This window comes from Streptomyces sp. NPDC085866 (assembly GCF_044541035.1).
GTDB lineage: Bacteria > Actinomycetota > Actinomycetes > Streptomycetales > Streptomycetaceae > Streptomyces.
This window is the reverse complement of the sequence record NZ_JBITSQ010000020.1, coordinates 1-162642: the sequence shown is the minus strand read 5'-3', so window position 1 is coordinate 162642 and position 162642 is coordinate 1. Positions and strand designations below refer to the sequence as shown.

Genomic DNA, 162642 nt, shown 5'->3' with positions numbered 1-162642 from the left:
TCGCTGCACACCAACTCCTTCGACGAGGCGATCGCGCTCCCGACGGACAAGGCGGCCCGGCTCGCCCTGCGCACCCAGCAGGTCCTCGCGTACGAAACGGATCTCACCGCCACCGTCGACCCGTTCGCGGGTTCGTATGTGGTCGAGAAGATGACCGACGACGTCGAGGCCGCGGTGCTGGAGCTGATGGCGAAGGTCGAGGAGCTGGGCGGCGCGGTCGACGCCATCGAGCGCGGCTTCCAGAAGAACGAGATCGAGAACTCCGCCTATCGCATCGCCCAGGAGACCGACGCCGGCGAGCGGGTGGTCGTGGGCGTCAACCGCTTCCAGCTCGACGAGGAGGAGCCGTACGAGCCGCTCCGCGTCGACCCCGCCATCGAGGCCCAGCAGGCCGAACGGCTCGCGGAGCTGCGGGCCCGGCGGACGCGGAGCGAGGTCGACGACGCCCTCGCCCGGCTGAGGAAGGCGGCCGAGGGCGACGACAACGTTCTCCATCCGATGAAGGACGCGCTGCGCGCCCGCGCCACCGTCGGCGAGGTGTGCGACGCCCTGCGCGAGGTCTGGGGCACCTACATCCCCGGCGCATAAGGAAACAAGAACACGGGGGAATTCATGGGTACACCGATTCGCGTCGTGATCGCCAAGCCCGGCCTGGACGGGCACGACCGTGGAGCGAAGGTCATCGCCCGTGCATTGCGGGACGCGGGAATCGAAGTCGTCTACACGGGTCTTCACCAGACCCCGCGCCAGATCGTGGACACCGCCCTCCAGGAAGACGCCGACGGTATCGGCCTTTCGGTGCTCTCCGGCGCGCACATGACGCTCTTCGCGGAAGTTCTCCGACTTCTCGGCGAGGCGGACGCACGGGACATCACGGTGTTCGGCGGCGGCATCATCCCCGACGCCGACATTCCGCTCCTCCGGGAGATGGGCGTGGCCGCACTTTTCACTCCCGGAGCCCCCGTCCTGGAGATCGCCGACTGGGTGAACCAGAACATCGCCGCTGCGGCCTGAATTCGGCCGGCCGGCATGGGCGTCCGCCCATTCGCAGTGTTCAAGGGCTATTTCGAGGGAGGGGCACGATGACAACAAGCCAGGAGACGAACGCCGGTCTCGGCGGCCTGCTGGTGAGGGCCGCGGCGGAGTTCCCGGAGCACGGGGTGCGTTACCGCTCGGGAGAGCGGACACTCGACTTCACGCTCCGGACCTATCCGCATCTCCTCGACGAGTCGCTCCGGCTGCTCGGCTCCCTGCGGAAGGCCGGGGTTCGCCGGGACCGGGTCGTGGCGCTGTTGCTGGAGCGGCCCGAGGACTTCATCCCGGCCTTCTGGGCCTGCCTGCTCGGCGGATTCACCGTCTGCCCGCTGGTCCCCACCCGGAACGACCCGCAGCGTTGGTCCGCGCAGTTGAGCCACGTCGACACCCTGCTCGAAGGCCCGCTCGTGGTCACCGACAGCCGGACCCGTGCGGAACTGCCCGCTGTCGAGGGTCTGGCGGTCGCCACGTTCGAGGACCTGGCGGCGGACGCGGCCGGCACGGACGCGGGCACGGTCGAGACGACCGCCGCCGGTCCGGACGACGTCGCGCTGCTGGTGCTCACCTCCGGATCCACCGGCGCCGCCAAGGCGGTCCGGCTCACGCACGGCAACCTGCTGGCCTCCATGGCCGCGAAGGCCGGGACGCAGTCGCTCACCTCGGACGACGTGACGCTCAACTGGATCTCCTACGACCACGTCGCCGCGCTGCTCGAGGCACACCTGCTGCCGCTGTCCGTCGGGGCCGTGCAGCTGCAGGCCTCGCCGGAGTCGGTGCTGGCCGATCCGATGCACTTCCTCGAACTGATCGACGCCCACGGGGTGACGATGACGTTCACCCCCAACTTCCTGCTGGGGCTGATCAACAAGACCATCGACCAGCTGTCGTCCCCACCGTCCCTGGACCTGTCCCGCCTGCGGCACATCGTCTCCGGCGGTGAGGCCAACCCGGTCGCCACCGGCGTCGGCTTCCTCGACCGGCTGGCCCCGTACGGGCTGCGCCGCGGGGCCCTGTGGCCCGCCTTCGGGATGACCGAGACCTGCGCCGGCAGCATCTACAACCGGGAGTTCCCCGACGCCGACCTCGGGGCCGAGTTCGCGGCGGTCGGGCGCCCGGTCGGCGGGCTCCGGATCCGGGTCGCGGCAGAGGGCGGCGACACCCCTCTCGCCGACGGCGAGGTCGGCGAGGTGCAGCTCTCGGGCCCGATGATCACCGGTGGGTACTGGAACAACAAGGAGGCGACCGACGCCGCGTTCACGGCGGACGGCTGGTTCCGGACCGGTGACCTCGGCCGGCTCGCCGACGGCCGGCTGACCCTCGTGGGGCGCAGCAAGGACAGCATCATCGTCAACGGCGTCAACTACTACAGCCACGACCTCGAGTCCGTGCTCCACGACCTCGAAGGTGTCGAGAAGTCCTTCGTCGCCGCGTTCCCGACCCGTCCGCAGGGCGGCGACACCGAGCAGCTGGCGGTCGCGTTCGCCGTCACCCCCGACGTGGCCCGCGACGAGGCGGCGCTGCACCGCCTGCTCGTCGCGATCAGGAACAGCGTCGTACTGCACTGGGGCTTCCGCCCGGCGCTGCTGCTGCCGCTTCCCAAGGACGCCTTCCCGAAGACCAGCCTGGGCAAGATCCCGCGCTCGCTCATGCGCCGCCGACTGGAGTCCGGTGACTACGCCGAACATCTGCACGCCGTAGGGGAGTTGGTGACGCGACAGCTCGGCGGCCATGCAGCCCCCGAGGGCGCGGTCGAGGAGACTCTCGCGGAGCTGTACGGCGACCTCTTCGAGACCGACCCGTCCACGATCAGCGCCACGGCCAGTTTCTTCGACCTGGGCGGGACGTCACTGGACATCCTGCGCCTCAAGAGCCTGATCACCCAGCGCTTCGCCGGCGCCGAGCTTCCCGTCCTCGCGATCCTCACCTCGCCCAGCATCCGCGAACTGGCCGCACGCATCGAGGCAGGCCGCAGCGGGGAGCCCGCCCCGTACGACCCGGTCGTCCCGCTGCAGACCAGCGGGGACAAGACACCCCTGTTCTGTGTCCACCCCGGGGTCGGTGAGGTGCTCGTCTTCGTCAACCTGGCGAAGTACTTCGTCCACGAGCGGCCCTTCTACGCCCTGCGGGCGCGCGGGTTCAACCCGGGAGAGAAGCCGTTCGAGAGCTTCGACGAGATGGCGCGCACCTACGTGGACGCGATCCGCTCCAAGCAGCCGCACGGCCCGTACGCGATCGCCGGGTACTCCTTCGGCGCGGCGGTGGCCTTCGAGGTGGCCAAGCTGCTGGAGGCGGAGGGCGAGCGCGTCGACTTCCTCGGCAGCTTCAACCTGCCCCCGCACATCAAGTACCGCATGGACGAACTCGACTTCGTCGAGACCGCGGTCAACCTGGCGATGTTCCTCGACCTGATCTCCAAGCAGCAGGCGAAGACCCTGCCCGCCGAACTGCGCCCGCTGGGCAAGCGGGAACAGCTCGCCCACCTGATCGACATCGCTCCCCCGGAGCGGCTCGCCGAACTCGACCTGGATCTGGAGCGGTTCACCGCCTGGGCGGACCTCGCCGACGGCCTCACCGGCCTCGGCCGGACCTACCACCCCTCCGGCAGCGTCGCCGCGATGAGCGTCTTCTACGCCGTTCCGCTGCGCGGCACCAAGCAGGACTGGCTGAACAACGAGCTGCGGCGCTGGGAGGACTTCACCCGCGAGGCGCCCCGGTACATCGACGTGCCCGGCGAGCACTACACCCTCATGGGCCCCAGGCACGTGGCCGTCTTCCAGTCGATCCTGCGCGCCGAACTCGACCGGGCGCTGTCCGGCAACTAGGAGAGGAACGACTCTCGGATGGACAGCACTTCGACGCACACGCCGTTGCCGACGGGGAAGAAGATCCTGATCACCGGGGCGACCGGCCTGGTGGCCCGCACCGCGGCCGAGACCCTCGCGGAGCACAACGAGGTGTGGTGTCTCGGGCGCTTCTCGGACCCGGAGCCGGAACGCCGGCTCCAGGACCGGGGGATACGGACCCGGCGCTGGGACATGGCCGGGGACGGACTCGACGGGGTCCCCGACGACTTCACCCATGTGCTGCACGCGGCGGTCGAACGCGGCGAAGGCGACTTCGAGGAGGTGGTGGCGGTGAACTCCGTCGCCACCGGCCGCCTGATGACGCACTGCCGCGCCGCGGAAGCCTTCCTGTTCGTCTCCACCAGCGCGCTCTACGCGCCCCAGGCGCTCGACCACCGGTACACCGAGACCGACCCGCTGGGCACCGAGTCGGCGTTCCTGCCGACGTACCCGGTCGGCAAGCTGGCCACCGAGGGCGCGGTACGGGCGCTCGCCGTGACGCTCGGCCTGCCCACCACCATCGCACGGCTCAACGTCGCCTACGGTCCCCATGGGCACGGCGGGCTCCCGGTCATCTTCCACCGGCTGATGCTCGCCGGGAAACCGATCGCCGTCCCGCACGACGGGCAGCACTACTGCTCCCCGATCCACACCGACGACATCGCCCGGCACGTGCCCCGGCTGTGGGCCGCGGCCGCGGCACCGGCGACCGTCGTGAACTGGGGAGGGGACGAGGTCGTCGGCGTGCGGGACCTCATGGCGTACGTCTCCGAACTCACCGGCGTACCCGTCGACTTCGTGCCGAGCGACGCCACCCGCGCGGTCGTCGCGTACGACGACACACGCCGCAGGAGCCTCGTCGGCGACTGCGAGAGGTCCTGGCGCGACGGGGTCCGGCAGGCCCTGGAAGCGCACTTTCCCGGCACCGTCACAGCCGGCCCCGAGGCCGTGGCCGGCTCCAAGAGAGAGGTGTTCCACCCGTGACCAGTGAAACGTCCACCGAACCGCAGGTGCTGGGGCTGCTGGAGCGCGCACTGAGCGCCAGCTGCGCGGCCTCGCTGCGCGCGGCCGTGAAGCTCGGCCTCGCCGACGCCCTCGGTGACACCCCGGCGACGGCGGACGACCTCGCCGCGTCGGTCGGCGCCGACCCGGACGCGCTGCGGCGCCTGCTGCGCTCGCTCACCTGCTACGAGGTCTTCGCCGAGGACGCCGAGGGCCGCTTCGGCCACACGGAGGTCTCGCGGCTGCTGCGCACGGACGCTCCGGACAGCCTCGACCAGCTCGTGCTGTGGATGACCGAGCCGTGGACCTGGGAGCTGTGGGGCCGCCTGGACGAGTCGGTCCGCACCGGCAGGGACGTGTTCGTCGACCTGCACGGCCGGGAGTTCTTCGACCATGTGCACACCGCCTGGCCTCGGTCCGCGGAGGTGTTCGACCGCGCGATGACCCAGGCGAGCAAGCAGTCCGCCACGGCCGTCGCCGGCGTTCTTCCGCTGGACGGCGCCCGCACCGTCGCCGACATCGGCGGCGGACAGGGCTTCCTGCTGGCCTCGCTGCTGGAGCACCACCCCGACGTCCGGGGGATCCTGTTCGACCGGCCCGACGTGATCGCGGGCGCCGACGCGCGGCTGCTCGCCGGCGGGGCGCTCGCCGAGCGGGTACGGCTGCTGTCCGGCGACTGCCGCGAGGAGGTCCCGGCCGACGTCGACGCGTACGTCTTCAAGAACATCCTGGGCATGAACGACGAGGACGCCCTCGTCGTGCTCGGCAATGTCATGAAGACGGCCCGCCCCGGCGCCCGGGTGATCATCGTGGAGAACCTCGTCGACGACGGCCCGGGGCAGAAGTTCAGCACCGCGATGGATCTGCGGATGCTCCTCACCGTGGGCGGCCGCAAGCACACCCGGCAGGGACTGGTCGGGCTCGTGGAGCAGGCGGGTCTCGTCGTCCGGGACGTGCGGCCGGTCAACTCCTACCAGCACATGATCGAGGCCGTGACGCCCGCGTAGCGGCGGCTGCCGCAGTCGGACCGACGGAGCGAGAGAAGGGTGTGAAGTCCACATGACCGAGGCCGCCGACGTACTGGTGGTGGGGGCCGGGCCCACCGGCCTGCTGCTGGCCGGGGACCTGGCCACCGCCGGGGTGCGGGTCACCCTGCTGGAACGGCGTGAGCACGCCGACGCCAACATGACCCGCGCCTTCGCGGTGCACGCCCGCACCCTGGAGGTGCTCGACGCCCGCGGCCTCGCCGACGAACTGGTCGCCCTCGGCAGGACCGCTCCCGTGGTCGGGGTCTTCGGAAAACTCGAACTGCACCTGCACCGGCTGCGCACCCGCTTCCCGTTCGTGCTGATCACCCCGCAGTACAACGTCGAGGCGCTGCTGGAGCGGCGTGCGCTCGCCGCCGGGGTGCGGATCGTGCGCGGTGCCGAGGTGGTCGCGGTGCGGCAACGGGTCGACGCCGTCGAGGTGGAGACGGCCGGCCCGGGCAGTTTCAGTGCCCGGTACCTGGTCGGGTGCGACGGGGTGCGCAGCGCCGTGCGGGGGCTCACCGGGATCGACTTCCCGGGCCGGTCCGTGGTGCGGTCGGTGATGCTGGCCGACGTCCGGCTCAAGGACGTACCCGTCGACGCGGTGACCACCAACGCGAACGAGCACGGCTTCGCCTCCCTGGTGCCCTTCGGCGACGGTTGGTACCGGGCGATCGGCTGGGTCGCCGGGGACGAGCGGTCCGACGACGCGCCGGTGGTGGCCGAGGAGCTGGCCGAGCAGCTGCGCCGGGTGCTCGGCTCCGACTACGGCATGCACGACCCGCGCTGGATCTCCCGCTTCCACAGCGACGAGCGGCAGGCCGTGCGCTACCGCGAGGGCCGCGTGCTGCTCGCGGGCGACGCCGCGCACGTGCACTCGCCGGCCGGCGGCATGGGTATGAACACGGGGCTGCAGGACGCCGCCAACCTGGGCTGGAAGCTGGCCGCGGTGGTCCGGGGCCGGGCCGGGGAAGCGCTGCTCGACTCCTACGAGCAGGAGCGCCACCCCGTCGGGAAGCAGGCGCTGCGGATCTCCGGCGCCATCACCCGGGGCGTGCTGGGCACCCGCCGCAGCAGCCGCGTGGGCCGGCTGCGCGGCCTCGTCATGCCCGCGGTCTCCAGGCTCAGCTCGGCCACCTTGCTGGGGGAGCGGCTGCTCTCCGGCATCGGCATCTCCTACCCGGCGCCGCGCGGCAGCCACCGGCTCACCGGCCGCCGGGTACCCGACCTGCGGCTCGCGGGTGGACAGCGGCTGTACGACGTGCTGCGCGCCGGCCGCTTCGTGCTGATCACCCGGGACCGGCCGGTGCCGGAGACGCGGTGGCTGCAGCTCGCCGCCCCCGCCGGGAACCTGCGCACCACGCTCCTGGTCCGCCCGGACGGCCACATCGCCTGGGCCGCCGACGGCCTGGACAGCGAGGGGCTGCGCGCGGAGCTGGAGCGGTGGCCGGTGGCGGCGGACTGAGCCGCGCTCGGGCTGCGCCGCGCTCGGTCTGCGCCGTCGGCCGTGACGATGTCCGCCGGGTGTGTCGACGTGCGTCTGCCGGGTGCGCCGATGGCGTTCGCCGGGTGTGTCGACGCGCGTCTGCCGGGTGTGTCGACGTGCGTCCGCCGGGCGTGCCGACGGTGTCCGCCGGGCGTGCCTGCCGGGTCCGGCAGGTGCCTCGGCGGCCGGGGGGGGGCGAGGACGAGCAAGCTCGACCGGCCTCCGGCGGAGGTCACGCACCGGCGGGCGCCGGGGTGCCGGGGTGCCGGGGTGCTGGTGCGCCGGGGTGCCGGAGGGTTACGGGGTTCTCCACAGGTACCGAGTTGTCCACAGGGTGTGACGCGTTTCGGCCACCGGTTGTACCGTCTGCACGAGTTGATGTTCGAGCTGATCCGCGTGCCAGCACGCGTGTGGTGTCTGTGGGGGAGGCGGTCGCGGTGACCGAGAGCGGTGCGGGAGTGGCGGAATCGGCCGAGCAGACGGCGGTACCCCGGCTGCCCCGAATGCGCGGGTTCGCCGAGTGGCCGCCCCAGGGCTCGCCCAAGGCGGAGGGCAAGGCACTGCGGACGAGCGTGCCGCGCAGCGCACACCGCACCCTGGACCTGGACGGCGCCCGCCCGGACGCGGTCACCGCGGTCGAGGAGTCCAACGCCGGCCGCATCCCCGAGCTGACGCCGATACGCGTGGGCCGGATGGCGGCCACGCCGTTCGCCTTCCTGCGCGGCTCGGCCGGACTCATGGCCCACGACCTCGCGCGCACCCCCATGACCAGGATCGGCGCCCAGATATGCGGCGACGCGCACGCGGCCAACTTCGGCCTGTACGGCGACGCCCGCGGCGGCCTGGTCATCGACCTCAACGACTTCGACGAGACCGTGCACGGCCCCTGGGAGTGGGACCTGAAGCGGCTCGCCGCCTCACTGGTGCTGGCCGGGCGCGAGGCGGGCGCCGACGAGGACACCTGCCGCAAGGCGGCCAACGACGCGGCCGGCGCCTACCGGCGCACCATGCGGCTGCTGGCCAAGCTGTCGGTGCTGGACGCCTGGAACGCGATCGCGGACGAGGAGCTGGTCTCCCACACCGACGCCCACGACCTGCTCGGCACCCTGGAGCGGGTCTCCGAGAAGGCACGGGCCAACACCAGCGGCCGGTTCGCGGCGAAGTCGACCGAGGAGGTGGCCGACGGCGGACGCCGCTTCGTCGACGCGCCCCCGGTGCTGCGCCGGATCCCGGACGCCGAGGCGGCCGCGGTGGCCGCGGCCCTGGAGCCGTACGTGGCGACGCTCTCCGAGGACCGGCTGCCCCTGCTGGCCCGGCACGCTGTGCACGACGTCGCCTTCCGGGTCGTCGGCACCGGCAGCGTGGGCACCCGGTCCTACGTGGTGCTTCTCCTGGACCACCGAGGGCAGCCGCTGGTGCTCCAGGTGAAGGAGGCCCGCCCGTCCGCGCTGGTCCCGCACCTGGCCACGGCAGGCTTCGAGGCGGCGCCGGTGGAGCACGAGGGACGCCGGGTGGTCCTCGGCCAGAAGCGGATGCAGGTGGTCAGCGACATCCTGCTCGGCTGGACGACGGTCGACGGGCGGCCCTACCAGGTACGCCAGTTCCGCAACCGCAAGGGCAGCGTCGACCCGGCCGCGCTCGCCGCCGACCAGGTCGACGACTACGGCCGGATGACCGGCGCCCTGCTGGCCCGCGCCCACGCCCACAGCGCAGACCCGCGCCTGATCGCCGGCTACTGCGGCAAGAACGAGGAGCTGGACGAGGCGATGGCCGACTTCGCCGTCGCCTACGCCGACCGCACCGAGGCGGACCACGCCGAACTGGTGGCGGCGGTGCGGTCCGGGCGGATCGCGGCCGAGATGGGCGTGTGACGGCGGGGACGGGGAGGACGAGGGCCGAGGTGGTGGTGCGGTGAGGTACGTCGAGCTGACCGACGACGAGGACGGGTACCCGGGGTTCGTCGACCCCCGCCCCTACCTCGACCGGCTGCCCGCGCTCGCGGCCGAACTGCCGCCGGGCGCCCGCGCGTTCGCCACCGACCCCGGGCACTACGACTTCGGCGGCAAGCGCTGTGTGAAGGACCTCCGGCCCGAGCGGGTGCGCCGCACCGGCGACGGGGACGTCGAGATCCGCTTCCGGCACAACTGCTTCAAGCACGACGAGGACCTCCTCGTCCGCTACACCGGCGTCTCCCGTTTCCAGTCGGACGTCCTGGGCGTCTGCGACCCCGCCTCCCTCGGCGACGTGATCCTCGACGAGATCCTGCCGCACCCCGGCGGCTGCACCCACGAGCTGGCCTGCCGGCCCGGCACGCTCGTGGTCGCCTGCCGGGACCTGGAGGCCGAGTGGGTACCGGCCGACTGCCCGGACGCACCACCGGCCGGCTGAGCCGGGGCGTCTTCGGCGACAGGTTTCGGCCGTGGCCTACGCTGGTCGGGTGACGACCCCGGAAGCTGAGCAGTCCCAGGCACCGCGGCCCGAGGAACGGCTGGAACAGGCCGTGCGGGCCGCCGAGCAGGCGTTGATCGAGTACGAGATCGCAGTGGAGACGTTCCGCGTCGAGGTCGAGAACTTCTCCCGGCTGCACGAACAGAGGCTCGGCCCGCTCTACACCCGCATCGAGGAGCTGGACGCGCTGATCGCCGAGGCGAAGGCCGCCCGCACCGGCGATCCCGAGGACATCCGCCGGGCGGAGGAAGCACGCGCCCACGTGCTGCCCATCCCCGGCGTCGAGGAACTGCTGCACGGCTGGATGGACGGCAACGGCCTGTTCCCGGAGGCCGCCGCCATGCTCACCGACCAGGCGGTACGGCCCCCCGAGCGGGTACGGCCCAGCGAAGAGGCCCGCAAGCTCTACCGCGACCTCGCCCGCAAGGCCCACCCCGACCTCGCCCAGGAGGAAGCGGAACGGCAGCGGCGCGAGGAGTTCATCACCCGCGTCAACGCCGCCTACGCCCGCGGCGACGAGATCCTCCTCGCCGAACTGGCCGCGGAGTGGGCGGCGGGCCCGGTACCGCCCGAGCGGCGCCCCAGCCCCGCCGAGGAGCTGTACGCCCGCCTCGAGTGGCTCACCCAGCGCAAGGAGCTGCTCACGCTGATCGCCCGCGAACTCGAGGACGGCGCGATCGCCGGCATGCTGCGCCTGGCCCCCGACGACCCCGACGCCCTCCTCGAAGAGATCGCCGCCCGCCTCCGCGCCGACATCGAACAGCGGGAGTCCACGCTCGCGGGCCTGCAGGGGCAGGAGTGAACCCCGGCGTCGGTCGGGTAGCGTCGGGGACATGAGTTTCGGAGCTGTTGTGCCCACGGTCGAGGTCACGGACCTCAAGGACGACGACTTCCTGCTGGACGTCCGCGAGGACGAGGAGTGGGAGGCGGGCCACGCCGCGGGGGCGCTGCACATCCCCATGAGCGAGTTCGTCGCCCGGTACGGCGAGCTGACCGAGGCCGCCCCGCAGGACGGCCGCATCCACGTGATCTGCCGCTCCGGCGGCCGCTCCGCCCAGGTCGCGATGTACCTGGGCCGGCAGGGCGTCGACGCCGTGAACGTGGCCGGCGGCATGCAGGTCTGGGAGGCCACGGGCCGCCCGGTGGTCACCGACGCCGGGGCACCCGGCGTGGTGGTCTGACCCTCCCGTCGGGCGCGGTCAGCTGAGCGGGTGGGCCGCCAGCAGGTCCCCGAGCGTCTCCTCGTACGCCGCCGCCGGGCCCAGCGCCAGCTCCAGCTGCTTGGCCCAGGCGTGGTACCGGTGCAGCGGGTAGTCGGTGTCCGCGCCGAACCCGCCGTGCAGGTGCTGCGCCGTCTGCACCACACGGCGCACGCCCTCCGCCGCCCAGATCTTCGCCACGGCGACGTCTCCGGCGGCGGGCAGCGCCCCCGGTGCGCCCGAGGCGATCCGCCAGGCCGCCTGCCACAGGGTGGCCTCCATGGCGCGCAGATCGATGTACCGGTCGGCTGCCTGGACGGCGACCGCCTGGAAGGTCGCGATCGGATGGCCGAACTGTTCCCGCTTGCCGGTGTACTCCGCGGTCATCCTCAGCACGCGCTCGCCCAGACCGAGGGCCAGCGCACAGGTGCCGGTGGCCAGCAGCGCGTGCAGCCACTCCCAGGCACCGTCGGCCTCGATCACGTCACCCGCCCCGACCCGCACGGACCGCAGCCGCAGCTCGGCCAGCCGCTCCCCGCTGGTGGAGAACTGCTCCGCGAGCACCAGCCCGTCCTGCGCGCACGGCACCACCGCGAGCACCGTCCGGTCGGCCTCGGTGTGCGCCGGCACGAGGACGAGGTCCGCGTCGTACGCGCATGGCACCGCCGTCTGTACCCCATCGAGCACCCAGGCCGGCCCGTCCCGCCGCGCGGTGACGGCGAGCCCCGCCGGGTCGTGTCCGGTACGGCCGTGCGCGGCGACGGTCAGCACCGACTCACCGCGCACCGCCCCGGCCAGCAGCCGCTCCCCCAACTCCTTCGCGCCGTAGGCCTGTACGGCCGCGGCCGCCGCGCTGTGCTCCAGCAGCGGCACCCGGGCGAGCACCCCGGCGGACTCGCGCAGCACCAGGCACAGCGCGACGGCGTCGAGCCCTGCCCCGCCGTACCGCTCGTCCAGCAGCAGGCCGGTCAGGTCCGCGCCGGCCAGCCGGGACCACAGCGCCCGGTCGAAGCCCTCGGCCACGGCACCGGTGGTGAGCGCCGGACTGGGCACCGCGTCCGGCGCCACCCCGGCGAACACCCCCCGCGCCGCCTCGGCCGCCGCCAACTGCTCCTCGCTGAAGGTGAAGTCCACGGCCTGTCCTCCCGGCGGGTCCGGTCATCTGACGGTTCGTCCGACGCATTCGTCTGACGGGCCGTCAAGATAGAACAGGTTCTAGAAGAAGGGAACGGGGAGGGAGCCGCCTCCGAGGCACGCCTCAGCGGTCGAAGTCCAGCTCCACCTTCTCCGTGAGCGGATGCGACTGGCAGGCCAGCACATATCCGGCGTCCGTCTCCTCCGCCTCCAGCGCGAAGTTGCGGTCCATGCGCACCTCGCCCGAGACCAGGAAGGCCCGGCAGGTTCCGCACACCCCGCCCTTGCAGGCGTAGGGCGCGTCGGGACGGTTGCGCAGCACCGTCTCCAGCAGGGACTCGCCGTCCTGGACCGGCCAGGTGCCGCCGCGTCCGTCGAGCCGGGCGGTGACGGTGCTGTGCGCGGGCACCTGCACACCGGCCGCCGGGGCCGCCCCCGCGTCCACGTGGAAGATCTCCTGGTGGATGCGGGCCCGGTCCACGCCCAGCTCGCGCAGTGCCTTCTCCGCGCCCTCGACCAGCCCGAACGGCCCGCACAGGAACCATCCCGCCACCTGGTCCACCGGCAGCAGCGCCGGCAGCAGCCCCGTGAGCCGCTCCCGGTCGAGCCGGCCGGAGGGCAGGCCCGCCTGCTGCTCCTCGCGGGAGAGCACGGTCACCAGCTGCAGCCGCTCCGGGTAGCGGTCCTTCAGGTCGGCGGCCTCCTCCAGGAACATCGTCGACGCGGCCGTACGGTCGCTGCGTATCAGGCAGAACCGGGCCTCGGGCTCACGCGCCAGCAGCGTGGAGACGATCGACAGCACGGGGGTGATGCCGCTGCCGCCGACGATCGCCGCGTACAGGCCCGGTGCCGGTTCGAGGGTGAAGCGTCCGGCCGGGGTCATCACCTCCAGCTCGTCGCCGACGTTCACCTCCTTCAGCGCGTACGTCGAGAAGGCGCCGCCCTCGACCAGCCGCACGCCCACCCGCAGCGTGGCCGGGCCCTCACGGGCCGGGCCGGGGGCCGGGGAGCAGATCGAGTACGTCCGCCGTATCTCGACGCCGTCCTCGCGCCGCCGCAGGGCGAGGTGCTGGCCCGGTGCGTGCCGGTACTCCTCGCGCAGCTCGGGCGGGACGGTGAGGGTGAGCGCGACGGAGTCGTCGGTGAGCCGGTCGACCGCGGCCACCGGGAGCGGGTGGAAGCGTGCCATCACAGCTCCTTGAAGTGGTCGAACGGTTCACGGCAGGACAGGCAGCGGCGCAGCGCCTTGCAGGCGGTGGAGGAGAACCGGCTCAGCAGCTCGGTCTCCGCGGATCCGCAGTGCGGGCAGCACACCGGGTCGGTGTCCTCGGTGAGCGTGCGGGTCGCGCCCAGGGTCAGCGCCACCGGCCCGGAGTCGTGGCGCACGCGCGGGGGAGCGATGCCGAACTCCTGGAGTTTGCGGCGGCCTTCGGGGGTGATGTCGTCGGTCGACCAGGCGGGGGTGAGCACCGTACGGACGGTGACCTCGCGCACGCCGTGGGCGCGCAGCACCCGCTCGATGTCCACGCTCATCGCCTCGATGGCGGGGCAGCCGGTGTAGGTCGGGGTCAGGTCGACCTCGACCGAGTCCGCACCGCTGATGTGCACCGCGCGCACCACGCCCAGCTCCTGGAGCGTGAGCACGGGCAGCTCGGGGTCGGGCACCGAGCCGGCCAGCTCCAGCAGCTCCGCCTCCAGGGCGGTGGCGATCACCATGACGCCCCCGGGTGGCTGCGGTGCAGGTGCTGCATCTCGGCGAGCATCCGCCCGAACGACTCGGTGTGCAGGCCCTGCCGGCCGGCGCCCGCCGACCACGCGCCGGTGCGCGGCCCCCCGGGGACGGTCAGGGTGGCCCGGCCGAGGACGTCCGTCATGGACCGGAGCCACTGGGACTCCATGCCCGCCCAGTCGGCGTCCAGGCCCTCCACCGGCTGGAACATCTCCCCGGTGAACCGCCACAGCGCCTCGCAGGCCCGCTGCATCCGCTCCCGGCTCGTCTCGGTGCCGTCGCCGAGCCGCAGCGTCCACAGCTCGGCGTGGTCGCGGTGGTAGGCGACCTCCTTGACGGCCTTCGCGGCCAGCGGTGCGAAGGGGCCGTCGGTCGCGGCCAGTTCGGTGTAGAGCAGCTGCTGGTAGGTGGAGAAGTACAGCTGGCGGGCGATGGTGTGCGCGAAGTCGCCGTTGGGCTGCTCGACGAGCTGGAGGTTGCGGAAGGAACGCTCCTCGCGCAGGTAGGCCAGCTCGTCCTCGTCGCCGGCCGTCGAGAGCAGTACGCGGGCCTGGCCGAGCAGGTCGAGGGCGATGTTGGCGAGGGCGACCTCCTCCTCCAGGACGGGGGCGTGCCCGGCCCACTCCCCCAGGCGGTGGGAGAGCACCAGGGCGTCGTCGCCGAGGGCGAGGGCGGCAGTCGTGGTGACGGTCGCGGTCACAGGTGCTTCACCCCTTCCGGGATCTCGTAGAAGGTCGGGTGCCGGTAGGGCTTGTCGGCGGCCGGCTCGAAGAACGGGTCCTTCTCGTCGGGCGAGGACGCGGTGATGGCGGCGGCCGGGACGACCCAGATCGAGACGCCCTCGCCGCGCCGGGTGTACAGGTCGCGGGCGTTGCGCAGGGCCAGCTCCGCGTCCGGTGCGTGCAGGCTGCCGGCGTGGGTGTGGGAGAGGCCGCGCCTGGAGCGCACGAAGACCTCCCACAGGGGCCAGTCGGTGTTGGTCATGCCTGCTTCGCTCCCGTCTCACCGGTGTGCTTGGCCGCGTAGGCCGCGGCTGCTTCCCTTACCCATGCGCCCTCGTCGTGGGCGTTTCTGCGCTGGGTGATCCGCTGCTCGTTGCAGGGGCCGTTGCCCTTGAGGACCTCCCAGAACTCCGTCCAGTCGATCGTGCCGAAGTCGTGGTGCCCCCGCTCCTCGTTCCACCGCAGGTCCGGGTCGGGGAGGGTCAGGCCCAGGGATTCGGCCTGCGGGACACAGATGTCGACGAAGCGCTGGCGCAGTTCGTCGTTCGAGTGGCGCTTGATCTTCCACTCCATGGACTGCGCGGAGTGCTGCGACTCGTCGTCGGGCGGGCCGAACATCATCAGCGAGGGCCACCACCAGCGGTCCACCGCGTCCTGTGCCATCGCGTGCTGCTCCTCGGTGCCCTTGCTGAGGGCCAGCAGCAGCTCGTACCCCTGGCGCTGGTGGAAGGACTCCTCCTTGCAGATCCGCACCATGGCGCGCGCGTACGGTCCGTAGGAGCAGCGGCACAGGGGGACCTGGTTGGTGATCGCGGCGCCGTCCACCAGCCAGCCGATCGCGCCGACGTCGGCCCAGGTCAGGGTGGGGTAGTTGAAGATCGAGGAGTATTTCTGGCGGCCGCTGTGCAGCTTGTCGAGCAGCTCGTCACGGCTGGTGCCGAGGGTCTCGGCCGCGCTGTACAGGTACAGGCCGTGGCCGGCCTCGTCCTGGACCTTGGCCATCAGGATCGCCTTGCGGCGCAGGCTCGGCGCGCGGGTGATCCAGTTGGCCTCCGGCTGCATGCCGATGATCTCGGAGTGCGCGTGCTGGGCGATCTGCCGGACCAGGGTCGCGCGGTAGGCCTCGGGCATCCAGTCGCGGGGCTCGATGCGTTCGTCGGCGGCCACGGCCGCGTCGAAGGCGCGCTCGTACTCCGCCGTGTCGTCGGCGACGGTCCGTGCGCCGTCCGCTTCCGTGCGGTGCGCGGCTGCTGTGGCCATGCGTTCCCCCTGACCTCGGGCTTTCCTGGAACATGTCCCGACCGATCGTTCGGTCCGTGCGCAATCAATGGTGTGCCGGGCCGCTGCGGGTGTCAACCGCTGTGGAAAACCTCGTGCGCCACCTGTGGATAACCGTGGGCGGACGGCACGGCGTGGCGAGAGCCACTGATCCGGCCCGTACCCGGGGCTGCGCCGAACGGCCGGTGCTGAGTACCGTTCCGTGCGAGTGTCGAGGAGTGGCGCTCGGGAAGCACGCGGCGCCTGTGGCGGTGCCGGGACGGCCGAGTGGAGCGGGGGACGGGGCGGAATGGACGCGTACGACGAGGACTCGCAGGCCCTGCGCGGGCCCGACGGGTCGACCGGGGCGCGTCGCCCACCGGACCCCGAACACCACGGGGATCCCGCGCCGGAGGCTTCCGGCGACCCCGGCGACCCCGGCGGCTCCCCGGCTCCCGACTCTCTGTCCCCCGCACCCCGCACCGGCGTCGCGGCCCTCTCCCCCCGCTACCAGGTCGGTGCCGCGGTGGCGCTCGCGATCGTGGCCGTCGCCGCCTGTGTGCATCTGGGCATGGTCTTCCTGAGCCTCGCGCCGGCGAACACGGTGACCAAGCAGCACGGCAAGGCGATAGAGGAGTGGGTGTACCCGGAGTTCGAGCAGAACTGGAAGCTGTTCGCCCCGAACCCGCTGCAGCAGAACATCGCCGTCCAGGTGCGCGCCGAGGTGCGGATGAAGGACGGCAGCCTGCGCACCACCGGCTGGACCGACCTCTCCGCCCAGGACGGCGCCGCCATCGACGGCAGCCTGGTGCCCAGCCACACCGAGCAGAACGAGCTGCGCCGCGGCTGGGACTTCTTCGTCGCCACGCACGGCACCGACAACCGGCCCGTGGGCATGCGCGGCGCGCTCTCCGAGCAGTACGTGCGCCGCATCGTGGTGATGCGCATGTACCGGACCGACCCGATCAGCAGGGAGGGCGTCATCCAGCGCGTGCAGGTCCGCTCCAGCACCACCAATGTGCAGCCGCCCGAGTGGAGCCGCGAGAAGATCTCCGACAAGCCCGTGTACCGGCTGCTGCCGTGGTGGACGGTGACCTCCGACGAGGCCGCCGGAGGTGTGCGGTGAACCGACTCTCCCTGACGCTCTCGCGCGGCATCGCCCGCGTCACCGAGTCGGCGCTCGGCCCGTACCAGAGCGCCGTCGTCCGCATCGGCTTCGCCGCGACCTGGCTGCTGTTCCTGCTGCGCGAGTTCCCCCACCGCCAGGAGCTGTACGGTCCGGACGGCCCCTGGGGCTGGGACCTCGCCCAGCAGCTGATCTCCGACAACCACGCCTTCACCGCCCTGATGTGGTCCGACGGACAGGCCTGGTTCGAGACCTTCTACCTGCTGGCGATCCTCGCCAGCGCGGCCCTGCTGCTGGGCTGGCGCACCCGGACCGCCTCCGTGCTGTTCATGGTCGGTGTGCTGTCGCTGCAGAACCGGAGCGTCTTCGTAGGTGACGGCGGCGACAACGTCCTGCACCTGATGTCCATCTACCTGGTGTTCACGCGCTGCGCCCAGGTGTGGTCGCTGGACGCGCGCCGGGCGGCCCGCAACGAGGCGGCACGCGCCCGTGGTGAACAGGTCCGTCCCGACCGTGTGGGACCCGCGCTGTGGGCGGTCCTCGGGCTCGCGCTCGGCGGGGCGACGCTGGCCGGCCGGTTCGACAGCGGCTGGCTGGTGCCCGCGCTGCTGTGGACGGCGTGGGTGGGCCTCGGCCTGTGGTGGGCGATACAGCGCTGGGCGAGGTCGCAGGAGCCGCGGATCCTGCTGGACGTGATCGCCAACATCCTGCACAACGGCGCGCTGGTCGTGATCATGGCGGAAGCCTGCCTGATCTACGCCACCGCCGGCTGGTACAAGATCCAGGGATCGCGCTGGCAGGACGGCACCGCCGTCTACTACCCGCTCCACCTCGACTACTTCTCGCCCTGGCCGGGTCTTGCCGACCTGATGTCCTCCAGCGGCACGATCATGATGATCGTGGCCTACGCGACGGTCATGGTGCAGGTCGCCTTCCCGTTCACGCTGTTCAACCGGCGGGTCAAGAACGTCCTGCTGGTGTTGATGATGACCGAGCACGCCGTGATCGCGGTCGTCCTCGGCCTGCCGTTCTTCTCGCTGGCGATGATCACCGCGGACGCAGTCTTCCTGCCGACGTCCTTCCTGCTGCTGCTCGGCGGCTGGGCGGCACGCGCGTGGGGACAGCTGGGACGCCGCGGCGACGGCGGCGACCGTACGCTGCCGACGCAGCGCACCCCGGAGGACAGCACGCCGGGACGCGTAGGGTTCACGGCATGACCGACCCCGTGACCCGGTGGCGCGAACGCGCCGGCGGCTCCGTGCTGCTCGACGGCTTCCACGCCCTCAAGCACGCGCTGCGCTTCGGCGCGGAGGTGCCGGTCGCGGTCACCACCGACCGGCGGGCGACGCTCGCTCTCGCCGAGGAACTGGCCGGGGACGTCAGGGACACGCTGGACGCGCTCCTGACAGAGGTGCCGCAGGAGACGTACGCCTCGCTCGTGCCACGCCCCCATCCGACGGGCGTGGCCGCCCTGGCCGTACGGCCGCCCCGCGAGGCCAATCTGCGGGCGCTCGCCCACACGCCCCGCACCGCGCCGATCGTGGTCCTCGACAACCCGCGCAACCTCGGCAACGCCGGGGCCGTGATCCGGCTGGCCGCCGGTTTCGGCGCGACCGGAGTGGTCACCACGGGCACCCTCGACCCCTGGCACCCCACCGTGGTGCGCGGCGGAGCGGGGCTGCACTTCGCGACCGCCGTGGAGCGGCTCGAGGTCGAGGAGCTGCCCGCCGGGCCGCTGTTCGCCCTCGACCCCGAGGGCGACGACATCCGAGGCACCAAGCTGCCGGACGACGCCGTGCTCGCCTTCGGGTCGGAGCGCAGCGGCCTGTCGGCCGAGCTGCGCGCGCGTGCCGATCACCTGCTGGCACTGCCGATGCGCCCCCAGGTCTCCAGCTACAACCTGGCCACCAGCGTGGCCATGACGCTGTACCACTGGAGTGCCACCGGGGGCGCACCCACGGCTTCCTAGGCCTCCCGGCGGACCTCCACCACCCGGAAGCGGTTGGCCACGAACGCGCCGTCGGTGAGGGCCGCGTTCGCCGCCGGGTTGCCGCCCGAGCCGTGGAAGTCGGAGAAGGCGGCCGTCTGGTTCACGTACACCCCGCCGATCAGGTTGAGGGACAGCTGGGCGGCCTCCTCCAGGCAGACCTCCTCGACGGCCTGCGCGACGTCCTGATCGGTGGTGTAGGCGCCGACCGTCATGGCGCCCTTGTCGCGGACCGTGCGGCGCAGCAGCTCGACCGCGTCGGTCACCGAGTCGACCGCGACGGCGAAGGAGACGGGGCCGAAGCACTCGCTCATGTAGGCGGCCTCGTCGTCCGGCTTGGCGCCGTCCAGCTTGACGATCACCGGGGTGCGGACGACCGCGCCCGGGAACTCCGGGTTGCTGATCTCGCGCGAGGCCAGGGCGACCTCACCGAGGCCGGCCGCCGCCTCCAGGCGGGCCTTGACGTCCGGGTTGACGATCGCGCCCAGCAGGGCGTTGGCCCGGGCGTCGTCGCCGAGCAGACCGTCTACCGCGCGGGCGAGGTCGGCGGCGACCTCGTCGAAGGTCTTGGGGCCCTCGTCGGTGCGGATGCCGTCGCGCGGGACGAGCAGGTTCTGCGGGGTGGTGCACATCTGGCCGCTGTACAGGGACAGCGAGAAGGCCAGGTTGGACAGCATGCCCTTGTAGTTGTCCGTCGACTCCACGACGACCGTGTTGACGCCGGCCTTCTCCGTGTAGACCTGCGCCTGGCGGGCGTTGGCCTCCAGCCAGTCGCCGAAGGACGTCGAGCCGGTGTAGTCGATGATCCGCATCTCGGGGCGGGTGGCGAGCGTCTTGGCGATGCCCTCGCCGGGGCGCTCGGCGGCGAGCGCGACCAGGTTCGGGTCGAAGCCCGCCTCGGTGAGGACCTGCCGGGCGACCTGCACGGTCAGCGCGAGCGGCAGCACCGCGCGCGGGTGGGGCTTGACCAGGACCGCGTTGCCGGTCGCCAGGGAGGCGAACAGGCCCGGGTAGCCGTTCCAGGTCGGGAAGGTGTTGCAGCCGATGACCAGGCCGATGCCGCGCGGGACCGGCGTGAACCGCTTGGTCAGCGCCAGCGGGTCGCGCTTGCCCTGCGGCTTGGTCCACTCGGCCGTCTCGGGCGTGCGGACCTGCTCCACGTACGCGTACGCCACCGCTTCCAGGCCGCGGTCCTGGGCGTGCGGGCCGCCCGCCTGGAACGCCATCATGAAGGCCTGTCCGCTGGTGTGCATGACCGCGTGCGCGAACTCGTGCGTCCGGTCGCTGATCCGCTTCAAAATCTCCAGACAGACCACCGCACGGGTCTCCGCACCCGCGTCCCGCCAGGCGCGCTGTCCGGCCTTCATCGCGGGCAGCAGCACGTCGACGTCCGCGTGCGGGTAGGTCACGCCCAGCTCGATGCCGTACGGCGAGACCTCGCCGCCGACCCAGTCGTCGGTGCCGGGCTGGCCGAGGTCGATGCGGGAGCCGAGGAGGGCGTCGAAGGCGGCCTTGCCCGCTGCCGCGTCCAGGCTGCCGTGCTCGCCGTAAGCCTTCGGATGCTCGGGATGCGGGGACCAGTACGCGCGCGTGCGGATCGCTTCCAGAGCCTGGTCGAGAGTGGGCCGGTGCTTCGCGATCAGCTCGTGCGCGGTCAGTTCGGCGGCCATGCGGGACCAACTCCTCGTCTGGAGAACTCATCGTCGAGTTCATGACCTGGGTGGAAACAGAGGCGGGAAAAGGCGGTCAGAGCTAGAGTAACCGAACGATCGGTCGGGACAAGGGGGCCTGCCGCATCTGTGGACAACGTCGTGCGGGAGGATCGCGCACATGACAGCACTCGACCTCAGCAGCCCCGTGGCCGTCGTCGGCACCGGCACCATGGGCCAGGGCATCGCCCAGGTCGCGCTGGCCGCCGGCCACCCGGTGCGGCTCTACGACGCCGTGCCCGGGCGGGCCCAGGAGGCGGCCGAAGCGATCGGCGCCCGGCTCGACCGGCTCGTGGCGAAGGACCGGCTCACCGCCGCCGACCGGGACGCGGCCCGCGCCCGGCTCACGCCCGCGGACAGCCTTGCCGAGCTGTCCGACTGCACGCTGGTCGTCGAGGCCGTCCTGGAGCGGCTGGACGTCAAGCAGAAGCTCCTGCGCGAGCTGGAGGAGGTCGTCTCCGACGACTGCCTGCTCGCCACCAACACCTCGTCCCTGTCGGTGACGGCCATCGGCGGCGCGCTCGTCAACCCCGGCCGCTTCGTGGGCCTGCACTTCTTCAACCCGGCCCCGCTGCTGCCGCTGGTCGAGGTGGTCTCCGGGTTCGCCACCGACGTCACGTCGGCCACGCGCGCGTACGAGACCGCACGCGCCTGGGGCAAGACCCCGGTGGCCTGCGCTGACACCCCCGGCTTCATCGTCAACCGGATCGCCCGGCCCTTCTACGCCGAGGCCTTCGCCGTCCATGAGGCCCAGGCCGCCGACCCGGCCACCATCGACGCGGTCCTGCGCGAGTCGGGCGGCTTCCGGATGGGCGCGTTCGAGCTGACCGACCTGATCGGGCAGGACGTCAACGAGTCGGTCACCCACTCGGTGTGGCAGTCCTTCTTCCAGGACGTCCGCTTCACGCCCTCGCTGGCCCAGCGCCGGCTGGTCGAGTCCGGGCGGCTCGGCCGCAAGAGCGGGCACGGCTGGTACGACTACGCCGAGGACGCCGAGCGTCCCGAGCCGCACACGGCAGAGAAGGAGCGGCCGCCCGCGTACGTCGTCGCCGAGGGCGGCCTGGGCCCGGCGGCCGAACTGCTCACGCTGGTCCGTGAGGCGGGCATCGAGGTCCGCGAGGAGGACGAGGACAACGGCACCCGCCTGGTGCTGCCGAGCGGCGGCCAGCTGGCCCTCGCCGACGGCCAGACCTCCGTGGAGTTCCGCGACGTCGTCTACTTCGATCTCGCCCTCGACTACCGCAGGGCCACCCGTATCGCCCTGTCCTCCTCCCAGGACACCGCGCCGCAGACCCTCGCCGAGGCGATCGGCCTCTTCCAGGCGCTCGGCAAGGAGGTGAGCGTGATCGGCGACATCCCCGGCATGATCGTCGCCCGCACCGTCGCCCGGATCGTGGACCTCGCGCACGACGCCGTCGCCAAGGGCGTCGCCACCGAGGAGGACATCGACACCGCGATGCGCCTCGGCGTCAACTACCCGCTCGGCCCCTTCGAGTGGAGCCGCCGGCTCGGCCGGGGCTGGGCCTACGACCTGCTGGACGACCTGCACCTGCGCGACCCCTCCGGCCGTTACGCGCCGTCCCTCGCGCTCTACCGGCACGCGTACGCCACCGACAAGCGGGAGGGCACCTCATGACGACCGCCAAGCGCGACACGTACACCCCCGAGACGCTGCTCTCCGTCGCCGTCCAGGTCTTCAACGAGCGCGGCTACGACGGCACCTCCATGGAGCACCTGTCCAAGGCGGCCGGCATCTCCAAGTCGTCCATCTACCACCACGTCAGTGGCAAGGAGGAGCTGCTGCGCCGGGCCGTCAGCCGGGCTTTGGAGGGCCTGTTCGGGATCCTCGAGGAGGAGGACGCGCGCGTGGGGCGCCCCGTGGAGCGTCTGGAGCACGTCGTGCGGCGCACGGTCGAGGTGCTGATATCCGAGCTGCCCTACGTCACGCTGCTGCTGCGCGTGCGCGGGAACACCGAGACCGAGCGCTGGGCGCTGGAGCGGCGCCGCGACTTCGACCACCGGGTCGCCGAGCTGCTGAAGGCCGCCGCCGACGACGGTGACGTACGCGGCGACGTGGAGGTGCGGCTGGCCACCCGGCTGGTCTTCGGAATGATCAACTCCGTCGTGGAGTGGTACCGGCCCGACACCCGTGGCGCCAGCGGCCGCGAGGTGGCCGACGCGGTGGTCCTGCTGGCCTTCTCGGGCCTGCGGCAGAACTGAGCTCAGGTCGGCTCCAGGTCCTCCTCCTCGAACACCAGCAGGGTGCGGGTGCTGAGCACCTCGGGGATCGCCTGGAGCCGGGTGAGCACCAGATCGCGCAGCGCCCTGTTGTCGGGTGCGTGCACCAGGAGCAGGACGTCGAAGTCTCCGCCCACCAGAGCGATGTGGGAGGCGCCGGGCAGCTGCCTGAGCTGCTCGCGGACCGTGCGCCAGGTGTTCTGGACGATCTTCAGCGTGACGTACGCCGATGTGCCGTGCCCTGCCCGCTCGTGGTCGACGCGGGCGCTGAACCCCCTGATCACGCCGTCCTCGACGAGACGGTTGATGCGCGCGTAGGCGTTGGCGCGGGAGACGTGTACACGCTCGGCGACGGACCGTATCGAGGCGCGGCCGTCCGACTGCAGGATCTTCAGGATGTCCTGGTCTATGGCGTCCAGCGGACGGGGTGGCGGCAGGATGCCGTCCTGCGGTCCATCGACCATTTGTTCAGCTGACATGTCCCCCCGCTTCATCGCCGTGGACGTCCTGCATTCATTGCAGGTTGTGGAGAACCGTTTGTCCACAGCCTGACGGGGCCTGTAGCCAAAATGTGCCGACGACCGAACAATCGGTAGGTGAGGCGGGTCACAGCCGACACGCCTCCCGTAGCCGCTCCCACGAGGAGGTGCCGTCATGACGGTCATGGAGCAGCGGGGCGCGTACCGGCCTTCGCCGCCGCCCGCCTGGCAGCCCCGTATGGACCCCGCGCCGCTGCTGCCCGACGCCGAGCCCTACCGCGTCCTCGGCACCGAGGCGGCCGCCAAGTCCGACCCGGACCTGCTGCGCCGGCTGTACGCACAGCTGGTGCGCGGCCGCCGGTACAACGCCCAGGCCACCGCGCTCACCAAGCAGGGCCGCCTCGCCGTCTATCCGTCCAGCACCGGCCAGGAGGCCTGCGAGGTCGCCGCCGCCCTGGCTCTCGAGGAGCGCGACTGGCTGTTCCCCAGCTACCGCGACACCCTCGCCGCCATCGCCCGCGGCGTGGACCCCGTGGAGGCCCTCACCCTCCTGCGCGGCGACTGGCACACCGGCTACGACCCGTACGCGCACCGTGTGGCGCCGCTCAGCACCCCGCTGGCCACCCAGCTCCCGCACGCCGTCGGCCTCGCCCACGCCGCCCGCATCAAGGGCGACGACGTGGTCGCGCTCGCCATGGTCGGCGACGGCGGCACCAGCGAGGGCGACTTCCACGAGGCGCTGAACTTCGCCGCCGTCTGGCAGGCACCGGTGGTCTTCCTGGTGCAGAACAACGGCTTCGCCATCTCCGTCCCGCTCGCCAAGCAGACCGCCGCGCCCTCCCTGGCCCACAAGGCCGTCGGCTACGGCATGCCGGGCCGGCTGGTCGACGGCAACGACGCGGCCGCCGTGCACGAGGTCCTCAGCGACGCCGTACGGCACGCCCGCGCGGGCGGCGGCCCGACCCTGGTGGAAGCGGTGACGTACCGCATCGAGGCCCACACCAACGCCGACGACGCCACCCGCTACCGCGGCGACGCCGAGGTCGAGGCCTGGCGCGCGCACGACCCGATCCAGTTGCTGGAACACGAGCTGACCGCGCGCGGCCTGCTCGACGACGCAGGCCGCGAGGCCGCCCGGCAGGACGCCGAGGAGATGGCAGCGGACCTGCGGGAACGCATGAACCAGGACCCCGAACTCAACCCCATGGACCTCTTCGACCACGTCTACGCCGAGACCACCGCGCAACTGCGCGAGCAGCGCGCCCTGTTGCGCGCCGAGCTGGAGGCGGAGCAGGACGACCAGGAAGGCGACCACCGATGACCACCGTCGCCGTCAAGCCCGCCACCATGGCGCAGGCCCTCACGCGCGCGATGCGCGACGCGATGGCCGCCGACCCCACCGTGCACGTCATGGGCGAGGACGTCGGCACCCTCGGCGGTGTCTTCCGGGTCACCGACGGGCTCGCCAAGGAGTTCGGCGAGGACCGCTGCACCGACACCCCGCTCGCCGAGGCGGGCATCCTCGGCACCGCCGTCGGCATGGCCATGTACGGGCTGCGCCCGGTCGTGGAGATGCAGTTCGACGCCTTCGCCTACCCGGCGTTCGAGCAGCTGATCAGCCATGTCTCCCGGATGCGCAACCGCACCCGCGGCAGGATGCCCCTGCCGATCACCGTCCGCGTCCCCTACGGCGGCGGCATCGGCGGCGTCGAGCACCACAGCGACTCCTCCGAGGCCTACTACATGGCCACCCCGGGCCTGCACGTCGTCACGCCCGCGACCGTCGCCGACGCCTACGGGCTGCTGCGCCAGGCCATCGCCTCCGACGACCCCGTCGTCTTCCTGGAGCCCAAGCGGCTGTACTGGTCGAAGGACTCCTGGAACCCCGAGCACCCCACGGACGTCGAGCCCATCGGGCGCGCGGTGGTGCGCCGCCCGGGCAGCAGCGCCACGCTCATCACCTACGGCCCGTCCCTGCCGGTCTGCCTGGAGGCCGCAGAGGCCGCCCGTGCGGAGGGCTGGGACCTGGAAGTGGTCGACCTGCGCTCCCTGGTGCCGTTCGACGACGAGACCGTCTGCGCCGCCGTCCGCCGCACCGGGCGTGCGGTGGTCGTGCACGAGTCGACCGGGTTCGGCGGCCCGGGCGGCGAGATCGCCGCCCGCATCACCGAGCGCTGCTTCCACCACCTGGAGGCGCCGGTGCTGCGCGTGGCCGGTTTCGACATCCCCTACCCGCCGCCGATGCTGGAGCGGCACCACCTGCCCGGCGTCGACCGCATCCTGGACGCCGTGGCGCGCCTGCAGTGGGAGGCCGAGGGCTGATGGCACAGGTGCTGGAGTTCAAGCTCCCCGACCTCGGCGAGGGACTCACCGAGGCGGAGATCGTCCGCTGGCTGGTGCAGGTCGGTGACGTCGTCGCCGTCGACCAGCCCGTCGTGGAGGTCGAGACGGCCAAGGCGATGGTCGAGGTCCCCTGCCCCTACGGCGGCGTGGTCACCGCCCGCTTCGGCGAGGAGGGCACGGAACTGCCCGTCGGCGCCCCCCTGCTGACGGTGGCGGTCGGCCCCCAGGCTTCTCATGTCACCGGCGGGGACACCGAGGGATCGGGCAACGTCCTGGTCGGCTACGGCACCTCCGAGGCGCCGGCGCGGCGCCGGCGGGTGCGGTCGACGTCCCCTGCCAACGGGACGGCGAAGGAGCCGGCTCCGGCACCGCCCGCCCCCGTACTCGCGGCGGCACCCGTGCTCGCCGAGGGCCCCGTCCCCGTGATCTCCCCGCTGGTGCGCCGGCTCGCCCGGGACAACGACATCGACCTGCGGCAGCTGTCCGGTTCGGGTCCCGACGGGCTGATCCTGCGGGCCGACGTCGAGGGCGCCCTGCGGGCTAAGGCCAACCCCGCCCCCGCCCCCGCGGAGGTGGAACCGGCCGCCTCCATGTCCCCCGTCCGCAACGGCATCCGCACCCCCCTCAAGGGCGTCCGCGGTGCAGTAGCCGACAAGCTGTCCCGCAGCCGCCGGGAGATTCCCGACGCGACCTGCTGGGTCGACGCCGACGCGACGGAACTCATGCGCGCGCGGACCGCGATGAACGCGGCCGGAGGACCGAAGATCTCCCTCCTCGCCCTGCTCGCCCGCATCACGACCGCCGCTCTCGCCCGCTTCCCCGAGCTGAACTCCTACGTCGACACCGGCGCCCGCGAGGTCGTCCAGCTCGACCACGTGCACCTCGGGTTCGCCGCGCAGACCGAGCGCGGGCTGGTCGTGCCGGTCGTCCGGGACGCCCACGCACGCGACGCCGAGTCGCTGACCGCGGAGTTCGCCCGGCTCACCGAGTCCGCCCGGGCCGGGAGACTGACCCCCGGGGAACTCACCGGCGGGACCTTCACGTTGAACAACTACGGGGTCTTCGGCGTCGACGGCTCCACCCCGATCATCAACCACCCCGAGGCCGCCATGCTCGGCGTCGGCCGCATCATCCCCAAGCCCTGGGTGCACGAGGGCGAGCTGGCCGTGCGCCAGGTCGTCCAGCTCTCGCTCACCTTCGACCACCGGGTGTGCGACGGCGGCACGGCAGGCGGCTTCCTGCGGTACGTGGCGGACTGCGTAGAACACCCGGCGGTGCTGCTGCGCACGCTGTGACGCACGCGAAGGCCTGAAGGAGCAGGAGGCAGGACATACTCGGGGGGTGACCGACAACGCTCCCGCCGCCCCCGGGACCGCCCCGCCGTACGACGCCGTCGTGCTGGCCGGCGGCGCCGCCCGGCGGCTCGGCGGGGCCGACAAGCCCGGACTGCGGGTCGGCGGGCGTGCCCTGCTCGACCGGGTGCTCGCGGCCTGCGCCGGTGCGGCCACGACCGTGGTCGTCGCCGCCCCCCGGCCCACCGCCCGCCCGGTGCGCTGGGCGCGCGAGGAACCGGCCGGCGCCGGACCGGTCGCCGCACTGGAGGCCGGCCTGCGGCTCAGCACCGCCGAGCACGCCGTCGTCCTCTCCGCCGACCTGCCCTTCCTCGAAGCGGCCACGCTGGAGCGGCTGTTGACCGCCCTGCGGGACACGGGCGCCGACGGCGCGCTGCTCACCGACGCCGACGGCCGCGACCAGCCGCTCGTGGCCGCCTACCGCACCGCCGCCCTGCGCCGCGAACTGTCCGCCCTCGCGGCCGGACACGACGGCCTGACCGGCCTGCCCCTGCGCCGGCTGACCGGCGCCCTCGACCTCACCCGCGTCCCGGACCCGCTCGCGTCCTTCGACTGCGACACCTGGGACGACATCGCCGACGCCAGGGCACGCATCAGGGAGCATGGGCACGTGTTGGATGAATGGATCTCCGCAGTCAAGGACGAGCTGGGCATCGACCTGGACGTCGACACCGGCGCCCTGCTCGACCTGGCCCGTGACGCCGCCCACGGTGTGGCCCGGCCCGCCGCGCCCCTGACCACCTTCCTCGTGGGCTACGCGGCCGCCCAGGGCGGTGGCGGCCCCGAAGCCGTCGCCGAGGCCGCCCGCAAGGCCGTCGCCCTGGCGCTGCGCTGGGAGGAAGAGAACAGCGGGGGCGCGTCCGCCCCGGACGCCGGATGACAGCCCCCGGCATCCGGGCAGAGGCGTCCGCCGAGGACCGCGACGACCTCGACGTCGAGGAGGCCCTGGCCCTCGTGAGGGAATCCAAGGACGACAGCAGCGGACCCGCACCCTCTTCCAGCGGGGGCCGGCAGCGGCACGAGCGGCACAAGGCCACCCCCTGGCCCCGCGCCCGCGAGATCGCCGCCCGCGCCGCCCGCTCGGGCGGCCGCCGCACCCCCGTCTCCGTCTCCCTCGCCGACGCCCTCGGCCTGGTCCTCGCCGTCCCCCTCGACGCACTCACCGACCTGCCCTCGTTCGACACCTCGGCGATGGACGGCTGGGCGGTCGCCGGACCCGGCCCCTGGGAGATCCGGGACAAAGGCGTGCTCGCCGGACACGCACAGCCCGAGCCGCTGACCGACGGCGAGGCGGTCCGCATCGCGACCGGCGCCCGTATCCCGGCCGACACCACCGCCGTCCTGCGCACCGAACACGGCCGCACCGACGCCCAGGGCCGCCTCCACGCCACCCGGGAGGTCAGCCACGGCCAGGACATCCGCCCGCGCGGCCAGGAGTGCCGCAACGGCGACCAGTTGCTCCCCGTCGGCACCCTCGTCACCCCGGCTGTGCTGGGCCTCGCGGCGGCCGCCGGGTACGACACCGTCACCGCCGTCCCCCGCCCTCGTGTCGAAGTCTTCGTCCTCGGCGACGAGTTGCTCACCGAAGGACTCCCGCGCGACGGGATGATCCGGGACGCGCTCGGCCCCATGCTGCCGCCCTGGCTGCGCGCGATGGGCGCCGAGGTGATCGCCGTACGCCGACTGGGCGATGACGCCAAGGCCCTGCGCAAGGCGCTCACCGCCTCCGGCGCCGACCTGATCATCACCACCGGGGGCACCGCGGCGGGACCCGTCGACCATGTCCACCCCAGCCTGGAACGCATCGGCGCCGAACTCCTCGTCGACGGCGTCAAGGTGCGCCCCGGCCACCCCATGCTGCTGGCCCGCACCAAGGAGAACCAGCACCTGGTCGGCCTGCCCGGCAACCCCCTCGCGGCCGTCTCCGGCCTGCTCACGCTCGCCGAGCCCCTGCTGCGCACTCTCGGCGCCCACCCCGCGCCGGAGCCGTACACGCTGCCGCTCAGCGAGGCGGTGCAGGGACATCCGCACGACACCCGGCTCGTCCCCGTGGTGCTGCGCGGCGACCGTGCCGTACCGCTGCACTACAACGGCCCGGCCATGCTGCGCGGGATCGCCGCCGCCGACGCGCTGGCCGTCGTACCGCCGGGCGGAGCCCGGCAGGGCGAGGAGACCGAGCTGCTGGACCTGCCGTGGGCGGCGGCCGGAATCGGGGTGTGTTTCACGTGAAACTTCCGGGCCATGACGCCATCGCCCGCCAAGCGGACGAGCATCTGGTGACCCATCGGGTGAAACTCCCGAGAAAAGTGGTGGAGCGCCCGATCCGCCAGGTCGCCAAACGGCTGCTCATGGCCCTCGCGGTGCTGGTCGCCACCGCGCTGATCGTCTACGCCGACGACCGTGACGGCTACAACGACAACGCCCGCCCTCTGCCCCGCGACTGAGCGGGCCTGCCCCGGAGAGGACACCGGCGGGGAGTAGCGTCGCGCTCATGCATGCGATCACGATTCCCGAACCTGGTGGTCCCGAGGCGCTGGTGTGGGACGAGGTGCCCGATCCGGTGCCCGGCGCGGGGGAGGTGCTGGTCGAGGTGGTGGCCAGCGCCGTCAACCGTGCCGACATCCTGCAGCGGCAGGGCTTCTACAACCCGCCGCCCGGGGCGTCCCCGTACCCCGGCCTGGAGTGCTCCGGCAGGATCGCCGCGCTCGGCCCCGGGGTATCCGGCTGGGCCGTCGGCGACGAGGTGTGCGCACTGCTCTCGGGCGGCGGCTACGCCGAGAAGGTCGTCGTTCCGGCCGGGCAGCTGCTGCCCGTGCCCCGCGGCGTTGACCTGAATCGGGCGGCCGCGCTCCCCGAGGTGGTCTGCACCGTCTGGTCCAACGTCTTCATGATCGCCCATCTGCGCCCGGGTGAGACCTTGCTGGTGCACGGCGGATCCAGCGGTATCGGCACGATGGCGATCCAGCTGGCCAAGGCCGTCGGCGCCAAGGTCGCGGTGACCGCCGGGACGAAGGAGAAGCTGGAGCAGTGCGCCGAGCTGGGCGCGGACGTGCTGATCAACTACCGCGAGCAGGACTTCGTCGCCGAGATCGGGCGGGCCACGGACGGTGCGGGCGCCGATGTCATCCTCGACAACATGGGCGCGAAGTACCTGGACCGCAACGTCCAGGCTCTCGCCGTCAACGGGCGGCTCGCGATCATCGGCATGCAGGGCGGGATCAAGGGTGAGCTGAACATCGCCGCCCTGCTGAACAAGCGGGCCGCCATCAGCGCGACCTCGCTGCGGGCCCGGCCGCTGAGCGAGAAGGCCGCCATCGTGGCCGCCGTACGCGAGCATGTGTGGCCCCTGCTCGCCGCGGGTCAGGTCCGCCCGGTCGTCGACCGCGAGCTGCCGATGCCGGAGGCGGCCGAGGCACACCGGGTGGTGGAGGCGAGCGGGCACGTCGGAAAGGTGCTGCTGGTGGCGCCGTAGCCGGCCGGCCGGATCAGCCGCGCCGTACCCGCAGGCCCAGGAACGCCAGGCCCAGGCCCAGGCCGATGAGGACCAGACCGGTACCCAGCGGCAGGATCTGCAGGGTCGGTTCGGCGGAGGCCCGGCCCTGGTGAACGGCTTTCTGGCCCGCGGGCCGCTGCGGGGGCCGGGCGGGGTTCAGTCCGGCCTCCGCAGGCGACTCGGAGGCCGTCGGCGCCTGGTCCGGGGTGACCGCGGTCTCCGCCTCCTCCGGGTAGCCGTCCTCCGGATCGGTGTCGGGGGGCCCGGTGACCGTGCCGGTGTCGTCGTCCCCCTCCTCCTCGGCGGCCGGTCCGTCCGGCCGGCCCGGCCGCAGCCGGCCCTCACCGGCACGGCTCCCGGCCCGGGACGGCTCGGCGGGAGCGGAGGGCGAGGCGGAGTCGGAGTCGGAATCTGAGTCGGAATCGGAGTCGGAGTCGGAGAGCCGTGCCGCCGGTGACGCCGAGGCCCGCAGGGCGGGGGACGGGGACGCCGAGGGCACGGGGGAGTCCGGTGGGGCGGCCTCCGCGCCGTAGGCGGTGGCCGTGCCGCACACGGGTACGGCCGCCGCGAGGACGAGCAGCAGCCGCAGAAGGCGGAGCGTCAGTCGCAGCCATGGAGTCACGTCGGTGACCTCCCAGAGCCAAATCGTCGAACATCGACGAAAGCCAGCCTCACATTTCATGGCAGACAGGGCATTCCGGATTGGGCCGACAGGTCTAAACGGTGGATCAGCCCCATGAGGGGGCACCACGGTGATGAGGTGTAGGCGTGCGAGAGAATGGCGGCATGGAGATGCCGAGGAACGAACGGTCGCCGGAGAATCCCCAGATCCTGGTCGTGGGCCAGGACGGCATGGCGATTGGCGGCGGCGGAGACGAGGACTCCCGCGAGACCCCGGTGACGGAGCAGGTCGAGCAGCCGGCCAAGGTCATGCGGATCGGCAGCATGATCAAGCAGCTCCTGGAGGAGGTGCGCGTGGCTCCCCTGGACGAGGCGAGCCGTGCCCGGCTCAAGGAGATCCACCGCAGCTCGGTGAAGGAGCTGGAGGACGGGCTGGCGCCGGAGCTGGTCGAGGAGCTGGAGCGGCTCTCCCTGCCGTTCACCGACGACGGAACCCCCAGCGATGCGGAACTGCGCATCGCACAGGCCCAGTTGGTGGGCTGGCTGGAGGGCCTGTTCCACGGGATCCAGACGACGCTGTTCGCCCAGCAGATGGCCGCGCGGGCCCAGCTCGAGCAGATGCGCCGGGCGTTGCCGCCGGGCATGGGCCACGACGGCGAGGACCACCACACGGGCGGCCGCTCGGGCGGACCGTACCTGTAACCCCAGGCTGACCTCAGCACGAAGGGCCCGGCGGCAGTCCGCCGGGCCCTTCCTCATGTCTGCCGTTCTGCGGCCGTCCCGGCCGTGGTGCGGCCGGTGGCCGCTAGGGGTTGCCGGTCGACACGTTGAGCTGGATCTCGACGTTCTTGGGGTCGACGTCCGTGCCCTGCTTGGGGAACTGGTCGATGACCGCGCCCTCGCCGTACGTGTTCTCGTCGACGTTCTTGGTCGTGATGCGCCAGCCCGCGGCGGCCGCGCAGTCCTTGACCGACTTGATGTACTTGAACCGGAAGTCCGGGAGCGTGATCTTCTTCGGGTCGTTGTACGACTCCTGCGGCTCCGTGCACTCGGTCTTCTCGACCGTCTTCGACGCGTCCGGACCTCGGTAGCCCTCCGCATGGGCCGACGCGGAGGGGCTGGCGTCGCCGCCGCCCTGATTGTCGTCACCGCCGTTGTTCAGCGTCAGCGCGACGATCAGGCCGACGACCGCGACGAGGGACACCACGATCGAGCCGATGATCACCGGCTTGTTGCTCTTGCCGCCGCCTCCGCCGGAGGACTGCACCGCGGTCTGGGGCGTGAGGTTGTACGGCGGCGGGGTCGCGGGGGCCTGCTGTCCGTACCCCGCCGGCGGGGTCTGGTAGCCGGCCTGCTGCGGGTAGCCGTAGGCCGGTGCGGGGGCCGGGGTCGGCGTCGGGGTGCCGTACGGGCCCGGAGCCGGGGTCGGCTGGTACGGCGTCTGGACCGGGCCGGTGGGCGCCGGGGTGGCCTGGTCGACCGGCGGGAACACCGCGGAACCGACACCCGCGCCGCTCTGCGTCGGGCCGGAGCCCGGCACGATGCTCGGTGCCGCGGCCTGGAGGGAGGCGGCGACGCGCAGGCACTCGTCGCGCATGGACTCGGCGGTCGGGAAGCGCTCGTTCGGGTTCTTCTTCAGCGCGCGGGCGATCAGCGCGTCCAGCGCGGGCGGAAGGGAACGGTTGATCGAGGAGGCGGCGACCGGCTCCTCCTGGACGTGCGCGTACGCGATCGCCAGCGGGGAGTCCGCGTCGAACGGCAGCCGCCCGGTGACCAGCTGGAACAGCATGATGCCGACCGAGTACAGATCGGAGCGGGCGTCGACGCCGCGGCCCAGGGCCTGCTCCGGGGAGAGGTACTGCGGGGTGCCGACGACCATGCCGGTCTGGGTCATCGAGGTGACACCGGACTGCATGGCGCGGGCGATACCGAAGTCCATGACCTTGACGACGCCGCGCTTGGTCATCATCACGTTGCCCGGCTTGATGTCGCGGTGGACCAGCCCCATCTCGTGGCTGATCTCCAGCGCTGCCAGCACGTCCGCGGTGACCTTCAGAGCCTTGTCGGCGGGCATCGCGCCGTACTGCCGGACGTCCGCGTCGAGCACCGAGCCGAGCGGGCGGCCCTCGACGTACTCCATGACGATGTACGGCATCGTCGCGCCGTCCAGATCGTCCTCGCCGGTGTCGAAGACCGAGACGATGTTGGTGTGCGTGAGCTTGGCCACTGCCTGGGCCTCGCGGCGAAAGCGCTCGCGGAAGGCCTGCTCCCGGCCCAGCTCGGTGTGGAGCGTCTTGATCGCGACCTGGCGGTCCAGCACGGCGTCGTACGCCAGGTGAACCGAGGCCATGCCGCCTTCACCGAGCAAGTCACGCAGCTGGTAGCGACCGCCGGCCAGCGACCTTCCCGCGTAGCGGCCCTGTGCGCCGTCCTGGCTCATTTCTCCGCGTCCCCCATTGGCCGTCCGGCGCCGTCATTGAGCGAACAAGCCTTGATCGAATGTGTCATTCCCGGCCAAGTCTGCCCCAGGGCACTGACACGTCAAGCTCGGTGCCCGTTCCGTGACCGTACGCGAAAGAAGCGTCGCGGAAGCGTTACAGCGGCCGTACGACCAGTACACAGAATTTGCACGAGAGCGCGTGCTAGAGGTTTCATGACCGGTCAGTCTCGGGCCGGTCCCGGCACCGGATCCGGACCGGCGGCCCCCACGAAGGCTGTAGCGTGGCCGACGGAGACCGTAACAACACCGCGCGCACCGCGGGCAGAAACGACGGCGAGGACCGATGGCACAGACGCACAGCGCCCAGGGCCCGTCCGACCCCGAGGCGACTGGCGGCGGCATGTCAGACACGCCGGAGATGTGGGGCAACGGCGGGCTCGTCGGCGACGGCCGGTACCGGCTGACCCACCGGCTGGGCCGGGGCGGCATGGCCGAGGTGTTCGCCGCCGAGGACGTCCGTCTGGGCCGCACGGTCGCGGTCAAGCTGCTCCGTGCCGACCTGGCCGAGGACCCGACGTCCAAGGCCCGCTTCACGCGCGAGGCCCAGTCGGTGGCCGGTCTCAACCACCACGCGATCGTCGCCGTGTACGACTCCGGCGAGGACTACGTGGGCGGCCAGTCCGTGCCGTACATCGTGATGGAGCTGGTCGAGGGCCGCACCATCCGCGACCTGCTGCTGAACGCCGAGGCGCCGGGCCCCGAGCAGGCCCTGATCATCGTCTCCGGCGTGCTGGAGGCGCTCGCCTACTCGCACCAGCACGGCATCGTGCACCGCGACATCAAGCCGGCCAACGTCATCATCACCCACAACGGTGCCGTCAAGGTGATGGACTTCGGCATCGCCCGCGCCCTGCACGGCGCTTCGACAACGATGACGCAGACCGGCATGGTCATGGGCACCCCGCAGTACCTGTCGCCCGAACAGGCGCTCGGCAAGGCCGTCGACCACCGCTCCGACCTCTACGCGACCGGCTGCCTGCTGTACGAACTCCTCGCGCTCAGGCCCCCGTTCACCGGTGAGACTCCGCTGTCGGTGGTCTACCAGCACGTACAGGACATCCCGACCCCGCCGTCCCAGTTCGCCGACGCCTGCCCGCCGGAGCTGGACGGCCTGGTGATGCGCTCGCTCGCCAAGGAGCCCGACGACCGGTTCCAGACGGCCGAAGAGATGCGCGGCATGGTCCAGTACGGCCTGCAGATGCTGTACGACCAGGGCGGCCACACCGGCACCTGGAACACCGGCCCGGTGGCGATGCACGAGGGCCGGCACACCCCGGCGGGCGGCTTCGCGGGGACGACCGCGATGCAGCACCCCGGCGAGTTCGGTGCCGGCACCACGCAGATCCCGCAGCCCATCCTGCCCGGCGGGTACGGCAACGGCGACGACGGCGGCTTCGAGGGGCACGGCAACAGGGGCAGCGGCCGCGGCAAGCTGTGGATCCTCGCGGTCCTCGCGGTGATCGCGATCGCGGCCGGTGTCGCGATCGCGCTGCAAAACACGGGAGGCGGCAAGGGCGCGGGCACCGATCCGACGCCGAGCCACTCGCAGACCACGAAGGACGACAAGCCCTCGAAGACGCCGTCCGACGACAACACCGACCAGCCCACGGACACGTCCACGGACGACAGCTCGAACACGGGCGGCAACTCGGACTGGACGCCGTCGTACACACCGTCGACGGCCCCGTCCGACACGGCCACCTCCGACCCGACCGCCGAGCCGACCTCGCAGGAGCCGACGGATCCGGCGACCACCCCGACGGACGGCGGCACGGACACGGGCACCACGGACGGTGGCACGGACACCGGCACCACGGACGGTGGCACGGACACCGGCACCACGGTCGGCGGCACGGACACCGGCACCACGGACGGCACCACGGTCGGCAACGGAACCACTTGAAGGCCACCGACGCCGTCCACCCCTCCGACGCCCTGAGGAACCGCGGCTAGTTCACTCGACGAAGGCGTCGCACACCGCGTCGTACTCCCGGGTCCACCACACCGCGAGCGCCGAGGCGGCCGGGAACTGGCAGTCCGCGCGTGTGTCGCCGCGTTCGTAGTGCCAGCGCAGCATCCAGAAGTCGTTCAGGCGCTCCCACCACACCCGGTGCACGGCCGCCGCGAGCTCCGAGGGAGTGGCGCCGGCCGCGCGGCGGTACGCGCGCGCGTATGCCCGCGCCTTGGGCAGGTCCAGCGCCCCCGCGGGCCGTACGAAGAAGATCGCGGCGGCGCGTACGGCCTCTTCGGCGCGGGGCTGCACGCCGAGCCGGTCCCAGTCGACGATGGCGGCCGGGGCGTGCCCTTTGTAGAGCAGGTTGAAGGGGTGGAAGTCGCCGTGCACCCAGCCCACCGAGCCACCGCGCGGGGGGCGCCGGTCGGCGTGCTGCTCCAGGAGGGCGCGGCGTTCCAGGAGGCGGTGGCGGGCCAGTTCGTCGAAGGCGTCCGCGGGGCGGTGGCGACGGACGTGGGCCAGCAGGTCGTCGATGAGGGCGAAGGTGTCCGCCGGGTCGGCGCTCTCCACGGGATGCGGGCTCGTGGCCGGGCGCGTGCGCCCCTTGGGGGGCATCACGCGCTCCAGACAGGCGTGCACGGCGCCCAGGAGTGCCCCGAGGCGTGCGCTCTCTCCGCGGGTCAGCTGCCCGCCGTGGCGGTGCCTGCCGTCGATCCAGGGGTGCAGGGCGTAGGCGTGGCCGCCGACGACGGCGACCGTACGGCCTTCGCGGTGCGCGAGCGGCTGGGCCACCGGGACGCCGAGGTCGGCCAGGCGCTGGGTGGCACGGTGCCGGCGTTCGATGGCGGCCGGGTCGGCGGTGTCCGGGTCGAAGTGGTGCTTGAGGAAGTAGCGGCCGCGGGTGGTGCACAGCCGGTAGCCGCGGTTGAGCAGGCCCTGGTCGACGGGTTCGCAGGTGACGGCGGTACCGGCGGCGTACAGGCGCAGCAGGGCGCCCAGAGGGGGCGCGTGGGGTACGGGGGGTGGTACACATGAGCGCGGCACGCGCCAGATGTTAGGGCACCAAAAGTGGCCGTGAGCTGGGGCTTGTCACAGGCAGTCGCCACTGGTCGCTTTCGGTCATGCTGTGCACCGTGATGAACTCTGGCCTCCTGCTCGGCGCTCGGTTCGACGGTCGCCCTCGAAAGGTCCGATGAAAGGCCCGCTTTTCTGGTAAAGGCCCGGTAAAACCTGACCGGTCCCTCAATGGCTTCCGCGCTTTTCCGCCCGAGCTCTTGATCATTTTCTCGGCGCGATGCAGCCGGTCGCCGATCTGCCGGTTGATGAGCCCTTCGTCGATCAGTTCGAAGATCTTGTGCTCCTGCAAGGTGAGCCCAGCTGGTCTGTCGCCGGTGCGCGCACTACCGCCGTCGCGCAGCCGCTCCAGGACGCGGGCCGTCGCGACTGGGGCGAGCAGGGATCTGCCGGCGGCCACGTCCCTTACGGCCTGACGCCGCCGTCCGGGAGCCGTACGTCGAGCACCGCGACGTCGCCGCGTGGCCGGAATCCGCACCGGCGCGTCGGCCGCCGTGCCTACCTCGCCGACCACCTCGATGTCCGCTTCGGCGGAGGGTGTTTCGTGGACTCCGCGACACGCGACCTCGTGGTCGTCGAGCAGCAATACCAGGATTTGTCACTCCTCGTGCACGAGGGCGGTGTCACACATTGACTCTTCCCGTGTCCGGGGTGGCCGGGATAACGTGCCGTTGCTCCGGCCTCCTGCAAGGCTGTGACCAGCGGCCTTCCAGCCTCCGCGGATTTACTTGGAAATCCAAGCAAAAACGCAGGTCAGGAGGGGTTTCACAGAAATGTGGAGCACTGGGTAACGTGAAAGTTGCAGGGCGCTCGCCGGGGCACCTGTCACGCCTGTTCCCGGCCGAGTGGCACCCACCCCGTGCCCGGTGGTCGAGAACAGGTGAGCCGCACTGGCCTACCGGCAACCCCGGGGGCCGGACCGACGGAGGAGCACACGTGACCGTGGACAGCAGTGCCGCGCGCAAGCCGCGACGCAGCGCCGCAGGCAAGGCCGGCACCACCGGCAGCAGTACCGGGACCACCGGCACCAAGCGCACCACCCGCACCACCAAGAAGAGCACCGACCCGGAACTCGTGCAGCTCCTGACGCCCGAGGGCAAGCGGGTCGAGAACGCCGAGTACGACGCCTACGTCGCCGGGATCACCCCCGAAGAGCTGCGCGGCCTGTACCGCGACATGGTGCTCACCCGCCGGTTCGACGCCGAGGCCACCTCCCTGCAGCGCCAGGGCGAGCTGGGCCTGTGGGCCTCGCTGCTCGGCCAGGAGGCCGCCCAGATCGGCTCCGGCCGGGCCCTGCGCGACGACGACTACGTCTTCCCGACCTACCGCGAGCACGGCGTCGCCTGGTGCCGCGGGGTCGACCCGGCCAACCTGCTCGGGATGTTCCGCGGCGTGAACAACGGCGGCTGGGACCCGAACGGCAACAACTTCCACCTGTACACGATCGTCATCGGCTCCCAGACGCTGCACGCCACCGGCTACGCGATGGGCGTGGCCAAGGACGGCGCCGACTCGGCCGTCATCGCCTACTTCGGCGACGGCGCCTCCAGCCAGGGCGACGTGGCCGAGTCGTTCACCTTCTCCGCGGTCTACAACGCGCCGGTGGTCTTCTTCTGCCAGAACAACCAGTGGGCCATCTCCGAGCCCACCGAGAAGCAGACCCGCGTGCCGCTCTACCAGCGCGCCCAGGGCTTCGGCTTTCCGGGCGTGCGCGTGGACGGCAACGACGTGCTGGCCTGCCTCGCGGTCACCAAGTGGGCGCTGGAGCGTGCCCGCAACGGCGAGGGCCCGACCCTGGTCGAGGCGTACACCTACCGCATGGGTGCCCACACCACCTCCGACGACCCGACCCGCTACCGGGGTGACGAGGAGCGGCAGTCCTGGGAGGCGAAGGACCCGATCCTGCGTCTTCGCCGGTTCCTCGAGGCCTCAAACCACGCGGACGAGGGATTCTTCGCGGAACTCGAGGCCGAGTCCGAGGCGTTGGGCAGGCGAGTGCGCGAAGCGGTCCGTTCCATGCCGGACCCGGACCACTTCGCCATCTTCGAGAACGTGTACGCGGACGGGCACGCGCTCGTCGACGAGGAGCGAGCCCAGTTCGCCGCCTACCAGGCGTCGTTCGCGGACGTAGAGGCAGAGGGGGTCTGATCATGGCAGCCGAGACCAAGACCATGGCGCTGGCCAAGGCGATCAACGAGTCGCTGCGCCGCGCACTGGAGACGGACCCCAAGGTCCTCGTCATGGGCGAGGACGTCGGCAAGCTGGGCGGTGTCTTCCGGGTCACCGACGGCCTGCAGAAGGACTTCGGCGAGAGCCGCGTCATCGACACCCCGCTCGCCGAGTCGGGCATCGTCGGCACCGCGATCGGTCTGGCCCTGCGCGGCTACCGCCCGGTGGTGGAGATCCAGTTCGACGGCTTCGTCTTCCCGGCCTACGACCAGATCGTCACGCAGCTGGCGAAGATGCACGCCCGTGCGCTGGGCAAGGTCAAGATGCCGGTCGTCATCCGCATCCCCTACGGCGGTGGCATCGGCGCGGTCGAGCACCACTCCGAGTCCCCCGAGGCGCTGTTCGCGCACGTGGCGGGCCTGAAGGTGGTCAGCCCCTCCAACGCGTCCGACGCGTACTGGATGATGCAGCAGGCCATCCAGAGCGACGACCCGGTGATCTATTTCGAGCCCAAGCGCCGCTACTGGGACAAGGGCGAGGTCAGCACCGAGGCGATCCCCGGCCCCCTGCACAAGGCGCAGGTCGTCCGAGAGGGCACGGACCTGACCCTGGCCGCCTACGGGCCGATGGTGAAGCTGTGCCAGGAGGTCGCCGCTGCGGCCGCCGAGGAGGGCAAGTCCCTGGAGGTGCTGGACCTGCGCTCGGTCAGCCCCCTCGACTTCGACTCCATCCAGGCCTCGGTCGAGAAGACCCGCCGCCTGGTCGTCGTGCACGAGGCCCCGGTGTTCTTCGGCTCCGGTGCGGAGATCGCCGCCCGGATCACCGAGCGCTGCTTCTACCACCTGGAGGCCCCGGTGCTCCGGGTCGGCGGCTACCACGCCCCGTACCCGCCGGCGCGCCTGGAGGAGGAGTACCTGCCGGGTCTGGACCGGGTGCTCGACGCCGTCGACCGTGCCCTGGCGTACTGAGGAGAGGGTTCGTGACGACGATGACGGAAGCTTCCGTACGCGAGTTCAAGATGCCCGACGTGGGCGAGGGACTCACCGAGGCCGAGATCCTCAAGTGGTACGTCCAGCCGGGTGACACGGTCACCGACGGCCAGGTGGTGTGCGAGGTCGAGACCGCCAAGGCGGCCGTCGAACTCCCCATCCCCTACGACGGCGTGGTCCGCGCGCTGCACTTCCCCGAGGGCACCACGGTGGACGTGGGCACGGCCATCATCGCGGTGGACCTGGCCGGCGGCGCACCGGCGGAGGCTCCCGCCGAGCAGCCGAAGGCGGAGCCCGAGGCGGAGGAGCCCAAGGCGGAGGAGCCCAAGCCGGAGGGCCGCCAGCCGGTCCTGGTCGGCTACGGCGTGGCGACCACCTCCACCAAGCGCCGCCCGCGCAAGGGCCCTGAGGTCACGGTCCCGGCCGCGGCCCAGGCCATCCAGACCGAGCTGAACGGGCACGGCGCCGCCGTCCCCGCCCAGCCCCGTCCGCTGGCCAAGCCGCCGGTGCGCAAGCTGGCGAAGGACCTCGGCGTCGACCTCGCCACGGTCACGCCGTCCGGCCCGGACGGCGTGATCACCCGCGAGGACGTCCACGCGGCGGCGACCCCCAAGGCCGCCGAGCCGGCCGTGGCAGCCCCGGTCACCGCGCCCGCTGTGGCCGCTCCTGCCGTGACGGCTCCTGCCGTGACCGCTCCCGCAGTCGCCTTCGACGGCGCCCGCGAGACCCGCATCCCGGTCAAGGGCGTCCGCAGGGCGACCGCGCAGGCCATGATCGGCTCCGCGTTCACGGCGCCGCACGTCACGGAGTTCGTGACGGTGGACGTGACGCGCACGATGAAGCTGGTCGAGGAGCTCAAGCAGGACAAGGAGTTCCAGGGCCTGCGGGTGAACCCGCTGCTCCTGATCGCCAAGGCCCTGCTGGTCGCCATCAAGCGCAACCCGGACATCAACGCGTCCTGGGACGAGCCCAACCAGGAGATCGTGCTCAAGCACTACGTGAACCTGGGCATCGCGGCGGCCACCCCCCGCGGTCTGATCGTCCCGAACATCAAGGACGCCCACGCCAAGACGCTCCCGCAGCTGGCCGAGTCCCTGGGCGAGCTGGTGGCCACGGCCCGCGAGGGCAAGACGTCCCCGGCGGCGATGCAGGGCGGCACGGTGACCATCACCAACGTGGGCGTCTTCGGCGTCGACACCGGCACACCCATCCTCAACCCCGGTGAGTCCGCGATCCTCGCGGTCGGCGCGATCAAGCTCCAGCCGTGGGTCCACAAGGGCAAGGTCAAGCCGCGCCAGGTCACCACACTGGCCCTCAGCTTCGACCACCGCCTGGTCGACGGCGAACTCGGCTCCAAGGTCCTGGCCGACGTCGCGGCCATCCTGGAACAGCCGAAGCGGTTGATCACCTGGGCCTGAGGGTCTCGGCCCTGTAGCCTGTGAGGCCTGAAGGGGGCGGCCGCAACTTTGTCTTGCGGCCGCCCCCTCTCTCTCAGGGCTGGTTCAGCACATACACCGGCGCGCCGTCCTCGGCCGCGCCCCGCGAACGGATGCATGCGTGCTTGCGCAGCAGGCGGAGGCATTCGTTGACACGGCGCACCGACAGACCCGTACGGGCCGCGATCGATTCGAGCGGCTCGCGCAGCTCACCGTTCTCGACGAGAACCGGGGCGATCACCACAGCAACCGTCCACACGTCCTCCGTCACGGACAGCCGCCGGCGCCAGTCGGCCAGCACGGTCTCCGTGGTGGGGTGACCGGTGGGGGCGGCGCGGGCGAGGGTCAGGGCGTCGAACCGGTCCGCGATCCGTTCCATCGCCCGGACCATGGCCTGTTGCACGGCCAGGGTGGCCTTCTGCGTAGCCAGCGTCTCCCTCTGGATGGCCAGCATCTCCTTCTGCAGCTCGATCGATTCGCGCTGCCCGTTCGCAAGGTCCTCGTCCAGCTGAAGGTTGTGCGCCTCGAGCCGGACGATGGCCTCCGCGACCTGTTCCGGCATGGCGTACGCGATGGGCGCCCCCGGTTCGGCGGACTGCACCTCGGCCTCTTCGAGCGTGTAATAACCCTCTCGCTGCACGGTCTCGATGACCTCGGCGACCCACTGCTTGAAAGGGGCGCAGGCGGCCTTGGTACAGGCCTGGACGAGGAGGATCAGGCCCTGGAGATTGATGAGATTCATGTCTCGACGCCACTCCCGACCTGCGGGAATGGTGAGACCGTAACCTCCAGTTACGGTCTCGAGAATCTCTCGGTGCTCATCCGGGACATGGTCGGCGAGAGCCTTCCTCGAGTTGGTGTGTCCGAGTTCCTTACAGACATCCACCGCCGGAAACCAGTGTGTCCCGTCCGGCATGGTCAGCCGTCGTACCCGGGCTCCGGTGGCCGCGTACACGAAGTCGCTGATGTCGATCGCTTCGTGCCGGCCGGCGGGCTTCGCCTGCTTGCTGGGTTCGTTCATCTGAACCACCTCCGCTGCGGAAGGTAGGGCGGAGGAATTCGAATATGCCAACTGCAACCGGAATGTTCACCATTGAGGGGGAAGATCACTGATTCCGCTGGCGCCGACCGCTGTTGAGCAGGAGTGATCCCAACTGTCGTAAATTGACGGCATGGTAACGGGGGCGGAGAGTGCAGCGCGGCATGCGAAAAGGCGGACTGCGGGGAAGAAGAGTGGGCTCGCGCGGTCCTCGGTGATGATGGCCGGGGCCACCGTCGTGTCGCGGGCGACCGGGCTGATCCGGCAGGTGCTGCAGGGCGCGGCGCTCGGCAACGGTCTGCTGGCGAGCACGTACAACACGGCGAACACCCTGCCGACCAGCCTGTACATCCTGCTGATAGGCGGCGCGCTGAACGCGGTCCTGGTGCCGCAGCTGGTGCGTGCCCGGGCTGCGCACTCCGACGGTGGGCGGGCCTACGAGCAGCGGCTGGTGACTCTCGTCCTCACCGTGCTGGCCGCCGGGACCGCGCTCGCCGTCTGGGCGGCCCCGCAGATCGTGGGCCTGTACATGAGGGACACGCCGGACGGCCATCAGGCCTTCCGGCTCACGGTGGTCTTCGCCCGGTTCCTGCTGCCCCAGATTTTCTTCTACGGCCTCTTCTCCATGCTCGGTCAGGTCCTCAACGCCCGTGAGAAGTTCGGCGCGATGACCTGGACCCCGGTGCTGAACAACTTCGTTCTCATCGGCATGTTCAGCGCCTACCTGGGCCTGATGACCGTGCCGCACTCCGTCGCCGACATCACCGCCGCCCAGGTTCGCTGGCTCGGCATCGGCACCACCGTCGGCATCGCCGCACAGGCCCTCGCGCTGATCCCTTTCGCCCGCGCCGCCGGATTCCGGTTCCGGCCCCGCTTCGACTGGCGCGGCACCGGGCTCGGCTCCGGCGTCCACGCGGCCAAGTGGACGCTGCTGTTCGTGCTGGCCAACCAGGTCGCGCTCGCCGTGGTCACCAACTTCGCCACCGCGGCCGACCGGGAACTGCCCAAGGCCGGTGTGGGCTACACGTCGTACAGCTACGCCCAGGCCATCTGGACGCTGCCGCAGTCCGTCGTCACCGTCTCCCTGGTCACGGCCCTGCTGCCGCGCATGAGCAAGGCCGCCGCCGAGGGCCGGATCGGTGACCTGCGTGCCGACCTGTCCCGGGCGCTCAGGATCAGCGGAGTCGTCATCGTGCCCGCCGCCTTCCTGTTCGCCGCGCTCGGCCCGCAGATCGCCGCGCTGCTGTTCGCCCACGGTGCCGCCGATCCCGCCTCCGTCGAGCCCCTCGGGTACATGCTGCAGGCCTTCGGGCTCGGGCTGATCCCGTTCTCGGCGCAGTACCTGCTGTTGCGGGGCTTCTACGCCTTCGAGGACACCCGTACGCCGTTCTTCATGGCCGTGTGGATCGGCGTCGTCAACATCGCGCTCGCCGCTGTCTGCCACGCGCTGCTGCCCGCTCGCTGGGCGGTCACCGGCATGGCGGGCGCCTACACCCTCTCCTACCTCGCCGGTCTCGCCCTCACCGCCCGCCTGCTGGCCCGCAGGACCGGCGGCCGCCTGGACGACGGCACACTGCGCGGCACGTACGCCAAGCTGCTGGGCGCGGGTGCCGCAGCCGCCGCGGTGGGCTGGGCGGTGGCGCGGGGCTGCGCGGCCGTGCTGGGCGGCAGCGGTACGGCGGTGACGGCCCTCACCACGATCGCCGGCGCCCTCGCCCTGGCCATGACGTACCTCGTCCTCGGCCGTCTGCTGCGCGTCACCGAACTCCGGAGGATTCCGGGACTCCGCTGAGTCGTCTTCTGCCCCGGGTCGAGAAGGGGACCGTCTCGGGGCAGGCCTTGGCCAGAACCCTGACGAGGCATCAGGGGTGGCTCCGGGTCGTGCCGGGGATGTCACGGATGGTGGTCGAGTGACGGCGGCGGCACGCTGGACACATGACGAAATCCGCTGCCGCTCGCCCGACTTCCGCCACCGCCCGCCGTGTCGCCGCCGTCGCGGGCGCCGCCGTCCTCGCCGGTACCGCAGCGGTGTGCGCGCCGGGCGTCGCCTACTCCGCGCCTCGTTCCACCACCCCGGCCGCGACCGACTTCAGCGACTGTCCCTCTCTGCCCGACGGCGTGGACCCGGCCCGCTGGAGATGCGAAGTGCACACCGCCGCCCCGCGGTTGACCATCGGCAAGGTCACGGTGAACCTCGCCCCGATCACCATGACACACGCCGAGGGTCCCCTGCCGGACGGCAGCAACGGGCAGGTGTGGGGAGCGATGCACAGCGCGCCGACCGCGGTGCCGGGCGGGCTGACCGGTACCCCCGCAGGCGATCACGCGCCGGCCCTGGGGATGGCGATACAGCCGGAGTACGGTGGCCGGTCCGACTTCTACACCGGCCAGTTCAGCCTCCGCTTCCGGCTCCTGGGCCCGCTGCTGCCGCACGGCTGCACCATCGGCGCGAGCGCACCCGTCGACTTCCGGCTGAAGCGCTCGGGTCCCTCCAAGTGGGTCTCCCAGGATCCGCCGGTGATCGAGTTCTCGGCGTACGACGACACCTTCACCGCTCCGGCCGCCGAGCACTGCGGACCGCTCACCCCGGCTCTCAACCGACGGTTCGGCCTGCCGGCGGCCGACCACAACCTGATGTCCTACGACGCCTCCTACACCTTCAAGACCTACGACCAGCTCCCGTAAGAAAGGCCGCCCTGGTTCCGGACGCGAAAGAAGGACGAGAAGAGAGAGGAGGGAACCTTTCATAGCCGCCCGTACTCCTGACCCGGCGACGCGGACCCGACGGGGGACCGCACCGGCCCGAGAGGGGTCATGGATGGCACCGCACACCGTGGGTGTGTCCGACCGGCCGATGCCGGAGGACATACGCGCCGAGCACCGCCGGCTGGAGGTCCGGCGCACCCGGCTGCATCTCGCCGAGTACGGCTCCACCGGCACTCCGCTGCTGATGCTGCACGGCTTTCCGCAGCACTGGTACGCCTGGCACAAGGTCGCCGCCCTGCTTCCGGACGGGTACCGGCTGATCTGCCCGGACCTGCGCGGCTTCGGCTGGTCCGAACCCACCCCGCGCGGCTATGACATGGACGCCCTGGCCGAGGACGCCCTCGCGCTGCTGGACGCGCTCGGGTTGGAGCGGGTCGGGCTGGTCGGTCACGACTGGGGCGCGCACCTGGGGTTCCGGCTGTGCCTGCGGGCGCCGGAGCGGTTCACCGGGTACCTGGCGCTGAACATGTCCCACCCCTGGCCCCGGCACCGGGCGGTCCTGCCCAACCTGTGGCGGATGTGGTACACCGCATTCGTCGAGTACCCGGTGCTGGGGCGGGCCGTGCTCCGGCACCGGCCCGGCTTCACCCGCTTCCTGCTGCGTCACCAGGCGGCCGACCCGGCGGTGTGGACGGACGCCGACCTCGCCGAGTACGCGGCCGCGACCTCCGCGAGCGCGGCCGCCGCCCAGTCCCTGTTCTGGCAGTACGTGCTGCACGACATCCCCGCGCTGGTCCGCGGCACCTGGCGCCGGCACCGGCTGACTGTGCCCACGCTGCTGCTGGGCGGGGAGCGGGACGTCGTGGTCCCGCCGTCACTGCTCGCCGGGTCGGAGCCGTACGCCGACGAGTTGACCGTGCGGCTGGTGCCGGGAGCCGGGCACTTTCTGCCGCAGGAGCGGCCCGAGGCGGTCGCCGAGGGGATCGGGGAACTGTTCGCCGGGCCGCGCTAGCGCAGTGCCGCCCGCTCGGTGAGCCGGTGGACGAACGCCCGCCCGCGCGGCTCGCCGAGCGTCCGGCCGTAGAGCCACTGGACCGGGCGCAGGGCCGTGGGGCGGGTGGCGCCGAGGACCGCGAAGCGTGTTCCGGAGCCCTCCGGTACGGCCGCCATGCCGCCCACGATCAGGCGGGACTGCATCAGGCACCAGCCGGGGGCGAGGCGTACCTCGAAGGACTCGCGCAGGCCCGAGCGGCCCACGGCCAGGGCCTGCACCCGGTCCGCCTCGCCCGGTGGGACGCGGAACTCTCGTAGGAAGGGGACCAGATGGGGCAGTTCGGCCGAGAGGTCGGAGGCGACCGCCCAGACCTGCTCGTACGGCAGCGCGAGGTGCTCCTCGCTGTACAGGCCGGCGTGCAGACCGGCGGCCAGGACGCGCAGGCGTCGTACGGGATCGGTGTTCATCGCGACCACGCCTTCCGGAACGCGGAACGGGCCCGGTGCAGCCGGGACTTGACGGTGCCCGTGGGGACCCCGAGCAGTTCGGCCACGGCGGCCTCGTCCAGGCCCTCCAGCTCGCGCAGGACCAGGACCGCGCGGTGCCGCACCGGCAGCCGGGCGAGCACGTCCCGGACATCGGCGGGCAGCTCGCCGTCGGTGCCGGTGCGCAGTCCGCCGAGCCGGGACAGGTCGGCGGGGTCGGCCGGTTCCTCGACCGCGGTGCGTCGGGCGACCCGGACCGCCTCGCGGACGGCGACCGTGCGCACCCAGCCGTAGAAGGCGAGCGGGTCGCGCAAGCCGCGCAGACCCTTGAAGATCGCGACCAGCGACTCCTGTACGGCGTCGGACACGTCGTCCGGCGCGATCGGGCGGCACAGCCGGGTCACGTACGGCGTCACCAGGGTCAGCAGCTCGTCCATGGCCAGGGCGTCCCCGCCCTGCGCGGCCCGGACGAGCGCGGCGGCCGTCTCCCACGGCTCGGCGGTGTCCCCCTGTGTGTCCATGACGGGGGCACCCTACGCGACGGGCCCGCCGCGATCCCGCGACGGGCCCGGTTGCCTCGAGTGGCCGTCAGCCGAGCTTGGCGAAGCCGTAGTTGAGGAGCTTCTTCGCGTCCGTCTCGCGCTGGGTGATGGAGGTGGAGGCGAGGACGGTGCCGATGACCGTCTTGCCGTTCCGGGTCGCGGCGAAGACCAGGCAGTACTTGGCCTCGGGGCCGGAGCCGGTCTTCACGCCGATGGTGCCGCTGTAGCTGCTGAGGAGCCCGTTGGTGTTGGTCCACGGGTTCATCGTGCGGGTGCTGCCCGTCTTGGTGATCGTCTTCGCCGTGTACGACTTCGTCTTGACGACCGTGCGGAACGTGGAGCTCTTCATCGCGCTGCTGGCGATCTTCGTCAGGTCGCGCGGCGTCGAGTAGTTGTTGCCGTTGCCGATGCCGTCGAACGAGTCGAAGTGCGTGTGCGTCAGGCCGAGGTTCTTGGCGGCGGTGTTCATCTTGCCGATGAAGTTCGACACGCGCTTGGCCATGGTGTCGCCGCTGCCGTACTTGTCGGCGAGCGCGTAGGCGGCGTCGCAGCCGGACGGCAGCATCAGCCCGTAGAGCAGCTGGCGGACGGTGACCTTGTCGCCGACGATCAGGTGCGCCTGGGAGGCGTTGTTCCTGACGACGTAGTCGCTGTACTCCTTCTTGATCGTCACCTTGGAGTCGAGGTTGAGGTTCGACTGGGCGAGCACGACCTTGGCGGTCATGATCTTGGTCGTGGACCCGGTGGGGAGCTGAGTGTCGGCCGCCTTCTTGAACAACGTCGAGCTGTTCGCGTTGTTCATGAGGTAGCCGCCCTTGGCCACGATCGAGGGCGTCGTGACGGCCTGCGCGGGCGTCGCGGTGAAGGCACCGGTGGCGAGCAGCGCGCCGGAGGTGACGGCGACAGCGGTTGCTCTGCGGAAGCGGCGGGTGCCCTTAATGCCGGTAATCAAAGTGATATACCCCGATTGTCTTGAATGCCCCTACTGTGCGGCCGAGTTGAGGTGGCAAGGGAGCAGGGCCGCACGTGTGTGACACGTAAGTAGCACAGAAGGTTGTGCGGCCGCCGGGAGAGATCTGCGTCACGTCCGCATGATGGACGAGCCCACCTATGCGTACGTGTTGTATCTATCCTGTGGGCATGGCCACGCCCACGAAGCAACCACCCGCCGCCGACCGTGTCTACAGCCATGTGAAGCAGGGCGTCCTCGACCGCCGCTACGAGGGCGGGACGCTGCTCACCGAGGGGGAACTGGCCGAGGCCGTGGGGGTCTCGCGCACGCCTGTGCGGGAGGCGCTGCTCAGGCTGGAGGTCGAGGGCCTGATCAGGCTGTACCCGAAGAAGGGCGCCCTGGTCCTGCCGGTCTCCGCGCAGGAGATCGCCGACGTGGTGGAGACCCGGCTGCTGGTGGAGGAGCACGCTGCCCGCAAGGCCGTACCCGCCCCGCCGGCGCTGCTGGAGCGGCTGGCGGAGCTGCTGGAGCAGCAGAAGACGCAGGCCGCGGCAGGTGAACTGGCCGCAGCCGCGAGGACCGACCGCTGCTTCCACGCCGAGATCGTGCGCAGCGGCGGCAACGAGATCCTGTCCCGGCTCTACGACCAGCTGCGCGACCGGCAGCTCAGGATGGGCGTCGCGGTCATGCACTCGCACCCCGACCGGATCGCCAAGACGCTCGCCGAGCACGAGGAGATCCTCGAGGCGCTGCGCTCCGGCGACGCGGAGGCGGCCGTCGGGGTCGTGCACCGGCATGTGAGCTGGTTCTCGCACCTCGCGCGGGGTGAGGTCCGATGAGCGACGCCACCCTGCCGGGTGACCCTCCCCCAGCGCCTGAAAAGCCTGGGGCGACCCCGAGCGGCCGCCGCGCCGTCGCGGTGTGGTCCATCGGTGTCTCGGTCTACTTCGTCGCCGTCATCTTCCGTACGTCGCTGGGCGTCGCAGGGCTGGACGCGGCCGACCGCTTCCACGTGGGCGCCTCCGCCCTCTCGACCTTCTCGATCCTCCAGCTGCTGGTCTACGCCGGCATGCAGATACCGGTGGGCCTGCTCGTCGACCGGCTCGGCACCAAGAAGGTGCTCGTCATCGGCACGGTGCTGTTCACGGCGGGCCAGCTCGGCTTCGCCTTCTCGCCCTCCTACGGCACGGCGCTCGCCTCGCGGGCGCTGCTCGGGTGCGGTGACGCGATGACCTTCATCAGCGTGCTGCGGCTCGGCACGCGCTGGTTCCCGGCCCGGCGCGGACCGCTGGTCGCGCAGCTCGCGGGTCTGGTCGGCATGGCGGGCAACCTGGTCTCGACGCTGGTCCTGGCCCGGCTGCTGCACGGCCTCGGCTGGACCCCGGCGTTCGCGGGCAGCGCACTGGCCGGTGTGGTCGTGCTCGTCCTGACGCTGCTGTTCCTGAAGGACCACCCCGAGGGGCAGGAGCCGGAGCCGGTCCCGCACCAGGGTGCGGCCTACGTCCGCCGGCAGATCGCGGCGGCCTGGCGGGAGCCCGGGACGCGGCTGGGTCTGTGGGTGCACTTCACGACCCAGTTCCCGGCGATGGTTTTCCTGCTGCTGTGGGGGCTGCCGTTCCTGGTCCAGGCGCAGGGGCTGTCCCGTGCCACGGCCGGTGAGCTGCTCACGCTCGTCGTCCTGTGCAACATGGTGATCGGGCTGGTCTACGGCCAGATCGTGGCCCGGCACCACGCGGCCCGGCTGCCGCTGGCGCTGGGCACGGTCGGGGCGACGGCGGCGCTGTGGGCGTCGACGATTCTCTGGCCGGGTGAGCGTGCGCCCATGTGGCTGCTGGTGGTGCTCTGCGCGGTGCTCGGTGCGTGTGGACCGGCGTCGATGCTGGGGTTCGACTTCGCGCGGCCGGCCAACCCGCCCGAACGGCAGGGGACGGCGTCGGGGATCACCAACATGGGTGGGTTCGTCGCCTCCATGACGACGTTGTTCGCGGTCGGGGTGCTGTTGGACGCGACCGGGGACGACTACTCGGTGGCCTTCTCCGTGGTGTTCGTGCTGCAGGCGGTGGGAGTGAGTCAGATTCTGCGGTTGCGGGGACGGGCCGCTCGGCGGGAGCGGGAGCGGCTGGTGGCGAGCCGGGTGGAGACGGTGCACGTGCCCGTGTGAGCCGTTCTCTGCCGCCCGCGCACCGCCCGTTTCCGGTCGGCAGAGAGGCTGGGCGACCTGTGGGGGTGCCCGCAGCCGGCGGCTGTCCGTCCTGCGGTCGGCCGAGAAGCCTTCGTCGACGGCGGACTCCGCGCGGTCCGAGAGGCCCCGCGCTGTGGAGTTCCGCCGGCCCTCGCCAGGTGCTCGGCGTCGACGCCGAGGCCGAGCCCACGGGCGTCCGGCACGGATCACAGCACGCGGAGCATCGACTCGGCCCAGCCGCGGCATCCGGCCGCCGTCCGGTCTACGGCGTCACCGTGAAGTTGCGCAGGATCGCCGCCGTCAGGTCCGGGTCGCCCTCCGTCTTCAAACGGTCCGCGACCGCCTCCGGGGTCACGCGGCCGCAGGCCAGGCGGACGTACGTCTCCCAGTCGAGAGTGAGCGTCGCGGCGGGGCCCAGGGCGGGGGCGGTCTCCAGGGTGCCGCGGCCCTGGATGTCCACGCGGATGGTGCGCAGGAACTCGATCGGGCCGTGCACGTCGAAGACGACGGCCGAACTGCGCGGGGCGTTCGCGTCCTTGGCGACCACCTTGGGCAGCGCGGACAGCAGGACGTCGCGGGTGATGTGCGCGCCCGGCGAGTCGAGGTTGCCGGGGCGGCCGAGGGCCGTGCGCAGGTCCTGCTCGTGCACCCACACGTCGAAGGCGCGGGTGCGCATCGCCTGTTCGAGGGTTACCTCGGTGCCCAGCGGGCCGCGCACCTTGGTGCCGGGGTCGCGGGACTCGTTGCGCAGCTGGCGGTTGCGGCGGATGACCGTGTACTCCAGCTCGGCCGTCATCTCCGGCGACGTGTGGTGGCGGCGGACGTCGACCTGCATCTCCATGTAGCGCTGGTGCTCGTTGGTGACATGGAAGAGGTCACGGGGGAGGGTGTGGATGGGACGCGGGTCGCCGAGCATCTCGCAGTCCAGACCGATGACGTGCGAGACCACGTCACGGATGGACCAGCCCGGGCAGGGCGTCCGCCGGTTCCACTCGCCCTCCGGGAGTGTGCCGACCAACTCGGATATCGCGTCGATGGAGTGGGTCCAGGCGTCGGCGTAGGGCTGGAGGGTGGGATGCAGACTCACGGAACGGGACCCCTCGGCGGTTGGTACACGGGCGGTTGTGGCGGCGTTGCCAGTGGGAGGTGGCTGCACTCGGCGGGTGTCTTGAGACGCTAAGTTACGCTGCTACGAGGCACCCCGGCAGTGCTTTCGTGTGACGATCGTAGGCCCGTGTGGACGACTCGAATGCCAGGGCGGTGGTAGTGTGCGCGCCTCGCTGATCCAGATTGCCGTAGACGAGGGCGAATCGGTTGCCGATCGGCGGCAGCGGGTGGCCTCGCTGGTCCGGGAACAGGCCGGGTCCGACCTGGTCGTTCTGCCCGAGTTGTGGACCACCGGCGCGTTCGCCTACGAGGAGTTCGGCCCGGAGGCCGAGCCGCTCGAAGGGCCGACGTACGAGGTGATGGCCAAGGCGGCGAGCGACGCGGGCGTGTGGCTGCACGCCGGCTCCATCCCGGAACGGGCTGCGTCCGACAGCGGCTCCGCCGCGGATGGGGGTCCCCTCTACAACACGTCTCTCGTCTTCTCCCCCTCAGGCGAGCTGGCCGCGGCCTACCGCAAGATCCATCGCTTCGGCTTCGACAAGGGCGAGGCCGTGCTGATGAGCGCCGGGCGTGATCTGGTGACGGTCCGGCTGCCCGGGACCACCCTCGGCGTGGCCACCTGCTACGACCTCCGTTTCCCCGAACTCTTCCGCTCCCTCGTCGACGCGGGCGCCGAGACGCTGGTGATCCCGGCGGGCTGGCCCGAGCGGCGACGCGCGCACTGGACGCTGCTGGCTCAGGCGCGGGCGGTGGAGAACCAGGCGTTCGTGCTCGCGTGTGGAACGGCCGGGACGCATGCCGGAGTTCCCCAGGCGGGTCACTCGATCGTGGTGGATCCCTGGGGCGAGGTGCTCGCCGAGGCGGGCGCCGGCGAGGAGATCCTCACGGTCGACTTCGACCCGGCGAAGGTGGCGGCGACCCGTGAACAGTTCCCGGCCCTGAAGGACCGGATGCTGGGCCTGGAACCGCCGCGCCGCTGAACTCGCTGGGCGGCCCTAGTCGTCCTCCCGCTCCCGCTGCGCCAGATGGATCACGCACACCGCCACCGCGATCAGCAGGGCCGGGTCCGCGTCGTCGCGCACGATGTCGACGCCGTACGTGTCCCTGAGGTGCAGCCGGCGGCGGGAGATCACCGCGAGGAGTTCACCGTCGTACTCGATGGCGAACTCGTGGTCGAGGATCCTGCCGCTGACGTCCAGCTCGGTGCCGTCCACGAGCGCGACCCGGTAGTGGTTGCGCAGCAGGGACAGCCGCTTGCGCTTGATGGTGGCCAGGCCTTCGCCGTCCCGTTCGATCACCATGGTGTCGCGCAGGGCGAGCATCTTCTGGTGGATGTCGACCAGGACACGCCCGTGAACATCCTTCAGCTCGAAGGTGTCCCGCAGCCGCATGGCCTTGCCGTCGACGAGGAAGACCTTCTGGCCGTGCTCGTCCTCGATCCAGTAGTCGTCACCGATGCCGAGGAGCCGGTCGCGTACGAGGAGTCTCATGCGGGTACCGTTCCCCGGCCCGGCGGGATCATCACGGGACCCGAGGGAACGGAACCGGAGGGAACCGAGCCGGAGGGCACGGAACCGGAGGAAGGGGAACCGGGCGGAGGGGCGGGCTCCGGTCCGAACCGCCTGCGGTAGTCCGACGGGCTCAGCCCCGTCTCGCGGCGCAGCCGCGCCCGCAGGTTGGCCGCCGTGCCCAGGCCGCTGCGGGCCGCCACGACGTCCAGACGCTCCTCTCCCCGCTCGATCAGCCGGCAGGCGAGCGCGACCCGCTCCCCGGTGAGCCAGGCCAGCGGGGTCGTACCCAGCTGCGCGCGGAAGCGACGGTGCAGTGTCGCGGGGGAGACGGCCGCGCGGGCGGCCAGGTCCGCCACCGTCAGCGGCTCGCCCAGCCGCTCCTGTGCCCAGGCCAGCAGCGGGCCGAGCGACTCGTCGGGGACCGGGGGCAGCGGGCGTTCCACGAACTGCCGCTGGCCGCCGTCCCGGTGCGGGCCGAAGACGAGACGGCGGGAGACGTGGTTGGCGATCTCGGCGCCGTGGTCGCGCCGTACGACGTGCAGGGCCAGGTCGAGCGCCGACGCGCTGCCCGACGCCGTGAGGATGTCGCCGTCGTCCACGAAGAGGACGTCCGGCTCCAGGCGCACCTCGGGGAAGCGGGTCCGGAAGTACTGCTCCCACATCCAGTGGCAGGCCGCCCGGCGCCCGTCCAGCAGCCCCGCCTCGGCGATCGTGAACGCGCCCGAGCAGAAGCCGACGAGCCGGGCGCCACGCGCGTGTGCCCGGCGTACGACGTCCAGGACGTGCTCCGCGCGCGGGACCTCGGTGTCGGGCCGGTTCGGCACGATCAGCGTGTCGGCCTCCTCGGCGGCCTCCAGTCCGGCGACCCCGGTCAGCGTGAAGAAGCCGTCCCGCATGCGGGTGTGCGGCTCGGCGGCGCACAGCCGGAAGTCGTACAGCTTCCGTCCCAGTTCGGGCCTGGGCAGCCCGAAGACCTCGATGGCGCAGCTCATCTCGAACGGGTTGGAGTTCTCGTCGACGACGAGAACGATGCGGTGCGAGGATCCTTGCGGCATGTGCGATTTCTAGCACTCGTCGGCCGCCCCGGCACCCCGGACGATGAACGCATGGAACCGATCTCCCTGGAGGCGGCGCTCGCCTCCTTCTCCGAGCAGTGGAGCCCGCGCATCGTCACCGCGGTCAACGACTACGACGTCCGCGTCGCCAAGGTCGAGGGCGAGCACGTCTGGCACGTGCACGACGACACCGACGAGTTCTTCCTGGTCCTCGACGGCGAGTTGCACATCTCCCTCAGGGAGCCGGCCGGCGAGCGCACGGTCGTCCTCCCCAAGGGCTCGGTGTTCACCGTCCCGCGCGGCACCTGGCACAGGCCGTACGCACCCGTGCCCACCCAGATGCTGGTCTTCGAGCCCACCGGCACCTTCTCGGTGGGCGACCGGCACGACGAGGTGCCGGACCACGTGGATGCGACCACCGGCCACGCGCTCACCTGACCCGGCACCGGAATCCGGCGGGACGAGAGGTGTCGCGCAAGTGAACTTCCAGTTCTGGTGAGGAAGTTGCCCAACCAAGCGGATGGGCGCCGAGTCGGACGTTGGGTAGGCCGCACAGGCTCCGCACGTTCCTTTCGGAGGTCCGCATGCCCTCTCGTCCCGTCCGCCGCCGGGTGATACGCGCCGCCTGCGCGGTGACGCTGGCCCTCGGTACGGCCCTGGCCGTGCCGCTCACCCTGCCCGGCACCGCCGGTGCCGCCACGCAGCCGGCCACCGCCTCGGTCAACCCGTACGACTGGCAGCTCACCTACAAGGCCGCCCCCGGCCAGACCAACAAGGCCACCGTCACCGCGTCGCTCACCGCGGACCGCACGGGCATCACCTACGTGATCGACGACGACGTCCCGATCAACGCGGGCCACGACTGCGCCCACCCCGACGGCGCGGACCACACGAAGGTCTCCTGCACGGTCACCAACGTGGACAGCCAGGACCCGTACGCCGCCCTGATCATGAACCTCGGCGACGGCAACGACACGGTCGCCTACGACAACACCACCGACCAGATCTACTACTACGCCGAGATCTCCCTCGGCGTCGGCAACGACAAGGCGACCGACAGCGGCCGCCTCGACGGCGCCTACGTCTCGGGCGACGCGGGCAACGACACCCTCACGGTGGGCGCGGAGGGCCTGGCCTGGGGCGGCGACGGCAACGACACGGTCTACGCGAGCGGCGGAGACAACATCGTGCAGGGCGGCAAGGGCGACGACGTGCTGCACGGCGGCGCCGGGAGCCAGTACCTGTCCGGCGACGACGGCAACGACAGGATCTCCGGCGGATCGGGCGCCGACTCGCTGTACGGCGGCAAGGGCAACGACGTCCTGTACGGCAACAGCGGCGACGACAAGCTGTACGGCAACAGCGGGAACGACAAGCTGTACGGCGGCCCGGGCCGCGACACGCTCTCCGGCGGCCCCGGCACGGATGTGATCCACCAGGGCTGAGGGGCTGAGGGGCTGGGGGCCCGAGGGGCCGAGGACCCGCGGGCAGGCACAGCGCCCGCTGTCGGTGCCGCTGGCACCCTTGGGATCATGACCGACTCCGCACCCCGCCGCCGGCACCTACAACTACGCCCTGCGCCGCTACGACCCCGCGGCCGGTGAGGTCAGCACCCTCGCCACCGATCTGCGCGAGCCAAGCGACGCCGTCGTCGTCGGCGAGGACATCGTGGTCGTGGAGTCGGCACGGCACCGTCTGACCCGGCTGCGGCTGCGGCTGCGGCTGCCGGAGGAGGCGGTCCGCGTGGAGGCGGTCGCCCATCGCACCCGGCGCGCGGCCACGGAGGTCGCCCCCGGCAGACTCAGGCTGGACGTGGTCTTCCAGGCGCCTGCAGGCCAGAAGCTGGACACGCGCTACGGCCCCTCGACCCGTCTCCTGGTCTCCTCCACCCCGCCCGAACTGCTGCTCGAGGGCGAGGGCGCCGACACGGACCTGTCCCGCACCCTGGAGTTCAACCCGGCCGCCACGGAGGGCGTCCTGCACGTCTCCGCGACAGCCGCCTCCTGCGACGACGATCCGTCCGTCGACCCCGCCTGCCACGTCCACCAGCAGGACTGGGGCGTCCCGGTCCGCTTCACCGAGGGCGGGGCGGGGCGGGCCGGCTGCCGCTCGTCCTGGCCGGGAGGGACGAGCAGTAGCCGGGCGGCGGCCGGGGAACCTCACATGCCGTACCCGTCGCTGTACCCGTCGCCGCGGTGATGGTGGCGGTGGGGTTCCTCCTCGACCACCGGCGTCGGCGGTACCACGATCCGCCGGCGCCGTGCGATGCCGCTGAACGTGGCGGTGCCGATGAGCCCGACGGCCATCAGGATGACGCCGACGAGGTCGAGGTTGACTCCCTGCATGTGCCAGTCGGTCGCGAACGTGAGGATGGCTCCCACGGCGATGAGGATGATGCAGCCGCCGAGGCCCATGAGGCGTCGCCTCCCTTTCCGGTCCAGGAATCTGCGGAGCAGTCCGGGTACCCGGCGCCGCCCGGGGCATGCCCGGGCGGCTGTTGACGGCTGCTCAGACCACGTCCACGTAGTCCTCGCGCCCGGCACTCACCAGATGGGTCCTGTTCGGGTACAGGAGCACCGCGACCCAGGTGCCGTCCTTCGACGCCGTGGAGCCCTTGCTGAACGTGCCGTCGGAGCGGGTGGTGGCGTTGCCCATGTCGTACCAGCTGGAGGAGCCCTTGGGGCGGAAGAGGATCTTCACCTTCTGGCCGCCGTAGGCCTTCCAGGCGCCGGAGCTGTAGTACTGCAGCTTGCCCTTGTAGGTGAGGGTGCGGCCCTTGCGCACCGGCTCGGGCGAGGCGTTGCCGCCGGTGATCCGGGTCGGGGTGCGCTTGGCGTACACGACCTTGCCGTACGACTCCTGCCAGTTGCGGCTGCCCTTGAAGTGTGCCCGGTAGTAGCCCTTGTAGGGCGCGTCGAAGGTGCCCTTGAACGGTGCGCCGGACTCGGGGTCGGCGCTGCCCGGGGTGACGGTCTTCATCGTCTTCCAGCCGGTCTTCCCGTCGGCCGAGTACTGCAGCTCGACCTTGTTGTCCGCGTATCCGGGGACGCTGGAGCCGGTGTGCAGCACGCCCTTGGCGGTCAGCTCGGAGTACTTGTTCAAAGTCGCGGTGAAGTCGGTGAGGGACGTCTTCGTCGCGACGTACACCCTGACCCTCTGCAGCTCACTGAACTTCAGGAACGTCCCGCTGCGCACCTGCACCTCGACCGTGCCGGACTTCGGCAGCGTCAGCTGTCCGGTGAAGCGGCCGTCGGCGCCCGTGACGGGCCGCGAGGCCACGCCGCCGAACTCGTCGGACCAGATCTCGTCCACCGTGGCTCCGGCCAGCGGCTTCCACGCCCCGCCGACGTACACCTCGGCGGTGCCGGAGACGGTCGCCGCCTGCCCGGCCTTGACGTCCAGTTCGGAGTCGTCCAGGGTCACGCGCGTGTCCGACTGCACGGCCCTGACCTCGACGCTCTCGTTGGCCCTGGACTGGTACCAGGGCTCGTCCAGCCGCAGCCAGGCGTTGACGGTGGCGCTGGACGGGTCGGTCACGGCGTAGACGGCGGTGAAACGGCCGTCGGTGCCGGTCGTGGTGGTCGTGTCGTCCCCATCGGAGATCTCCAGGTCCACCTCCGCGCCCGCCGCGGGCGTCGTCTCGCCGGTGCGCGGGTCGGTGACCGTGAAGCCGCCGGTGACGGTGACGTCCTGGTGCTCGTAGTCCGGGTTCTGCGGCGTGGCCTGCAGATCCGTCAGGTGTGCCTCGAGCTCGTACTGGTAGGCGCCCTGGGCCGAGGTGGTGTCCCCGTCCGCGTCGGTCAGGTCGACGACGACGCGGTAGGTGCCGAGGTCGGCCAGGCGCAGCGGGGTGGTGGTCCGCCACGTGTTCGAAAAGCCGGTGCTGGAGTCCGGAGTGAAGTCGCTGACCTCGGCGACCTCCGGGGCGTCGGAGGCGGAGCCCGGCGCGTACAGGTGGGCGGTGATCGAGGTGATGGCGGTGTCGGACGAGGCGGACACCCACACCAGGCCCTCGCCCGGATGGTCGCCACCGCCGACGCCGTACAGCACCGGTGCCACCGCAGCATGCGCGGCCGGCGCCGGGCCGAGCAGCAGGCCGGCAGCGACGGAGGCGCAGGCGAGCGCCAGGGATCTCTTTCGCACGTGTAGTCCCCCCACGAGACCGGATACGCAGATCGTTGAAGAGCGAAGCGCATCGTACGCTGCGGCAACCATGTTTGAACAGGTTCAAAAACAACGGTTTCGCAGGGGGAAGGGGTGGTGGGGCTCAGTCCTCCAGGAACGCCGTCAGCGCGTTGGCCAGCAGGAACGGGTCGTCGGCGCCGCACAGTTCGCGCACGCTGTGCATCGACAGGATCGCCACGCCGATGTCGACGGTCCGGATGCCGTGCCGGGCCGCGGTGATCGGGCCGATCGTGGTGCCACAGGGCATCGAGTTGTTGGAGACGAAGGTCTGCAGCGGCACGCCCGCCTTCTCGCAGGCCCCGGCGAACACCGCCCGGCCCGAACCGTCCGTGGCGTAGCGGTTGTTGACGTTGACCTTGAGGATCGGGCCGCCGTTGACCCGCGGGTGGTGCGTCGGGTCGTGCCGCTCCGCGTAGTTGGGGTGCACGGCGTGGCCCGTGTCGGAGGACAGACAGACCGTGCCGGCGAAGGAGCGGGCCCGGTCCTCGTACGAGCCGCCGCGCGCGAACACCGAGCGCTCCAGCACGGTGCCGAGCAGCGGGCCGTCCGCGCCGGTGTCCGACTGCGAGCCGTTCTCCTCGTGGTCGAAGGCGGCCAGCACGGGGATGTGGGTGAGCGGGGCGCCCGAGGTCGCGGCGGAGGCCAGGGCGGCCGCGCCCGCGTGCACCGACAGCAGGTTGTCCATCCGGGGACCGGCGACCAGCTCGCGGTCCCGGCCGAGGTAGGCGGGCGGCTCCACCGAGTGCGTCATCAGGTCCCAGCCGGCCACCGAGCCCGCCGTGAGACCCGCCTCCACCTCCAGGAAGGCGATCAGCTCGCCGTCGCGCAGGTCGTCGCCGAGCCCCCACACCGGCTGCAGATGGCGCTGCTTGTCGAGCTTGAGGCCCTCCGAGGACACCGAACGGTCCAGGTGGATGGCGAGTTGGGGCACCCGCAGCAGCGGCCGGTCCACATTGACCAGGACCGTGCTGCCGTCGCGCAGGGTCAGCCGCCCCGCCAGGCCCAGGTCCCGGTCGAGCCACGAGTTCAGCAGCGGGCCGCCGTAGATCTCCACCGCGACCTGCCGCCAGCCGTGCGCCCCGGCGTCCGGCTGCGGCTTGACCCTGAGGTTGGGCGAGTCGGTGTGCGCGCCGATGATCCGGAACGGCGTGTGCGGCTGGGCGCCCTCGGGGACGTACCAGGCGACGATCGCCCCGCCGCGCAGCACGTACCTGCCGCCGCTCGAACCGTCCCAGGCGTCCGTCTCGGCGACCTGCCTGAAGCCCGCCTTCTCCAGCCGCTCGGCGGTGTTCGCCACGGCGTGGTACGGCGACGGGCTCGTCGCCAGGAAGGACATCAGGTCGTCGGTGTGGCCGCGGTCGAAGCGGGCTGGTGCGCTCATGGGCTTACCTTAACGACGTGCGTGGGCCCGCCCCCGGTACGGGAGCGGGCCCACGCAGGCGATCAGTGGGTGCGGAGCGGGTCCTTCGGCAGGTTAGAAGGCGGCCTCGTCCAGCTCCATCAGGTCCAGGTCGACCTTCTCCGAGATCTTGCGGGCCAGGGTGACACCCGGCAGGACGTTGGCCGCGAAGAACTTCGCCGCCGCGATCTTGCCGGTGTAGAACGCCTTGTCCTTGGAGGAGGCCGTCTGCAGCTTCTCGGCGGCGATCGCGGCGCCCTTGAGCAGCAGGTAGCCGACGATCACGTCACCGGAGGCCAGCAGCAGGCGGGTGGTGTTCAGGCCCACCTTGTAGATGTTCTTGACGTCCTGCTCGGTGGCCGCGAGGTCGGTCAGCATCAGGCCGACGATCGCCTCCAGCTCCACGGCCGCCTTCGCGAGGTGCTCGCGGGCGCCCGCCAGCTCCTCGCCGCCGGTGCCGAGCGCCAGGAACTTCTTGATGTCCTCGGCGAGGGAGTTCAGGGCCGCGCCCTGGTTGCGGACGATCTTCCGGAAGAAGAAGTCCTGGCCCTGGATCGCCGTGGTGCCCTCGTACAGGGTGTCGATCTTGGCGTCGCGGATGTACTGCTCGATCGGGTACTCCTGCAGGAAGCCGGAGCCGCCGAAGGTCTGCAGCGACTGGGCGAGCTGCTCGTAGCCCTTCTCGGAGCCGTAGCCCTTCACGATCGGCAGGAGCAGGTCGTTGAGCGCGTGCTCGGCCTTCGCGTCCTCGCCGGTCGCCTCCTTGACCGCGATCGTGTCCTGGACCGAGGCGGTGTAGAGGACGAGGGCGCGCATGCCCTCGGCGTACGCCTTCTGCGTGATCAGCGAGCGGCGCACGTCCGGGTGGTGCGTGATGGTGACCTTGGGCGCGGCCTTGTCCATGAACTGCGCGAGGTCGGGACCCTGGACGCGCTCCTTGGCGTACTCCAGCGCGTTCAGGTAGCCCGTCGACAGCGTGGAGATCGCCTTCGTGCCGACCATCATGCGGGCGAACTCGATGATGCGGAACATCTGGCGGATGCCGTCGTGCTTGTCGCCGATCAGCCAGCCCTTGGCGGGGTGGCGGTCGCCGAAGGTCATCTCGCAGGTGTTGGAGGCCTTCAGGCCCATCTTGTGCTCGACGTTGGTGGCGTAGACGCCGTTGCGCTCGCCCAGCTCGCCGGTCTCGAAGTCGAAGAGGTACTTCGGGACGAGGAAGAGGGACAGGCCCTTGGTGCCCGGGCCGGCACCCTCGGGACGCGCCAGCACGTAGTGGAGGATGTTCTCCTCCATGTCGTGCTCACCGGAGGTGATGAAGCGCTTCACACCCTCGATGTGCCAGGAGCCGTCCTCCTGCTGGACCGCCTTGGTACGGCCGGCGCCGACGTCCGAACCCGCGTCGGGCTCGGTGAGCACCATGGTGGAGCCCCAGGTCCGGTCGACCGCGATCTGCGCCCACTTCTTCTGCTCCTCGGTGCCCTCCTCGAAGAGGATGCGGGCGAAGGCCGGGCCGGAGGAGTACATCCACACGGCCGGGTTCGAGCCGAGGATCAGCTCCGCGTAGGCCCAGATCAGGGACGGGGGGGCCGTCGTGCCGCCGATCTCCTCGGGCAGGCCCAGGCGCCAGTACTCGGAGTCCATGAAGGCCTTGTAGCTCTTCTTGAAGGACGCCGGGACCGGCGCGGTGTTCGTCTCGGGGTCGAAGACGGGCGGGTTGCGGTCGGCGTCCGCGAAGGACTCGGCCAGCTCGTTCTCGGAGAGGCGGGTCAGCTCCTCGAGGACGCTCTTGGCGGTCTCGGTGTCCATCTCCTCGAAGGGACCGGTGCCGTACAGCTTGTCGCGGCCGAGTACTTCGAAGAGGTTGAACTCGATGTCGCGGAGATTGGACTTGTAGTGCCCCATGGTGACGGCTCCGTATAGGACTCGGCGAGGCACTGACTCCTCGCATCGTTCACGTACCAACAAGTAGCTACGATGATGCTACCCGTCGGTAATAAGAAGCAACCCCGAACCGGTCATCTGTGACTCAGTACGCTTTGGTCCATGTACGGCTACGACCAGAACCTGGGTGCCCAGCAGGGGTACTCCCAGCCGCAGCAGCAGATGCCGGGCGGTGTCGGCGGCTATGGCCAGCAGCCGCCGCTGTACCCCGAGCCGTCCCCGCCCTCGCTCGCGGACGCGGTGCGCGCGTTCACCACCGGGCAGATGTCCGCGGAGGACTTCCAGCAGGTCTTCGCCACGTCGAAGGTCTACTGCCCGCGCGGTGACACCCCCGGCTTCCTGGCCCTGCACAACACCCAGCAGCCGGTGATCCCGATGTTCACCTCGCTCAAGGAGCTGCGCCGGTACGCGGGCAAGGAGTCCAAGTACTTCGTGATCACCGGCGCCGAGGTGATCGACCTGCTGCCGACCGGGTACGGCTTCGTCCTGGACATGGAGGGCGAACACCGGATGGTGTTCGACGCCAAGGCGGTGGAGCAGATGGTCGACTTCGCGATGCGGCGCATGTACGGCTGACCGCCGGTCCGGCGCAAACGTACGCCCTCGTTTGTCACAGACATGCCATAGGGTGCCCTCAGGCAGCCGCGCCCCGTGTGCAACCGCTCTTGCGCGGTCGCGTCCGGGTGTCGCGCGGCGCTCTCGTCTCCCGGTGCTCCCGGGGTCTTTCGTGGGGGTTCATCACTGTGCGCATGCGCAGCACTTCGGCCGCGACGGTGCTCGCGGTCCTCTTCGGCTCGGTGGCGCTGACCGCCGTGTCGGCCGGGCCGGCGTCGGCCGTGACGACCACGGTCGGCTCGCCCGCCGGCATCGTCGTGAACGACACGCTCAAGCGGGTCTTCGTCGGCGACGACACGAACGACCGGATCGTCGCCTTCGACTACCACGGCAACCGCGTCGACTCGGTGAGCGGCATCGACGGGATCTTCGACGTGGCGCTCTCCGACGACGGCAGCACCCTGTACGCCGCGGCGCGGGTCAGCCACGAGATCGTGGCGCTCGACGCGGCCACCCTCGACGTCAAGGCCCGCTACCCCGTGGCCGCCGGCGTGGGTCCGCTGCACGTCGAATTCTCCGGTGGCAGGGTCTGGTTCACCTACGGTGAATCCGGCGACCGGACGACGAGCGGCCTGGGCTCGGTCGACCCGGCCGTGGACCCGGCCGGCGGGTCCGACCCGGTGACGCTCGGACAGCTTCCGCTGGAGAACCACGGAGTCTCGACTCCCGCTTACCTGGACACGGACCCGTCCGAGCCCGGGCTGCTGGCCGTGGGCGCGACCGACTTCTACGACACGACCAAGGATCTGATGGCCGTCGTCGACGTCTCCGGGGCGGCACCCCGGCTGGTCGCCTCGCACGGCGGCGGCTACTCGCTGAACCACGTCAACGACATCGACCTGGTACCGGGCACCTCGCAGGTCCTGGTCGACGGCACGGACCGGCACGCCTACGCGGACGGTACGTTCACCCGGGCCGGCGCCTACCCGGCCGGGCAGCGCGCGGACATCGCGCCGAACGGCCTGGTCGCTCAGGTCGGCGACCACCAGGTCGCGGTCTACGCGCCCGGCGCCGCCAAGCCGATCCGGACCTACGCCGCCGACACGGCCGACCTCGCCTGGGCCCCCGACTCCTCCCGGATCTTCGCGCTCGTGTCGTCGGCCGGCGGTTACACGTTCAAGGCGCTCACCGATCCGGCGCGGAGCGTGCCGGCGCTCTCGGTGAACGCCCCGGCGACGGCCACGCGCGCCAAGCAGCTCACCGTGACGGGCAGGATCACGGCGACGGTCCCGTTCTCCACCGGCACCGAGCTGACCGTCACCCGTACCGACCTGGAGAGCCCGAGCGGCAAGACCCTGCCCTCGGTCACCGTGCAGGCGGACGGCAGCTACTCCTTCGGTGACACCCCGCCGGCCGGCGGCAAGGTCACCTACAGGGTCGCCTACGCAGGCGACGCCGGTCACCTGCCGGCCGCTGCCGCCGACAGCGTCGACGTCTCCCGCGCCTCCACGGCACTGCGCCTGAACAACAACGGCAAGCTGTACAACTACGGCACCGACGTCAAGTTCACCGCGCACCTCGGCGCGACGTACAAGAACCGTTCGGTCTCGATCTACGCGGACCCCTTCGGCAGTGACAAGGGGAAGAAGCTGATCAAGACCGGCAAGGTCGACTCCGACGGCGACATCGGCGCGTGGGTGGACATGACCCGCGACACGACCGTCACCGCGGTCTTCTCGGGCGACTCCCGCTACAAGCCGAGGACGGTGACGTCCACGGCGTACGCCCGGGTCAAGATCTCCACCGCCGTCTCCAGGCACTACAGGACGGCCAGGATCGGTTCGACGTCGTACTACTGGTTCCACAAGAACACCGACCCCCTGCTCACCACGACGATGAGCTACTACCCGGGCCGTAAGCAGCGCTTCGATCTCCAGGTCTACTACCAGGGCTCGTGGCACTCGGCGGACTCGCAGTACTTCCCGCTCGGTACGAACGGGAAGTCGGCCGTCCAGCTCGGGGCACCCGGCGAGTCGGGCATCCGGGCCCGGATGCGCTCGGTGTACGTCAACGGCTCGTCCGGCGATTCCGTGAACTCCACGACGTACGGCTCGTGGAAGTACCTGTACTTCAGCAACTGACACAGCCGACCCACGCACCCGGGTGCCTGTGCGACATCGACGGCCCGGAGGGAATGCCCTCCGGGCTTTCGCTGTTGTGGGTGGCAGAAAGTTCAACGCTCAACTAAAGTGGGCGCACAAGGAGGTACCGACATGCCTGCAGTGACCGTCGAGAACCCGCTGACGCTGCCCCGCGTGAGCGCGCCGGCCGACGCCGTGGCACGCCCCGTGCTGGCCATCACGACCGCGCCGAGCGGTTTCGAGGGCGAGGGTTTCCCGGTGCGCCGGGCGTTCGCCGGGATCAACTACCGCCACCTCGACCCGTTCATCATGATGGACCAGATGGGCGAGGTGGAGTACGCGCCGGGCGAGCCCAAGGGGACCCCGTGGCACCCCCACCGCGGCTTCGAAACCGTCACCTACATCATCGACGGGGTCTTCGACCACCAGGACTCCAACGGCGGTGGCGGCACGATCACCAACGGTGACACGCAGTGGATGACCGCGGGCTCGGGCCTCCTGCACATCGAGGCCCCGCCGGAGTCGCTGGTCATGTCCGGCGGTCTCTTCCACGGCCTGCAGCTGTGGGTGAACCTCCCGGCCAAGGACAAGATGATGGCCCCGCGCTACCAGGACATCCGCGGCGGCAACGTCCAGCTGCTGGCGTCCCCCGACGGCGGCGCGCTGCTGCGCGTCATCGCGGGCGAGCTGGACGGCCACCAGGGCCCCGGCATCACCCACACACCGATCACGATGATCCACGCGACCCTCGCCCCGGGCGCCGAGATCACCCTGCCCTGGCGCGAGGACTTCAACGGCCTCGCGTACGTCCTCGCGGGCCGTGGCTCGGTCGGCACCGACCGCCGCCCGATCCACCTGGGCCAGACCGCGGTGTTCGGCACCGGCTCCTCGTTGACCGTCCGCGCCGACGAGAAGCAGGACTCGCACACGCCGGACCTCGAGGTCGTCCTCCTCGGCGGCCGGCCGATCCGTGAGCCCATGGCTCACTACGGCCCGTTCGTCATGAACACCAAGGACGAGCTGATGCAGGCCTTCGAGGACTTCCAGAAGGGCCGCCTGGGCACGATCCCGGCCGTCCACGGCATGTCGGAGACCGGCCCGCAGGGCTGACCCGGCCCGACTCCGGAACGTCGCCAGGCCCGCTCCCCCGGCGGGCCGGGCGACGGCCGTCGTAGCCGACCTGGTCGGGGCCGGTGCGCTCGCCGGGCGGCAGCAGGCCCTCGCGCGAGTGGAACTTGATCGTCGGGACCGGAACGCCCGTGCGTCGAGCCGGCTCCGCGATACGCATTCCCCGAGGACGCCGAGCCGGGCCGCACGGTCGGCCTCACCCGCCCGGAGTCCCGCGGCAGGACAGCCGTGGCCCCCCATGATCCGCTGGAAGCGTGTCGTTGCTGCCCGAGCCCGTTCGCCGGCTCGCCGCCTGGTGTGTCGCGCTGCTGCTCGTCGCCGGCGTCGGGTGGGTCGCGGTGCGGCTGTGCGGGGAGTTCAGGACCGCGGTCATCCCGGTGCTGCTCGCCCTGCTCGGGACCGCCCTGCTCGGGCCCCTGCACCGCAGACTCGTGGCCGTGGGGGTCCAGCGGTCGCTCGCGGCCGGGGTGACCTGTGTGGCCGTCGTGGCCGTCGTCGGTGGCGCCGTCTACATCGTCGTCGCCGCGCTCATCGACACCGGCGACCAGATCATCGCCTCCCTCCGGGATGCCGCCAGGTCCGTGGCGCAGCACTTCGGAGCCGCGGGGACCGGGCTCGACGACCTCGCCGCCAACTCGCGCAAGCTGCTCAGCAAGTTCGGGGGGACGGCGGCCTCCAACGTCATCAGCGGGGTCAGCGTCGTCGGCGAGAGCCTCGCCATGGCCGTTCTCGCGCTGCTGCTCGTCTTCTTCTTCCTGCGCGACTCCCACCGCGTCGTCGACAACCTGCGGGCCTTCGCGCCCGGGGACACCGCCGACACCCTGGAGGCCATGGCGCGGCGCGCCTACGAGGCCGTCGAGGGGTTCATGCGCGGTACCACCGTGATCGCCCTCATCGACGCGACCCTCATCGGCATCGGCCTGCTGATCCTGCGCGTGCCCGGCGCGGTCGGCCTCGCCGCGCTCGTCTTCGTCACCGCCTACATCCCCTACCTGGGAGCCTTCCTCTCCGGTGCGATCTCCGTGCTGGTCGCCCTCGCCGACCGCGGCTTCGTGATCGCGCTGTGGGCACTCGGGGTCGTGGTCGCGGTGCAGGTGCTGGAGGGGCATGTGCTCCAGCCGGTGATCCAGAGCCGGACCGTGCAGATGCATCCCGCGGTGGTGATGCTGGCGATCACCGCCGGCGCGTCCGTCGCGGGCATCCTCGGCATGCTCCTCGCGGTGCCCCTGACCGCCGCCGCCTTCGCCGTCGTCCACGAACTGCGCACGCGTTACGGCGCCCCCGCGCCGTTGGACTCGTAGAAGGGCAGGAGGGCTTCGAACGGCTGCGTACGACCCGTACGATCCGCCCCTGCTCGTCCATGATCCGGATGCGAGCGGGGCGGCCGCGCCACTGCGCCGCGAGCGCATGCAGCCGCGCCGCCTCCGTGTCCACGGTGACCAGCGCATTGCCCCACTTCGGGAAGATCTTCTGAAGAGGTGCCACTGTAGGAAGAATCGATGGGTGCGCGCCGCTGTTGGATGTGTCGCCGAGGCCCTGGAGCCGATGCCCGGCCCGTGGGGGAAATGGTGGGGAGCCGATCTTGGCCTGGCCGGTACCCTTGATGGGTCCGGGCCCCGTGTCCGGCTCCCGCCGGAGCGGCAGCTCCGGCACTCATCACCCCACCACGAAGGACGATGAACGACGATGCATCGGTACAGGTCCCACACCTGCGGCCAGCTCCGCGCCTCTGACGTCGGCACCGACGTCCGGCTGAGTGGCTGGCTGCACAATCGGCGCGACCTGGGCGGCATCCTCTTCATCGATCTGCGCGACCACTACGGCATCACGCAGCTGGTGGCCCGTCCCGGCACGCCCGCCTACGAGGCCCTGGACAAGATCTCCAAGGAGTCCTCGGTCCGCATCGACGGCCAGGTTGTTTCACGTGGAACCGAGAACGTGAACCCCGACCTGCCCACCGGTGAGATCGAGGTCGAGGTCGGCGAGGTCGAGCTGCTCGGCGCGGCCGCCCCGCTGCCCTTCACGATCAACGCCGAGGACGGGGTCAACGAGGAGCGGCGCCTGGAGTACCGCTTCCTGGACCTGCGCCGCGAGCGCATGCACCGCAACATCATGCTGCGTACGGCCGTGATCTCCGCGATGCGGCACAAGATGGCGGCGATGGGCTTCAACGAGATGGCGACGCCGATCCTGTCCGCCACCTCCCCCGAGGGCGCCCGCGACTACGTGGTCCCCTCCCGTGTGCACCCGGGCAAGTTCTACGCGCTGCCGCAGGCCCCGCAGCAGTTCAAGCAGCTGCTGATGATCTCCGGCTTCGACCGCTACTTCCAGATCGCGCCCTGCTTCCGCGACGAGGACGCCCGCGCCGACCGCTCGCCGGGCGAGTTCTACCAGCTCGACATCGAGATGTCCTTCGTCGAGCAGGAGGACATCTTCCAGCCGGTCGAGAAGCTGATGACGGAACTCTTCGAGGAGTTCGGGGGCGGCCGTCACGTCACCTCCCCCTTCCCGCGCATCCCGTTCCGCGAGGCGATGCTGAAGTACGGCTCCGACAAGCCGGACCTGCGCGCCAAGCTGGAGCTGGTGGACATCACCGACGTCTTCGAGGGCTCGGAGTTCAAGGCGTTCGCCGGCAAGCACGTGCGTGCGCTGCCGGTGCCGGACGTCTCCGCCCAGCCCCGCAAGTTCTTCGACCAGCTCGGTGAGTACGCGGTCGAGCAGGGCGCCAAGGGTCTGGCCTGGGTGCGCGTGGCCGAGGACGGCTCGCTGTCCGGCCCGATCGCGAAGTTCCTGACCGAGGGCAACGTCGCGGAGCTGACCAAGCGTCTGTCGCTGGCCCCCGGCCACGCGGTCTTCTTCGGCGCGGGCGAGTTCGACGAGGTCTCCAAGATCATGGGCGCGGTCCGCGTCGAGGCGGCCCGTCGCGCCGGCCACTTCGAGGAGGGCGTCTTCCGCTTCTGCTGGATCGTCGACTTCCCGATGTACGAGAAGGACGAGGAGACCGGCGGGATCGACTTCTCCCACAACCCCTTCTCGATGCCGCAGGGCGGCCTGGAGGCCCTGGAGACCCAGGACCCGCTGGACATCCTCGGCTGGCAGTACGACATCGTGTGCAACGGCGTCGAGCTGTCCTCCGGTGCGATCCGGAACCACGAGCCGGAGATCATGCTCAAGGCCTTCGAGATCGCGGGCTACGACCGGGACACCGTCGAGGAGAAGTTCGCGGGCATGCTCCGCGCCTTCCGCTTCGGCGCCCCGCCGCACGGTGGCATCGCCCCGGGCGTGGACCGCATCGTCATGCTCCTCGCCGACGAGCCCAACATCCGCGAGACGATCGCCTTCCCGCTCAACGGCAACGCCCAGGACCTGATGATGGGCGCCCCGACCGAGCTGGACGAGACCCGCCTGCGGGAGCTGCACCTGAACATCCGCAAGCCGCAGCCGAAGTAAGGCACAAGCGGGGCGGAAAGGGCTCGAGACCGGCATCGGTTTCGAGCCCTTTCCCATGCGCACCTCGATTCACAGCTCTTTCCGATGTTCCCGTGCGGTCCCCGGCTTCTACGGTCCTGGCCATGACGGAGACTCAGGAAGCCCAGGAAAAAGGACAGTTGAGGCGCCGTACGGTGCTGGCGGCCGGCGGCGTGGCCGTGACGGCGGTGGGGGTCGGCGGCGCCTTCGCCGTCAGCGCCTCCGCGCAGGAGGAGGCCACGGAGGACACGTGCTACACGCTGACCTCCGAGCTGGTCGAGGGCCCCTACTACATCGACGCCGACAAGATCCGGCAGGACGTCACCGAGGACGAGGAGGGCATCCCCCTCGCGCTCACGCTCAAGGTGATCGACGCGGAGACCTGCAAGCCGTTGCGGGACGCGGCGGTCGACATCTGGCACTGCAACGCCCTGGGCGTCTACTCCGGGTACGAGGCGATGGGCAGCGGCGGCGGGGGCGGCGGCCCGGCGCCCTCGGGCACCCCGACTCAGACCCCCACGGGCACCCCGACCGGTGCACCGCCCTCCGGCGGACCGGGCGGCGGGGGCGGCGGCCACCAGGAGCCCACCGACGACGAGCGCTACCTGCGCGGCACCTGGCGCACGGACAAGCACGGCCACGTCACCTTCCGGACGGTCTTCCCCGGCTGGTACCAGGGCCGCTGCGTGCACATACACGTCAAGGTGCACGTCGACGGGACGTGGACCGACGCCGGCTACGAGGGCGGCCACACCTGCCACACCGGCCAGCTGTTCTTCGCCGAGAAGGCGGTGCTGCTGACGGAGGACGTGGAGCCGTACTCCACCAACACCACGACCCGCACCACCCTCGACGAGGACACGATCTACCCGGGCAACGGCCACGCGGGCGGCCTGCTGTATCTGAAGTACGACAAGAAGCACATCGCGCGGGGCGTGCGCGCCCATCTCACCCTGGGCGTGGCGCCGGACGAGACGAACGACGGCAGCTGACGCCCACGTCAGTCGGCACCGCCCTGCTCATCCTCCAGGTCGCTCTCCACGCCGCTCTCCGTGTCGGGTGAGGCGCCGTCCTCCAGCAGCCGCTCGGCGATGTCGTCGGACCAGTGCTGGGCCCAGGCGCGCAGGGCGGTGACCTGTGGTTCGGTCAGCCCGTAACGGACGAAGTCCGCATCCGCGTACCAGTCCGTGCCGGTGAGGCGGGACTGGAGGGTGGGCAGGTCGAAGGGGTCGTGGGCGTGCCGGCGGCCCAGCTCCTCCAGGTCGGGGAGGGAGAAGCGGGTCGCCGCCGCCTGCGCGTCGATCAGGTCGACGGCCGCGCCCCGGTCGTACAGGGCACGGATCTTCGTACCGACGGCGTCCTCCAAGGAGAGGGCCGGGCCGTATTCGGTCAGCGCAGCGGGCTGCCAGAAGACCTCCTTGTGCAGCACGAGCACGCACGGCTCACCGGTCGGCGGGTCCGTGACGGTCAGCTGCGCGGTGAGCGCGGTGACGGCCCCGGCCCGCACCGGCCGCGCCCGCGCCTCCAGCGCCGCACCGACGGCACCGGCGATCCGGTCCATGGCCTCGGCGCTCTCGGTGGCGAAGTCGAGGTTGGCATGCGGCCGCTCCAGCAGCCCGTGCGCCTGAAGGGCGTAACCGCCGGCGAGCACGAGAACGTAGGGGCTGCCGGCGGAGACGACGTCCGAGAGGAGCCGGCGGTGGGGTTCGGGAATGTTCACGGGAAGATTTTTCTGGCTTCCTGTCACACACGTGCGACGACGCGGGTCAGAGGGGTGTCCGTCACTCAGTGATCGCTCGTTGGGAGCCTCTCATGCGTACCGCCCACATCGTCGTCACCCTGCTCGCCGCGCTGATGGCCGGGTTCTCCGGGACCGTGCTGCTCCTGCGGGCGCAGTGGATCGTGCAGGCGCTCACCGACTACCGGGTGCCGCGGGGGTGGTGGACCCTGCTGGGGGTGGCCAAGGCCGCCGGCGCCGTGGGGCTGGTGGTGGGGTTGTTCGTGCCGTTCGTCGGAGTGCCGGCGGGGATCGGGCTGGTGGTGTACTTCCTCGGCGCCGCCGTGACCGTGGCCCGGGCCCGGTGGTACTCGCACGTTCCGTTTCCGCTCGTCTACGCCGCGCCCGTGGTCGGAGCGCTCGTGCTCGGATACCTGGCCTAGCCGGAAGGACATGTGTACGGCGCGGCAACTTTCCCGGGAGCGGCGGCCACTGAGGGGTCGTAAGGCATCTTCAGCAGACCCTAAGGACTCCTCCGTGGCAGCTCCCTCCCACCGCCGGTCCCTCCGCAGGCGGCGCACCCTCGCCGTGTCCGCCGCCGTCGTGGCCGCGGGTGTCGGCGCCGGTGTGTTCGTGATGAACGCGAACGCCACCGCCGCCGACCTCTACCACCAGACGCTGCCCGCCAAGGACGGCTGGGCCGCCTCCGGCACGGGGACCACCGGCGGCGCGAAGGCCGACTCCGCGCACACCTTCACCGTCTCCACCAGGGCGCAGCTCGTGAAGGCGCTGGGGTCGGCCTCCGACACCACGCCCCGGATCATCAAGATCAAGGGCACCGTCGACGCCAACACCGACGACAGCGGCAAGAAGCTGTCCTGCGCCGACTACGCGGCCGGGACCGGCTACTCGCTCTCCGCCTACCTGAAGGCGTACGACCCCTCCACCTACGGCCGCTCGAAGCTGCCCTCCGGTACGCAGGAGAAGGCCCGCACCGCCGCCCAGGCCAAGCAGGCGAAGAACATCGTCTTCAAGGTGCCCGCCAACACCAGCATCGTGGGCGTGCCGGGGACGAACGCCGGGATCACCGGCGGCAGCCTCCAGGTGAAGGACGTCGACAACGTCATCGTCCGCAATCTCGCCTTCTCCGCCACCGAGGACTGCTTCCCGCAGTGGGACCCGACCGACGGGGACGACGGCAACTGGAACTCCGCCTACGACGCCGTGACCCTGCGGGGGGCGAGCCATGTGTGGGCGGACCACAACACGTTCACCGACGCGCCCCACCTCGACAGCGCCAACCCCAAGTACTACGGCCGCGAGTACCAGATCCACGACGGCGCCCTCGACATCACCAAGGGCTCGGACCTGGTCACCGTCGAGCGCAACCGGTTCGTCGACCACGACAAGACGATGCTGATCGGCAGCAGCGACACGGACAGCACCGGCAAGCTGCGCGTCTCCATCCACCACAACGTGTGGAAGGGCATCGTGCAGCGGGCGCCGCTCGCCCGCATCGGCCAGATCCACGTGTACAACAACGTGTACGACACGACGACCCTCGACGGGTACGCCCCGCTGTACAGCATCAACTCCCGTGCCAAGGCCCAGGTCGTCGCCGAGGACAACTACTGGAAGGTGCCGAGCGGCGGCAAGGTCTCCAAGCTGCTGAGCGGCGACGGCACCGGGTCCATCGCGGGCAGCGGCAACCTCGTCAACGGCACCGCCACCGACCTCGTCGCCGCGTACAACGCCGCCTCGTCCAAGAAGATCAGGACGACGGTGAACTGGACGCCGACCCTGACGGCCGGGCTCGAGACGTCGGCGAAGAACCTGCTCACGGAGCTGGCCACGACGACCGGCGCGGGCGTGCTCTCCTAGCCGCCGCCCGGACGGCCGAGGGGCCCGGGAACCGTGCGGTTCCCGGGCCCCTCGGTCACGACCGCCTTACGCGTCCTGGCCGCCGAAGCGCTCCTTGTAGGTCTCCAGGTCCTCGTCCGTCAGCTTGGCGAACAGGACCGGCGGGACCGTGAAGGGGGTGCCGGCCGGGACGGAGGTGAGGGACTTCGCCGCCTCCGGAGTGGCCCAGGCCGCGGTGTCGTCCGCCAGGGAGAACGCCTCCCGCATGGTCTTCGCCGTCGCCGGGATGAAGGGCTCGGAGACCACCGAGTAGAGGTGGATGAGGTTCATCGCCGTGCGCAGGGTGAGGGCCGCGCCGTCCTTGTCGGTCTTGATCTCCAGCCAGGGGGCCTTCTCCTCCAGGTAGGAGTTGCCGGCCGACCACAGGGCGCGCAGCGCGGCGGCCGCCTTGCGGAACTGGAGGGCCTCCATGTGCTCCTCGTACTCCGCGAGCAGACGCGCGATCTCCTCGCCGAGCCGCGTCTCCGCCTCACCCGGCTCGCCGCCCGCGGGGACGTCGTCGCCGAAGCGCTTGCGGGAGAAGGACAGGACGCGGTTGACGAAGTTGCCGAGGGTGTCGGCCAGGTCCTTGTTCACCGTGGCCGTGAAGTGCTCCCAGGTGAAGGACGAGTCGTCGGACTCGGGCGCGTTGGCGATCAGGAAGTAGCGCCAGTAGTCGGCGGGGAGGATCTCCAGGGCCTGGTCGGTGAAGACGCCCCGCTTCTGCGAGGTGGAGAACTTGCCGCCGTAGTACGTCAGCCAGTTGAAGGCCTTGACGAAGTCGACCTTCTTCCAGGGCTCGCGCACGCCCAGCTCGGTGGCCGGGAACATCACCGTGTGGAACGGGACGTTGTCCTTGGCCATGAACTGCGTGTAGCGGACGTCGGTGTCGACGTCGTACCACCAGGACTTCCAGTCCCGGTTCTCCGGGTCCTGGTCCGCCCACTCCTTGGTCGCGCCCAGGTACTCGATCGGGGCGTCGAACCAGACGTAGAAGACCTTGCCCTCGGCCGCCAGCTCCGGCCAGGTGTCCGCCGGGACCGGGACGCCCCAGTCCAGGTCGCGGGTGATCGCGCGGTCGTGCAGGCCCTCGGTCAGCCACTTGTGGGCGATGGAGGAGGCCAGCTGCGGCCAGTCCTTGTCGTGCCGGGCGACCCACTCGCGGACCTCGCTCTCCAGCTTGGACTGGAGGAGGAAGAGGTGCTTGGTCTCGCGGACCTCCAGGTCCGTGGAGCCCGAGATCGCCGAGCGGGGGTTGATCAGGTCCGTCGGGTCGAGGACCCGGGTGCAGTTCTCGCACTGGTCGCCGCGGGCCTTGTCGTAGCCGCAGTGGGGGCAGGTGCCCTCGACGTAGCGGTCCGGGAGGAAGCGGCCGTCGGTGGGCGAGTACACCTGGCGGATCGCGCGCTCTTCGATGAAGCCGTTCTCGTTCAGCTTGCGGGCGAAGTGCTGCGTGATGTCGCGGTTCTCGGCGCTGGAGCTGCGGCCGAAGTAGTCGAAGGCCAGCGCGAAGCCGTCGTAGACCGCCTTCTGCGCGTCGTGCGCCTGGGCGCAGAACTCGTCGACCGGGAGGCCCTGCTCCTTGGCGGCCAGCTCGGCGGGGGTGCCGTGCTCGTCGGTCGCGCAGATGTACAGGACGTCGTGGCCGCGCTGGCGGAGGTACCGGGAGTACACGTCCGCCGGGAGCATGGACCCCACCATGTTGCCCAGGTGCTTGATCCCGTTGATGTACGGAAGGGCGCTGGTGATGAGGTGTCGAGCCATCGCGGGCTGCTCCCAGGTCGCTACGTGTACGAACCGAACCTTGAAATCGTAGCCGACGTGTGTATGCCGCCCGCTTCCCGTTTTACGGGGTGAGAAGCGGGCGGCATGGGGGTGCAGAGAGTTATGGGCTGTTACGACCGGTTACGACCAGTTATGGGCGGTGCCGGGTGGGGCTGGCTACGGGCGCCAGTTCGCCAGTACGCCCTCGTACAGCTCCGTGTCCGTCAGCTCGCGCGGGGTCGGGCCCGCGTGGAAGAAGGACGTGTTGTCGGTCTTCAGTTTGCGGAGGTAGTCGAAGGCCTTGTTGTCGTGCTCGCCGAAGGCGACGAAGGAGAAGAACACGGAGGGGTGGTTCTTCGCGGCCTCGGTGAGGGACTGGGTGGCAGGGGTCTTCGCGTCGGGGGCGCCGTCCGTCTGGAAGATCACCAGGGCGGGAGTGGTGTCCGCGGTCTTCTCGTGGTGGGTGAGTACGGCTTCCACGGCGGCGTGGTAGCTCGTACGGCCCATGCGGCCGAGGGCGGCGTGGACGTCGTCGATCTTGGTCTCGTGGTCCGGGGTGAGGGTGAGGTCTGTGGTGCCGTCGACCTCCGTGGAGAAGAAGACGACGTGGACCGTGGCCTCGGGGTCGAGGTGGGCGGCGAGGGCGAGGGTCTGGTCGGCGAGGGCCTGGGCGGAGCCGTCCTTGTAGTACGGGCGCATGCTCGCGGAGCGGTCGAGTACGAGGTAGAGCTTCGCTCGGGTGCCGGTGAGGTCCGTCTTCTTGAGGGTGGTGGTGGCTGCCTTGTAGGCGGTGGTGAGGGAGGGGGTGCTGGACTTGACCCGGGTGAGGGGGGTTGCGGGGGTGAGCTTGGCCGGTTCCGCCTCGGCCTCCGGCTGGGCCTGCGGTTCCGCCTCGGCCTCCGGCTGGGCCTGCGGTTCCGCCTCGGCCTCCGGCTGGGCCTGCGGTTCCGCCTCGGCTTCGCCTTCGGCGGTCTCGTTCCCACCCGCACCACCCGTGCGGGTCTCGTTGTCGGGTGCGGGTGGCCCCTGCGGGGCGTCCTCGCCGTCGGCGGCCTGCGGGTCGTCGTTCGCGGCCTTCGCCCCGGCTTCGCCTTCGGCGGCCGGCGGATCCGGCACCACGACGTGCTCGGGCTCGGCCACCGTCTCCACCACAGGCTCGACCTCGGCGACGGTCTCCACCACCGGCTCGGGCTCCGGATCCGGAGCGGCCTCTGCCACCGGCTCGGCCTCGGCGACGGGCTCCGTCACCGGCTCAGGCTCGGCCTCGGCCGCCGGCTCCAGCTCCGCAACCGGCTTTGCCTCGGCGACGGGCTCCGTCACCGGTTCAGGCTCGGCCACCGGCTCGGCCTCGGTCTCGGCCGTCGGCTCGGGCTCCGTAACCGGCTCGGCCTCGGCGACGGGCTCCGTCACCGGCTCAGGCTCGGCCACCGGCTCGGCCTCGGCCACCGGCTCGGCCTCGGCGACGGGCTCCGTCACCGGCTCGGCCTCGGCTACCGGCTCGGCCTCGACCGCTGCCACCGGCTCTGCCTCGTTGGCAGGCCCCGTCACCGGCTCTGCCGGCTTGGGGACCGCTACGTTGTCGAAGGCCGCCGATACCAGTTCGTGCTCGTCCGGCGAGGCGGAGCGGGGCTCGGGGATCTCGGGGGTCGGGGTGGGGGTCGGCTCGGTTGCCGGGGAGGGGATCGGTGCCGGCTCCTGGTGCTGCTCCTGCGAAGGAACCTGTTCCGCACCCTCTGCTTCGGCGGCACGCGCTTTGCGTGACCGGCCGAACGCGTTCCGCAGGAGAGTGAGAATGCCCATGTGCGCAACCCTTCGCGTGAGTTGATGCCCGTCAATCCCTGGCCAGGACGGACACGTAAGGTTAGCGGCCTGGGATTGCAATCTTGGGGAGGGGCGAGTCTCAGCCGAGTCTCGACCGCATGTCAGTGTGGCGACGCGATCGCCCTCGCCGCAGCCACTTCCTGACGGAGGGGCTCCAGGACGCTGCCCGACGGGCCCGTGAGGTCCGTGCGGACCGCGACCAGTGTGTCCGCCTCCCGTACGCCGTCCGACAACTCTCTGAGCTGTAGCGACACCTGGGAGATTTCGGCTGGTGACGGGGGCGGGGCGCCGTGTCTCACCCGGACTCGGGCCGCTGTCGTCGCGTCGACGATGCGTTCGACCGCGACCACCAGGGGCCACCAGGCCGCAGCGCGGCGGCCGGTCGGTGGGGGTTCCGTCAGGGCCCGCTGGAACTCCGTGCGGATCGTCGAGAGGTCACGGTAGAGGCGGCGGCGCATGCGGGCGCGGGCGGAGGGATCGGTGTCCGCGCCGAACGCCGCCTCGACGTACACCGCCGTGTCCGCGACGGCGTCCGCCAGGCGGTCGCCGACCCGGGTGTGCCAGCTCTCCGGCCACAGGAGGTACCCGGCGATCAGAGCGATCGCGCAGCCCATGAGGGAGTCCAGGAGGCGGGGGAGAAGGAGGGCCGTGCCCTTGTGGTTCAGGATGTCCGAGAGGAGGAGGATCACCGGGGTGATTGCTGCCGTTTGGTAGCCGTAGCCCCTGGGGGTCAGGGCGGGGATCAGCGGGGCGAGGACCAGCATGACGGGGACGTCCCACCAGCCGGGGGGCACCTCGGCCAGCACCGCCGCCGCGATCACCAGGCCGGCCACCGTGCCCAGCGCCCGCAGCAGTGCCCGTGAGAACACCGAGCCGAAGTCGGGCTTGAGGACGAAGGTGATGGTCAGGGCCACCCAGTAGGAGCGCGGGACGGCGATGAGGGAGACCAGGGCCTGCGCGATGCCGATGCACAGCGCCAGGCGCAGGCCGTAGTGCCAGGAGTTCGCCGAGAGGACCACGTTGCGGGCCGCGCGGGCCGTGCGGATGCTCGGGCCGGCCGGGCGGCCGAGGCGGTCGTCGATTCCCCGGGGGTCCACGTCGGGGGCCGTGACGACCCCGGCCGTGTGCCGCAGGGCGTGGTCGACGGCGCGGGCCGTCTCCGTGGTGGGGGTGGGGAGGTGCGGCAGGGCTATCGGGCCGGTGTAGCCGGTCTCGATGGCCTCGGCCAGGTGCCGGACCGCCTCCGGGACCTCCGGCGGGAGCGGGTGGCCGGCGAGGTGGACGGCGGGAGCCGCCTCGACCACGGGCGTGATCGCGTTCAACTGGGCGAGGAGCCGGGTGAGTTCGCGGCTGCGGCCGTGGTGGCGCGCGCGGTGGGCGAGGATGAGGTCGTAGGACTGGTTGAGGGACTGGGTGACCTCGAAGCGGACGTCGGTGTAGCGGTCCGGGTCCGGGTCGGCGCAGGCTGCCAGCAGGTCCGCCACCTCGCGGTACGCGGCCCCCACCGACGCACGCTCCGGCACACCGGCCCGCAGCGGCCAGGCGAGCAGTGCCAGGGCGAGGACGAACAGGCCGCCGCCGGCCATCAGGGCCGGGGGCAGCCACCACGGGCCGGGGAGCGGAAGTCCGGCGCCGATCACGGCGTTCAGGAGCAGCAGCAGTCCCGACACGGAGGACACCGCGCCGATCGTCGAGATCATTCCGGACACCAGGGCGATGCCGGTGACGGCGGCCACCGCGTACCACCCCTGGCCGTACACCAGGGAGCCCACGGTGACGCCCACCGCGCCGAAGAGCTGGGGGACCGCGATGTTGACGATGCGCATGCGGTAGGCGTCGGCGGTGTCGCTGATGACGCCGGACAGGGCGCCCATGGAGGCGAGCGCGCCGTACGTCGGCTGTCCGGCCGCGAATCCGATCGCCAGGGGGAGCGTCATCGCGAGTGCGGCCCGGGCCATCGCGGCCCAATTGAGGGGTGCCGGGTGGGGTGTGAGGTTCCGGACCAGCCAGTCGGGAGGGGTGAGGCCGATGGGGAACTCGCGGGACATGCGCCCATTATGGCCGCTTCGCTCCGGCCCGCCCGGGGTCATCCGCGCTGGTGGAGCGTGATGTCGACGACGAGTGCACGGTGGTCGGTGCCGGCCAGGCGCAGAAAGCGGGCGTCGGTCGCGGAGAAGTCCGGAGTGGACAGCAGGACGTGATCGATCTGGGCGCCGATGACGGAGGACGTGCGGGCGGGCCAGCTGGGGGTGCGGTCGTGGCCGGCGAGGCGGGCGGCGTCGGTCAGGCCGGCGTCCAGGACGCGGCGGAAGGCCGCGTGGTCCTGTGAGGCGTTGAAGTCGCCCGCGAGGATCGTGGGCGTGTGCGGGTCGGCGGCCGCGAAGCCGCGGAGCCGGCCCAGTTCCCGCTGCCAGAGGCCCACCTGGCCGGCGAGCGGGGGCATGGGGTGGGCGAGCTGGACGCGGACGGCGTGGCCGCGTACGTCGGCCACGGCGCCGGGCATGCCCATCGTGCCGCGGACGCCGGCGGTGCCCTTCAGCGGGAAGCGGCTGAGGATGAGCGAGCCGTGCGAGCCGCCCGCGGCCACGGCCTGCCGGTGGGGGTAGGCGCGGGCGAAGTCCCGGTCCAGCGTGTCCTGGCAGGTGTACTCGCACTCCTCGACGAAGACGAGGTCGGGGCGCAGGCGGCGGATCTGCGGGACCAGGGCGGGGGTGCCGCGCCCGAACTCGACGTTCGAGGTCAGCACGCGCAGGACGGCGAGGGGCGGGCCGACGGGTTCCGTGGTCTTCCCGTACGGCTCCAGGTACCAGGCCAGCAGTCCCAGTACGACGACTCCCCACACCAGCCCCGGCCACCAGCGGGCGAGCAGCGCGCACAGCAGGGCGACGCCGGTCGGCACGAGCAGCCAGGGCAGGAAGGCGAGCAGCTGCGGCACGGGTGTGATGCCGTCGGCGCCGGCCACGCGACAGCCGACGACCACGCTCACCCCGGCGAGGAGCAGTCCGGCCGACCAGGAACCGAGTCCGCGCCCAGGGCTCTGTGTCACTCCCCGAGACTACGAGCGTGAGTCGACCTCGGTCAGGAATTTCTCCAACACCTCGTTGAACTCCTCCGGCCGTTCCAGGTTCGGCATATGGGCCGCGCCCGCGACGACGTGCAGTACGGAGTCGGGCAGTGCCGCGTGCATCGCCTCCGCGTCCGCCACCGGGGTGTACGTGTCGTCGGCGCCCACGACGACCAGCGCGGGCACGTTCACCCTGGTCAACAGGGGTCGGTAGTCGGGGCGTTCGGCGCGGCCGCGCAGGGAGGCCGCGGCGCCCTCCGGGGCGGTGGCCGTCATCATGCGGTGGACGTGGGCCTTGACCTCGGGGGCGGCGTACGGGGCGACCATCTTCTCCAGGACCTCGTCGGCGTAGCCGCGCATGCCCTCGGTGAGCAGCCGGTCGGCCATGGCGATCCGGCCCCGCCGTCCCTCGGACGTCTCGGGGGCGGGGAAGGTGTCGGCGAGGACCAGGCCCCGGACGCGGTCGCCGAAGTGGTCGTAGCACTCCATGACGATCTGGCCGCCCATGGACAGCCCGGCCGGCACGAAGGAGTCCACTCCCAGGAAGTCCAGCAGTTCCCCGATGTCCTGGGCGTGGCGGGCGAGCGGGACGGTACCGGGCGTCACCGGGGAGGAGCCGTAGCCGCGCAGGTCGGGGGCGATCACCCGACGGCCGGCGGAGAACGCGGCCAGCTGCGGGGTCCACATGGTGCGGTCGAAGGGGTGGCCGTGGACGAGGACGAGGGGGATCCGGGAGGAGGAGACTCCGGGGTTTTTGTCCTCGTACGAGAGGAAGGGGGGCATGTGATCGACCCTAGGTCCCCCCAACTCCTCGGTGCAATAAAATCTTTGCCCTCGGTGCAATCGGATATGGCGGTACGGCGGGGGGACTTGTGGACGACTACCGGCGTATCGCCGACCGGATCGCGGGCGACATCGGCGGCGGCCGGCTCCGGCCGGGGCAGCGGCTGCCGCCGCAGCGGGCGTTCGCCCGGCGGCACGGGATCGCCGCGTCGACGGCCGGGCGGGTGTACGCCGAGCTCGTCCGCCGCGGGCTGGTGGTGGGCGAGGTCGGGCGCGGTACGTTCGTCCGGGCCACCGCGCCGGACGCACAGCCGGGGCGGGCGCTGACCGAGGCGGCAAGTGGCGCGCCCGTGAACCTGGAGCTCAACTACCCGTCCGCGCCCGGCCAGGCGGAGCTGCTGGCTCCCGCGCTCGCGTCCCTGCTGCGGCCGGACGCGCTGGCCGAGGCGATGCGGCCCGCCCCGGCCGCCGGTACCGCGGCGGCGCGGGAGGCGGTGGCGGGGCTGCTGGCCGGTGGCGGTCCGCGGCCCGATCCCGACGGGATCCTCTTCACCGGCAACGCCCGGCAGGCCATCGCCGCGACCCTCGCCTCCCTGGTGCGGCCGGGTGGGCGGGTCGGTGTGGAGCCGTTGACGTATCCGCTGGTCAAGGAGATCGCGGGGCGGCTCGGTGTCACCCTGGTCCCGCTTGCGGCGGATGCGGAGGGGCTGCTGGCGGAGTCCGTCGCGGCGGTTCATCGCGCCGCTCCCCTGTCCGCGCTCTACCTTCAGCCGACGCTGCACAACCCGACCTCGCTGACCCTGAGTGCGCAGCGGCGGGTCCGGCTGGCCGAGGTCGTCCACAGCCTGGGGATACCGGTCGTGGAGGACCGGATCTGGTCCTTTCTGCACCCTGGCGGCGAGCCCGCGCTCGCCGGTCTTGCGCCGGGTCTAGTGCACGTCGTCGACGGGCTGTCCAAGCGGGTGGCGCCGGGGCTCACGGTCGGGTTCGTCGTCGTACCGGGCGGGCGGGTGGAGGCGGTGGCGCGGGCCGTTCGGTCCGGGGGGTGGAATGCGGGGTGCTTCGCGCTGGAGGCGGCTGTGCGGTGGATCGGGGACGGGAGTGTGGCGCGGTTGGTCGAGGCGAAGCGGGCGGACGCGGGGCGGCGGCAGCGGGTGGTTGCCGAGGAGTTGGAGGGGTTTGCCGTGCGGGCCGATCCGGCGGGGTACTTCGCGTGGTGGGAGTTGCCTGTGGGGTGGCGGGCGGACACGTTCACGGCGGCCGCGCGGGCGCGTGGGATCGCGGTGACCCCGGGTACGGCGTTCTCCGTGGATCCGAGCCGTACGCCGGATGCTGTGCGGATCGGGCTCGCGTCGGTGCCGGAGGGGGAGCTGGTGCGGGCGTTGCGGGTGCTTGCGGGGGTTGCGCGGGGGTAGGGCCGCCTCGGCGGTTGCCTCCGGCTGGAGCTGCGGTTCCGCCTCGGCTTCGCCTTCGGCGGTCTCGTTCCCACCCGCCACTCGTGCGGCTTTCGTGGTCGGGTGCGGGTGGCCCCTGTGCAGCGTTCTCGCCGCCGGCGGCATGCGGGGCGTCGTCCGCCTCGGCAGTCGTCGGCTCCGGCTCGATCAGGGGCTCAGGAGCTCGGGCTCGACCTTGATGCCGGGCTCAGGCTCTGGCTCGTGTCGGGGCCGGAGGCTGGGCCGGGGTGGGGGCTGTGGAGTCCTCGTGGCCTCGGGTGGTGCGGGGGAGGCGTAGGCGGCGGGTCAGCCAGGTGGTCAGGGCCACTGTGAGGCCCAGGGCCAGCAGGAGCCAGGACGTGCTGCGCAGGGTGGCGGTCAGGGCGTCGTAGATCGCGGCCGCTGCGGGGTGGGGGACGTCGGCGGGCAGGCCGGCGAGGGTGAGGGTGCGGCCGATGGTGAGGGCGAAGATGAGGAGGGCGCCGCCCAGAGCCGTGCCCAGCGCGGTCGCCGCGACGGCGCGGCGGCGGTGGACGGCCAGGGCGATCCCGGCGACGGCGAAGACGACGGCCGCGACCGGGAGCCAGAAGCCGGCGACTTCGAGCACGTGGAATCCCTTCCTGAGCCGGCCCACCTCGCCCGCCTGGAGCACGGGGACCGCGGTGTGCTCCACCGGGATGCGGGCGGCGAGCGGAATGTGGTCGTGGGTGAGCTGCTGCTTGACCTGGGCGGTGACGGGGGCGAGGTCCACGGTGACCGGGCGCTCGCCCGCGTCCTCGGCCGGGTCCTCCGCGCGCAGGGCGCGCAGGATCGCGTCGTGCGTGACCCGGTTACCGGTGTCCCAGGCCAGCCGGAAGGCGCGGGTCTGGGTGAAGGAGCGCACCGCGTCGTGCACGAACGGGGCGACCGAGCCGCGTACCCCGCGAACGTCCATCCGCTGGTCCACCTCGCGCAGGATGCCGTCCCCGACCGTCTTGGCCACGGCTTCCCGCACGTCCGGGTCGGCGGCGAGCGGGGCCATCGTGGTGACGTACCGGCCCGTGTCGGCGAGCCCGTACGACGCCCAGGCGGCCAGCGCGCCGAACGGCACGAGGAGGCAGGAAAGGGCGATCAGCACGGCCGACAGGACGCTCCTGAGGCGTGGGGGCACGCTTCCAGGCAAGGCCCGCCGGACCCGGGGGGCGAGCGGTACGACTGCATTCGGGGGAAATGTCAAGCCGAACGGCCGCGCCGCCTGGCGGAGCGGGGCAGTCCGCTCTCCGGTGGAGGGTTCCTCCGAACGGGTGTTTCCTGGTGCTGGTGAGGAGGGAGTTACAGGGGAGTGCGTGGGCCCCGGCCGGTCTCCGGCCGGGGCCCACGCGCGTCTCGTGTACTCGGGTGCTCAGCGGATGCGGTTTCCCTCCGCGTCCTCGTGCGTGTAGTAGCGGTAGAACAGCACGCCGCCCACGACCACGGCGAACGCCACGCCCAGGCCCGCCGACGCCAGAACGGAGTGGCCGCGGCCGCTGAGGCTGTACAGGAAGCCGACCGCGATTCCCGTGAAGGCGGCCCACAGCGCCGCGTGCAGCTCCCGCGGCAGCCGCGGGGTCAGGGCCGCCAGACCCATCCAGACGGCCGCGAACACGATCGCCGTCACGAAGCCGAACAGCAGGTTCCAGCCGGTGATGGGCCCGCCGTAGCGGGTGTTGGCCGCGGCCCAGTACCCGTAGATGAGCCCGAGCACGACGGGAACGGCGACCTTGGCCACCGCGTGCGTGCGCTCGCTGAAGACGTCGGGAGTACGACCGCCCCGGATCATGCCGCCGGGTGCCGGTGCCGCTTGAGCCATGAGAGCACTCCTCTCTCTCCTCGCCCCCGCCTACCAGAGCACACCTGGGGGGACGCCCTGGCAAGTCGGCCGGAAGGGGGAAGAGTGCCCGGATGCGGCGCCCGTGTTCCCGTGTTTCGCTGAAGTTCTCCGAGGACATGGAGGGCTGCCCGGCCGTGACGGACATGGAGTACCGGCTCCGGCGGCAGTTGCTGCGGATCCATGGCCGGAGCATCGCCTGGGTGCCGCCCCTGCTGTTGCTCGTCGGCATCGTGCTGGTGGACATCAACACCACCGAGCGGTTCCGGATCGTCTCCTGGATCGTCCTGGTGCCCGGTATCGCCGCCGCGATCTGCGGAGTGTGGGGGACGACCGCCTTCGCCGTGCTGTCGCTGGTGACGTACGTCGTCGTGGACAGCCTCTGGCCGGGCGCGTACCAGGCCGGACTCGCCGACTTCGTCCTGGTCGCCCTCGGCGGTGCCCTCGGCGTGCTGGCCTCCGCCGTGCGGGTGCGCAGGGAACGGCAGATGCTGCACATCCGGGACATCGCCGAGACCACCCGACGTACCGTGCTGCGCCCGCTGCCGCCGGTCTGGGCGGGCCTGGAGCAGGCGGGGGTGTACCTGGCCGCCGACGTCGAGGCCCAGGTCGGCGGGGATTTCTACGACATCCAGCCGGGCCCGCACGGCACCCGCGTCCTCGTCGGGGACGTGCAGGGCAAGGGCCTGGGCGCGGTGGAGACGGCGGCCGCGCTGCTGGGCACCTTCCGGGAGGCCGGCTACCACGAGGCGGACCTGGCGACCGTCGCCGAGCGGCTCGAGGTGCGCATGGTCCGGCACCGCAGGCACACCACCGCCCTCGGCCGGGACGACGGCGAACGCTTCGCCACCGCAGTCCTGCTCGGCTTCCCCGAGCACGCCCCGGACACGATCGAGCTGATCAACTTCGGGCACGAGCCCCCGCTCGCCGTCGGACCGCACGGGGTGCGCACCCTGCCCAGCGGCGACGGCCTGCCGCTCGGGTTCGGCGACCTCGTGCCCGGACGCCCGCCGCTGCACCGGGTGCCGTTCGGGCGCGAGGAGACCCTGCTGATGGTGACCGACGGGGTGACCGAGGCGCGGGACGCTGCCGGGGAGTTCTACCCGCTGGCCCGGGAGGTGGACCGGGCCGTCGAGGCCGACCCGGGGCGGGCCGAGCCGCGGCGCCTGGTCCGCCGGGTCCGTGACGGCGTGCTGCTGCACAGCGGCGGCCGCCTGGAGGACGACACCACGGTCTTCGCCGTCCGACGGGCGGGCGAAGACCCCGTACGGGGACGTTTGCAGTCCTGAGACGCGCCTTTGCACCAGCAGCGGTTACGGTGCTGGCTGTAGGGCGATCTACAGGGGAGGGACAATGCCCGGAACCGTGCTGCTGCTCGCGGCCTCGCCGCTGGGGCGGGGGCGCCTGGTGGACGCGGCCGCGGTGCTGCCCGTGCTGGCCGCGGTCGCCCCTGCCGTGCTGTCCGGCACCGACACCGCGAACGTGGTCGAACTCGCCGACCCGCTGGAGCCGCAGGCCGTCCTCACCCGGCTGCGCGCCGCCGCGGCCGCGCCCGGGCCGCTCACCGTGTACATCGCCGGGCAACTCCACCTGGACCGCCGACAGCACCAGCCCCACCTGGCCCTGGCCCGCACGACCCCGGCCACCGTCCGCTACACGGCACTGCCGTGGCACTGGATCAGAGAGGAACTGCGGCTGCGCTCCGCGGGGTCCACGGCACTCTTCGTCGACCTGCACGCGGACGCCGAGACCTGGCAGCACCTCGCCCAGCGGCCGCTCGACTCGGGCCGCACCAGTGCGGTGTACGGCCGCATCGCGCCCCCCTCGGGCCGGCGGGGTCTGGCCGAGCCGTCGTACATGAAGGCGGTGGCGACGCTGTTGCGCAGTGGACACCGGCCGCCGGCGGACCAGTTGCACCACCAGGCCTTGGCCCGGATCGCCGACGAGGCACCGACGAACATCCTGCTCACCGCTCGGCCTCGACCGAGTGGTGATCCCCACGCCGCCATCAGCGCCGCCGTCCAGGCCGGGCGGCACGCCGACGCCGACGCGCTCGCCGCTCAGCATGAGCGGGCCGCCGTGCGTGGCTATGGGCCCGCCTCCGACGAGGCGCTGCACTGGGCCGAAGTCCGGGCCGATCTGGCGATGTTCGCGGGGGATTCGGTGCGCAGTTGCCGGGCCTGGCTGGGTGTGGCCGGGGTGCGGCTCGCTGCCGGGCAGGCGGTGGACGCGCCCGCCGTGGAGGCGGCCGTGGACCGGGCCCACCATCAGTGGGGGTGCATCAAGGACGCGGCGCGGGCCCGTGAACTCGGACCCGCGCTCGCGGAGTTGAGACTCCGGGTGCCGGGCCGCCGGCAGGGCGCGCTGGAGAACGTCCAGCGGCACCTGCGGCAGCTCCAGGCGGCCCGGTAGCGGCCTTGGCCGGCAGCGGCCTCAGCTGGTGAAGGTGAAGTACTTCCAGGCGCCGTGCGTCGTGGAGTTCACGGTGTCACCTGAGGAGCCGTTGATGTACGAGGAGCGGACCCGGAAGTGCCAGCCGACGTCCTGGCTGTGGTCGCCGGTGATCTGCACCCTGGAGACGCCGTCCGTGCCCAGCTTGAAGTACGCGGGGTCACCGGGGTACCACCGGCCCTGGTAGTACACCTCGAACTCGAACTTCTGCTGACGGCCCGGGAAGTACGGCATCTTCGTCGTGATCAGCGGGTTCTTGCTCTTGTGGAAGAAGTAGTACGTGTGGCCCCACGCACTCTTCGCCTTGTAGTGGTTGCTGACCGACGTGGACACGCTCACCTTGGCGCCGACGGTGCTGGAGACCGACCGGGGCTGGTAGCGGGCGTCGCCCGCGAACTTCGCGGTGACCTTGGTGTCCCGCTTCAGGTCCAGCCAGACCGACAGGTTGCCGTCGGAGTTGACCTTCCCGGACTTCACCAGCTTGTTCGGCTTGTCGGAGCCGAACGGGTCGGCCCAGATCTCCACCGTGCGGTTCTTGTAGGTGGTCCCCAGGTGGGCCGTGAACTTCACGTCCTTGCCGTAGGAGTACACCTTGCCGTTGTTGTTGATCGTCAGCGCCGGCTTGGCGCGGGAGACGTCCACGGTGTCGGTGCCGGAGCCCGCCGCGTGCTCGGCGTCGCCCGCGTAGGCCACCTTGTACTTCACCTTTCCGCCGGCCGGCGGGGTGTCGGTGAAGGAGTAGCTGCCGTCGGCCTTGACCGTCACCGAGGGCAGGGTCTTGCCGTTCGGGGAGTCCAGGTCGGTGCGGGTGACCGTGAGCTTGGCGTCGGCGGGGAGGGCCACCTTGGAGGTGACCTTGCCCTTGACGGTGAGCTGCTTGGCGCGGGCCGCGGTGGCCGGGGCGTCCACGGTGACGGTGGTCGTCGCCTTGGTGGGGGCGTCGAACGCGCGCAGGGTGTAGACGCCGTCGCTGTTGTACGACACCGCGAACAGGCGGGAGGCGTCCGGCGACCAGGCGAGGGCGGAGTCGGCGAGTTCGTCGGAACCGCTGGTGTGGCCCGTGTTCGGGAAGTCGTACTCGCGCACCGACGTGGTGGCACCCGGCTTGTAGACGAAGATGTCCGGGTTGTACCAGCCGTCGACGCCCGCCGCGACCGTCCCGTCCGGGGCGACGGCCACGGCGTTCGGGTAGGTGTCGCTGGCGTAGCTGCCGTCCGCCGTGAGGTCCGCGGTCTTGAACACCGGGTGGTGGTACGGGTATCCGCTGGCGACGACGACGTCCTGGCCGTTCGGCGTGACGGCGATGTCCTTCGTGTTCTCGCCGGCGCTGGTGGAGGCGAGCCGGTTCGGGGTGCCGGACGTGACGTCGTACGAGACGACCTTGCCGGAGCTGTCCCCGGTCTGCGCCCCGACCAGGATGTTCGAGCCGGGCGCCGCGTCGAGGATCGGCGCGCTGTACCAGCCGTTGTCCAGATCCAGGGTGACGTCGTGCTGCTCGCTCGCGAGGTCGACGGAACCGATGTTGCCCGCGGCGGCGCCGCCGTAGCCGAACCACAGCTTGCCGCCCGCGAGGGCGACGCTGCGCGGCTGGTCGGCCTTGACGTCGTAGCGCGTGGTCTCGGAGTCGGTGGCGGTGTCGAAGACCGCGATGGCGTCGAGCCCCGGCACGGCCGCGTAGAGCGTGCCGGAGTCGGCGGACAGCTCGAGGCCGCTCACGCCGGTCAGGTTCGTGGTGAGCTGCTTGACGACGTTGCCGGCGTAGTCGGTGACGACGATCTTGCCGTTGCTCGGGTCGCTGACGAAGACCTGCTGGTGGACGCCGTCGACCACGAGGTCGGCGGTCTGCTTGACCGGCAGGGTCTTGCTGGTGTCGGCGGACGCCGAAGTGGCGGCGAGGGCCGCCGAGCTGAAGAGGACGGCCAGGGTAGTGGCAGTCGTGAGGGTGCGCATACGCACGCTGATTCGAACCCCCCGGAACGAATGAGTGAGGTGAGCGCCACGCGGCACGGCTGATGTACGAGCCCCCTGTGTGCCGTGCGTGGCGGATGAGTGAAGACTAGGTCGCGAAGACTAGGTCATGCCACTGACAAAAAGGCGAGCGCCCCCGAGACCAGGGTCCGGACACCCGGGGCGATCGTGGACAGGTCGGGCGCGAAGTGGGGGCTGTGGTTGCTCGGCACGGCCGAGAACTTCTCCGGGAAGGTCGCGCCCGGGGCCTTCTCCCACACGTCGGCCGGAGTGGTCGTCACGAACCAGTACGAGTACGGGATCGAGCCCAGCGCCAGCTCCGGGAAGTCCTCGCTGCCCATCGCCGGGCCCGGGTCGAACACCGTGCCCGTGCCGAAGACCTCGCGGTGCACGGCGGCCACCGCGGTGTCCGTGCCGATGTCGTTGACCGTCTCCGGGAAGCTGTTGCCGAGGGTGACATCGGGCTCGCGCGGGCAGCCGGCGGCCAGGCACTCGCCCCGCGCGATCCGGCGGATCGCGGCCAGCATCCGCTCCCGCACCTCCTCCGACTGGGTGCGCAGGTTCAGCGCGATGCGCGCCTCGGACGGGATGATGTTGTGCCGGGTGCCCGCCTCGATCCGGCCCACGGTCAGCACCGCGGCCTCGCGGGCGGCCAGTTCCCGGGAGACGACCGTCTGCAGCCGGGTGACCAGGTAGGCGGCGGTCACCACCGGGTCCACGGTCGACTCGGGCCGGGAACCGTGGCCGCCGCGGCCGTGCACCACGATGTCCACGTCCGTCGACGCCGACATGATCAGGCCCGGCGCGTGCGGGTACAGGCCCGTCGGGCCCGGGGCCGCGTGCTGTCCGAGCAGCACGTCCGGGCGCCCGAAGCGCTCGTACAGCCCGTCCGCGACCATCCGGGCCGCGCCCTGCCCGGTCTCCTCGGCGGGCTGGCCCACGACCAGCAGGGTGCCGTTCCAGGTCTCCCGCCCGGCCGCCAGCGCCTCGGCCGCGCCCGCCAGCCAGGTGACGTGCAGGTCGTGCCCGCAGGCGTGCATCACCCCTGCCGTGCGCGAGGCGTACGGCAGCCCGGTCTCCTCCTGCACCGGCAGCGCGTCCATGTCGGCGCGCAGCAGCACCGTCGGCCCGTCGCCGTTGCGCAGCACCCCTGCGACCCCGGTGCCGCCGATCCCCTCGGCCGTCTCGAACCCGGCCTCCTTGAGCCGCCCGGCGAGCTTCCCGGCGGTGCGGTGCTCGCTCAACGACAGCTCGGGGTGACGGTGCAGGTCGCGGTAGAAGTCCTCCAGGTCCGGGACCGGGAGTCCGTCGGTGAGATCCAGAGCGGTGCGCGCTGCGGGAGAGGTCACGGGGGCAAGGGTAGGCTCCCGGCGGGACACGGGGGAGAGTCCTGCCGGGGACGGACCGGGTGGCAGGGGAGCTCGGGCGGTTCGTCAGGTCGGGGGCCCGCGAAGGCGGCTCCCCCCGTCACTCCCAGGTGAAGCCCTTCTGCACCTCCATGCACGCGTCCTCCTTGTCGCCGGGCAGCACGGCCGCCGTCGAGGGCGCCTTGTCCGGGCTCTTGCTCTTCGGGTAGGTGTCGCCGGTGCGCCAGTCCGCGCCGACGACCAGCGTGACGCCCGAGACGTCGGTCGACCGGTGCACCTGGCCCAGCGGGACGCCGAGCGCCTTGGCCACGGCCTGGGCGTCGCCCTCCAGGTCGGCACTGGGGAAGAGGACGAGGGTCTTGGCCTCGGTGGCTGCGGTGACGTCCGCCTCGGCCCGGGTGAACCCCTTGCCCTGAAGGACCCGGGTGACCGCGCTCGCCCGCTGGGGCGCCGGGGCCTCGGTGGCCGTCCCGGTGCCGTTGCGGACCTGGACCGCGAGGGTGCCGGCCGGGGTCGAGGGGGCCTTCGCCTTCTGCTCGGTCCTGTGCTTGGCGGCGCGGCCGTCCAGCGGGGTGTCGTCGCGGACCATGGAGAGGAGCCGGTCGGCGTCCCCGGGGGCGGGCACCAGCCGGTTGTGGTCCTGCGACCACTGCACGGTGGGCAGCGTCGTCATGGTGATCCGCTTGGTCGGGACCTTCTGCAGTTCCCCGGACAGGTCGTACAGCTTCTTGACCGTGCCGAGGCCCTCGTCGACCGTGAGCGCCTTCGTCGCGGCCTCCGCGAGCCTGCGCATCTCGGTCGGGTTGCCCAGCGTCGCGTTCGCACGCAACTGGCGGACCATCGAGTTCATGTACATGTGCTGGGCGTGGGTGCGGGCGACGTCGGTGCCGTCCTCGAAGCCGTAGCGGGTACGCAGCCACTGCAGGGCCTGTTCGCCCTTGACCGGGTGGGTGCCCTCCTTCAGCTTGAGGCCCGAGCCGTGGCCGTCGGAGGTGTGCGAGTAGACGTTCTGCCGGACGCAGACCGGGACGCCGCCGATGGCGTCCGCCATGTCGACCACGCCGGAGAAGTCGACCATCATGAAGTGGTCGATGTGGATCTTGGTGAGGTTCTGCCAGGTGGCGACGGTGCACCCCGGGCCGCCGCGGCCGAGCGACTCGTTCGCCATGGCCAGCGAGAGCGCCTCGTACTTCTTCTCGTCGGTCGTGCACTTGGGGATCGGGATCATCGTGTCGCGTGGGAGGCTGACCACGGACATGTTGCTGCGGTCGGCCGAGACGTGCAGCAGCATCTGCACGTCGGCGAGCGGCGGGCGGCCCACGTCGGCCTTGGACCCGCCGAGCTTCAGGTCCTTCGCGGTGTTCCGGCTGTCCGAGCCGATCATCAGGATGTTCAGCGGCGTCTGGCCGGCGGCGTTCGGGGTGGCCTCGGGCACGTCGGAGTCGCCCAGGTTCCGCTTGGCCTTCTTGATGTTGGCGTTGAGGTGCTCGTAGTAGAGGTAACCCGCGCCCGCGGTGCCGAGTATGACGACGGCCAGGGTGGCCGCCGACCAGCGCAGTATCCGGCGCTTGGGGCGCGGGGCGTCCGGTTCGGTGCCGCCGCGTCTGCGGCCGCCGCCACCGCCGTGCCGCCCCCGGTTCTTCGGCCGCGCCTGCGCTTCCAGCGTCATTCCCCTGCCCTCCCCGCCCTGACGAAGCGCACGTCGGCCTCGTCGCGGCTGCACCGGATCGCACACATTAACGGCGCTGCCATCTATGCAGGGGCGAGTGGTGAGATATGCCACTCGCGTACAACCTTCTCGGGGGTTGACGAACTGCCGTGATTTCTTTGCCGGTTGGCCTCGGACTTCGCTTCCGGGAAGCCGCCGCCGGGCTGGGCGGGGTCGAGGGCCGGAGGTACGTGCCCGACGCGCCGTACCGGAGGATCTGTCAGGGCTGGGACTGCTGCACGGTCGGCGGACTCGGCGGGGCGTCCGTCGCCCGGGCCGGGCCCGCGTTCGCCGCCGTGATCAGTGCCGTGATCGCGAGTACGGCCGCTGCCACGCCCCGCGCGGCCGGATTGCCCCCGCTCGGGCGGGGCCGGGAGGGGGGCAGTGCGGTGGGGTGTCCGTAGGGTGCGTATGTACGTCCGTGCACGGCGACCTCGCAACAACAGCGGCCTGTTAAACATGCTTAATTCGCCGTTTAACCTAGGGGCGCGGAACCCGAACGGCAAGAGGTGCCAATGGAGTTGGGGGGAGCAGGAAATGCGTGAGCGGGACGATCCGGAGGTCGTCGGCCGGCGTGTACAGCAACTGCGCACCGAACAAGGCCTGACCCAGCGCCAGCTGGCGGAACCGGCGTACACCCCCGCCTACATCTCCACCCTGGAGGCGGGCCGGGTCCGCGCCTCCGACGAGGCGCTGAGACACATCGCGGACCGCCTCGGCGTCGCCTTCGAGGAGCTGGCCGTCGGCCGGCCCGCCCGCCTCGCCACCGCCCTCCGGCTGCGGCTCACCGAGGCGCAGCGCGCCCTGGCCGACGGCAAGGCGGAGGAGGCGGCCGGCCAGTACACCGCGCTGCTCGCCGAGGCGGACACGCACGGCCTGGTCGCCGAGCAGGCCACCGCTCTCCTGGGGCTCGGCGAATGCGCCCTGCAGACGGGCGAACTGTCCAGCGCCCGCGACCACTTCGAGCGAGCCGAGCACCGCCTCGCGGAGGAGAGCCTCCCCAGCCGCGTCCCGGCCGTCCGTGGCCGCGCGATCGCCCACTACCTCGCCGGCGAACTCCGCTACGCCGTCTACCTCCTGGAATCCACCCTCGACGAACTCAACCGCGGCGGTCTGCACGACCCCGACGCCCTGCTGCTCCTCTACGCCAGCGCCATCGGCCCCTACATGGACATGGGCGCCCACGCCCGCGCCGCCCAGGCCGCCGAGTTCGCCCTGGCCCTGGCCCCACAGGCCGCCGACCCCGCGCTGATCGCCCGGATGCACCGCTCGGTCGCCCGCACCCTGCTCGCCGAGGGCCGGGTCGCCGAGGCCGACGCCTCCCTCGCCAAGGCCGCCGAGCTGTACCGCCAGCTCCAGCTGCGCACCGAACTCGCCAACTGCCACTGGATGCGCGGCTACGTCTGCGCCCAGAACGGCGACCTGGACCGGGCCGAGGCCGAGCTGCGCCAGGCCCTCACCATGCTCGCGCAGACCCGAGCTTCCCTCTACCGCAGCCAGGCGGCCGTGGAACTCGCCGACGTCCTGCACCGGCGCGGCAAGTCGGCCGAGGCCGCCGACCTGCTCAACGGCGTCCTCGGCGACCTCTCCTCCGAACGCGGCGCCGTGCACGCCGCCGCCGCGCACCGCCTCCTCGGCATCATCGCCGAGGACGCCCGTGACACCGAGGCGGCAGAGGAGCACTACGTCCGCGCCCTCAGCCTCCTGGAACGGGCCGGAGCCGCCGGCGACCTGGCCGACCTGTGCCGCCTCCTCGGCGACCTGCTGCGCCGTACCGGCCGCGTGGAGGCGGCCCTGGACGCCTACCGCACGGGTCTCGGCCACCGCACGGCGCCGGGCACCACGACCCTCGGCCCGGCGCCCGCGCAGCCGCCCCTGTGACCGGCCGCCCTCATCTGCGCACAGGCGTCACCGCCTTGGGCGCGAACACGTCCGACCGGACCCCGGTGGCCAGGTCCCCGGCCGAGGACGGGAGGTGGGCCGGTCGCGCCGGGTGCCCCTTCGTGGCCGGATGCTCGGCGAACAGGGCGGTGGTGAGGGCGAGCCGACCGGTGTACGCCGACTGCCACAGCGTCCGGGTGCCGGGGCCCGTGCCCGCACCGCCGGTGTACGTCGCCGGCTCGCCCGTGACCGCGTACTTCGCCGCCGCCGCGGCCATGACGGCGCCCATGACCCGGTGCCGGTCCGGGTGGGCCGTGTACACGGTGTCGCCGCCCCGGGTGATCCGCTCCACCATGTACGGCGTCGCGTAGGTGCCGTCCGCCGCCGCGGTCGCGTACGCCGAGGCCACGGTCAGCGGTGTCGGTGCCGCGGTGCTCGCGAGCTCGGACAGCGGCGCGCCGAGCGGCAGGCCGCTGAAGGGCCGCAGTGCCGTACCGGCCTCCACGGCGCCCGACAGGGCGTCGTTGAAGGGCTGGTGGGCGTAGTCCGTACCGCCGTAAAGGACACGGACCGCGCCGTCGCCGGGGACCATGACGATCACCGCCGCGTGCAGCTTCGTGCCCTTGGGCAGGCCCGCGGACCGCTGGCGCACGCGCTCCGACACCGCGTACTGAGTGCTCAGGTCGAAGGTCGTACGGACCGTGTAGCCGCCGCGCGCCAGCTGGTCCTGGGTGATGCCGAGACGGCGGGCGGCCTCGGCGGCGGCCGCGTCGATCAGGTACTGGCGCTGGCCGTCCGTGTCGCCGGGCGGATAGAAGCGGAAGGCCGGGAAGGCGGCCGAGGAGCGCTGCGCGGCCGTGATGCTGCCCGAGGAGCGCATCGCGTCCAGGACCCAGCGCCAGCGCTTCTGCAGCGTCGTGGTGACCTTGGCGTCCGAGCCCGCCCGTTCGTAGAACGTCGGCCGGTTGATGATGGCCGCGAGCGCCGCGCCCTGCGACACCGTGAGGTCCTTCGCGTCCACGCCGAAGTAGTTCCGCGCCGCCGATTCGATGCCCGCCGCGCCCCGGCCGAAGTACACGGTGTTGAGGTAGCCCTCCAGGATCGAGTCCTTGGAGCGGGTGCGGTCCAGCTTGACGGCGATCAGCGCCTCACGGGCCTTGCGGGTCAGGGACTGCTCGGGGCTCAGCAGGGCGTTCTTCACGTACTGCTGGGTGATCGTCGAACCGCCCTGGCGCTCCCCGCCGGACAGTGTGGCCACGGCCGCGCGCACGATCGCGCTGGGCGAGACGCCCGAGTCCGTGCGGAAGGAGCGGTTCTCGGCGGCGATCACCGCGTCCTGGACGTGCCGCGGCACCTGCGCCAGGGACACGTCCTGTCGGTCCACCGGCCCGCGCCGGCCCAGGTACTCCCCCTCCGCGTCCAGGAAGACCGTGCTCTGGCTGACCGTCTCCGGGTGCGGGTCCGGGACGGCCGTGAGCAGGTACGCCACCCACACCGTGCCGACCAGCGCGAGGCAGAGCGCGAGCAGCGCCCCGAGGATGCGCCGGACCCAGCGGGCCCGGCGGCGGCGCAGATGCTTGAGGAGACGTTTCACCGGCCCACCCCGCCCCGCGCCAGGACCTTGCCGTCGGCGTCGTAGACCGTGACCCGGGTGTGCATCAGCTCCTGTTTGTCGGCCGGGAGCCGGGGGGTCGCGTACCAAACGTCCCAGCCCGGATTCCCCGCCAGTGTGAGCACGGTCCCGGTGGTCCTGCCCGAGGGCAGCCGCACCTCGACTCGGGCGGCCGGTCCGCCGCCGCGGTGCACGCCGGACAGCAGCAGCCCGCTCCGGCCGGTCACCTCCAGCCGGAGGGTGACGGTCGGGGGCTCCGCGGAGAGCCCCGAGACCGGCAGGGACTCGCCCCCGCCCCGGGGCGACGACCAGTGCGCGCCGTCCTTCGTCAGCCACAACTCCTCGCCGGACAGCGGCCGTACGTGCTCACCGGCGGCCACCACACGAACGGTCCCGGCGGCCACCGACCGTCCGGGAGTCACGGGCCCGTCACCGGACACGCCCATCAGGCGCCGGCCGACGTAGCCGAGCGGGCCCAGCACCAGCAGACAGCAGGTCAGCAGCACGATGATCCGGCGCCGTCGGCGCCGCGCCCGGCCCTCCCGCTCGATGGCGGCGAGCGGGACGGGCGTGCGAGGCACATCGTCGCGGGCGGCGGCGAAGGCCTCGCCCAACTCGCCCTCCAGCGGTTCTGGTTGCCCGCGCTTCATGCTGCCCCCAGGGCCTTCAGCCCCCGTCGTTCGTACGATTTCACCGCGCCGACCGACCAGCCGAGCATCTCGGCGATCTCCAGCCGGTCCAGGTCCTCGCCCAGGCGCAGGACCAGCACCACCCGCTGGCGGGCGGGCAGGGCGGTGAGGGCGCGGGCGAGCGGCGCCTGCGGCGCGGGGACCGTGCGGTGCGGCCGACGGCCGACAAGGCGGCCGAGGTGGCGGCCGAGATGGCGGCGCACCAGCAGCCGTCGTACGTAGAAGTCGGTGTCGTTGCCCGGGATGCGCCGCCAGTGTGCGTACGCGTCGGACAGGGCGGTGCGCGTCAGGGCGTCGGCCTCGGCCGGGTCGCCGGTCAGCAGATGGGCCGTGCGCAGCAGGCGCGGCCAGGCCACGGCGGCGTAGCCGCCGAACTCGGTCCGGCGGCCGGAGCGACCGGCGCGATGACGGGGTCGGCGGCCGGCTCTGGTCGTCATCGGGTTCCCCCTGCGATGTGTTTCGATGTGCGGCGTACGGGACCTGTACGCACCGCGAAGCGGTCCGGGTTGCACGGCGGTGCGTGGAAGTTGGGGCACGAGTGGCAGGGGAGGCATGACCGAGGACGAGTTCGACGCGTTCTACGCCGCCGCGTTCCCCCGGCTGACCGGCCAGCTCTACGCGTTCACCGGGGATCACGGCGAGGCGCAGGACGTCGTGCAGGAGGCGTTCGTACGGGCCTGGGACCGGCGGCGCGACTTCCTCGCGGACGGGGCGCCCGAGGCATGGGTCAGGACCGTCGCGATGCGGCTCGCCGTCAGCCGGTGGCGGCGCGCCCGGCGCTGGCTGGAGCTGGTGCGGCGCACCCCGCCGCCGGAGTCCGTGCCCGGGCCCGACCCCGAGCACGCCGCGCTCGTCTCCGCACTGCGCACCCTGCCCGAGGCCCAGCGGATGGCCGTCGTCCTGCACCATCTGTGCGACCTGAGCGTGGAGCAAGTAGCCTCGGAAACCGGCGCCCCGGTGGGGACGGTCAAGGCCCGTCTGTCCCGTGGCCGCGCGGCACTGGCCCGGGTGCTGGCCCCGGGCGAGGGGGAGAGGGAGGGCGACCGTGTCTGATGACCGCGACTACGACGCCGACCTCCACCCCGAACTCTCGGGCGCACTACGGACGTTGGCCGATGGCCACCAGTCACCACCGCCCGTCGCCGGTGCCGAGATCCGCCGTCTGGCCGTACGGCGTGGCCGTCGCCGGCGCACGACCGTCGTGGTCGGCGGGGTGGCCGCCGCGGCGGCCCTCGCCGTCACGGTGACCGTCGGCCTCGGCCACGACTCCGACTCCGGCCGCCGCACCACTCCGGCCGCGAGTCCCCTGCTGCGGACCAGCCCGGCACCCAGCCCGACTCCGGTCCCCGCCGATGCCGTCGTCGACCTCACCGGGATGACGATGACCCTCGACGGGCGGATGATGCCCATCTCCTCCGGTGTTGCCGAACGTCCCACGCCCACCGGCCGGTTCACGGTCGTCGCCAAGTCGCTGAAGCGGCAGATGGAGATCGGGAGCGGCGGTGGCAGCGGCAGCGGCACGTCGATGCCGAGCGTTCCGTGGGTGATCGAACTGCGCTCCGCGGACCCGAAGAGGACCACCGCCGTCATTGCCCTCACCTACGACCTGAAGGCCCCGGGCAACTACGCGTCCACCGGCGGCTGGATCGGCCTGCCCGAGGCCGACGCGAAGTGGGTGTACGCGCGGCTGGACAAGGGCGCGGTGGTGTTGGTGACGGGACGGACGCCGTCGCCGGGTGCCTCCGCGTCGACGCCGTCCTAGGCCGACGGGACCTGGCGGAGGGCGGCGGTCAGACCTGGGCCCGACCCTGCTTGCGTACGTCCGCCAGACGGAGTGCGCCGATCTGGACGGCCAGCTGTGTCGCGTCGTTCGGTACGTCGCCCAGGCCGGCATTGGTGAGGGCGAAGGCGTCCTCGCCGACGCGGACGGCGGCCACGTCCATCGTCAGGAGGACATCCTGGTCGTCGGAGGTCGTGGTGGCGACGCTGACGCGCAGCCCCTGGCGCACGTCCCCGACCTCCGGCAGCGGGGCTTCCTGGACCTGGACGTCCTCGACCAGACCGTTCTCCGAGGTGGCCGTGAAGCGGGCGCACTGGACCGGCATCGTCTGCAGCCACTTCAGGGCGGCGTCGACGTCCGACGGGCGGCGGGCGGCGATCTGGTAGCGGAGCTGGGCGTCGGTGTCGTCGTCGTCCAGGCCCACGGCGACCCGGGCGGGGGCGCCGAGGAGTTCGTCGGAGTAGAGCGCGTCGAGCAGGCGCTGGCACTCCCCGGCCGTGGTGGTCGCCTTCAGCAGGCCGTCCCGCCAGGTGGCCGCCCCGCGCGTCGCGGACCAGGGGGCGCCGAGGTCGGTCTCCGTGATCAGCGCGGCCCGGGCCTGGTCGTCGGTGAGCGTGGATCCGTCGGCCCGGGCCGAGGGCTTCGCCGCGGGGGAGGGCTTGTCGACGGTGGGCAGGGGCTGGTGCGCGGACGGCGGGCGTTCCAGGCCGAGGGTCGCGCAGCCGGTGAGGGTGAGGAGGCCGGTGGCGAGGGCGGCGAGAGGGAGGGCGTGGGGGCGTATGGCGGCGGTCATCTGGGGTGCCTCCCTGGCGGGGCAGGTGGGGGTGGAGGTGCCTCCCTTCACGGCACCACCGCCGCGACCTGCTCACCAGCGCTCCGGGCCGTCCGGGTGAGGGCGGCAGTACCCGTCCGGGTGAGCGGCGGGGACGGCCCGTGGAAAACCGATGGCCCTGCAACAGGGGCCGCCCTTACGGTGGCCCCATGAAGCGCGCCCAGCCGTGTCCGCAGAGCACGACGACGCCGGAGACCGTCCCGGCGCGCTGACACCTGAGCCAGTCCGAAGCCCCGGGGCGAACGCCCCGGGGCTTCGGCATGCACCGGGGTGTTCGCCTCCCGCACCGAGGAGACCCCGATGACCGACCCGATCGGCGACCGCGTACCCGACCACCGCCGCCTCGGCCGTGAACTCGGCCTGTTCGACACCGACCCGCTGATGGGCGCGGGCCTGCCCTACTGGCTCCCGGACGGGGCCGTCGTACGACACACCCTGGAGGAGTACATCCGGGAGGCGGAACGCGCCGCCGGCTACCGGCACGTGTACTCGCCCGCGCTCGGCAAGCGCGAGCTGTACGAGATCTCCGGGCACTGGGACCACTACAGCGACGACATGTACCCGCCGATGGACCTGGGCGCGGAGGAGGTCGTCCTGCGCCCGAGCCTCTGCCCCCACCACGCCCTGATCTACCGCTCCCGCTCCCACAGCTACCGCGAACTGCCCCTGCGCATCGCCGAGCTGGGCACCATGTACCGCGCCGAGCGGTCCGGCGTCCTCGGCGGCCTGACCCGCGTGCGCGCCATCCAGCTCAACGACGCCCACATCTTCTGCACCCTGGAGCAGGCCGTCGACGAGGCCCGCGCCGCGCTGGAGCTGATCGCCCGCGCCTACGCCGACCTCGGCATCGTGGCTGTACGCCACCGTCTCTCGCTGCCCGGCGAGGGCGGCAAGTACGTCGCCGACCCGGAGCTGTGGCAGCGGGCCACCGCGCTGCTGAAGGAGGTGCTGGCCGAGTCCGGCGTGGCGTACGAGGAGGCGGAGGGCGAGGCCGCCTTCTACGGCCCCAAGATCGACGTGCAGATCGCGGACCCGGCCGGCCGCGAGTCCACCCTGTCCACCGTGCAGATCGACTTCCACCAGCCGGCCCGCTTCGATCTGCACTACATCGGAGCCGACGGCGCGAAGCACCGGCCGGTGATGGTGCACCGCAGCATCATCGGCAGCGTGGAGCGGGCCGTCGCCCACCTCATCGAGGCGCACGGTGGGGCCTTCCCGGCCTGGCTCGCTCCCGTACAGCTGGCCGTGCTGCCGGTCGCGGAGGAGCAGGCGGAGCGGGCGGCCGCGGTGGTCCGGGAGGCGGCCGCGCTGGGCCTGCGCGCCGAACTCGCCGCCCCTGAGCAGGGCACCCTCGGGGCCCGCATCCGCGCGGCCCGCCTGGTCCCGTACCAGGCGGTGATCGGCGACCGGGAGGCCGACGCGGGCCTCGCGGCCCTGCGCCTGCGGGACGGCCGCCGCCCCGGCGCGCTCCCCGTGCCCGAGCTGCTGCGACGCGTCGCCGACCAGGTGGCGGCGAAGGGCACCGCACTCTGGTCCTGATCTAGTGTCGGTACGACGGAAGGAGACCGCCGTGACCGGTCAGCCCATCCCCGTGATCATCGACTGCGACACCGGCGTCGACGACGCCCTGGCCCTGCTGTTCGCCGTACGCCACCCGGGCCTGGACCTCAGGGCGGTGACCTGTGTGGCCGGGAACACCGACGTCGACGGGGTGGTCCACAACACCCTGACCGTGCTGGAGGAGGCGGGCGCCCCCGACATCCCGGTGGCGCGCGGCGCCGAGCGCCCGCTGATCGAGCCGGCCCGCTCGGCCCGGCACGTGCACGGCGTGGACGGCATGGGCGACCTCGGCCTGCCCGCGCCCGGACGCGCCCGCGCCGCCGTGGACGCCGTGACCCTCCTGCACCGCGAGATCCTGGCCTCCCCGACCCCGGTCACCCTGATCCCGACCGCACCGCTCACCAACATCGCGCTCCTGCTGCGCACCCACCCGGAGGTGACCCGGAACATCGAGCGGATCGTGTTCATGGGCGGCGCTGTCGCCACCGGGAACGCCACGCCGGTCGCCGAGTTCAACGTCTGGCACGACCCGGAGGCGGCGGCGGTCCTGCTCACCGCCGGGGTGCCGATCACCATGTACGGGCTCGACGTGTTCACCCAGGTCCTCGTACCGGGCCCGGACGTACGGCGGCTGCGGGAGAGCAGGGAACCGGGCACCCGGCTGGCCGGTGAGCTGCTGGCCCACCGCCCGTCCGCACCCGACCCCGACGGCGACGATCCGGCCGGCGGCCTCGGTGACGCGGGCGCGGTGTGCGCGGTCGCGGACCCGGCCGGCATCACCACCCGCCTGCTGCCCGTCGAGGTCTCCCTGGCCCCCGGCCCGACCCGCGGCCAGACGATCGTCGACCGCCGCGCGCGCCCCGGCGAGTCCGAGATCCACGGCGGCACCCGCGAACAGGCCCTGGTGGACGTGGCGTTGGCGGTGGACGTGGAGCGGTACGTGAAGCTGTACCTGGAGACGGTGGAGCGGACCTAGGGCAGGTCCGGCGGACCGGACGTCGGACCGGACGGCCCGGACTCAGTCGGAGGCGGCCGGCACCCGGTCAGCTTGCGGGTGGTGTTGTCGATCGCGGCGATGTGGAGCAGACGGGCCATGCCCGCAAGGGCCGCGACGGCTGCCGGGTGCCGCTGCCGGGGACGACGACCGGACCGTCGTACGGCTTCGGGTCCGGGGTCGCGTGGCTGCCGCAGCCGGCGTCCTTCGCTTCGTACGCCGTCGAGGCCCAGTCCGGTGCCGAGGGCTCCACCCTGGAGCTCTACCGTGCCGCGCTGAGGCTGCGCCGCAAGCTGCTGGAGGGCGAGACGCTGACCTGGACGCCCGACGCCCCGGCCGGGGTGCTGGACTTCGCCCGCACCGAGACCTGGCGCTGCGTCACCAACCTCACCGCGGGGCCGGTACGACTGCCCCCGGGCGAGGTGCTGCTCGCCAGCACCCCGCTCCCGGAGCCGGGCGTCCTCCCGCCGGACACCACGGCGTGGCTGACCTAGCCCACGGTCGGGCTCGGGCTGGGGGCGGGGGAGGCGCCTCCGGAGCCCCCGCCGTTGCCGCCGGTGAGGCCGTCGATGTTCACCGGTGTGGACGTGGCGTTCGGCGGCGGCGTGAGCACGACCTCCGGCTGGCCCGCCGGCGGGGGCGGCGGGGTCAGGTCGGAGCTGGGCAGCTTCGGCGGGGTGGTCTGCTGGAAGAGGGTCTGGTCGAAGTCGACCAGACCGGTCTTCTCCATCACCGTGATGTGGTCCAGCACGGTGTCGTTGGCCTGGTCGGCCAGAGCCCGCACCAGCGAGTTCTTGGTCGTGGACCGGATCTTCGCCACCGTGTTGAAGATCGAGCCGTGCGTCATCCGCAGGATGTTGGCGAAGTCGGTGTCGAACTTCTTGCCGCTCTCCGACTTCAGCGTGTTGACGAAGCCCTCCTGCTGGGGGCTCGCCACGTTGGGCAGCGTGATGTTCAGCATCGGCGCGATCTTGCGGCAGGTGGTGTCCAGCGCGGCGTGCCCGTCGACCAGGTGCTTGCTGGCCTCGACGACCCCCTTGGTGGTGCCCTTCTGCAGCCCGATCTGCCCCACCGGGTACTCCCACAGACCGGCCGCTCGCACCTTCACCACGAAGTCCCGGTCGGACTCGGTGAGCGGACCCCACTGGGTGTTGGCGATGACACGGTCCGGGGAGCTCGAGACGGTGCTCACACCGAGCATGCTCGGGTAGGCGAGCGCGCCGAGGGTCAGCGCCATTGCACCGCCCACGAAGAGAGTTCCCGTCGCGTTCCGCGAAATGCGCACCGTGCCTCCTGCCCGGCCGTGGATCCGCCTGCAGGCGGTTCGGACGCACAGAAGTACGGATGCGGAGGTCATTTGTGTCGGTGGTTTCGGGTAAAGATTCGTCCCGGTCCCGCGTGAGGGGCCGAAGAGCGCAGTTGGTGAAAGGTTGACCATCCCGCAGGAGAGTTGACTCTTCCTCGGGAGAAGCGAGGGGAAACGCAGGCCTAGATTCGCCGCATGCCCCCACAGCCACCTCCGAGAACGCCCGCCGCGCTGCCCGTCCTGCCCTACCGCAAGCCCACCAAGGGCCGCGACTACTGGGTCTTGGACGACGTCCTGCCGAACGTCGACGCCGTACGCGAGCGGTGTCTGGCCAAGGACGACTGGGTCAAGGGCTACCCGTACACCTCGGAGACCTGGCCCGGACTGCGCGCGATGCCCGGTCTTGAGCCCGGTGAACTCGCCCGCATCGAGCGGCTGGTGAAGCAGGCGACCGGGGCCAAGGAGCTGTGGGTGCAGCAGGCGCCCGGCGGCGGCACCCTCAACCACAACTGCGTACAGGTGGTCGGCGAGGGCGAGAGCGAACCGCGCCCGCACACCGACTCGCGTGCGCTGTGCCGGTACGCGGCCGTGCTGTACCTCAACCCGCACGTGCCCAAGGACTGCGGCACCAGCTTCTTCCGCCAGTCCCTGCCCGGCGGCCGGCTCGGCGGCAACGTCGTCCAGGCCCCGCACAACAACCTCGTCGAGGCCCTCGGCACCCGCTTCGTCGCCCCGGACGCCTTCGAGGAGGACGTCCGCGTCCCGCACCGGTACAACCGCCTCCTCCTCTACAACGCCAACCTGGTGCACAGCGCGACCGGTTACTTCGGCAAGGAGCTGGCGGAGAAGCGGATGACGGCCGTCTTCTTCTGGATGGCCTGAGCCGTTCCGCCCCGGCCCACCGGCTCACCCGTACGGAGCAACCCCCGTGGCCTCCCGGCCGGGTGGGCCGGATCGTCGTACGTACGACCGACTCGGGACGACGACGGCGGAGGTACGGCCATGACGCAGCACACCCCACCGGCACGGGCGGGGGACACCGACTGGGCCGAGGGAGGGCTCGTCTTCGCGGGGGTGCTGCTCCTGGTGAACGGTGTCCTCGCCATCCTCCAGGGCATCTCCGCGATCGCGTCCGACGACGTGTACACCCGCATCGGCGCCTACGTGTACAAGATCAACCTCACCGGCTGGGGCTGGATCCTGATCATCCTGGGTGTCGTGGCCGTCGTCACCGGCGCGGGTGTCCTCAGGCGCGCCGAGTGGGCCCGCGCCGTCGGTATCGGCCTCGCCTCCCTGAGCGTGATCGCCCAGTTCCTGTTCCTGCCGTACTCGCCGATCTGGGCGCTCGTCATGATCGCCATCGACTTCTTCGTGATCTGGGCACTCGCCACCTACCAGCCGGGGCGCCCGGCCGACTGACCCTCGCGCGTGACGCGGGTCACATGGGCGGCCTGTCACGCACGGCGGGGCTCGCCAGTCCCATGGTCGTCACCGGCACCGGACGAAGACGACGTGCCCGGTGACCCGACCCCGGGAGTGGACATGTCGAAGCAGCCGAAGACCGGACGACGGGCGCAGGGCGGCCATCGGGTCGTGGTGCTGGGCGCCGGCTACACCGGCATGCTGGCCGCGATCCGTCTGGCCCACCGCACGCGCCGCACCGGCGTCCGGGTGACCCTGGTCAACCCCTCCGCCCGCTTCACCGAGCGCCTGCGCATGCACCAGGCGGCGACGGGCCAGGAACTCGCCGAGCACTCCATCCCCGACCTGCTGACGGGCACGGGGATCACCTTCGTCCAGGGGTACGCGACGGCCCTGGACCCGGGTGCGCGCACGGTGACGGTGGACGCGGGGGACGAGGGTGACGCGAGCACGGTCCTACTGCCGTACGACACCTTGGTCTACGCCCTCGGCAGCCGCGCCGACACCGGCGCGGTGCCCGGAGCCGAGGAGCACGCGTACACCCTGGACGGGCACGGTCCGGCGGGCCGTCTGGCGGCGCGGCTGGCCGAGGCGGCGGGGACGGCGGGGACGGTGACGGTGTGCGGCGGCGGGCTGACCGGTGTGGAGGCCGCGACGGAGATCGCGGAGTCGTACCCGGACCTGTCGGTGACCCTGCTCTGCACGCAGGAGCCGGGCGCGATGATGGGCGGGGAGGCACGGTCGTACCTGCGCGCAGCCCTGACCCGCCTGGGCGTCACGGTCCGCGCCGGCGCGCGGGTGGCCGAGGTGCTGCCGGACGCGGTGGAGCTGGCGTCGGGCGAGGCGCTCGAGTCGGCGGTGTGCGTGTGGACGGCGGGCGTACGGGTCTCGCCGCTGGCGGCGCGGGCGGGTGTGGCGGTGGACGAGCGGGGCCTGCTGCTCGTGGACGAGACCCTGCGCTCGGTCTCCCACCCCGAGATCCACGCGATCGGGGACGCGGCGGCGATCCGGATGCCCTGGGGCACGCTGCACGGCACCTGCCAGAGCGGGATGCCGACGGCGGCGTACACGGCCGACGCGATCGCCCGCCTGCTGTGCGGCCGCCCGGTCCGCCCCTTCCGCTTCGGCTACGTGCACCAGCCGGTGAGCCTCGGCCGCAGGGACGCGGTCATCCAGTTCACGCACCCGGACGACACCCCGCGGCGGGCGTACCTGAAGGGCCGGGCGGCGGTCCGGTACAAGGAGCTGGTGAGCGGGAGCCCGCTGCCGTTCTACCGGCTGAGCCGGCGCATGAACGTGACGGCGGCGATGTCGAAGGCGGGCCGGGCGAGGAAGCAGGTCGCCGCCGACGACACGAGCGGGGTCGTTCTGGCAGGTTGATCCCATGAAGATCGCGCAGGCGCAGCCCGGTGGGAGCCCGGACCCGTACCTCGAGAACAGGCGGCTGCTGTTCGCGACGGCGTACCGGATGCTGGGCAGTGTGGCGGACGCCGAGGACGTCCTGCAGGACGCCTGGCTCAACTGGAACGCGGCGGACCGCTCGGCGGTCCGCAACCCGCGCGCCTACCTGGTCCGCACGGTCACGAACCTCTCCGTGACCCGCCTGACCTCGGCCCGCGCGACCCGCGAGCAGTACGTGGGCCCCTGGCTCCCCGAGCCCCTGCTCACCTCTCCCGACGCCGCCGAGGAAACGGAGCTGGCGGACAGCGTGTCGACGGCCGTGCTGGTGATCCTGGAGACGCTGGCCCCGGTGGAGCGGGCGGTGTTCGTCCTGCGCGAGGTCTTCGGCTACTCCCACGCGGAGATCGCCGACATCCTGGACCGCCCGGAACCCACTGTCCGCCAGATCGCCCACCGCGCCCGCAACCACGTCCACTCCCGCCGTCCCCGCTACGACACGGACCCGGACCGGCGGGCCCGGATCACCACCCGGTTCATCGAGGCGTGCGCGGGTGGCGACCTGAACGCGGTGATGGAACTTCTGGCGCCGGATGTGACGTGCTGGTCGGACGGCGGCGGCAAGGTCACCGCGGCCCGCCGCCCGCTGCACGGCCCCGACCATGTGGCGCGCTGGATCCTCGGCGTCCTGGCGAAGCCGCAGTCGGCCGGTGTCACCTTCCGACAGGCCGTCGTCAACGGCGAGTTGGGCATCCTGTTCACCGCGGGCGAGGTGCCGGTGGCGGCCCTCACCTACGACCTGTCCGAGGACGGCATCAGGAATCTGCGCCTGCAGGTGAACCCGGAGAAGCTGACGGGGCTGCGTCCTTCGGGCGAGTGACTCCGGCGTCCTGCGCCCCGGAGACGCCGGGCAGGCACTTGCCCACCGTGACGAAGAAGAGCACCAGGCCCGCCGTCAGCAGGACATGGCCCAGACCGGCGATCCCGGCGATGGCGTCAGAGCCGGAGTGGCCGAGGACCGTCAGCGTGCCGTGCAGGGTCATCATGCCGACGGTCACCGCCAGGCCGGCGTTGTAGGTCCAGAAGAACCAGTTGAACAGCCGGTGGGAGGTCAGCGCGAACTGCTTCTCCAGTGCCAGGACGACGAGGAAGAACAGCATGCCGAGCGCCAGTACATGGGTGTGCACGACGGCGAGCTGGGTGTCTCCCTCGAAGTCCTCGGCCTTGGTCAGCTCGCGGTAGTACAGACCGCTGACCAGCCCGATGATCATGTAGATGTGAGCGGTGTTGAGGATCTTCCTCATCTGCGTCTTCCCCCGTGAATCCGCGTCGGCGTCGGCCCCCACCTTGCGCCCGGCCCGTTCGGGCATCAACGATGAACCTGATAACGAGTCATAACCGTCGGCTAATGAGTCCGAAGGGGCGCGAGTGGAGCTCCGCGACATCGAGATCTTCCTGACCCTCGCCGAGGAACTGCATTTCAGCCGCACGGCACACCGCCTGCACGTCACCCAGGCCCGGGTCAGCCAGTCGATCAAGAAGCAGGAGCGGCAGATCGGCGGCCTTCTGTTCGAACGCACCAGCCGCGCGGTACGGCTCACCCCGCTCGGCGAGCAGCTGCAACGCGAACTCGGCGCCGGATACCGGCAGATCATGGACGGGGTCGCCGCGGCCAAGGCCGCCGCCCGCGGGACGGACACCCTGACGGTCGGCACCGTCGGTCCCCACTCCTGGATGCTGTCCGACGCCGTGGCCCTCCTGCGGACCCGTTCCCCGGAGATCCAGGTGCGCTTCCGCGAGATCCAGCCCCCCGCCCCGCTGGACCTGCTCCGCTCCGGGGACGTCGACATCGCCGTACTCTGGCTGCCGGTCGAGGAACCCGACCTCACCGTGGGCCCGGTCATCTACGCCTCACGGACCCTGCTCATGACCGGAGCCTCCCACCCGTACGCCCGGCGCGAGGCCATCCGCCTGGAGGATCTCGCCGACTGCGCGTTCGTGGCCAGCCGCTCCCTGCCGGCCTACATGGAAGAGGCCCTCAATCCCTTCCACACCCCCTCCGGTCGTCCCATCCCCCGCGGTCCGCAGGTCTCGACGTGGCAGGAGGCCCTCACCGCCGTGGCCACCGGTCAGGCCGTCGCCTCGGTGTCCGGCGACATCGCGGACTTCTACCCGTGGCCCAACCTGGCCTTCATCCCCATCGTCGACGCCCCGCCGTCCCGATGGGCCCCGGTCTGGCGCACGGCCGCGGAGAGCCCGCTCATCCGCTCCTTCACCGAGGCGCTGTCCGACGCGCCGCCGACGGTCGGTGCGGACTGCTGGTGCGCGTTGCCGGCGCAGAACCCGGAGACCTGACGACTTTCTGCCAGGGAAGCCTTGCTGTCGGGGAAGTCCTACGGCCCGGGAACTCCTACGGCCGGGGAAGTCTGACGGCCTTTTGCCAGGCCATGGCAGGAAGACACCCCTCCGGACACGGGCGTCGCCCATCTGGCGAAGCACGAGGTGCCTTGCGCTGAACCGGGACGGGCGCAGCAGTTTCCAGCTCATCAGGGGGGTGGATCCTGCTGAACTGACCGGTGCCGAGGTGTACCCCCTGGGATGGAGCGAGCCCGGCGCACTGGAGTGGGGGCGTCATTGGTACGACGGCCTCACGCAGTTCTTCGGGGTTGCTGCCGGGGCAGATGCGGCGATGCTCGTGTGGCTGGATTAGCGGGGGGGGGCACGACAGGGATGTGATCTCAGCCCGGGTGCTGTACGGGCACAGCAGCTACCCCGCTCGCTCAAGGGTCAAGCCGCTGTGAATGGGCTCGGCTCGCCACATGGCCGCCAGGTGGGGGCAGGACTCGATGAACCGGCGCGTTTCTCCCAGCGCGGTGATCCTGGGCGCTCCGATCTCGGAGTAGTCGAATCCGGTGTCCTGATGCCCGAGGCTGTCGAGATCTGCCCAGGCAGTCGCCCGAAGGACAGCGAAGGCTGATCGTCGTTCCAATCCCACCTGCCCCATTCGAGGATGAAGCCGTCGCCGTCGTTCTCGGGTCGCTCGATCCCCTCGACCTCGAACCGGAGAAACTCGCCGAAGGCATTCCAGGTGGCTTCGACGTCGCGCAGGCTCAGTCATCCTCCGTCGGCTCCGTCGGCTCATCGGCTTCGCCGTACCGGTCCTTGTGGAGGCGTTCCTCGGCGGCATCGAGGCCTGGTCGTGGGTGAGCCTGATGGTGATCGCCTCGTCGCCCACGACCTCAACCTACAAAGGCGGACACCGTACCCATCGGGTTCGTGCGGGTAGTGCTGATCTGCGCGGTTTCATCCGCACGGGATCTTGAGGGGCGTGTCGGCGTGACCCTCTCTGCGAAGCTGCAGGCAGCCGGCGGAAAGGGTGCGTTGATGGAGTGGAAGACCTATGGGGAGCGGCGGATCTACTCGAATCAGTGGGTGAATCTGTGCCTGGTGGACGTGCAGCAGCCCGATGGGCTGCGGGGGGACTACCACGTGGTGCGGCTGCGTCACCTGGCGGTGGGGGCCGTCGTCAATGAGCGGCGCGAGATTCTCATGATGTGGCGGCATCGGTTCATCACGGACTCGTGGGCCTGGGAACTCCCCATGGGACTGGTCGAGGAGGGGGAGACGCCGGAGGAGGCGGCGGCGCGTGAAGTGCTGGAGGAGACCGGCTGGCGTCCCGGGCCGCTGAAGCCTCTCATCTACGCCGAGCCGGCGAACGGGATCACCGACTCTCAGCATCATGTCTTTCGTGCGGACGGGGCCACGTATGCAGGTCCGCCCGTCGAGCAGAACGAGTCGGACCGGATCGAGTGGGTGCCGCTCGGTGAGGTGCGGGGGATGATCGACCGGCGGGAGATCGTCAGCAGTGGGTCGCTCGTCGGGCTGCTGTACGTGCTCATGGACGAGGGCATGCGCTGATCGCCCTCGCGGCTGGCGTGTCCCTGGCAAGTCTGTGTCGGCGTGCGTCAGGATGATGCGGTGAACGAACAGATAGCGGAGCCTGCTGCGCGCTACCGCTCCCTCGGCGTGAGGCCCATCAAGCTGTCCGGGCAACTGACTGCCGGGGCCTTGCTGCTCGCGGGGCTCGCGTGGGTCGTGCGGGCGGTGTGGGAAGTGCGGCTGGCAGTGGCCGGGGAGCCCGCCTCGGGGCCGCCGGACCAGGGGGACGGGGTGCACCGGGCGCTCAACGGGCTGGAGGACTCCTATCACCTCGTCACCAGCCTCGGGGGCGGTGCCGCCTTCCTCTGCGCGCTGCTCTTCCTCTCGTGGATGTGGCGAGTGCGGGACAACGCGCGTGTGCTCACGGGGCAGGCGCCGAAGTACGCCGGGATCTGGGTCTACCTCGGGTGGCTCGTGCCCGTTGTCAACCTGTGGTTCCCGCGCGGGATCGTCGCCGACGCCTTTCGGACCACCGCTCCGGAGCGCAAGCTGCCCGTCTCCGTGAACGTGTGGTGGGGGCTCTGGGTGATCGGGATGCTCGGCGGGGTGGGCATCATGTACCGCGATTCCACCGACGAGCTCATCGCTCGGGCGTACAGCGAGGTGTGGCCGCTGCTCGTGTCCGACGCCGCCGTCATCGGGGCCGCCGTGGCCGGTGCGTTCGCCGTACGGGCCGTCACCGCCGTACAGGTGGAGCGGATCCGGCAGGGACAACGGCAGGGCGGCGTGGCGGAGTCCGCCGCCGTCGGTACCGCCGAGGGCTGAGACCCGGCACCGTCTGCCCGGGCGTGGGTGGTGGTGTGCCGTCGTACGGGCAAGGATTTGTCCATGAGCACCATTGCCATCGTCGGCGCCGGGCCCGGGCTGGGCGCCGCCGTCGCGCGTCGGTTCGGGCGGGAGGGGTACGACGTCGCCCTCGTCGCACGGGACCGGGAGCGGCTGCAGGTCCTGGTGGGCGAGCTTGCCGACGAGGGTGTCGCCGCGCGGGGGTTCCCTGCCGATGTGCGTCGGCCGGAGCAGTTGGTGGCGGCCCTGAAGGATGCAGCCGCCGCGCTCGGGACCGTCGAGGTGTTGCAGTACAGCCCCGTCCCGCACCGGGACTTCATGCGACCCGTGCTGGAGACCCGGCACCGGGATCTGCTCGGGCCGATCGAGTTCTCGGTGTACGGGCCGGTCGCGGCGGTGCAGCAGGTGCTGCCCGGTATGCGGGCGCTCGGGCGCGGGACCATCCTGTTCGTGAACGGGGGGACGGCCGCCGTGCCGCATCCCGAGCGGGCGGGCACGTCGATCGCGTTCGCCGCGGAGAGCGCGTACGGGCATCTGCTGCACGACCGGCTCGCCGGTGAGGGGATCCATGTTGCCCAGCTGGTGATTCCGGGGGCCATCACGCCCGGGCACGTGCGGAAGGATCCGGCCGTGCTCGCGGAGACCCTGTGGGGCATGCATCGGGAGCGGCACGGGTTCCGGCACTACGCCGACGACCTCGACAGCTGACCGGCGGCCCGGAGATCGCGTCGCCCTGCATGAAGAGCATTTGTGGGCCAATATGGTCGTGTCGGGCCGTATCGCTCTCTTCGAGGGGGCCTCAATGGCTGTCGAAATCCCCCCGCTCATCAAGCCCTCCCAGTTCAGGCGCCGGGGTGGCTTGCTGGGCGAGTGCATGGCGGAGTTCCTCGGGACCTTCGTCCTCATCTCCTTCGGCTGCGGCGTGGTCGCGATGGCGGTGGCCGCACTGCCCGGCTCGGGCCGTGCGGCGACCCCCACGACGATCTTCCTCGCGGCCGGCGACTGGCTGCTGATCACGTTCGGCTGGGCGTTCGCCGTCTGCTTCGGTGTCTACGTCGCCGGTGGTGTCAGCGGTGCCCACCTGAATCCGGCGGTGACGCTGGCGATGGCCATCCGCCGCGGGTTCGCCTGGACCAAGGTCCTGCCGTTCATGTTGTCGCAGGTGGTCGGCGCGTTCGCGGGCGCGGCGCTGGTCTACCTCGTGTACCGCGACGCGATCAGCGCCTATGACCACGCCGCGACGGGGCCGAAGGTGAACGGGCGTACCAACGCCACGTTCTCCATCTTCGCGACCTTCCCGGCCGCGTACTTCCACGGCGGCATCTGGGGGCCGTTGATCGACCAGATCGTCGGTACGGCCTTCCTGCTCATGCTGATCGCCGCCCTCATCGACCTGCGCAACCAGGCCGTGAAGGCCAACCTCGGCCCGCTGCTGGTGGGCTTCGTGGTCGCCGCCATCGGCATGTCCTACGGCGCCAACGCCGGGTACGCCATCAACCCGGCCCGTGACTTCGGGCCGCGGCTGCTCACCTATGCGGCAGGGTGGCAGAGTTATGCCTTCCCGGGCAGCGTGTCCGGCGTGTACAGCGGCTACTGGTGGATCCCGATCGTCGGGCCGTTCGTCGGCGGGATCATCGGGATCCTGATCTACGACCTGTTCATCGGCGACGTCCTGCTCGTGCGCTCCGAACTGGGCGAGCTGCCCGAGCCGGGCCGGACCCGGGGGACGGAGGAGGTCGACGAGGAGTAGCTAGTCCTCTCCGGGCTCCGACCGGTCCCCTTCGGGCTCCGCCCCCGCCCTGCGGGCCGCCGACGCGATCTCCTCGAGCGCCGTCAGGTGGCCCGCCAGCGCGCGCCGACCGGTGAACGTGAGCGCCGCCCAGGTGCGCGGGCGCTTGCCCAGGTAGCCCTTGCGGATGCTGACGTAGCCCGTCTTCTCCAGGGCGGAGAGTGTCTTGCTCAGCGTCGAGTCGGACACCTGGCAGTAGTCCCGCAGCACGGCGAACTCCGCTTCCCCACAGGCGGAGAGGTAGGCGGCGAGGGCCAGTCGGGTGGGGTGGTGGAGTTCCCGGTCCAGGGCGGGGGGCTGAGATGCCTCGGTCATGCCGTGCCCACCCCGGTGGCCCGCAGCAGGTGTTCCAGGCCGCCCGCGAGACCGAAGGCCACCAGCCAGCCCGTCGTGCCGTACGGGATCGCGGCCAGCAGGCTCACGGCGATGGGGGCGAGGGGGAGCAGCCAGGTCCGCCAGGCGGGCCGTCCGGGCTCGCGGCGCCGGTCGAACCAGCGCGTGACTCCGCCGTGGTGCGCGCCGAGCCAGACCAGGACGAAGAAGGCGGCCAGGCTCAGCAGCCCTCCGGTCGACAGCCAGGCCGCCCACCGCGGCTGTCCGTCGGCGAGGCCCAGCGCCGTGAAGCCGGCCGCGAAGGTCAGGGCCTGGCCGACGGCGTAACCCCGGGGCCTGGTCCGCCGGTCACTGGCCGCGCGTGCCGCGGCCTGGGCGGATCGTGCGGCGGTCAGCGCGTCCTTCGCCTGCTGTGCGTCGATGGGGTCCCCCGTGCCGGCCATGTGTGTACCTCCGCTGTCGGTGGGGCGGTTGGTCGGACCGCCCGCTGATGACCTTCAGCATGGATAGTACTTTCCAAGAATGCAAGTACTTTCCAGTCATGCCCTCGGCTGTCCCGCCGGCAGCCTCACCCTCACCAGCCCGTCAGCAGCAGGTGGTTGAGAAGCAGCGCGAGCACCGCCTGCGCGGTGAGCCAGGCCCGCGGGTGGGGCAGGTACCCGCACGCCGGCAGCAGCCACATCGCGAACGGCAGCCAGATGCGCTCGGTCTCTGCCTTGCTCATCCCGGACAGGTCGGCGACGAGGAGCGCGAGGAAGGTGGTGGAGACGAGGACCGCCAGGCGGACGGCGGCGGGGTCGGTGCGGTGGGTGAGGGCCGTGGCCGTGCGGCGCAGGCCCGCCGCCGTCGCCAGACCCGTGATCAGGACCGTGCAGGCCAGGTTGGCCCACACCCAGTAGCCGTAGGGGCGCTTGCCGCCGACGCCCTGGTAGTAGCGGGTCACCAACAGGCGGTACGCCGTCCACCAGTCGAAGCCCGCGAGCGTGAACGCCACTGGCACGACGGCGAGTCCGGCGAGGAGGGCCAGGAGGAGCGCCGGGCGCTCGCGCACCCCGTCCCGGCCCAGCAGCAGGACCGCCGTCGCGACGAGGGCGAGGAGCGTGAGGCCGTACGACAGGTAGCAGGTCAGGCCGAGGAGCAGACCGGAGGTCGCCGCCCAGGGCAGGGAGCGGCGCGTGACCGCGAGGGCGAGCAGGGCCACCGACCAGGCGGCGACCGCCGCGAAGTACGCGTCGGCGGAGGTGCCCAGCCAGACCGCCGCCGGAGCCAGGACCAGGAAGGGGGCCGCCCGTCGGGCCAGGGTCTCGTCCGCCAGGGCGCGGACGGCGACCAGGACCGCCACGCAGGCCGTCGAGCCGAGGGTCACGCACCACATCCCGGCCCAGCCGCCGCCCCGCAGCCCGATCCGGTCGAGGAGGACGAAGGTGAGCGTCGCGCCCGGCGGGTGGCCTGCGACATGGGCCGGCCAGGGGGCGGGGGTGCCGCTGACGATGTGGTGGGTGAAGTCCCGCAGGGTGGCCGGGACGTCGTGGAAGCGGCCGATGACCCGGAGGTACTCCTCGCGGGTGGTGAGGCGGACCGCGACGCCCTGGTGCCAGCCGTCGACCAGGGCGAGGGAGAGGATCCAGGCCATGGCCGACCCCCAGGCCGTCACCAGCAGGGCGCGCCACGGCAGGCGGGCGGCCAGGGCCGGGCCGTACGCCACGCCGGCCGCCGCCAGGAGGACGGCGGCCGGTGTGCCGGGGCCCACGTGCGGGTCCCACTCGGCCAGTACGGGCGGCCAGTGCACGAACAGGACGCGGTAGCTGTCCTGGAGGTGGCGGCCGACCAGGACGGCCACCGTCACGAGCAGGGCGGCGGCCCCGGCGGCGTACAGATCACGGCGGAGGGAGCGGGTCACGTCGGCACGTTAGGCCGCACGGCCCCGCACGGGTTGTCGTACAGGCCGGACGTCAGCGTTTCGTCATGGGTCGCGCCCCCTTTGCCAGGCGTTTCGCGGCTTACGGTCGGGGCATGGGCGACCTTCCCCGACTTCCCACCTCCCCCGGTTTCTGGCGCAGCCCCCTGCGCGGCCGCTGGTTCACCTCGGTGCTCGGTCTCGTGCTGCTCGTCGGCATCACGGTGCTGTTCGTGACCGGCCTGGTGTCCTACGCGGCCTACAACCCGGGCCTGCACCCGGTGAACGACACGACCCCGGACAAGGGGATCCTCGGCTTCTACCTCTTCGCGTGGCCGACCGGCCCGGTGTGGCTGTACCGGTTCACCCAGGGCCTGCACGTCACCCTCGGCATCACCCTGATCCCGATCCTGCTGGCCAAGCTGTGGTCGGTGGTGCCGAAGCTGTTCACGCTGCCGCCCGCCCGCTCCCTGGCGCACGCGCTGGAGCGGATCTCGCTGCTGCTGCTGGTCGGCGGCGGGCTGTTCGAGTTCACGACCGGCGTGCTCAACGTCCAGCTGGACTACGTCTTCCCCGGCTCCTTCTACCCGCTGCACTTCTACGGCGCGTGGGTGTTCTTCGCCGCGTTCGTGGCGCACGCGGTGCTGAAGACACCGGCCGCGCTGCGGACCGTGCGGCGGCGGCTGCGCGAGGGTGACGAGAAGGCCGAGAAGGCCGAGAAGGCCGAGAAGGACGCAGACGATCTGGTCGCGCCGGACCCCGACCCGCCCACCGTGTCCCGGCGCGGGGCGCTGTGGCTGGTCGGCGGCGGTTCGCTGCTGCTGTTCCTGACCACGGTCGGGCAGAGCCTGGGCGGACCCTTCCGGCGTACGGCCCTGCTCGCGCCGCACGGCGGGACCGACCCGGCCGGCGGCCCGAACGGCTTCCAGATCAACAAGACGGCCGCGTACGCCGGCATCGACGCGGCGGAGACCAGCGAGGAGGCGTGGCGGCTCGTCGTCACCGGACACACCGGGACCGTGCGCCTCAGCCGCGCCCAGCTGCTCCAACTGCCCCTGCACAGCTCGTCGTTGCCGATCGCCTGCGTGGAGGGCTGGTCCACCGCCGACCAGTGGTGGCGCGGGGTGCGGCTGCGGGACCTCGCGGCGCTCGTCGGGTACGAGGGCGACCCGCCGGACGTGTTCGTGGAGTCCCTGCAGCGGCACGGCGCCTTCCGCCGCGCGGCCCTGCGCGCCAACCAGGTGGCCGACCCGCGCTCCCTGCTCGCCCTGTACGTCAACGGCGAGGAACTGTCCCCCGACCACGGCCACCCGGCGCGCGTCATCGTGCCCGCCGCACCAGGCGTGCTCAACACCAAGTGGGTGGCCCGGCTGACCTTCGGAGACCTGTGATGCGCCGCCTGGCTGTGCCGCACCGCCTGCCTGTGGGCAGTCCGCTGCAGATCCTGCTGCTCTGCTGCTCGTTCGCGCTCGCCGCGTACGCCGGTGTACGGCTGCTCGCCGGTGACTGGTTCGGGGTGGCGCTGTGGATCGTGGGGGCGGCCCTGCTGCACGACCTCGTTCTGCTGCCGCTGTACTCGATGGCGGACCGGGCGGTCGTGCACGGTCTCGACGCGGTCGGACGGCGCGCGTGGGTGATGTACGTGCGGGTGCCGGCCGCACTGTCGGGCCTGCTGCTGCTCGTGTGGTTCCCGCTGATCTTCAACCTGGTGAACCGGCGTTACCGCCTCGCCACCGGTCAGTCCGCGGACGTCTTCCTCGGCCGCTGGCTGCTGATCACCGCCCTGCTCTTCGGCGGCTCGGCGCTGCTGCTCGCGGTGCAGGTGCGCAGGGCGACGAAGCGGCGGTCTCCGGCCGTCCACTGAGCCTCCGCGCGCCACTCGACGGCCCGGTCCGCGAGTCGGAGCAGCGCCGGGGTGCCGATCCGCGCCCACGGGAACGGGTCGCCGATGAGGGCCCGCCCGTGGGCGACGTCGACGACCTGCACCCGGGTGCGCTCGTCGAGGTCGAGTCGGTCCGTCTCGGCGATCAACAGGCCGCCGGGTGCGAGGAGTTGGCCCATCCGGTGCAACAGGGCGCGCGGGTCGCCGCCGATGCCGATGTTGCCGTCCATGAGCAGGACGGTGCCCCAGCGTCCCTCGCCGGGCAGCGGGTCGAACACCGAGCGGCGCAGGGCCTGGCCGCCGACGGTGATGGTGCGGGTGACGGCCGCCTCGCTGACGTCGACACCGAGGACGGTACGGCCCCGGGCGGCCAACTCCGCCACCAGCCGGCCCGGGCCGCAGCCGACGTCCAGGACGGCACCCTCGCAGCGGTCCAGCACCGCCGAGTCCACCGCGTCCGCGCCGGCGCACCAGCGCTCCACCTCCAGCGGCAGGAGCCAGCCGTCGGTGCGGCGCAGGTACAGCGGGCCGCGGCCGGTGCGCAGGGCTGTGGCGTACGGGTCGGAGACGGCCCAGGCGGGGCCCTGCGGGGCGTCGGCCGACACCGCCTCGGCTGCGCCGTCGGCGATCGTTTTCCCACCCGCACCACCCGTGACGCTTTCGTCGCCGGGTGCGGGTGGCCCCTGTGGGGCGCGTTCGCCGTCGGCGGCTGCGGGGCGCCACGTGCGCCGTGCTGTCGTCGGGCCGGATGCGGGCGTCATCGGGCACCGGCCGCCGTGCAGTCCGCCAGCCGGGCGGCGAAGGCGCCGTGCGGGGCGAGGGCGGCGACGGCGCGGGCGTCGTCGGCCGTGTCGACGTCCCGCAGCCGGGGCAGGTCCCGCACCCGCAGCCCGGCGGCGACCAGCCGCTCCCGCTGTACGGCCCCGGTCTCCGGCGTGGACATCGGCACCCCACGCAGCAGCGCGGGCTCCGGTCGCGCCAGGCCCAGCGCCCAGAACCCGCCGTCCTCGGCCGGGCCGAAGTACGCGTCACAGCCCACGAAGTCCACGGTGAGCAGCTCCGGGGTGACCTGCGGGGTGTCCATGCCGATCAGCAGGGCGGGGCCGGGGCAGCGGGCGAAGGCGTCGGCGAGGCGGGCGTCGAGTCCGCCGGTGCCCTGGGGTACGACGTCGAAGCCGGGGGGCAGCCAGGGTCCTGGCCGGCCGTCCAGCACGAGCACTCTGCGCGTGGCCGGGGTTTCGGCCACGGCCCGCAGGGTGTCGGCGAGCGAGGCTTCGGCGAGGGCGGCGGCCTGCTCGGGCGTGAAGGGCGGAGTGAGCCGCGTCTTGACCCGCCCGGGCAGGGGCTCCTTGGCGATGACGAGGAGGGTGGTCATGTGGGCCTTCCTTGGCTGGTGACCGGGTGGGGGCTGAGCGGGGGTGGGTTTCGCCTGACCGCGCCGGCGGGGTGCCGCTCTCCTTGGCAGCGGGTGCCGCCCCAGCGGCACGACTGCCCGCAGCTGCGTGGGGACGGCGGGCGCGTGGCCGGCTGCGGCAGCGGCGCCTGTGCGGCCGACGGCACCGCAACTCCCCGGGGGCGCGGGGCTCTATCGATATGCGGCTCCGCCGCGGTGGGGGTGCCCCCTGTTCGAGCGAAGCCGAGAACTTGGGGGAGCGACCAGCCCCACCGGCCCGCGGCTGGGCACGGACAACGAGCGGCTAGGTACGGACAACGGGTGGCTCGTTCAGGACCTTGTTCATGTCCCGTACCGCCTGCCACGTGCCCCGCCAGGTCCCCGTGACCTTCGAGGCGCCGGTGCGCGGGAGATACGGGACGTCGTGCTCGGTGATGTGCCAGCCCGCGTCGGCGGCACGGACCACCATCTGCAGGGGGTAGCCGCTGCGACGGTCGGTCAGGGCCAGGTCGAGCAGCCGCTCGCGGCGGGCCGCGCGCAGGGGCCCGAGGTCGTGCAGGCGCAGGCCGGTGCGGCGGCGCAGGAGGCGGGAGAGGGCGAGGTTGCCGGCGCGGGCGTGGGCCGGCCAGGCGCCCCGGGTCTGCGGGCGGCGTCGGCCGAGCACCAGGTCGGCCCCGCCGGCCCGGACCTCGCGGACGAACGGGATCAGCTGCGCGGGGTCGAGGGAGGCGTCGCAGTCGCAGAAGCAGACCACGTCGGCGGTGGCGGCCAGCAGCCCGGCGTGGCAGGCGGCGCCGAAACCGCGCCGCTCCTCGCGCACGACGGTCGCGCCGAGGCCACGGGCCAGGTCGGCGGAGCCGTCGGTGGAGCCGTTGTCGACGACGAGGGCGCGCCAGCCGGCCGGGACGTGCGCGAGGACCCAGGGCAGCGCCTCGGCCTCGTTCAGGCAGGGCAGCACGACATCCACGTCGGAAGGGGGAGAAGAGGTGCTCGTCACGGCGTTCACCCTACGAAGCCGAACCGGGGCAAAGGGGTCATCACCTCCTTACGAAACGCGGACGTCGGAGCCGCGGCCGAGCCTCCCGGGCGGCTCGGTGCCAGGGTGGAGGCATGCAGCAGCCGTACGCATCACCGGACGCCGGGCCACGACCCGGTCCCCTGGGCCGGATCCTCGTCGTGGACGACGATCCGACCGTCGCCGAGGTCGTCGCGGGATACCTGGACCGGGCCGGATACGCCGTGGACCGTGCCGCCGACGGCCCGGCCGCCCTCGCCCGGGCCGCGGCGCAACGGCCGGACCTGGTGGTGCTGGATCTGATGCTGCCCGGGATGGACGGCCTTGAGGTGTGCCGACGGCTGCGCGAGCACGGTCCGGTGCCGGTGGTCATGCTCACCGCGCGCGGTGACGAGGACGACCGCATCCTCGGCCTGGAGGTCGGCGCCGACGACTACGTGACCAAGCCGTTCAGCCCGCGCGAGCTGGTGCTGCGGGTGGAGTCGGTGCTGCGCCGCGCCCGGCCCGCCGTGCCGCGCGGCCCGCTGGGCGCGGCCGGTCTGACCGTGGATCCGGCCGCCCGCCGCGCCACCAAGAACGGCACCGATCTGGCCCTCACCCTGAGGGAGTTCGACCTGCTCGCCTTCTTCCTGCGGCATCCGGGGCAGGCGTTCGGCCGGGAGGAGCTGATGCGGGAGGTGTGGGGCTGGGACTTCGGTGACCTGTCGACCGTCACGGTCCATGTCCGCCGCCTGCGCGGCAAGGTCGAGGACGACCCCGCCCGCCCCCGCCTCATCCAGACGGTGTGGGGCGTGGGATACCGCTTCGACCCCACCGGAACCGGAACGGAGGGCGACTGACATGCGCGACACCCTGCTCATCGCCCTCTACGCCTTCCTCGGCGCCGCCGCCACCGGTCTCGTCGGAGCGGCCGTGCTGCGGCTGATCCGCCGGCGTTCCCTCACCGCCTCGCTCGCCGTGGTGGCGGCCGTCGGCGTGGTCGCCATGCTCGCCGGGACGATGGCCGTGGCCCAGGCGATGTTCCTGTCCTCACACGACCTGCGGGTCGTCACCACGGTCGTGGCCATGGCGGCTGTGGTCTCCCTGGTCACCGCGCTGCTGCTGGGCCGCTGGGTCGTCGCCCGCAGCCGTGAACTCGCCGACGCCGCCCGGCACTTCGGTGACGGCGGCGCCTTCGCCGCGCCCGAGGTCCCCGCCACCGCGGAACTGGACGCGCTCAGCCGCGAGTTGGCCGCCACCAGCGCCCGGCTCGCCGCGTCCCGGGAACGCGAGCGGGCCCTGGAGACCTCTCGGCGGGAACTCGTCGCGTGGATCTCGCACGATCTGCGCACCCCGCTCGCCGGCCTGCGCGCCATGTCGGAGGCGCTGGAGGACGGGGTGGCGGCCGACCCCGACCGCTACCTCAAGCAGATCCGCACCGAGGTGGAACGCCTCAACGACATGGTCGGCGACCTCTTCGAACTCTCCCGCATCCACGCCGGCACGCTGCCCCTGAGCCCGGCCCGGGTCTCGCTGTACGACCTGGTCGGCGACGCCCTCGCGGGGGTCGGCCCGCTCGCCCGCGAGCACGGCGTACGGCTCGTGGGCGACCGGGTGCAGCCGCTGCCGGTGGAGGTCGACGGCAAGGAGATGAGCCGGGTCCTCGCCAACCTGCTGGTGAACGCCATCCGCCGCACCCCGGCCGATGGCACGGTCGCCGTCGCCGCCGAGCGTGCCCCCGACGGCGTGGTGCTGTCGGTGACGGACGGCTGCGGCGGCATCCCCGAGGAGGACCTGCCCCGCGTCTTCGACACCGGCTGGCGCGGCACGGACGCGCGCACGCCGCCGGCTGGCGCGGGGCTCGGCCTGGCGATCGTCCGGGGCATCGTCGAGGCGCACCAGGGCCGCACGACCGTCCGCAACATCCCGGGCGGCTGCCGCTTCGAGGTGACCCTGCCGGCGGCCAAGGCGTAGACGACTCCTAGCCCGCGAACTCGTCCCCGAAGTCGGTGTACTTACGGGCCGGCAGGCCCAGCGCGGTCGGACCGAAGGTGGTGGACGCGGTCGTCGAGTAGAGCGTGGACGAGGCGCCCGGCAGGAACCAGACCGCGCCCTCGGGGTCGTTCTCGCCGACGGCGGCGGCCGTCAGGTCGGCGTGGCCGTCGCGGTTCACGTCGGAGGCGAGGAGGGTGCCGCCGAAGTCGTCGCCCGCCTCCAGGGTGCCCGGCACACCGGGGCTGTCCTGGGTGAGGAACACCGGGCGGGTCGTGCTGAGGCCGGAGGCCGAGCCCCGGAGAAGGGTGATCGCTCCGGCGGAGGAGCGGTAGTCGGAGTCGTCCCCGAAGGTCTCGCCCGGCGCGCCGACCGCCAGGTCCCCGTAGCCGTCCTTGTCGAAGTCGCCGATGGCCAGCGCCCGGCCGAAGCCGTCGAGCTCTTCGGAGGAGTCCGGGACGCCCGAGGTGTTCTGGGTGATCGAGACGCGGCGGGTGGCGCTCGGGCCGGACGAGGTGCCGTAGATGACGTGGATCTTGCCGCCGGTGGAGGCCGAGGGCTCGTCGGCCGGGTCCTCGGGGTTGCCGAGGACGATGTCGCCGAAGCCGTCCTTGTTCAGGTCGCCGATCGCGGCCGTCTCGGCGGTGCGCAGGCTCGCCGCCTTGCTGATGCCGTCGGCGGTGCCCTTGTAGTAGACGGCCGTGGCGAGATGGTCGCCATTGGGCTTCTGCCCGGTGACCACCAGGTCGGCCTTGGTGTCGCCGCTCACCCGGCCGGCGGTGAGGGCCGGCCTGTCGATGCCGGGGGAGTAGGAGGAGACCCGGCCCGTCGAGCCGGACTTGCCGAACGGGCCCCGGATCAGCCGGACCCGCCAGCTGCTGGGGTTCTCCGTGTCGCTCTGCGCGGAGATCGCCAGGTCGGGCTTGCCGTCGCCGGTGAAGTCGGCCGCCGCGATGCTCATCCCGAAGTAACTGCCGTACAGCGTCTGCGGGTTCTTCACCGTCGTACCGCCGGACAGGCCGCTCCTGGAGCCCCAGACGATGACGACCGTGCCCGCTTCCTGGACGCTGCCGGCATTCTCGTGCTGTGCCCCGACGACGAGGTCGCTGTAGCCGTCGCGGTTGAGGTCGGCGGTGGCGATCCGGTCGCCGAACTGGTCGCCCTTCTCCGCGTCGCCGGGAATGCCGGCGGTGTTCTGGCTGATCAGCTGGTGCTTGGCCGGGTTCAGCCCGCTCGCTGTGCCGTAGACGACGGCGACCTGGCCGGCTTCGGCGCTGCCGCCGACCGTGGCGAACGGGGCGGCGACGGCCACGTCCCGGTAGCCGTCCCCGTTGAAGTCGCCCTGGAGCCCCGAAGGGGCGGCCGAGGCGGGGGCGGCAAGGGCCACCGGGGTCAGGCCGGAGGCGAGCAGCGCTGCGGTCAACAGCGAGGTGCGCTTGCGCAAAAGTGTCTCCCACGGTCGGGGCGGATCCCTGGCGCCGAAGTGGCGCGCGATCAGGAGGACCGACGACAACACGCAAGGGTTGTACGTGAGTTAGGTGAATTCTTGTGATTCCTGTGACAGGTCACCGGGCCCCGGCGAACTCCCGCATCCCCTCCTCGAACGTCACCTCCGGCTTCCAGCCCAGCTCCGCCCGCAGCCGCGACGAGTCCGCCGTGATGTGCCGGACGTCGCCCAGCCGGTACTCGCCGGTGATCAGCGGTTCGGGGCCGTCGCAGGCGGTGGACAGGGCGTGGGCCAGCTCGCCGACCGTGTGGGGGTCGCCGCTGCCGGTGTTGTACGCCGTGAGCGTTCCGGGGCGCGGCTCGGCCTCCAGCGCGGTGACGTTGGCGGTGGCCACGTCCCGGACGTGCACGAAGTCCCGGCGCTGGCGGCCGTCCTCGAACACGCGCGGGGGCTCGCCGCGTTCCAGGGCCGAGCGGAAGAAGGAGGCGACCCCGGCGTACGGGGTGTTCCGGGGCATGCGGGGGCCGTAGACGTTGTGGTAGCGGAGCGAGATGGCCGTGCCGTCCGTGCAGCGGGCCCAGGCGGCGGACAGGTGTTCCTGGGCGAGCTTGGTGGCGGCGTACACGTTGCGCGGGTCGGCCGGGGCGTCCTCGGTGACCAGGCCGGGGGACAGTTCGGCGCCGCAGCGGGGGCAGCGCGGGTCGAAGCGGCCCGCGGCCAGGTCGGCGGCGGCACGGGGGCCGGGGCGTACGACACCGTGCACGGGGCAGTAGTAGCGGCCCTCCCCGTAGACCACCATCGACCCGGCCAGCACCAGCCGCCGTACGCCCGCCTCGGCCATCGCGGCGAGCAGCACGGCGGTGCCCAGGTCGTTGCGGGAGACGTACTCGGCCGCGTCCGCGACGCCGTTGCCGAGGCCCACCATGGCCGCCTGGTGGCAGACCGCGTCCATGCCGGACAGGGCCGCGGCGACGGCGGACGGGTTGCGCACGTCGGCGCCGGGAGCGTCCCGGACGTCGTACACGACCGGTTCGTGCCCGCGCGCCCGCAGCGCGTCGACGACATGGGACCCGATGAACCCGGCACCGCCGGTGACCAGTACACGCATACGGCCACGCTAGGTCCGCGACCCGCCCGCGACCGGGTGCGACGGGCGGTACGTCACCCCTCCGTAAGGACTGCTCAGAGCGGCTTCGCGGGCCAGTCCAGCAGCCGGGCGCCGATCACCGCCGTCTGCAGCGGGTAGCGGTGGGCCGGGTCGGCCGGGTCGGCGCCGGTCAGCTTGTGGATGCGCTCCAGGCGGTAGGTCAGGGCGCGCACGCTGAGCGAGAGCCGACGGGCGGCCTCGGCGGCCACGCAGCCGGAGTCGAAGTACGCGGTCAGCGTGTCCAGCAGTGGCTGCGGCCCGCCGCGGGCCGCGGTGAGCGGGCCGAGGGTGTGCGAGACCAGGTCGGCCATCGCCTGCCGGTCGCGGGCGAGCACCGGGTACACGAGCAGGTCGGCGGCGTGCAGCAGCGGCTCGTTCAGGTCGAGCCGCGCGGCCATCTCCAGTGTGGCGAGGGCCTCTTCGTACGACTGCACGACCCCGCCGGGTCCGTGCTGCGCGCGGCCGACCGCGACCCGGCAGCCCTCGGCCGCCGCGTACACCTGCTTGGCGAAGTGGGTGAGGACCTCGTCCTCGTCGCCGGGCGCGACGCACAGCAGCCGGCCGTTCTTGGTGGTGAGCAGGATGCTGCGGGCGTCGAAGCGGGCCAGGACCGCCCGTTCCACCTGCCGGGTCACCGGATCGCCCTCGACGTAGGGCACCGGGCCCTCGGCGACGGCGACCGCGTGCGCCCGGGACATCCGCAGGCCGAACCGTTCGGCGCGCTCGGCGAGGCGGCCCAGGTCGCTGCGGCCGTAGAGCAGGTCGTCGATGAACTCCCGGCGCGCGGCCTCCTCGCGGCGCACGGCGAGCCGCTGGGCGCGTTCGTAGCCCTCGGCGAAGGCGTCGACCGCCTGCTGCACGGCGGCCAGCGTGCTGTCGGCCGAGCCGGGCGCGTGGGGCCAGGCGGCGCGGGCGGCGGCCAGGTGGGCGACGACCAGGGCGCGCAGTCCGTGGCCGGACTCGGCGGCCTGCTCGCCCAGGGCGCGGCGCGCGGCCAGTTCCTCCCGGGTCAGCCGGCGGCCGGTGGCCGCGACCTCGGCCAGCGTGCCGGCGTAGCCGTCCAGATAGTGCTCGGGTATCGCTTGCTCGGTCATGCCGTCCCCGTTCCCCCGTGATCTTGACGTGCCGGTGACGGTTCCTTAGCGCCCTCCCGGCATCGAGACCCTAGTGAACCTTGCCGGAAACCGGCAATGCGCGGGCGTGCGCCTCTCGTGCACCATCGCGGCACGGGGGAGCACTACGGATGGTTCGGGTGCCGGACACCGGCAGGTGTCCGGCACCCGAGCTGGGCTCTTCCGTCTTCATCGTCTGACGCACAAGGACGTATGCCATGGAAGCGCTCGGCGTGCTGGTCGCCGTCTGTCTCGTCGTCGTACTGCTCGCGCTGCTCACGTTCTCCCGGCTGTACCGCAAGGTGGACCAGGGCCGGGCGCTGATCGTGTCCAAGACGCGCAAGGTGGACGTGACGTTCACCGGGCAGGTCGTGCTGCCGGTGCTGCACAAGGCCGAGATGATGGACATCTCGGTGAAGACGATCGAGATCAGCCGCTCCGGCCGGGACGGGCTGATCTGCCGGGACAACATCCGCGCCGACATCCGCATCTCGTTCTTCGTCAAGGTCAACAAGACCGAGGCGGACGTCATCAAGGTCGCCCAGAACGTCGGCACCGAGCGCGCCAGCCACCAGGACACGCTGCAGGAGCTGTTCCACGCGAAGTTCTCCGAGGCGCTGAAGACCGTCGGCAAGCAGATGGACTTCACCGACCTGTACACCAAGCGCGAGGAACTGCGGTACCACATAATCGAGTTGATCGGTGTCGACCTCAACGGCTACCACCTGGAGGACGCGGCGATCGACTACCTGGAGCAGACGCCGCTCACCCAGCTCGACCCGGCCAACGTCCTCGACGCCCAGGGCATCCGCAAGATCACCGAGCTGACGGCGATCGAGCACGTGCGCACCAACGAGGCGCAGCGCAACGAGCAGAAGGAGATCACCCGGCAGAACGTCGATGCCCGCGAGGCCATCCTGGAGCTGGAGCGGCGGCAGGCGGACGCGGAGATCAAGCAGAAGCGGGAGATCGAGACGTCCCGGGCCCGCGAGGAGGCCGAGACCGCGCGGGTCGCGGAGGAGGAACGGCTGCGCGCACAGGGCGCCTTCCTGCGCACCGAGGAACAGCTGGGCGTGCAGCGGGAGAACCAGGCCCGTGAGGTCGCGGTCGCCGCGAAGAACCGCGAGCGGGTCATCGCCGTCGAGAACGAGCGCATCGAGAAGGACCGGATGCTGGAGGTCATCGCCCGGGAACGGGAGACCCAGCTGACCCGGATCGCCGCCGAGAAGGAGGTCGAGGCGGAGAAGCGGGAGATCGCCGAGGTCATCCGGGAGCGGGTCGCGGTGGACCGTACGGTCGCCGAGCAGGAGGAGTCCATCAAGAAGCTGCGCGCGGTCGAGCAGGCCGAGCGCGACCGGCAGTCCCTCGTCATCGCCGCCGAGGCCGAGGCGCAGGAGAAGCTGGTCAAGGACATCAAGGCCGCCGAGGCCGCCGAGCAGGCCGCGACCCACCGCGCCGCCGAGGAACTCACCCTCGCCGAGGCCCGGTTGAAGACCGCCGACCTCGACGCCCGGGCCAAGCTGCGGCTCGCCGAGGGCATCCAGGCCGAGGCCGCCGCCGAGGGGCTCGCCGCCGTGCAGGTCCGCGACAAGGAGGCCGAGGTCATCGAGAAGTCCGGCCGGGCCGAGGCGCAGGCCACCGAGGCACGGCTGCGCGCGGAGGCCGAGGGCACGCAGGCCAAGGCGCTCGCCGAGGCCGAGGGCGCACGGGCCGCGGCGGAGGCCACCGGGGCACGCCTGAAGGCCGAGGCGGAGGGTGCCCGGGCGAAGGCCCTCGCGGAGGCCACCGGCATCGGGGAGAAGCTGAAGGCCGAGGCGGCGGGTCTGACCGAGAAGGCCGCCGCGATGGCCGCCCTGGACGAGGCGTCGCGCGGGCACGAGGAGTACCGGCTGCGGCTGCAGGCGGAGAAGGAGATCCGGCTGGCCGGCCTGGAGACGCAGCGGCAGGTCGCCGAGGCCCAGGCCACGGTCCTCGCGACCGGCCTGGAGAACGCCGACATCGACATCGTCGGCGGGGAGTCCGTCTTCTTCGACCGGCTGGTGTCGGCGGTCTCGTTCGGCAAGGGCGTCGACGGCTTCGTCGACAACTCCCGTACGGCGCAGGCGCTGGCGAAGCCCTGGCTGGACGGCTCGGGCAGCTTCACCGACGACCTGAGCCGGATCCTCGGCTCCCTCGGCACGGCGGATGTGCAGAGCCTGACGGTGTCGGCGCTGCTGATGAAGCTGATGAAGTCCGGCGGCCCGGAGGCGGGGCAGCTCAGGCAGCTGCTCGACCGGGCCGGTGAGCTGGGCCTCGCGGACACCCCGCTGACCGCGCTGAACGGTGCCGCGAGGAACTGACGGCCGGCTGCCGGGCCGCCGTACGGGGGTCGGTGGCCCGGCAGCCCCTGTTCACCCTCGGGAAGCTCGCCCTCGGGAAGCTCACCCACTCGAAGCCCCTGACCCGAAGCCCTTGAAGGGAAGCGCCGTCCAAATGGCAACCGCCCCGGAGACGGGCTCGTACGACACCGTCGACGCCGGCACCTACGAGGTGCTGCGCGACCGCCTCGCCGCCCAGGCCGCCGACCTCGCCCGGCGGGCCGAGGCCCTCAACGCGCGCCGTGCCGAGGAGTTCGGCTCCGCCGGGCTGGGCCTCACGGCCACCGGGCGGCTGCGCACCGGGCACGCGTGCGTGCCCTGCGACGTCGTCGCCGTCGGGGGCGTGCTGCTGTTCGGCAGCACCGGCCGGACGGCCGACGGGACGGCGGTCTCGGACGTCCTCGCCCTGTACGACCGGGACCTGAACCGGCTGCCCGAGGACGCCGTACCCGGACTGCTCGACGACCCCGCGTTCGTGCGGGAGTTCACGGCCCTGCACCGCTACTACCGGCAGGCCGGGCTGCTGCGGCTGCGCCGCCTGGACGACCGGCTGCTGGCGGTCTTCCGCACCGGCGAGAAGGCCGAGGACGTCCGTGCCCTGCGCTGGAGCCTGACCGGCGACGGCGGGGCCCGGTTCCTGGACGCACGCGGCGACCGCGACGACGTGCTCCCGCCCGCCCACGACTTCGCCTGGACCGGGACCACCCGCGAGGACCATGTTCTCGGGGTCCACGGCCGGGACCCGTATGTGGCGGTGCCGGGCGGGGCGGGCGTGGCGACCGTCGGCGGCCGGCTCACCGTGCGCGGCCCGGAGGGCGAGGAGCTGTACGCCGAACCGGTCGAGGAGCCGTTGCAGGCCCTCGCCGACGCCGGGGTCGCGCACGCCCGGGTGGGCGCCCTGGTCCTGCTGCGGGTGCGGCCGTACAAGGAGGACGCCGACCGGTACCTGGTGTTCGACACGCTGAGCCGGTCGGTGGTCCGGCTGGACGGCATCGGGCAGGCGTGCCGCAGGCTGCCCGAGGATCAGGGGATCGTCTTCCCGGGCGGCTACTGCCTGGCCTCGGGCGCGCACAAGACGTACGAACTCGATGTCGCGGGCCTGGAGTTCGAGCGGGAGGTGCGCTCGCCGAACGGCGAGGACATGCTGTACGCGTTCCGCTCCCGGGCCGAGGGCCGCACGCTCCTGCTGTCGTACAACACCCTGCGCAAGGAGGTCGCCACCCCGCTGCCCTGCCGGGGCTGGGCCCTGTTCGAGGACGGCACCCTGGCCGTGCTGCGCGCCGACGGCGACGAGCCCGCGCACACGCACCTCGTGCAGTGGTGGACCTCGCCGTACGTCTCCGACACCCACGCGGCCGCCCTGCGCACCGACACCGGAGAGCTGGCCCGGGTCGGCAACGCGGACCTCGTGCGCGGGCTCGCCGACTGCCTGTCCGTCGCCCGGCTCGTCGCCGAGGGCATCGGGACGGGTGAGGGCTACCGGGCGCTGGCCGCCGCCTGTGTGCGCGCCGCCGACACCCACCACTGGCTGGGCGAGCCCGGACTCGGTGATCTGCGCACGCCGTTGGCGGCGGTGCGGGAGACCGCCGAGCAGGTGCTGGCCGAGTTCGAGACCGTGCGGGCCCTGTCCCGGCAGGCCGATGAGGCGCTGGAGGAGGCCGCGGTCCGTATCGCCGCCGCGGTGCGCCGGCTGCGCGGGGAGGCCCCGCGGGACGCCGCCTCCTGGGTGCGGGGCCTCACCGAACTCAGGCACGCGCACGGCCATCTGCTGACGCTGAAGGAGCTGCGGTACGCCGACATCGCCCGGGTGGACGAGCTGGCCGCCGAGGCGGCGGCCGACCTCGCGGCCTTCGGGCGGCGCGCGGTGTCCTTCTTGGCCCGCGAGGACGCCTTCACGACCCAGCAGGCGGAGGTCGAGCAGCTCGTGGCGGAGGCGGGTGCGGCCCCGACCGTCGCCGCGGCCGCTCCCGTCGCCGCCCGGCTGGACGAGCTGGCCGACGGGCTGCGCACGGTCACCGAGGTCGTCACCGGCCTGGACATCGCCGACGCCACCGTCCGCACCGCCATCCTGGAGCGGATCGCCGAGGTCCTGGGCGGCGTCAACCGCGCCCGCGCCACCCTCGACGCCCGCCGCCGCACCCTCCTCGACCACGAGGGCCGCGCCGAGTTCGCCGCCGAGACGGCCCTGCTGGCCCAGGCGGTCACCGCCGCGCTCGCCGCCGCCGGCAGCCCTCAGGCGTGCGACGACCAACTCGCTCTGCTGCTGGGCCGGGTGGAGGATCTGGACGCCCGGTTCGCCGACTTCGACGACTTCCTCGGCGAACTCGCCGACAAGCGCACCGAGATATACGAGGCCTTCGCCGCCCGCAAGCAGTCCCTCGCCGACGCCCGCGCCCATCGCGCCGAGCAACTGGCCGCCTCCGCCGCCCGGGTGCTGGAGACCGTCGACCGCCGTGCGGCCGCGCTCCCCGACACCGACGCGGTCACCACCTACTTCGCCTCCGACCCGATGGTCGCCAAGGTCCGCCGGACCGCCGACGAGCTGCGGGCCCTCGGCGACGGCGTGCGCGCCGAGGAGCTGGACGGCCGGCTCAAGGCCGCCCGCCAGGAGGCCGCCCGCGCCCTGCGCGACCGCACCGACCTGTACGCCGACGACGGCCGCACCCTGCTCCTCGGCGGCCACCGCTTCGCCGTCAACACCCAGCCCCTCGACCTCACCCTGGTCCCGCACGGCGACGGCCTCGCCTTCGCGGTCACCGGCACCGACTACCGCCGCCCGGTGACCGACTCCGGCTTCGCGGACACCCGCCCGTTCTGGGGTCGCCACCTGCCGTCCGAGTCGCCCGAGGTCTACCGCGCCGAACACCTCGCCGCCCGGCTGCTGACCGAGCACGGCCCGGCCGCCCTCGCCGCGGCCGACCTGCGCGTGCTGGTGCGGGAGGCGGCGCAGGCGTCGTACGACGAGGGCTACGAACGCGGGGTCCACGACCACGACACCACCACGATCCTCACCGCCCTGCTGCCGCTGTACGACGCCGCAGGCACCCTGCGCCACGAGCCGGCGGCGCGGGCCACGGCCCAGCTGTTCTGGGTGCACGGCACGACGCCGGGCGCTCGGGACGCCTGGTCCCGACGGGCGGTTTCACTGGCCCGTGCCCGGGACGCGTTCGGTCCGTCGGGCGCCCTCACCGAGCTGGTGGGGGAGCTGGCCGAGGCGATCGGGCGGTGGAGCGAGGGCGGGGCGGGGGCGTCGAGGGAGGCGTGGGAGCCGGGTGCGGGGGTGTCCGGGCGTCCGGGCGACGGTTCGTCGGTCCGATCGGCGGAGGGGCCGTCGGGGTGGCCGGGCGAGAGGCCGCCCGCGTGGCCGACCGGGGCGCCGTCGGCCCGATCGGCCGAGGGGTCGTCGGCGCGGCCGGCCGAGGGGTCGTCTGCGTGGCCGATCGACGGACCGTCGGCGCGACCGGGCGAGGGGCCGTCGGTGCGACCGGCCGTCGAGCCGCCCGCGTCGGTGGCCGACGGGCCGCTGGGGCGGCGTGTCGTCGCCGAGCCACTCGCCGGTGCCGCCGCCGCGTACCTCTTCGACGAGTTGACGTCCGGCTCCGGCGGCTTCGTCCTGGGGGCGGGCGCGCGCACCCTGCTGGAGAAGTTCCGGCACACGGTGAGCGGTTCGGACTACGCCCGGGACCTGGAGGCCCTGACCGGCCTCGGCGCCCGCCGGCAGGTGGCCGAGGCGTGGCTCACGTCGTACGCGGCCGCCACCGGCGCCGAGGCGGGCCCCGGTGAGCTGGCCGAGGCGGTCGCCGCCGAGCTGTGCCCGGGCCTGCCCCGCTATGACGGCGACGCCCCGCTGACCGCGACCGCGGAGGGCCTGCTGGGTACCCACCCGCGGGTGACGGGCGGCCGACTGCCGCTGCGCCTGGACGAGTTCCTGGCCAGGACGGCGCGGTTCGCCGAGCTGGAGGTCCCCGCCTTCCGCGCCTACCAGCGCCGCCGTACGACCCTGGTGGACGCCGAACGCGAGCGCCTGCGCCTGGCCGACCACCGCCCACGGGTGATGTCCGCCTTCGTGCGCAACCGCCTCGTCGACGAGGTGTACCTCCCGCTGGTCGGCGACAGCCTGGCGCGGCAGCTCGGCACCACCGGCGAGTCGAAGCGCACCGACACCGGCGGGCTGCTCCTGCTGATCTCCCCGCCCGGCTACGGCAAGACGACGCTCATGGAGTACGTCGCGGACCGCCTCGGCCTGATGCTGGTCAAGGTCAGCGGCCCGGCGCTGGGCCACGGCGTCACCTCGTTCGACCCGGCCGACGCCCCGAACGCCACCGCCCGCCGCGAGATCGAGAAGATCAATTTCGCGCTGGCGGCCGGCAACAACACGCTCCTGTACCTGGACGACATCCAGCACACCTCCCCCGAGCTGCTGCAGCAGTTCATCCCGCTGTGCGACGCGACCCGCCGGGTCGACGGGGTGTGGGAGGGCGAGCCGCGCAGCTACGACCTGCGCGGCAAGCGCTTCGCGGTCTGCATGGCCGGCAACCCCTACACCGAGTCCGGGGACCGCTTCCGCGTGCCCGACATGCTCGCCAACCGGGCGGACGTGTGGAACCTCGGCGACGTCCTCACCGGCAAGGAGGACGTCTTCGCGCTCAGCTTCGTCGAGAACGCCCTCACCGCCCACCCGCTCCTCGCCCCGCTGGCCGGCCGCGACCGCGCGGACCTGGACCTGCTGGTCCGCCTGGCCTCGGCCGACCCCACGGCCCGCGCGGACCGCCTCACCCACCCCGTCCCGCCCGCCGAACTCGACCGTGTCCTCGCCGTCCTGCGCCACCTGCTCGCCGCACGCGACACGGTCCTCACGGTCAACGCGGCCTACATCGCCTCCGCCGCCCAGTCCGAGGCGGCCCGCACCGAACCGCCGTTCCGTCTGCAGGGCTCCTACCGCGACCTGAACCGCATCGCCCAGCGCCTGAGCCCGGTCATGAACGGCACCGAACTCGCCGCCGTGATCACCGACCACTACACCGCCGAGGCCCAGACCCTCACCACCGGCACCGAGGCCAACCTGCTGAAGCTCGCCGAACTGCGCGGCACCCTCGGCCCCGAACAGGCCGCCCGCTGGGCCGAGGTGAAGACCGCAGACGTCCGTGCCCGCACCCTCGGCGGCCCGGGCGACGACCCCCTGACCCGCGCGGTCGCCGCCCTCGGCCTGCTGGCCGACCGGGTCGCGGCGGTCGAGTCCGCCATCACCCGGGCGACCGGCGTACGGGACGGCTCCTGATGCTGTACTTCCTGGCCCCGGTCTCGGCCGCCTTCGCACTCGTCGTGTCGACCACGTACACCCTGATCCGCCGGGACCGGCGGCCGGCGGACGGGTACCGGCACCGAGGAGGGCGCGAAGCCGACTGACCCACGTCCCTGCGGCAGCGCGGTCGTCCCTGCCACCAGCCTCCGTCTGCTTGGGCGGGGAAACCCGGCTCAGAAGTCGAAACTCGTCTTCTGCAAGCTGACGTACATCCAGGCGATGGTGGCGGCCCACGTCGCCAGGGTGCCGAGGAGGACTCCGCGGGCCGCCCAGACGCCGGACCGTCGGCCGAGGAGCGCTCCCGCGAAGCCGGCGAGGGCGGCGCCGCCCGAGGGGGCGCCGAAGAGGACGAGGGCCGCGTACACGAGCGACATCTTGTCGTCGTGGTTCCCGCGGCACCCCGTCGGACTCGTGCACTCCATGACGTCGTGGCCCAGCCAGTACAGCCCGTACACCAGGGGCGCCAGCAGGATCGCGGCCAGGATCAGCAGGGCGGTGGCGGGGGTCCGCTCCGGCCGTGGCGGGGAGGAAGGCGTCATGGGGTGATCGTGGGCGCCAGGGGGCCTGCGCCGCATCCGTTCTCGTACTCAGACGCCCCCGGGGACCGGCGGTGTACCGCGGATTCGGTAGGCGCTGCTGCGGCAGCAGTAGCCGCGAGTGCCGGCCCTGGCACGACGACCCGGGGGCCCTCGCGGTCGCCGAACTGGGCGAGGGTTCCCAAGTCGCCGCAGCAGCCGACCCGTTCACCTCGAAGGCGATCAGCGTGGACGAACTCGTCCTCAGCGTCCTGACCGTGCGGACCCACATCCAGCGCGCCATGACCAAGATCGCTGCCCGAGACCGCGCCCAGCTCGTCGTCATCGCCTACCGGACGGGGCTGGTACGGCCCCCGGGGTGAGCCCGTCGCCCGGCGGGCGAGCAGCGGCCGCTGTGATGTCTGGGCCTGTATGTGCGCTTGCTGTACCAGGGGTACCTGTGTGACGGCTGTGACCCCTGTCATGGAAGCCAGGGCAAGGGGATGAGCGTGGCTCCGCGTATCGCACGTCATCGGCGTTCAGTGCAGCGTCGCGTACTCGCAGGGATGTCGGCCGCCGCGGCGGCCGGGCTCGCGGTCACCGCGACGGTGGGCATGGACGCCGAGGCCGCCTGGACGTCGTCGTGGAACGTTTCGGCGTCCGGCTGGTCCGCCGCCGACTCGCCCCAGGTGTCGGTCGACCGCCAGGGCGACGCCCTGCTGGCCTGGACGGCCGGTGACATGTCGACGACGTACTCCTACCAGCGGGTCCAGACCCGGGTGCGGTACGCGAGCGGCACCAAAGGGGCGATCCGTACCCTGTCGCCGGACGGCGCCGCGGTGTCCTGGCCGGAGATCGCCTCCGACGACACCGGGGACTCGGCGGTGGTCTGGCAGCAGGACAGCCAGGTCGTGGGCCGGCGGGTCGCCGCCTCCGGCAGTCTCGTCGGACCGCTCCGGAAGCTCTCCACGTCGGCCCCCGCGACCACCCCGGTCGTCGCGGTGACGCCGGGCGGCACCGCCTTGGCGGCCTGGACGGAGGTCCGCGACGGCAGCTGGTACACGGTCGCCCGGCGCCTCGAACTCGACGGCACGGTCGGCGCGGCCCTCACCCTCGGCCCGGGCTCGGCGGAGAAGCCGGCCGTCGGGGTCGACCGGAGCGGCCGGTTCGTCGTGGCCTGGGCGCGGGCCTCGGACGTGGTGGCCAGGCGGATCACCTCGACCTCCGTCTCCGCCACGAAGGTGCTCACGACGCCGATCGCGTCGTACGGCGGTTTCGGCATGGTGCGGGTGGGTGTGGACCGGGACGGCGACGCGGTCGTCAGCTACCACTCCGGCGGTGGCGCCGTCGCGCAGATCTGGGCCTCGCGCTGGAGTCGCACCGGCACCCTGGCGGCCCCGCTGCGCATCTCGGCGGCCGCGGACAACGTGGGCTTCCACCACGCCCTCGCCACGGACCTCGACGGCGACTCGGTGATCGTGTGGACCCGCTACACCAACGGCAGACTGGAGCTGCTCGGCCGCCGGCTGTCCGCGAGCGGCACCCGGGGCGCCGTCACCACCCTCGGCCTCGGCGACCGGCCCGACCTGGCCCTCGACGACGACGGCGACGGCATGCTGGTCTTCCACACGGTCGTGCCCAAGTCGACGCCCCCGTACAGCTACACCAGGACCAGCGCCCGCACGATCAGCCGCTCCGGCACGTTCGGTGCGACGAAGACCCTCACCTCGGACGGCCGCGTCCCCCAGGTCGACACCGCTCCGAGCGCCAGGTTCACGGTGGTCTGGCAGCAGGAGAGCTTCCCGTACCCGATCAGGTCCGTCACCGGTGCCTGACGTCGCCGGTTCCAACTGCCCTGCCGACGGGCCGAGAACAGCGTCGAACGCGCCGAGGCCGTCATCCCCGGCGGGTGAGAAACGGTGGGCCGGGCGCAATCCCCCGAGCGGTGTCAGCCGTATAGACGACAGAGGGATCCATCTGACGAAACACTGCGAATTGAACAGCTGGAGTCATGATGACCTCCAATGCCACCGAAGTCACCCTGAGAGGGCTGGGAGTGTGTTGTGCCGTGGGAAACACGGTGCTGCACACTCTGCTCGTTCCTGATCACCTTGAGGAGATGTTCTACATCGGCGTCCTTTTCGCCGTGGGCAGCGCCGTCATGCTGGTCGTGGCGGTGGCGCTCGTCACGGTGCGGCGCCCCATGGTCGCCTGGGCGACCGGGGCGCTCGTCAGCCTCGGCATGATCGTCGGTTTCCTGCTGTCGCGCACCGTCGGTCTGCCGAACGGCTACTACGAACCCGGTTGGGAGGCGCCCTACGGCCCGCTCTCTCTGCTCGTCGAGGGAGTCTTCGTCCTCGCCTTCCTCACCTGGCTGGGAGTCAGGACGGAGGAGATTGCGGCGCCCGAGCCGCCGCCGTACCGGGCGGCCCGCGAACGGACCGTACCGGGCAGCGGCGTGCCGAAAGGCTGGTGAGAGCTCAGTTCTGGCGAGGGTTCGGCTTCAGTGCGGCGAACACGGCCTGGCCCGGGTCCGCGAGCCAGGCGATGCGCCCGACGTCCGGCACGTCAGCGGCCGGCATGAGCACCGCCCCGCCGTTCCCCTGCACGGCCGTGACGACGGCATCCGTATCGGCCACGGCGAAGTACGGCACCCAGCGCGCCGTCTCCTGCTCCCCCTGGAGCGGAGCCACGCCGCCGAAGGATCCCTCCTGTTGGTCGCCTTCCCCGATGCTCAGGACCCGGTAGGTCATGCCGGGCGCCCGCATCTCCTGGGAGCGCCAGCCGAACAGCCCCTGGTAGAAGCGGATGGCCGCTTCCGGGTCGGGGACGTGCAGTTCCACCCACACCAGTGTGTTGTCACCCGACGTCCGCTCCAGGCCCATCTCTGACTCCAGGACGGCGAACCGCGCGCCCTGCGGGTCGGTGAACCGGGCCAGCCGGCCCTCGCCCACGTTCATGGGCGGGACGCGCACGCCGCCGCCGCCGGCGGTCACGGCACCGGCGGTGGCCTCGATGTCGTCGCTGCGGAAGTACGTCGTCCAGGCCGACGCGGCGCCCTCCTCGGTCAGCGGCCCGAGAGCGGCGACCGTTCTGCCGTCCTGCTGGAAGAACCCGTACCCGGCCGCCTCGGGCCCCAGCGACAGGTGCTGCCAGCCGAAGACGGCGCCGTAGAAGGCGGCGGCCGCGTCCGTGTCGGGGCTGCCGAGATCGATCCAGACGGGCGACCCTGCGCGGAAGTCGGTGCCGAGCATGCGTGTCCTCCTGCGGGTCCGGAACCGAGACGCCGTCACTATGCCGCCCACGAGGACGACATCAGGCTCGGCGGCCCGGAACTCCCGGCCGTTTCACCCGGGCCGGGGAACCCGGTGGGCCCGCTCTCCGCCCGTTCGGCTAGCCGTTCTCCCGGCAGGGCGGAGCGTCCGGCAGGTGCTTCATGGCCCACGCGCCGAGTTCCCTGAGCGTGGGCTCCAGCGCGGCGCCCGCCTCGGTCAGGCGGTAGGAGACCCGCAGCGGGGGTCCTTCGTCGACCTCGCGGACCACGAGGCCCGCCCCGCCGAGTTCGGCGAGCCGGTCGGAGAGCATGCGCTCGCTGATGCCGGGGATGGCCCGGCGCAGGTCGGCGAAGTGCGTCTGCCGCCCCTGCAGGACGGACAGGATCGGGCCGTTCCAGCGCTTTCCGAGCACCTGGAAGACGCGGGTGATGCCGTCGTCCACCCGCCCGCACTGTGCCACGTCATGCATCTGCTCCGCCGCCATGGGGCCAGGGTACTACCCGACCGTTGGGGGGTGAAAAAAAGTAAGTACCTGTGTTAGACATAGCTGCATACGAAACATCAGGCCCGCCTGTCGCGGGCTCGTTCCTTTGGAGACCCCCATGGCCACGCTGCTTCACATCGACTCCTCCCTCTTCCCGGGCGAGGCATCCGCCTCCCGTGCCGTGACCGACGCCTTCCGCAGGACCTGGGAGGAGCAGCATCCGGGCGGCACGGTGGTCTACCGGGACCTCGCCGTGAACCCCGTCCCGCACATCGACGCCCACGCCCACACCGCCGGCTTCGTCGACGCTGCCGCCCACACCCCCGAGCAGGCGGCCGCCTTCGCCGACCGCGTGAAGCTGATCGAGGAGCTGGAGCAGGCGGACGCGGTGCTGATCGGCGCGCCGATGTACAACTACTCCATCCCCTCGACCCTCAAGGCCTGGCTGGACAACGTGATCCTGTTCGGCCGCACCGCGGGCGAGGCCCCCTCCGCCAAGGGCACGCCCGTCACCGTCGTGGCCAGCCGCGGCGGCTCCTACGCGCCGGGCACCCCGCGCGAGCCGTACGAGTACGTCCAGAACTACCTGACGGCGGTCCTCGGCGACGCGCTCGGACTCGAACTCGACTTCATCGTCCCGGAGCTGACCATGGCCCCGCAGAACCCGGCGATGTCCGAGCTGATCCCGCTCTTCGAGGCCTCCCGTGACCGCGCCCTCCAGGACGCGGCCGTCAAGGCGAAGGCGCTGGCGGAGCGCTTCGCCGCGTAGGCGGGGTGCCGGCCTCCCTGCCCCTGCCCGCCGGGGAAGGGGCAGGCTCCTCGGACCTGGTCTCCCGCTCGTCCGTTCGGACCGCAGCGGTCGCCGCCCGGCGCGGCTCCTCCCAGAGTGGGTGGGGTGGCCCGGCCGGAAGGGGTGTGGGCGGACAGGAGTGAGGAGTGAGCCAGGTATGAGTCCCAGGAAGGCGGCGAAGACGGCGACGGAGGGGTTCCCCACGGCCGAGGACGCCCTGGAGATCGCCTCGGAGTGGGCGCCGGCCGAGCTCGTCGACAGCGAGGAGATCGGCCTGCGGCTGAACCGGATGATGGCGGACGGGCACGTCCAGCCGGGCATGGCGCCGCCCGGCCCGGCCGAGGCCGCCTCCGCCGCGCACCTCGCCGCGGCCGGTCTCGGCGAAGCCGCGTGGAACGCGCCCACCGGGACCGCGGCGCCGATGCCCGCACCGATGGAGGCGGAGCAGCTGCGCTACTTGGTGGCCAGGCTCGTACGGGCCTCGCAGCGGGTGCGCAAGGACCACCGGCAGCTGAGCACCGCCGAGCGGGACCGGTACAACGAGGTGCTGCGTCAGCTCGCGACCACGCCGGCCTACAAGCAGCTCGTGGCCGACCACCAGGACATGAGCCACCGGCACCACACCATGCAGGGGATGGGACCGGTCGCCACCCAGCGCTTCCTGCCCTGGCACCGCGCGTACTGCCTCAAGTTCGAGGACCTGCTCCGCTCGGTCGATCCCGCGCTCACGATTCCCTACTGGGACTACGCCAACGACCACGCCCGCCCCGACTGGGTGTGGAAGCCCACCGGCGTCTCCCGGCCGACTCCCGCCACGAGCGGTCTGCCGACCCAGGCGACCATCGACGGGCTCCTGACCCGCCCCACGTTCATGGCCTTCACGTTCGGCAGGGTGATGGCGGGCGTTCAGCCCAACGGACTGGAAGTGGCCGCCCACAACAATGTGCACAACTGGTGCAGGGGCACGCTCAGCCACCCCATGGAGTCGTCGAACGACCCGATCTTCTTCCTGCTGCACTCCAACGTGGACCGCATCTGGGACCAGTGGCAGCTGACGCACACCGGCGGCCCCAACGTGACCGGCGCGGACGCGGGGCTGGACCCCTGGTGGACCCCGGCCGCCGGTGGCCTCACCGCAGACTCCGTCAAGGACATCACCGTGCTCGGTTACTCCTACCAGTAGCCGCCCACCCCCCTCGCGACGCCGCAGATCCTTCCAACCCCCCGTGAAACACGGGGGGTTGGACGGCGTGCCGGTGGAGCAACGTACGGGGATGGAATGGATCAGCCTCGCGAGTACGGCACTTGGTGCGCTGGTCGGTCTGGCGGCGACGTTCGTCATGGACCGGGAGCGTTGGCGGCGGGAGAGCGACCAGCGCAGGAGGGACGACCGGCGGGCGGTGTACACGTCGTTTCTCGCCGCCACCGCGGAAGCGAGCGAGACCCTCATCAACATCGCCCGCGGTCACGACACCGACGCGTCGGCGTCGACCCGCGCCGGGACCGTCCTGCGTGACAGCAGGGTGCTGTCCCGGCGATTGGAACTCTCCCTCATCGCGGAACCGGCCGTCATGGCACAGGCGAACACCCTCGTGGACCGCCTGCGTGAATACCGCCACGTCGTCGGTCAGGGCCTGGCCGACGACACGGAGGCCGTGGACCGGGCGCGCCTCGCCTTCAACGAGCAGCGGGACCAGCTCATCGAGGTGATGCGCAAGACGCTGACCTGAAGCTCGCCCGGAGCACGCCTTCTCCCTTGGGGCACCCTCGCCCTTTCCTTTGCCAGGCCTTTGCTACGATCCGGCCACTTGTGCGAGTTGTTCGTGCCTCAACGACTTGTCGGCCCCTGCCGTATCGGTCCGTCACACGACCTGCCTCGCTCCCCTGTCTCCTGTGGAGGAACCGAGTGGGCAGACGTGCCCTCATACGTGGCGGCATCGCCGCCGCCACCTCGCTCGCGCTGGCCATGGGCCTCGGACCGCTGGCCTTCGACGCGCGCGCGACCGACGCCGCGGAGGTGGTCGTACCGGCCGAGACGTCCTTGCTGCCCAGGACCGCCCTGCTGAGCGCGGGAACGTCGGGGTTCCTGCGCTACGAACCCGGACGCGGACATCTGTGGACCACCTACACCGGTGAGGACACGGTGGTGGATGCCTCGGCCACCGAGGTGTGGGGAATGCCGGAGTTCGGCGCCGGTTCGGACGTCGTCGCCCGCTACGACGACGGCACGCGGACCGTGTCGCTGCGGGACATGGGGGCCGGCGGGACGACCGTGCCGCTCCCGTTGCCGACGGGCCACACCTACGTGGGGACGCTCGGGCGGACCGTCGTGACGACCGCCTGGTCGGGCGACAACCCGCAGTGGCATCTCCTCGACGTGCAGGACGACGGCACGGTGCGCGACCGCACCGTGGCGGGCGTCCCGGCCGGCATCACCCTGCTGAGCGGCGGTGGTTCGCCCGTCGGCGACGCCCACGGGATGCTGGTCCACTACCGGGACAGCACGACGGTCACGAGAGCCTGGCTCGACGCCGACGAGGGCCGGCTGCTCGAACTGCCGTTCAACCCGAACGTCAGCAGCAACGCTCAGGTCGTCCTCACCGCCACCCACCTGCTGTCGTGGGACGGATCCGACACCGTTTCCGTCTACTCCCGGGACGACCTGACCACCGCCGTCCGCACCGTGCGCCTGGTGAACGACCCGGAGACGCGCCTGCTGGGCATGGTCGGCGACCAGCTCCTGGTAGCCCGCTACGACTCCTCCCTGGGCGCCATGGACGGCAGCCTGCCCGTCTGGCGGGTCGACGCGGTCGCCTTCGACGGCTCGACGACGGGAACCGTGCTGGCCCGGTCGCGGAGCGTGGGAGACCCCGTCGCCACCCCCGACGGCGGGCTCCTGGTACAAGGCAGCGGCCCCGACACCGCCGACTGGGGCGTGAACCTGGTCCGGGCGGGCGCCGAGGGCACTCCCGTGGTCGAGCGGGTCGCCGCCGCGGAACTGAACCCCACGACCGACCCCGTGCAGGACCTGACCCTCACGGGCGGTCGGCTGACCATGCTGCAGAAGGACCTGGAGCGGGGTCGTACGTACCTGTACAGCCGGCCGGTCGACGCGACCGGTGATGGCCTCACGCTCGGCTCCCGCACCTCCCACGGCGCCGTCACCGACACCGTCGACCCCTCCCTGGTGAGCACCGGGGACGGCCGGACGGTGGTCTGGAACACGTGGTACTCGGGCGGCGACCGCGTTCCCCGGGTCGTGCAGCCGACGGGCTCGCTGCCCGGCACGCCCGTCGACGCGAAGCACAACTACGTCCGCGTGTGGGACGCCAAGGGCCGCCACGTCGCGATGGCCACCGAGTACACCGACGAACTCGGCTCGGAGACGCGGGTGGTGGACCTCGACACGGGCAGCACGGTGCTTGCCTCGCCGACGCACGGCAGCGCCATGTGGGGCACCACCCTCTGGGTGGGCGACGGCAACGACAGCGTCGTGCCGGTCGACGTCCGCACGGGCAAGCGGGGCGACCCGGTGTGGTTCGGATCCGGCTGCATGCTGGAGAACCTGCAGGCCGTGGGGCGCTGGCTGCTGTGGTCGTGCGTGGGGAAGGCCGAGGGACAGGGCGTCTACGACACCGTCAAGAAGATCAAGTTGACCCTCACCGAGGGAGACTGGGGGAAGGCGGAACTCGGTGACGGATTCGTCGTCACCAACACGGACGGCACCCTGAAGGTGACCGACGTCCGCACCGGCACGGCCGTCTCGCACACGGTGGGGTCCGTCGAGTCCTGGAAGCCCTGGGACGTGGACCCGTACACCGGCCTGATCGCCTACGTCGACGCCGAGGGCGACACCCACGTCGTGTCCAGCGGCGTTCCCGTCTCCTCCCTCACCCAGCTCGACTCGGCCGTCGCCGGGTCGGCCGACGTGAAGGGCGGCGTCGCGCCCTGGAGCCCCAGGTGGTGGCTCTCGAAGCCGGCCGCCTCCTGGCAGCTCGTGATCAGGAGCAAGGCCACCGGCACGACCGTGCGCACCCTGTCCGGCGGTACGGCCCGGGGCCTGGTCCAGGCCTCGTGGAACGGCAAGGACGCGGCCGGCAGGCTCGTCCCCAACGGCGCCCACACCTGGACCCTGACGGCCACCCCGGCCGACGGCCAGGGCGCGGCGCTGACGAGGACCGGCACGGTGAAGGTCACCGGCGCCGCCGCGGTCCGGCGGGACTTCGTCGGCTCGGACGGCTTCGGCGAGCTGCTGACGCTCAACAGCTCGGGCGGGCTGACGTACCAGTACGGCACCGGCACCGGAACCTTCACCGGCAAGCGGACCGGTTCCGGGTGGCCGACGACGGTGAAGGCGGTGCCCTTCGGCGACCTGAACGGCGACCGCTGCAACGACGTGCTCGTCCGCTTCAGCAGCGGAACACTGCGCGCCTACCGGCCCGCCTGCGGCTCGGCCGCGACCCCGTCGACCGCGTACACGTCGCTGGGCACGGACTGGAACCAGTACGACGTGCTGACCTCACCGGGAGACATCAGCGGTGACGGCCGAGCGGACCTCGTCGCCCGCCAGTCCTCCACCGGGAACGTCTACCTCTTCAAGGCGACGAGCACGGGCAAGCTCTCGGCGAGGGTGAAGATCGCGTCCGCGTGGACGGGCTACAAGAAGATCGTGGGCGCCGGCGATCTGAACGGCGACGGCCACGGCGATCTGCTGGTGCAGGACAGGTCGAACGAACTGTGGCGCTACGACGGCACCGGGACGGGTGCGTTCAAGAGCCGGGTGAAGGTCTTCGACGACTGGGGCTCGTCGTACAACGCCCTCGTGGGCGCGGGCGACATCACCGGTGACGGCAAGGCCGACCTCGTGGCCCGCGACAGCTCCGGCACCGTGTGGCGCAGCAACGGCAACGGCAAGGGCTCCTTCGGCAGCCGCACGAAGATCGCGACCGGCTGGCAGAGCTACAAGGGCCTGTTCTGACGCGGACTTCGGCACCACCCGGCGGGCCCGGACGACCTGTTCGTCCGGGCCCGTTCGCTGCTACTTGTGCTTCCCGCTGCCCTTGTCGCCGCCCGCGCCGCCCGCGCCGCCCGCGTTGCCCGTGCTGCCCGTGCCGCCCGGGGTGTTGCCGGACGTGCCGTTGCCGGAAGCGTCGGATTTTCCTGCCGCGCCGTTGCCGGCGTCCGCGGTACCCGCGCCGGGTTCGCCTCTGCTCGCTGGTCTGCTGGGCGTGGCCGTCGCCCGCGCCAGCTGCTCGGAGCAGTACGCGGTGACCTTGTCCTTCCCGCCGGCGGCCGCGACGAGCCGCTGCCAGGCCCGCGCGTCGAGCGCCTTGCCGTGCTCCCCGACCTGCTCGTAGGCCCTGCAGTGGGCTTCGGTGTCCTGGGCGGGGCCCGAGCCGTCCGCCGGCCGGTGCCTGCCGGAGGGGGACGCCGACGACTCCCGGCCCGGCCGGTCCGGGGCGACCGCCGACGGATGCGCGGTCCCTCGGCCGGCACCGGCTCCGTCCGCGGACGAGCCGGTCGAACCGATGGCCGCGACCGCGACACCACCCAGGGTGAGGCTCGCGAACACCACGCCGAACGTCACCTTCACCGAGCGCCCGGCACGCCGCTCCGCGGCCGGCCGCCAGTCGTCCCGGCGCCGGGTGCGCGCCCGGTGCGCGGCCGTGCCGTGGGTGGCCCGGAAGGCGGCCACGGCCCGCTGCTCGGCCTCGGGGTCGAGATCGCCTGCGCGTAGGGCGGCGGCCAGCATCGTCTCCAGCGCGGCGGCCTCACGCACGTCCTCCGGATCCGACACGGCGCCGCCAGGGTGCACATGCCGACGGCCCGGAACCGCGCCGCCGCTCATCCGTTCACCCATGTCCGCTTCCGTTCTTGTCCGACGGGTTCGATTCGCCGCCGACGCCCAACTGGCGGGCGAGGCGTTTCAGGCCCCGGTGGGCGGCGGTCCGCACCGCTCCCGGCCGCTTGCCCAGGACGCGTGCGGCGGCGGGGCTGTCCAGGCCGACGACGACCCGCAGGAGCACGGCCTCGGCCTGGTCCCCGGGCAGCGAGCGGACCAGTTCCAGGGCCCGCTCGGTGGAGAGGGACTCCAGGGCCAGGTCGAGGGTGCTGTGCGGGGCGGGCAGGTCCAGTACGTCCTGTTCGGTCCCTCCCGCCCGGGGCCGAACGCGCTGGCGGCGCAGATGGTCCAGTGCCCGGTGCCGTGCGATGGTCGCCGTCCAGCCGCGGAACCCGGCCCCGTCCCCCTTGAAACGCCCGAGGTCACGGGTGATCTCCAGCCAGGCGTCGGACGCCACGTCCTCCGCGTCGTCGCCGACGAGCCCGCGCACATAGCCGAGAAGGCTCGGCTGCACGATCCGGTAGGCGACCGCGAAAGCGGTTTCGTCACCGTCCTGGGCCCGCGCGACTGCCGCTCCCAGTTCCGCGTCGTACGTCTGCACGCGCCGGGGGTGTCGTACCTGGCCCAAGACTGTCCTCGTTCGCACGGGGTTCATGGCGTTCGTCATCCGCCGTGCTCCGGTCGCGTCGACGGCCCCCCATGGTGACCAGCGTCAGTTCTCACAGAAGTGTCACAGTGCCCCAGGCGCGTCTTCACGTCGCCGACGTCCCGGCCGGGTGACGTTTCGCGCCGCCCCTGCGCTGCATGGCGTGGGTACCGGGTCCGCGCCGGCGGCCGGGGGGCGACTGCCCGGCCGGGTGCCGGCACCACGATCCGCCACTGCCCGGACCCCTCTCCGTGGCGCTGCTGACTCCCCCCGGCAGCGGCGCGGAGAGGGACGGGGCGGCCGGAACCCCACCCACTGCACGGGGTTCCGGCCGCCCCCACATGCTCGCTGGTGAGGCGTCTGCCGGCCGAGGTGTAACACTTCCGGCCGAGTCCGCTCTGTCCATGTGGACGACCGTGTCGGTCGGCCAGGACAGGGGACACGACTCGTGCAGTGGACGAACGACAGCGGCGGAGGGTACGGCGAGGATCCGTACGGCGGCGTCGGGTACGCCCATGCCTACGGCCACGAGTACGGCGGCAGCGCCACCGCCGAAACGGTCCCGATGCCCTGGTACCCGGCGGAACCCGCGCAGTGGACGCACCCGGGGTACAGCACCGATGTGCCGCCGCCCGTGGAGTTCGACACATCCGGCCGTCCCGCACCGGAACCGGACACGCCGACGGGCGAGTCGGAGCGGCCCGTCTTCGTCGATTCCTCGGGGCGCCGCCAGCGCCGCGTGCTCCGTGCTGCCCGGCTGCTGGTGATCCCCGCCGGCGGCTACGTCGCCCTGCTGATCAGCACGATGCTGGGCGGCCCGAGCATCAGCTCCCCGTTCGTGCCGCAGTCGGGCGCCACGCATCCGGCCGTGCCTCGCGCGACCGCACCCGACTCCCCGCCCGGCACGGGCCGTACCGCGGGGAGCGCGGGCCCCGCCGCGGCACGGCAGAAATCCGGCCCCACGGCGCGGAAGACCGCCAGTCCCACCGACCGGCTGGCAGCGTCGACCGCTCCTGCGGCCACGTCCCGGCCCACGACGATCACGTCCCCGACCTCGACCACCACCCCCGCTCCCGCCCACACCTCCAAGGGTCGTGCCATCGGTTCGTCCCACAACCCCGTGAAGTGATCCAAGGCCCCGACGTGACCGATCGCCGACGCCGCAAGGCCCTGCCCCGCCGCCACAGCCGTACCCGCCAGGTCGCACCCCGCACGCACTGGCTGCTGCTGAGCGTGCTGGCGGTGACCCTGTCGACGGCCCTCCTGCTGCAGGGCTACACCCACCACATGTTCCGCATCACGTCGGACGCCGTGACCGGCCCCCGGGGCCGCAGCGACACGGTGCCCACCCAGGTGGTCCACGGCGGCCCCGTGATCGCGAACGCCGCCACCTCTGCGCACACCGCCAAGGCGCAGGCCCGCACCATCGCGCTCACCTTCGACGACGGCCCCGACCCCGTCTGGACCCCGCGCATCCTGGACGTGCTGCGCCGCAACCATGTGCACGCGACGTTCTTCGTCGTCGGAACCCAGGTCGTGGCCCACCCGGAGTTGCTCCGCCGGATCGTCGCCGACGGCCACCAGATCGGCATCCACACCTTCACCCATCCCGACCTGGCCCGCCTCGCCCCATGGCAGCGCTCCCTGGAACTGCGGGAGACGCAGCTGGCGGTGGCCGGCGCCGCCGGGGTCACCACCGCACTGCTGAGGCCGCCCTACTCCTCGAAGAACGACGCGCTGGACGACGCCGACTGGTCCGTCCTCCGGCAAGCCGACACCGCGGGCTATGTCACGGTGCTCTCCACCCAGGACGCGGAGGACTGGCAGCGTCCCGGTGCGGAGCGCATCCTCGCGAACGCGACACCGCACGGGCACGCCGGGCAGATCCTGCTGATGCACGACGGCGGCGGTGACCGGTCCCAGACCGTCGCCGCGCTGAGCGCCCTGATCCCACGGCTGAAGGCACACGGTTTCCGGTTCGCTACGGTCGGCGCCGCGGTCGGCATGGCCGGACCCGTCCAGCCCGCCGGGCTCGGCGACCGTCTGCAGGGGATGGCCTTCATCAAGATGCTGCAGGGCGGCGACCTGGCCGTATGGCTGCTGGGCGTGCTGATGTACGCGGCAGGAGCGATCAGCGTGCTGCGCGCGGCGGTCGTGCTGGTCGCGGCCCGCCGGCACCGGCGCCTGCGCTCCCGGAGCCGGTCCTGGGGGCCGCCGGTGACCGAGCCGGTCAGCGTCATCGTCCCCGCGTACAACGAGAGCGCCGGGATCGAGGCGGCCGTACGCTCACTGCTCGCCTCGGACCATCCGGTCGAGATCATCGTGGTGGACGACGGCTCGACCGACGGCACCGCCGACCTGGTGGAGTCGCTGCACCTGCCGGTGCGGGTGATCCGCCAGCAGAACGCGGGCAAGCCCGCCGCACTCAACACCGGACTCGCCGCCGCCACCTACGACCTGGTGGTCATGGTCGACGGCGACACGGTCTTCGAACCCGACACCGTCCGCACCATCGTGCAGCCCTTCGCCGATCCCCGCGTGGGCGCCGTCTCGGGCAACGCCAAGGTCGTCAACCGCGGCGGCCTGCTGGGCCGCTGGCAGCACATCGAGTACGTGGTCGGCTTCAACCTCGACCGCCGCCTGTTCGACCTCGCCGAATGCATGCCGACCGTGCCCGGAGCGGTCGGCGCGTTCCGCCGCCGGGCACTGCTCGACCTCGGCGGGGTCAGCGACGTCACCCTCGCCGAGGACACCGACCTCACCATGGCGCTGTGCCGCGCCGGCTGGCGCGTGGTGTACGAGGAGAGCGCGCGGGCCTGGACCGAGGCCCCCGCGTCGCTGAGCGCCCTGTGGCGCCAGCGGTACCGCTGGTGCTACGGCACCCTGCAGGCGATGTGGAAGCACCGCGGCGCGCTCGTGCAGCGCGGCGCGGCCGGAAAACTCGGCCGCCGGGGCCTGGGCTACCTGCTGCTCTTCCAGGTGCTGCTGCCGCTGCTCGCACCCGTCGTGGACATCTTCGCCGTGTACGGGCTGCTCTTCCTCGACCCGGTCCGGATCGTCGGGCTGTGGCTGGCCTTCCTGCTGCTGCAACTCATGATGGGCCTGTACGCGTTCCGCCTGGACGGAGAGCGGCCCGGCCCGCTGTGGAGCCTGCCGTTGCAGCAGTTCGTGTACCGGCAGCTGATGTACCTGGTGGTGATCCAGTCCGTCTTCACCGCCGTGTCGGGCTCCCGGCTGAGGTGGCAGCGCATGGAGCGCTACGGCAGCCTCCAGGCTCCGGCGGGGGCGGAGGCGCCCGGCAAGGACCTCCCTGCGCAGGACCCCGGCCTTTCGCAGCGGCCGCCGCATCACAGCGGTCCGCAGCCTGCGCCGTACGACCCCCTCCCGCAGCCTGCGTCGTACGGCGGCTTTCCCCAGCCTCCGCAGCCTCCGCCGCACCCGGGTTTCCGGCAGCCCGGACCGTACGAGACACAGCAGTTGTACTGAGAGAACAGTGAGCACAGCCCATGAGCGGACACCGGCGCCGGCCGCCGCAGCGCTTCAACAGCGGCACGCGTGGCGGGGGTGACCGCGGCACGGGCCGCCGGGCCGCACGTCGTGACCAGGCCCCACGAGAGGAACTGACGGGCCGCGCCAGAAGAAGGGCGCCACAGAAGAAACGTTGGATCGACTACCCGCGCCGGAGCAGGACGGGCCCGCGCCGCTGGCTGCCGTCGGTGCGCCAACTGCTGGCGCTCTTCCTGCTCTTCTTCGGCGGCACGGCAGCGGCCGTCGGCTACGCCTACGCCACGGTCACCATCCCGGACCCCAATCCCGGGACGCTGCTGCAGAACAACGTCTACTACTGGTCGGACGGCACCGTCCTGGCCACCGACGGCAGCGTCAACCGGCAGAACATCACCCTCGGGCAGGTGCCCGCCGACGTGCGGTGGGACTTCATCGCGGCGGAGAACTCGTCCTTCTACACCGACCCGGGCATCGACCCGCAGGGCATCGCCCGCGCCCTCCTCCACATGGCCGAGGGCGACTCCGTCCAGTCCGGATCGACGATCACCCAGCAATTCGTCAAGAACACGTACCTGGACCAGTCGCAGACGATCTCACGCAAGTTCAAGGAACTGCTGATCTCGTCCAAGATCGGCGCCGGCATGACGAAGCAGCAGATCCTCCAGGGATACCTGAACACCTGCTACTTCGGCCGCCAGGCCAACGGCGTCCAGGCCGCCGCCCGTATGTACTACGGCCTCCCGGTGGAGAAGCTCGACGCGAGCCAGGGAGCCTTTCTCGCCGCGGCGGTCAACGAGCCGAGCCTCTTCCAGTACGCGGACTCCGACCCCACGGCCAGGGCGAAGGCCGAGGCCCGCTGGTCCTGGGTGCTCGACCGGATGGTGCAGACCGGCAGACTGACGTCGCAGCAGCGGGCCCGGTACGCCGCCGCGGGCTTCCCGACGCCCAGGAAGTGGGTCCCCGGTTCGGGATTCAACGGCCAGACCGGCTACCTGGTCCAACTGGCCCGCTCGTACGTCCAGGCGCACGACCCGACCGTCACCGACAACAGCCTGAGCCGGGGTGGGTACCAGATCCACACCACCTTCGACAGGAAGAAGACGGCGGAGCTGTCCCGGGCCGTCGCGAACGTGCGCAAGGAGCGGCTCGACCCCGCCCACCGGTCGGTCGACCGGGACGTGCAGGTCGGAGCCGCCTCGGTGGACCCCGGGACCGGCAGGATCCTGGCCGTCTACGGCGGCCCCGGCTACGACCGGGCCCACTACTCGGACAACGCCGACACCTCCGGCGTCCCGGTGGGGTCGACGTTCAAACCGGTCGTCCTCGCCGCCGCGCTCCAGCACGGAGCCGTCATGCAACCCGGCAAGCCTGCCCAGGCGGTCACCCCCGCCAGCAAGTTCAACGGTGACGACGGCATCAAGATCAAGGACCAGCAGGGCAGCTACGTCACCGACGACAAGGACCCCACCGGCCTCCTCCACCAGCACAACGACACCACGCACCGCTGGGGCTACATCTCGCTGCGCACGGCCATGGAGCAGTCGGTCAACACGCCGTACGTGCAACTGGGAGAGGACGTCGGCTACGACAACGTCGCGAAGACGGCCGAAGCCCTCGGCCTGCGCTCCGGCAGCCTCGCCGATCCCAGCGCCGGCTTCTACATCGGCACCTCGACACCGAGCGCCATCCGGATGGCAGGCGCCTACGCGACCTTCGCCGCCTCCGGTACGCAGACCACCCCGTACTCGGTGACCAAGGTGACCCACAACGGCACGGCGCTGCACGGCTTCACCGCCCCCGTCCCCGTACGGGCACTGCCGTCGGCCGTCGCCGACCACGTGACCGACGTGCTCCGAGGCGTCATAGCCCGGGGCACCGGAACCAAGGCCCAGGCCCTCGGCAGGACGGCCGCGGGCAAGACGGGAACCACCGACGACTACCGGTCGGCCTGGTTCGTCGGCTACACCCCCCAACTCGCCACCTCCGTGGTCCTCTTCCGAGAGGACGCGAAACACCCCCAGCTGCAGTCCCTGGCAGGCGTCGGCGGCCTCCAGAAGGTGTTCGGCGGGGACATCCCCACCGAGATCTGGACCCAGTACATGCGCGACGCCCTCACCGGCCTTCCCGACATGCCCTTCCCCGCCCCCACGCCCCTGGGGCACGGCGCCGACGAGCCGGGCGCTCCCTCTCCCACTCCCTCCGCGTCCCCGGCCAAGCGGGGCACCAAGCCCGGCAAGAAGGCGTCGACCCCCACCGCCACTCCCAGGCCGAGCGCTCCGACCTTCCGTCCCAAATGCCGTCCGCACAAGTGCCGTTGAGCCGTACCCGGGCGGACCGCGAACGGCTGCCGGCGCCCGGTTCGGTCCCCACCGAACCGGACGCGGGCCACGGGGAGTTCCCCGGGACACCCCGCCTCTGAGGCGAACGACTCGCTCAACTCTGTTGCGGGCCTTGCCGGTTGCTGCCCGAGCCTCTAGGTTAAGCGCGCCATTAAGTCTACTTAACTGCATACTTAAGCGAGGTCTCCGTGCAGCACCGCGCAAGACCACGTACGTGCCGGACCGTTGCTGTCGCAGCCGCCTTGACCGCAGCGGTGGCGTTGGCCGTCGGAGCGCACCCGGGACCGGCCGAGGCGGCCGGCGCCGCCCCCGCTCCCACCCAGCGTGTCGAGTACTTCCCCGGTCCCGGAGCAGAACCCCGCCAGGTGACCGTCCCGGCGGACACCCCCGCCCGGACGGCCCGCCGCGCGCCGGACCCGGTGGGCGCCGGCGCGACGGTGAGGGCACTCCAGCGGACCGGGCCGGTGGCCGGGCGGCTCGACCTGGTGGTGATGGGCGACGGCTACACCGCGGACGAACAGGGCGAGTTCGCCACGGACGCCGAGGAGAAGCTGGACGAGATCTTCGACATCGAGCCGTACCGGAGCTACCGAGGCCTGTTCAACATCTGGTTGGTCGGCGCCGTCTCCCACGACTCGGGCGTCTCCGGAGACCCGACGGCCGATGTCGCCAAGGACACCGCGCTGGGCTCCCACTTCTTCTGCGACGGCCTTGAACGCCTGCTGTGCGTCGACCCGGACAAGGTCGCGGAGCACGCCGCTCTGGCCCCGGACGCCGACATCGTCTTCGTCATCGCGAACTCCACCAAGTACGGCGGCGCGGGCTACTCCGCCGGCGACCTGCCGACGGGCTCGCCCTTCCACGGGGTGGCGACGATGTCGTCCGAGAACGACAGGTCGTACCTCATAGGCGCCCATGAACTGGGCCACTCCATAGGTCACTTGGCCGACGAGTACCAGTACGCGGGCTACGGTGCCTACCCGTACGCCGATGAACCGGCCGAGGCCAACCTCACGCTCCGCCGCGACCCGGGCGCGTCGAAGTGGTACCGCTGGCTCGGGGCCGACGACCCGACGGGTTCGGTCGTGGGCGCGTACGAGGGCGGGGGGTACTACGAGACGGGCATCTACCGGCCGACCGAGACCTCCATCATGCGCTCCTTGGCCTCGACCGAGTTCAACGTCGTCGGCCGCGAGGCGATGATCGCCGGCTTCTACGCCGACGCGGACGCGCTGACCTCCTCCGTCCCCACGTCCCGGCCGGTCGCGCAGGGGCGGCGGATCACCGTGCGCCTCGCCCCGCTGACCGGCCTCGCCGACCTCGAACTGACCTGGTACGTCGACGGCAGACAGGTCCCGTCGGCCACCGGCGACCTGTCGGTGACGCCGCACGAACTGGGCGTCCACGGCCGGGGGCACGAGGTCACGGCGACCGTGACCGACCGCACGACGGCCGTACGGGACCCCGCGGTCCGGGCACGGACGTCCGACTCGCTGACGTGGACGGTGCGGTGACGCGGTAGCCGCCGCCGGCTCACTCGGTACCGGTGGGCCGGCGGGCGTCGTCGTCCGGGAAGAGGGCCGCGGCCACGTGCTTGGTGTCGGTGTACTCCACGACGGAGGCGATCCTGCCGTCGCGGACCGTGTAGATGCCGATGCAGCGGTTGTCGTAGGTGCCGCCGTACACGGTGGTGGCCCTGGAGGTCCACTCGGCCACCACGCGGTCGCCCTCGGCGATCGTGCTGACCAGTTCGACCGCCAGGGTGCCGGGGACGAGGATCGGTCCCATGCCGCCGAGGAACTCGTCGACGATCTCGTCGCGGCCGTGCCACACCTTGGAGATGGGCAGGTCGCCGGGATAGTGCCAGGTCGCGTCTTCGGCGAAGCTGCCGCGGACGACGTCGGCGTCGCCGTCGCGGACGGCCTCGACGTAGCGGACGACGACGGCCCTGGGGTCGCTGGTGGTCATGGGGTGCTCCTTCGGTCGTTCCTGCGTGCGGTCGTTCGGACGCCGGTCAGGACAGGGTGAGGACGGCCTTGCCGCGGATGCGCCGGTCGCGCAGGTCGGTCAGGGTGGTCGCGGTGTCGGCCCAGTCGGCGACGCGGCCGATCTCGGGGTGCAGGCGGCCTTCGGCGGTCAGCCGGACGAGCGTGGCCAGGTCGTCGTCGAGGCGGGTGTCCGCGTCGAGGTAGTGGAAGTGGCGGATGACAGCCGATTCGGGGCCGGTGAAGAAGTCGAAGAAGTCGAGCGTCGCCGGAGTGCGGCCGGCCTGCCCGAACCAGATCAGCGTCCCGCGCCTGGCGAGCCGCGCGAGCGCGAGGGGGAGGGCCTGTCCGCCGGTCGACTCCAGCACGATGTCGTAAGGGCCCCGGGCGTCGGCGACGTTGTGGACGATCTCGGCGGCGCCGAGATCGGTGAGCCGGGTGCCGCGTTCGGCGTCCCTGGTCACGGCGGTGACCTGGGCCCCGGCGGCGGCCGCGAGTTCGGTCACGAAGTGGCCCACGCCTCCCGAGGCACCGGTCAGCAGGACCCGTCGTCCCAGCACCGGTCCGGCGGCGCGCAGCAGCCGCAGCGCGGTGAGCCCGGCCAGCGGCAGCGCAGCGCCCTGGAGCGCGCAGACGTCGTCCGGCAGCACGGCGAGCGCGTCGGTCGGCACCGCCACGTACTCCGCCCAGCCGCCCTCCATGGGGTGCCCGACGACCCGCGTGATCCCGGACGGTCCGCTGCCGTCGGCGGCCGGCTGCACCACCAGCCCCGCGATGTCCTTGCCGGGGCGGTCGCCGGGGCCGGGCCGCTCCAGCTTGAAGGTCTCGCCCCGGTTGACCGAGAACGCCTCGACCTTCACCAGTGCCTCGTCGGGGCGTGGTGCCGGCTCCGCGACGTCGGCGAGCACGACCGGCACGGTGGGGTCTCCGGTCGGTACGAAGGCTTTCATCGTGGTCGTCCCTTCGGTGGCCCGGGGCCATCCCTCGGTGCTGTCTGCCGGGACCATCCGACCGGGTGCGACGGCGGCTCGGCCAACAACGGAGCGGCCGGGCCGACAACGCGGGGTTGTCGCATAGGGTCAGGGGCATGGACCTCGACCTCGCCCTGGTCCGCGCTTTCGTCGTGACGGCCCGGACACTGCATTTCGGGCGGGCCGCGGAGGAGCTGGACACCAGCCAGCAGGCGCTGTCCAAGCGCATCGCGCGGCTGGAGGAGCTGCTGGCCGTGCGGCTGTTCGAGCGTCAGGGCGGCATCCGGCTGAGCGAGGCGGGGGAGCGGTTCCTGCCGGCCGCGTGCGAGGCGCTGGTGGCGGGCGAGCGGGCGGTCGCGGCGGTGACGGGCGCCGGACCGGTCGTACGGATCGACACGTGGGGTCATCTGTACGCGCCGATGCGCACGGTCGCCGACGCGGTGGAGGCGCTCGGCCCGGTGCGCTGGGAGCCGGGTCCGGGACGTGACTGGCCGTCGGTCGCACAGGCGCTGCTGCGCGGCGACACGGACCTGGGATTCGGCCGGGTGCACCCGCTGCCCGACGGCCGGGACGTGGGTCTCACCCAGCGGCTGGTGCGGCTGGAACCCGTCGACGCGGTGGTCAGCCCGTCCCACCCGCTGGCCGACGCCCCCGCCCTGCGCCCGGCCGACCTGCGCGACAGCGTCCTGTGGTCCCCGGCCGAACTGAGCCGTCTGGACTTCCTGCGCCGCTTCGCCGACGAATTCCACATCACGCGCCGGCACGACGGTCCCAACCTGGGCCTGGACCACCTCGTGCAGCACATCCGCACCGAGCCCGAGGGCTTCACCCTCTTCCCCGCCGACGCACCACTGCCGGACCACATGGGCCTGCGCTGTGTCCCGCTCGTCGAGCCGACGCCGCTGTACGCGTGGTCGCTGGCCTGGCGCGAGTCCTCCCGCCACCCCCTGCTCGACCCCCTGCTACGCGGTTTCACCGAAGTCGGCCGTGCCCGGCGCTGGTTGGAGTACTCACCGCAGCGTGACTGGCTCCCCGACATCGATCATTCGAAACTCGCAGGCCACAGCACGCCGACCGGGTAGCGGATCGGCGAGTGTCGTCAACTTCCCCGCTCAGGCGAGCTGTTCGAAGTTGAAGGAGCGGATGAAGCAGTCCCGCGGCTGGGACACGGCGAACAGCACACACTCCACGAGCGAGTGCGCGGTCAGGGGGTCTCCGGAACCGCGCGGAGACTTCTCCCAGTCCTCGGACAGCGGGTCGGGGTTCACGAAATCCGGCGGGTACAGGGAGATGACGCGCACCCCCTCGGGGCGCAGCCGCTTGGACAGGATGTCCGCGAATCCCGCCTGGGCGCTCTTGGCGGCGTAGAACGCCGAGTGGGCGTCCGAGCGGTGGTGCCCGGGGACACCGGCGGTCGAGATCATGTTGACCACGTCCGGCTGCCGCGATGCGCGCAGCAGAGGCAGGAAGTGCTTCACCACGAGGACCGTGCCGGTGGCGCCCGAGGCCACCGTGTCCGCGACGTCCTCGTCGGTGGCCGACAGCAGGTCGGTGCCCTCGAGCCAGCGGGCCCCGTTGTTGACCAGGATGTCGATGTGGCCGGTCACCGCCGCGACTTCGGCGGCGAAGGCCCGGATCGAAGCCGGGTCGGACAGGTCGCAGGCGAGCGCGTGCACCTGGTCGTGGCCCAGGCCGCGGATCTCGTCGGCCACGCGGCGGGCGGCGTCCGCCGTACGGGCGGAGAGGTACACCTCGGCGCCGCACTGTGCGAAGCGGATGGCCAGGGTGCGCCCGAAGTCCCGGGAGGCTCCGGTGACGACCACCTTCCGGCCGTCGAGCCGGGGAAGCGGGGCGTGGCTGCTCTGTGCGTCGTTCATGGGTCGGGATTCACCTGTCGCGTCGAAGGGATCCTGGGGCGGTCGGCCGTTCCCCTACCCGGCCCCTTCGCGCAGGGCCTTGTCGATGTCGCTCAGCGCGCTGGTGAGCCGTGCGTAGTCGTCGGCTGCCAGCGGCCTGACGAAGCACTCCTCCACCACGCGGGCGTGGACGGCCGCGGCGCGCAGGAACGCCGCGCGTCCCTCGGCGGTCGGTTCCACCAGGGCCACCCTGCGGTCCTCGGGGGAGGGGGTGCGGCGGACCAGGCCGGCCTCCTCCATGCGGTCGACCAGGCGGGTGGTGCCGCTGCTGGTCAGGGTGAGGTCGTCGGCCAGCTGCCGCTGGGAGACCTCCTCGCCGGGTCGGCGGCCGAGCCGTATCAGCACCTCCAGCATGGTGTGGCTGATCCCGCACTCCCGCCGTAGCGCGCTGTCGATGCGCTGTTCCAGGCGGGTGGCGGACCTGATCAGCAGGCCGAAGTCCCGGACGAGCCCGCTGTTGGCGGCGCGGGCGACGGCTTCGTCGTCGTGCTGGGGCGTGGCGTTCATCGCCGCCGAGTTTACTGTCGACTCATCTACTGCTGCCTCAGCCACTGCTGTCTCAATTGCTGAGTAGTCAATTGCTGATCAGTCAATGAAATTCTAGAGTGGGCGCCACCCGCGAGCGAGAGGGAGATCAGTGGATCTGCAGCACTGGCTCGGACGAGCCACCCACGCGATACAGGACTGGGCCGACGGCTTCGGCCCCTACCGGCCCCACCCGTCCCTCCAGGTGGACGACGACCGCTTCGGCGCGGTCTTCGAGGAGTTCACGGGCCGGCTGAAGGACAACTACCCCTTCTTCCACCCGCACTACGCGGGCCAGATGCTCAAGCCCCCGCACCCCGCCGCGGTCGTCGGCCACCTCACCGCCATGCTGATCAACCCCAACAACCATGCCCTGGACGGCGGCCCCGCCACCGCCGCGATGGAACGCGAGGCCGTCGCCCAGCTCGCCGCGATGTTCGGCTACGACACGCACCTCGGCCACCTCACCACCAGCGGCACGATCGCCAACCTCGAAGCCCTCTTCGTCGCCCGCGAACTCCACCCCGGCCGGGGCGTCGCCCACAGTGCCGACGCCCACTACACCCACGGCCGGATGTGCCACGTCCTGGACATGACGAGCCACCCCGTCCGCACCGACGGCGAGGGGCGGATGGACCTCGACGCGCTGGAGGACGTCCTGAGCACCGGGGACGTGGGCACCGTCGTCCTCACCACCGGCACCACCGGACTGGGGGCCGTCGACCCCGTCCACGAGGTCCTGCCCCTCGCCGAGCGCCACGGCGTCCGCGTCCACGTCGACGCCGCGTACGGCGGCTTCTTCACCCTCCTCGCCGGCGCGGACGGACCGGAGGCGCTGTCCCCCGAGCCCTGGCGGGCCCTGGCACAGGCCGACTCGATCGTCGTCGACCCGCACAAGCACGGACTCCAGCCCTACGGCTGCGGAGCCGTTCTCTTCCGCGACCCCGAGGTGGGCCGCTTCTACCTGCACGACTCGCCCTACACCTACTTCACCTCGACCGAGCTCCACCTCGGCGAGATCAGCCTGGAGTGCTCCCGCGCCGGCGCCTCCGCTGCCGCCCTGTGGCTCACCTTCCAGCTCCTGCCGCCCACTCCCGACGGCCTCGGCCGGGTCCTGGCGGCCGGCCGGCGAGCCGCCCTGAAGTGGGCGGACCTGATCGAGGCGTCGGACCTCCTGGAGCTCTACCAGCAACCCCAGCTGGACATCGTCACCTACTTCCCCGCCGTCGACCCGGCGAGCCTCACCGGCATCGACGCGGCGTCCGCCCGCATCCTGGCCGACGGCATGGAGAGCCCCGACCCCGTCTTCCTGAGCACCCTCAAGGCCGGCCGCGAGGCGTTCGCCGCCCGCCATCCCAAGGTCACCGCGGATGCCGACGGCGCGCGGATCCTGCGCAGCGTCCTCATGAAGCCGGAGTCCGAACACCACGTGGAGCACCTGCACAGCCGGGTCGAGCGACTGGCCCAGGCCGGCTGACCCGACGTCCGCCGCGTCGCGACCGAGCGCCGACCGCTTCGCAGGGCTCACTCGGGCGGCAGAACACCGTGCTGTTGACCGAAGCCGCCGACATGGCGGCCCGGCCCGTGGTGGGTGCTCGGCGCGTGGCACAGCGCGATGAGCGCGGCGTCGTCGTCGAGGCATCCGCCGACGTGGTCGAGCAGATCCCGGCGGACGTGGTGCAGAAGCTCCTCGGGACTGCTGCCGGCCCACTGGGCGGCCCGGTCCGCCAGGGGGTAGAAGGTGCGGCCGGCATCCCGGGCCTCGATGACGCCGTCGGTGTAGAGCAGGAGGGTGTCCCCGGGCTTGAAGGCGAACACGTCGACGGTGTAGTCCCCGGCTGTCGGCCCGTGGATCCCCAGCGGGGGTGCGGGGTGCACCGGGACCGTGACAGCGCTGCCGGGGCCGAGCAGCAGGGGCGGGGGGTGGCCGCAGCTCAGTATCCGCGTGACGTGACCCTCGTCGGGGATCTCCACCAGCATCACGGTGGCGAAACGCTCGCCCACGTGCTCGTCGGGCCCGAGGTCGGGCAGGTTGCGGGCCACGCTGCGTTCCAGGGAGGCGGCCAGATCGGGCAGGGAGGTGTGGTGGTGGGCGGCCTCGCGGAACGCCCCGATGAGCAGCGCGGCCTCGCCGATGGCGGACAGCCCCTTCCCGCGAACGTCGCCGATCATGACCCGCACGCCGTTGTCGGTGGGCGTCGCGGCGTAGAGATCACCTCCGATCTGGGCCTCGGCCTCGGCCGCCATGTACAGACAGGCGATCCTCATCGAGCCGATCTGCTCCGGCAGCGGCCACAGCAGAACGTGCTGCGCCGCCTCGGCGACCATGCGCACCTGGGCCAGCTGGCGAACGCGGCGGTCGCGCACCACGCAGAAGAACACGGTCATGGCAGACAGCACGGCCAGGGCGAGGATCTGCACCAGCACGTTCCGGCTGAACAGCACGCCGAAGTGCCAGCCGATGTACGCCTGCGCCCCCACGGCCAGGAAACCGACCAACCCGGTCAGCCAGGCGTCGGCGAACGAGGCGGTGATCGCGGGGGCGATGACCAGCAGCGGACCGAGATGGATGTCGGCCGGGACCATCTGGTCCACCGTCGTGATCACCACGATGAGCACGATCGGGATCACCAGCAGCGCATGGCTCGACTGCCACGGCTGCCGCACACCGGCCGCGTATCGCCGGACATCCACATCTTCCACAGTGCACCATCCAGCTGGTGCGGACACTCCGGGCCGAACCTAGACTGGCGACGGCGTAGAAAGTCCCGGATTAGGGAGATATGCATCATGGCCAAGCGAGGGAACAAGCGACGCGCTCGTAAGAAGAAGAAGGCCAACCACGGCAAGCGTCCCAACGCCTGAGCCAGAGGAAACCCCCGGGTCCATGACCTGGGGGTTTCTGTACAGCGCGGGCAGAAGACCCGTGGCTCGACGATCATGATCTACGTGCCGCTGCGGGGCTCCTGCATGCGGATGAAGCGGCCGTGCCAGGTGTGGTACCAGACCTGGCCGCTGGTCGCGTTCACGGAGAGCATGCCCACGATGTGGTCGTCGCGCAGAGTGTGCAGGGTGTAGTAGCCGGGGAACTGCTCGGGTTCGGCGGCGTGCAGGCCGCTGCGGTGCTCGCCGAGCCAGCGGTCGGCGATCCGAACCGCCTGGTCGGGCCGCACGGCTGCGGTGCCGGTCTGATGGGGGGCACGCATCATGCCGTAGGCGGTGTTCCACATCATGGCCGGGCCGTACTCCAGCCGGACGCCGCCGCTGCGCGGATCGACGAGGACCTCGGTGGCCGGCTTGCCGCCCCGGTCGAGGAGCTCGGCGTAGTAGCCGTTGCTGAACTGCATGACTTCCCCGACGTGCAGACCCCAGCGGCCGGCGAAGCGCTGCGCCGCACGGTCGGCGTCGGCCATGCTGTGCACCGGCTCCTGCCGGGACAGCACACCCGTCATCGTCCCGGGGCCGTACGGCGCGGAGCGGTTGCCGGTGACCCAGACGAGCGAGCCGATCAGCGCGGCCACCGCGGCGACCAGTACGGTCAGCGGCAACAGGCGGCCCTTCAGCCTGTTCACCGGGGACCCGGCTCGTGGGCGGCGAGGCGTTCACGGGCCTCGGTGTACGTGGCCGCGTCGATCTCACCGGAGGCGAAGCGGCGGTCGAGGATCTCCTTCGGTGTCTCCCGTGGTGGCTGCTTCCAACCGTGGCTGCTGCTGTCGTGCCCTGCGGGATGGGTGAGACGGACCACGGCCCATATGACGAGCCCGAGCAGCACGACCCACAGCAGGGGCATGAAGACCATCCAGGCCCAGCCACCGCCGTTCCAATACATCACTGTGCTCACCTCCGCTGAGGCTTCCCCCTCACTGTCCCTTTCGTCCACTGTCCCTTCAGCCTCGAAGGACGTGCCAGGGCCGTTCGGCCCCTGTGCCGGGCCCTCCGGTTCCTCCTGTCGGCCCGACCTCCGGCCCACCGGCGGTGTGGCGCCCCACAGTGCCCTTCACACGGCCCGCTCACGGGTCCGGCGGCCCCTCCAGATCCCGCTGATAGCTTGCTGCTTCTGCCAGTTCACTCTGTTGGGGGAAATCAATGAGCCAGCAGCCGCCGTTCCCGTCGTCGCCGCCGCCTTCACAGCCACCGCAGGCTCCCTACAACCCGTACAACCAGCCCGCCCCGCCGCAGCAGCCACAGGGGTACGGATGGGCGCCTGCCCAGGGGCAGCCGCCGATGCACCCGGCGCCGCCGTTCCAGACGCCGCCCTTCCAGGCACCGCCGTTTCAGGCAGCGCCCCTCGGACAGCAGCCGAGCGCGGGTGGCCGTCCGGTCGGCGCGGTCCTCCTCGGCTTCATCGTGTCGGTCGTGGTGTCGCTGCTCTACAGCGGCATCAACCTGGCCACGTACAAGGATCAGTCGCTCACGACGGCCAACACCCTGTACCTGGTCCACGCACTCCTCAACGGAGCGATCGTCGGTTCCCTGGTCGGCTCGGTGGCCCGCCGCAGCGCCGGCGCCCGGATCGGCGCGGCCGTCATCGCCGCGCTCGGCGCGTTCTTCGGCTACACCAACTCCCTCCCCCTCGTCATCGCCGACGTCCAAACACCTTCCTTCGTCTTGGACATGCTGAGGCACGACCCCTTCTTCCCGGCCAAGGCCTGGTGGACCAGCGAAGCCCACGGCGGAGTCGACTGGTACTCCCCGCTCGGCCTGGTGATCGCCGCGGCTGCGGCGTGGGGTCTCGCCTACGTCATCGGCAACAGGCGCAGCCCGATGTGACGATCCATCAGGAAAGGTATCGGGCGCCACTCTGATTTCAGACCCCGGACGGCGAGCCGGGATGGGCCGGAGGGGGATCCTGGACGCGGTTCATCGGACGCGTCGGCGCCGTGGCGTTGCGCGCCGCCGCACCCTCCACCCGCGATCAGCGCCGCCTGCGTCCGCTCACGCTGCTGGAGATCTGGGCGGACAGCCCCTTCTGCGATCCGCGGGCCCGGATGCGCACCTGTCTGGTGCCGGCGGCCGAGGGCGAGCGGATCCACGCCAAGTGTGGTGCAGGTCACGGGAAGTCGGTGTCTGGTGCCGGACAGCTCATTGAGGTGAGCACTCATATGCGTACCCGGGTACGGGCCGGGGAATCGAGCGCGTTCGCCGAGCTCTTCGACAGCTATGCCCGCGCGGTCTACAACCATGCCTTCCGGCTGACCGCCGACTGGTCGACGGCCGAGGACGTGATGGCCGCGACCTTCATGGAGGCATGGCGCCTTCGCCACAAGGTCGACCCCGAGGGGGGCTCTCTGCGGCCCTGGCTGCTGGGCATCGCCACCAACACGGCGCGCAACCAGTACCGGAGCAACCGGCGGTACCGTGCGGCGGCCAACGCCGCCGCGGCGGCCGAGTTGTCGGTGCCCGACCACGCCGACGAGGTGGCCGACCGGGTCGACGACCGGCGGCGGCTCGCAACGGCCCTCACCGCGCTCGCCGCGCTGCGCAGACCGGAGCGCGAGGTCATCGCGCTCTGCCTGGGGGAGGGCCTGGACTACGAGGCCGCGGCGGAAGCGCTCGGGATTCCCGTCGGCACCGTCGCCTCCCGGCTCTCCCGGGCCCGCAAGAAGCTGCGTGCGCTGGCCGAGGCCGAATCGGCGCGCCCCTTCGCCGCCACGGTCCTTGCGGCGGCCGAACCGTCCCGCCCCACCACCGGAACCGCGCGCAAGAAAGTGCGCGGAAAACGGGAAGGCGGCAGCCCCGGCCGACAGACAAGAGGCGAACGCACAAACGCGATCCGGCCCGTGCAGGAAGGAAACCGATGAACGCGGACACGTCCCGGCAGAACCCGGCCGAGTGGGACGAGAGCGCACAGCTCTTCTCCCGGACGGCGCGTGACCTGCCGACGGGCCGTCACCAGTTCCACAGGGAGCGTCTGATGGCCCAGATTCACGACATGCAGCAGGAAGAGCGCACGGCGACGGCAGCCCCCGCGAAGGCACGGAGGTTCCGGCTGCCGCGCCCGGCGATCGTGCTGCCCGCCCTGGCGGCGGCCGTGGCCGCGGCGGTCGTCGCCGGGAACGCGATGTCCGGCGGTGGCGGAGTCAGGGACGGCGGCGTCGCCACCGGACCGGCCCTGACCACCCAGGTCGGCGCCGCAACCACCAAGGGCGTGCCCCAGCTGCTCGACCGGATCTCGCTGGCGGCGGCCGACGGGTCCCACTCGGCCGTCAAGCCCGGTCAGTACATCTACATCGAGTCCAAGAGCGCCGACAGCTACCTGAATTCCGTCAACGGCAAGACCACCCTGGCCAGCCACGAGCTGCACCGGCGCCAGACCTGGATGTCCCCGGACGGCACCAAGGGCTGGGTGATCGACCCCGCGGCCAGCGACAGTCCCGGGGGCGAGACCCTGAGCCTGCCCGACGAGCAGGGCAACACCCCGAAGGCGACCCTGACCGCCCCGTCGTACGACTACCTGGCCAAGCTCACCACCGACCCCGACGCGCTCCTGGCCAAGATCTACAAGGAGACCGCGGGCCAGGGCCGCGCCCCCGACCAGCAGGCGTTCAGCACCATCGGGGACCTGCTCGGCGAGAGCTACCCGCCCGCGAAGCTCTACTCCGCCCTGTTCAAGGCCGCCGAGAAGATCCCCGGTGTCGTCGTCGTGCAGGACGCCGTCGACGCGGCGGGCCGGCACGGGGTGGCGGTGGCCCGGTACGACGACACCAGCGGCGAGCGCGAGGAATGGATCTTCGACAAGAAGTCGCTCGTCCTCCTCGGCGAACGCACCGTCCAGGTGCGCACGGTCGGTGGAACGAACCCCTTGATCAAGCCCGGCACGGTCACCTTCACCAGCGCCGTCATGAAGCGGGCGATCGTCGACGGCATCAAGCAGACCCCGTCGAAGTCCGGCTGACACGGCCTGGCCGACGAACGAACCCCGGGTCGTCGACCCGGGGTTCGGCGTCTCCGGCATAGCGTTCAGACCCGATCCATTGCAACGAATACAGTGAGGACTGTTGCGTTAGATTCAAAACCGTTGCAACGATTTCTCGGTCTCTACCTGCAGCAATGACATTCGGGTGCAACAACAGTGTTGCCGACTTCATGAATGCAACGTAGCTTTTCCGGTGTCGGAAACAGTGAGCTGAAGGAGAGAACGATGCAGAAGTTCGACACCACCGCCCCGGTCCTGGCCGTCCTCGACATCCCCGCGGGACGCATCCAGCTCATCGCCGCCGACCGGGCCGACACCACGGTCGAGGTCCTGCCGGAGAACGCCGCCAAGAGCCGCGACGTCAAGGCGGCGCAGGAGATCGAGGTCTCCTACGACGGCGTCCTGCGGATCGAGGCCCCGCAGGCCAGGAACCGGATCCTGGGACACTCCGGATCGGTCGAGGTGACCGTCCAGTTGCCCGCCGGCTCCCGCGTCGAGGCGAAGGCGGCCCTCGCCGAACTCCGGGGCGTCGGACGGCTCGGCGACGTCGTCTTCGAGGGCGCGCAGGCCACGGTCAGGCTCGACGAGACCGACGGCGCCCGCCTCACCCTTCAGGCCGGCGACATCGCGGTCGGCCGCCTGGGCGGCCCCGCGGAGATCAGCACCCAGAAGGGCGACCTGCGCATCACCGAGGCCGTGCGCGGCACGGTCACCCTGCGCACCGAGCACGGCGGGATCGAGGTCGGCGCCGCCCGCGGAGTCTCCGCCTCCCTGGACGCCGGCACCGGCTACGGCCGGATCCACAACGCGCTCGAGAACGCCGACGGCACCGCCGGCCTGAACATCCACGCGACCACCGCCTACGGCGACATCACCGCCCGCAGTCTCTGAAGGAGGCCCTCGTGAAGTCGCCACTCGCACAGAAGCCCGAGATGGCGACTCCGGCCGGCCCTGGCCCCATCGCCTCCTTCATACGGTTCATGATCTTCGGGGGCGGCGTCGGGGTCCTCTCCAGCTTCGCGGTTCCGGTGTTGGCCGTGATCACGCCCTGGGCGGTCTCGAACGCGATCGTCACCGTCGCCTCCACCCTGCTGTGCACCGAACTCCACGCCCGCTACACGTTCGGCAAGGGACGCGGCGCCGGATGGCGAGAACACTGGCAGTCCGCAGGCTCGGCCACCGCCGCCTATCTGGCGACCGGCGCCGCCATGTGCGTCCTGCATCTGATGCAGCCCTCGCCCGGCATGCCGACCGAGCAGCTCGTCTACCTCGGCGCGTCCGGCCTCGCCGGAGCAGGCCGCTTCGTCATCCTTCGCCTCTACGTCTTCGCCACCCGCCGCTCCAGTACTGCGCGTTCCCGGAAACAGCAGGGGACGACGGCCGCGCCCATCCTGGTCCTGGCATAGGGCGCGAGCCCGGCAGTTCGCTGCCCACTCGTGGCCGATCGCCGTTGTCCCCCCGACAACCCGGGGGAGGCAGCGGTCAGGAGCGGTTCAGACCCCACGTCTGCAGGGCGTAGGGCCGCCCCTTCTCCTCACCCGTGATCAGCGGCACGTCGAGCAGCCTGAAGCCCGCCTTGGTGGCCACGGCGACGCTGCCGGCGTTCTCGGCCTCCAGCTCCAGGATCACCTGCCCCGCGTCCAGCTGCTCGAAGGCGTACGCGGCCATCACCCGCACCGCCCGCGCCGCCAGCCCCTGGCCGCGGTGCGCCGGGCCGACCGCGTAGCCGAGCTCCGTGCCCTCGGGGGCACGCCGCAGCATCACCTCGCCCAGCGGTGCGCCGCCGTCGACGGTGATGGCGAGCAGTATGGCTGTGCCCTCCGCCCGCAGCTGCCGGTCCCGGTCCAGCCGTGCGCGGGCGGCCGCTGCGTCGAAGGGGGAGACGATCGGTGTCCAGTAGGCGATGTCGGGGTGGTCGAACAGCTCCGGCATCGCGGCCAGGTCCGCCTCCGTCCAGTCGCGGAGGACGAGCCCTTCCCCCGAGAGCTCGATCCGCTCGGGGAAGGACGACATGGTGCTGCTCATGGTGGACGACCTCCCTGGCGGCCTGTTCAGGACGGGGCAGGATAACCGGGGCAGGCCCAGGCCCACCGGTCTTTCCCGGGGACTCCTGTACTCCGGCCGTGGTGGTGCGCTCGGCTTTGCATCGTGGGCATCGATGCGGCGTACGTGGCTGTTCACTCCGAAGGACATGCGAAGGGCACAGGGCGGCGGAGGGCCGCGAGACTGTCAGGCCGCGGAGTTTGACCCCAGCCAGGAAGTTCCGTAACATGGTCAAGTTGCCTCGATCCGAGACGGTTCTGTAGGCGACAAGTCGGACCGCTGGCGCGGTCTCCCAACGGGACTGAATTCGGGGATGCCCGCATGCGTGAATTCAGCTCCATCACCTCGATTATGAGTGGCCGGGAGAATCCGCTAAGGTTTGAGACGTCGGAACGGCCCAACAGCCGGGAAGACAATCCCGCCGACCGGGAATCGGACGCCGAAAGGATCTGATAGAGTCGGAAACACCGAAGGGAAGCC

Annotated in this window: 148 protein-coding genes and 4 pseudogenes; 88 read left to right on the top strand and 64 right to left on the bottom strand. The window is 71.9% G+C overall.

Annotation, left to right across the window (positions count from 1 at the left end; all coding sequences use genetic code 11):
- The 10 genes from ACIF83_RS39185 to ACIF83_RS39140 form a co-directional block, all read left to right on the top strand.
- Nucleotides 1-588, top strand: a 588-nt coding sequence (locus ACIF83_RS39185) for a methylmalonyl-CoA mutase family protein (protein WP_399734470.1), incomplete at its 5' end; no start/stop codon positions are given.
- A 24-nt stretch (nucleotides 589-612) separates the two neighbouring features.
- Nucleotides 613-1014 (top strand): cobalamin B12-binding domain-containing protein, encoded by a 402-nt coding sequence (locus ACIF83_RS39180; RefSeq protein WP_393474981.1) that lies wholly within the window; start codon nucleotides 613-615, stop codon nucleotides 1012-1014.
- A gap of 68 nt (nucleotides 1015-1082) precedes the next feature.
- On the top strand, nucleotides 1083-3857 hold the full coding sequence (locus ACIF83_RS39175; protein ID WP_399734467.1) for an AMP-binding protein: 2775 nt from the start codon (nucleotides 1083-1085) through the stop codon (nucleotides 3855-3857).
- Nucleotides 3858-3875: 18 nt separating this feature from the next.
- Nucleotides 3876-4862, top strand: a complete 987-nt coding sequence (locus ACIF83_RS39170) for an NAD-dependent epimerase/dehydratase family protein (RefSeq protein WP_399734464.1) — start codon at nucleotides 3876-3878, stop codon at nucleotides 4860-4862.
- A complete protein-coding gene (locus tag ACIF83_RS39165; RefSeq protein ID WP_399734461.1) occupies nucleotides 4859-5887 on the top strand; it encodes a methyltransferase in 1029 nt (342 codons plus the stop codon). Before ACIF83_RS39170 ends, ACIF83_RS39165 begins: the two co-directional genes overlap by 4 nt.
- Before the next feature lie 52 nt (nucleotides 5888-5939).
- Entirely contained in the window at nucleotides 5940-7373 is a 1434-nt protein-coding gene (locus ACIF83_RS39160; RefSeq protein WP_399734458.1) for an FAD-dependent monooxygenase, read from the top strand.
- A gap of 458 nt (nucleotides 7374-7831) precedes the next feature.
- The gene (locus ACIF83_RS39155) at nucleotides 7832-9265 is read left to right on the top strand and encodes a DUF2252 domain-containing protein (protein WP_399734455.1); all 1434 of its coding nucleotides are present in this window, start codon (nucleotides 7832-7834) and stop codon (nucleotides 9263-9265) included.
- Nucleotides 9266-9305: 40 nt separating this feature from the next.
- On the top strand, nucleotides 9306-9782 hold the full coding sequence (locus tag ACIF83_RS39150) for a hypothetical protein (RefSeq protein ID WP_393474995.1): 477 nt from the start codon (nucleotides 9306-9308) through the stop codon (nucleotides 9780-9782).
- A 49-nt stretch (nucleotides 9783-9831) separates the two neighbouring features.
- Nucleotides 9832-10644: a hypothetical protein gene (locus tag ACIF83_RS39145; RefSeq protein WP_393474998.1), complete on the top strand. Its 813-nt coding sequence runs from the start codon at nucleotides 9832-9834 to the stop codon at nucleotides 10642-10644.
- A gap of 49 nt (nucleotides 10645-10693) precedes the next feature.
- Nucleotides 10694-11023 carry a rhodanese-like domain-containing protein gene (locus tag ACIF83_RS39140; protein WP_393475393.1) on the top strand — a complete coding sequence of 110 codons (330 nt, stop codon included), beginning with the start codon at nucleotides 10694-10696 and terminating at the stop codon, nucleotides 11021-11023.
- A gap of 18 nt (nucleotides 11024-11041) precedes the next feature.
- Here ACIF83_RS39140 and ACIF83_RS39135 read toward each other — a convergent pair whose 3' ends face one another.
- The 6 genes from ACIF83_RS39135 to paaA all read right to left on the bottom strand — a co-directional run bounded on the left by ACIF83_RS39135 (nucleotide 11042) and on the right by paaA (nucleotide 15886).
- Entirely contained in the window at nucleotides 11042-12175 is a 1134-nt protein-coding gene (locus tag ACIF83_RS39135; RefSeq protein WP_399734450.1) for an acyl-CoA dehydrogenase family protein, read from the bottom strand.
- Between the two features lie 124 nt (nucleotides 12176-12299).
- Complete coding sequence (locus ACIF83_RS39130; protein ID WP_399734447.1) at nucleotides 12300-13364, bottom strand: 2Fe-2S iron-sulfur cluster-binding protein; 1065 nt, start codon at nucleotides 13362-13364, stop codon at nucleotides 12300-12302.
- Nucleotides 13364-13891 (bottom strand): 1,2-phenylacetyl-CoA epoxidase subunit PaaD, encoded by a 528-nt coding sequence (gene paaD / locus ACIF83_RS39125; protein WP_393475006.1) that lies wholly within the window; start codon nucleotides 13889-13891, stop codon nucleotides 13364-13366. Before paaD ends, ACIF83_RS39130 begins: the two co-directional genes overlap by 1 nt.
- Nucleotides 13885-14604, bottom strand: a complete 720-nt coding sequence (gene paaC / locus ACIF83_RS39120) for a 1,2-phenylacetyl-CoA epoxidase subunit PaaC (RefSeq protein ID WP_399734444.1) — start codon at nucleotides 14602-14604, stop codon at nucleotides 13885-13887. Before paaC ends, paaD begins: the two co-directional genes overlap by 7 nt.
- A complete protein-coding gene (gene paaB, locus ACIF83_RS39115; protein WP_094218582.1) occupies nucleotides 14601-14888 on the bottom strand; it encodes a 1,2-phenylacetyl-CoA epoxidase subunit PaaB in 288 nt (95 codons plus the stop codon). The genes paaC and paaB overlap by 4 nt, the downstream gene beginning before the upstream one ends.
- Entirely contained in the window at nucleotides 14885-15886 is a 1002-nt protein-coding gene (gene paaA / locus ACIF83_RS39110; RefSeq protein ID WP_393475012.1) for a 1,2-phenylacetyl-CoA epoxidase subunit PaaA, read from the bottom strand. Before paaA ends, paaB begins: the two co-directional genes overlap by 4 nt.
- A 307-nt stretch (nucleotides 15887-16193) precedes the next feature.
- Here paaA and ACIF83_RS39105 point away from each other — a divergent pair, with 307 nt between their 5' ends.
- The 3 genes from ACIF83_RS39105 to ACIF83_RS39095 are packed head-to-tail and all read left to right on the top strand — an operon-like array spanning nucleotide 16194 to nucleotide 18978.
- Nucleotides 16194-17009, top strand: coding sequence for a DUF5819 family protein (locus ACIF83_RS39105; RefSeq protein WP_399734440.1), 816 nt, complete (start codon nucleotides 16194-16196; stop codon nucleotides 17007-17009).
- On the top strand, nucleotides 17006-18226 hold the full coding sequence (locus tag ACIF83_RS39100; protein ID WP_399734437.1) for an HTTM domain-containing protein: 1221 nt from the start codon (nucleotides 17006-17008) through the stop codon (nucleotides 18224-18226). Before ACIF83_RS39105 ends, ACIF83_RS39100 begins: the two co-directional genes overlap by 4 nt.
- Nucleotides 18223-18978, top strand: coding sequence for a TrmH family RNA methyltransferase (locus ACIF83_RS39095; protein WP_393475021.1), 756 nt, complete (start codon nucleotides 18223-18225; stop codon nucleotides 18976-18978). The genes ACIF83_RS39100 and ACIF83_RS39095 overlap by 4 nt, the downstream gene beginning before the upstream one ends.
- Here the strand turns inward: ACIF83_RS39095 and paaN are convergent.
- Nucleotides 18975-20666, bottom strand: a complete 1692-nt coding sequence (gene paaN / locus ACIF83_RS39090; protein ID WP_399734433.1) for a phenylacetic acid degradation protein PaaN — start codon at nucleotides 20664-20666, stop codon at nucleotides 18975-18977. The two genes, ACIF83_RS39095 and paaN, sit on opposite strands and share 4 nt — an antisense overlap.
- A 160-nt stretch (nucleotides 20667-20826) precedes the next feature.
- Here paaN and ACIF83_RS39085 point away from each other — a divergent pair, with 160 nt between their 5' ends.
- Nucleotides 20827-22341, top strand: coding sequence for a 3-hydroxyacyl-CoA dehydrogenase (locus tag ACIF83_RS39085; protein ID WP_399734430.1), 1515 nt, complete (start codon nucleotides 20827-20829; stop codon nucleotides 22339-22341).
- Nucleotides 22338-22925 carry a TetR/AcrR family transcriptional regulator gene (locus ACIF83_RS39080; RefSeq protein WP_399734427.1) on the top strand — a complete coding sequence of 196 codons (588 nt, stop codon included), beginning with the start codon at nucleotides 22338-22340 and terminating at the stop codon, nucleotides 22923-22925. Before ACIF83_RS39085 ends, ACIF83_RS39080 begins: the two co-directional genes overlap by 4 nt.
- 2 nt (nucleotides 22926-22927) lie before the next feature.
- Here the strand turns inward: ACIF83_RS39080 and ACIF83_RS39075 are convergent, their stop codons facing one another.
- Nucleotides 22928-23407, bottom strand: coding sequence for an Lrp/AsnC family transcriptional regulator (locus ACIF83_RS39075; protein WP_398138890.1), 480 nt, complete (start codon nucleotides 23405-23407; stop codon nucleotides 22928-22930).
- Nucleotides 23408-23597: 190 nt separating this feature from the next.
- Here ACIF83_RS39075 and pdhA (ACIF83_RS39070) point away from each other — a divergent pair, with 190 nt between their 5' ends.
- The 7 genes and pseudogenes from pdhA (ACIF83_RS39070) (at nucleotide 23598) to ACIF83_RS39040 (ending at nucleotide 30589) form a co-directional block, all read left to right on the top strand.
- Complete coding sequence (pdhA, locus tag ACIF83_RS39070) at nucleotides 23598-24743, top strand: pyruvate dehydrogenase (acetyl-transferring) E1 component subunit alpha (RefSeq protein WP_393475033.1); 1146 nt, start codon at nucleotides 23598-23600, stop codon at nucleotides 24741-24743.
- Nucleotides 24740-25744, top strand: coding sequence for an alpha-ketoacid dehydrogenase subunit beta (locus ACIF83_RS39065; RefSeq protein WP_393475036.1), 1005 nt, complete (start codon nucleotides 24740-24742; stop codon nucleotides 25742-25744). The genes pdhA (ACIF83_RS39070) and ACIF83_RS39065 overlap by 4 nt, the downstream gene beginning before the upstream one ends.
- Complete coding sequence (locus ACIF83_RS39060) at nucleotides 25744-27060, top strand: dihydrolipoamide acetyltransferase family protein (RefSeq protein ID WP_399734424.1); 1317 nt, start codon at nucleotides 25744-25746, stop codon at nucleotides 27058-27060. The genes ACIF83_RS39065 and ACIF83_RS39060 overlap by 1 nt, the downstream gene beginning before the upstream one ends.
- Before the next feature lie 46 nt (nucleotides 27061-27106).
- The gene (locus tag ACIF83_RS39055) at nucleotides 27107-27997 is read left to right on the top strand and encodes an NTP transferase domain-containing protein (protein WP_399734421.1); all 891 of its coding nucleotides are present in this window, start codon (nucleotides 27107-27109) and stop codon (nucleotides 27995-27997) included.
- Nucleotides 27994-29346, top strand: coding sequence for a molybdopterin molybdotransferase MoeA (locus tag ACIF83_RS39050; protein ID WP_399734418.1), 1353 nt, complete (start codon nucleotides 27994-27996; stop codon nucleotides 29344-29346). Before ACIF83_RS39055 ends, ACIF83_RS39050 begins: the two co-directional genes overlap by 4 nt.
- Nucleotides 29343-29540: pseudogene (locus tag ACIF83_RS39045) on the top strand (Ion channel protein); the annotation flags it as partial. The gene ACIF83_RS39050 and the pseudogene ACIF83_RS39045, both read left to right, overlap by 4 nt.
- Nucleotides 29541-29608: 68 nt before the next feature.
- Nucleotides 29609-30589 carry an NAD(P)H-quinone oxidoreductase gene (locus tag ACIF83_RS39040; RefSeq protein WP_393475050.1) on the top strand — a complete coding sequence of 327 codons (981 nt, stop codon included), beginning with the start codon at nucleotides 29609-29611 and terminating at the stop codon, nucleotides 30587-30589.
- A 13-nt stretch (nucleotides 30590-30602) separates the two neighbouring features.
- Here the strand turns inward: ACIF83_RS39040 and ACIF83_RS39035 are convergent, their stop codons facing one another.
- Complete coding sequence (locus tag ACIF83_RS39035; RefSeq protein WP_399734415.1) at nucleotides 30603-31232, bottom strand: hypothetical protein; 630 nt, start codon at nucleotides 31230-31232, stop codon at nucleotides 30603-30605.
- 164 nt (nucleotides 31233-31396) lie between these two features.
- On the opposite strand from ACIF83_RS39035, the gene ACIF83_RS39030 reads away from it, so the two are divergent.
- Complete coding sequence (locus ACIF83_RS39030) at nucleotides 31397-31933, top strand: bacterial proteasome activator family protein (protein ID WP_393475056.1); 537 nt, start codon at nucleotides 31397-31399, stop codon at nucleotides 31931-31933.
- A gap of 103 nt (nucleotides 31934-32036) precedes the next feature.
- Here the strand turns inward: ACIF83_RS39030 and ACIF83_RS39025 are convergent, their stop codons facing one another.
- Nucleotides 32037-33671: a protein kinase gene (locus ACIF83_RS39025; protein WP_398138818.1), complete on the bottom strand. Its 1635-nt coding sequence runs from the start codon at nucleotides 33669-33671 to the stop codon at nucleotides 32037-32039.
- Between the two features lie 343 nt (nucleotides 33672-34014).
- Between ACIF83_RS39025 and ACIF83_RS39020 the strand changes: the two genes are divergently transcribed.
- The gene (locus tag ACIF83_RS39020; protein ID WP_393475062.1) at nucleotides 34015-35634 is read left to right on the top strand and encodes a protein kinase; all 1620 of its coding nucleotides are present in this window, start codon (nucleotides 34015-34017) and stop codon (nucleotides 35632-35634) included.
- Nucleotides 35635-35685: 51 nt separating this feature from the next.
- Here the strand turns inward: ACIF83_RS39020 and ACIF83_RS39015 are convergent, their stop codons facing one another.
- Together ACIF83_RS39015 and ACIF83_RS39010 are read right to left on the bottom strand one after the other, a co-directional pair.
- Complete coding sequence (locus tag ACIF83_RS39015) at nucleotides 35686-36729, bottom strand: phosphotransferase (protein ID WP_393475065.1); 1044 nt, start codon at nucleotides 36727-36729, stop codon at nucleotides 35686-35688.
- Nucleotides 36730-36955: 226 nt separating this feature from the next.
- Nucleotides 36956-37354: pseudogene (locus ACIF83_RS39010) on the bottom strand (response regulator transcription factor); the annotation flags it as partial.
- Nucleotides 37355-37695: 341 nt separating this feature from the next.
- Between ACIF83_RS39010 and pdhA (ACIF83_RS39005) the strand changes: the two are divergent.
- From pdhA (ACIF83_RS39005) to ACIF83_RS38995, 3 genes are read left to right on the top strand one after another with little or no spacing between them, the layout of a single operon-like run.
- The gene (gene pdhA / locus ACIF83_RS39005) at nucleotides 37696-38907 is read left to right on the top strand and encodes a pyruvate dehydrogenase (acetyl-transferring) E1 component subunit alpha (protein WP_393475068.1); all 1212 of its coding nucleotides are present in this window, start codon (nucleotides 37696-37698) and stop codon (nucleotides 38905-38907) included.
- Between the two features lie 2 nt (nucleotides 38908-38909).
- Entirely contained in the window at nucleotides 38910-39896 is a 987-nt protein-coding gene (locus tag ACIF83_RS39000) for an alpha-ketoacid dehydrogenase subunit beta (protein WP_145879113.1), read from the top strand.
- Between the two features lie 11 nt (nucleotides 39897-39907).
- On the top strand, nucleotides 39908-41335 hold the full coding sequence (locus tag ACIF83_RS38995; protein ID WP_399734408.1) for a dihydrolipoamide acetyltransferase family protein: 1428 nt from the start codon (nucleotides 39908-39910) through the stop codon (nucleotides 41333-41335).
- A 73-nt stretch (nucleotides 41336-41408) separates the two neighbouring features.
- Here the strand turns inward: ACIF83_RS38995 and ACIF83_RS38990 are convergent, their stop codons facing one another.
- On the bottom strand, nucleotides 41409-42374 hold the full coding sequence (locus ACIF83_RS38990) for a Bro-N domain-containing protein (RefSeq protein ID WP_399734481.1): 966 nt from the start codon (nucleotides 42372-42374) through the stop codon (nucleotides 41409-41411).
- Between the two features lie 151 nt (nucleotides 42375-42525).
- Between ACIF83_RS38990 and murJ the strand changes: the two genes are divergently transcribed.
- From murJ to ACIF83_RS38975, 3 genes are all read left to right on the top strand, one after another.
- Complete coding sequence (murJ, locus tag ACIF83_RS38985; protein ID WP_399734405.1) at nucleotides 42526-44184, top strand: murein biosynthesis integral membrane protein MurJ; 1659 nt, start codon at nucleotides 42526-42528, stop codon at nucleotides 44182-44184.
- A 143-nt stretch (nucleotides 44185-44327) separates the two neighbouring features.
- Nucleotides 44328-45077, top strand: a complete 750-nt coding sequence (locus ACIF83_RS38980) for a hypothetical protein (RefSeq protein WP_398138823.1) — start codon at nucleotides 44328-44330, stop codon at nucleotides 45075-45077.
- A gap of 133 nt (nucleotides 45078-45210) precedes the next feature.
- On the top strand, nucleotides 45211-46110 hold the full coding sequence (locus tag ACIF83_RS38975) for an alpha/beta fold hydrolase (protein ID WP_393475079.1): 900 nt from the start codon (nucleotides 45211-45213) through the stop codon (nucleotides 46108-46110).
- Here ACIF83_RS38975 and ACIF83_RS38970 read toward each other — a convergent pair.
- From ACIF83_RS38970 to ACIF83_RS38960, 3 genes are all read right to left on the bottom strand, one after another.
- Nucleotides 46107-46559, bottom strand: coding sequence for a hypothetical protein (locus ACIF83_RS38970; RefSeq protein WP_393475081.1), 453 nt, complete (start codon nucleotides 46557-46559; stop codon nucleotides 46107-46109). The genes ACIF83_RS38975 and ACIF83_RS38970 overlap by 4 nt on opposite strands.
- The gene (locus ACIF83_RS38965) at nucleotides 46556-47098 is read right to left on the bottom strand and encodes an RNA polymerase sigma factor (protein WP_399734401.1); all 543 of its coding nucleotides are present in this window, start codon (nucleotides 47096-47098) and stop codon (nucleotides 46556-46558) included. Before ACIF83_RS38965 ends, ACIF83_RS38970 begins: the two co-directional genes overlap by 4 nt.
- 67 nt (nucleotides 47099-47165) lie before the next feature.
- Nucleotides 47166-48071 carry a D-alanyl-D-alanine carboxypeptidase family protein gene (locus ACIF83_RS38960; RefSeq protein WP_393475087.1) on the bottom strand — a complete coding sequence of 302 codons (906 nt, stop codon included), beginning with the start codon at nucleotides 48069-48071 and terminating at the stop codon, nucleotides 47166-47168.
- A gap of 188 nt (nucleotides 48072-48259) precedes the next feature.
- Here ACIF83_RS38960 and ACIF83_RS38955 point away from each other — a divergent pair, with 188 nt between their 5' ends.
- Together ACIF83_RS38955 and ACIF83_RS38950 are read left to right on the top strand one after the other, a co-directional pair.
- Nucleotides 48260-48910 (top strand): GntR family transcriptional regulator, encoded by a 651-nt coding sequence (locus ACIF83_RS38955; protein WP_393475090.1) that lies wholly within the window; start codon nucleotides 48260-48262, stop codon nucleotides 48908-48910.
- A complete protein-coding gene (locus tag ACIF83_RS38950) occupies nucleotides 48907-50232 on the top strand; it encodes a nitrate/nitrite transporter (RefSeq protein WP_393475093.1) in 1326 nt (441 codons plus the stop codon). The genes ACIF83_RS38955 and ACIF83_RS38950 overlap by 4 nt, the downstream gene beginning before the upstream one ends.
- Nucleotides 50233-50515: 283 nt before the next feature.
- On the opposite strand, the gene ACIF83_RS38945 is transcribed toward ACIF83_RS38950, so the two are convergent.
- Nucleotides 50516-51340, bottom strand: coding sequence for a maleylpyruvate isomerase family mycothiol-dependent enzyme (locus tag ACIF83_RS38945; protein ID WP_393475095.1), 825 nt, complete (start codon nucleotides 51338-51340; stop codon nucleotides 50516-50518).
- Between the two features lie 181 nt (nucleotides 51341-51521).
- Here ACIF83_RS38945 and ACIF83_RS38940 point away from each other — a divergent pair, with 181 nt between their 5' ends.
- On the top strand, nucleotides 51522-52340 hold the full coding sequence (locus ACIF83_RS38940; protein ID WP_393475098.1) for a carbon-nitrogen family hydrolase: 819 nt from the start codon (nucleotides 51522-51524) through the stop codon (nucleotides 52338-52340).
- Between the two features lie 15 nt (nucleotides 52341-52355).
- Here the strand turns inward: ACIF83_RS38940 and ACIF83_RS38935 are convergent, their stop codons facing one another.
- Both ACIF83_RS38935 and ACIF83_RS38930 read right to left on the bottom strand, forming a co-directional pair.
- Complete coding sequence (locus ACIF83_RS38935; protein WP_393475101.1) at nucleotides 52356-52850, bottom strand: LURP-one-related/scramblase family protein; 495 nt, start codon at nucleotides 52848-52850, stop codon at nucleotides 52356-52358.
- Entirely contained in the window at nucleotides 52847-53926 is a 1080-nt protein-coding gene (locus ACIF83_RS38930; protein WP_399734394.1) for a GlxA family transcriptional regulator, read from the bottom strand. Before ACIF83_RS38930 ends, ACIF83_RS38935 begins: the two co-directional genes overlap by 4 nt.
- A 51-nt stretch (nucleotides 53927-53977) precedes the next feature.
- Here ACIF83_RS38930 and ACIF83_RS38925 point away from each other — a divergent pair, with 51 nt between their 5' ends.
- The 3 genes and pseudogenes from ACIF83_RS38925 to ACIF83_RS38915 all read left to right on the top strand — a co-directional run.
- Complete coding sequence (locus ACIF83_RS38925) at nucleotides 53978-54364, top strand: cupin domain-containing protein (RefSeq protein WP_393475107.1); 387 nt, start codon at nucleotides 53978-53980, stop codon at nucleotides 54362-54364.
- Nucleotides 54365-54510: 146 nt separating this feature from the next.
- A complete protein-coding gene (locus tag ACIF83_RS38920) occupies nucleotides 54511-55371 on the top strand; it encodes a calcium-binding protein (RefSeq protein ID WP_399734391.1) in 861 nt (286 codons plus the stop codon).
- 115 nt (nucleotides 55372-55486) lie between these two features.
- A pseudogene (locus tag ACIF83_RS38915) lies at nucleotides 55487-56064 on the top strand (alkyl hydroperoxide reductase); the annotation flags it as partial.
- Nucleotides 56065-56085: 21 nt separating this feature from the next.
- Here ACIF83_RS38915 and ACIF83_RS38910 read toward each other — a convergent pair.
- The 4 genes from ACIF83_RS38910 to ACIF83_RS38895 all read right to left on the bottom strand — a co-directional run bounded on the left by ACIF83_RS38910 (nucleotide 56086) and on the right by ACIF83_RS38895 (nucleotide 61412).
- Nucleotides 56086-56340: a DUF6458 family protein gene (locus tag ACIF83_RS38910; RefSeq protein WP_393475111.1), complete on the bottom strand. Its 255-nt coding sequence runs from the start codon at nucleotides 56338-56340 to the stop codon at nucleotides 56086-56088.
- Between the two features lie 94 nt (nucleotides 56341-56434).
- The gene (locus ACIF83_RS38905) at nucleotides 56435-58069 is read right to left on the bottom strand and encodes a hypothetical protein (RefSeq protein ID WP_399734388.1); all 1635 of its coding nucleotides are present in this window, start codon (nucleotides 58067-58069) and stop codon (nucleotides 56435-56437) included.
- A 124-nt stretch (nucleotides 58070-58193) separates the two neighbouring features.
- Complete coding sequence (locus tag ACIF83_RS38900; protein WP_399734385.1) at nucleotides 58194-59492, bottom strand: M18 family aminopeptidase; 1299 nt, start codon at nucleotides 59490-59492, stop codon at nucleotides 58194-58196.
- Nucleotides 59493-59585: 93 nt separating this feature from the next.
- Nucleotides 59586-61412 carry an acyl-CoA dehydrogenase gene (locus ACIF83_RS38895; RefSeq protein ID WP_393475119.1) on the bottom strand — a complete coding sequence of 609 codons (1827 nt, stop codon included), beginning with the start codon at nucleotides 61410-61412 and terminating at the stop codon, nucleotides 59586-59588.
- Between the two features lie 141 nt (nucleotides 61413-61553).
- On the opposite strand from ACIF83_RS38895, the gene ACIF83_RS38890 reads away from it, so the two are divergent.
- The 3 genes from ACIF83_RS38890 (at nucleotide 61554) to ACIF83_RS38880 (ending at nucleotide 65257) form a co-directional block, all read left to right on the top strand.
- Nucleotides 61554-62027, top strand: coding sequence for an SseB family protein (locus tag ACIF83_RS38890; RefSeq protein WP_393475121.1), 474 nt, complete (start codon nucleotides 61554-61556; stop codon nucleotides 62025-62027).
- A 173-nt stretch (nucleotides 62028-62200) separates the two neighbouring features.
- Complete coding sequence (locus tag ACIF83_RS38885; RefSeq protein ID WP_399734381.1) at nucleotides 62201-64147, top strand: YncE family protein; 1947 nt, start codon at nucleotides 62201-62203, stop codon at nucleotides 64145-64147.
- Nucleotides 64148-64279: 132 nt separating this feature from the next.
- Nucleotides 64280-65257 (top strand): pirin family protein, encoded by a 978-nt coding sequence (locus ACIF83_RS38880; protein WP_399734378.1) that lies wholly within the window; start codon nucleotides 64280-64282, stop codon nucleotides 65255-65257.
- On the opposite strand, the gene ACIF83_RS38875 is transcribed toward ACIF83_RS38880, so the two are convergent.
- On the bottom strand, nucleotides 65148-65435 hold the full coding sequence (locus ACIF83_RS38875; protein ID WP_399734375.1) for a MerR family transcriptional regulator: 288 nt from the start codon (nucleotides 65433-65435) through the stop codon (nucleotides 65148-65150). The genes ACIF83_RS38880 and ACIF83_RS38875 overlap by 110 nt on opposite strands.
- A gap of 94 nt (nucleotides 65436-65529) precedes the next feature.
- On the opposite strand from ACIF83_RS38875, the gene ACIF83_RS38870 reads away from it, so the two are divergent.
- The 3 genes from ACIF83_RS38870 (at nucleotide 65530) to ACIF83_RS38860 (ending at nucleotide 69735) form a co-directional block, all read left to right on the top strand.
- Nucleotides 65530-66576: an AI-2E family transporter gene (locus ACIF83_RS38870; RefSeq protein ID WP_399734372.1), complete on the top strand. Its 1047-nt coding sequence runs from the start codon at nucleotides 65530-65532 to the stop codon at nucleotides 66574-66576.
- 385 nt (nucleotides 66577-66961) lie between these two features.
- A complete protein-coding gene (gene aspS / locus ACIF83_RS38865; RefSeq protein WP_393475134.1) occupies nucleotides 66962-68725 on the top strand; it encodes an aspartate--tRNA ligase in 1764 nt (587 codons plus the stop codon).
- A 122-nt stretch (nucleotides 68726-68847) separates the two neighbouring features.
- Nucleotides 68848-69735, top strand: a complete 888-nt coding sequence (locus ACIF83_RS38860) for an intradiol ring-cleavage dioxygenase (RefSeq protein ID WP_399734369.1) — start codon at nucleotides 68848-68850, stop codon at nucleotides 69733-69735.
- An 8-nt stretch (nucleotides 69736-69743) separates the two neighbouring features.
- Here ACIF83_RS38860 and ACIF83_RS38855 read toward each other — a convergent pair whose 3' ends face one another.
- Nucleotides 69744-70463 carry a hypothetical protein gene (locus ACIF83_RS38855; RefSeq protein WP_393475140.1) on the bottom strand — a complete coding sequence of 240 codons (720 nt, stop codon included), beginning with the start codon at nucleotides 70461-70463 and terminating at the stop codon, nucleotides 69744-69746.
- A gap of 92 nt (nucleotides 70464-70555) precedes the next feature.
- On the opposite strand from ACIF83_RS38855, the gene ACIF83_RS38850 reads away from it, so the two are divergent.
- Nucleotides 70556-70903: a DoxX family protein gene (locus ACIF83_RS38850; RefSeq protein ID WP_393475143.1), complete on the top strand. Its 348-nt coding sequence runs from the start codon at nucleotides 70556-70558 to the stop codon at nucleotides 70901-70903.
- 94 nt (nucleotides 70904-70997) lie between these two features.
- Nucleotides 70998-72341, top strand: a complete 1344-nt coding sequence (locus ACIF83_RS38845; protein WP_399734366.1) for a polysaccharide lyase family 1 protein — start codon at nucleotides 70998-71000, stop codon at nucleotides 72339-72341.
- A 66-nt stretch (nucleotides 72342-72407) separates the two neighbouring features.
- Here ACIF83_RS38845 and metG read toward each other — a convergent pair whose 3' ends face one another.
- From metG to ACIF83_RS38820, 5 genes are all read right to left on the bottom strand, one after another.
- The gene (gene metG / locus ACIF83_RS38840; RefSeq protein ID WP_399734363.1) at nucleotides 72408-74123 is read right to left on the bottom strand and encodes a methionine--tRNA ligase; all 1716 of its coding nucleotides are present in this window, start codon (nucleotides 74121-74123) and stop codon (nucleotides 72408-72410) included.
- A gap of 177 nt (nucleotides 74124-74300) precedes the next feature.
- Nucleotides 74301-75923, bottom strand: coding sequence for a VWA domain-containing protein (locus tag ACIF83_RS38835; protein WP_399734360.1), 1623 nt, complete (start codon nucleotides 75921-75923; stop codon nucleotides 74301-74303).
- 122 nt (nucleotides 75924-76045) lie between these two features.
- A complete protein-coding gene (locus tag ACIF83_RS38830) occupies nucleotides 76046-77992 on the bottom strand; it encodes an FUSC family protein (RefSeq protein ID WP_399734357.1) in 1947 nt (648 codons plus the stop codon).
- Nucleotides 77993-78030: 38 nt separating this feature from the next.
- Nucleotides 78031-78990, bottom strand: coding sequence for an endonuclease/exonuclease/phosphatase family protein (locus tag ACIF83_RS38825; RefSeq protein ID WP_399734354.1), 960 nt, complete (start codon nucleotides 78988-78990; stop codon nucleotides 78031-78033).
- A 9-nt stretch (nucleotides 78991-78999) separates the two neighbouring features.
- A complete protein-coding gene (locus tag ACIF83_RS38820; RefSeq protein WP_399734351.1) occupies nucleotides 79000-79791 on the bottom strand; it encodes an alpha/beta fold hydrolase in 792 nt (263 codons plus the stop codon).
- A gap of 89 nt (nucleotides 79792-79880) precedes the next feature.
- Here ACIF83_RS38820 and ACIF83_RS38815 point away from each other — a divergent pair, with 89 nt between their 5' ends.
- The gene (locus ACIF83_RS38815) at nucleotides 79881-81206 is read left to right on the top strand and encodes a PLP-dependent aminotransferase family protein (RefSeq protein WP_393475163.1); all 1326 of its coding nucleotides are present in this window, start codon (nucleotides 79881-79883) and stop codon (nucleotides 81204-81206) included.
- A gap of 226 nt (nucleotides 81207-81432) precedes the next feature.
- Here the strand turns inward: ACIF83_RS38815 and ACIF83_RS38810 are convergent, their stop codons facing one another.
- On the bottom strand, nucleotides 81433-82374 hold the full coding sequence (locus ACIF83_RS38810; protein WP_399734348.1) for a hypothetical protein: 942 nt from the start codon (nucleotides 82372-82374) through the stop codon (nucleotides 81433-81435).
- A gap of 231 nt (nucleotides 82375-82605) precedes the next feature.
- On the bottom strand, nucleotides 82606-83052 hold the full coding sequence (locus ACIF83_RS38805; RefSeq protein WP_399734345.1) for a hypothetical protein: 447 nt from the start codon (nucleotides 83050-83052) through the stop codon (nucleotides 82606-82608).
- A 137-nt stretch (nucleotides 83053-83189) separates the two neighbouring features.
- Here ACIF83_RS38805 and ACIF83_RS38800 point away from each other — a divergent pair, with 137 nt between their 5' ends.
- Nucleotides 83190-84359 carry a PP2C family protein-serine/threonine phosphatase gene (locus ACIF83_RS38800; protein ID WP_399734478.1) on the top strand — a complete coding sequence of 390 codons (1170 nt, stop codon included), beginning with the start codon at nucleotides 83190-83192 and terminating at the stop codon, nucleotides 84357-84359.
- Nucleotides 84360-84423: 64 nt separating this feature from the next.
- A complete protein-coding gene (locus ACIF83_RS38795) occupies nucleotides 84424-85482 on the top strand; it encodes a hypothetical protein (RefSeq protein ID WP_398138841.1) in 1059 nt (352 codons plus the stop codon).
- A gap of 21 nt (nucleotides 85483-85503) precedes the next feature.
- On the opposite strand, the gene ACIF83_RS38790 is transcribed toward ACIF83_RS38795, so the two are convergent.
- The 4 genes from ACIF83_RS38790 to ACIF83_RS38775 form a co-directional block, all read right to left on the bottom strand.
- The gene (locus tag ACIF83_RS38790; protein WP_398138842.1) at nucleotides 85504-87477 is read right to left on the bottom strand and encodes an Ig-like domain repeat protein; all 1974 of its coding nucleotides are present in this window, start codon (nucleotides 87475-87477) and stop codon (nucleotides 85504-85506) included.
- A 119-nt stretch (nucleotides 87478-87596) separates the two neighbouring features.
- Complete coding sequence (locus ACIF83_RS38785; RefSeq protein ID WP_398138843.1) at nucleotides 87597-88838, bottom strand: amidohydrolase; 1242 nt, start codon at nucleotides 88836-88838, stop codon at nucleotides 87597-87599.
- A gap of 118 nt (nucleotides 88839-88956) precedes the next feature.
- The gene (locus ACIF83_RS38780) at nucleotides 88957-90525 is read right to left on the bottom strand and encodes an LCP family protein (RefSeq protein ID WP_393475181.1); all 1569 of its coding nucleotides are present in this window, start codon (nucleotides 90523-90525) and stop codon (nucleotides 88957-88959) included.
- A gap of 259 nt (nucleotides 90526-90784) precedes the next feature.
- Nucleotides 90785-90991: a hypothetical protein gene (locus ACIF83_RS38775; RefSeq protein ID WP_393475183.1), complete on the bottom strand. Its 207-nt coding sequence runs from the start codon at nucleotides 90989-90991 to the stop codon at nucleotides 90785-90787.
- A 110-nt stretch (nucleotides 90992-91101) separates the two neighbouring features.
- Here ACIF83_RS38775 and ACIF83_RS38770 point away from each other — a divergent pair, with 110 nt between their 5' ends.
- Nucleotides 91102-92445 (top strand): tetratricopeptide repeat protein, encoded by a 1344-nt coding sequence (locus ACIF83_RS38770; RefSeq protein WP_393475185.1) that lies wholly within the window; start codon nucleotides 91102-91104, stop codon nucleotides 92443-92445.
- A gap of 10 nt (nucleotides 92446-92455) precedes the next feature.
- On the opposite strand, the gene ACIF83_RS38765 is transcribed toward ACIF83_RS38770, so the two are convergent.
- From ACIF83_RS38765 to ACIF83_RS38755, 3 genes are read right to left on the bottom strand one after another with little or no spacing between them, the layout of a single operon-like run.
- Complete coding sequence (locus ACIF83_RS38765) at nucleotides 92456-94039, bottom strand: transglycosylase domain-containing protein (RefSeq protein WP_398138845.1); 1584 nt, start codon at nucleotides 94037-94039, stop codon at nucleotides 92456-92458.
- Nucleotides 94036-94707 carry a hypothetical protein gene (locus ACIF83_RS38760; RefSeq protein ID WP_399734339.1) on the bottom strand — a complete coding sequence of 224 codons (672 nt, stop codon included), beginning with the start codon at nucleotides 94705-94707 and terminating at the stop codon, nucleotides 94036-94038. The genes ACIF83_RS38765 and ACIF83_RS38760 overlap by 4 nt, the downstream gene beginning before the upstream one ends.
- Complete coding sequence (locus ACIF83_RS38755) at nucleotides 94704-95183, bottom strand: sigma factor-like helix-turn-helix DNA-binding protein (RefSeq protein ID WP_399734336.1); 480 nt, start codon at nucleotides 95181-95183, stop codon at nucleotides 94704-94706. Before ACIF83_RS38755 ends, ACIF83_RS38760 begins: the two co-directional genes overlap by 4 nt.
- 115 nt (nucleotides 95184-95298) lie before the next feature.
- Here ACIF83_RS38755 and ACIF83_RS38750 point away from each other — a divergent pair, with 115 nt between their 5' ends.
- Nucleotides 95299-95799, top strand: coding sequence for a SigE family RNA polymerase sigma factor (locus ACIF83_RS38750; RefSeq protein WP_399734333.1), 501 nt, complete (start codon nucleotides 95299-95301; stop codon nucleotides 95797-95799).
- A complete protein-coding gene (locus ACIF83_RS38745; protein WP_398138847.1) occupies nucleotides 95792-96508 on the top strand; it encodes a L,D-transpeptidase in 717 nt (238 codons plus the stop codon). The genes ACIF83_RS38750 and ACIF83_RS38745 overlap by 8 nt, the downstream gene beginning before the upstream one ends.
- Nucleotides 96509-96536: 28 nt before the next feature.
- On the opposite strand, the gene ACIF83_RS38740 is transcribed toward ACIF83_RS38745, so the two are convergent.
- On the bottom strand, nucleotides 96537-97319 hold the full coding sequence (locus ACIF83_RS38740; protein ID WP_393475200.1) for a hypothetical protein: 783 nt from the start codon (nucleotides 97317-97319) through the stop codon (nucleotides 96537-96539).
- A gap of 339 nt (nucleotides 97320-97658) precedes the next feature.
- Between ACIF83_RS38740 and thrS the strand changes: the two genes are divergently transcribed.
- The 3 genes and pseudogenes from thrS to ACIF83_RS38725 all read left to right on the top strand — a co-directional run.
- Nucleotides 97659-98897, top strand: coding sequence for a threonine--tRNA ligase (thrS, locus tag ACIF83_RS38735; protein WP_393475203.1), 1239 nt, complete (start codon nucleotides 97659-97661; stop codon nucleotides 98895-98897).
- 31 nt (nucleotides 98898-98928) lie between these two features.
- Nucleotides 98929-99894 carry a nucleoside hydrolase gene (locus ACIF83_RS38730; protein WP_393475206.1) on the top strand — a complete coding sequence of 322 codons (966 nt, stop codon included), beginning with the start codon at nucleotides 98929-98931 and terminating at the stop codon, nucleotides 99892-99894.
- A 104-nt stretch (nucleotides 99895-99998) separates the two neighbouring features.
- Nucleotides 99999-100406 (top strand): annotated as a pseudogene (locus ACIF83_RS38725) (DUF3459 domain-containing protein); the annotation flags it as partial.
- Here the strand turns inward: ACIF83_RS38725 and ACIF83_RS38720 are convergent.
- Entirely contained in the window at nucleotides 100403-101149 is a 747-nt protein-coding gene (locus ACIF83_RS38720; RefSeq protein ID WP_393475403.1) for a DUF4142 domain-containing protein, read from the bottom strand. The pseudogene ACIF83_RS38725 and the gene ACIF83_RS38720 overlap by 4 nt on opposite strands.
- A gap of 264 nt (nucleotides 101150-101413) precedes the next feature.
- Between ACIF83_RS38720 and ACIF83_RS38715 the strand changes: the two genes are divergently transcribed.
- The 4 genes from ACIF83_RS38715 (at nucleotide 101414) to ACIF83_RS38700 (ending at nucleotide 104918) form a co-directional block, all read left to right on the top strand.
- Nucleotides 101414-102100, top strand: a complete 687-nt coding sequence (locus ACIF83_RS38715; RefSeq protein ID WP_393475209.1) for a DUF6445 family protein — start codon at nucleotides 101414-101416, stop codon at nucleotides 102098-102100.
- Nucleotides 102101-102220: 120 nt separating this feature from the next.
- The gene (locus ACIF83_RS38710; protein WP_398138849.1) at nucleotides 102221-102637 is read left to right on the top strand and encodes a hypothetical protein; all 417 of its coding nucleotides are present in this window, start codon (nucleotides 102221-102223) and stop codon (nucleotides 102635-102637) included.
- A gap of 123 nt (nucleotides 102638-102760) precedes the next feature.
- Entirely contained in the window at nucleotides 102761-104020 is a 1260-nt protein-coding gene (locus ACIF83_RS38705) for an NAD(P)/FAD-dependent oxidoreductase (protein WP_399734327.1), read from the top strand.
- Nucleotides 104021-104024: 4 nt separating this feature from the next.
- Nucleotides 104025-104918 (top strand): RNA polymerase sigma-70 factor, encoded by an 894-nt coding sequence (locus ACIF83_RS38700; RefSeq protein WP_393475218.1) that lies wholly within the window; start codon nucleotides 104025-104027, stop codon nucleotides 104916-104918.
- Here the strand turns inward: ACIF83_RS38700 and ACIF83_RS38695 are convergent.
- Entirely contained in the window at nucleotides 104854-105342 is a 489-nt protein-coding gene (locus ACIF83_RS38695) for a DUF2871 domain-containing protein (RefSeq protein ID WP_393475220.1), read from the bottom strand. The genes ACIF83_RS38700 and ACIF83_RS38695 overlap by 65 nt on opposite strands.
- 124 nt (nucleotides 105343-105466) lie before the next feature.
- On the opposite strand from ACIF83_RS38695, the gene ACIF83_RS38690 reads away from it, so the two are divergent.
- The 6 genes from ACIF83_RS38690 (at nucleotide 105467) to ACIF83_RS38665 (ending at nucleotide 110513) form a co-directional block, all read left to right on the top strand.
- A complete protein-coding gene (locus tag ACIF83_RS38690; protein ID WP_393475223.1) occupies nucleotides 105467-106393 on the top strand; it encodes a LysR family transcriptional regulator in 927 nt (308 codons plus the stop codon).
- Nucleotides 106347-106748: a DUF1877 family protein gene (locus ACIF83_RS38685; protein ID WP_393475226.1), complete on the top strand. Its 402-nt coding sequence runs from the start codon at nucleotides 106347-106349 to the stop codon at nucleotides 106746-106748. Before ACIF83_RS38690 ends, ACIF83_RS38685 begins: the two co-directional genes overlap by 47 nt.
- A gap of 674 nt (nucleotides 106749-107422) precedes the next feature.
- Nucleotides 107423-107956 carry an NUDIX hydrolase gene (locus ACIF83_RS38680; protein ID WP_393475405.1) on the top strand — a complete coding sequence of 178 codons (534 nt, stop codon included), beginning with the start codon at nucleotides 107423-107425 and terminating at the stop codon, nucleotides 107954-107956.
- Nucleotides 107957-108016: 60 nt separating this feature from the next.
- Nucleotides 108017-108742 (top strand): DUF4328 domain-containing protein, encoded by a 726-nt coding sequence (locus tag ACIF83_RS38675; protein WP_399734323.1) that lies wholly within the window; start codon nucleotides 108017-108019, stop codon nucleotides 108740-108742.
- 63 nt (nucleotides 108743-108805) lie between these two features.
- Nucleotides 108806-109471, top strand: a complete 666-nt coding sequence (locus tag ACIF83_RS38670; RefSeq protein ID WP_393475231.1) for an SDR family NAD(P)-dependent oxidoreductase — start codon at nucleotides 108806-108808, stop codon at nucleotides 109469-109471.
- A 94-nt stretch (nucleotides 109472-109565) separates the two neighbouring features.
- Nucleotides 109566-110513, top strand: a complete 948-nt coding sequence (locus tag ACIF83_RS38665) for an MIP/aquaporin family protein (protein ID WP_393475234.1) — start codon at nucleotides 109566-109568, stop codon at nucleotides 110511-110513.
- On the opposite strand, the gene ACIF83_RS38660 is transcribed toward ACIF83_RS38665, so the two are convergent.
- From ACIF83_RS38660 to ACIF83_RS38650, 3 genes are all read right to left on the bottom strand, one after another.
- Entirely contained in the window at nucleotides 110514-110867 is a 354-nt protein-coding gene (locus tag ACIF83_RS38660; RefSeq protein WP_393475237.1) for a transcriptional regulator, read from the bottom strand.
- Complete coding sequence (locus tag ACIF83_RS38655; protein WP_393475239.1) at nucleotides 110864-111328, bottom strand: hypothetical protein; 465 nt, start codon at nucleotides 111326-111328, stop codon at nucleotides 110864-110866. Before ACIF83_RS38655 ends, ACIF83_RS38660 begins: the two co-directional genes overlap by 4 nt.
- 131 nt (nucleotides 111329-111459) lie before the next feature.
- A complete protein-coding gene (locus ACIF83_RS38650) occupies nucleotides 111460-112785 on the bottom strand; it encodes a hypothetical protein (protein ID WP_399734318.1) in 1326 nt (441 codons plus the stop codon).
- 113 nt (nucleotides 112786-112898) lie between these two features.
- Between ACIF83_RS38650 and ACIF83_RS38645 the strand changes: the two genes are divergently transcribed.
- Entirely contained in the window at nucleotides 112899-114173 is a 1275-nt protein-coding gene (locus ACIF83_RS38645; RefSeq protein WP_399734315.1) for a molybdopterin-dependent oxidoreductase, read from the top strand.
- Nucleotides 114174-114519: 346 nt separating this feature from the next.
- Here the strand turns inward: ACIF83_RS38645 and ACIF83_RS38640 are convergent, their stop codons facing one another.
- The 3 genes from ACIF83_RS38640 to ACIF83_RS38630 all read right to left on the bottom strand — a co-directional run bounded on the left by ACIF83_RS38640 (nucleotide 114520) and on the right by ACIF83_RS38630 (nucleotide 117063).
- Nucleotides 114520-115425: a class I SAM-dependent methyltransferase gene (locus ACIF83_RS38640; RefSeq protein WP_393475247.1), complete on the bottom strand. Its 906-nt coding sequence runs from the start codon at nucleotides 115423-115425 to the stop codon at nucleotides 114520-114522.
- Nucleotides 115422-116039, bottom strand: a complete 618-nt coding sequence (locus ACIF83_RS38635; RefSeq protein WP_393475250.1) for a DUF2064 domain-containing protein — start codon at nucleotides 116037-116039, stop codon at nucleotides 115422-115424. Before ACIF83_RS38635 ends, ACIF83_RS38640 begins: the two co-directional genes overlap by 4 nt.
- A 322-nt stretch (nucleotides 116040-116361) precedes the next feature.
- A complete protein-coding gene (locus tag ACIF83_RS38630) occupies nucleotides 116362-117063 on the bottom strand; it encodes a glycosyltransferase family 2 protein (RefSeq protein ID WP_399734311.1) in 702 nt (233 codons plus the stop codon).
- Between the two features lie 104 nt (nucleotides 117064-117167).
- Between ACIF83_RS38630 and ACIF83_RS38625 the strand changes: the two genes are divergently transcribed.
- Together ACIF83_RS38625 and ACIF83_RS38620 are read left to right on the top strand one after the other, a co-directional pair.
- On the top strand, nucleotides 117168-117911 hold the full coding sequence (locus ACIF83_RS38625) for a response regulator transcription factor (protein WP_398138860.1): 744 nt from the start codon (nucleotides 117168-117170) through the stop codon (nucleotides 117909-117911).
- A gap of 1 nt (nucleotide 117912) precedes the next feature.
- Complete coding sequence (locus ACIF83_RS38620) at nucleotides 117913-119025, top strand: sensor histidine kinase (RefSeq protein ID WP_393475258.1); 1113 nt, start codon at nucleotides 117913-117915, stop codon at nucleotides 119023-119025.
- A gap of 7 nt (nucleotides 119026-119032) precedes the next feature.
- On the opposite strand, the gene ACIF83_RS38615 is transcribed toward ACIF83_RS38620, so the two are convergent.
- The 3 genes from ACIF83_RS38615 to ACIF83_RS38605 form a co-directional block, all read right to left on the bottom strand.
- Nucleotides 119033-120559 carry an FG-GAP-like repeat-containing protein gene (locus ACIF83_RS38615; protein WP_399734307.1) on the bottom strand — a complete coding sequence of 509 codons (1527 nt, stop codon included), beginning with the start codon at nucleotides 120557-120559 and terminating at the stop codon, nucleotides 119033-119035.
- Nucleotides 120560-120608: 49 nt separating this feature from the next.
- Entirely contained in the window at nucleotides 120609-121598 is a 990-nt protein-coding gene (locus tag ACIF83_RS38610; RefSeq protein WP_399734304.1) for an NAD-dependent epimerase/dehydratase family protein, read from the bottom strand.
- Between the two features lie 74 nt (nucleotides 121599-121672).
- Entirely contained in the window at nucleotides 121673-122731 is a 1059-nt protein-coding gene (locus ACIF83_RS38605) for a PucR family transcriptional regulator (RefSeq protein ID WP_393475266.1), read from the bottom strand.
- A 236-nt stretch (nucleotides 122732-122967) separates the two neighbouring features.
- Between ACIF83_RS38605 and ACIF83_RS38600 the strand changes: the two genes are divergently transcribed.
- From ACIF83_RS38600 to ACIF83_RS38590, 3 genes are all read left to right on the top strand, one after another.
- Nucleotides 122968-125088, top strand: coding sequence for a flotillin family protein (locus ACIF83_RS38600; protein ID WP_399734301.1), 2121 nt, complete (start codon nucleotides 122968-122970; stop codon nucleotides 125086-125088).
- A 133-nt stretch (nucleotides 125089-125221) separates the two neighbouring features.
- Complete coding sequence (locus tag ACIF83_RS38595) at nucleotides 125222-130384, top strand: DNA repair ATPase (protein ID WP_399734299.1); 5163 nt, start codon at nucleotides 125222-125224, stop codon at nucleotides 130382-130384.
- On the top strand, nucleotides 130384-130512 hold the full coding sequence (locus tag ACIF83_RS38590; RefSeq protein WP_393475275.1) for a hypothetical protein: 129 nt from the start codon (nucleotides 130384-130386) through the stop codon (nucleotides 130510-130512). Before ACIF83_RS38595 ends, ACIF83_RS38590 begins: the two co-directional genes overlap by 1 nt.
- 69 nt (nucleotides 130513-130581) lie before the next feature.
- On the opposite strand, the gene ACIF83_RS38585 is transcribed toward ACIF83_RS38590, so the two are convergent.
- Nucleotides 130582-130947 (bottom strand): hypothetical protein, encoded by a 366-nt coding sequence (locus ACIF83_RS38585; protein ID WP_393475278.1) that lies wholly within the window; start codon nucleotides 130945-130947, stop codon nucleotides 130582-130584.
- On the opposite strand from ACIF83_RS38585, the gene ACIF83_RS38580 reads away from it, so the two are divergent.
- The 3 genes from ACIF83_RS38580 (at nucleotide 130926) to ACIF83_RS38570 (ending at nucleotide 133399) form a co-directional block, all read left to right on the top strand.
- Nucleotides 130926-131306: a response regulator transcription factor gene (locus tag ACIF83_RS38580; protein ID WP_399734297.1), complete on the top strand. Its 381-nt coding sequence runs from the start codon at nucleotides 130926-130928 to the stop codon at nucleotides 131304-131306. The two genes, ACIF83_RS38585 and ACIF83_RS38580, sit on opposite strands and share 22 nt — an antisense overlap.
- Nucleotides 131307-131489: 183 nt before the next feature.
- Nucleotides 131490-132758, top strand: coding sequence for a hypothetical protein (locus tag ACIF83_RS38575; RefSeq protein ID WP_399734295.1), 1269 nt, complete (start codon nucleotides 131490-131492; stop codon nucleotides 132756-132758).
- Nucleotides 132759-132991: 233 nt separating this feature from the next.
- Nucleotides 132992-133399 (top strand): hypothetical protein, encoded by a 408-nt coding sequence (locus ACIF83_RS38570; RefSeq protein ID WP_393475287.1) that lies wholly within the window; start codon nucleotides 132992-132994, stop codon nucleotides 133397-133399.
- A gap of 4 nt (nucleotides 133400-133403) precedes the next feature.
- Here the strand turns inward: ACIF83_RS38570 and ACIF83_RS38565 are convergent, their stop codons facing one another.
- Both ACIF83_RS38565 and ACIF83_RS38560 read right to left on the bottom strand, forming a co-directional pair.
- Nucleotides 133404-134177, bottom strand: coding sequence for a VOC family protein (locus ACIF83_RS38565; RefSeq protein ID WP_398138868.1), 774 nt, complete (start codon nucleotides 134175-134177; stop codon nucleotides 133404-133406).
- A 139-nt stretch (nucleotides 134178-134316) separates the two neighbouring features.
- Complete coding sequence (locus ACIF83_RS38560; RefSeq protein WP_393475292.1) at nucleotides 134317-134682, bottom strand: winged helix-turn-helix transcriptional regulator; 366 nt, start codon at nucleotides 134680-134682, stop codon at nucleotides 134317-134319.
- A 118-nt stretch (nucleotides 134683-134800) separates the two neighbouring features.
- On the opposite strand from ACIF83_RS38560, the gene ACIF83_RS38555 reads away from it, so the two are divergent.
- The 4 genes from ACIF83_RS38555 to ACIF83_RS38540 all read left to right on the top strand — a co-directional run bounded on the left by ACIF83_RS38555 (nucleotide 134801) and on the right by ACIF83_RS38540 (nucleotide 140450).
- Nucleotides 134801-135451, top strand: a complete 651-nt coding sequence (locus ACIF83_RS38555; RefSeq protein ID WP_389179495.1) for an FMN-dependent NADH-azoreductase — start codon at nucleotides 134801-134803, stop codon at nucleotides 135449-135451.
- Nucleotides 135452-135629: 178 nt separating this feature from the next.
- Nucleotides 135630-136655 carry a tyrosinase family protein gene (locus tag ACIF83_RS38550; RefSeq protein ID WP_398138869.1) on the top strand — a complete coding sequence of 342 codons (1026 nt, stop codon included), beginning with the start codon at nucleotides 135630-135632 and terminating at the stop codon, nucleotides 136653-136655.
- A gap of 91 nt (nucleotides 136656-136746) precedes the next feature.
- Complete coding sequence (locus ACIF83_RS38545; RefSeq protein WP_393475301.1) at nucleotides 136747-137202, top strand: hypothetical protein; 456 nt, start codon at nucleotides 136747-136749, stop codon at nucleotides 137200-137202.
- A 176-nt stretch (nucleotides 137203-137378) separates the two neighbouring features.
- Nucleotides 137379-140450, top strand: a complete 3072-nt coding sequence (locus tag ACIF83_RS38540; protein WP_399734289.1) for an FG-GAP-like repeat-containing protein — start codon at nucleotides 137379-137381, stop codon at nucleotides 140448-140450.
- A 60-nt stretch (nucleotides 140451-140510) separates the two neighbouring features.
- Here ACIF83_RS38540 and ACIF83_RS38535 read toward each other — a convergent pair whose 3' ends face one another.
- Nucleotides 140511-141332, bottom strand: a complete 822-nt coding sequence (locus tag ACIF83_RS38535; RefSeq protein ID WP_399734286.1) for a hypothetical protein — start codon at nucleotides 141330-141332, stop codon at nucleotides 140511-140513.
- Complete coding sequence (locus ACIF83_RS38530) at nucleotides 141325-141942, bottom strand: RNA polymerase sigma factor (RefSeq protein ID WP_399734283.1); 618 nt, start codon at nucleotides 141940-141942, stop codon at nucleotides 141325-141327. Before ACIF83_RS38530 ends, ACIF83_RS38535 begins: the two co-directional genes overlap by 8 nt.
- 466 nt (nucleotides 141943-142408) lie before the next feature.
- Between ACIF83_RS38530 and ACIF83_RS38525 the strand changes: the two genes are divergently transcribed.
- The 4 genes from ACIF83_RS38525 (at nucleotide 142409) to ACIF83_RS38510 (ending at nucleotide 149320) form a co-directional block, all read left to right on the top strand.
- Nucleotides 142409-143089, top strand: coding sequence for a hypothetical protein (locus ACIF83_RS38525; RefSeq protein ID WP_399734280.1), 681 nt, complete (start codon nucleotides 142409-142411; stop codon nucleotides 143087-143089).
- A gap of 14 nt (nucleotides 143090-143103) precedes the next feature.
- Entirely contained in the window at nucleotides 143104-145446 is a 2343-nt protein-coding gene (locus tag ACIF83_RS38520) for a bifunctional polysaccharide deacetylase/glycosyltransferase family 2 protein (RefSeq protein ID WP_399734277.1), read from the top strand.
- 20 nt (nucleotides 145447-145466) lie between these two features.
- On the top strand, nucleotides 145467-147785 hold the full coding sequence (locus ACIF83_RS38515) for a transglycosylase domain-containing protein (protein ID WP_399734274.1): 2319 nt from the start codon (nucleotides 145467-145469) through the stop codon (nucleotides 147783-147785).
- 263 nt (nucleotides 147786-148048) lie between these two features.
- Nucleotides 148049-149320, top strand: coding sequence for a M64 family metallopeptidase (locus tag ACIF83_RS38510; protein ID WP_399734271.1), 1272 nt, complete (start codon nucleotides 148049-148051; stop codon nucleotides 149318-149320).
- A 19-nt stretch (nucleotides 149321-149339) separates the two neighbouring features.
- On the opposite strand, the gene ACIF83_RS38505 is transcribed toward ACIF83_RS38510, so the two are convergent.
- A complete protein-coding gene (locus tag ACIF83_RS38505; protein ID WP_393475324.1) occupies nucleotides 149340-149774 on the bottom strand; it encodes a nuclear transport factor 2 family protein in 435 nt (144 codons plus the stop codon).
- A 46-nt stretch (nucleotides 149775-149820) separates the two neighbouring features.
- On the bottom strand, nucleotides 149821-150741 hold the full coding sequence (locus ACIF83_RS38500) for a zinc-binding dehydrogenase (protein WP_399734268.1): 921 nt from the start codon (nucleotides 150739-150741) through the stop codon (nucleotides 149821-149823).
- A gap of 137 nt (nucleotides 150742-150878) precedes the next feature.
- Between ACIF83_RS38500 and ACIF83_RS38495 the strand changes: the two genes are divergently transcribed.
- Nucleotides 150879-151844: a LysR family transcriptional regulator gene (locus ACIF83_RS38495; RefSeq protein WP_398138877.1), complete on the top strand. Its 966-nt coding sequence runs from the start codon at nucleotides 150879-150881 to the stop codon at nucleotides 151842-151844.
- Between the two features lie 30 nt (nucleotides 151845-151874).
- Here the strand turns inward: ACIF83_RS38495 and ACIF83_RS38490 are convergent, their stop codons facing one another.
- Complete coding sequence (locus ACIF83_RS38490) at nucleotides 151875-152639, bottom strand: SDR family oxidoreductase (RefSeq protein WP_399734265.1); 765 nt, start codon at nucleotides 152637-152639, stop codon at nucleotides 151875-151877.
- A gap of 54 nt (nucleotides 152640-152693) precedes the next feature.
- Nucleotides 152694-153185, bottom strand: coding sequence for a MarR family winged helix-turn-helix transcriptional regulator (locus tag ACIF83_RS38485; protein WP_399734262.1), 492 nt, complete (start codon nucleotides 153183-153185; stop codon nucleotides 152694-152696).
- A gap of 130 nt (nucleotides 153186-153315) precedes the next feature.
- On the opposite strand from ACIF83_RS38485, the gene ACIF83_RS38480 reads away from it, so the two are divergent.
- On the top strand, nucleotides 153316-154680 hold the full coding sequence (locus ACIF83_RS38480; RefSeq protein ID WP_399734260.1) for a pyridoxal phosphate-dependent decarboxylase family protein: 1365 nt from the start codon (nucleotides 153316-153318) through the stop codon (nucleotides 154678-154680).
- Nucleotides 154681-154727: 47 nt separating this feature from the next.
- Here the strand turns inward: ACIF83_RS38480 and ACIF83_RS38475 are convergent, their stop codons facing one another.
- Complete coding sequence (locus tag ACIF83_RS38475) at nucleotides 154728-155897, bottom strand: PP2C family protein-serine/threonine phosphatase (RefSeq protein WP_399734257.1); 1170 nt, start codon at nucleotides 155895-155897, stop codon at nucleotides 154728-154730.
- 96 nt (nucleotides 155898-155993) lie between these two features.
- Here ACIF83_RS38475 and ACIF83_RS38470 point away from each other — a divergent pair, with 96 nt between their 5' ends.
- Nucleotides 155994-156068: a 50S ribosomal protein bL37 gene (locus ACIF83_RS38470; protein ID WP_100661309.1), complete on the top strand. Its 75-nt coding sequence runs from the start codon at nucleotides 155994-155996 to the stop codon at nucleotides 156066-156068.
- Between the two features lie 80 nt (nucleotides 156069-156148).
- Here the strand turns inward: ACIF83_RS38470 and ACIF83_RS38465 are convergent, their stop codons facing one another.
- Together ACIF83_RS38465 and ACIF83_RS38460 are read right to left on the bottom strand one after the other, a co-directional pair.
- Nucleotides 156149-156775: a hypothetical protein gene (locus ACIF83_RS38465; RefSeq protein WP_398138880.1), complete on the bottom strand. Its 627-nt coding sequence runs from the start codon at nucleotides 156773-156775 to the stop codon at nucleotides 156149-156151.
- Nucleotides 156772-157044, bottom strand: coding sequence for an SHOCT domain-containing protein (locus ACIF83_RS38460; RefSeq protein ID WP_393475347.1), 273 nt, complete (start codon nucleotides 157042-157044; stop codon nucleotides 156772-156774). The genes ACIF83_RS38465 and ACIF83_RS38460 overlap by 4 nt, the downstream gene beginning before the upstream one ends.
- Nucleotides 157045-157289: 245 nt before the next feature.
- On the opposite strand from ACIF83_RS38460, the gene ACIF83_RS38455 reads away from it, so the two are divergent.
- The 5 genes from ACIF83_RS38455 to ACIF83_RS38435 all read left to right on the top strand — a co-directional run bounded on the left by ACIF83_RS38455 (nucleotide 157290) and on the right by ACIF83_RS38435 (nucleotide 161525).
- Nucleotides 157290-157973: a hypothetical protein gene (locus ACIF83_RS38455; RefSeq protein WP_393475350.1), complete on the top strand. Its 684-nt coding sequence runs from the start codon at nucleotides 157290-157292 to the stop codon at nucleotides 157971-157973.
- Nucleotides 157974-158305: 332 nt separating this feature from the next.
- On the top strand, nucleotides 158306-159004 hold the full coding sequence (locus tag ACIF83_RS38450; RefSeq protein WP_393475409.1) for an RNA polymerase sigma factor: 699 nt from the start codon (nucleotides 158306-158308) through the stop codon (nucleotides 159002-159004).
- Nucleotides 159001-160098: a CU044_5270 family protein gene (locus ACIF83_RS38445; protein WP_399734253.1), complete on the top strand. Its 1098-nt coding sequence runs from the start codon at nucleotides 159001-159003 to the stop codon at nucleotides 160096-160098. Before ACIF83_RS38450 ends, ACIF83_RS38445 begins: the two co-directional genes overlap by 4 nt.
- A 246-nt stretch (nucleotides 160099-160344) precedes the next feature.
- On the top strand, nucleotides 160345-161010 hold the full coding sequence (locus ACIF83_RS38440) for a DUF4097 family beta strand repeat-containing protein (RefSeq protein ID WP_399734250.1): 666 nt from the start codon (nucleotides 160345-160347) through the stop codon (nucleotides 161008-161010).
- Between the two features lie 41 nt (nucleotides 161011-161051).
- Nucleotides 161052-161525 (top strand): GtrA family protein, encoded by a 474-nt coding sequence (locus ACIF83_RS38435; protein ID WP_399734473.1) that lies wholly within the window; start codon nucleotides 161052-161054, stop codon nucleotides 161523-161525.
- 76 nt (nucleotides 161526-161601) lie between these two features.
- On the opposite strand, the gene ACIF83_RS38430 is transcribed toward ACIF83_RS38435, so the two are convergent.
- Nucleotides 161602-162144, bottom strand: a complete 543-nt coding sequence (locus ACIF83_RS38430; RefSeq protein WP_393475357.1) for a GNAT family N-acetyltransferase — start codon at nucleotides 162142-162144, stop codon at nucleotides 161602-161604.
- Nucleotides 162145-162642 lie beyond the last annotated feature (498 nt).

Coding starts and splice junctions, on each gene's coding strand:
- ACIF83_RS38565 (WP_398138868.1), bottom strand. CDS start 134,177: ATGCTCGGCACCGACTTCCGCGCAGGGTCGCCCGTCTGGATCGATCTC.
- ACIF83_RS38450 (WP_393475409.1), top strand. CDS start 158,306: ATGCGTACCCGGGTACGGGCCGGGGAATCGAGCGCGTTCGCCGAGCTC.
- ACIF83_RS38660 (WP_393475237.1), bottom strand. CDS start 110,867: ATGACCGAGGCATCTCAGCCCCCCGCCCTGGACCGGGAACTCCACCAC.
- pdhA (WP_393475033.1), top strand. CDS start 23,598: ATGACGGTCATGGAGCAGCGGGGCGCGTACCGGCCTTCGCCGCCGCCC.
- ACIF83_RS38640 (WP_393475247.1), bottom strand. CDS start 115,425: ATGACGCCCGCATCCGGCCCGACGACAGCACGGCGCACGTGGCGCCCC.
- ACIF83_RS39130 (WP_399734447.1), bottom strand. CDS start 13,364: ATGGCACGCTTCCACCCGCTCCCGGTGGCCGCGGTCGACCGGCTCACC.
- ACIF83_RS38955 (WP_393475090.1), top strand. CDS start 48,260: ATGGCCACGCCCACGAAGCAACCACCCGCCGCCGACCGTGTCTACAGC.
- ACIF83_RS39065 (WP_393475036.1), top strand. CDS start 24,740: ATGACCACCGTCGCCGTCAAGCCCGCCACCATGGCGCAGGCCCTCACG.
- ACIF83_RS39000 (WP_145879113.1), top strand. CDS start 38,910: ATGGCAGCCGAGACCAAGACCATGGCGCTGGCCAAGGCGATCAACGAG.
- ACIF83_RS38620 (WP_393475258.1), top strand. CDS start 117,913: ATGCGCGACACCCTGCTCATCGCCCTCTACGCCTTCCTCGGCGCCGCC.
- ACIF83_RS38500 (WP_399734268.1), bottom strand. CDS start 150,741: ATGAAAGCCTTCGTACCGACCGGAGACCCCACCGTGCCGGTCGTGCTC.
- ACIF83_RS38875 (WP_399734375.1), bottom strand. CDS start 65,435: ATGCGTATCGCGGAGCCGGCTCGACGCACGGGCGTTCCGGTCCCGACG.
- ACIF83_RS38490 (WP_399734265.1), bottom strand. CDS start 152,639: ATGAACGACGCACAGAGCAGCCACGCCCCGCTTCCCCGGCTCGACGGC.
- ACIF83_RS38795 (WP_398138841.1), top strand. CDS start 84,424: ATGCCCGGAACCGTGCTGCTGCTCGCGGCCTCGCCGCTGGGGCGGGGG.
- ACIF83_RS38535 (WP_399734286.1), bottom strand. CDS start 141,332: ATGGGTGAACGGATGAGCGGCGGCGCGGTTCCGGGCCGTCGGCATGTG.
- thrS (WP_393475203.1), top strand. CDS start 97,659: ATGACCGACCCGATCGGCGACCGCGTACCCGACCACCGCCGCCTCGGC.
- murJ (WP_399734405.1), top strand. CDS start 42,526: ATGGTAACGGGGGCGGAGAGTGCAGCGCGGCATGCGAAAAGGCGGACT.
- ACIF83_RS38935 (WP_393475101.1), bottom strand. CDS start 52,850: ATGAGACTCCTCGTACGCGACCGGCTCCTCGGCATCGGTGACGACTAC.
- ACIF83_RS38585 (WP_393475278.1), bottom strand. CDS start 130,947: ATGACGCCTTCCTCCCCGCCACGGCCGGAGCGGACCCCCGCCACCGCC.
- ACIF83_RS38665 (WP_393475234.1), top strand. CDS start 109,566: ATGGCTGTCGAAATCCCCCCGCTCATCAAGCCCTCCCAGTTCAGGCGC.
- ACIF83_RS38445 (WP_399734253.1), top strand. CDS start 159,001: ATGAACGCGGACACGTCCCGGCAGAACCCGGCCGAGTGGGACGAGAGC.
- ACIF83_RS38710 (WP_398138849.1), top strand. CDS start 102,221: ATGACGCAGCACACCCCACCGGCACGGGCGGGGGACACCGACTGGGCC.
- ACIF83_RS38590 (WP_393475275.1), top strand. CDS start 130,384: ATGCTGTACTTCCTGGCCCCGGTCTCGGCCGCCTTCGCACTCGTCGTG.
- ACIF83_RS38885 (WP_399734381.1), top strand. CDS start 62,201: ATGCGCAGCACTTCGGCCGCGACGGTGCTCGCGGTCCTCTTCGGCTCG.
- ACIF83_RS39025 (WP_398138818.1), bottom strand. CDS start 33,671: ATGAGCCAGGACGGCGCACAGGGCCGCTACGCGGGAAGGTCGCTGGCC.
- ACIF83_RS38890 (WP_393475121.1), top strand. CDS start 61,554: ATGTACGGCTACGACCAGAACCTGGGTGCCCAGCAGGGGTACTCCCAG.
- ACIF83_RS38720 (WP_393475403.1), bottom strand. CDS start 101,149: ATGGCGCTGACCCTCGGCGCGCTCGCCTACCCGAGCATGCTCGGTGTG.
- ACIF83_RS39105 (WP_399734440.1), top strand. CDS start 16,194: ATGGACGCGTACGACGAGGACTCGCAGGCCCTGCGCGGGCCCGACGGG.
- ACIF83_RS38830 (WP_399734357.1), bottom strand. CDS start 77,992: ATGTCCCGCGAGTTCCCCATCGGCCTCACCCCTCCCGACTGGCTGGTC.
- ACIF83_RS38680 (WP_393475405.1), top strand. CDS start 107,423: ATGGAGTGGAAGACCTATGGGGAGCGGCGGATCTACTCGAATCAGTGG.
- ACIF83_RS39160 (WP_399734458.1), top strand. CDS start 5,940: ATGACCGAGGCCGCCGACGTACTGGTGGTGGGGGCCGGGCCCACCGGC.
- ACIF83_RS38595 (WP_399734299.1), top strand. CDS start 125,222: ATGGCAACCGCCCCGGAGACGGGCTCGTACGACACCGTCGACGCCGGC.
- ACIF83_RS39060 (WP_399734424.1), top strand. CDS start 25,744: ATGGCACAGGTGCTGGAGTTCAAGCTCCCCGACCTCGGCGAGGGACTC.
- paaA (WP_393475012.1), bottom strand. CDS start 15,886: ATGGCCACAGCAGCCGCGCACCGCACGGAAGCGGACGGCGCACGGACC.
- paaD (WP_393475006.1), bottom strand. CDS start 13,891: ATGGTGATCGCCACCGCCCTGGAGGCGGAGCTGCTGGAGCTGGCCGGC.
- ACIF83_RS38770 (WP_393475185.1), top strand. CDS start 91,102: ATGCGTGAGCGGGACGATCCGGAGGTCGTCGGCCGGCGTGTACAGCAA.
- ACIF83_RS38430 (WP_393475357.1), bottom strand. CDS start 162,144: ATGAGCAGCACCATGTCGTCCTTCCCCGAGCGGATCGAGCTCTCGGGG.
- paaB (WP_094218582.1), bottom strand. CDS start 14,888: ATGACCAACACCGACTGGCCCCTGTGGGAGGTCTTCGTGCGCTCCAGG.
- ACIF83_RS38555 (WP_389179495.1), top strand. CDS start 134,801: ATGGCCACGCTGCTTCACATCGACTCCTCCCTCTTCCCGGGCGAGGCA.
- ACIF83_RS38965 (WP_399734401.1), bottom strand. CDS start 47,098: ATGGACACACAGGGGGACACCGCCGAGCCGTGGGAGACGGCCGCCGCG.
- ACIF83_RS38970 (WP_393475081.1), bottom strand. CDS start 46,559: ATGAACACCGATCCCGTACGACGCCTGCGCGTCCTGGCCGCCGGTCTG.
- ACIF83_RS38975 (WP_393475079.1), top strand. CDS start 45,211: ATGGCACCGCACACCGTGGGTGTGTCCGACCGGCCGATGCCGGAGGAC.
- ACIF83_RS38605 (WP_393475266.1), bottom strand. CDS start 122,731: ATGACCGAGCAAGCGATACCCGAGCACTATCTGGACGGCTACGCCGGC.
- ACIF83_RS38505 (WP_393475324.1), bottom strand. CDS start 149,774: ATGACCACCAGCGACCCCAGGGCCGTCGTCGTCCGCTACGTCGAGGCC.
- ACIF83_RS38715 (WP_393475209.1), top strand. CDS start 101,414: ATGCCCCCACAGCCACCTCCGAGAACGCCCGCCGCGCTGCCCGTCCTG.
- ACIF83_RS38700 (WP_393475218.1), top strand. CDS start 104,025: ATGAAGATCGCGCAGGCGCAGCCCGGTGGGAGCCCGGACCCGTACCTC.
- ACIF83_RS39040 (WP_393475050.1), top strand. CDS start 29,609: ATGCATGCGATCACGATTCCCGAACCTGGTGGTCCCGAGGCGCTGGTG.
- ACIF83_RS39095 (WP_393475021.1), top strand. CDS start 18,223: ATGACCGACCCCGTGACCCGGTGGCGCGAACGCGCCGGCGGCTCCGTG.
- ACIF83_RS38705 (WP_399734327.1), top strand. CDS start 102,761: ATGTCGAAGCAGCCGAAGACCGGACGACGGGCGCAGGGCGGCCATCGG.
- ACIF83_RS38930 (WP_399734394.1), bottom strand. CDS start 53,926: ATGCCGCAAGGATCCTCGCACCGCATCGTTCTCGTCGTCGACGAGAAC.
- ACIF83_RS39020 (WP_393475062.1), top strand. CDS start 34,015: ATGGCACAGACGCACAGCGCCCAGGGCCCGTCCGACCCCGAGGCGACT.
- ACIF83_RS38925 (WP_393475107.1), top strand. CDS start 53,978: ATGGAACCGATCTCCCTGGAGGCGGCGCTCGCCTCCTTCTCCGAGCAG.
- ACIF83_RS38695 (WP_393475220.1), bottom strand. CDS start 105,342: ATGAGGAAGATCCTCAACACCGCTCACATCTACATGATCATCGGGCTG.
- ACIF83_RS39030 (WP_393475056.1), top strand. CDS start 31,397: ATGGAGATGCCGAGGAACGAACGGTCGCCGGAGAATCCCCAGATCCTG.
- ACIF83_RS38950 (WP_393475093.1), top strand. CDS start 48,907: ATGAGCGACGCCACCCTGCCGGGTGACCCTCCCCCAGCGCCTGAAAAG.
- ACIF83_RS38560 (WP_393475292.1), bottom strand. CDS start 134,682: ATGGCGGCGGAGCAGATGCATGACGTGGCACAGTGCGGGCGGGTGGAC.
- ACIF83_RS38820 (WP_399734351.1), bottom strand. CDS start 79,791: ATGCCCCCCTTCCTCTCGTACGAGGACAAAAACCCCGGAGTCTCCTCC.
- ACIF83_RS38440 (WP_399734250.1), top strand. CDS start 160,345: ATGCAGAAGTTCGACACCACCGCCCCGGTCCTGGCCGTCCTCGACATC.
- ACIF83_RS39175 (WP_399734467.1), top strand. CDS start 1,083: ATGACAACAAGCCAGGAGACGAACGCCGGTCTCGGCGGCCTGCTGGTG.
- ACIF83_RS38655 (WP_393475239.1), bottom strand. CDS start 111,328: ATGGCCGGCACGGGGGACCCCATCGACGCACAGCAGGCGAAGGACGCG.
- ACIF83_RS38760 (WP_399734339.1), bottom strand. CDS start 94,707: ATGAAGCGCGGGCAACCAGAACCGCTGGAGGGCGAGTTGGGCGAGGCC.
- metG (WP_399734363.1), bottom strand. CDS start 74,123: ATGGCTCGACACCTCATCACCAGCGCCCTTCCGTACATCAACGGGATC.
- ACIF83_RS38435 (WP_399734473.1), top strand. CDS start 161,052: ATGGCGACTCCGGCCGGCCCTGGCCCCATCGCCTCCTTCATACGGTTC.
- ACIF83_RS38805 (WP_399734345.1), bottom strand. CDS start 83,052: ATGGCTCAAGCGGCACCGGCACCCGGCGGCATGATCCGGGGCGGTCGT.
- ACIF83_RS38800 (WP_399734478.1), top strand. CDS start 83,190: ATGGAGGGCTGCCCGGCCGTGACGGACATGGAGTACCGGCTCCGGCGG.
- aspS (WP_393475134.1), top strand. CDS start 66,962: ATGCATCGGTACAGGTCCCACACCTGCGGCCAGCTCCGCGCCTCTGAC.
- ACIF83_RS38740 (WP_393475200.1), bottom strand. CDS start 97,319: ATGACCGCCGCCATACGCCCCCACGCCCTCCCTCTCGCCGCCCTCGCC.
- ACIF83_RS39050 (WP_399734418.1), top strand. CDS start 27,994: ATGACAGCCCCCGGCATCCGGGCAGAGGCGTCCGCCGAGGACCGCGAC.
- ACIF83_RS38980 (WP_398138823.1), top strand. CDS start 44,328: ATGACGAAATCCGCTGCCGCTCGCCCGACTTCCGCCACCGCCCGCCGT.
- ACIF83_RS38780 (WP_393475181.1), bottom strand. CDS start 90,525: ATGACGCTGGAAGCGCAGGCGCGGCCGAAGAACCGGGGGCGGCACGGC.
- ACIF83_RS38635 (WP_393475250.1), bottom strand. CDS start 116,039: ATGACCACCCTCCTCGTCATCGCCAAGGAGCCCCTGCCCGGGCGGGTC.
- ACIF83_RS38900 (WP_399734385.1), bottom strand. CDS start 59,492: ATGAGCGCACCAGCCCGCTTCGACCGCGGCCACACCGACGACCTGATG.
- ACIF83_RS38625 (WP_398138860.1), top strand. CDS start 117,168: ATGCAGCAGCCGTACGCATCACCGGACGCCGGGCCACGACCCGGTCCC.
- ACIF83_RS38880 (WP_399734378.1), top strand. CDS start 64,280: ATGCCTGCAGTGACCGTCGAGAACCCGCTGACGCTGCCCCGCGTGAGC.
- ACIF83_RS39080 (WP_399734427.1), top strand. CDS start 22,338: ATGACGACCGCCAAGCGCGACACGTACACCCCCGAGACGCTGCTCTCC.
- ACIF83_RS38990 (WP_399734481.1), bottom strand. CDS start 42,374: ATGAACGAACCCAGCAAGCAGGCGAAGCCCGCCGGCCGGCACGAAGCG.
- ACIF83_RS38485 (WP_399734262.1), bottom strand. CDS start 153,185: ATGAACGCCACGCCCCAGCACGACGACGAAGCCGTCGCCCGCGCCGCC.
- ACIF83_RS38850 (WP_393475143.1), top strand. CDS start 70,556: ATGCGTACCGCCCACATCGTCGTCACCCTGCTCGCCGCGCTGATGGCC.
- paaN (WP_399734433.1), bottom strand. CDS start 20,666: ATGGCCGCCGAACTGACCGCGCACGAGCTGATCGCGAAGCACCGGCCC.
- ACIF83_RS38895 (WP_393475119.1), bottom strand. CDS start 61,412: ATGGGGCACTACAAGTCCAATCTCCGCGACATCGAGTTCAACCTCTTC.
- ACIF83_RS38645 (WP_399734315.1), top strand. CDS start 112,899: ATGGGCGACCTTCCCCGACTTCCCACCTCCCCCGGTTTCTGGCGCAGC.
- ACIF83_RS38920 (WP_399734391.1), top strand. CDS start 54,511: ATGCCCTCTCGTCCCGTCCGCCGCCGGGTGATACGCGCCGCCTGCGCG.
- ACIF83_RS38835 (WP_399734360.1), bottom strand. CDS start 75,923: ATGGGCATTCTCACTCTCCTGCGGAACGCGTTCGGCCGGTCACGCAAA.
- ACIF83_RS39085 (WP_399734430.1), top strand. CDS start 20,827: ATGACAGCACTCGACCTCAGCAGCCCCGTGGCCGTCGTCGGCACCGGC.
- ACIF83_RS39170 (WP_399734464.1), top strand. CDS start 3,876: ATGGACAGCACTTCGACGCACACGCCGTTGCCGACGGGGAAGAAGATC.
- ACIF83_RS39180 (WP_393474981.1), top strand. CDS start 613: ATGGGTACACCGATTCGCGTCGTGATCGCCAAGCCCGGCCTGGACGGG.
- ACIF83_RS38550 (WP_398138869.1), top strand. CDS start 135,630: ATGAGTCCCAGGAAGGCGGCGAAGACGGCGACGGAGGGGTTCCCCACG.
- ACIF83_RS38575 (WP_399734295.1), top strand. CDS start 131,490: ATGTCGGCCGCCGCGGCGGCCGGGCTCGCGGTCACCGCGACGGTGGGC.
- ACIF83_RS38755 (WP_399734336.1), bottom strand. CDS start 95,183: ATGACGACCAGAGCCGGCCGCCGACCCCGTCATCGCGCCGGTCGCTCC.
- ACIF83_RS38515 (WP_399734274.1), top strand. CDS start 145,467: ATGAGCGGACACCGGCGCCGGCCGCCGCAGCGCTTCAACAGCGGCACG.
- ACIF83_RS38750 (WP_399734333.1), top strand. CDS start 95,299: ATGACCGAGGACGAGTTCGACGCGTTCTACGCCGCCGCGTTCCCCCGG.
- ACIF83_RS38600 (WP_399734301.1), top strand. CDS start 122,968: ATGGAAGCGCTCGGCGTGCTGGTCGCCGTCTGTCTCGTCGTCGTACTG.
- ACIF83_RS38455 (WP_393475350.1), top strand. CDS start 157,290: ATGAGCCAGCAGCCGCCGTTCCCGTCGTCGCCGCCGCCTTCACAGCCA.
- ACIF83_RS38545 (WP_393475301.1), top strand. CDS start 136,747: ATGGAATGGATCAGCCTCGCGAGTACGGCACTTGGTGCGCTGGTCGGT.
- ACIF83_RS38910 (WP_393475111.1), bottom strand. CDS start 56,340: ATGGGCCTCGGCGGCTGCATCATCCTCATCGCCGTGGGAGCCATCCTC.
- ACIF83_RS38670 (WP_393475231.1), top strand. CDS start 108,806: ATGAGCACCATTGCCATCGTCGGCGCCGGGCCCGGGCTGGGCGCCGCC.
- ACIF83_RS38495 (WP_398138877.1), top strand. CDS start 150,879: ATGGACCTCGACCTCGCCCTGGTCCGCGCTTTCGTCGTGACGGCCCGG.
- ACIF83_RS38860 (WP_399734369.1), top strand. CDS start 68,848: ATGACGGAGACTCAGGAAGCCCAGGAAAAAGGACAGTTGAGGCGCCGT.
- ACIF83_RS39075 (WP_398138890.1), bottom strand. CDS start 23,407: ATGGTCGATGGACCGCAGGACGGCATCCTGCCGCCACCCCGTCCGCTG.
- ACIF83_RS38610 (WP_399734304.1), bottom strand. CDS start 121,598: ATGCGTGTACTGGTCACCGGCGGTGCCGGGTTCATCGGGTCCCATGTC.